The sequence below is a fragment of the Eubacterium sp. AF17-7 genome (assembly GCF_003461285.1).
Lineage (GTDB): Bacteria > Bacillota > Clostridia > Lachnospirales > Lachnospiraceae > Eubacterium_U > Eubacterium_U album.
In genome coordinates, this window is sequence record NZ_QTWU01000001.1 from 230,687 (window position 1) to 461,372 (window position 230,686).

The 230,686-nt window shown below is 35.6% G+C and carries 209 protein-coding genes, 3 tRNA genes, 2 pseudogenes, 1 riboswitch and 1 other annotated feature (2 of these 216 cut by a window edge); of the genes and pseudogenes, 193 read left to right on the forward strand and 21 right to left on the reverse strand.

The window, feature by feature from the left end:
- The 8 genes from DWW96_RS00905 to DWW96_RS00940 form a co-directional block, all read left to right on the forward strand.
- Nucleotides 1-2,816: the 3' portion of a hypothetical protein gene (locus tag DWW96_RS00905; RefSeq protein ID WP_117908423.1), read on the forward strand. It extends 1,771 nt beyond the left edge of the window; the window shows 2,816 of its 4,587 coding nt (coding positions 1,772-4,587); the start codon falls outside the window, past its left edge; it ends in the stop codon at nt 2,814-2,816.
- Between the two features lie 15 nt (nt 2,817-2,831).
- On the forward strand, nt 2,832-3,668 hold the full coding sequence (locus DWW96_RS00910; RefSeq protein ID WP_022089338.1) for a transketolase: 837 nt from the start codon (nt 2,832-2,834) through the stop codon (nt 3,666-3,668).
- Nucleotides 3,656-4,591, forward strand: a complete 936-nt coding sequence (locus DWW96_RS00915; protein ID WP_117908425.1) for a transketolase family protein — start codon at nt 3,656-3,658, stop codon at nt 4,589-4,591. The genes DWW96_RS00910 and DWW96_RS00915 overlap by 13 nt, the downstream gene beginning before the upstream one ends.
- A 366-nt stretch (nt 4,592-4,957) precedes the next feature.
- Nucleotides 4,958-6,694 carry an ammonium transporter gene (locus DWW96_RS00920; protein ID WP_243002988.1) on the forward strand — a complete coding sequence of 579 codons (1,737 nt, stop codon included), beginning with the start codon at nt 4,958-4,960 and terminating at the stop codon, nt 6,692-6,694.
- A 221-nt stretch (nt 6,695-6,915) separates the two neighbouring features.
- Nucleotides 6,916-7,374, forward strand: a complete 459-nt coding sequence (locus tag DWW96_RS00925) for a LytTR family DNA-binding domain-containing protein (protein ID WP_022089342.1) — start codon at nt 6,916-6,918, stop codon at nt 7,372-7,374.
- Complete coding sequence (locus DWW96_RS00930; protein WP_117908428.1) at nt 7,374-8,120, forward strand: LiaF domain-containing protein; 747 nt, start codon at nt 7,374-7,376, stop codon at nt 8,118-8,120. The genes DWW96_RS00925 and DWW96_RS00930 overlap by 1 nt, the downstream gene beginning before the upstream one ends.
- Nucleotides 8,121-8,464: 344 nt before the next feature.
- Complete coding sequence (locus DWW96_RS00935) at nt 8,465-9,502, forward strand: SPFH domain-containing protein (RefSeq protein ID WP_117908430.1); 1,038 nt, start codon at nt 8,465-8,467, stop codon at nt 9,500-9,502.
- Nucleotides 9,503-9,712: 210 nt separating this feature from the next.
- A complete protein-coding gene (locus DWW96_RS00940) occupies nt 9,713-9,904 on the forward strand; it encodes an Arc family DNA-binding protein (RefSeq protein WP_117909009.1) in 192 nt (63 codons plus the stop codon).
- An 89-nt stretch (nt 9,905-9,993) separates the two neighbouring features.
- Here DWW96_RS00940 and DWW96_RS00945 read toward each other — a convergent pair whose 3' ends face one another.
- Nucleotides 9,994-11,025: a sigma-70 domain-containing protein gene (locus DWW96_RS00945; protein ID WP_117908432.1), complete on the reverse strand. Its 1,032-nt coding sequence runs from the start codon at nt 11,023-11,025 to the stop codon at nt 9,994-9,996.
- 121 nt (nt 11,026-11,146) lie between these two features.
- Between DWW96_RS00945 and DWW96_RS00950 the strand changes: the two genes are divergently transcribed.
- The 17 genes from DWW96_RS00950 (at nt 11,147) to DWW96_RS01030 (ending at nt 32,029) form a co-directional block, all read left to right on the forward strand.
- The gene (locus DWW96_RS00950; RefSeq protein WP_117908434.1) at nt 11,147-12,295 is read left to right on the forward strand and encodes an NTF2-like N-terminal transpeptidase domain-containing protein; all 1,149 of its coding nucleotides are present in this window, start codon (nt 11,147-11,149) and stop codon (nt 12,293-12,295) included.
- Nucleotides 12,295-12,906: a flavin reductase family protein gene (locus tag DWW96_RS00955; protein WP_117908435.1), complete on the forward strand. Its 612-nt coding sequence runs from the start codon at nt 12,295-12,297 to the stop codon at nt 12,904-12,906. Before DWW96_RS00950 ends, DWW96_RS00955 begins: the two co-directional genes overlap by 1 nt.
- Before the next feature lie 67 nt (nt 12,907-12,973).
- Nucleotides 12,974-14,209, forward strand: a complete 1,236-nt coding sequence (locus DWW96_RS00960; protein ID WP_117908437.1) for a DNA polymerase IV — start codon at nt 12,974-12,976, stop codon at nt 14,207-14,209.
- 94 nt (nt 14,210-14,303) lie between these two features.
- Entirely contained in the window at nt 14,304-14,819 is a 516-nt protein-coding gene (locus tag DWW96_RS00965) for a shikimate kinase (protein WP_117908439.1), read from the forward strand.
- Nucleotides 14,820-14,991: 172 nt separating this feature from the next.
- Entirely contained in the window at nt 14,992-15,768 is a 777-nt protein-coding gene (locus DWW96_RS00970; RefSeq protein WP_117908441.1) for a M23 family metallopeptidase, read from the forward strand.
- A 275-nt stretch (nt 15,769-16,043) separates the two neighbouring features.
- Complete coding sequence (locus tag DWW96_RS00975; RefSeq protein ID WP_022089352.1) at nt 16,044-17,336, forward strand: UDP-N-acetylglucosamine 1-carboxyvinyltransferase; 1,293 nt, start codon at nt 16,044-16,046, stop codon at nt 17,334-17,336.
- Between the two features lie 245 nt (nt 17,337-17,581).
- Nucleotides 17,582-17,806: a binding site (T-box leader), on the forward strand.
- Nucleotides 17,807-17,956: 150 nt separating this feature from the next.
- Nucleotides 17,957-19,945 (forward strand): 2-isopropylmalate synthase, encoded by a 1,989-nt coding sequence (locus DWW96_RS00980; RefSeq protein WP_117908443.1) that lies wholly within the window; start codon nt 17,957-17,959, stop codon nt 19,943-19,945.
- Between the two features lie 176 nt (nt 19,946-20,121).
- Nucleotides 20,122-21,015 (forward strand): fibronectin type III domain-containing protein, encoded by an 894-nt coding sequence (locus DWW96_RS00985; protein ID WP_117908446.1) that lies wholly within the window; start codon nt 20,122-20,124, stop codon nt 21,013-21,015.
- A gap of 582 nt (nt 21,016-21,597) precedes the next feature.
- Nucleotides 21,598-22,899, forward strand: coding sequence for a diguanylate cyclase (locus DWW96_RS00990; protein WP_117908448.1), 1,302 nt, complete (start codon nt 21,598-21,600; stop codon nt 22,897-22,899).
- A 241-nt stretch (nt 22,900-23,140) separates the two neighbouring features.
- Nucleotides 23,141-24,667 carry a sodium:solute symporter gene (locus DWW96_RS00995; protein WP_117908450.1) on the forward strand — a complete coding sequence of 509 codons (1,527 nt, stop codon included), beginning with the start codon at nt 23,141-23,143 and terminating at the stop codon, nt 24,665-24,667.
- 177 nt (nt 24,668-24,844) lie between these two features.
- The gene (locus DWW96_RS01000; RefSeq protein ID WP_117908453.1) at nt 24,845-25,717 is read left to right on the forward strand and encodes a phosphoribosylaminoimidazolesuccinocarboxamide synthase; all 873 of its coding nucleotides are present in this window, start codon (nt 24,845-24,847) and stop codon (nt 25,715-25,717) included.
- A gap of 637 nt (nt 25,718-26,354) precedes the next feature.
- On the forward strand, nt 26,355-28,085 hold the full coding sequence (gene iorA / locus DWW96_RS01005) for an indolepyruvate ferredoxin oxidoreductase subunit alpha (protein WP_347496330.1): 1,731 nt from the start codon (nt 26,355-26,357) through the stop codon (nt 28,083-28,085).
- Nucleotides 28,085-28,660, forward strand: a complete 576-nt coding sequence (locus DWW96_RS01010) for an indolepyruvate oxidoreductase subunit beta (protein WP_117908455.1) — start codon at nt 28,085-28,087, stop codon at nt 28,658-28,660. The genes iorA and DWW96_RS01010 overlap by 1 nt, the downstream gene beginning before the upstream one ends.
- A gap of 29 nt (nt 28,661-28,689) precedes the next feature.
- Nucleotides 28,690-29,520 (forward strand): amidohydrolase family protein, encoded by an 831-nt coding sequence (locus tag DWW96_RS01015; protein WP_117908457.1) that lies wholly within the window; start codon nt 28,690-28,692, stop codon nt 29,518-29,520.
- Between the two features lie 12 nt (nt 29,521-29,532).
- Nucleotides 29,533-31,167 (forward strand): class I adenylate-forming enzyme family protein, encoded by a 1,635-nt coding sequence (locus tag DWW96_RS01020; protein WP_117908459.1) that lies wholly within the window; start codon nt 29,533-29,535, stop codon nt 31,165-31,167.
- A 219-nt stretch (nt 31,168-31,386) separates the two neighbouring features.
- On the forward strand, nt 31,387-31,740 hold the full coding sequence (locus tag DWW96_RS01025; protein ID WP_117908461.1) for a hypothetical protein: 354 nt from the start codon (nt 31,387-31,389) through the stop codon (nt 31,738-31,740).
- A 103-nt stretch (nt 31,741-31,843) separates the two neighbouring features.
- Complete coding sequence (locus tag DWW96_RS01030; protein WP_022089118.1) at nt 31,844-32,029, forward strand: hypothetical protein; 186 nt, start codon at nt 31,844-31,846, stop codon at nt 32,027-32,029.
- A 108-nt stretch (nt 32,030-32,137) separates the two neighbouring features.
- Here DWW96_RS01030 and DWW96_RS01035 read toward each other — a convergent pair whose 3' ends face one another.
- The gene (locus DWW96_RS01035; RefSeq protein ID WP_147339777.1) at nt 32,138-32,851 is read right to left on the reverse strand and encodes a cell wall hydrolase; all 714 of its coding nucleotides are present in this window, start codon (nt 32,849-32,851) and stop codon (nt 32,138-32,140) included.
- Between the two features lie 565 nt (nt 32,852-33,416).
- Here DWW96_RS01035 and DWW96_RS01040 point away from each other — a divergent pair.
- On the forward strand, nt 33,417-34,706 hold the full coding sequence (locus tag DWW96_RS01040) for an MATE family efflux transporter (protein ID WP_117908465.1): 1,290 nt from the start codon (nt 33,417-33,419) through the stop codon (nt 34,704-34,706).
- 30 nt (nt 34,707-34,736) lie between these two features.
- Here the strand turns inward: DWW96_RS01040 and DWW96_RS01045 are convergent, their stop codons facing one another.
- Nucleotides 34,737-35,549, reverse strand: a complete 813-nt coding sequence (locus tag DWW96_RS01045; protein ID WP_117908466.1) for a cell wall hydrolase — start codon at nt 35,547-35,549, stop codon at nt 34,737-34,739.
- A 388-nt stretch (nt 35,550-35,937) separates the two neighbouring features.
- Between DWW96_RS01045 and DWW96_RS01050 the strand changes: the two genes are divergently transcribed.
- Complete coding sequence (locus tag DWW96_RS01050; protein WP_117908468.1) at nt 35,938-37,779, forward strand: ABC-F family ATP-binding cassette domain-containing protein; 1,842 nt, start codon at nt 35,938-35,940, stop codon at nt 37,777-37,779.
- Nucleotides 37,780-37,925: 146 nt separating this feature from the next.
- On the opposite strand, the gene DWW96_RS01055 is transcribed toward DWW96_RS01050, so the two are convergent.
- Nucleotides 37,926-38,357: a thioesterase family protein gene (locus tag DWW96_RS01055; RefSeq protein ID WP_022089123.1), complete on the reverse strand. Its 432-nt coding sequence runs from the start codon at nt 38,355-38,357 to the stop codon at nt 37,926-37,928.
- A gap of 188 nt (nt 38,358-38,545) precedes the next feature.
- On the opposite strand from DWW96_RS01055, the gene DWW96_RS01060 reads away from it, so the two are divergent.
- From DWW96_RS01060 to DWW96_RS01090, 7 genes are all read left to right on the forward strand, one after another.
- The gene (locus tag DWW96_RS01060; protein WP_117908470.1) at nt 38,546-39,079 is read left to right on the forward strand and encodes a helix-turn-helix domain-containing protein; all 534 of its coding nucleotides are present in this window, start codon (nt 38,546-38,548) and stop codon (nt 39,077-39,079) included.
- Between the two features lie 137 nt (nt 39,080-39,216).
- On the forward strand, nt 39,217-40,260 hold the full coding sequence (potA, locus tag DWW96_RS01065) for a spermidine/putrescine ABC transporter ATP-binding protein (protein WP_022089125.1): 1,044 nt from the start codon (nt 39,217-39,219) through the stop codon (nt 40,258-40,260).
- A 102-nt stretch (nt 40,261-40,362) separates the two neighbouring features.
- Nucleotides 40,363-41,190, forward strand: coding sequence for an ABC transporter permease (locus DWW96_RS01070; protein WP_022089126.1), 828 nt, complete (start codon nt 40,363-40,365; stop codon nt 41,188-41,190).
- On the forward strand, nt 41,191-43,068 hold the full coding sequence (locus DWW96_RS01075) for an extracellular solute-binding protein (RefSeq protein ID WP_117908472.1): 1,878 nt from the start codon (nt 41,191-41,193) through the stop codon (nt 43,066-43,068).
- 106 nt (nt 43,069-43,174) lie between these two features.
- Nucleotides 43,175-43,981, forward strand: coding sequence for an RNA methyltransferase (locus DWW96_RS01080; RefSeq protein ID WP_117908474.1), 807 nt, complete (start codon nt 43,175-43,177; stop codon nt 43,979-43,981).
- Nucleotides 43,982-44,184: 203 nt separating this feature from the next.
- Nucleotides 44,185-44,257, forward strand: a tRNA-Phe gene (locus DWW96_RS01085).
- 4 nt (nt 44,258-44,261) lie between these two features.
- Nucleotides 44,262-44,332 (forward strand) — tRNA-Gly (locus tag DWW96_RS01090).
- A 110-nt stretch (nt 44,333-44,442) separates the two neighbouring features.
- Here DWW96_RS01090 and DWW96_RS01095 read toward each other — a convergent pair.
- Nucleotides 44,443-45,285, reverse strand: coding sequence for a glycoside hydrolase family 16 protein (locus DWW96_RS01095; protein ID WP_117908476.1), 843 nt, complete (start codon nt 45,283-45,285; stop codon nt 44,443-44,445).
- Nucleotides 45,286-45,540: 255 nt separating this feature from the next.
- Between DWW96_RS01095 and DWW96_RS01100 the strand changes: the two genes are divergently transcribed.
- The 17 genes from DWW96_RS01100 to DWW96_RS01180 all read left to right on the forward strand — a co-directional run bounded on the left by DWW96_RS01100 (nt 45,541) and on the right by DWW96_RS01180 (nt 61,400).
- Nucleotides 45,541-47,322, forward strand: coding sequence for a B12-binding domain-containing radical SAM protein (locus DWW96_RS01100; RefSeq protein WP_117908478.1), 1,782 nt, complete (start codon nt 45,541-45,543; stop codon nt 47,320-47,322).
- Nucleotides 47,315-48,040 (forward strand): 3'-5' exonuclease, encoded by a 726-nt coding sequence (locus tag DWW96_RS01105; protein WP_022088690.1) that lies wholly within the window; start codon nt 47,315-47,317, stop codon nt 48,038-48,040. The genes DWW96_RS01100 and DWW96_RS01105 overlap by 8 nt, the downstream gene beginning before the upstream one ends.
- A gap of 391 nt (nt 48,041-48,431) precedes the next feature.
- Nucleotides 48,432-49,952, forward strand: a complete 1,521-nt coding sequence (locus DWW96_RS01110; protein WP_117908481.1) for a VanW family protein — start codon at nt 48,432-48,434, stop codon at nt 49,950-49,952.
- Nucleotides 49,953-49,979: 27 nt separating this feature from the next.
- On the forward strand, nt 49,980-50,957 hold the full coding sequence (locus tag DWW96_RS01115) for an AIR synthase-related protein (RefSeq protein WP_117908483.1): 978 nt from the start codon (nt 49,980-49,982) through the stop codon (nt 50,955-50,957).
- 15 nt (nt 50,958-50,972) lie between these two features.
- Nucleotides 50,973-51,455: an Lrp/AsnC family transcriptional regulator gene (locus DWW96_RS01120; RefSeq protein ID WP_117908485.1), complete on the forward strand. Its 483-nt coding sequence runs from the start codon at nt 50,973-50,975 to the stop codon at nt 51,453-51,455.
- Nucleotides 51,455-52,621, forward strand: coding sequence for an aminotransferase class I/II-fold pyridoxal phosphate-dependent enzyme (locus tag DWW96_RS01125; protein ID WP_117908487.1), 1,167 nt, complete (start codon nt 51,455-51,457; stop codon nt 52,619-52,621). Before DWW96_RS01120 ends, DWW96_RS01125 begins: the two co-directional genes overlap by 1 nt.
- A gap of 208 nt (nt 52,622-52,829) precedes the next feature.
- Nucleotides 52,830-53,321: a tRNA (uridine(34)/cytosine(34)/5-carboxymethylaminomethyluridine(34)-2'-O)-methyltransferase TrmL gene (gene trmL / locus DWW96_RS01130; protein ID WP_022088684.1), complete on the forward strand. Its 492-nt coding sequence runs from the start codon at nt 52,830-52,832 to the stop codon at nt 53,319-53,321.
- 324 nt (nt 53,322-53,645) lie between these two features.
- Nucleotides 53,646-54,182 (forward strand): nitroreductase family protein, encoded by a 537-nt coding sequence (locus DWW96_RS01135; RefSeq protein WP_022088683.1) that lies wholly within the window; start codon nt 53,646-53,648, stop codon nt 54,180-54,182.
- A 66-nt stretch (nt 54,183-54,248) separates the two neighbouring features.
- Complete coding sequence (gene pflB, locus DWW96_RS01140) at nt 54,249-56,321, forward strand: formate C-acetyltransferase (RefSeq protein ID WP_022088682.1); 2,073 nt, start codon at nt 54,249-54,251, stop codon at nt 56,319-56,321.
- Nucleotides 56,322-56,347: 26 nt separating this feature from the next.
- Complete coding sequence (gene pflA, locus DWW96_RS01145) at nt 56,348-57,118, forward strand: pyruvate formate-lyase-activating protein (RefSeq protein WP_022088681.1); 771 nt, start codon at nt 56,348-56,350, stop codon at nt 57,116-57,118.
- 12 nt (nt 57,119-57,130) lie between these two features.
- Nucleotides 57,131-57,373 (forward strand): autonomous glycyl radical cofactor GrcA3, encoded by a 243-nt coding sequence (grcA3, locus tag DWW96_RS01150; RefSeq protein ID WP_022088680.1) that lies wholly within the window; start codon nt 57,131-57,133, stop codon nt 57,371-57,373.
- Between the two features lie 212 nt (nt 57,374-57,585).
- Nucleotides 57,586-58,179 carry a xanthine phosphoribosyltransferase gene (locus tag DWW96_RS01155; protein ID WP_117908489.1) on the forward strand — a complete coding sequence of 198 codons (594 nt, stop codon included), beginning with the start codon at nt 57,586-57,588 and terminating at the stop codon, nt 58,177-58,179.
- 94 nt (nt 58,180-58,273) lie between these two features.
- Nucleotides 58,274-59,578 (forward strand): ATP-binding protein, encoded by a 1,305-nt coding sequence (locus DWW96_RS01160; RefSeq protein WP_117908491.1) that lies wholly within the window; start codon nt 58,274-58,276, stop codon nt 59,576-59,578.
- A gap of 21 nt (nt 59,579-59,599) precedes the next feature.
- Nucleotides 59,600-60,337, forward strand: a complete 738-nt coding sequence (locus tag DWW96_RS01165; RefSeq protein ID WP_147339779.1) for a hypothetical protein — start codon at nt 59,600-59,602, stop codon at nt 60,335-60,337.
- 1 nt (nt 60,338) lies between these two features.
- Nucleotides 60,339-60,767: a S26 family signal peptidase gene (locus tag DWW96_RS01170; RefSeq protein ID WP_147339781.1), complete on the forward strand. Its 429-nt coding sequence runs from the start codon at nt 60,339-60,341 to the stop codon at nt 60,765-60,767.
- Nucleotides 60,764-61,261, forward strand: a complete 498-nt coding sequence (locus tag DWW96_RS01175; RefSeq protein ID WP_158562620.1) for a hypothetical protein — start codon at nt 60,764-60,766, stop codon at nt 61,259-61,261. The genes DWW96_RS01170 and DWW96_RS01175 overlap by 4 nt, the downstream gene beginning before the upstream one ends.
- A 66-nt stretch (nt 61,262-61,327) precedes the next feature.
- Nucleotides 61,328-61,400 (forward strand) — tRNA-Gln (locus tag DWW96_RS01180).
- 59 nt (nt 61,401-61,459) lie between these two features.
- Here DWW96_RS01180 and DWW96_RS01185 read toward each other — a convergent pair.
- Genes DWW96_RS01185 through DWW96_RS14335 form a run of 3 tightly spaced genes read right to left on the reverse strand, consistent with a single transcriptional unit; the run spans nt 61,460 to nt 62,611 of the window.
- Nucleotides 61,460-62,059, reverse strand: coding sequence for a manganese catalase family protein (locus DWW96_RS01185; protein WP_117908498.1), 600 nt, complete (start codon nt 62,057-62,059; stop codon nt 61,460-61,462).
- Nucleotides 62,059-62,322, reverse strand: coding sequence for a spore coat protein CotJB (locus tag DWW96_RS01190; protein WP_117908500.1), 264 nt, complete (start codon nt 62,320-62,322; stop codon nt 62,059-62,061). Before DWW96_RS01190 ends, DWW96_RS01185 begins: the two co-directional genes overlap by 1 nt.
- Complete coding sequence (locus DWW96_RS14335) at nt 62,312-62,611, reverse strand: spore coat associated protein CotJA (RefSeq protein WP_243002989.1); 300 nt, start codon at nt 62,609-62,611, stop codon at nt 62,312-62,314. The genes DWW96_RS01190 and DWW96_RS14335 overlap by 11 nt, the downstream gene beginning before the upstream one ends.
- Nucleotides 62,612-62,811: 200 nt before the next feature.
- Between DWW96_RS14335 and DWW96_RS01200 the strand changes: the two genes are divergently transcribed.
- The 6 genes from DWW96_RS01200 (at nt 62,812) to DWW96_RS01225 (ending at nt 71,807) form a co-directional block, all read left to right on the forward strand.
- Nucleotides 62,812-64,056 carry a 6-phosphofructokinase gene (locus tag DWW96_RS01200; RefSeq protein ID WP_117908502.1) on the forward strand — a complete coding sequence of 415 codons (1,245 nt, stop codon included), beginning with the start codon at nt 62,812-62,814 and terminating at the stop codon, nt 64,054-64,056.
- A gap of 318 nt (nt 64,057-64,374) precedes the next feature.
- Nucleotides 64,375-65,832 carry a glycoside hydrolase family 16 protein gene (locus tag DWW96_RS01205; protein WP_117908504.1) on the forward strand — a complete coding sequence of 486 codons (1,458 nt, stop codon included), beginning with the start codon at nt 64,375-64,377 and terminating at the stop codon, nt 65,830-65,832.
- Nucleotides 65,833-65,914: 82 nt separating this feature from the next.
- The gene (locus DWW96_RS01210; RefSeq protein WP_022088611.1) at nt 65,915-67,345 is read left to right on the forward strand and encodes a family 16 glycosylhydrolase; all 1,431 of its coding nucleotides are present in this window, start codon (nt 65,915-65,917) and stop codon (nt 67,343-67,345) included.
- Between the two features lie 133 nt (nt 67,346-67,478).
- Nucleotides 67,479-68,348, forward strand: a complete 870-nt coding sequence (gene fba, locus DWW96_RS01215; protein WP_022088610.1) for a class II fructose-1,6-bisphosphate aldolase — start codon at nt 67,479-67,481, stop codon at nt 68,346-68,348.
- Nucleotides 68,349-68,472: 124 nt separating this feature from the next.
- Nucleotides 68,473-69,444: a class B sortase gene (locus DWW96_RS01220; protein WP_117908506.1), complete on the forward strand. Its 972-nt coding sequence runs from the start codon at nt 68,473-68,475 to the stop codon at nt 69,442-69,444.
- A gap of 272 nt (nt 69,445-69,716) precedes the next feature.
- Entirely contained in the window at nt 69,717-71,807 is a 2,091-nt protein-coding gene (locus tag DWW96_RS01225) for a glutamine synthetase III (protein ID WP_117908508.1), read from the forward strand.
- A gap of 127 nt (nt 71,808-71,934) precedes the next feature.
- Here DWW96_RS01225 and DWW96_RS01230 read toward each other — a convergent pair whose 3' ends face one another.
- Nucleotides 71,935-73,305: a sodium-dependent transporter gene (locus DWW96_RS01230; RefSeq protein ID WP_022088607.1), complete on the reverse strand. Its 1,371-nt coding sequence runs from the start codon at nt 73,303-73,305 to the stop codon at nt 71,935-71,937.
- A 345-nt stretch (nt 73,306-73,650) separates the two neighbouring features.
- Here DWW96_RS01230 and mgtE point away from each other — a divergent pair, with 345 nt between their 5' ends.
- The 3 genes from mgtE to DWW96_RS01245 all read left to right on the forward strand — a co-directional run bounded on the left by mgtE (nt 73,651) and on the right by DWW96_RS01245 (nt 76,269).
- Nucleotides 73,651-75,036, forward strand: coding sequence for a magnesium transporter (mgtE, locus tag DWW96_RS01235; RefSeq protein WP_117908510.1), 1,386 nt, complete (start codon nt 73,651-73,653; stop codon nt 75,034-75,036).
- 287 nt (nt 75,037-75,323) lie between these two features.
- Nucleotides 75,324-75,848 carry a peptidylprolyl isomerase gene (locus DWW96_RS01240; protein ID WP_022088605.1) on the forward strand — a complete coding sequence of 175 codons (525 nt, stop codon included), beginning with the start codon at nt 75,324-75,326 and terminating at the stop codon, nt 75,846-75,848.
- Nucleotides 75,849-76,047: 199 nt separating this feature from the next.
- Complete coding sequence (locus DWW96_RS01245) at nt 76,048-76,269, forward strand: DUF1858 domain-containing protein (protein ID WP_022088604.1); 222 nt, start codon at nt 76,048-76,050, stop codon at nt 76,267-76,269.
- 158 nt (nt 76,270-76,427) lie between these two features.
- Here DWW96_RS01245 and DWW96_RS01250 read toward each other — a convergent pair whose 3' ends face one another.
- The gene (locus tag DWW96_RS01250) at nt 76,428-76,976 is read right to left on the reverse strand and encodes a DUF6465 family protein (protein WP_117908511.1); all 549 of its coding nucleotides are present in this window, start codon (nt 76,974-76,976) and stop codon (nt 76,428-76,430) included.
- Nucleotides 76,977-77,458: 482 nt separating this feature from the next.
- On the opposite strand from DWW96_RS01250, the gene DWW96_RS01255 reads away from it, so the two are divergent.
- The 54 genes from DWW96_RS01255 (at nt 77,459) to DWW96_RS01520 (ending at nt 134,724) form a co-directional block, all read left to right on the forward strand.
- Nucleotides 77,459-77,899, forward strand: coding sequence for an NfeD family protein (locus DWW96_RS01255; protein ID WP_022088039.1), 441 nt, complete (start codon nt 77,459-77,461; stop codon nt 77,897-77,899).
- A gap of 28 nt (nt 77,900-77,927) precedes the next feature.
- Nucleotides 77,928-78,842 (forward strand): SPFH domain-containing protein, encoded by a 915-nt coding sequence (locus tag DWW96_RS01260; protein ID WP_117908513.1) that lies wholly within the window; start codon nt 77,928-77,930, stop codon nt 78,840-78,842.
- Between the two features lie 176 nt (nt 78,843-79,018).
- Entirely contained in the window at nt 79,019-79,255 is a 237-nt protein-coding gene (locus tag DWW96_RS01265; protein ID WP_022088037.1) for a hypothetical protein, read from the forward strand.
- Between the two features lie 13 nt (nt 79,256-79,268).
- Entirely contained in the window at nt 79,269-79,847 is a 579-nt protein-coding gene (locus DWW96_RS01270; protein ID WP_022088036.1) for a hypothetical protein, read from the forward strand.
- Nucleotides 79,848-79,964: 117 nt separating this feature from the next.
- Nucleotides 79,965-80,645, forward strand: coding sequence for a response regulator transcription factor (locus tag DWW96_RS01275; protein ID WP_022088035.1), 681 nt, complete (start codon nt 79,965-79,967; stop codon nt 80,643-80,645).
- Nucleotides 80,646-80,652: 7 nt separating this feature from the next.
- Nucleotides 80,653-82,020, forward strand: a complete 1,368-nt coding sequence (locus tag DWW96_RS01280) for a HAMP domain-containing sensor histidine kinase (RefSeq protein ID WP_117908515.1) — start codon at nt 80,653-80,655, stop codon at nt 82,018-82,020.
- A gap of 186 nt (nt 82,021-82,206) precedes the next feature.
- The gene (locus DWW96_RS01285; RefSeq protein ID WP_022088033.1) at nt 82,207-82,533 is read left to right on the forward strand and encodes a DUF6145 family protein; all 327 of its coding nucleotides are present in this window, start codon (nt 82,207-82,209) and stop codon (nt 82,531-82,533) included.
- The gene (locus DWW96_RS01290) at nt 82,534-83,304 is read left to right on the forward strand and encodes a type III pantothenate kinase (protein WP_117908516.1); all 771 of its coding nucleotides are present in this window, start codon (nt 82,534-82,536) and stop codon (nt 83,302-83,304) included.
- A gap of 9 nt (nt 83,305-83,313) precedes the next feature.
- Nucleotides 83,314-84,270: a tRNA dihydrouridine synthase DusB gene (dusB, locus tag DWW96_RS01295; RefSeq protein WP_117908518.1), complete on the forward strand. Its 957-nt coding sequence runs from the start codon at nt 83,314-83,316 to the stop codon at nt 84,268-84,270.
- 78 nt (nt 84,271-84,348) lie between these two features.
- Nucleotides 84,349-84,834: a transcription elongation factor GreA gene (greA, locus tag DWW96_RS01300; RefSeq protein ID WP_117908520.1), complete on the forward strand. Its 486-nt coding sequence runs from the start codon at nt 84,349-84,351 to the stop codon at nt 84,832-84,834.
- A 45-nt stretch (nt 84,835-84,879) separates the two neighbouring features.
- A complete protein-coding gene (lysS, locus tag DWW96_RS01305) occupies nt 84,880-86,424 on the forward strand; it encodes a lysine--tRNA ligase (protein ID WP_117908522.1) in 1,545 nt (514 codons plus the stop codon).
- 239 nt (nt 86,425-86,663) lie between these two features.
- A complete protein-coding gene (locus DWW96_RS01310; protein WP_008395358.1) occupies nt 86,664-86,885 on the forward strand; it encodes a DUF6462 family protein in 222 nt (73 codons plus the stop codon).
- 8 nt (nt 86,886-86,893) lie between these two features.
- The gene (locus DWW96_RS01315; RefSeq protein ID WP_008395356.1) at nt 86,894-87,352 is read left to right on the forward strand and encodes a DUF6462 family protein; all 459 of its coding nucleotides are present in this window, start codon (nt 86,894-86,896) and stop codon (nt 87,350-87,352) included.
- Between the two features lie 3 nt (nt 87,353-87,355).
- Nucleotides 87,356-87,640, forward strand: coding sequence for a DUF6462 family protein (locus DWW96_RS01320; protein WP_005340582.1), 285 nt, complete (start codon nt 87,356-87,358; stop codon nt 87,638-87,640).
- Between the two features lie 153 nt (nt 87,641-87,793).
- Entirely contained in the window at nt 87,794-87,916 is a 123-nt protein-coding gene (locus tag DWW96_RS14505; protein ID WP_004611516.1) for a hypothetical protein, read from the forward strand.
- A 267-nt stretch (nt 87,917-88,183) separates the two neighbouring features.
- The gene (locus DWW96_RS01325; protein WP_243003008.1) at nt 88,184-88,336 is read left to right on the forward strand and encodes a hypothetical protein; all 153 of its coding nucleotides are present in this window, start codon (nt 88,184-88,186) and stop codon (nt 88,334-88,336) included.
- The gene (locus DWW96_RS01330; RefSeq protein WP_083794712.1) at nt 88,323-88,577 is read left to right on the forward strand and encodes a hypothetical protein; all 255 of its coding nucleotides are present in this window, start codon (nt 88,323-88,325) and stop codon (nt 88,575-88,577) included. Before DWW96_RS01325 ends, DWW96_RS01330 begins: the two co-directional genes overlap by 14 nt.
- Before the next feature lie 9 nt (nt 88,578-88,586).
- The gene (locus tag DWW96_RS01335; protein WP_330394027.1) at nt 88,587-89,549 is read left to right on the forward strand and encodes a ParM/StbA family protein; all 963 of its coding nucleotides are present in this window, start codon (nt 88,587-88,589) and stop codon (nt 89,547-89,549) included.
- Nucleotides 89,550-89,557: 8 nt separating this feature from the next.
- Nucleotides 89,558-90,007, forward strand: a complete 450-nt coding sequence (locus tag DWW96_RS01340; protein ID WP_008395352.1) for a hypothetical protein — start codon at nt 89,558-89,560, stop codon at nt 90,005-90,007.
- A gap of 5 nt (nt 90,008-90,012) precedes the next feature.
- Nucleotides 90,013-90,186: a hypothetical protein gene (locus DWW96_RS01345; protein WP_172622380.1), complete on the forward strand. Its 174-nt coding sequence runs from the start codon at nt 90,013-90,015 to the stop codon at nt 90,184-90,186.
- 235 nt (nt 90,187-90,421) lie between these two features.
- Entirely contained in the window at nt 90,422-91,210 is a 789-nt protein-coding gene (locus tag DWW96_RS01350) for a hypothetical protein (RefSeq protein WP_243002990.1), read from the forward strand.
- Nucleotides 91,211-91,300: 90 nt separating this feature from the next.
- On the forward strand, nt 91,301-96,679 hold the full coding sequence (locus DWW96_RS01355; RefSeq protein ID WP_199522657.1) for a SpaA isopeptide-forming pilin-related protein: 5,379 nt from the start codon (nt 91,301-91,303) through the stop codon (nt 96,677-96,679).
- Between the two features lie 73 nt (nt 96,680-96,752).
- The gene (locus tag DWW96_RS01360; protein WP_117908526.1) at nt 96,753-97,748 is read left to right on the forward strand and encodes a DUF5688 family protein; all 996 of its coding nucleotides are present in this window, start codon (nt 96,753-96,755) and stop codon (nt 97,746-97,748) included.
- Nucleotides 97,749-97,857: 109 nt separating this feature from the next.
- Nucleotides 97,858-98,397 carry a JAB domain-containing protein gene (locus DWW96_RS01365; protein WP_004611525.1) on the forward strand — a complete coding sequence of 180 codons (540 nt, stop codon included), beginning with the start codon at nt 97,858-97,860 and terminating at the stop codon, nt 98,395-98,397.
- Between the two features lie 4 nt (nt 98,398-98,401).
- Nucleotides 98,402-99,379, forward strand: a complete 978-nt coding sequence (locus DWW96_RS01370; RefSeq protein ID WP_117908528.1) for a DUF3991 and TOPRIM domain-containing protein — start codon at nt 98,402-98,404, stop codon at nt 99,377-99,379.
- A 393-nt stretch (nt 99,380-99,772) separates the two neighbouring features.
- Nucleotides 99,773-100,294, forward strand: a complete 522-nt coding sequence (locus tag DWW96_RS01380) for a multidrug transporter (protein WP_117582115.1) — start codon at nt 99,773-99,775, stop codon at nt 100,292-100,294.
- Between the two features lie 4 nt (nt 100,295-100,298).
- Entirely contained in the window at nt 100,299-100,631 is a 333-nt protein-coding gene (gene mobC / locus DWW96_RS01385; RefSeq protein WP_006858891.1) for a plasmid mobilization relaxosome protein MobC, read from the forward strand.
- Nucleotides 100,618-102,072, forward strand: a complete 1,455-nt coding sequence (locus DWW96_RS01390; RefSeq protein WP_330418012.1) for a relaxase/mobilization nuclease domain-containing protein — start codon at nt 100,618-100,620, stop codon at nt 102,070-102,072. Before mobC ends, DWW96_RS01390 begins: the two co-directional genes overlap by 14 nt.
- A 16-nt stretch (nt 102,073-102,088) precedes the next feature.
- Nucleotides 102,089-103,273 (forward strand): hypothetical protein, encoded by a 1,185-nt coding sequence (locus tag DWW96_RS01395; RefSeq protein ID WP_077326144.1) that lies wholly within the window; start codon nt 102,089-102,091, stop codon nt 103,271-103,273.
- 9 nt (nt 103,274-103,282) lie between these two features.
- Nucleotides 103,283-103,687, forward strand: coding sequence for a hypothetical protein (locus DWW96_RS01400; RefSeq protein WP_006858865.1), 405 nt, complete (start codon nt 103,283-103,285; stop codon nt 103,685-103,687).
- A complete protein-coding gene (locus DWW96_RS01405; RefSeq protein WP_117908532.1) occupies nt 103,687-104,805 on the forward strand; it encodes a PcfB family protein in 1,119 nt (372 codons plus the stop codon). The genes DWW96_RS01400 and DWW96_RS01405 overlap by 1 nt, the downstream gene beginning before the upstream one ends.
- 6 nt (nt 104,806-104,811) lie before the next feature.
- Nucleotides 104,812-107,007: a VirD4-like conjugal transfer protein, CD1115 family gene (locus tag DWW96_RS01410; protein ID WP_117582121.1), complete on the forward strand. Its 2,196-nt coding sequence runs from the start codon at nt 104,812-104,814 to the stop codon at nt 107,005-107,007.
- A gap of 164 nt (nt 107,008-107,171) precedes the next feature.
- Complete coding sequence (locus tag DWW96_RS01415) at nt 107,172-107,687, forward strand: helix-turn-helix transcriptional regulator (RefSeq protein ID WP_117582123.1); 516 nt, start codon at nt 107,172-107,174, stop codon at nt 107,685-107,687.
- A gap of 290 nt (nt 107,688-107,977) precedes the next feature.
- Nucleotides 107,978-108,379 (forward strand): hypothetical protein, encoded by a 402-nt coding sequence (locus tag DWW96_RS01420; RefSeq protein ID WP_044986705.1) that lies wholly within the window; start codon nt 107,978-107,980, stop codon nt 108,377-108,379.
- Nucleotides 108,380-108,433: 54 nt separating this feature from the next.
- Nucleotides 108,434-109,276, forward strand: coding sequence for a hypothetical protein (locus DWW96_RS01425; protein ID WP_004611540.1), 843 nt, complete (start codon nt 108,434-108,436; stop codon nt 109,274-109,276).
- Between the two features lie 12 nt (nt 109,277-109,288).
- Nucleotides 109,289-109,699, forward strand: coding sequence for a DUF4313 domain-containing protein (locus tag DWW96_RS01430; RefSeq protein WP_006858871.1), 411 nt, complete (start codon nt 109,289-109,291; stop codon nt 109,697-109,699).
- Between the two features lie 12 nt (nt 109,700-109,711).
- Nucleotides 109,712-110,224 carry a PrgI family protein gene (locus tag DWW96_RS01435; RefSeq protein WP_117582127.1) on the forward strand — a complete coding sequence of 171 codons (513 nt, stop codon included), beginning with the start codon at nt 109,712-109,714 and terminating at the stop codon, nt 110,222-110,224.
- 92 nt (nt 110,225-110,316) lie between these two features.
- Nucleotides 110,317-112,698 (forward strand): VirB4-like conjugal transfer ATPase, CD1110 family, encoded by a 2,382-nt coding sequence (locus tag DWW96_RS01440; protein WP_117582129.1) that lies wholly within the window; start codon nt 110,317-110,319, stop codon nt 112,696-112,698.
- Nucleotides 112,699-112,782: 84 nt separating this feature from the next.
- Complete coding sequence (locus tag DWW96_RS01445) at nt 112,783-114,678, forward strand: NlpC/P60 family protein (protein WP_347496324.1); 1,896 nt, start codon at nt 112,783-112,785, stop codon at nt 114,676-114,678.
- A 50-nt stretch (nt 114,679-114,728) separates the two neighbouring features.
- On the forward strand, nt 114,729-115,625 hold the full coding sequence (locus DWW96_RS01450; RefSeq protein WP_008395327.1) for a hypothetical protein: 897 nt from the start codon (nt 114,729-114,731) through the stop codon (nt 115,623-115,625).
- Nucleotides 115,626-115,652: 27 nt separating this feature from the next.
- Complete coding sequence (locus DWW96_RS01455; RefSeq protein WP_008395326.1) at nt 115,653-115,871, forward strand: DpnD/PcfM family protein; 219 nt, start codon at nt 115,653-115,655, stop codon at nt 115,869-115,871.
- Complete coding sequence (locus DWW96_RS01460) at nt 115,868-116,236, forward strand: hypothetical protein (protein ID WP_005340528.1); 369 nt, start codon at nt 115,868-115,870, stop codon at nt 116,234-116,236. The genes DWW96_RS01455 and DWW96_RS01460 overlap by 4 nt, the downstream gene beginning before the upstream one ends.
- Nucleotides 116,237-116,250: 14 nt before the next feature.
- Nucleotides 116,251-123,891, forward strand: coding sequence for a helicase-related protein (locus tag DWW96_RS14590; protein ID WP_117908534.1), 7,641 nt, complete (start codon nt 116,251-116,253; stop codon nt 123,889-123,891).
- A 13-nt stretch (nt 123,892-123,904) separates the two neighbouring features.
- A complete protein-coding gene (locus tag DWW96_RS01470; protein ID WP_117908536.1) occupies nt 123,905-124,522 on the forward strand; it encodes a class D sortase in 618 nt (205 codons plus the stop codon).
- Nucleotides 124,515-124,913, forward strand: a complete 399-nt coding sequence (locus tag DWW96_RS01475; RefSeq protein ID WP_117908538.1) for a hypothetical protein — start codon at nt 124,515-124,517, stop codon at nt 124,911-124,913. The genes DWW96_RS01470 and DWW96_RS01475 overlap by 8 nt, the downstream gene beginning before the upstream one ends.
- Before the next feature lie 3 nt (nt 124,914-124,916).
- The gene (locus tag DWW96_RS01480; RefSeq protein WP_117908539.1) at nt 124,917-125,606 is read left to right on the forward strand and encodes a SpoVG family protein; all 690 of its coding nucleotides are present in this window, start codon (nt 124,917-124,919) and stop codon (nt 125,604-125,606) included.
- A gap of 59 nt (nt 125,607-125,665) precedes the next feature.
- A complete protein-coding gene (locus DWW96_RS01485; protein ID WP_117908541.1) occupies nt 125,666-126,586 on the forward strand; it encodes a DUF6674 family protein in 921 nt (306 codons plus the stop codon).
- A gap of 179 nt (nt 126,587-126,765) precedes the next feature.
- Entirely contained in the window at nt 126,766-127,731 is a 966-nt protein-coding gene (locus DWW96_RS01490; protein WP_019160804.1) for an AraC family transcriptional regulator, read from the forward strand.
- Nucleotides 127,732-127,872: 141 nt separating this feature from the next.
- Nucleotides 127,873-128,469, forward strand: a complete 597-nt coding sequence (locus DWW96_RS01495; RefSeq protein ID WP_015535748.1) for an MptD family putative ECF transporter S component — start codon at nt 127,873-127,875, stop codon at nt 128,467-128,469.
- Entirely contained in the window at nt 128,469-129,221 is a 753-nt protein-coding gene (locus DWW96_RS01500; RefSeq protein ID WP_008395312.1) for an energy-coupling factor transporter transmembrane component T, read from the forward strand. The genes DWW96_RS01495 and DWW96_RS01500 overlap by 1 nt, the downstream gene beginning before the upstream one ends.
- The gene (locus DWW96_RS01505) at nt 129,218-130,684 is read left to right on the forward strand and encodes an energy-coupling factor ABC transporter ATP-binding protein (protein ID WP_055270719.1); all 1,467 of its coding nucleotides are present in this window, start codon (nt 129,218-129,220) and stop codon (nt 130,682-130,684) included. The genes DWW96_RS01500 and DWW96_RS01505 overlap by 4 nt, the downstream gene beginning before the upstream one ends.
- A gap of 126 nt (nt 130,685-130,810) precedes the next feature.
- Nucleotides 130,811-132,595: an ABC transporter ATP-binding protein gene (locus DWW96_RS01510; protein ID WP_117908543.1), complete on the forward strand. Its 1,785-nt coding sequence runs from the start codon at nt 130,811-130,813 to the stop codon at nt 132,593-132,595.
- Entirely contained in the window at nt 132,596-134,344 is a 1,749-nt protein-coding gene (locus tag DWW96_RS01515; protein ID WP_117908545.1) for an ABC transporter ATP-binding protein, read from the forward strand. It abuts the gene before it with no gap.
- 11 nt (nt 134,345-134,355) lie between these two features.
- On the forward strand, nt 134,356-134,724 hold the full coding sequence (locus DWW96_RS01520; RefSeq protein WP_008395306.1) for a metal-dependent transcriptional regulator: 369 nt from the start codon (nt 134,356-134,358) through the stop codon (nt 134,722-134,724).
- Nucleotides 134,725-134,830: 106 nt separating this feature from the next.
- Here DWW96_RS01520 and DWW96_RS14185 read toward each other — a convergent pair whose 3' ends face one another.
- Nucleotides 134,831-134,992: a hypothetical protein gene (locus DWW96_RS14185; protein ID WP_015529866.1), complete on the reverse strand. Its 162-nt coding sequence runs from the start codon at nt 134,990-134,992 to the stop codon at nt 134,831-134,833.
- A gap of 218 nt (nt 134,993-135,210) precedes the next feature.
- Here DWW96_RS14185 and DWW96_RS01530 point away from each other — a divergent pair, with 218 nt between their 5' ends.
- Nucleotides 135,211-135,624, forward strand: coding sequence for a sigma-70 family RNA polymerase sigma factor (locus tag DWW96_RS01530; RefSeq protein WP_044930365.1), 414 nt, complete (start codon nt 135,211-135,213; stop codon nt 135,622-135,624).
- 453 nt (nt 135,625-136,077) lie between these two features.
- Here the strand turns inward: DWW96_RS01530 and DWW96_RS01540 are convergent, their stop codons facing one another.
- Nucleotides 136,078-137,049 (reverse strand): AraC family transcriptional regulator, encoded by a 972-nt coding sequence (locus DWW96_RS01540; RefSeq protein WP_008395299.1) that lies wholly within the window; start codon nt 137,047-137,049, stop codon nt 136,078-136,080.
- A 180-nt stretch (nt 137,050-137,229) separates the two neighbouring features.
- Here DWW96_RS01540 and DWW96_RS01545 point away from each other — a divergent pair, with 180 nt between their 5' ends.
- The 6 genes from DWW96_RS01545 to DWW96_RS01570 are packed head-to-tail and all read left to right on the forward strand — an operon-like array spanning nt 137,230 to nt 143,880.
- Nucleotides 137,230-137,838: an MptD family putative ECF transporter S component gene (locus tag DWW96_RS01545; protein ID WP_008395298.1), complete on the forward strand. Its 609-nt coding sequence runs from the start codon at nt 137,230-137,232 to the stop codon at nt 137,836-137,838.
- On the forward strand, nt 137,835-138,560 hold the full coding sequence (locus DWW96_RS01550) for an energy-coupling factor transporter transmembrane component T (protein WP_117485010.1): 726 nt from the start codon (nt 137,835-137,837) through the stop codon (nt 138,558-138,560). The genes DWW96_RS01545 and DWW96_RS01550 overlap by 4 nt, the downstream gene beginning before the upstream one ends.
- A complete protein-coding gene (locus tag DWW96_RS01555) occupies nt 138,557-140,029 on the forward strand; it encodes an energy-coupling factor ABC transporter ATP-binding protein (RefSeq protein ID WP_117908547.1) in 1,473 nt (490 codons plus the stop codon). The genes DWW96_RS01550 and DWW96_RS01555 overlap by 4 nt, the downstream gene beginning before the upstream one ends.
- Nucleotides 140,030-140,033: 4 nt before the next feature.
- Entirely contained in the window at nt 140,034-141,803 is a 1,770-nt protein-coding gene (locus DWW96_RS01560) for an ABC transporter ATP-binding protein (protein ID WP_117485014.1), read from the forward strand.
- Nucleotides 141,790-143,499, forward strand: a complete 1,710-nt coding sequence (locus tag DWW96_RS01565; RefSeq protein ID WP_117908549.1) for an ABC transporter ATP-binding protein — start codon at nt 141,790-141,792, stop codon at nt 143,497-143,499. The genes DWW96_RS01560 and DWW96_RS01565 overlap by 14 nt, the downstream gene beginning before the upstream one ends.
- A gap of 12 nt (nt 143,500-143,511) precedes the next feature.
- Nucleotides 143,512-143,880: a metal-dependent transcriptional regulator gene (locus DWW96_RS01570; RefSeq protein ID WP_117908551.1), complete on the forward strand. Its 369-nt coding sequence runs from the start codon at nt 143,512-143,514 to the stop codon at nt 143,878-143,880.
- A gap of 379 nt (nt 143,881-144,259) precedes the next feature.
- On the opposite strand, the gene DWW96_RS01575 is transcribed toward DWW96_RS01570, so the two are convergent.
- The gene (locus tag DWW96_RS01575) at nt 144,260-144,460 is read right to left on the reverse strand and encodes a helix-turn-helix transcriptional regulator (RefSeq protein ID WP_008395289.1); all 201 of its coding nucleotides are present in this window, start codon (nt 144,458-144,460) and stop codon (nt 144,260-144,262) included.
- Between the two features lie 92 nt (nt 144,461-144,552).
- Nucleotides 144,553-145,287 (reverse strand): XRE family transcriptional regulator, encoded by a 735-nt coding sequence (locus tag DWW96_RS01580; protein ID WP_117908553.1) that lies wholly within the window; start codon nt 145,285-145,287, stop codon nt 144,553-144,555.
- Nucleotides 145,288-145,522: 235 nt separating this feature from the next.
- Here DWW96_RS01580 and dinB point away from each other — a divergent pair, with 235 nt between their 5' ends.
- From dinB to DWW96_RS01690, 22 genes are all read left to right on the forward strand, one after another.
- On the forward strand, nt 145,523-146,773 hold the full coding sequence (gene dinB / locus DWW96_RS01585; RefSeq protein ID WP_117908555.1) for a DNA polymerase IV: 1,251 nt from the start codon (nt 145,523-145,525) through the stop codon (nt 146,771-146,773).
- Nucleotides 146,774-146,815: 42 nt separating this feature from the next.
- Nucleotides 146,816-147,058, forward strand: a complete 243-nt coding sequence (locus tag DWW96_RS01590; RefSeq protein ID WP_117650381.1) for a LexA repressor — start codon at nt 146,816-146,818, stop codon at nt 147,056-147,058.
- A 5-nt stretch (nt 147,059-147,063) separates the two neighbouring features.
- Nucleotides 147,064-147,318: a hypothetical protein gene (locus DWW96_RS01595; RefSeq protein WP_004611568.1), complete on the forward strand. Its 255-nt coding sequence runs from the start codon at nt 147,064-147,066 to the stop codon at nt 147,316-147,318.
- A gap of 176 nt (nt 147,319-147,494) precedes the next feature.
- Entirely contained in the window at nt 147,495-147,698 is a 204-nt protein-coding gene (locus DWW96_RS01600; RefSeq protein ID WP_022172035.1) for a hypothetical protein, read from the forward strand.
- 170 nt (nt 147,699-147,868) lie between these two features.
- Nucleotides 147,869-148,216: a helix-turn-helix transcriptional regulator gene (locus DWW96_RS01605; RefSeq protein ID WP_117582140.1), complete on the forward strand. Its 348-nt coding sequence runs from the start codon at nt 147,869-147,871 to the stop codon at nt 148,214-148,216.
- Between the two features lie 150 nt (nt 148,217-148,366).
- Nucleotides 148,367-148,774: a recombinase family protein gene (locus DWW96_RS01610; protein WP_117908557.1), complete on the forward strand. Its 408-nt coding sequence runs from the start codon at nt 148,367-148,369 to the stop codon at nt 148,772-148,774.
- Nucleotides 148,768-148,989, forward strand: coding sequence for a terpene synthase (locus DWW96_RS01615; protein WP_117606319.1), 222 nt, complete (start codon nt 148,768-148,770; stop codon nt 148,987-148,989). The genes DWW96_RS01610 and DWW96_RS01615 overlap by 7 nt, the downstream gene beginning before the upstream one ends.
- Nucleotides 148,979-149,299 (forward strand): helix-turn-helix transcriptional regulator, encoded by a 321-nt coding sequence (locus DWW96_RS01620; RefSeq protein WP_117606320.1) that lies wholly within the window; start codon nt 148,979-148,981, stop codon nt 149,297-149,299. The genes DWW96_RS01615 and DWW96_RS01620 overlap by 11 nt, the downstream gene beginning before the upstream one ends.
- 10 nt (nt 149,300-149,309) lie before the next feature.
- The gene (locus tag DWW96_RS01625) at nt 149,310-149,681 is read left to right on the forward strand and encodes a recombinase family protein (RefSeq protein WP_117606321.1); all 372 of its coding nucleotides are present in this window, start codon (nt 149,310-149,312) and stop codon (nt 149,679-149,681) included.
- 2 nt (nt 149,682-149,683) lie between these two features.
- The gene (locus DWW96_RS01630; RefSeq protein ID WP_008395276.1) at nt 149,684-150,121 is read left to right on the forward strand and encodes a type II toxin-antitoxin system PemK/MazF family toxin; all 438 of its coding nucleotides are present in this window, start codon (nt 149,684-149,686) and stop codon (nt 150,119-150,121) included.
- On the forward strand, nt 150,105-150,317 hold the full coding sequence (locus tag DWW96_RS01635; RefSeq protein WP_004611639.1) for a DUF6462 family protein: 213 nt from the start codon (nt 150,105-150,107) through the stop codon (nt 150,315-150,317). Before DWW96_RS01630 ends, DWW96_RS01635 begins: the two co-directional genes overlap by 17 nt.
- A gap of 134 nt (nt 150,318-150,451) precedes the next feature.
- Nucleotides 150,452-150,628 carry a hypothetical protein gene (locus DWW96_RS01640; protein WP_004853384.1) on the forward strand — a complete coding sequence of 59 codons (177 nt, stop codon included), beginning with the start codon at nt 150,452-150,454 and terminating at the stop codon, nt 150,626-150,628.
- Nucleotides 150,629-150,660: 32 nt separating this feature from the next.
- Complete coding sequence (locus tag DWW96_RS01645; RefSeq protein ID WP_117908559.1) at nt 150,661-151,896, forward strand: site-specific integrase; 1,236 nt, start codon at nt 150,661-150,663, stop codon at nt 151,894-151,896.
- 568 nt (nt 151,897-152,464) lie between these two features.
- A complete protein-coding gene (locus tag DWW96_RS01650; protein WP_117908561.1) occupies nt 152,465-153,247 on the forward strand; it encodes an AAA family ATPase in 783 nt (260 codons plus the stop codon).
- Complete coding sequence (locus DWW96_RS01655; protein WP_117908563.1) at nt 153,240-154,088, forward strand: ParB/RepB/Spo0J family partition protein; 849 nt, start codon at nt 153,240-153,242, stop codon at nt 154,086-154,088. The genes DWW96_RS01650 and DWW96_RS01655 overlap by 8 nt, the downstream gene beginning before the upstream one ends.
- A complete protein-coding gene (locus DWW96_RS01660; RefSeq protein ID WP_117908565.1) occupies nt 154,072-155,130 on the forward strand; it encodes a DUF6017 domain-containing protein in 1,059 nt (352 codons plus the stop codon). The genes DWW96_RS01655 and DWW96_RS01660 overlap by 17 nt, the downstream gene beginning before the upstream one ends.
- Nucleotides 155,131-155,329: 199 nt before the next feature.
- Nucleotides 155,330-156,253, forward strand: coding sequence for a CAP domain-containing protein (locus tag DWW96_RS01665; RefSeq protein ID WP_158562621.1), 924 nt, complete (start codon nt 155,330-155,332; stop codon nt 156,251-156,253).
- A gap of 86 nt (nt 156,254-156,339) precedes the next feature.
- Nucleotides 156,340-160,635 carry a SpaA isopeptide-forming pilin-related protein gene (locus tag DWW96_RS01670; protein WP_117908569.1) on the forward strand — a complete coding sequence of 1,432 codons (4,296 nt, stop codon included), beginning with the start codon at nt 156,340-156,342 and terminating at the stop codon, nt 160,633-160,635.
- The gene (locus DWW96_RS01675) at nt 160,619-161,332 is read left to right on the forward strand and encodes a class B sortase (RefSeq protein WP_117908571.1); all 714 of its coding nucleotides are present in this window, start codon (nt 160,619-160,621) and stop codon (nt 161,330-161,332) included. Before DWW96_RS01670 ends, DWW96_RS01675 begins: the two co-directional genes overlap by 17 nt.
- Nucleotides 161,292-162,539 carry a DUF262 domain-containing protein gene (locus tag DWW96_RS01680; RefSeq protein ID WP_199522658.1) on the forward strand — a complete coding sequence of 416 codons (1,248 nt, stop codon included), beginning with the start codon at nt 161,292-161,294 and terminating at the stop codon, nt 162,537-162,539. Before DWW96_RS01675 ends, DWW96_RS01680 begins: the two co-directional genes overlap by 41 nt.
- 14 nt (nt 162,540-162,553) lie before the next feature.
- Nucleotides 162,554-163,153: a hypothetical protein gene (locus DWW96_RS01685; RefSeq protein ID WP_117908575.1), complete on the forward strand. Its 600-nt coding sequence runs from the start codon at nt 162,554-162,556 to the stop codon at nt 163,151-163,153.
- A complete protein-coding gene (locus tag DWW96_RS01690) occupies nt 163,150-165,594 on the forward strand; it encodes an N-6 DNA methylase (RefSeq protein ID WP_117908577.1) in 2,445 nt (814 codons plus the stop codon). The genes DWW96_RS01685 and DWW96_RS01690 overlap by 4 nt, the downstream gene beginning before the upstream one ends.
- 95 nt (nt 165,595-165,689) lie before the next feature.
- On the opposite strand, the gene DWW96_RS01695 is transcribed toward DWW96_RS01690, so the two are convergent.
- From DWW96_RS01695 to DWW96_RS01705, 3 genes are read right to left on the reverse strand one after another with little or no spacing between them, the layout of a single operon-like run.
- A complete protein-coding gene (locus tag DWW96_RS01695; protein ID WP_117908579.1) occupies nt 165,690-166,160 on the reverse strand; it encodes a hypothetical protein in 471 nt (156 codons plus the stop codon).
- A gap of 30 nt (nt 166,161-166,190) precedes the next feature.
- The gene (locus DWW96_RS01700) at nt 166,191-166,565 is read right to left on the reverse strand and encodes a DUF6120 family protein (RefSeq protein ID WP_117908581.1); all 375 of its coding nucleotides are present in this window, start codon (nt 166,563-166,565) and stop codon (nt 166,191-166,193) included.
- Nucleotides 166,546-166,905 (reverse strand): PadR family transcriptional regulator, encoded by a 360-nt coding sequence (locus DWW96_RS01705; protein WP_117908583.1) that lies wholly within the window; start codon nt 166,903-166,905, stop codon nt 166,546-166,548. Before DWW96_RS01705 ends, DWW96_RS01700 begins: the two co-directional genes overlap by 20 nt.
- Before the next feature lie 193 nt (nt 166,906-167,098).
- On the opposite strand from DWW96_RS01705, the gene DWW96_RS01710 reads away from it, so the two are divergent.
- The 15 genes from DWW96_RS01710 to DWW96_RS01780 all read left to right on the forward strand — a co-directional run bounded on the left by DWW96_RS01710 (nt 167,099) and on the right by DWW96_RS01780 (nt 179,356).
- Nucleotides 167,099-167,881, forward strand: a complete 783-nt coding sequence (locus DWW96_RS01710) for an Ig-like domain-containing protein (RefSeq protein WP_117908585.1) — start codon at nt 167,099-167,101, stop codon at nt 167,879-167,881.
- 209 nt (nt 167,882-168,090) lie between these two features.
- A complete protein-coding gene (locus tag DWW96_RS01715) occupies nt 168,091-169,404 on the forward strand; it encodes a hypothetical protein (protein WP_147339785.1) in 1,314 nt (437 codons plus the stop codon).
- Nucleotides 169,401-170,456 carry a fibronectin type III domain-containing protein gene (locus DWW96_RS01720; RefSeq protein WP_117908589.1) on the forward strand — a complete coding sequence of 352 codons (1,056 nt, stop codon included), beginning with the start codon at nt 169,401-169,403 and terminating at the stop codon, nt 170,454-170,456. The genes DWW96_RS01715 and DWW96_RS01720 overlap by 4 nt, the downstream gene beginning before the upstream one ends.
- A gap of 418 nt (nt 170,457-170,874) precedes the next feature.
- Complete coding sequence (locus DWW96_RS01725) at nt 170,875-171,891, forward strand: DUF5688 family protein (protein ID WP_117908591.1); 1,017 nt, start codon at nt 170,875-170,877, stop codon at nt 171,889-171,891.
- A 102-nt stretch (nt 171,892-171,993) separates the two neighbouring features.
- The gene (locus DWW96_RS01730; RefSeq protein ID WP_117908593.1) at nt 171,994-172,530 is read left to right on the forward strand and encodes a JAB domain-containing protein; all 537 of its coding nucleotides are present in this window, start codon (nt 171,994-171,996) and stop codon (nt 172,528-172,530) included.
- A gap of 115 nt (nt 172,531-172,645) precedes the next feature.
- A complete protein-coding gene (locus DWW96_RS01735; protein ID WP_199522659.1) occupies nt 172,646-172,855 on the forward strand; it encodes a DUF6462 family protein in 210 nt (69 codons plus the stop codon).
- Nucleotides 172,856-172,932: 77 nt separating this feature from the next.
- Nucleotides 172,933-173,103: a CopG family transcriptional regulator gene (locus DWW96_RS14190; protein WP_198006725.1), complete on the forward strand. Its 171-nt coding sequence runs from the start codon at nt 172,933-172,935 to the stop codon at nt 173,101-173,103.
- Nucleotides 173,104-173,144: 41 nt separating this feature from the next.
- Complete coding sequence (locus DWW96_RS01740; protein WP_117908595.1) at nt 173,145-174,386, forward strand: tyrosine-type recombinase/integrase; 1,242 nt, start codon at nt 173,145-173,147, stop codon at nt 174,384-174,386.
- A 174-nt stretch (nt 174,387-174,560) separates the two neighbouring features.
- Nucleotides 174,561-175,037 carry a hypothetical protein gene (locus tag DWW96_RS01745; RefSeq protein ID WP_117908597.1) on the forward strand — a complete coding sequence of 159 codons (477 nt, stop codon included), beginning with the start codon at nt 174,561-174,563 and terminating at the stop codon, nt 175,035-175,037.
- A 224-nt stretch (nt 175,038-175,261) separates the two neighbouring features.
- Complete coding sequence (locus tag DWW96_RS01755; RefSeq protein ID WP_117452273.1) at nt 175,262-175,579, forward strand: hypothetical protein; 318 nt, start codon at nt 175,262-175,264, stop codon at nt 175,577-175,579.
- 49 nt (nt 175,580-175,628) lie between these two features.
- Nucleotides 175,629-175,961: a DUF3784 domain-containing protein gene (locus DWW96_RS01760; protein ID WP_117908599.1), complete on the forward strand. Its 333-nt coding sequence runs from the start codon at nt 175,629-175,631 to the stop codon at nt 175,959-175,961.
- A gap of 49 nt (nt 175,962-176,010) precedes the next feature.
- On the forward strand, nt 176,011-176,559 hold the full coding sequence (locus DWW96_RS01765; RefSeq protein WP_117908601.1) for a hypothetical protein: 549 nt from the start codon (nt 176,011-176,013) through the stop codon (nt 176,557-176,559).
- A 244-nt stretch (nt 176,560-176,803) separates the two neighbouring features.
- The gene (locus tag DWW96_RS01770) at nt 176,804-177,208 is read left to right on the forward strand and encodes a transcriptional repressor (RefSeq protein WP_022089624.1); all 405 of its coding nucleotides are present in this window, start codon (nt 176,804-176,806) and stop codon (nt 177,206-177,208) included.
- 86 nt (nt 177,209-177,294) lie between these two features.
- Nucleotides 177,295-178,251, forward strand: a complete 957-nt coding sequence (locus DWW96_RS01775; protein ID WP_117908603.1) for an L-lactate dehydrogenase — start codon at nt 177,295-177,297, stop codon at nt 178,249-178,251.
- Nucleotides 178,252-178,312: 61 nt separating this feature from the next.
- Nucleotides 178,313-179,356, forward strand: a complete 1,044-nt coding sequence (locus DWW96_RS01780) for a glycoside hydrolase family 5 protein (protein ID WP_243002991.1) — start codon at nt 178,313-178,315, stop codon at nt 179,354-179,356.
- Nucleotides 179,357-179,447: 91 nt separating this feature from the next.
- Here DWW96_RS01780 and DWW96_RS01785 read toward each other — a convergent pair whose 3' ends face one another.
- Nucleotides 179,448-182,192 carry a hypothetical protein gene (locus tag DWW96_RS01785; RefSeq protein ID WP_117908604.1) on the reverse strand — a complete coding sequence of 915 codons (2,745 nt, stop codon included), beginning with the start codon at nt 182,190-182,192 and terminating at the stop codon, nt 179,448-179,450.
- Between the two features lie 516 nt (nt 182,193-182,708).
- Here DWW96_RS01785 and DWW96_RS01790 point away from each other — a divergent pair.
- Both DWW96_RS01790 and DWW96_RS01795 read left to right on the forward strand, forming a co-directional pair.
- Nucleotides 182,709-188,555, forward strand: a complete 5,847-nt coding sequence (locus DWW96_RS01790) for a glycosyl hydrolase (protein ID WP_117908606.1) — start codon at nt 182,709-182,711, stop codon at nt 188,553-188,555.
- Between the two features lie 70 nt (nt 188,556-188,625).
- Complete coding sequence (locus tag DWW96_RS01795; protein ID WP_117908609.1) at nt 188,626-189,090, forward strand: hypothetical protein; 465 nt, start codon at nt 188,626-188,628, stop codon at nt 189,088-189,090.
- On the opposite strand, the gene DWW96_RS01800 is transcribed toward DWW96_RS01795, so the two are convergent.
- Nucleotides 189,080-189,757, reverse strand: a complete 678-nt coding sequence (locus tag DWW96_RS01800) for a DNA alkylation repair protein (RefSeq protein WP_117908611.1) — start codon at nt 189,755-189,757, stop codon at nt 189,080-189,082. The genes DWW96_RS01795 and DWW96_RS01800 overlap by 11 nt on opposite strands.
- Nucleotides 189,758-189,806: 49 nt before the next feature.
- Complete coding sequence (locus DWW96_RS01805) at nt 189,807-190,700, reverse strand: cation diffusion facilitator family transporter (RefSeq protein WP_022089633.1); 894 nt, start codon at nt 190,698-190,700, stop codon at nt 189,807-189,809.
- 195 nt (nt 190,701-190,895) lie between these two features.
- On the opposite strand from DWW96_RS01805, the gene DWW96_RS01810 reads away from it, so the two are divergent.
- The 14 genes and pseudogenes from DWW96_RS01810 to DWW96_RS01870 all read left to right on the forward strand — a co-directional run bounded on the left by DWW96_RS01810 (nt 190,896) and on the right by DWW96_RS01870 (nt 202,801).
- A complete protein-coding gene (locus tag DWW96_RS01810) occupies nt 190,896-191,711 on the forward strand; it encodes a MerR family transcriptional regulator (protein ID WP_117908613.1) in 816 nt (271 codons plus the stop codon).
- Nucleotides 191,712-191,986: 275 nt separating this feature from the next.
- The gene (locus DWW96_RS01815; RefSeq protein ID WP_347496325.1) at nt 191,987-193,300 is read left to right on the forward strand and encodes a chloride channel protein; all 1,314 of its coding nucleotides are present in this window, start codon (nt 191,987-191,989) and stop codon (nt 193,298-193,300) included.
- 282 nt (nt 193,301-193,582) lie between these two features.
- Entirely contained in the window at nt 193,583-195,187 is a 1,605-nt protein-coding gene (gene pckA / locus DWW96_RS01820; protein WP_117908617.1) for a phosphoenolpyruvate carboxykinase (ATP), read from the forward strand.
- A 351-nt stretch (nt 195,188-195,538) separates the two neighbouring features.
- On the forward strand, nt 195,539-196,933 hold the full coding sequence (locus tag DWW96_RS01825; RefSeq protein WP_117908619.1) for a sodium:alanine symporter family protein: 1,395 nt from the start codon (nt 195,539-195,541) through the stop codon (nt 196,931-196,933).
- 373 nt (nt 196,934-197,306) lie between these two features.
- Nucleotides 197,307-197,441, forward strand: a pseudogene (locus DWW96_RS14355) (cysteine synthase A); the annotation flags it as partial.
- Nucleotides 197,416-197,748 carry a hypothetical protein gene (locus DWW96_RS01835; RefSeq protein WP_158562622.1) on the forward strand — a complete coding sequence of 111 codons (333 nt, stop codon included), beginning with the start codon at nt 197,416-197,418 and terminating at the stop codon, nt 197,746-197,748. The pseudogene DWW96_RS14355 and the gene DWW96_RS01835, both read left to right, overlap by 26 nt.
- Nucleotides 197,738-197,881 carry a hypothetical protein gene (locus DWW96_RS13910; protein ID WP_158562623.1) on the forward strand — a complete coding sequence of 48 codons (144 nt, stop codon included), beginning with the start codon at nt 197,738-197,740 and terminating at the stop codon, nt 197,879-197,881. Before DWW96_RS01835 ends, DWW96_RS13910 begins: the two co-directional genes overlap by 11 nt.
- Nucleotides 197,857-197,949 (forward strand): annotated as a pseudogene (locus DWW96_RS01840) (coenzyme F420 hydrogenase); the annotation flags it as partial. The gene DWW96_RS13910 and the pseudogene DWW96_RS01840, both read left to right, overlap by 25 nt.
- Before the next feature lie 24 nt (nt 197,950-197,973).
- Nucleotides 197,974-198,183, forward strand: a complete 210-nt coding sequence (gene thiS / locus DWW96_RS01845; protein WP_022087954.1) for a sulfur carrier protein ThiS — start codon at nt 197,974-197,976, stop codon at nt 198,181-198,183.
- Nucleotides 198,183-198,989 carry a thiazole biosynthesis adenylyltransferase ThiF gene (gene thiF / locus DWW96_RS01850; protein ID WP_022087955.1) on the forward strand — a complete coding sequence of 269 codons (807 nt, stop codon included), beginning with the start codon at nt 198,183-198,185 and terminating at the stop codon, nt 198,987-198,989. Before thiS ends, thiF begins: the two co-directional genes overlap by 1 nt.
- Nucleotides 198,990-199,253: 264 nt before the next feature.
- Nucleotides 199,254-199,811, forward strand: coding sequence for a hypothetical protein (locus DWW96_RS01855; protein ID WP_117908621.1), 558 nt, complete (start codon nt 199,254-199,256; stop codon nt 199,809-199,811).
- A gap of 17 nt (nt 199,812-199,828) precedes the next feature.
- On the forward strand, nt 199,829-200,749 hold the full coding sequence (gene trxB / locus DWW96_RS01860) for a thioredoxin-disulfide reductase (RefSeq protein WP_022089662.1): 921 nt from the start codon (nt 199,829-199,831) through the stop codon (nt 200,747-200,749).
- Nucleotides 200,750-201,079: 330 nt separating this feature from the next.
- Nucleotides 201,080-202,321: an ammonium transporter gene (locus DWW96_RS01865; RefSeq protein WP_022089663.1), complete on the forward strand. Its 1,242-nt coding sequence runs from the start codon at nt 201,080-201,082 to the stop codon at nt 202,319-202,321.
- Nucleotides 202,322-202,444: 123 nt separating this feature from the next.
- The gene (locus DWW96_RS01870; protein ID WP_022089664.1) at nt 202,445-202,801 is read left to right on the forward strand and encodes a P-II family nitrogen regulator; all 357 of its coding nucleotides are present in this window, start codon (nt 202,445-202,447) and stop codon (nt 202,799-202,801) included.
- Between the two features lie 114 nt (nt 202,802-202,915).
- Here DWW96_RS01870 and DWW96_RS01875 read toward each other — a convergent pair whose 3' ends face one another.
- Entirely contained in the window at nt 202,916-203,368 is a 453-nt protein-coding gene (locus DWW96_RS01875; RefSeq protein WP_117908623.1) for a MerR family transcriptional regulator, read from the reverse strand.
- Nucleotides 203,369-203,641: 273 nt separating this feature from the next.
- Between DWW96_RS01875 and DWW96_RS01880 the strand changes: the two genes are divergently transcribed.
- From DWW96_RS01880 to galE, 19 genes are all read left to right on the forward strand, one after another.
- On the forward strand, nt 203,642-205,399 hold the full coding sequence (locus DWW96_RS01880) for a 1-deoxy-D-xylulose-5-phosphate synthase (protein ID WP_117908625.1): 1,758 nt from the start codon (nt 203,642-203,644) through the stop codon (nt 205,397-205,399).
- 138 nt (nt 205,400-205,537) lie between these two features.
- Nucleotides 205,538-205,623: riboswitch (cyclic di-GMP riboswitch) on the forward strand.
- Nucleotides 205,624-205,700: 77 nt separating this feature from the next.
- Nucleotides 205,701-207,371: a hypothetical protein gene (locus DWW96_RS01885; protein WP_117908627.1), complete on the forward strand. Its 1,671-nt coding sequence runs from the start codon at nt 205,701-205,703 to the stop codon at nt 207,369-207,371.
- A 171-nt stretch (nt 207,372-207,542) separates the two neighbouring features.
- Nucleotides 207,543-208,172 (forward strand): hypothetical protein, encoded by a 630-nt coding sequence (locus tag DWW96_RS01890; RefSeq protein ID WP_117908629.1) that lies wholly within the window; start codon nt 207,543-207,545, stop codon nt 208,170-208,172.
- 16 nt (nt 208,173-208,188) lie between these two features.
- Nucleotides 208,189-208,554: a hypothetical protein gene (locus DWW96_RS01895; protein ID WP_117908631.1), complete on the forward strand. Its 366-nt coding sequence runs from the start codon at nt 208,189-208,191 to the stop codon at nt 208,552-208,554.
- Nucleotides 208,555-208,572: 18 nt separating this feature from the next.
- A complete protein-coding gene (locus DWW96_RS01900) occupies nt 208,573-210,963 on the forward strand; it encodes an HD domain-containing phosphohydrolase (protein WP_117908632.1) in 2,391 nt (796 codons plus the stop codon).
- Nucleotides 210,964-211,105: 142 nt separating this feature from the next.
- Nucleotides 211,106-214,123 (forward strand): hypothetical protein, encoded by a 3,018-nt coding sequence (locus tag DWW96_RS01905; protein WP_117908634.1) that lies wholly within the window; start codon nt 211,106-211,108, stop codon nt 214,121-214,123.
- 835 nt (nt 214,124-214,958) lie between these two features.
- The gene (locus tag DWW96_RS01910; RefSeq protein ID WP_117908636.1) at nt 214,959-216,044 is read left to right on the forward strand and encodes a HEAT repeat domain-containing protein; all 1,086 of its coding nucleotides are present in this window, start codon (nt 214,959-214,961) and stop codon (nt 216,042-216,044) included.
- Nucleotides 216,041-217,444 carry a glycosyltransferase family 2 protein gene (locus DWW96_RS01915; RefSeq protein WP_243002992.1) on the forward strand — a complete coding sequence of 468 codons (1,404 nt, stop codon included), beginning with the start codon at nt 216,041-216,043 and terminating at the stop codon, nt 217,442-217,444. The genes DWW96_RS01910 and DWW96_RS01915 overlap by 4 nt, the downstream gene beginning before the upstream one ends.
- A gap of 15 nt (nt 217,445-217,459) precedes the next feature.
- A complete protein-coding gene (locus DWW96_RS01920) occupies nt 217,460-219,634 on the forward strand; it encodes a family 2 glycosyl transferase (RefSeq protein WP_117908638.1) in 2,175 nt (724 codons plus the stop codon).
- Between the two features lie 63 nt (nt 219,635-219,697).
- Nucleotides 219,698-221,836 carry a family 2 glycosyl transferase gene (locus DWW96_RS01925; RefSeq protein ID WP_117908640.1) on the forward strand — a complete coding sequence of 713 codons (2,139 nt, stop codon included), beginning with the start codon at nt 219,698-219,700 and terminating at the stop codon, nt 221,834-221,836.
- 530 nt (nt 221,837-222,366) lie between these two features.
- A complete protein-coding gene (locus DWW96_RS01930; protein WP_117908642.1) occupies nt 222,367-223,428 on the forward strand; it encodes a leucine-rich repeat domain-containing protein in 1,062 nt (353 codons plus the stop codon).
- A gap of 91 nt (nt 223,429-223,519) precedes the next feature.
- Nucleotides 223,520-224,359, forward strand: a complete 840-nt coding sequence (locus tag DWW96_RS01935; protein WP_346432187.1) for a polysaccharide deacetylase family protein — start codon at nt 223,520-223,522, stop codon at nt 224,357-224,359.
- Nucleotides 224,360-224,388: 29 nt separating this feature from the next.
- On the forward strand, nt 224,389-225,426 hold the full coding sequence (locus DWW96_RS01940) for a leucine-rich repeat domain-containing protein (protein ID WP_117908644.1): 1,038 nt from the start codon (nt 224,389-224,391) through the stop codon (nt 225,424-225,426).
- An 84-nt stretch (nt 225,427-225,510) separates the two neighbouring features.
- Entirely contained in the window at nt 225,511-226,467 is a 957-nt protein-coding gene (locus tag DWW96_RS01945) for a glycosyltransferase family 2 protein (protein WP_022089679.1), read from the forward strand.
- A 162-nt stretch (nt 226,468-226,629) separates the two neighbouring features.
- Nucleotides 226,630-227,064: a hypothetical protein gene (locus DWW96_RS01950; protein ID WP_022089680.1), complete on the forward strand. Its 435-nt coding sequence runs from the start codon at nt 226,630-226,632 to the stop codon at nt 227,062-227,064.
- Nucleotides 227,064-228,038 (forward strand): hypothetical protein, encoded by a 975-nt coding sequence (locus DWW96_RS01955; protein WP_117908646.1) that lies wholly within the window; start codon nt 227,064-227,066, stop codon nt 228,036-228,038. The genes DWW96_RS01950 and DWW96_RS01955 overlap by 1 nt, the downstream gene beginning before the upstream one ends.
- 37 nt (nt 228,039-228,075) lie before the next feature.
- Nucleotides 228,076-228,972 carry a diadenylate cyclase CdaA gene (gene cdaA / locus DWW96_RS01960; protein WP_117908648.1) on the forward strand — a complete coding sequence of 299 codons (897 nt, stop codon included), beginning with the start codon at nt 228,076-228,078 and terminating at the stop codon, nt 228,970-228,972.
- A complete protein-coding gene (locus tag DWW96_RS01965) occupies nt 228,929-230,182 on the forward strand; it encodes a CdaR family protein (protein ID WP_022089683.1) in 1,254 nt (417 codons plus the stop codon). The genes cdaA and DWW96_RS01965 overlap by 44 nt, the downstream gene beginning before the upstream one ends.
- 15 nt (nt 230,183-230,197) lie before the next feature.
- On the forward strand, nt 230,198-230,686 hold the 5' end (the start) of the coding sequence (galE, locus tag DWW96_RS01970; RefSeq protein ID WP_022089684.1) for a UDP-glucose 4-epimerase GalE. It continues 537 nt past the right edge of the window; the window shows 489 of its 1,026 coding nt (coding positions 1-489); it begins with the start codon at nt 230,198-230,200; its stop codon lies off the right edge, out of view.

Consider the following 230,686-nt stretch of genomic DNA (forward strand, 5'->3'; position numbering starts at 1 on the left):
AATTAGATATGGTTCAACGTGGACTTGAATCATTTGCAGCAGAAGCGGCAGCAGATGTATTTGTTCCTGATGTTGATACCGATGTTATAGAAGAGGAAATTAAATTCCAGACAGGTGAAATTTCATTTGGAACAATGGATTTAAATGAAATAGTAAACCAGTCTGCTGCTCCTGAAAGACATAATGAAAAAAGAATTAATGTAAGTTCAAATGATATTTCAGATACGGTTCAATTAGAAAAGCATACATCTTCAATTCCAAATATGGATAATGAGATGACAGAAATAACATTGGATCCGATTGATTTTGAAAAAACAGATAATATTGAAAAATCACCTGAAACAAATGAAATTCCAAATTTTGATATTGAAGCTTTGGAAGATACAGAAACTGCAGGTGAAACAAAAGCAACACCGAATACCGATATGGATACTTTAGGTAATGAAGAAGCCGTAGGTGAAACAAAAGTAATACCAAACATCGACATTGAAGCTTTGGAAGATGAAGAAGTCGCAGGTGAAACAAAAGCAATACCAAACATCGACATTGAAGCTTTGGAAGATGAAGAAGTTACAGGTGAAACAAAAGCAACACCGAATACCGATATGGATACTTTAGGTAATGAAGAAGTCGCAGGTGAAACAAAAGCAATACCAAATATCGAAGAGGAATTGGAAAAGGCAGCTGAGTCAGAACAGACAAATGTACCAACATTGGATTTGGAATTCGATATGCCTGAGATAATTAGTGGTACAGATGATTCAGTATTAGGGAATCAGTTGCCGGAAGAAGATTTGGTAAATTACGACATAGAGGAAACTATTCAATATGAAAAGGAAGAACTTGAAGAATTAAATAATATTATAGATTCCGAAAGAATGATGAATATTGAAGGTGAGCCTGAGAAATTGCCAGAATATGAAGAGCCTGAGGTTGTTACAGAAAAGTTACCTAAAAAGCGTTTAAGTGAATTATCAGCAGATTTAGAGGAAATATTTAACAATGATATTATTGATTTCAGAGATATGCCTGCTGAAGAACTTGAAAGAGAACGAAGAGAGTCAATTTTAATTTCAGACATTGATAAAACAATGGAATTAGAAAGACCTAAGAGTATCAGTGATTTGGTAAAAGAGGCGGAGGAAAATATAATTTCTGAAGAGCCTGAATTGCTGGATGAACCTTTAGAAGAAACAGTTGGTGAGTCGGAAAGTGATACAATTGATGAAGACGCAGTTGAATCAACAGAGCCGGAAATGAAATCGCTAGGAAAAACGGAAAACAAACCTGTTGATGAATTAGAAAACGAATCAACAGAGGAGTTTGAAATAAATAGTACTGATGAATCAGAAAACGAATATGCGGAAACAATAGAAGATTATGAAACAATTGATGACGTGGAAGAAGTTGAAGATTCAGAAGATGAACCTATAGAAGATATAGAGGAGTCGGAAGATGAATCGGCAGAGGATTTTGAAGAGCCAAAAGAAGATTTAGTTGAGGAAGAATTACAAGAAGATTCATCAGAAAATTTAACTAAAGACGAGCCGGAAGAAACAAAAAAATCAGAGATGGAAAATGTTGAAATGCTTGAAGTATCAGCCGAAATGGATAAGATTGCGCAGGAAATTGAAAGCATGCCGGAGATAAGCATACCGGAACTTGATATACCTAAGATAGAAATTCCAAATCTTGATTTACCTGATTTGAGCGATGAGGATGCATTAGAGTTAAGCGATTTGACAGATGTTGCGGATTCTAAAGAAGATTCAGAAGCAAAAGAAGATTCAGAATCAGTTGATGGGATGGATGATAATGATGAAGTAGAAGATAGTAAATTAAAAGGATCATTAGATAAATCAGAAGATTATGTTGAATCAGAGCCAGAAGAAGTTGAACCTGCAGAGCAGGAATCAGAGTCAACAGAAGAAGTTGAACCTGCAGAGCAGGAATCAGATGCAGTAGAAGAAGGTAAAGGTTCAGAACAGGAAACAGAACAGAAATCAGCAGAGAAAGAATCTGAAACAAAAGAAGAAAAAGATAATTCAGGAACAAAAATTGTAACAGATGAAGATATGAAGGTGTTTGCAAATTATACAAACATTGAAGGATTGGACGATACAATAAAATACACAATTGAAAAATTAGTCAAAGAATTTGTGCCTGATGGAAATTCTTCAAATGGAAACATAGCAATCAGTGGTGATGAAAAAAGTGGAAAAACTACATTGGCTATTGATATAATCAAGATGGTTAATGCAAAGAGAGGCAGAGCCGGAAGAAGAATTGCTAAAGTAAATGCGGAGGTATTAAACCGAAGAGGATTTACAGCTGCATTAAACAAACTTATGGGAAGCGATTTAATTGTAGAAAAAGCTACAGATTTGAATAGTGAGCAAATAGATGAGATAATTAAGTCTGCTAAACTTTATACAAATGACATGTTGATAGTTCTCGAAGGAGAAACTGATGCAATGGCAGATATGTTTGATGAGAATGAAGAGTTAAAACAGATTTTTGATTATCCTATTCTTATTAAGACTTATAATGTAAAAGAATGGGTAGCTTATGGTGTTCAATATGCTAAAGATAACGGCTTTAATATCAACGAGATGGGAATGCTTGCATTATTTAAAGCTATAGATGACTGGTATGGAACAAAGAAAGAAATCAGTCAGAAGGATGTTGAACAAATATTAGATGCAGCCATAAAAAGGGCAAAACATAAATTAGGCAGAAAAATCGTTGGTATTTTTAAAGCAAAAGATAAAGACGATTTGCAGATATTAAAAGAAGCAGATTTTAATATTAAATAAAAGAAAGGAATTAAAATGGAAAATTTACAGCTTGAAAAAATAGCAAATGAAGTGCGTAAAGGTGTTATTAAAGGCGTACACAGCGCAAAATCAGGACATCCGGGTGGATCATTATCAGTAGCCGACATGTTAACATTTTTGTATTTCGAAGAAATGAATGTTGACCCTAAAAATCCTAAGATGGAAGACAGAGACAGATTAGTTTTATCAAAAGGTCACGTTGCACCTGCTTTATATGCAGTGTTAGCAGAAAAAGGATTCTTCCCTAAGGAAGATTTAACAACTTTAAGACATATCGGTTCTTATTTACAGGGACATCCTGATATGAAGCATACACCGGGTGTTGATATGTCAGCAGGATCATTAGGACAGGGTGTTTCTGCAGCAGTAGGAATGGCTTTAGGCGCAAAGATTGATAACAAAGATTACAGAGTATTTGCAGTTACAGGTGATGGCGAAATTCAGGAAGGACAGATTTGGGAAGCAGCTATGTTTGCAGGAGCAAAGAAGTTAGATAACCTTACTGTTATTGTCGATAATAATAACCTTCAGATTGATGGAACAATTGAAGATGTATGTTCACCATACCCAATTGATAAGAAATTTGAAGCATTTAATTTCCATGTAATTAATATAGATGCTCATAATTTTGATGAAATTAGAGCAGCTTTAAAGGAAGCAAGAGAAACAAAAGGAATGCCTACAGCAATTATTATGAAGAGTATTAAAGGAAAAGGTGTTTCATTTATGGAAAACCAGGCTTCATGGCATGGTGCAGCTCCAAATGATGAGCAGTTTGAACAGGCAATGGAAGAATTAGAGAAAGCAGGTGAAGCATTATGTCAGAAGTAAAGAAGATAGCAACAAGAGAAAGCTATGGTAATGCACTTGTAGAATTAGCTAAAGAGCATGATAACGTAGTAGTATTAGACGCTGATTTAGCAGCAGCTACAAAGACAGGCATTTTCAAAAAAGCAAACCCTGACAAATTCTTTGACTGTGGTATTGCAGAAGCAAATATGATGGGGATTGCAGCAGGACTTTCAACAACAGGTAAAGTTCCTTTTGCAAGTACATTTGCTATGTTTGCAGCAGGAAGGGCTTACGAACAGATTAGGAATGAAATTGGATATCCACATCTTAATGTAAAAATAGGAGCTACACATGCAGGTATTTCTGTAGGTGAAGATGGAGCTACACATCAGTGTAATGAAGATATTGCTTTAATGAGAACAATCCCTGGAATGACAGTTATTAATCCATGTGATGATGTAGAAGCAAGAGCGGCAGTAAAGGCAGCATATGAAATTGACGGACCTGTTTATTTAAGATTTGGACGTTTGGCTGCACCTGTATTAAATAAAGAAGATTACAAGTTTGAAGTAGGTAAGGGTGTAACAATGCGTGAAGGTAAGGACCTTACAATTGTTGCAACAGGACTCATGGTATCTTCAGCTTTGGAAGCAGCAGAAAAATTGGCACAGGATGGAATTGAAGCTACAGTAATTAATATTCATACAATTAAGCCATTAGATGAAGATTTAATTGTAGAATCAGCAAAGACTACAGGTAAAGTAGTAACTGTTGAAGAACATTCAGTTATTGGTGGACTTGGAAGTGCAGTTTGTGACTGCTTAAGTGCAAAATGTCCTACACCTGTTACAAAAATTGGTGTTCAGGATGTTTATGGACATTCAGGACCGGCTGTTGAATTATTAAAAGAATTTGGTTTAGATGGCGAAGGCGTATATAAATCAATTAAAGAAATAATGTAAAAGATGCAATTGATATTAAATTTTTTAAGGAATATATGAATAAAATAAATATCAAATTAAAATAATTAAATGTCAATTTAAAATACAAAAGGATTTGTATTATAAAATAAGCAAAATAGATTTTTAGTTGAAATTTAAAAAATCATTTGCTAGAATACAGTGCATGATAAGAAATGCAAGGGCGCAGACGTAAGAAGTCAGTGCCCTTGTATTTTTTTGTATTAGTAATTATACAGTAATTAATATTTACCGGATGATTACAAATGAGAAGAAAAACTTCTCAGAACTTGGAAAGTGTTTCCCCTTTAAAAATGCTTTCTTAAGTAAAATCTATAGGACAATGAAAAAAGAATGGAGGAATTAGTTATGGACGCAAATGAAATTTTGGATGCAGCTACAAGTAGTAGTTTTGCAATTTGGTTCTTAATTGGTGCAAGTTTAGTATTCTTTATGCAGGCCGGTTTCGCAATGGTTGAAACAGGATTTACCAGAGCAAAGAATGCAGGTAACATTATCATGAAGAACCTGATGGATTTTTGTATTGGTACTATAATGTACATTGTTTTAGGTTTTGGACTTATGATGTCAGAAGATTATGTAATGGGAATTATCGGTATTCCAAATCTTGACATCTTCACAAATTACAGCAACTTCAATTGGTCACAGTTCGTATTCCAGTTAGTATTCTGTGCAACAGCAGCAACAATTGTTTCAGGAGCTATGGCTGAAAGAACAAAATTCAGTGCTTATTGTGTTTACTCAGCAGCAATCAGTTTGATTGTATATCCTATTGAAGCAGGTTGGGTTTGGAACTACGGCGGAAACGGATGGTTACAGAAATTACATTTCGTAGATTTCGCAGGTTCAGCAGTAATCCACTCAGTAGGTGGTATGGCAGCTTTAGTCGGAGCAATTATTCTTGGAGCCAGAATTGGTAAATACACAAAGAAAGCAGATGGAACAATTATTTCAAATGCTATCGGTGGACATTCAATAACACTTGGAGCTCTTGGATGTTTCATCCTTTGGTTTGGATGGTATGGATTTAACGGTGCAGCTGCAACAAACACAGACAGTCTTGCATCAATCTTTATGAATACAACAATCGCTCCTGCAACAGCAACAGTTGTATGTATGATATTTACTTGGATTAAAGATGGAAAACCTGATGTAGGTATGTGCTTAAATGCATCACTTGCAGGTTTGGTAGCAATTACAGCAGGTTGTGCTTCAGTTGATACAATTGGTGCTTTAGTAATTGGTGCAGTTGCAGGTATTTTAGTAGATGTAGTAGTAGAAGTACTTGATAAGAAGTTACACATTGATGACCCTGTTGGGGCAGTTGGTGTTCACTGGGCAAACGGTGTTTGGGGAACAATTGCAGTAGGCTTATTTGCAACAGGTAAAGGCGATACAGTTCAGGCATTTGCAGATGGTTCTTATTACGCAGGTTTATTCTACGGTGGTGGAGCAAAATTATTAGGAATTCAGATTTTAGGTATTGTTGCTATTGATGTATACGCAGCAATCATGATGACAATTGTATTCCAGCTTATTAAACATACAATTGGAATTAGAACAACAGCAGAAGAAGAAATTATTGGTATGGATATATCAGAACATGGTCTTGCATCAGCATATGCAGACTTCCTTCCTACAACACCTTCATACATGGGTGAAAGCGTAGGAGCAGTAGATGTAGCAAATCTTGAACCTGCTACATTATCAATTGGTGAAGCAAAACCAACTGGAAAATATACAAAGATTACAGTTATTTGTAATGAAGATAAATTTGGAACCCTTAAAGACACAATGGCAGCTATCGGTGTAACAGGTATGACAGTTATCCAGGCAATGGGCTGTGGTGTTGAACAGGGAAAGAGTGGTGTTTACAGAGGTGTTAAGATGAGCATGAACCTTCTTCCAAAGGTTAAAGTTGAAATTGTTGTATCAACAGTTGATCCTAATCTTGTAGTAGCAGCAGCTAGAAAAGCTCTTTATACAGGCGGTGTTGGCGATGGTAAGATTTTCGTAACAGATGTAGAAGATGTAATGAGAGTCAGAACAGGTGACACAGGTATTGCAGCACTTTCAAATGAGTAAATACTCAACAATATAATGGATATTTAGGAACTCTGTTCTTAAAATATATTTTACTTAATCTCATTAAAGGGGCCGGTGGTTATCCATCGGCTCCTAAATTTGTTTGCAAATAACGTTCACAGACTGGTATTTACCACTTACTGCTAATAAAATACCACTTACATAAAATCTATTTACATCCACATAATTTGCAAATATAATCATCACATAAGGAGTCAGATATGAAAGTAATCGTAAATGTGGATGAAAACTGCATAGAGGAACAGGTAATAATAAATTGCCACGAACTGAATGAGAATATAATTAATATTCAGAAAACTATCTCAGCGATGGAAAACCAGAGTCTTAAAATTGAGCTTAAACAGGGTGAAAAAGAATTTTATATAGATGTTGGTGAAATTCTTTTTTTTGAAACTGATAACAATCAGGTTATGGCTCATACAGCAAATGAGATATTTTTAACAGGCAGTAAATTATACGAATTGGAGAAAATATTACCATGGTACTTTAGCAGAATATCAAAGTCAGCAATTTTAAATGTAAAGAAAGTGTATGCGATTACAAGAAATCTGACAGCGTCAAGTTTAATTGAATTTGAAGGAACGCCTAAACATGTATATGTTTCAAGGGCATATTACAAGCCGTTAAAAGAAAAATTAGAAGAAATGAGGAATATGTGATGAAAAAAAACAATATTTACTGGGGAATGATATTTATAATAATGGCTGCATTAATTGTAGTTAATGGTCTGGGTCTGATTGAAGGCGTGGGTGTCTGGAGTATAATTTTTACAGTACTTTTTGGTGCTGCATTATTAGATGGAATTGTAAGATTACAGGCAACAACAATATTATTCTCGCTTGCTTTTTTAGCAATTGTCTGGTCAGAGCAACTTCACATTGAAAGTATAACTCCATGGCCGATTCTGTTTGCAGCATTGTTAGGAAGTATTGGAATAAGCATGATATTTGGAAAGAAAAATAAAAAATGGAAAAAAGATTACTCAGGTGGAAATCATTATTACAGCAATAATAGTAGTAATGAAGGAAAATATTTTGATGAAAATGTTAATGTAGAGCAGGATAGCGGAGAAGTAGTAACATGCGAATCAAAATTTGCAGGAACTGTTAAATACATTACTTCAAATAATTTAAAAAAAGTATATGTAAGAAATGAATTTTCAGGAATGTCAATTTATTTAGATAAGGCAAAAGTGCCAAGTAAGAGACTTGAAATAGAAATAAAGAATTCATTTGGAGGAGTGGAAATTTATATTCCGGCTAACTGGATTGTAGAAAATGAGTTAAATTGTTCATTTGGCGGCTACGACGAAGAAGGTACAAAAGCACCAACAGATGCTGAAAGCGTGACAGTTGTTATTAAGGGATCAGCAAATTTGTCTGGCGTTACAATAAAATACATTTAAATATAGAAGTAGTAGCAAAAGAGGTATGAGAAAAATAAACCTATAATAAAATTTAGTATAGAATTAAAAAGCAATCAATTACAATAAAAGAATAAGTATAAGAAAAAAGACTGAACAGTATGCATACACTGTTTGGTCTTTTTTGATTAGAGCATATGCTACAATGCAGAAAATACTTTTGTCTTGTGAATAAATTTTATTAAAGTTTATACACATAGACCATAGGAGGGAAAAAGTAAATTATCAGAATTTGTGTATTATAAATTTTATCATTGACAAAGAAAAGAATAAGTATTAAAGTAATATCAAAATAATATCACTTTAATACTTGGGAGGATAAAGTTATGGATGAAAATGTAAAGTTAAGTAATGTAAAGGAAAGGGAAATTACTAAGAAAAATGGATTCGCAATGTTATTTGCCAATATACTTGGATATGTAGCAACAGTTGTGACGTTTGTACTAGGATTAGTTTTTGCAATAAACTATGAAGATGTTAATGACGTGATATTTGGATTAGGAATCGGTTTATTTGTTGTTAGTTTAGCGTTATTAATTGTATCTATTGTTCTGTCATGTGGACTAAAATCAGTTAATCCTAATGAAGCAATGGTATTTACTCTTTTTGGTGAATATTATGGCACAATTAAAAGTGCAGGATTTTATTTTATAAATCCATTTTGTAGTGCAGTAGTTCCTAACGAAGAAACAACAGGAAATATCTTTGAAATTTCTTCTGATGCTAATGGTAACAGCTCAGCAAAAGTTGCCGGAGTTACAAAAAAGAAAATATCAACTAAGGTTATAACATTAAATAATGAGAAACAGAAAGTGAATGATGCTTTAGGAAATCCGATAATTATCGGAGCGGTGGTTATTTGCAAGATAATTGACCCTACAAAAGCAGTTTTAAATGTTGATAATTATATGAAATTTTTATCAACTCAGTGTGATTCTGTAATAAGAAATATTTCAAGATTGTATCCTTATGATATAATATCAGATGAAAATGAGGATGATAACGAAAAGACTCTACGTGGAAGCAGCCAGGAAATTGCAGATAGTATGGAAGTAGAGTTACAGAAAAAGGTTGAAGATGCCGGAATAGAAATTATGGAAGTTAGAATAACTCATTTGTCATATGCAGAAGAAATAGCTGCAGCAATGCTTCAGAGACAACAGGCAACGGCAATTATTGCAGCAAGACAGAAAATTGTTGAAGGCGCAGTAAGTATGGTTAAAATGGCAATTGACCAACTTGGAGAAGAAGAAATTGTGGTGCTTGATGAAGAAAGAAAAGCTGCTATGGTAAGTAATCTTTTAGTTGTGTTATGTGGAAATAAAGAAGCACAACCAATTGTGAACAGCGGAAGTATTTATTAATAAAAATAGAAAATAATAAATTGAAAATTAATTCATCAGATAATAATGTTAAAATAAGTCAAACAATTGTGCTAAAATAAATTAAAAAAGTTATGACTATTTGAAACTATATATATTGAAAAAACAGTGAAAGGAGCCGGTATGGATAAGGAAGAACAACTTAATAAAAAAGAACTTGAGCTCCAAAAACGTTTAGAAAATATTTCTAATATGGAAAAAGAAATATTAACAAAAGAAAAAAAACTAAAAGAAAAAGAAAAGGCAAAGAAACAGGTGTTGTTAAGACTGTCCCCTTCATTATGGGAAGAGATTGCAGCATGGGCAGAAGATGATTTCCGCTCAATAAATGGCCAGATTGAATATCTTTTAGCGGAGTGCGTAAAAAAGAGAAAAGGAAAATAGTGTAAAAAACAACGGATGATTTTAATATTTCTTAAAATCATCCGTTGTTTTTTTCTATTTTAAAATCATATTTTTTGCATTCCAAAATACTATTTTTTATTTATCTTCCATTCTAATGGGTCACCTAAATCTGTTTCAGAAGATACAAATTCTTCGTCAGTATTATTAATTAATGGAGAAGATGTTCCAAAGTCATTTGATACAGAGTTATTTAATATAGAAGATTCAAAATCATTTAAGCCCAATTCATTTAAATCAGAATTATTAGCTTCTGTAGCGTTTAATTCAGAAGACGCTTTATTGATAGCTTCTGCATCCTGGGAATCACCGGCATTTAAAACATTAAGAGAAGTTTTTACAATTGTTTCAACTTCATCTTCAGTTATACCCATTTTCTTAGCCAACTCTTCAAAAGTTGGAGCACGACCAAGTAATTCAGTAAGGTCTCTGGAAATTTCATCTAATTCATTCATACGGTTAGCCAGATGTTCGCCAACACGGTCTTCGTTAATTTGGTCATTGATGACAAGATTTAATGTATTTCTGATGGCATCATCAACATAAGCTGCAAATTCGTCAGAAGAACCATTAAATTCAGAAAGAGCTATCATTAATCCAATATTTGCTTCCTGAATTAAATCACCATAAGTTACACCCTGCCCACGAAATTCATTTGCAATACCAGCTACTTTTGAAAGTTGAGATTCAACAATTTTATTAGTAACAGAAAGGTCTCCGTTTGCAAGCAAATCAAGTAAATTAGCAAGCTCGGCTTCTGATATTTCATCAATAGCTTCTAAATCCTTTTTATACATTTCAATAAAAGCAAGTTCAGCTTCAGTTTCTACAACTTTACTTTCAGCTGCTTTTACGGTCTCTAATTCCTTAGTCTCTTCTTCCTTAGGATCAATAGTCACTTCTTCAGAAACAATATAATCCATTCCATCAATTTTTATTTTACTTTCCTGTAAGTACTTATATATAAATTCGTATTGCTTTTCATCTTCTATTATGTCATTGAAAAAAGTATGAATGTCTTCAGTAGACACATGGTTTGCATTAGCTGTCGCAAATTCTATTAAAGAAGACAAAGCATCATTAAAAAGTAATTTTTTGTCCATGAATTCTCCAATCCGCTTTTTGTAAAGTAAAAGCAATTTTGATACATAAATGATACATAAAAGCCTTGCAAAAATCAAGGATAATAGGTAACATTATTTTGAAACGGGAAGGTGGATTGAAATGATTAAAAAAATAATAAATTCCAATATAGTAAGACTGATAGGAGCACTTTTATTTTTGACAGTATGTGCAGTAATAGGCGCAGGATTGTCATATGTAAATTATGAATCTAATCCTACTGATGAGGCAGTTGCATATTTCAAAGCATTTTTGGCTCAGGATTATGATACAATATATGGTCTTGTAAATCAGCCAAAGAATACATATATAAATAAAACTGCATACACAGACAGAGTGAAAAAGATAAGAGAATCTATTGTAATTGATTCATATGAAATTTCTGAGCCATATAAAGAAAATGGCAAAAAGACAGTAGATATTATATGTAATAATGAAACAACAGAAACTAACCAGACAATAAAATTGGTATTTGATGAAGTAAAACATGGAATGCAGATTATTCCTGATTATAAAGTAGATATATCAAAAATGCTTGTAAAAAACGTAAATTTTGTTGTGCCGACAGGAGATGCTTTATATATAAATGGAGAAGTCGTAACAAAAGATATGGCTAAGGTCACGACAGACGCGAATACAAATACAGATACATATCATTTTGATAAAATACTTTACGGAGCATATGACGCAAATGCGATAAACAGATATAGCCAGATAGATTTAAAACCTGAAATTATTCAGGAAGGAACTACAATTAATTTCGACGCTACAGCATATCATGCAAATTTAGAATTTGAAGAAAAAATAAAGGCAAATGCAGACAATATGATTACTCAGTTTTATGTTAATGCAAGGGAGAAAAAAGGCAATAATAAAGAGTTAAAAGCATATTTTGCAAATGATAAAAAACTTCAGAAAAAGGTTGATAAATATTTAAAAGAAACAGAAGAAGTATTATATTGGCCGGAAACAAAGAACATTGATAAATATTCAGTAGTTTCATTTGAACCGGGAGAAATGAAACATCAGAGTGTGTATAATAATGACAATACATTTACTGTTACATATGATTTTGTGTATACATATGTGTCCTCTACAGATACAGCAATTTATACGAGTTATGTTTACAGTATAGGCGGGTCGTGCAAAACAAAAATGACTTTAACCTATACATTAAATGAAGATCAAACATTAACCCTTACGGATATAAAAGTTAAAAATAAAAACCAAAAAGAAAAGGGAGAAGATTAATGTCAAAAGAAATTTGGAAACCGGGGAATATGATATTTCCTTTGCCTGCAGTTTTGGTAACGGTAAGTGATAACGAAGGTAATGACAATGTACTGACAGTTGCATGGACAGGCACAATATGTACAAATCCGGCGATGGCTTATGTATCAATACGACCATCGCGACATTCGTATAAGATGATAAAAGAAACAGGAGAATTTGTAATAAATCTGACTACAAAAGATTTGGCGTATGCAACAGATTATTGTGGAGTTAAATCAGGAAGAGATGTTGATAAATTTAAAGAAGCACATTTGACAAAAGAAAAGGCACAGTATGTAAAGGCTCCATTAATAAAAGAAAGTCCGGTGAACATTGAGTGCAAAGTTGTTGATGTAAAAGAATGTGGTTCTCATGACATGTTTATTGCAAATGTATTAGCAGTACACGCAGACAAAGAATATATGGATAAGGATGGAAGATTCCAATTAGAAAAAGCAAATCCAATAGTATATTCTCATGGACATTATTATAGTTTAGGTCAAAATCTTGGAAGATTTGGTTATAGCGTAATGAAGAAAAAGAGAAAAAAATCTGCAAATAAAAAGAAAAGATTAGAAAATAAGAGATAAAAAGTCGAAAAATGCAAAAGCATAGATATTTAGGAAAAGCTACTAGGAAAAAGGCAGGTGGCAGTGTATGGAACAAATTATATTTCATATTGATGTAAATTCAGCATTTTTAAGTTGGACTGCAGTAAAACTGCTAAAGGAAGGCAATGATGTAGATGTAAGAACAATTCCGGCTATCATAGGTGGTGACAGAGAAAAACGTCATGGAATAGTCCTTGCAAAATCAATATCAGCTCAGAAATATGGAATAAAAACAGGTGAGCCGGTGGCTGATGCATTAAAAAAATGCCCTGATATTATGATAATACCACCTGAACATGAGTATTACCGTGAGCAGAGTAGAAAATTTATTTCCATATTAAAAGAATATACTTCGGACATTGAACAGGTCAGTGTTGATGAATGTTATTTTAACTATACGGGAATTCAGAATAAGTTCAGTTCATATATGTCAGCAGCAGAGGTTATAAAAAACAGAATTCAAAATGAATTAGGATTTACAGTAAACATAGGAATTTCTTCTAAAAAAGTATTAGCAAAAATGGCATCGGATTTTGAAAAGCCAAATAAAATACATACATTGTTTCCGGAAGAAATAAAAACAAAAATGTGGCCACTTCCGGTTGGTGAACTGTTTATGGCAGGCAAATCAAGTGTGGAAGTTTTAAATAAATTAGGAATCCATACAATAGGTCAGTTAGCAAATACACCGGTTAATATAGTGGAATCACATTTGAAAAAACACGGGAAAATTTTGTGGGAGTATGCAAATGGAATTGATGATTCAAAAGTAAATGCTACAAAAGAAGATTTTAAAGGAATTGGAAATTCTACAACACTTCCAACAGATTTAGACAAAATAGATGATATAAATTTAGTATTATTACAGTTGGCTGTAAAGGTAAGCGGACGATTGAGAGAGTCCGGACAAAAAGCAAAAACAATTGCCATTGAGATAAAGTATAATGATTTTTCAAAAATGTCTCATCAGACAAGTTTGTATAATGCTACAAATGTAGAAAATGAAATATACGAAAATGCAAAACAGTTATTTAAGGATATTTGGACAGGAAAGCAGGTAAGACTTTTAGGAATAAGAACAGCGAATCTTGTAGGAGAAGATGAGCCGGAGCAAATGTCAATATTTGAGCTTATGAATGAAAAACAATCACAAAAGGTTCAACCGTCCAGAGAAAAAATGAAAAAACTTGATAAGGCATTAGATGCAATAAAAGAAAAATATGGAGAAGATGCCGTGTCAAGGGCAAGTCTTTTGAATAAAGATAAAATAAAGAAACATTAAATACTAATAGCTAATTTTACAAAGTGTAAGCAGTAGCAAAAAATTATAAAATTGATAAAGTATTAAATAGCAACAAATAGAGAAAGGACTGAAAATGAAGGAAAATATTGTTTTAATAGGAATGCCGGGAGTAGGAAAAAGTACAGTAGGAGTAATACTTGCAAAGTTGATGGGATACCAGTTTATAGATGCTGATTTGGTAATTCAGGATAGAGAAAATAAATTGCTTAAAGAAATAATAGCTGAAAAAGGAATAGATGGATTTATTCAGGTAGAAAATGATATAAATAAATCATTAAATCCTAAAAAAGCCATTATTTCAACAGGCGGAAGCGTAGTGTACGGCAGGGAAGCAATGGAACATTTGTCAGAAATTGCAACTGTTGTATATTTAGAGCTTGATTTGGCAAACCTAAAAAAGAGACTTGGCAATTTGAAAAACAGAGGCGTAGTTTTGCGTGATGGACAGACGCTTGATGATTTATTTAACGAAAGAGTACCCCTTTATGAAAAATATGCAGATGTAGTGGTAAATGAAAGTAACATAAATGTAGAAGAAACTGTGCAGTTTACATTAGAAAAAATAAAAGAGTACAAAGGCGAAAAATAGGGCAGATGTAAAAATAGGAAAAAACGAATGTGAATAAAATAATTTGTTAATACAAAGGCGAATAATAAGATAATTCACTTACTTATGAACAAACTCATGTAGGCTTAGAACTTTTGAGCCTGGTAGCATGTGAACAAAATAACAATTTATTTGGAGGCGTTTACAATTAAAAATGAATAGTAAGTATATAAACAAATGCCATGCAGTATCATATGTTGTGGCAGGAATTTTAATACTTATGATAATCCTGTTTAATTTTTCTCAAATGATAATGGAAACATGGGCATATAGTTTTATGATTTTAGAAAATGATAAAACTATAAAAGTTATTCAGGCAAATGATACCTCAGATACACATTTAGCTAAAAATCATAAAGAAAGTGATGGCGCAGTTAAAGAAATTTGCAATACAAAAATATCTTCTATAAAAGGTGAAAAAGCTGACTATTTGGAAGATACAGCAAATAAGGAGTCTTTAAAAAATACAATAAATAAAGATTATTTGAGAAGGACAGCAAATAATGAAATAAACCAAACTGATGATAATTCAGTACAGAATGTATCAAATACTGTGATACAACTTAGAAAACCTGTAAGTGGTGGAGTGACAACTTCAGTATTTGGAGACGTGGTTGACAGAAGAACCACACATTTGGGACACGACTGGGCAGTTGAAGTTGGAACAAGCGTATGTGCGGCAGCAGATGGTACAGTAGAAAAAGCATATTTAAGTGACAGTTATGGATATAATATACTGGTAAATCATGGAAATGGACTAAAAACCAGATACGCTCATTTAAGTAAAATCTTAATTAATTTAGGTGATACGGTTGAACAGGGAAGGATAATAGGACTTAGTGGAAATACCGGAGACAGTACAGGTCCGCATCTTCACTTTGAAGTAATACAAAATGATAAGCATGTAAATCCACTTAATTTTCTTAAATAGGTAACATTTTCAACAAAAAAACATATAATAAATTGTGAAAATGTATGAATTAATCGGTTTACAAAGAGCGATAATGTGTTATAATTAGTCTATGCGTAAAGAAGCAAAGGATAATTGTATTAGAATTTAATTCTCATACAAGTGACATAATAGATAGAAATAAATAGAATTTTAAAGTTAGACCGAATTAGTGAATTAGATGATAAACTATTTCGGTCGGTTTTTGCTTTGAGTTTTTACAACTCAATTATATACATAAATACCCGAGGTGCATAATGGAACGTTATATTATAAAAGGCGGAACACCACTCAATGGAGAAGTGGAGATAAGTGGTGCTAAGAACGCAGCTTTAGGTTTATTAGCAGCGGCTATTATGACTGATGAAGAAGTGACAATAGATAATTTACCTGACGTTAGTGATATTAATCATTTGATTGATGCAATTGCTAACATTGGTGCCACAGTCGATAGAGTAGACAGACACTGCGTTAAGATAAAAGGTGACACAATTACATCATGTGTAGTTGAATATGAACAGATGAAGAAAATAAGAGCTTCTTATTATTTAATTGGAGCGTTACTTGGTAAATTTAATAAGGCCGAAGTAGCTCTTCCAGGTGGATGTGACATAGGAAGCAGACCAATAGATCAGCATATAAAAGGATTTAGAGCTTTAGGTGCAGAAGTTGATACAGAACATGGCATGGTAGATGCCAGAGCAGAGAAGTTATTAGGAAATCATATATTCCTTGACGTTGTATCAGTAGGAGCAACAATTAATGTTATGCTTGCAGCTTCAATGGCTCAAGGTAAGACAATTATTGAAAATGCAGCTAAAGAGCCTCACGTTGTAGATGTAGCTAATATGCTTAACAGTATGGGAGCTAATATCAGAGGTGCAGGAACAGATAAGATTAGAATTGAAGGTGTAGAGAAGTTACACGGAACAGTTTATTCTACAATTCCTGATCAGATTGAAGCAGGAACATTTATGTGTGCAGCAGCAGCAACAGGCGGAAGTGTTCTTGTAAAGAATGTTATTCCTAAACATTTGGAATGCATTTCAGCTAAGCTTATTGAAATGGGTTGCGTAATAACAGAATACGATGATGCGGTAAGAGTTAAAGGTGGAGAATTTATTAGAAATACTCAGATTAAGACGTTACCATATCCGGGATTCCCAACAGATATGCAGCCACAGATGGCAGTTGTACTTGCAATGGCCAATGGTAGCAGCACAGTAACAGAAAGCATTTTTGAAAACAGATTTAAATATGTAGATGAACTTAACAGAATGGGTGCAAGAATTAAAGTTGAAGGCAATACAGCTTTAATAATGGGCGTAAATGGTCTTACAGGAGCACCGGTTTGTGCACCTGACTTAAGAGCAGGAGCAGCGTTAGTAATTGCCGGACTTGCAGCAGAAGGATTTACAACTGTTGAAGATATTGTTTACATTAAGAGAGGTTATGAACACTTCTCTGACAAGTTAAGAGGACTTGGAGCAACAATTGAAAAGGTTGACAGTGAAAAAGATGTTCAGAAATTTAAATTAAAAGTAGGCTGAATATCATAATTGTATTAGGTTAAAAAATATATTTATATAATAAAGAAAGCTATCAATTTAAAGTTGGTAGCTTTCTTTATTGTTAGCGTACTTGAAGGCACGCGTTTTTTATTGTTATAAAAAAGAAAAATCAACTAAATTGATAAATAAAATACAAAATATTAAAAAATATCAATAAAAATGATTAAAAATGTCACTTTAATTCTAGATTTGCATATGTTATTATTATCACAGTTAAAACATAAACAAATGCATAGAAGAGGAACAGTAATTATTGAGCGACTTTCAGAAAGCTGTCGGTTGATGTGAGACAGTAGGAGTGATATAATGAACTCGCCTTAGAGCAGCCGGCTGAACATATTAGTAGGTCAGGACGGATTCCACCGTTAAAGGGAGCGGATGTCATGAGCATCCAGTAAGGGCATGTCTATACATGAAGTAGAGTGGTACCGCGATGATTCGTCTCTATAATATCTTTTGATATTATAGAGCTTTTTTACGTTATAGGGCAATTTGCTACATTAATGTAATAAAGTAAAATAAATCAATTAAAAAACATCAAGGTACAGATTTAGATGCAAGTTACATATATTTATTAAAGGTTAGAAGGAGTAAGAACTATGATGGATTGTACAAAATATGAGAAACAGTATTTTATGCCACCTACACCAACATTTGATTGGGTTAAGAAAGAAAAGATTGAAAAAGCACCAATTTGGTGTAGTGTTGATTTAAGAGATGGAAATCAGGCTTTAATTGAACCAATGAGCTTGGAAGAAAAATTAGAATTCTTTCAGATGTTAGTTAAAGTGGGCTTTAAAGAAATCGAAGTTGGATTCCCGGCTGCATCAGAAACAGAATACAATTTTATGAGAGCATTAATAGAAAGAAACATGATTCCTGATGATGTTACAGTTCAGGTATTAACACAGGCAAGAGAGCATATTATTAAGAAAACTTTTGAAGCTGTAAAAGGATGTAAGCATGCAGTAATTCATTTGTATAACTCTACATCAGTTGCACAGCGTGAGCAGGTATTTAAGAAGTCAAAAGAACAGATTAAAAAGATTGCCGTAGATGGAGCAAAATTATTAAAAGAATTAGCTGATGAAGTAGATGGAAACTTCTCATTTGAATATAGTCCTGAAAGTTTTACAGGAACAGAAGTAGATTATGCATTGGAAGTATGTAATGCTGTATTAGATGTATGGCAGCCAAAGCCTGACAATAAAGTTATAATCAACCTTCCTGCAACAGTTGAAAATTCTTTACCACATGTATTTGCAACTCAGATTGAATATATGCACAAGAATTTGAAATATCGTGATGCAGTTACGATTTCATTACATCCACATAATGACAGAGGATGTGGTGTTTCAGATGCCGAATTAGGATTATTGGCAGGTGCTGACAGAATTGAAGGAACTTTATTTGGAAATGGTGAAAGAACAGGTAATGTTGATATTATTACATTAGCAATGAATATGTTCTCACATGGAGTTGATCCAAAACTTGATTTCAGTGATATGCCACATATTTGCGAAACATACGAAAAATTAACAAGAATGAAAGTTTCTCCACGTCAGCCATATGCAGGTGATTTGGTATTTACTGCATTTTCAGGTTCGCATCAGGATGCTATTTCAAAAGGAATGGCATACAGAGAAGCAGGTCATACAGAAAAATGGAATGTTCCATATTTACCAATTGATCCTAAGGATGTTGGAAGAGCATACGATTCAGATGTAATCAGAATTAACAGCCAGTCAGGAAAGGGTGGCGTAAGCTACATCTTAAAACAGAATTTTGGTATGGATTTACCGGATGGAATGAAGGAAGAAGTCGGATACACAGTTAAGGATGTTTCAGATAAAGAGCATAAAGAATTATCACCAAATTGGGTATACCAGATATTTGAAGATAAATACATTACAAATAATACAGTATTCAGCGTACCTGAATGTCATTTCCAACAGAAAGACGGAATTATAGCTGAGGTTACAATTGCATATGATGACAAAGTCAGAGTTATCAAGAGCACAGGAAACGGAAGACTTGATGCCGTAAGTAATGCATTTAAGCAGTACTTTAACATAAGTTATGAATTGTCAGTATATGAAGAACATTCATTATCAAGAGGTTCATCATCAAAGGCTGTATCATATGTAGGAATCAGTCATAATGGTAAGATGTTCTGGGGTGTTGGAATTGATGCTGATATTATTAAGTCATCAATTCAGGCTTTGACAGTTGCAGTGAATCAGTTAGAAAGTGAAGTAGGAGTAAATGCCTGTAAGGATGACAGATTAAATGAAATAATGAATTATATTCATACAAATTATTTGACAGTAACTTTAGATGAATTGGCTGATGAATTCCATTTGTCAAAACCATATTTATCAAAGTACATTAAAGAAAAATCAGGAAATACATTTGGTGATATCGTTAAAAATGTAAGAATGAAAAAGGCAAGAGCTTTACTTAAGAGTGGAAGCATGACTGTTGAAGCAATTGCAGAAAATGTTGGTTATCAGAATGTTGAACATTTTAACAGATTGTTTAAGAAAAAATATGGAATGACTCCTGTTCAGTTCAGAAACAGCAAATAATTGGGAAAAATAAGATATTCTTAAGTTGTAATCATTATATAATATGGTACAATAATAAGTAACAAATAAAGAGGCGAAAATAAAACGAACAAAGTTCGTTCCTTAAAATATTTTCGCCGACCAGCCGCTGACCGAAGGAAGGGGGCACTACCATATTATAAGGAGGAGAGAAATATATGAGACCAACAAAGGTAAAAGTTTTAGCCCTAACAGCAGCAGTAACAGTTATGTTTACAGGGTGTATGACAGAAAATGCTAATGTAAAGATTAATTCAGATGGAACAGCATCTGCAGTAGCTACAGTAGATATTGATAAAGCAAGCATGGATACATGGTTAACTTCATCAGGACTGACAACTTCAGATATTTCTGATGGAAAAGAAATGAAAGTTGTAACAAAAGATGGCAAGGAATTTTACGAAGCAACAGAAACTTACTCTTCAACAGTTGATAAGATTGGTGAAGTAGTAAAAGAAGCATTATCAAGTGATGCTTATGTAACAAGCACTACATTATACAGTGAAGTAAGTTTGGCACAGAGTGAGTCAGTTGCTATGTACTCAGCTATGGGAATCGACACATCAGCTATTACACTTAACTTTAGCATTGAGTTCCCTGCAGCAATTACATCAACAACAGGAACAATTGATCCTGCTAACCCAAACAAAGCTAATTTTGTTATTAACTTAGCAACAACAAATATGATAGTATTTGCAACAACAGATTCTACAGTAACATCTGATGCAGTTAAAGCAACAGTACAGAAACTTAACCAGGTAGGAAAAGTTAAAGTTAAGAGTCTTAAGGCAAATAAAGTAAAAGGTAAAAAGGCAACAGCTACTTTAAAATTTAAAAAGGCAGCTCAGGCTAAGAATTACCAGATTCAGTGGTCTACAAATAAGAACTTCAAGAAGAAAACAAGTGCTACAGCTAAGAAAGTGAGATACACTATTAAGAACTTAAAGAAGGGCACAAAGTACTTCGTAAGGGTAAGAGCCGCAAAGACAAATTACTGCGGAACAGAAGTTTATGGCGATTGGTCAGTTAAGACAGTTAAAACAAAAAAATAAAACAGATTTTATAATAAAAGCAAATTTATGATAGAATTTGAAAATTAATAAGAACACCGATATATTAATAAGATTAGGAATTTAATCTTTAGATGTTAATATATCGGTGTTTTTAATTGTTAAAAAAAGAAAAGCAACTACTGACAATTTAATATATTAGGAATTTATGGAAAGAAAATAGATAATAAAATTAATGATGTTAGTATAAGGAAAATTAATTAAATTTATATAATGAAAAAATATGACTGTTAACTATTAATAAAATAAAAAATAATAAAAACGTTTCTAAAATAATAATACTTTCATAAAAATGCGTATTGTAATGTTTTTATTTAAGTGGTAAGATTAATGAAAATAGCTTTAAATAAGCTTACATAATACACTACTATCATATATAACAAAATGTTTTGGGGAAGACATTATTACTGAACACAATTTTTATATGTAGTTAGAAGATAAAACTATTTATGAGAGAGAAACCGGCACTTTGTAGGGAAGAGTGTCGGATTTTTTATTTCATTTGGGAAAAACCAAATATAGGAGAAGAGATAAGTTCGATAAATAGGGGAGGTAAATTAAATAATGGATACAATGCTTATTGTAGATGACAATGAGATTGATAGAAATATCATTGCTAATTATTTTGCAGAAGATTTTATGATTCTGGAGGCACAAAATGGAGAAGAGTGCTTTAGAATTTTAAAAGAATACAAATATAATATTGATATTGTATTATTGGACAACTGGTTACCTGATATGACAGGTGTGGATATTCTTAAGGAAAGAAAGTTAGATGAAAGATTTGCAGATATTCCGGTTATTATTGTTACAGTCAATAATGATTCGGTAAATTTAATTGAATCTTTTAAAAATGGAGCAGATGATTACATAACAAAGCCGCTTGTAAGGGAAGTGATTAAGGCACGTGTAAGTAATGTTTTGATTGCTACAAGAAAATACGCAGAAATGCAAAAGAAGAACAGAGAATTGTCTGAACTTTCTGAAATTGATCAGATGACAGGTTTGTATAATAAAATGACAACCGTTAATAAAATTAATCAGCAACTCCATGAACATAAGAATCACATAGATGCAATTATTGTTGTTGATATGGATGATTTTAAATATATAAATGACAGTGAAGGACATTTGATTGGTGACCATGCAATAAGACGAGTATCTAGAATATTGAAAGATAACTTTAGAAAAGAAGATATAATAGGCCGAATTGGCGGAGACGAATTTGTCGTGTTTTTAAATGACATTCCGGATAAAGAAATTGCCAGAAGAAAGGCAAGAGATATTATTCGAATATTTAAAGTAAAGAAAAGTACAGTAATTAAAGGGAGAACTACAGTAAGTATCGGATTAGCATTTGCTGATAGTGAAGTTTATGATTATAAAGAATTATTTGACAGAGCTGATAAAGCTTTAGCAGAAGCAAAGAAATATGGTAAAGCATGTTACCATGAATATGGCGTGGATGATTATGGTACTTATGAAGAAAAAAGAGAAAGCGTTATTGTATATAGTAAAAGCCGAACCATATGTCATGCGATAGATAAGGCAATCAGTAGCAAATATAACGTGATTGAAGTTATTTCGTCAGATGAAATAGATAAAGTTATAAAGCAACAGCGCGAAATTAGGATTATAATTGCGGATTTATCAAATGATGAAGATGATGGAAAATTAATTATGGATTATTTAGATAATAATAAGAATATAGCAGGTATTCCTAAGATAGCAGTTTGTAAGGAAAGCAATATAGAACAGTGTAAGATAGCAATTCAGGGAGGCGTTGTTGATTTGATGATGGAACCTATTGAAAAAGATATTGTGAGAAGAAGAGTATCAAGAATAATTAAAGATGAGGAAAAGTAAATACTAACCATAATATAGTTAGTAATATTCATTTTTAATTTTAATCCAAGCTTTAATAATTAGTTGAATAAATCCTGAAAATAAATATGAAATCTTCGAAAAAGAGGAGGCAATAACCAAATCTTTTTCGGGGATTTTTTATTGACAAAAAGAGGATGTTATGTGATAATAACTTTAATGCTTTAAAGCGTAACGGTTTAAAGCGACGATAAAGGTATGTAACTAAAAGTGGAGGAACAAAATGTTAGTTAAAGTTTTATTATTGATTGTATTTTTTGCAGTCATGATTGGAATTGGTGTGTATACAAGAAAGCATGCCACAGATGTTAACGGGTTTGTATTGGGTTCAAGATCTGCAGGACCATGGATTACAGCATTTGCATATGGAACATCGTATTTTTCAGCAGTTGTTTTTGTAGGATATGCAGGACAGTTTGGTTGGAAATATGGTATTGCTTCTACATGGATTGGACTTGGTAATGCCATACTTGGTAGTTTGTTAGCATGGTTTGTATTAGGTAGAAGAACAAGAGTTATGACTCAGCATATAGATGCTAAGACAATGCCTGATTATTTTGGAAAAAGATATAACAGTGATGCACTTAAAATAGCAGCCAGTGTTATCACATTTGTATTCTTAATTCCATATACAGCATCTGTATATAATGGTCTTTCAAGATTATTTGGAATGGCATTTGACATAACATATAGTACAGTAGTTATTATCATGGCAGTACTTACAGGACTTTATGTAATTCTTGGCGGATATATGGCAACAGCAATCAATGACTTTATTCAGGGGATTGTAATGTTGTTTGGTATTTGTGCAGTTATTTATTCAGTATTAAACGGACAGGGTGGATTTTACAGCTCATTGTCAAAACTTGCAGCACAGGTGCCTGTAGAGGGAGACGTAATCAAAGTTGCAGGTGACGGAATATTTGCATCATTTTTTGGACCTGATCCATTAAATCTTTTAGGAGTAATTATTTTAACTTCATTAGGAACATGGGGACTTCCTCAGATGGTTGGTAAATTCTATGCGATTAAAAGTGAAAAATCAATCAAGACAGGTATGATAGTTTCAACTGCATTTGCAGTAGTTGTTTCAGGTGGATGTTATTTCTTAGGAGGATTTGGAAGATTATTCTCTGATAAAATTGATATTGCAACCGGTGGATATGATTCAATTATCCCTACAATGCTTTCAACACTTCCTGATATATTAATAGGTATTGTAATTGTGTTAGTATTATCAGCTTCAATGTCAACACTTTCCTCATTGGTACTTACATCAAGTTCAACAATTACAATTGACTTTTTGGGAACAACGGTATTAAAGAAAACGGCAGAAAAGAAACAGGTATTACTTATGAAAATTTTCGTAGTAGTATTTGTAGCAATTTCAGTAATTATCGCATTAAATAAAGATAGTATTCCTAATATTGCTCAGCTTATGGGTTACTCATGGGGAGCTTTAGCAGGAGCATTCCTTGCGCCATTTATGTATGGATTATATTGGAAGAAAGTTACAAAGGCTTCTGTATGGGCAAGTTTTATTTTCAGCATCATAGTTACTGTGACAAATATGATTTGGGGCTACATACAGTCACCAATTAATGCAGGTGCATTTACAATGCTTGTAAGTTTAATCCTTGTACCTGTTATAAGTTTAATAACACCTAAGATGAAAAAAGAAGAAACAGATAAATTATTTGAATGCTTTGAAGAAAAGGTAGAAGTTCCTGTAAAGGATGCTTTGGATTAATAAAAATATAAAAATAATTTTTGAGAATTCAGGTAAATTGAAAATATAGAAAGTCTTTAGTCATTGACTTACATAAAATCTCTGTTTATAATTTTATGGTGAGCGTAAGCTTAGATACATAAAATAGAATAAACTGTTCAACAACACAAGGGCAGAAGAAAATGGAGGAGTACAATAATGCAGGAATTTAAACCGGTAAAAGAAGGAAAAGTACGTGAGATTTACGATAATGGAGACAATATGATTATTGTTGCAACAGACAGAATCTCAGCATTTGATGACATCTTAAAGAACAAGATTACAGACAAGGGTGCGGTTTTAACACAGATGTCAAAATTTTGGTTTGATTATACAAAGGATGTTGTTCCTAACCATATGGTATCAACAGATGTTAAAGATATGCCGGAATTTTTCCAGAATGACAAATTTGCTGGCAGAAGTATGATGTGTAAGAAGTTAGAAATGCTTCCAATCGAATGTATCGTTCGTGGATACATTACAGGAAGTGGTTGGGCAAGTTACAAGGAAAATGGAACAGTTTGCGGAATAAAACTTCCTGAAGGTCTTGTAGAATCAGATAAGTTGCCTGAACCAATTTATACACCAAGTACAAAGGCAGAAATCGGACTCCATGATGAAAATATTTCATTTGAACAGAGTGTAGAAGTACTAGAAAAAGCATATCCTGGAAAAGGTGCAGAATATGCAGAAAAGATTAAAGATTGCACAATTGCTTTATATAAGAAATGTGCAGAATATGCTTTAAGCAAAGGAATCATTATTGCAGATACTAAATTTGAATTTGGTTTAGATGAAAATGGAAACGTAGTAATTGGTGATGAAATGTTAACACCTGACAGCTCACGTTTCTGGCCACTCGAAGGATATAAACCGGGACAGGGACAGCCTTCATTTGATAAGCAGTACGTAAGAGACTGGTTAAAAGCTAACCCTGACAATGATTTACTTCTTCCGGATGAAGTTGTTGAAAAGACAGTTGCTAAATATAAAGAAGCATATGAATTATTAACAGGTGAAAAATTTGCATAGTTTGATATGTATATAAACCTTTAAAATCCCCATAAAATTTGATTGTGCGATTTAAAAGCATAATTGAATTTTATGGGGATTTTTTTGCAAAAGTGATGAGTGATAAAAAATTATCTGGTATAGTCTTAGTAAAGAAAGCAAAAATGGGGGACTTAACGATGGTTGAGATTTAAATAAATGTAATATATGCTACTCAGAAACAGCAATACGAAAGAGTTACACTTCCGAAATAATCTTAATGCGAGAAATTTTAGATAATAATTGTTGATGTTTTTTACGGATAAATTTTTCTTTTTTGATTTCATCCGTAAATATAGTAAAAAATCCAAAAACAAATCCTATATACAATCTACAAGCAAACCCCAAATTATAAATCCCAACGAAAATCCCCCAAAAACAAACCATAAACACAATCTACAAGCAAACCCTGCTTTCCCACTATATAAATATCCCTCAAAATACATCTCCACATTCATTGACGAATATATCCTAATTAGGTATAATTTACTTTATGAGTTTAAAGCAAAAAAGCAGTAAATTATGCTAAATACAAAATAATATGAAGTGCATTTGTATTGCACTATCAGTTTTATACATAATGACGAAAGGCAGGTTACATATTTTGAGTAAAAAAATTATGTTAGGTAACGAGGCGATTGCCAGGGGAGCATACGAAGCAGGAGTTAAAGTTACTTCAGCTTATCCTGGAACACCTAGTACAGAAATTAGTGAAAATGTTGTTAAATATCCGGGAATTAAGGCTGAATGGGCACCAAATGAAAAAGTAGCAACAGAAGTTGCAATTGGTGCATCTATGGCAGGCGTACGTTCAATGTGTATGATGAAACACGTTGGTGTAAACGTTGCATCTGACCCATTATACACAGTATCTTATATCGGTGTTAATGGTGGTATGGTTTTAGTTGCAGCAGATGACCCTGGAATGTACAGTTCACAGAACGAACAGGATTCGAGAATGGTTGCAAGAGCAGCAATGGTTCCTGTTGTAGAACCATCAGACAGTGAAGAAGCAAGAGTATTTACAAAGAGAGCGTATGAACTTTCAGAAAAATATGACACTCCTGTAATTCTTCGTTCAACAACAAGACTTTCACATTCACAGGGAATTGTTAATCTTGAAGAAAGACAGGAAATAGAAGATAAGCCATATGAAAGAAATGTAGCAAAAAATGTTATGATGCCGGGAAATGCAATTAAGCGTCATATTTTTGTAGAAGAACGTTTAAAGAGAATGGCAGAAGATGCATGTACATTAGACATTAATAAAGTTGAATACAACGATAAAAAGATTGGTGTTATTACAAGTGGTATCGTATATCAGTATGTAAAAGAAGTATTACCTAATGCATCAGTTCTTAAGTTAGGATTGGTAAATCCACTTCCTATGAAACTTATCGAAGAATTTGCATCAAAGGTAGACACATTATATGTTATAGAAGAATTAGAGCCTGTAATAGAAGAACAGGTTAAGGCTCATGGAATCAAATGTATTGGAAAAGAAATTTTTACAGTACAGGGTGAATACAGTGCCAATATGCTTAGAAAAGCAATCTTAAAAGAAGATTTAGATTTAGATACACCTGCACAGGCACCGGCAAGACCACCAATTCTTTGTCCGGGATGTCCTCATAGAAGTACATTCTCAGTATTAAAGAAATTAAAAATTCATGCAGCAGGTGATATCGGATGCTACACATTAGGAGCTGTAAATCCTTTAAATGTAGTAGATACAACAGTTTGTATGGGTGCAAGTATTTCAACACTTCACGGTATTGAAAAAGCTAAAGGAAAAGATTTCATAAAGAACTGGGTTGCAGTAATAGGTGATTCAACATTTTTACATACAGGTGTTAATTCACTTATGAACATGGTTTACAATCAGGCAACAGGAACAGTTATGATTTTAGATAACTCAACAACAGGTATGACAGGTCATCAGGATCACTCAGCAACAGGAAAAATGTTAAATGGTGAACCAACATACGCTATTGATTTAGTAGATTTGTGTCATGCAATCGGTGTAAAGCATGTAGAAGTTGTAGATGCATTTGATATTAAGAAATTGGAAGAAGTAATTAAGACAGAAGTTGCAAGAGATGAAGTTTCTGTTATTATTTCTCAGTCACCATGTGCATTGCTTAAGTCATTTGTGCCAAAGGGCAAATGTTATACAATTCCTGAAAAATGTAAGAAGTGCGGAATGTGTCTCGTACCGGGATGTCCTGCAATTACAAAGAATGAAGACGGAACAGTTTCAATTGATGCAACAATGTGTAACGGTTGTGGATTATGTATGCAGAATTGTAAATTCGATGCAATTGGATTAAAAGAGAGAGGTGACAAATAATGGCAGATACAAAGAATATTATGATTGTTGGTGTAGGCGGACAGGGTACACTTCTCACAAGTAGAGTTTTAGGTGGAATCACAATTGAAAGCGGATATGATGTAAAACTTTCAGAAGTTCATGGGATGGCACAGCGTGGAGGAAGCGTTGTTACATTTGTAAGATATGGAGAAAAGGTAGCTGAACCAATTGTTGAAGAAGGTCAGGCAGATGTATTAATCGCATTTGAACGTCTTGAAGCATTAAGATATGCACATTTTCTTAAAAAAGACGGTGTAATTATCGTAAATGACCAGAGAATAGACCCAATGACAGTAGTTACAGGATTAGCAGAATATCCTGAAAACATTATTGAAAATCTTAGCGAAAAACACAAAGTAATTGCGGTAAATGCGATGGATGAAGCATTAAAACTTGGAAATTCAAGAGTATTTAATGTAATTATTTTAGGCGTTGCTGCAAAACATATGGATTTTGAAAAAGATAAATGGATTGAAGTTATAAAAGCAACAGTTCCACCAAAGACAGTAGACATTAATATTGCTGCATTTGAAAAAGGATACGAATTAGCATAATAAAAATAAACAGTAAAGAAGGTGTAGTTGTGATAATTGATACACATACACACACTTTTCCGGATAGAATTGCCGCCAGAGCATTAGCCGGAATGGAGAAGAGTATTGTCGATAAACATGATTGGAATGTGAAGATAAAGGTGGCAGGAACAAGAGATGCACTTAGTGAATCTACAAAGAAAAACGGTGTCGATATTTCTGTGGTTGTTCCTGTGGCAACAAAACCTGAACAGTCTGCAAGTATTAATGAATTTGCGGCACAAACTAATGAAAAAACAAAGGAAACAGGCGTATTTTCATTAGGCGCAATACATCCTGACAATGAAGATTATAAAGATATATTAGATGACATTAAGAAAAAAGGATTAAAAGGAATTAAGGTTCATCCTGACTATCAAAAGGTTGAATTTGATGACCCAAGATATCTTAGAATTTTTAAATATGCAGATGAACTTGGTCTTGTAATTGTAACACACGCGGGAGAAGATATAGGTCTTCCGGAAAAGATTCACTGTACACCTGATATGGTGCTTAATGTACTAAACAAAGTTAATCCTAAAAAATTAGTCCTTGCTCATATGGGTGGATGGAATTTATGGGATGAGGTAGAAGAAAAATTAGTGGGAAAAAATGTCTATTTTGACACGGCTTTTTCTTTTGAAAAAGGTATTCCCCACTTAGAAAAAGAACAATTTTTAAGAATTGTTGAAAAACATGGTGCAGATAAAATTTTATTTGCAACAGACAGTCCGTGGTCTGATCAGGGATATACACTTGAAAGATTAAAAGAATTTGGAATGCCTGAAAAAGCATTGAACCTTATATTAGGGGAAAATGCAAAAAAACTATTTGAATTTTAATGAGGTAGAGAAATGCCAATCACAGAGATTTTAGAGAAGAACGCAAAAGAATACGGAAAAGATGTCTGCTTAGTAGAAATTAATCCGGACTTGCAGGAAAAGAAAAGAGTAACATGGAGAGATTACGAATTAATCGAATCCAATCCAATGTGTCAGTATAGAAGAGAAATTACATGGCACGTATTTAACGAAAAAGCAAACCGTTTTGCAAATCTGCTCATTAGCAGAGGAATTAAGAAAGGCGACAAAGTAGCAATTCTTTTAATGAACTGCTTAGAATGGCTTCCAATTTATTTTGGAATTTTAAAGGCAGGAGCTTTGGCTGTCCCATTAAATTTCAGATACGCAGCAGACGAAATAAAATACTGTGTTGAACTTGCAGAAGTAGATGTATTAGTATTTGGACCTGAATTTACAGGCCGTGTAGAAGAAATCGTTGATGAAATTGATGAAAAGAGAATTTTATTCTATGTAGGTGGTGACTGCCCAACATTTGCTGAAGATTATGATAAGTTAGCAGCAAATTGCCCAAGCTATTCACCTGACATTAAATTAACAGATGATGATTATGCGGCAATTTACTTTTCATCTGGAACAACAGGTTTCCCTAAAGCTATTTTACATAAACACAGAAGTTTAATGCATGCAGCAAAAGTTGAACAGAAACATCATGGACAGACTAAGGATGATGTATTTCTTTGCATTCCTCCACTTTACCATACAGGCGCAAAAATGCACTGGCTTGGAAGTTTTCTTGTGGGAGGCAAGGCAGTATTGCTTAAAGGTGTTACACCAAAGACTATTCTTGAAACAGTGTCAAATGAGCAGTGTACAATTGTATGGCTTTTGGTACCATGGGCTCAGGATATTTTGCTTGCAATAGAAAAAGGCGATGTTAAGCTTGAAGATTATAAATTAGACCAGTGGAGACTTATGCATATTGGTGCACAGCCGGTTCCACAGAGCTTAATTAAAAAATGGAAAACAATTTTCCCTCATCATCAGTATGACACTAACTACGGTCTTAGTGAATCAATTGGACCTGGTGCTGTACATTTAGGAGTCGAAAATATTGACCATGTTGGTGCAATCGGTGTTCCGGGATATGGATGGAAAGTTAAGATTGTGGATGAAAATGGTGTAGAAGTTAAGCAGGGAGATGTTGGTGAATTAATCCTTAAAGGACCTGGTGTAATGGAATGTTATTACAACGACCCTAAGGCAACAGCAGAAACGCTTAAAGATGGTTGGTTATACACAGGAGATATGGCTGAGCAGGACAGTGAGGGATTTATATACCTTGTAGACAGAAAGAAAGACGTTATTATTTCCGGTGGTGAAAATATTTATCCGGTTCAGATAGAGAATTTCTTAAGCAAACATCCTGATATAAAAGATGTAGCTGTAATAGGTATTGCTGATACAAGATTAGGTGAAATATCAGCTGCAATTATTGAATTAAAACCAGGTGTAGCAACAACAGAAGAAGATATTAATAATTTCTGTAAGGAACTTCCACGTTACAAGAGACCTAGAAAAATTATTTTTGCGGATGTACCTAGAAATCCAACAGGTAAGATTGAAAAACCTAAGTTAAGACATATGTATAACAGCGAAAACTTAGTAGATGCCCAGAACAGAGCGTAAAAGGGTAAATAATTAAATAAATTAAGATAATGCGAAAAGGCATAGCCCATAGAATTAAATTCATGAGTTGTGCCTTTTTTTGGCTCTTAAAATTTATGAATAAACAGAACATATTATATTAAATTAAATATAACGGTAAACAATATATTGACACACAAAGTATTAGAGAATAATATATGTATATATCAAAGGGACAATACAATTTATAGGAGGAGCGATATGAAAAAGTATTTGGCAGGAATTACAAGTGCAATTGCAACACTAGCATGTATCTTGGCAAACTATCTGGTGAGACTTGTTAATAAGGAAGTTTCAATGTCTTATAAGGCATGGGAAGGAATAGGAAAAGAGATTATTATTTACATAGTCTTAGGATTGATTATTGGATATAATATTTATGTATTAAGCAAAAATATTAAGAATAATACAATCACAATAATAGTTGCCGTAATTGTTAACATAGTAATTGCAGCTATTATGTTTTATTGGTGGGATCAGGTATGGACAATAGTTTTATTAGTGGGAAGTTATTTAACACTATTATTAACAAAGATAATTGAAAAAGAAGCATAAATAATAAAAGCGATAGAGTTCTGATATGAATCCACAACACAAGTTGAGATAATATCATTAATTCTATCGCTTTTATATTTAAAGGAAAGAGGAGGACACAGAGATGAGAAAAAGAAGATGCAAATGGGGAATTTGTTTCACTGCTTTATTAGTATGTGTAATGAGTGCAAGTGTTTTTGCGGCAACAGCTAGTAGAACAACTGTATATGCAGATTCAGAAGATAAATCGATTCAACTGGAGTACAGATGCTATGATACAGAAAAAGATAGAGGAATAATTATGGATTAAAATTAAATATAGAAGAGGCAGTTGCGTCTGTGATTAAATCACTAAAGCAACTGCCTCTTCTTAGATAAGTATATTACTGCCGGATTATTCCGGTAATATTATTCAATTTTATTTAAACTGGTGATTCTGTATCTGTAATCTGCATCCCGGTACATAACCACTGAAATATAAGTAACTGCTCATGTCAATGTTTTTATTATTATAAGAAACTGTATTGTCTCCATTTAAAACATCTTTAGCAGCTTTAATACAGTCAGAATTTAAACTTCCACTGTCGTATAATGATAATGATCTGCTAAGAGAACCATTTCTTGCAGGAGTAAATTGACCACTCTGATAAACAACTCCGCTAACTGTGTTAGGGAAGAGTGAAGATTTTACTCTGTTCATAACTACAATTCCTACAGCTTTCTTACCGGCATAAACCTGATTGCCTGATTCACTGTAAATAATTGAAGAAAGCATTCTTAAATCACTGCTGTTGTAACGATTCTTAACTGTTATATTAACTGTTCCGTAAGTTGAACCATTAACTTTACTTGTTATTGTAATTGTTGCCTTGCCGGCCTTTAAACCGGTAACAGTACCTTTCTTTGAAACCTTGGCAACTTTCTTGTTGCTTGATTTAAAAGAATAGTAATCAACATTATTACCATTGCTTTTTAAAAGTTTCTTTATCTTGTATGTCTTATTTACCTTAACTGTCTTCGTAATACTTATCTGTGATTTGTTTGTTGAATTAATATCTGCGTTTACCATTGTAATGCTTGATGCAATAAGCATAAATGCTATCATTAGTAAACTATAAATCTTTAATTTCACAACGACCTCCAAATGTTACGCTTATATTTTACAAATGTTACAAATTTGTTACGTTTATTAATAATGCCTTAAAAAACAGTTTTTGTCAAGGGTTTTCTTAAAGGAATAATATGACAAACCGTAATAAATAATAAAAAATGAGAACAAAAACGAAAAAAATCGAATTAATTTGTTACGGTTTGTAACAATTGAAAATGGAATATATAGTGAATGAAAAGAGTGGTTCATACAAGTACTTGATGAAAATGCAATATATCATATTTTAAGTTGCAATGACTCATAAAATTTATTTATAATAAGAAAAATTTTTTGGATATTGTAACATTTATGCTAATTGACAAATATAAAATTATATGTTACTTTTTTCAGAAGAAAAGTATATAAATTAACTGCCACCGGGTAGTAGCGTATAACGCTGGAGTTCATATCGTTAGGTCTTTGAAGATATGAAGTTCCGGCGATTTTTTTGTAATAAATAACAGAAGAAAATAGTGGACGGCAGAATTTGTGTAATAAAAGAATAATGAAATGCTAAACAATATTTTTAAAATAGAAGGATGGAATAATGAACAGTAACTTAAAAGAGTTTATTAAATATACAGTTTTTAATGTTTTAGGAATGATAGGGTTGTCATGCTATATATTAGCAGATACTTTCTTTATATCATTTGGACTAGGTGCAAATGGACTTGCGGCTCTAAATTTGGCACTGCCGGTTTACAGCGTTATTAACGGAAGTGGGTTAATGCTTGGAATAGGTGGAGCTACTAAATATGCAATAATGAAAAATCAGGGAAATAAGAAGTATAATGAAAGTTTTATGAATACAGTGTTTATGGCAATCGTTATTGGAATAATATTTTTCTTAACAGGGATAATTTTTTCGGGAAATATAGCAACGCTGTTGGGGGCAAATAAACAGGTTTACCATATGACATCTATTTATTTAAAAGTTCTTCTCATGTTTGGTCCGGCATTTGTATTAAGTAATGTAATGAATGCATTTGTTAGAAATGATGGAAATCCCAGACTTTCTATGATAGCAATGTTAGTAGGTAGTTTTGGCAATATTATTTTAGATTATTTATTGGTAATTAAATTTAGCATGGGAATGTTTGGAGCTGTCCTTGCAACCGGATTTTCGCCGATTATGGGACTTATGGTGTTATCGGGACATATTGTTTCAGAGAATAGCAACATTAAATTTAAAGTAGCAAAAATAAGAGCGTCATTTATTAAATCAATAATAATGCTTGGAATTCCTTCGTTTGTTGCAGAAATGTCATCAGGCATAGTGATTTTTGTGTTTAATATAATTATATTAGGCTTACAGGGAAATGTAGGGGTGGCAGCATATGGTGTTATTGCAAATTTAGCCCTTGTAGTGATTTCAATTTACACAGGTGTAGCACAGGGAAGCCAACCTTTGTTTAGTGCGGCATATGGGAAAAATGACAAGAAGATGCAGAAACAGTTATTTAAATATGCAATTACTGCTGTAACTTTGATTTCTATAGTAATATATGCAGTTATTTTGTTATTTGCAAATCCAATTACTTCTATATTTAATGGCGAAGGAAATATGCAGCTTCAGGCTATAGCAGTTAAAGGAATGTATTTATACTTTACTTCAATTTTATTTATTGGAATGAATATTGTGATGGCTACTTATTTTGCTGCAAGAGAAAAAGTAATTCCTTCATATATAATATCTTTTGGCAGAGGGTTTGTGGTTATAATTCCAATGGCGTTTATAATGAGTTTTCTATGGAAAATGACAGGTGTATGGCTGGCAATGACTGTAACTGAGGGAATAATTGCTGCTGTCGGAGTGGCACTAATAAAAAAAGCTTAGACCTTTAAGGTCTAAGCTTTTTTATATAAATTATTTAAACATATGATGTGCAATTCTAAATTTACTTCTGTAAATATATCTGCTAAAGAATAATGTCTTTGTCATGTTGATAGTTGAGTTCTTGTAAACAACTGTCTTATTACCATTTAATGCTTCCTTAGCTGCTGCAATACAGTCAGGATCCATTCTTCCGCTATCATATAATGCTAAAGATCTGTTAAGTGAACCGTTTCTTGCAGGAGTGAACTGTCGTCTCTGATAAAGAACACCTTTAATTGTGTTAGGGAAGAGACTTGATTTCATTCTGTTAGCAACTACAATACCAACAGCTTTCTTTCCGGCATATGGTTCTCCACATGCTTCACTGTAAATGATAGATGACATATATCTTAACTGACTTGCTGTGTAACTGCTCTTAACATCAAGATTAACAGTGGCATATACTGAATCATCTGTGTCAGAAGTAACAGTAACAGTTGTTGAACCTGTCTTAAGACCGGTAACAGTACCTGCCTTTGAAACCTTAACTACAGTTGAGTCATCAGCTGTAAAAGTCATATCTTTTACTGATTCAGAATCAAGATTTAATGATTTCTGTAATTTGATTTTCTTGTTAACTTTAACTGATTTATTAATATCTAATGTATTGTCTGTGTTATCTGTACTAGTTATATTGTTGTATGAATTTTCTGTTGATGTTTCTACTTCTGAAGCTGTTGATGTTTCAGTTGCTACTGTATTAGTATCAGGTATTGAAACTGAATCATCAGCGTGTACTGTTACAAGTCCTACTGCTGCAAACATAAAAGTAAAAACTAAAGAACTGTAAATTTTACGTTTCAAAACTAACCTCCAATTATTATATAATTAATTACGAATAATTATTACGAAAAGTCGTAAATTTATTACAAAAATATTACGCCTATTAATAATGCCTTAAAATTCAAAAAATGTCAAGAGTAGGACACAGTCTTTTAACATATTTAAGAATAGGATAAAGAAAGATAAATAAGTTGCAATGAATAGTTTGTTTTGTTAAAATTTAAAAAGGTTTTGCCGTATAAATGGGCATTCTGAGCAAAAATGGTTAAAAATTTTTTTTAACAAATATATAGAATAAATAAAAAGAAAGTAAAAAATAAAAAAATTTACTAAAATATATAAAAATTTCGTTTTTTTGTGAAAATTATTGAAATTTGAAATAATTAGAATAATGAAAAGAGGCATTAATTTGAATATATTATCAGTTGAAAATATAACACATTCATTTACGGAAAGAAAATTATTTGACAAAGCAAGCTTTTATCTTCATGAAGGAGACAAAGTAGGTGTTATTGGCATAAATGGGACAGGAAAATCTACATTATTAAAAATAATGGCAGGAATAGAAGAGCCGGATGAAGGAAAAGTAATTAAGGCATCGAATTTAATGATTCACTATTTGCCACAGAATCCTAAGTTTAATGATGAGGATACGGTCATAGAAAGTGTACAGAATATGGTACATCATCATGCAAATGAAAATGAACTTATAGAAGCTAAAAGTATGATGACACGTTTAGGAATAACGGATTTTGAACAGAAAACAGGAGAATTGTCAGGAGGACAGAGAAAAAGACTGGCTTTGGTTTCGGTGTTGCTTACACCATGTGATATTTTAATTTTAGATGAACCTACAAACCATTTAGATAGCACAATGGCTGAGTGGCTTGAAAATCAGCTTAAGGTATTTAAAGGCGCTCTTGTAATGGTAACTCATGACAGATATTTTTTAGATAGTGTAACAAATAGAATAATCGAACTTGATAAAGGAAAGATTTACAGTTATCAGGAGAAATATTCAGGATATTTGCAACGTAAGGCAGAAAGAGAAGCGAGTGACAAAGCCAGCGAACGTAAACGCCAGAGTATTTTAAGAAAAGAAATTGAGTGGATGCAAAGAGGTGCAAGAGCAAGGTCTACGAAGCAGAAAGCTCATATTCAAAGATATGAAAATTTGAAAAATCAGCAGGGAATAGTAGAGGATGAAAAAATTGAACTTAGCAGTATAAAGTCCAGAATGGGAAGAACAACCATCGAAATTGAAAATATTTCTAAGGCTTACGGAGACAATGTGTTAATCAAAGATTTTACATACAATTTCCTGAAAGGTGACAGAGTCGGATTTGTAGGAAAGAATGGATGCGGAAAAACAACTTTGATGAAGATTATTGATGGCCGAATTAAGCCTGACAGTGGAAATATTAATATTGGACAGACAATTAAGCTGGGTTATTATACTCAGGAAATTGAAAATGACAAAGATGCGGGAATTGCTTATATGGATTCTGAAGACAGAGTTATTGATTACATTAAAAATACTGCTGAATTTGTCAGAACTGAAGAAGGGCTTGTTTCGGCATCAGTTATGCTTGAAAGATTCTTGTTCCCATCATCACAACAGTACAGTAAGATTGGCAAATTATCGGGTGGTGAGAGAAGACGATTGAATCTTCTAAGGGTTCTAATGGAAGCACCAAATGTTCTTATTTTAGATGAACCTACAAATGATTTAGATATAGAGACGATGACAATATTGGAAGACTATTTAGATAGTTTTGATGGAATTGTAATTACTGTTTCTCATGACAGATATTTCCTCGACAGAGTTGTAAGAAGAATATTTTCTTTTGAAGGAAATGGTGTGATTCGTCAGTATGAAGGTGGTTACACAGATTACATTAATAAAAAGAAGGAAAATGAAACACCGGAAGAAAATATTTTTTCAAATTCAAAGTCAAAAAATTCTTCAGAAGATAAAAATGGTAAGTCAGACTATAAAAATAGAAATAAAAAATTGAAATTCTCTTACAATGAGCAGAGAGAATATGAAACCATAGAAGATGACATATCTAAATTAGAAGAAAAACTTGAAAAATTAGATGATGAAATGAACAAAAATGCAACTAATTCTGTAAAACTAAAAGAATTGATAGATTCTAAAGAAGAAACAGAAACTCTTTTAATGGAAAAGATGAACAGATGGGAATATTTAGAAGATTTGGCTAAAAAAATAGAAGAGCAGGGAAGGTAAATATTTTTATAGAAATGATAACCATAAAATAAAGGCAAGGGAAAATTTTTCCATTTGCCTTTTTTCTAATATAATAAAGTCTGTTAATGAACAGATTGTTCAGTTATTAAAAATGTCTGATAGAATATTTTCATAATATTCCTTGTTTACTGATTATCAGATACTTTATCTAAACACTCTAAGAATTTCTCATGGTATTCAGTCATGTTGTTTTTTAATGAAACAGGTCTTCCGTTTTTACTTAAAAAGCAATGGCTTGTAATGCCTCGAGTTGTTACTTTGCCGGATTTTTTATCAACTATTTCATAATTTAATTTCATACGAATGCCATTGTATTCGATAAGGCTAACCTTAATAAGCATTGTTTCGCCAAACTGAACCATACGCTTGTATTCACATTGAACACTAAGAACAGGTGACATAATACCATTCTCTTCTAATTCTTTATAAGGTATACCTAAGGAATCCATAAAAGCAATTCGGGCTTCTTCAAAATATCTTAAGTAATTTGAATGATGAACAACTCCCATCATATCAGTTTCATAGTAATTTGCTTTTCGCTCATATGTAAATGTCATATTAAAAATCCCTTCTATCTTAATTTAAATCATTGCATCTTTAATTTTTATCAACATTACTAGTATACATCATTTTACAAAAATGTGTTATCAAAAATATTGACAATAAAAATGCGATTTTGTATAGTGTATCTGGGTTTAGTTTTACTAAACATTAAGGTTAGTATTTGAAAATAAAGGAAAAAATAATGGATATAGGATTTAAGATAAAAGAATTGAGAATGGAGAGGGGATTAACGCAGGAAGAACTGGCTGACAGGGCAGAACTTTCTAAGGGGTTTATTTCTCAGGTTGAAAACAATCTTACATCTCCATCAATTGCAACATTGACAGATATTTTGCAGTGTCTGGGAACGGATTTAAAAGATTTTTTTAATGATACGAAGGATGAGCAGATAGTCTTTTCGAAAGAGGATTATTTTGAAAAAAATGATAGTGAATTAAAGAATTACTTACAGTGGATAATCCCTAACGCCCAAAAGAATACGATGGAACCGATTCTTCTTACATTAGAACAGGGAGGTTCGACGTATCCGGACAACCCTCATGAGGGAGAAGAATTTGGATACGTATTAAAGGGAAGCGTGGAAATCCATATAGGTGGAAAGATTTATAAGGCAAAAAAAGGCGAGTCATTTTATTATGAAGCAAAATACAACCATCATATAGAATCAAAAAAAGGTGCAACAATAATATGGGTAAGTTCACCACCGAGTTTCTAAAAATATCGAAACAATAATGGTAAGTTTATCACTTGATTTATAACGACGACTAAGAACTACCATAAATTTATAGGTGTGTTGATTAACGTATATAATTGTAAAAAATTGGAACTATTAAAAAGATTGGAGGATGTACAGTGAGTAATAAGATTATTGAATTAAAAGGAATAACAAAGACATTCGATGACCAGCAGGTTTTAAAAGGAATAGATTTAAATATATATGAAAATGAATTTTTGACATTGCTTGGACCTAGTGGATGCGGAAAGACAACACTTCTTAGAATTTTAGGCGGATTTGAATCTGCAGACAATGGAGAGGTATTGTTTAATGGCAAAGATATTGCAAAGGTTCCGCCATATAAAAGAGAAATAAATACGGTATTTCAGAAATATGCTCTTTTTCCATTTTTAAATGTATATGATAATGTGGCTTTTGGTCTTAATTTGAAAAAAATGGATAAGGACGTAATAGATAAAAAAGTTAAAAATATTTTAGCTTTAGTTGGACTTGAAGGATTTGAAAAGAGAGATGTTACAAGACTTTCAGGTGGACAGCAGCAAAGAGTTGCCATAGCAAGAGCTCTTGTAAATGAACCTAAAGTTTTGCTTCTTGATGAACCACTTGGAGCGCTTGATGCAAAATTAAGAAAGGACATGCAGATTGAACTAAAAAAGATTCAGAAAGAAGTAGGAATTACTTTCGTATTTGTAACTCATGACCAGGAAGAAGCGTTGTCAATGTCCGACACGATTGTTGTTTTAAATGATGGTGTTATCCAGCAGATTGGTACGCCTATGGACATTTACAACGAACCTGAAAACAGATTTGTTGCAAATTTTATTGGCGAGTCAAATATTATAGAAGGAAATATGCTTAAGGATTGTCTGGTAAAATTTGATGATATTGAATGGGAGTGCGTTGATAAAGGGTTTAAAGATAATGAAGAAATTGAAGTAGTTCTTCGTCCTGAAGATATGGATATTGTAAAACCCGAAGAGGCACAGCTTGTAGGCACAATTATTTCAAAGGTATTTATGGGAGTTCACTATGAGTATCTTGTTGAAACAAAATATAGAAATTATAAAGTTCATACAACAGATGATTATGAAGTGGGGCTTAAGGTTGGAATGACAATTGACCCATTTGACATTCAGGTTATGTATAAGATGGATTATTAATAGGAGGAAACAAAATGAACGAAGTTCATTTTCTATAAATGTTTCCGACGAATAGCCGCCGACCGAAGGGCGGGGGCATTACATGTTTTACAGGAGGAAGAAATGGGACATTATAAAAATTTAATAAAACCGTATGTGTTCTGGTCATTTTTGCTTATTGTTGTGCCGCTGTTATTGATTGTGTTGTATTCAGTTACGGCAGGCGACAATTCCGTGTTGACCATACATTTTACATTAGACAATTTTAAGAAAATATCAGATCCTGTATATTTAAATGTATTTATAAAATCTCTTAAGATGGGATTGATTACTACAGGAATTTGTGTGGTGTTTGCATATCCGATGGCATATATTATTGCAAAATTTGACGAGAGTGTTCAGGATATTTTAATTTTGCTGGTTACAATTCCTATGTGGATTAATACTTTGCTTAGAACTTATGCATGGATTAGTTTGCTATCAGACAATGGAATTGTAAATTCGTTATTAAAGGTTTTAGGAATAAATCCTGTAACAATGATGTATACAGATTTTTCAGTTGTAATGGGATTAGTATGTGACTTGCTTCCGTTTATGGTAATTCCAATCCATACATCTCTTGCCAAAATGGATTATTCCTTAGTAGAGGCAGCAAATGATTTAGGAGCAAATAGATTTCAAACTTTTACAAAAGTTATTTTTAAACTTTCGATTCCGGGTGTTATAAGTGGTGTAACGATGGTGTTTTTACTTTCAATATCAAGTTTCGTAATTCCATCTTTACTAGGTGGACGTCAGTATGTACTTATTGGAAATTTAATTGAAAATCAGTTTATATCAGTTGGAGACTGGAATTTCGGAAGTGCGATTTCTATTATCCTTGCAATTATTATATTAGGATTAATCAGATTAATGAAAAAGATTGACTCTGAGGAAGCAGGAGGTGAATAGATGAATAAGAAAGTTTCAATAGGACCAAAGTTATATATTGCGTTGTGTTTTATATTTTTCTATTTGCCAATTGCAATTACAATGTTATTTTCATTTAACTCATCGAAGTCACTTACTCATTTTACAGGATTTTCATTTAGATGGTATGAAAAATTAATTACGGACAGAGATATTATTTCGGCTGTTTATGTTTCAATCAGTATTGCCATAATTTCAACATTGGTATCAACTGTTCTTGGGACAATTACTTCAATCGGACTTTCAAGAAGTAGAAAGGTTCTTAAAGAATGGGTTCTTAGCGTAAATGACCTTCCTATTATGAATCCTGATATTGTTACGGCTATAGGTCTGATGATTTTATTTTCTTCTATTAAATTAGGTAGAGGATATTTGACAATGTTGCTTGCACATATCGCATTTTGTACGCCATATGTAATAACAAGTGTTTATCCTAAGGTAAGACGAATGGATCACAACCTTGCAAATGCTGCAATGGATTTAGGAGCAACACCTTTTCAAGCACTTACAAAGGTTATAATTCCAATGTTAAAGCCTGGAATTTATGCTGGAATGCTACTTGCATTTACAATGTCACTTGATGACTTTGTAGTTTCATATTTTGTAACGGGAAATGGTGTCCAAAACATTTCAATAGTAGTTTATAACATGACAAAAAGAACAAATCCGACAATTAATGCACTGTCAACTCTTCTTATTTTAGCAGTTGTAATTATTTTGATTGTTGTAAATGTAATTCCTGCCATTGCAAAAAGACAGCACAGAGAGGCAAATGAAATTGCATCAAAGGGACATGGAGTGTGGAAGAAATTTGCTCCGGTGCTTTCAGTTATATTGGCAATTGCAATTGCGGGCGGATGTGTTTATGGATTTGTTAAAGAACAAAACCGTCAGGTACTTAGAGTGTTTAATTCAGGAGAATATATGGATACAAATCTTCTGACTAAATTTGAAAAAGAATATGACTGTGAAGTTGTTTACGAAACATATGATTCAAATGAGTCAATGTATACAAAACTGTTAAGTGGAGCTGAGTATGACATTTTAGTACCGTCTGACTATATGGTTGAAAGACTTATAAAAGAAGAAAGAATTCAGCCGGTTAATTGGGATTTAATAACAAATAAGGATAATGTTATCAGTAATCTGTTTGAGAATGAATATGATCCTGAAAACAAATATACAGTGCCTTACTATTGGGGAACTGTAGGAATTTTATATAACAAAAATATTGTAGATAAGGCAGATTTGGCACAAGGTTGGGAAATCTTAAAAAATAAAAAATATGCAGGCAATATTTATATGTATGATTCAGAAAGAGATTCATTCATGGTTGCATTGAAAGTGTTAGGTTATTCAATGAATACTTCAAATCATGATGAACTAAAGAAGGCATATGACTGGCTTGTTGACCAGCGTGAAATTATGCATCCTGTTTATGCCGGAGATGATGTTATTGACAATATGATTTCAGGCAATAAAGCAATGGCAGTTGTATACTCAGGAGATGGAGCATATATTATGTCAGAAAATGAAGATATGGATTTCTTTGTCCCTGAGCAAGGCTCAAATGTGTGGTATGACAGTATGGTTATTACTAAGCAGTGTAAAGATACAAAACTTGCTAATGAATTCATTAATTTTATGCTAAGGGAGGACGTGGCAAAGCAGAATACGGAATATATAGGATATGATAGTGCAGTAAAATCGGTTTATGAATATTTTAGAGATGATGAATATGAAGGAATTTCAGCATGTGCGCCTGATATTTCAAATCCGTTAAATGAAACATTTAAATATCAGGATACTGAATTAAAAGAATTCTGTGCCGGTTTATGGACAAAGGTTAAGTCTTATTAGAAGTGAGTATTGCTATTATGACTTATAAAAATAAGTATGAGTTGCAATCTATAGAATTGTAACCGATTACGAATGAAGAAAAAGTATTATTAGAAAAAGGAGCATTATGGCAAATATTATAGAGATAACTGATTTTAATTCTCCACAGTTAGATATTTATGCAAGAATGTCGGAAGGGCAGCTTCTTAACAGACATGAACCTGAAAAGGGGATATTCATAGCAGAAAGTCCAAAGGTAGTTGAAAGAGCGTTAGATGCGGGATGTGAGCCGATATCAATGCTCGTTGAACATAAGCATATTGATGGAGAAGCAAAACCTATTATAGACAGATGTGGAGAAGTTCCTGTGTATACAGCACCATTTGAAGTGCTTACACGGTTGACGGGATTTAAATTGACAAGAGGAATGTTGTGTGCAATGCATCGCCCACAACTTCCTAATGTTTCAGAAGTTTGTAGCAAAGCAAGGCGTATAGCAGTTCTTGAAAATGTAATGAATCCTACAAATGTGGGAGCGATTTTCCGTTCGGCAGCAGCTTTAAACATGGATGCGGTTTTGCTCACTCATGGATGCAGTAATCCGTTGTATAGAAGAGCGATAAGAGTAAGTATGGGAACGGTATTTCAGATTCCTTGGACTTTTTTGGACAAAGAAAAAGGAGTAAGTGAACTTAAAGAATTAGGATTTAAGACAGCCGCGATGGCATTAACTGATGATTCGGTATCAATTGATAATGAGGAACTTTTGGCAGAAGAAAAACTTGCAATAGTTCTTGGAACAGAAGGAGACGGACTTGCAAAAGAAACAATTGCAGATTGTGATTATACTGTAAAAATTCCGATGTCTCATGGGGTAGATTCATTAAATGTAGCAGTAGCCAGTGCAGTTGCATTCTGGCAAATTGGAAAATAATGAGGTCTTAGACCTTTTACTTCAGGCATTTTAAAATTAAAAGTGTAAGACTAAAATCGACTTTGTCCACTTCAAAGTGGAAATAAACTTTTCGCTTCACGTTAAAATTAAATAAAAAAAATCGCTTGACAAAAGAGTGTGGTTATTGTACTATAAAACACGCGAGTGCGACTCAAAGCAAGCGCATCATGAATAAGTGATGTGCCCAGTTAGCTCAGTTGGTAGAGCAGAGGACTGAAAATCCTCGTGTCTCTGGTTCGATTCCGGAACTGGGCACTCCGCGGGTGTAGTTCAATGGTAGAACACTAGCCTTCCAAGCTAGATACGTGGGTTCGATTCCCATCACCCGCTTTTGTTATGCCTAAAAATGCTTGTAGAATTTCTTAAAAGAAATATATTAAATATACTTAATCAAAAGAACCCACATCATCGCTGATGTGGGCTCTTTTGATGTTGCTATATTATTTTTTCTGATAAACTCTTACATAATCAATAATAAATTCAAAAGGAATATTAGAATCATCTACAGGTCCGCCAAGCCCACCGCCGACAGCAGTATTTAATATGAGATAAAAAGGCTTGTCAAACGGCCATGAATCATGGCTTTGGTCTGTGTCATCAGCTTTGTTGTAACGACAGTAGCTTTTGCCATCAACGAAATATTCGATATAATCTTTAGTCCATTCCATTGCATAGACATGAAAATCATCTGAAAAATCAACGTCAAAAGTTACATTTGTTGTGTACTGAATGCCATCCTTACGTGTATGATTGTGATTTTTAGAATGAAGGCTGAACAATAAATGCTTTTTTAACCTTCCAATATGTTCTAAAATATCAATTTCGCCACAGTTTGGCCAATGCTCATTTTCAGGAATAGGAGGCAAAATAGCTCGTTGCTCCTTGCTCATGTTAAAGAAATCTGGGCGGCCATCAGGTCTTGTAGGAATTCCGTCAGGTAATTTATGAGGTTTAATATATGGCATCATCCATATTGCAGGCCATGAGCCGACACCTCTTGGCACTTTGGCACGAAATTCAAAATAACCATATGTCCACATTCCTTTATTTAAAGTGTTGACTTTTCCTGATGTGTATTCACGGTCGCCATCCTTTTGCTTTAAAGAACGTATTGTTAAATGACCATCTTTCACAAAAACATTATCAAGTCTGTCAGTATAGGCCTGAAGCTCGCGATTTGGCCACTGAAAGTTTCCGGTTTCATAATTCCATTTTTTAGAATCTAATTTTCCTTCGTAATCAAATTCATCATTCCAAACTAAATTGTATTCATTAATATTCATAACTATCTCCGATAAAATTTAAAATTCTTTTTGAATTTAACAATGAAAATATTTTTATGCAACACCTTTTTAAAATAATTTATACATAATAAATTGTTTTGGTGTACAATCACTATTGAGAATAAAATAAAAATATGTAAATATTGGGAATGATTGTGAATACATAACGTATAATATTAAATTTTACACAGTCAGAATAATGAGATTAAAAATTCTACAGTATTAAAAAAATAATAATCTAAAAGAGGAAATAAAATGAATATAGTTTTAGTAGCAATAAATGCAAAATATATACATTCAAATTTAGCAGTTTACAGCCTGAAAGCTTATGCAGAAAAATATGCAAAAAATGAAAATATAGAAATAGAAATTGCAGAATATACAATAAATCAGACAGAGGACGAAGTACTTAGAAATTTATATGAAAGAAAGGCTGATATTTTAGCATTTTCATGTTATATATGGAATTTGCAAATGACAAAGCATGTAATTGAAAATATGAAAAAGGTTGCGCCTAATGTACCGATTTATATGGGAGGTCCTGAGGTCTCGTATAATGCTAAAGAATTTCTTTTACAAAATAATGAAGTAGAAGGAATTATGCGCGGAGAGGGAGAAAAAATATTTGCAAATTTTGTTACGGCTGTGTCAGAGGAGAATAGCCCGATACCAAATCTTTCCAATATAAAGGGAGTGGTTTATAGAAGTGCGAGCGGTGAAATTATTGAAAATGAATTGGAAAGCCCGCTCGATATGTCGGATATTCCATTTGTGTACAAAGATTTAAAACAGTTTGAAAATAAAATAATGTATTATGAGACGAGTCGTGGATGCCCATTTTCCTGTAGTTATTGCCTCTCATCGATAGATAAAAAATTAAGATTTAGAAATTTATCTTTAGTAAAAGAAGAATTGAAGTTCTTTATAGATAATAAAGTCGCACAGGTAAAATTCGTAGACAGAACATTTAACTGCAAGAAAGACCATGCAATAGAGATATGGAAGTTTATAAAAGAACATGACAATGGAATAACGAATTTTCATTTCGAAGTTGCAGCAGATTTGATGACAGATGAGGAAATAGAAATTATTAAAGATATGCGTCCAGGACTAATCCAGTTAGAAATTGGAGTGCAGTCTGTAAATGAGATGACTATTTCAGCAATAAACAGAAAGACAAATTTAGACAAAATAAGAGAAAAAGTTGCTAAGATTAAATCATTTGGAAATGTACATCAACATCTTGATTTGATTGCGGGATTGCCTTATGAAGATTATGATTCATTTGCAAATTCCTTTAATCAGGTTTATGCGATGAAACCTGACCAATTGCAGTTAGGATTTCTTAAAGTACTTTATGGTTCAAATATGAAACTTATGAGCGGGGAATATGGAATAAAGTACTTGTCATATCCACCGTATGAGGTTTTAGAGACAAAATGGATTTCATATGAGGATGTGCTTAAATTAAAGGAAGTGGAAGAAGTAGTTGAAATATACTATAATAGTTTTCAATTTTCTAATTCAGTTATGTATTTAGAAAAAATGTTTGAAACTCCATTTGAATTTTATGAAGAGCTAGGCACGTTTTATAAAGCAAACAGCATGAATGGTGAAAAACATTCGCGAATTGCAAGATATATATTGTTAAGAAAATTTGCAGAATTATTAATAAAAGAAGAAAATAGACCGATAGATATTAATAAGTTTGACGAATTATTAACATTAGATGTATATTTGCGTGAGAATATAAAAACAAGACCGTTATTTGCAAAAGATATTAATAACTTTAAGAAGGAAAAGCAAAGTATTTACAGAAATGAGAAAATATATGAAGTAATTCCTGCGTACAGGGATTATGATAGCAAGCAGATTGCAAAAATGACTCATATAGAAGTGTTTGAAAAAATTTATGAAGCACAGTCAAATCCGAAATATATTTTATTTGACTATAAAGACAGAAACGCGTTAAACAGCGAAGCAAACACAATTGATGTTACAAATTTAGTTGAAAGGTTTGGAGAGAATAATGACTAATGAATATGTCTGTGTGGATATTGAAACCACGGGATGTAAACCAATGGAAAATAAAATAATCGAAATAGGTGCTGTAAAGGTTAAAGATGGAAAGATAGTTGACACATTCTCACGTCTTATAGACCCTGAATGTAATATCCCTTATTACATAACTAATCTTACAGGAATAACAAATGATATGGTAAAGGGGCAGGATACGATAGCTATTGTGCTTAAGGACTTTATTGACTTTGCAGAGGGTGATGTGATAATGGGGCATAATATAATGTTTGATTATAGTTTCCTAAAATGCAATGCCATGGCGTACAATTATAAATTGGAAAAAAGGGGAATTGATACGTTAAAGATTGCAAGAAAAACTATGCCTGAATTAGAAAGTAAGGCGCTGGATTATTTGTGCAGATATTTTGGAATTCTTGACGAAAATCATCATCGTGCATTTAATGATGCTGCAGTTACGGTTGAATTATATAATATTTTGTGTGGCAAATTTGGTGCAGAGTACAAGGAAGTATTTGAACCACAGCCGCTTGTGTGTAAAATAAAAAAAATACAGCCTGCCACGGCAAAACAAATAAAATATTTAAAAGATTTAATGGCATATCATGGTATAGAAGAGCAAATTGAATACGACAAACTGAGCAAAAATGAAGCATCTAAAAAAATAGACAAAATTATAAGCAAAAAGGGAAGAATTTTTGGCTTTGAGAACAAATAGTGTTGTGTTATACTGTGATAATATAGGTTTATAAGCAAAACTATTATGGAATTTATAAGAATTTGCATTGCTAAAGTTAAGAAAATAGTGATAACATATGCAACCTGAGCAAATATGCAAATTAAAAATTTCTACAAATTATAAAAGTATATAAAGGAGAATTGACATGAATTTTTTTGATATGTTCAATAAGAAGAAAAACCAGAGAATCATTTCAGGTGTAATAATTGCAGTAGTTGTACTTGCAATGGTAGTGACAACAGTATTTTCTGTTATGCCGTAAATATAGAAGAGAAAACAAAATGAATGAATTTCATTTTTCTATAAATGTTTTCGACGAGTAGCCGCCGACCAAAGGGAGGGGCAATACAGATTAAGAGGAGGAAAACAAGTGAAAAGTATAAAGAAGAGCGTTGCTGTTATAACAGTAGTTGCAGCTGTACTTGGAATGTCAGTATTTGCATTTGGAGCTGCATCTTCTAAAAATTCAAAAGATAAAGATGTAATCAAAAGTGGAGTAAGAATTGAAAGTATAGACGTAAGCGATTTGACAGAAGAAGAAGCAAATACTAAGGTAAAAGCTTATGTAAAAGAAAAAACAAATGTGCCGGTTAAGATTGATGTAAATGGTACAGAGGTAAAAACTAATTTAAGTGACTTAGGATATAAATGGACAAACAAGTCAGTAATTGAAGAAGCAGTCGGAGTTGGAAAATCAGGAAATGTTATAAAGAGATATAAAGACGGACTTGATTTGAAAAATAAAGGAATTGAGCTCAAACTTGAATTTGGAATTGAAGAAAAAAATATGAAAGACAATTTAAAGAAAATTTGCGACAGCTATAATGTTGAAGCAAAGAATGCGTCTTTAAAACTTACTTCTTCAGGGTTTGAAGTTATACCTGAGCAGGATGGTGTCGTTATTGATTATGATGTAACAGTATCAGGTTTATATGATTACATAACAAAGGAATGGGATAACAAATCAGATATTTTATATACAGCAGAAACAAAGGTGTCTAAACCTAAATATACATCAGAAGATTTAAAGAAAGTTTCTTCTACACCTATGGGAAGTTACTATACTTCATTTTCTGTAGGAACTTCATATGATAATAGAAATAACAATATTAAACATGGAGCTGAAGTATTAGACGGAATTCTTTTATATCCGGGAGAGCAGTATTCATTAAATGAACATTTGGCACCATGGACAGCTGAAAATGGATGGTATCCTGCAGGAACATATGTTGATGGTGGTGTAGCAGACAGTTATGGCGGTGGTATTTGTCAGGTATCAAGTACACTATACAATGCATTGCTTGAAGCAGAAATTAAAGTTGTAGAAAGATATTCTCATTCAATGTCAGTAGCTTATGTGCCATTGGCAGCGGATGCGGCTTTAGCAGGAGATTATAAAGACTTAGTATTTGAAAATAATACGGATGCACCTATTTACATTCAGTCTGTATATAATGCAGGTGGAACATTGACATTTAAAGTTTATGGCCATGATACAAGAGACAGTAGTCGCTCAGTAAAATATGTAAGTGAGACAGTTAAGGAAATACCAATCGGAACAAAGGTTACAAAGGATTCTTCAAAACCTACAAGTTATGAATCAGTAACTGAAAACGGTCATGTGGGATATGTTGCTAAGCTTTGGAAAGTTACATATGAGAATGGAGAAGAAGTTGATAAGGAATTGTTACACACAAGCACTTATGCAATGACTCCAAGAAAAGTTGTAAGAGGAACAAAGAAAGCAGATAAAACAACAGAAGAGGCAACAAAGAAAAAAGATGATTCTGACTCAGATTCAGATAACAAAGAAGAAACAACAAAGAAAAATGAAAAGCCTGGAAATACAACAGAAGCTAAGGCTAAAGAAACAAAGAAGTCAGAAGAATAAAATAATATATATGATAGGCGGTGGCTTATGCGCAGAGGAAAGATTTCTGAAATCGCTTTAAAACGTTCTGTTTTAAAAAATATAAAAAACAGAAATGATAAAGTGATTAGAGGAGCAGATTTAAGTAATGACGCCTGTGAAATACGATTAGAAGACGTTACGGTTGTAATGTCTTCTAATTGTATAGAAACATGGTTTGAAGGATGCATAGAGTTTAATATAGCAAAGGGAATGAATAATATATATATACAGGGTGGAATTCCATTTGCGGCAGAAGTTTCAATTGCATTACCATTAGAATATGAAGAAAAGCAGCTTGGCAAATTAATGAGAAAGCTTAATGAAGTATTTGGCAAATACAATGTGCAGATTTCAGGAGGCCATACTACTGTTTCTGCTAATGTAAATCAACCTATAATTATGTTTACTATAATGGGTAGTAAGTGCTACAATGTAAATTGTTTAAAGGACATTAAACCCGGACAACAGATTGTTATGACAAAATCCATAGCAGTTGGTGGAACGGGAGTTATATCTAATGCTAAGACGGACATTTTAAAAGAAAAATTCATAAATACATATGTTGATAAATGTAAAGATATTATAAATTATATTTCAATTGAAGACGAATCACGTATAGCCTTGGAATACGGAGAGGTTGCTTTACATGACATTTCTACAGGAGGAGTTTTTGCGGGAGTATGGGAACTTACATCTGCAAGTGGTCTTGGAGTGAAAATTGAATTACAAAAGATTCCGGTATGGCAGGAAACAGTTGAAGTATCAGAAGTATTTGATATTAATCCTTATATGCTTGATGGTACAGGTTCTTTATTGATAGTAACAAATAATGGGGAAAGGCTTGTAGATGTTTTAGAAGAAAAAGGAATAAACGCAAGCGTTATAGGAATAATAACATCCGATAAAAACAGAGTATTGATAAATGGAGATGAAACAAGATTTCTGGAACCTCAAAGAGGCGATGAAATATATAAGTTATTCTAAAAGGAGAGGTAGAATATGAGAGAAGAAATTCTTCGATTATTAGAAAAAAATAGCAGAATAGATATTAAAGAGATTGCTATTTTAGTTGGAAAGACAGAAGCTGAAGTGGCAAATGAAATAGCACAGATGGAAAAAGAGGGGATTATAAGAGGTTACTATACTTTGATAAACTGGGATAATACAAATGATGAAAGAGTATCAGCACTTATAGAAGTTAAGGTAACACCGCAAAGAGGAATTGGTTTTGATAAAATTGCTGAGAGAATCAGTAAATTTGATGAAGTAAAATCAGTATATCTTATGTCAGGTGGATTTGACTTTACAGTAATATTAGAAGAAAAGACAATGAAAGAAATTGCACAGTTTGTTACAAGTAAATTATCTACTTTAGATGAAGTGTTAAATACAGCAACACATTTTGTATTGAAAAAATACAAAGATTACGGTGTGACAATGATGGAAGAACATAAAGATGAAAGGATGTTAGTGACGCCATAATGAAAAATCCAATATCAAATGTAGCAATGAATATGCAACCATCAGGAATAAGAAAGTTTTTTGATATCGTTAGTGAAATGAAGGATGCTATTTCACTTGGCGTTGGAGAACCGGATTTTGACACTCCATGGCATATTCGTGAAGAAGGAATTTATAGCTTAGAAAAAGGAAGAACATTTTACACATCTAATGCGGGACTCATGGATTTGAGGAATGAAATTTGCAATTATCTTGATAGAAAATTAGGATTACAATATGATCCTGCTAAAGAAGTGGTAGTTACAGTAGGTGGAAGTGAGGCTATAGACATAGCGATAAGAGCTATGATTAATCCGGGAGATGAGGTGTTAGTTCCACAACCGTGCTTTGTATCATATGTCCCTTGCGTTCAGTTAGCGTATGGCGTGCCTATAACAATTGATTTAAAAGAAGAGGACGAATTTAAATTAACAAAAAAATTGTTGCTAGAACATATAACAGACAAAACAAAATTACTTGTATTACCATTTCCAAATAATCCAACAGGAGCAACTCTTGATAAGCATGAATTAGAAGAGATTGCTCAGGTTTGCATTGAAAAAGATATATATGTATTATCAGATGAAATTTATTCAGAACTTTCATATAAAGAAAAGCATATTTCAATCGCATGTATACCAGGGATGAAAGAAAGAACAGTTCTCATAAACGGATTTTCAAAGGCTTATGCTATGACAGGATGGAGATTAGGCTATGCGTGTGCACCGCACGTTATTATGGAGCAGATGATTAAACTACATCAATTTGCAATCATGTGTGCACCGACAGTAAGTCAGTATGCAGCAGTTGAAGCTTTGAAAAATGGTGACAGAGATGTCGAAAGAATGTGTGAGTCATATAATGAAAGAAGAAGATTTGTTGTTTACAGACTTAGAGAAATGGGCCTTGAATGTTTTGAACCTTATGGAGCATTTTATGTATTCCCGAGCATTAAGAAATTTGGAATGACATCAGAAGAATTCGCAACCAGATTATTACAGGAAGAAAAGGTTGCTGTAGTTCCAGGCGATGCATTTGGAAAATGCGGGGAAGGATATTTAAGAATATCTTATGCATATTCTATTGATAGCCTAAAAACTGCATTAGACAGAGTTGAAAAATTTGTCAAAAAACTGGAACAAAAATAAATGATAATTATTTAGAAAAAGTTGTGATATAAGTAATTGTTGAAAAACTCCAATATAAAAAATTAAAATTATAATATGAGTAATTATAAAAATTATAATGTAAAAAAATTATTGGAAGTAACGATATAAGTAATTATCAAATTCATATTTTTATAAATAAAAAATAGCAAATCATAATTTGAAGAATTTGCATTGAAAGAGGGAAAAGATGAATATCGTTTTATTAGAACCTGAAATACCACAGAATACAGGAAACATAGGAAGAACATGTTGCGCCACAGGAACAAAACTACATTTAATAGAGCCTATGGGATTTAAAATCAATGAAAAATCAGTTAAAAGAGCCGGAATGGATTATTGGGAACATTTAGATGTTACAATCTATGAAAGCTATGAAGACTTTTTGGAAAAAAATCCAAATGCGAAAATATGGATGGCAACAACTAAGGGACCAAACAGATATAGTGATGTTAAATTTGAAGAAAATGATTACATCATGTTTGGAAAAGAAAGTGCAGGGATACCTGAGGAAATATTAGTTGAAAATCAGGAACATGCAATACGAATCCCAATGAATCCACAGATTCGTTCATTGAATCTTGCAAATTCAGTAGCAATCGTATTATATGAAGCTTTACGTCAGAATGATTTTGCAGGAATGCAAATGGAAGGACATTTGAGAAAATACGATTGGAAATAATAAAAATTGACATATTTTAATGCCGAAAGTTAAAAAAATCTACAATAATAGCAGGAAAACTGTTGTTTTGTAGGTTTTTTTTGGTTAAAAACGATTTTAATAAAGTTACCGTATTTTAGGACTAAAATTCGTATTAAAATATATCAAATTCCACATTAAAATTAGTCGAATATTTTTGAATCAAACCATTGCAAAACAAATAATTAAGTGATATATTAGTCTCGATTAGTGGAGACATTATGTGTTTTTGTTGTACTTTTTATAGAAGAAACAAGTAAAAAAAACGCATTTTGCCATAAAAATAACATACATGGAGGTTTATAGATGGAAACTTTAGAATGTATTAAAACAAGAAGAAGTGTCAGAAAGTTTAAGACAGATTCAGTAAGTAAAGAAACAATTGAGAAACTTGTATTGGCAGCATCATATGCACCTTCATGGAAAAATACTCAGACAACAAGGTACATTGCTATAACTAATGAAGAAGTTAAGGCAAGATTAGCAACAGAATGTTGTGCAGAACACAACGCTCAGATAATCAATGGAGCCCCTTTACTTATAGCAACTTTAATTGTGGACAAGCGTTCAGGATTTGAAAGAGATGGAAGCTTTTCTACATCTAGAAAGGATGCATGGCAGGCATTTGACAATGGTATTGCAACACAGACTCTTTGCCTTGCGGCAAATGACCTTGGATTAGGAACGGTTGTTATGGGACTTTATGATATAGATAAGGCCAGTGATATAATTGGAGTTCCTGAAGGTCAGCTTTTAATGGCTTTAGTTGCTGTAGGATATCCGGATGAGAAACCGTCTGTACCGAAGAAGAAGACAGTAGAAGATTTATTGAGTTACTGTTAATAAAAGCACTAATATGTTAGAAAAGCGCAAGCTTTTATATATTTATTTTTAGGAGGAAGAACAAAAATGAGAGAAGAATGGACAGGATTTAGCAATGGCGCATGGACATCAGAAGTCAACGTTAGAGATTTTATCCAGAAAAACTACACACCATATGATGGTGATGCTAGTTTCTTAGCAGGACCAACACAGAACACAACCGATTTATGGAATCAGGTACTTGATCTTCAGAAGAAGGAAAGAGAAGCTGGTGGTGTTCTTGATATGGATACAAAAGTTGTACAGACAATCACATCACACGGTGCAGGTTACTTAGACAAAGATAAAGAAACAATCGTAGGTTTCCAGACAGATAAGCCTTTCAAGAGAGGCCTTCAGGTTAACGGTGGTATCCGTATGGCTATGAAAGCTTGCTCAGATAATGGTTATGAAGTAGATCCGGAAGTTGTAGATTTCTACACAAACTATAGAAAGACACATAACGCAGGTGTATTTGATGCTTACACACCTGAAATCAGAACATGTAGAACAAACCACATCGTAACAGGTCTTCCTGATGCTTACGGACGTGGACGTATCATTGGTGACTACAGAAGAGTTGCATTATACGGTGTTGATACACTTATCGTAGATAAGGAAGCTCAGAAGGCTGCTACACCTACAGAAATGAGACCGGAAGTTATCCGTGATAGAGAAGAATATTCAGAACAGATTAGAGCTCTTAAGGAATTAAAAGAATTAGGTAAGATTTACGGATTCGATATTTCTAGACCAGCTCAGAACGTACAGGAAGCTATTCAGTGGATGTACTTAGCATACTTAGCAGCAGTTAAGGAACAGAATGGTGCAGCTATGTCACTTGGACGTACTTCAACATTCATCGATATCTATGCTCAGAGAGACTTAGAAAACGGTACATTTACAGAAGAACAGATTCAGGAATTCGTTGACCACTTCATCATGAAGTTAAGATGCGTTAAGTTCGCAAGAACACCTGAATACAACCAGATTTTCGCTGGTGATCCAGTTTGGGTTACAGAATCAATCGGTGGTGTAGGTATTGACGGACGTCATATGGTAACAAAGACATCATTCAGATACCTTCATACATTAGAAAACTTAGGTGCAGCTCCAGAACCAAACCTTACAGTACTTTGGTCAACAAGACTTCCACAGGAATTCAAGAAATACTGTGCTAAGCTTTCAATTGAATACTCATCAATGCAGTACGAAAACGATGACTTAATGAGAGTATACAATGGTGATGACTACGGAATCGCTTGTTGTGTATCTTCAATGAGAATCGGTAAAGAAATGCAGTTCTTCGGAGCTAGAGCAAACCTTGCTAAATGTCTTCTTTACGCTATCAACGGTGGTGTTGATGAAAAGACTAAGGTTCAGGTAGGACCTAAGTACAGACCAATCACATCAGAATACCTTGATTATGATGAAGTAATGGAAAGATACGAAGATATGATGAAATGGTTATCAGGAGTATATGTAAATGCTCTTAATATCATTCATTATATGCATGATAAATACTCATATGAAAGAATCCAGATGGCATTACATGATGCTCACGTTAAGAGATGGTTTGCAACAGGTGTTGCCGGACTTTCAGTAGTAGCAGATTCACTTTCAGCTATGAAATATGCTAAGGTTAAAGTAATCAGAGATGAAGACGGATTAGCAGTAGATTATGAAGTAGAAGGTGACTTCCCTAAATATGGTAACGATGATGACAGAGTAGATAGCCTTGCAGTTATGATTGTTGACAAATTCATGGGCTACTTAAGACAGCACTACACATATAGAGATAGTATCCCAACACAGTCAATTCTTACAATTACATCAAACGTAACATATGGTAAGAATACAGGTAACACACCTGACGGAAGAAAAGCTGGACAGCCATTCGCTCCAGGTGCTAACCCACTTCACGGAAGAGATACTCATGGTGCAGTTTCATCACTTGCATCTGTAGCTAAGATTCCATTTGAAAACGCTAGAGATGGTATCTCAGATACATTCACAATCATCCCAGATGCTCTTGGAAAAGATTGTGACGTATTCACAGGTGATCTTGACGCTGACGAACTTGGTCTTGATATCGACGATCTTATCAAGTTACAGCAGTAATAAAAAATAAAAGGAAATGATTCAGAATGACAACAGGAATAATTCATTCAACTGAAAGCTGTGGGACAGTAGATGGACCTGGCGTAAGATTTGTAGTGTTCTTCAAAGGGTGCCCAATGAGATGTGCATATTGCCATAATCCGGACACATGGACTATGGAGGGCGGTACAGAAATGACTGTTCAGGAACTTCTTGACGAATATCAAAAGAAAGCACCATTTTATAAAACCGGAGGTATCACCGCTACAGGCGGTGAGCCAATGGTACAAATAGATTTTCTTACGGAACTGTTTGCCGCAGCGCATAAAAAAGGAATTCATACCTGTCTGGATACATCAGGTGTAACATTTAGACCTGATAATCCGGAAAATCTGAAAAAAGTAGATAAATTACTTGAAGTAACCGATTTGGTTATGCTGGATATAAAACACATTGATCCGGAAGAACACAAAAAGTTGTGCAAACAGCCAAATGATAATATTTTGGCATTTGCAAAATATCTTAATGATAAAAAGATTCCAATATGGATAAGACATGTTGTGGTTCCGCATATTACAATGAACAAAGAATATCTTTATAAGTTAGGTCTATTTATAGGAAAACTTGAGATGGTTAAGGCGTTAGATATTTTACCATATCATGATATGGCTAAACCAAAGTATGCAGAGCTTGGGATTGATTATCCATTAAAGGATATAGAGCCGGCTACTAAAGAAATGGCTGTAGCGGCTAGAAAAATAGTGTTACAGGGATTTAGAGAATCCAGGATAAAATTATTAGAAGAGAAAAACAAATAGGAGGTAGAGAAAATGGCAGCAAGTGCAAAACAGATTGATAATTTAGTTTCATTAATAGATGGATATGCAGAGGAAGGCGGATATCATCTTAACGTTAACGTATTAGTTAGAGATACATTACTTGATGCTCAGCAGCATCCAGAAAAGTATCCACAGCTTACAATCCGTGTATCAGGATACGCTGTAAACTTCATCAAGTTAACAAAAGAACAGCAGGATGATGTTATTAGCAGAACATTCCACGGAAATCTCTAAGATTAAGTTGGATAGTTTACTAAATAACTATTAAATAAGAGACTGATTGTATTTAATGGTAATGAATTACCGTTATAAAACAATCGGTCTCTTTTAAATTATTAGATGCAGTGCATATAAAATTGTGTTATAGTGATATAAAGCGTCCATAAGACGATAAAATTCGTGATATGATATCATGGAAATTTAATATAATCATAAGGATGAATGATATGAAGTTATTAGAGGAAAGAATCAGACAAGATGGAATACTTAAAGAAGGCAATGTATTAAAAGTTGATAATTTTTTAAACCATCAGATGGACATTGAATTATTTAATGAAATGGGAAAAGAATGGAAGAAATTATTTGCAGATAAGAATATTAATAAGGTGTTAACAATTGAAGCTTCAGGAATAGGAATTGCTTGTATTGTAGCACAGTATTTTAATGTACCGGTCGTATTTGCTAAAAAAGCACAAAGTATTAATATTGATGGTGAAGTATATTCAACTAAAATAGAATCATTTACTCATAAGAAAGTTTACGATGTAATCGTTTCAAAGAAATATATAGGACCTGAAGATCATGTATTAATTATTGATGATTTCCTTGCTAATGGATGTGCACTTCAGGGATTAATTCAGCTTGTCGAAGACGCGGGTGCTACAGTTGAAGGAATTGGAATTGCTATTGAAAAAGGATTCCAGCAAGGTGGAGAAATAATAAGAAATAAAGGAATTAAATTAGAATCATTAGCTATTGTAGATGGAATGAATCCTGAAACTGGAGAAATAATATTCAGAAAACAGAAACAAAGTTATTAGCCGGAAGTAAAGACATTCTGGAAAACCAAAATAAGTGTGTTTCAGACTTTTGGTTCCGACGTTACTAAAAATATAATAAAAAGAGGCGATAGATATGCACAACATAGTTTCAAAATTATTAATTTACGGAAATATGCCGGAAGATTCGATATTAATGGAATTGAGTAATATTATAAGAGAATATAAGGGTGAGAATTACAAGAAGGATGAGATTATTACGAGAATATATCATCAGATAAAGAGAATTCTTGAAATTTCAACAGATTATGCGTTTGATAAGAATTTATGGCATAATTATCTTACATATTTACTTATTACAAATGAAAATCCATTTAGTTTGACTTGTGAAAAGGTAGGAGCAAGTGATGGAAGTGTAAATTATTTCGCAAAAAATGATTTTAAGCAGTTCAAAAAATTGTTTGATTATGATTTTGGACCTATGGAAGAAGAACTTGGAATTGATTGTTTTTCAAGAATTGAAAATTATAAGGCTATAGGTAAACCTGAATTAATGTACAATAAAAATGTGAGCGAAAAGGTTAGAGCCTTAAGTGAAAAATTGGAAAATACAAAAAATGAAGATGAATTTTTTACATGTGTTACTGATTTCTACAAAGATTATGGTGTAGGAATGTTTGGACTTAATAAGGCATTTAGAATTAGTGACAATGACGGCAAATTACAATTTCATGCTATTAATAATATGGAACAGGTTGCATTGGATGACCTTGTAGGATATGAAATTCAGAAAAAGAAACTTGTGGATAATACAGAAGCATTTGTACAAGGAAGAAAGGCAAACAACTGTCTTTTATTTGGTGACAGTGGAACAGGAAAGTCAACAAGTATAAAGGCTATTGTTAATGAGTATTATGACAAGGGTCTTAGAATGATTGAAATTTATAAACATCAGTTTAAAGACCTTTCAAATGTAATAGCAAGTATTAAGAATAGAAATTATAAATTTATTATTTATATGGATGATTTGTCATTTGAAGAATTTGAAATTGAATATAAATTCCTTAAAGCTGTAATAGAAGGTGGCGTTGAAACAAAACCGGAAAATGTATTAATATATGCAACATCTAACAGACGTCATTTGATTAAGGAAACATGGAATGACAGAAGCGATGTCCAGGTGGATAACGGAATGCATAAATCAGATACAATGGAAGAAAAACTTTCTCTTGTAAACAGATTTGGTGTGACAATTAATTATTCTAAACCAAGTCAGAAGGAATTCTTTAACATTGCAGTAGAATTATGCAGAAGAGCTGGAGTTACAATGAGCGACGAAGAGATAAAGGCTGAAGCAAATAAGTGGGAATTAAGCCATGGTGGTATCTCAGGAAGAACAGCGCAACAGTTTGCAAATTATCTTGCAGGACAGCGGAAATAATAAGCAATAGTAGTAGGTGGTTTGGGAAAGTATGGTGATTTGATGAAAGTATATAAATTCGGAGATATTCCTGTCGGAGTAGAAACAAGAGGTGTTTATTTTAATGATAATTGTATTAATTATTTAGCTGAAAAAGCAAAACCGGAGTTTGTAATAAAGGCTACAGACAAGGATTTGGAATTCGAACAGATGCAGTCAGAAGATGATCAGACTTATCCTAAATCCTATTTGGAATTTATAGCTTTATATAGAAAGTTTTGTGAAAAAGCGATTGATTATGGGGTTATTCTAGTTCATGGAAGTGTGCTTGAAATTGATGGAAAGGCATATATGTTTTCGGCTCCAAGTGGAACAGGAAAATCAACTCATGCTAAATTATGGAGAGATTGCTTTGGAGACAGAGTGACTATGATAAATGATGACAAGCCGCTAATTAAATTTAGGGAAGATGGAATATATGCGTATGGTACGCCTTGGGATGGAAAGCATCATTTATCAACTAATATGAAAGCAAAACTTGCCGGGATTTGTTTCTTGCATCAGGCTAAGGAAAATCATATAGAAAAAGCAACAAAGGAGAATGCAGTTAAGCATCTTATGAACCAGGTGTATAGACCAAGAGATATTATGGCAATGAGCAAGACATTAGAATATGTTGATAAAATTGTTAATGAGATTCCGATATACGAAATGGGATGTAATATTTCAAAGGAGGCAGCTGCTGTTGCATATGATGCAATGAAGGATGGAACACTGTAGTATGGAAGATAAGAAAATAGAAGATATTATTAAAGAAAAAGGTTTCTATGTCGCGACAGTAGTTGGAGACAGTATGATGCCAATGTTACATAATAAAAAAGATTTGGTGAAAATTGTTCCGGCTGATTCTAATTTAAAAGAGAATGATATTCCGTTATATAAACGACCTACAGGAGAGTATGTTCTACATAGAATAATAGCTGTGAAAAGGAAATATTACATTATTTGTGGCGATAATAGAACTCATAAGGAAAAAGTTCCTTTTGATTGGATTGTGGGCGTTTTGGAAGAATTTGAAAGAAATGGCGCAACATACAAAACAGATAATGCAGAATATTTAAATTATGTGGATAAAATGCGGAAAACTTTTTGGAAGAGAAAGTTAAAAAACATAGTAATAAAAATTAAGAGAAAAATAAGAGGAAAATGATGAAAAAGAAAACTTTATTGATAACAATGGTTTTGACAATTGTAATGTCTACATCAGTATTTGCAGCAGGAGGAGACAATTATGGAGAAGATATTTTTGGAACAACATCTTCCCAAGTAACGACAACTAAAGCGAGTGCTACAGAAAAGACAACTGATAAAGAAAATATAAAAAATAATGTTGAAACATGTGCTACACAAAATGACACAGAAAATAAAAATATATTAAAAAAGGCTAAGATTGTAAGTATTAAGAGAGTTAATGGAAATAAAGCCAAAATAAAATTAAAGAAAATTGATAGTGCATCAGGTTACCAGCTATGTTATTCTACAAATAAAAAGTTTAAGAATAACAAAAAGGTGTCAGGCTCTAAATTGTCATACAAGTTAAAGTTAGTGAAAAAGGGAAAAAAATACTATGTAAAAGCAAGGGCATTTTCCTTAAGCAATAATAAAAAGGTGTATGGAAAATGGAGCAAAGTTAAAAAAATATAAAAAAAGTAAAAAAGTGCTTGCAAAGGTTACTGCTTTATGATAAAATTATTTCCGTTGCAAGAGCAATGGCCCATCGCCAAATGGTAAGGCACTGGACTCTGACTCCAGCATTTTCAAGGTTCGAATCCTTGTGGGCCAGTTAAAAACCACTTCATAATGAAGTGGTTTTTTTAGCTTTATGATTATGATGCATGTTTATTATTTGCAACCAGCCGGATTGTATAAATAGAAGTTCTTTTTATTATTTAAATCATCTAAAACCATTCTGAGAGCTTCACCAAAACGTTGGAAATGAACAATTTCCCTAGCTCTTAAAAATCTTATTGGGTCAGCAACCTCATTATCCTTAACTAATGTCAAAATATTGTCATAAGTAGTTCTCGCTTTTTGTTCAGCAGCCATATCTTCAAATAAATCAGTGATTGGGTCGCCTTTTGATTGAAATTCACATGCATTAAATGGGATGCCTCCAGCAGCTTGTGGCCATACGCCTAAAGTGTGGTCAACGTAGTACTTTTCGAACCCTGCAGTGTCCACCTCGTTGCAAGGAAGATCCTTGGTAAGTTGATGAACAATGGTTCCAACTATTTCTAAATGTCCAAGCTCTTCAGTTGCGATATCGTTTAAAAGTCCTGCAACTTTAGGATTAGACATAGCATATTTTTGTGACATATAACGCATTGCAGCGCCTGCTTCGCCGTCAGGACCACCATACTGAGATATTATTACCTGTGCAATTTTGGGGTTCCTAAATTTTATATTTACCGGGTACTGAAGTCTTTTTTCATAACTATACATTAGCAATTACCTCCTTCCCATGGTAAAGGGGAATCGTTCCAATTCCAATAATCCTTAACATCAACGTCGTAGGCTGTAATGGGACCAAATTCCCTTGTATATTCATCTACGGCATCTATTCTTATTTTTTTAACTTTCTTATAATATTCAATCGCTTCAGAGCAACTGGGATGAGTATCTAAAAATAATTTTACGTCATCCATTGCAAAACTTGCCTGATTAATTATTTTCATAAGTTTTAAACGATTTGCATTATTCTTCATTTCTACCCCTCCATGGTTTATTTAAATCTTTAAATATGGTTCCGCATTCAAATGCATCACACATATCGAAAAGTTCACCCCATTTTTGCCATGGAACAAATGCCATAGCCGGATTCATTTTATCAACATGATCAGTTCCTATGTCACAACCATCTTTATGACAAGGGCATGAATTCATTTCTTTATCATGTTTATCGCCTTTTTTATCCGGACCAGCATTTTTGCATAAAGAACAAGGCTGATTCATATTTCCATGCATTTGGTTGCGACCACGGTACATATTGTTCATTCGTGCCTGATTGCCACATCTGCAGGGAGGTATTTGGTTAGAATGCATATTACAGTTTGTGCAGTTCATTTATACACCATCTTTCTAATGTTTACATTAGTATTTTATGCAAATAAAAATAAAAAGTTCTGAATATAGATATAGTTTTTTGTCACAAATTCGTTTATACTAGAAATAGTTTGACTTTTTAGGAGGAAATTATGAGAAATTGTTTAGTTGCCCAGTCGGGCGGACCAACAGTAGCAATAAATGCAAGTCTTGCAGGAGTTATACAGGGAGCTATTGATAGTAAAGAATTTTATAAAGTATATGGTTCAATTAATGGAGTTCAGGGACTTTTAAATTCAAGACTTATGGATTTGACACATAAAGTTGAGACAACGCCTATGTTTATAGAATTATTAAAAAAATCACCTTCAATGTATTTAGGGTCATGTCGTTATCAGTTGCCTGATTATAAAGAGGATGATACACCATATGCGTATATCTTTAAAAAATTTGACGAATATGAAATAGATGCATTTTTCTATATTGGTGGAAACGATTCTATGGATACAGTTGATAAATTAAGCAAATATGCATTAGCAATAGGAAGTGATATTAAGATAATTGGAATTCCTAAGACAATTGATAATGACTTATGCGTAACAGACCATACTCCGGGATATGGTTCAGCAGCTAAATATATTGCATCAACATTACTTGAAATAGGTCATGATACAAGCATATATCCAATTAATAGTGTTACTATTGTGGAAATTATGGGAAGAGATGCAGGGTGGCTTACAGGAGCAGCTGCATTGGCAAGAAACACATATAATGATGCACCGCATCTTATTTATTTGCCGGAAGTAGCTTTTAATAAAGATGAATTTATTGAAGATGTAAAGGCTGCTATGGATAAATATAATAACGTTGTAGTTGCTGTTTCAGAAGGAATAAAAGATGCAGATGGAAATTATATAAGTGCGACAAATGCTGTTGAAGATACATTTGGACACAGTCAGTTAAGTGGAACAGGGAAATGTCTTGAATATATTATAAAAGAAAATATTCAGGTTAAAGTTCGTTCAGTTGAAATAAATATTTTACAAAGAAGTGCAGCTCATATGTCATCAATTACAGATATAGGTGAAGCATTTAGATTAGGAAGACATGCAGTTAAATGTGCAATTGAAGGAAAGACAGGAATAATGGTTACGTCTATTAGAAAAAATAATGAGCCTTATTCAATAGATATGGGTGAGACACCTGTTGAAAATGTAGCAGGACTTGTAAAACATGTACCAAGAGAATGGATAAATGAACGTGGAAATAATGTTACACAGGAATTTATTGATTATGCATATCCTTTAATTTTAGGGGAGCCGGTTGTTAAATATCAGAGAGGCATACCTGATTACCTTGACATATCACATTTATTCCCTAATAAATTTGACAATTAAAGTTAAAAAAATATAATAAAAAAATTTTATAAAATGAGAAAATGGGTAAGTTTAAAATAAAAAAACTTATTCATTTTTTTGATAAAAATTCAAAATATAACGTGTATAAAAGGTTTGATAAAATAAGGCAAAATAATTAAAAAGAAGGAAAAAGTAAAAACGTTTTTAGAAAAACTAAAAAAAGAGTACTTTTAAATGAAAGTGAATACTTTTTATGACAAATTTCATGTGGTATATTTAAATTGGTATAGTGGCTATTTATTGATGAAATTTACAGATAGCATACAATATAAAATTAGGAAAAGGAGAAAATAAAGAATGAAAGGGTTTAAAGAAAAATTATTAACTGGAACATTAGCATTTACAATGGTATTAACTAGTGCAGCAGTTCAGTTTAATACAACAGAGGTTAAAGCAGACACTGCAGGAAGTGATTACAAACTCGTATGGAGTGATGAATTTAATGGGACAGCTCTTAATACAGACAACTGGACATATGATTTAGGAAATGGAGGATCAAATGCAGGTTGGGGAAATAATGAAAAAGAGTATTACACAAACAGAACAGATAATGTCTATGTATCTGATGGAACATTAAAGATTACAGCATTAGAACAGAAATTTAATAGATATAATTATACATCAGGAAGAATCAAGACAGCAGGAAAACAGACTTTTAAATATGGACGTATGGAAGCAAGAATAAAACTTCCATCATTAAAAGGTGTGTGGCCGGCATTCTGGATGCTTGGAGTTGATCAGAAAGGATGGCCATGGTGTGGGGAAATTGATATTTTAGAAGCATGGAATACAGATAATTTCGCACAGGGAGCTTTTCATTGGAATACAGGTGGAGAAAGTAATGCATATAGTCCAAATTATATTGCAAGACAGCTTAATGCAAGGTATACAGCATATAATTGGTACGATAAAACACAGTGGCATATTTATGCAGTTGAATGGAATGATAAGAAAATAAATTATTTTGTAGATGATACATTATATTTTTCAGTTGATGTTACAAGTGCAGATAAAAAGGATGAAGCATCTAAGTATTATTATTTCCTTTTAAATGTGGCAGTAGGTGGAAATCTTCCGGGAACAACTCCTACATATAACACTTTACCTGCGACAATGGAGGTGGATTATGTAAGAGCTTATCAGAAAACAAGCGATCAGGGTGGAAATACAGCTACATGGACTGAACAAGGCGAGGTGCCTATACATACAGTTACATTTAAAGATGAAAATAAAGTAATGAGTACATTTACATGTTATGATGGTGAAACTCTTGAAATCCCAAGTGTATATGCCGGAGAAAATGGTTTTGAAGGCTGGTATACAAGTGATAATCAGAAAGCAATTAACACTATGAGAGTTAGAGGCAGTATTGAGTTGACTGCAAAATGGTCAGTACCACATAAGGTTGAACAGGATATTACAGATAATAATAGAGATAATAATAGAGATAATAATAGAGATAATAATATAACTACTATGCCTTCAGTAAAAAAAGCTGTTATAAAGTCAGCCGTAAAGAAGAAAGGAAAAGCTGTCATCAAAATTAAAAAGATAGCTAAAGTTTCAGGTTATCAGTTGAATGTGGCACAGAATGTTAAATTTAAAAAAGTAAAAACTATAAATACAAAGAAAACAACTGTAATTGTCAAAAAAATAAAGTCAAATAAGAAATATTATGTTAGAGTCAGAGCTTATAAAGTAGTGAATGGTACTAAAGTATATGGAAAATGGAGTAAAGTAAGAAAAGTAAAATAATCTTTTGATATGTTCTATAATAAAAAATATGCTAAGAGCAAAATAAAAACATAGAAGTACAATTTAAAAGTAGGAGAACATTATGAGAAAATTAATGAACAAAGTAATAGGTACAACTCTAGCAATAGCGATGGTTGTTACATGCATGCCGGTGGCAAATGTAAAAAATGTTCATGCAGCAGAAAAAAAGAATACAGCATATAAGCTTGTATGGAGTGATGAATTTAATGGAACATCACTTAATATGAATAACTGGAATTATAATATTGGAAATAGTGGAACAGACGGAAAAAATCCAGGCTGGGGAAACAATGAATTAGAATATTATACAGATAGTGAAAAGAATGTAAGTGTTTCAGACGGAACATTGAAAATAACAGCAATTGAAGAAAAAACAGTTGATCCAAAAAATTCTAAAGTTACATATTCTTATACATCAGGTAGAATAACAACAGCTGGAAAACAGGATTTTCAGTATGGCAGAATGGAAGCAAGAATAAAACTTCCATCATTAAAAGGTGTATGGCCGGCATTTTGGATGCTTGGAGTTAATCAGAAAGGATGGCCATGGTGTGGAGAAATTGATATTTTGGAAGCGTGGAATACAATTAGCTTTGCACAGGGAGCTTTCCATTGGAATGCAGGAGTTGGAGATGACAGTCCATATGATAACAAATATGTTTCCGGTCAGTTGAATGCTTCATATTCAAGATATAACTGGTATGACAAAACGCAGTGGCACATTTATGCAGTTGAATGGGACAATGAATATATACATTATTTTGTAGATGATGTTGAATTTTATAAAGTAAATATTTCAACAGCAGATAAAAAAGACGAAGGAATGAAATCATATTACTTCTTATTGAATATGGCAGTTGGAGGAAATCTTCCGGGAGTAGCACCTGATGCAGGAACACTTCCGGCAACAATGGAAGTAGATTATGTCAGAGCATATCAGAGAACAAGTGATAATGGAACCAATTCGGCAAAATGGACAGAACAGAATCAGGTTCCTACATATCAGATAACCATGAAAGATGGAAAGAAGACTGTGTCAAATGTTAATGCATATGACGGAGAAACACTTGATTTGCCTGTTTTAACAAAAAAAAGATATACATTTAACGGCTGGTACACAAGTGACGGAAAAGAAATAACAGAAAAGTACAGAGTAAGGCAGAATACAACTATAGTAGCTAAATGGACAAAGGTAACTGTAAAGCAGCCTAAATTAACAAAATTAGTTAATAAAAAGAAAGGCACTATTTATGCTAAATATAGTATAAAAGGAAAAAAAGCAGATAGTCCAAAGGGTTACCAGATAAAATATGGAACAAACAAAAAGTTGAAAAAAGGAAAAGTTACTTCAACAACTTCAAAAAATATTACTATTCCATTTTTGAAATCAGGTAAGACATATTATGTTAAGGTAAGAGGCTATAAATTGGATTCAAAAAACAAAAAAGTATTTGGAAAATGGAGTAAAATAAAATCAATTACCGTAAAATAAGAAAAAACACAGGGTAAAATTAGTAAAACTAATGGTTTTAAATAAGAAATATGTTTGCAATACTCTGAAAATGGGGTATAATAAACACGGTTAGAAAAAATCTCTATAAATATAAAACATACGGAGGTACAATATGTTAGTTTCAGCAAAAGAAATGTTAGAAAAAGCAAAAGCAGGTCATTATGCTGTAGGACAGTTCAACATCAACAATCTTGAATGGACAAAGTCAATTCTTTTAACAGCAGAAGAATTAAAGAGCCCTGTTATTTTAGGTGTATCTGAAGGTGCAGGAAAGTACATGACAGGATTTAAGACAGTAGCTGCTATGGTTAAGGCTATGGATGAAGAATTAGGAATTACAGTTCCTGTAGCTCTTCACTTAGATCACGGAACATACGAAGGATGTTATAAATGTATTAAGGCAGGATTTACATCTATTATGTTCGATGGTTCACATTATCCAATTGAAGAGAACATTGCTAAGACAAAAGAATTAGTAGCAGTAGCTCATAATATGGATATGTCAATTGAAGCAGAAGTTGGTTCAATTGGCGGTGAAGAAGATGGAGTTATCGGAAGAGGCGAATGTGCTGACCCTGATGAATGTAAGGCAGTAGCTGATCTTGGTGTAGATATGCTTGCAGCAGGTATCGGTAACATTCATGGAAAATATCCTGAAAACTGGGAAGGACTTAGTTTTGAAACTCTTGATGCAATTCAGCAGAAGACAGGAATTATGCCATTAGTTCTTCATGGTGGTACAGGTATCCCAGCAGATATGATTAAGAAAGCAATTGATCTTGGTGTATCTAAGATTAACGTTAATACAGAATGTCAGTTATCATTTGCTGATGCAACAAGAAAGTATATCGAAGCAGGAAAGGACTTAGAAGGAAAAGGATTTGATCCTCGTAAGTTACTTGCTCCAGGTGCAGAAGCTATTAGAGCAACAGTAAAAGAAAAAATGGAATTATTCGGTTCAGTTGGAAAGGCTTTTGAATAGGCATATAACATACCGGGCATCCTGAAATATATTTTTAGGAAGCACATAATATTAGTAACAATGGGCTCCTGCTTGAAGCGGGAGCCTTTAATAGTATTTAGGATTTAAAAGAGTATTTTATTGTATGAATAGAAAAGAATTTGTAGATAATAAAATAGAAAATAATATCAAAATAAGAGATAATAAAATAGATGATGAATTAAGGATAGGATTTGATTCTGAAAAGAAAGAAAATACTGAAAAGAAAGAAAATACTGAAAAGAAAGAAAATACTGAAAATAAGAAAAACAAAATATCAGGAATTGCATATAACATAGTGAGGGTAATAGCATTTACCGTTGCCGGTATAGCATTTGGATATGCATCATATGAATTGATGGATTCATATTTGGATTATACAGCAGCTCAGGAAAAATATAGTGCAGTTGATGAAATGTTTAATCAGATACAGAGTACAGAACAGACGGCAGATACGTCAGATACAGCTCAGACAGCTAGTAGTGCAGAATACCAGGGAACAATAACCAAATGGGTATGGGACTATGATGCAATGTTAAAATATAATGATGAGTCAAAAGGATATATTAAACTTGATGGCACAAGAATTCAGTACCCTATAGTTCAGCATAGTGATAACGATTATTACTTGGTAAAAGGTTCAGATAAAGTGGCAAATGGTGGTGGAGCTATTTTTATGGATTCACGTTGTGGAGGACTTGATGCCAGAATGAGTGTTGTGTATGGACACAACATGATGGATGGTTCAATGTTTCACGACTTAATGAAATTTTCAAAAGAAGATTTTTGCAAGAAAAATCAGACATTTGATGTTTATGTGGGACATCGTCATTATATTTATCACGTATTTTCGTCATTTAGAACTAAGGCAGATAATGAAGATATATATAAGTTTGGCTTTAAAGATGATGATGAGTTTGCTAAATGGATTAAGAAGACTTATGACAAGAGTAATTTCAAGTATGACAGTAAAATGCCAGGTGTATCAGACAAGATTTTGATATGTTCTACTTGTGTGGATAACAATGGTAACAGAATGGTTGTATGTATGTACAGAGGGGAAGAAGTAGTGGATTAGTGTAAACTAACTTAATTTTATTAAGTAATACTTAAAAAAATAAGGGATTTTAGGGAATGGTATTGATTTTTATTAAGAAATAGTGTAACTTATATATCGACGAGGGAAACCTCACCGCTAAATGAGATTAAGAACAAGGGCGTTCTTCAAAGAATTATTTGGAGAAAAGCCTTTTTTTATTACAAGGCTAAAGACATATAGAGTGGACAGAGTAAATGCCTTTTTAAATTAGCGGAATGAAAAATAGTTAAGTATAGAAAGGAACAGACACTATGGGAGTTAATGTATCAGAAGTATTTGGACAGAATGTATTCGATGAATCAGTAATGAAGAATCGTTTACCTGAAGCAACTTACAATGAAATTAAGAAAATTATGCACGAAGGTGGAGATATCACAATGGATATCGCAAACATCGTTGCACAGGCTATGAAGGAATGGGCTGTTGAAAAAGGTGCTACACATTATACACATGTATTCCAGCCATATATCATTTCAGTAGGAGCTGAAAAACATGATTCCTTCGCATCATTACCAACAGATGGTAAGATTGATAATACATTTACAGGAAAAGATTTATTAATGGGAGAACCTGATGCATCATCATTCCCATCAGGTGGATTGAGACAGACATGTGGAGCAAGAGGTTATACAGCATGGGATGTTACATCACCTGCTTACATAAAAGATGATACACTTTGCATTCCAACAGCATTTTGCTCATACACAGGTGAATCACTTGATACAAAGACACCTTTACTTAAAGCAATGCATGCAGTAAGTAAATATGGTATAAGACTTTTAAGATTATTAGGAAATACAACATCAAGAAGAGTTCTTTCATATGTTGGTCCTGAACAGGAATATTTCTTAATTCCTGAAGATTTATATGAACAGAGACCTGACCTTAAATTCTCAGGACGTACACTTTTCGGTGCTATGCCTCCAAAAGGACAGGAAATGTCAGATCAGTATTTTGGTGATATTAGAGAAAAAGTTAAGAAATTTATGTCAGACGTTGATGAACAGTTATGGAAATTAGGAATCACAGCAAAGACACAGCATAATGAAGTTGCTCCTTGTCAGCATGAAATTGCACCTATTTTCTCAGTTTCAAATGTAGCATTAGATAATAACTACTTAGTAATGAACGTATTAAAGAAGACAGCTAAGAAGTATGGATTAGTTTGTTTATTACATGAAAAACCATTTGATGGAATTAATGGCTCAGGTAAACACAACAACTGGTCGCTTACAACAGATGACGGAATTAACTTATTCAAACCAGGTAAAGAACCTGAAAATAATAAAGTATTCCAGTTAGTACTTGCATGCCTTATGTCAGCAGTTGACAAACATGCAGTATTGCTTAGAACAGCCGCTTCTAACACAGGTAACGATCACAGATTAGGAGCAAATGAAGCACCACCTGCAATCATTTCTATTTATTTAGGAGATCAGGTTGGAGATGTAGTAGATCAGATTATTAAGACTGGAAAAGCTACTTCAAGCCTTCATTCAGGTGTAATTGATTTTGGTATTAACAAACTTCCTGTATTAGAAAAGGATCCTACAGATAGAAACAGAACATCACCATTTGCATTTACAGGTAACAGATTCGAATTCAGAATGGTTGCTTCATCAAACTCAATTGGTGATACAAATACAGTACTTAGTGCAATGATGGCAGAAGCATTTGCAGATGCAATTGATGCTCTTACAGGTGCTGAAGATTTAGATAAAGCTGTAGAAGAATATACAGTAAAACTTATGAGAGAACATGAAAGAATTATCTTCAATGGAAACGGTTATTCAGCAGAATGGCCTGTAGAAGCTGAAAAGAGAGGACTTCCAAACTGCAAGTCTATCGTAGATGCAATTCCTTCATTAGTAGCTGATTCAACAGTTAAGATGTATGAAAGATTCAATATTATGTCTAAGGCAGAACTTGAAGCTCGTAAGGAAATCTTATTTGAACAGTATGCAGGAGTAAGAAATATCGAAGCTTTAACTATGATTGATATGGCAAGCAAGATGTTTATTCCATCAGTTGTATACTATACAAAAGAACTTGCTGATACAGCAATTGCAGTAAAAGAGGCAGGAGCAGATGCTTCAACTCAGATAGAATTATTAAATGCTGTAATAGCTAAGTTAAATGAAGCTAAAGCAGGATTAGAAGACTTAAAGAAGGCAACAGCTAAGGCTCAGAGCATTGATGACAATCAGGAAAAGGCAGAAAGCTACAAGTCAGAAGTAATGGCAGCAATGGCAGAACTTAGAAAACCTGTAGATGAACTTGAAATGATTGTAGACAAAGAAGTATGGCCGGTACCTTCATATGGAGATATTTTATTCTACTAAAATCAAAAACTAAATATGATAAATAGCGAAAGTGCACCGAAAGAATGAAAACTTCCGGTGCACTTTTGATTTGAGTGGCAAGCAGCGCGAGCGTAAATTTCAATAAATATATCAGGGCCTTTCAGCCTTATTTGAAGAAAACAGAAATTAATCCGTTTACAATAATTATTAAAGTTATCAAAGGTAAAATCCATTTACAATAAATACGTATTTTATTTGGAACCTTAAGTCCTGAGCCTAAATTAACCTCAGCAATGTAATTATCCCATCCCCATCCATATTTGCTTGTACAGAATAAAGTGTAAATCAGGGAACCAATTGGAAGAATTAAATTACTAATCATAAAATCTTCTAAATCTAAAACACTAGTTCCATCACCTAAAGGATGAAAACCTGATAGAAGGTTAAATCCTAAAATACAAGGAAGAGATGCTAATATAATAACAATAGTATTTACAATAGCTGTTTTCTTTCTGGACCATCCCCATAAATCCATGCATGAGGACATAATGTTTTCAAATACTGCAATTACAGTTGAAAAAGCGGCAAATGCCATAAATATAAAGAAGCAGCTTCCCCATATTCTTCCGCCGGGCATTTGAATAAATATATTAGGTAAAGTAACAAAAATAAGACTAGGTCCCTGATCTGGGTTAACTCCAAATGCAAAGCATGATGGAAAAATAATAAGTCCTGATACAATTGCTACAAAAGTGTCTAAAGCGACAATGTTTATTGATTCACCTAATAGGCTGCGGTCCTTGCCCAAATAACTTCCAAAAATTGCCATAGAACCCATTCCTATACTAAGTGTAAAGAATGCCTGATTCATAGCAGCAACAATTACATTTACCAATCCGATTTCTTTTATTCTATTAAAATCAGGAACAAGATAAAAATATAATCCTTTATCAGATCCATCAAGGAAAATACTGTTAATGGCTAAAACTACCATAATTATTAAAAGTGCAATCATCATTGTTTTTGATATTTTTTCAACACCATTTTGTAAGCCTAAAGAGCATACAAGGAAACCAAGGATAATAACAATTACAGTCCAGAAAATCATTTCTGATGGAACATTAAGCATATCAGAAAAATGAGCCTGCACATCTGCTGTAGTAGCGTTTGTAAAATCACCTTTTGCCATGTCGAAAAAGTATCGTAACATCCATCCGGCAACAGTAGTGTAAAACATCATTAAAATATAATTTCCAGCCATTCCAACATATCCATGAAGATGCCAATATTGCCCTTTCTTTTCCAATGCCTTAAATGAACGTGAAATGCTTTGCTGACTTGCACGTCCGACAGAAAATTCCATAGTAAGAATAGGTAAGCCTAAAATTACTAAAAACAAAATGTAAAATAGTACGAAACATCCGCCTCCATTATTACCTACAACGTAAGGAAAACGCCACACATTGCCAATTCCAATGGCGCATCCAGCAGAAATAAGGATGAAGCCAAGTCTCGATTTAAATTTTTCTCTTTCCATTAAATACCTCGATTCTATAGTGGTTCTTGCATCATATTAAAGAAATTAAAAGAATTTGTCAATTTAACGTGTTAGTGCATTAAAATTATATAAAAATATTTAGTAAATTTTGAAGAAAATTATTGTAAAATAGGGGAGTGTAAAGCCTTTCTTAGTTGAAATGAACAAACAATTGTTGTAGAATTAAGTGGCGTGTAAATACTAAAAATGAATAAAAAAGAAAAGTACTAAATTTTGATATTCATAATCTTATATTAATAAGAAATACAGATAGCAAAATTAAATTTTCCATACTTAATTTCAGTATTAAATTTAATAATATATAGAATAGAAAGGAGGAGCATCATGTTAGACGAGTTAGATGAATTAGTGAAAAAAGTAATTGAACTAATTGAAGATAAGAAATATGTACTAGTAAAAAAAGAGTTTGCTGACATGAATGAGGCGGATATAGCTGAAGTATTAGAAGAACTTCAGGAAGAACTGCCAACACAGGAATTTATAAGGGTATTCCGATTGCTCCCCAAAGATATAGCGGCAGATGTATTTGCTCATCTTCCTGTAGAAATTGAGCAGTATATAATTAATTCCCTTACAGATAAAGAAACAACAAACATTATTGAAAACATGTTTGCTGATGATGCTGCCGATTTGATGGAAGAAATGCCGGCGAGTGTTGTAAGAAGAATTTTGGCATTGGCTTCGGATGAAACACGAAATGATATAAATCATTTGTTAAAATATCCGGAAGATTCTGCCGGTAGTATTATGACAGTCGAATTTGCTGACTTGAAGGAAAACATTACTGTAAAGCAGGCGTTAGAAAGAATTAGAAAAATAGGAATTGATAAGGAGACAATCAATACCTGTTACGTACTTGATTTGCAAAGGCATTTGGTAGGATCGGTAACACTTAGAACTTTGCTTCTTGGCAATCCTGATGCTATTGTAAGCGATATAATGGATGAAAATGTGATTACTGTAAGTACGTTAGATGATCAGGAAACTGTAGCCAGACAATTTCAAAAATACGATTTTATGGCGATGCCTGTAGTGGACAGTGAAAACAGACTCGTTGGTATTATTACGGTCGATGATATTTTGGAAATTATTGAAGAAGAGGCAACAGAGGATATGGAAAAGATGGCAGCTATTTTACCATCTGACAAGTCATATTTTAGAACGGGAATATTTGAAACATTTAAATCAAGAATTCCATGGCTTCTTATATTAATGATATCAGCTACAATTACAGGTACAATAATAGACAGTTTTGAAGCAAAACTTGCAGGAATTACAGGATTAGTTGCTTTTATACCTATGTTAATGGATACCGGTGGAAACTCAGGTGGACAGGCATCAGTAACTATCATTCGTGCAATATCTCTTAATGAAGTAGAATTTAAAGATATATTTAAAGTAATATGGAAAGAAATAAGAGTTGCAGTTTTGTGCGGCTTAACATTAGCGGTAGTTAATTTTATAAGAGTTTTAATTATGAATGCTTTAGGAACAGGAATTACTCACGAAGCTATAATGGTAAATATTACTGTGTGTATTACACTGTGTATTACGGTAATGTGTGCTAAGTTAGTTGGATGTATGCTTCCAATATTGGCAAATCAGTTAGGATTTGATCCGGCAGTTATGGCTAGCCCATTTATTACAACAATCGTTGATGCTATTTCGCTTGTATTATTCTTAAAGATTGCAACATTTATGTTAATGTGATAAAGTTTTGTATTGAAAAACCAAAGAGAGATACAAATACTTGTATCTCTCTCGGGTAAATTTATTCTAATAAAAAAAGGGAGGAGAATCGACTCCTTAGCCGATTCACGAATATGCCTGATGCATATTCAAAATTATGAAAAAATATGAAAAAACGAGTAACAAAATCAGTAACAACTGTTTTTGTTTACAATATATATACTAAAGTTAAATCGTGAAAAAATGATGTTTTCAATGTGAAAGTATATTTAATTTAGTATGAACAAAATATGAACGGAGGAAAGACAATGGCAGAAAAGAATCCAATAGTAACAATTGAGATGGAGAATGGAGATATAATGAAAGCTGAATTATATCCTGAAGTTGCTCCTAATACAGTAAATAATTTTATCAGCCTTGTAAAAAAAGGCTTCTATGATGGAATAATTTTTCATAGAGTAATTGAAGGATTTATGATTCAGGGTGGAGATCCTGAAGGAACAGGAATGGGTGGCCCGGGATACAGTATTCAGGGTGAATTCAATTATAATGGTTTTGCAAATGACCTTAAGCATACACCGGGAGTGTTATCTATGGCTAGAGCAATGGATCCGGATAGTGCAGGATCACAGTTCTTTATTATGCATGAAGCCGCACCACATTTGGATGGACAGTATGCTGCATTTGGAAAAATCATCGAAGGAATGGATGTTGTTGATGCAATAGCAACAACAAAGACAGGTGCGATGGACAGACCTGTTAATGAACAGAAGATGAAAAAGGTCACAGTTGAGACATTTGGTGTTGAATACGACGAACCTGAAACATACTAATATTAATTTAGTGAATTATAAAAATGTAATGGTTATATACTAAAAATAGAATTGAATTTAGTTAAATATCATTTAATATATCAATTATATATGGAAAGTATTGAATTATAAAAGAGTTAATATTACAATTGGTTTGTCAGAAAGACCTTGGAGAGGGTCTTTAAAAACTACTACTGTATAGATAGAAGGAGAACTTATCATGGCACAGATTACAAAGAATATGATTATCGGCGATATTTTAAAAATTAATATGGGAGTAGTTCCTATTTTATTAAATGAAGGAATGCATTGTATAGGATGTCCTGCATCTCAGGGAGAATCATTAGAAGAAGCTTGCATGGTACATGGCATTGATGCTGATGCGCTTACAGTAAAGTTAAATGAATTTCTTGCAAATGTAGAAAATGAAGAAAATAAATAATATTGTATTAAAAATCTAATGAAGACAGCAATGTTATATATTTCTTATGAAACAATATATTAAAATTAAGATTGTTTTAAATTAACAAATAAAAAGCAATTGCACCAATGTATTAAACGTGGTGCAATTGCTTTTTTATAATATATGTAATTGTTTAATTATAATGTAATAAAACCTGTAGCTTTGTCGATAACATAGTAAGCACGATTATCTTCAGGTTTGATATAAAGTTCAACAGATGTAACTGTTTTCTTTCCTGTTTTGGCTGTGTAATCAGCTTTAGCAGCTTCCTTTAATGCTTCAACATCAAATTCTTTTCCATAGAACTGAACTAATACTTTTTCAACTTTTTTAGCGGCAGCTTTTTTAGTTGTAGTCTTTTTAGCAGCTTCCTTCTTAGGTTCAGCTTTAACAGCTTCTTTTTTTACTGGAGTAACTTTAGCAGCTTCCTTCTTAGGTTCAGCTTTAACAGCTTCTTTCTTTACTTCAGTAACTTTAGCAGTTTCCTTCTTAGGTTCAGCTTTAACAGCTTCTTTCTTTACTTCAGTAGCTTTAGCAGCTTCCTTCTTAGGTTCAGCTTTAACAGCTTCTTTTTTTACTGGAGTAACTTTAACAGTTTCCTTTTTTGTGTCCTTAACTTCAGCTTTTGTATCAATTTTTTTTGCAGTTTCTTTTGCAACAGTTTTTGTAGCTTTTGATGTTGCCATAATGAAATCCTCCTTTTTGTAAGGTCGATTAATAAAAGCCCACCAATATTGTAAGTAAATCAACCTATATAAATAAAATTTTCTATAATATTCCGAAGATAATAATAACGCGGGCAAAAAAAAATTGCAATAAATGGAAAACAAATTTGGCAATACACACAAATAATAAGTCGTAATTTAAAAAAATGTATCAAATATACCAATAAAAAAGTGCCTTAAATATAGTAAATAATTGTTAATTACAGTCTGATGTTTCATACAATTATGAATTAATAAACATATAAAATAGAGGAAAACCGGTATAAATAATGTTGATATTGAACCCTAGGACAAATGCCTATTAAGGCTATTCACTTTGAAAAATTGTTTTTCATATTTGCAAAATCAGGTAATTAAATGTATTCAAAGTAACATAATATTTATTGTAAAAAGATATATATGTATGATAGAATAATATAGAAAAATGCAGAAAGGAGCGAAATATGGATTATGTTGTAGTATGGCTGGCTCTGTTTGTTATACTTGCAGTTTCAGAGTTAATAACAATGGGATTAACAAGTATATGGTTTGCTGTAGGAGCACTGGCCGCATGCTTAGTTTCGGCATTGGGGGCAAATTTGATTGTGCAGGCAATAGTTTTTGTTGTTGTGTCAATCTTAATATTATTATTTATTCGCCCATTTGCAGTAAATTATATTAACAAAGATCCTGAAAAAACAAATGTTGAGTCCATGGAAGGAAAGGTTGGAGAAGTGACGGCTGATATAAACAACGTACTTGCAACCGGAACTGTAAAGATTGATGGAATGGACTGGACAGCAAGAACTGATAATGGAGAAATCATAGAAGCCGGAGAATATGTAAAAGTATTAAGGGTTGAGGGTGTCAAAGTTATTGTCGAAAAAACGGAACTAAATAATTGAGCATGAAGTAAGATTGAGGAGGAGTAAAATGCCATTATTAATTGTAGTAGTAGTATTAGCGTTGATTTTAGTATCAACATGCGTAAAGATTGTACCACAGGCACATGCCTATGTTATTGAAAGACTTGGAGGATATAAATGCACATGGTCTGTAGGTCTTCATTTTAAAGTGCCATTTTTAGATATGTTAGCAAGAAAAGTTAACTTGAAGGAACAGGTTGTTGATTTCGCACCTCAGCCGGTTATTACAAAGGATAACGTAACAATGAGAATTGATACAGTTGTATTTTTCCAGATTACAGATCCTAAACTTTTCTGCTATGGTGTAGAAAGTCCTATTATGGCTATTGAAAATTTAACAGCAACAACTCTTAGAAATATTATTGGTGATTTGGAATTAGATGAAACACTTACATCCAGAGAAATTATTAATGCTAAGATGAGACAGTCTTTAGATGAAGCAACAGATCCATGGGGAATTAAAGTTAACAGAGTGGAACTTAAGAACATCATTCCACCAACAGCAATTCAGGATGCGATGGAAAAGCAGATGAAGGCTGAACGTGAACGTAGAGAAGCAATCTTAATTGCAGAAGGTGAAAAGAAGTCAGCTATTCTTAGAGCAGAAGGAAAGAAAGAATCAGCAGTACTTGAAGCAGAGGCAGAAAAACAGGCAGCAATCTTAAAGGCTGACGCTGAAAAACAGAAAAGAATTCTTGAAGCAGAAGGTGAAGCACAGGCAATTCTTAAAGTACAGAATGCAACTGCAGAAGGTATCAAATTAATAAAAGAAGCAGGAGCAGACCAGTCAGTACTTACATTAAAGAGCTTAGAAGCATTTGCTGCGGCAGCAGACGGTCAGGCAACAAAGATTATAATCCCATCTGACATTCAGGGACTCGCAGGCTCAGTAAAAGCAATAACAGAAGTAATAAAAGACTAATAATAAAAAAAGACAGGTTCTTAAGAAAGCTTGCTTTCAGAGAGAACCTGTCCCTTTTTTTGAGGATACTACGAATGCCACAAAAATTACCGCAAAATTGCCACATCAGTATAATTGAATAAGTGAATATGAAACTTTATAATAAACAAAGGCAGACGAATGATTAGAGGGGAAAAATGGATAAGATAATAAAAAAGACAATCATAGGAGTTATGTTATGCGTTGCCTGCATAACAATATGTGCATGCAATGGAAAAGAAAAAATAAAAGAGACAACTGCTGTAAATGATAATACATATATAGAAGAAACAACAAATCAAGAAGTAAGTACAAATAATGAAGAAAGTACACAGGACGCTTTAGATGAAGCGATTAAGCAGTTAGAAGAATTAAATGATATTTTAAAGGATTAAAAGGAAGGGTAAAATGAAAAGAATAGCACAGACATTTTTTATAACAATGACAATAATTATGATTTATAGCATGAGTGCATTTGCGGCAGTAGATTATAATGTTATGACAAATGAAGAATTAGATGTAATTATAGAAGACAATAATTCTATTATTGATACTAAAAGTGTAAAACTTACAGAAATAAACAATAAATGCATAGAATTAATAAAAAAGAATACAAAACCAACAGAAGAATTTAAAATAAAAATAAATGAATATACTGAAAATTTGAAAATATATACTGAAAGAATACGTGCACAGAAGGAAGTGTGCCAGAAGAAAAGCTTAAAGATGGAAAATGCAAAATTAAATAATAAGAAGAAAAGTTATATAAAAAAACAACAGATAAAATATATAAAGAGTCAGAACAAGCTTTCATCTATTTTGAGAAAAGCTACAAAAGAATCAAATGAAATGAAAAAATATATTAGAAGCAGTCAAAAAGTAACAGAAAGCAAGGTTATTACTACAACAGACAGAAGATTAAATTGCGATAACCGAAAAATACAGATAGCATCGTTAGAATTAGAATCTGTAGTTTCAGAAAATTAAAGATAACCGTAAATAGGAGGAAACAAAATGAACAAAGTTCATTTTTTATAAATGTTTCCGACGAATAGCCGCTGACCGAAGGGCGGGGGCATTACATATTTTATAAGAGGGATAAAAATGAGCGAATTAATTTATATAGCTGATGATGAAAAGAATATACGTGAGTTAGTAAAATGTTTCTTAGAAAATCAGGGATATGAAGTTGAGACATTTTCTAATGGAGATGATTTATTTAAAAGATATAAAGAAAAAAATGCTGATATGATAATTTTAGATGTTATTATGCCGGGAACAGATGGTGTGGAAATATGCAGGCAGATAAGACAAATAGCAAATGTTCCAATAATCATTTTATCAGCAAAAGATAGCGAAGAGGATAGGATAAAAGGAATAAGTGTTGGCGGGGATGATTATCTGACAAAGCCGTTTTCACCAATAGAACTTGTGGCGAGAGTTCAGGCATTATTTAGAAGAATTTCGATGGATAAGGTAGAAAAAGTAGAAAAGGTTACATTTGGAAATATAAAAATTGATGTGACTAAGAAGCAGGCATATGTAGATGATGAGGAAATTGCTCTTACACCACTGGAATTCGACTTCCTTAAATATCTTATACAAAAGAATAATCAGGCAATTTCTAGAGAAGAATTGCTTAAAGAAGTGTGGAAAATCGCATATGATATTGATACAAGAGCTACAGATGATACAGTAAAGAGGCTTAGAAGAAAAATAGCAGACAGCAATGTAGAAATAAAAACAGTATGGGGATATGGATTTAAAATGGCATTAAAAAAGTAGGTGTAAAATGAGAACGATATATAAACAATTATTGTCATCAATGCTTGCAATTTCAGTTGCAGTACCTATTATAATCTTAGTTATTTTTAATGTTGTAATGACTAATAATATACAGACCACGGCTAAAAAGGAATTATCAAGCACAATGACAACGATGGAAAAACTTGTGCAAACATCGTATGAAGAAGGGGACTCATCAGAACTCCTTACTAATTTAGTTGCAGCTCTTACTTCCACAAAATTATCAGGAAACACTAATTTTTATATTTTGAGAAATGAAAATATAAGTTTTAAGAGTGATAGTGGGTTTGAAATAAATGATGGTCAGATAATAAAAATTTCAAAATCAAAAAAAGATATCCACAGAGAAAAAATTAATAATTATCAGTGCTACATTTCAGTTGTATCTTTAGACAATTACGAGGGTGTTAAAAATGCATCAATGGTATTTGTAACGAATACGAGGAATGGGACAGACAATCTTGTAAATTCTAATGTAATATTAATGATTATTATACTTATTTGCATGATAGTAAGTGTTGTATTTTCCGTAAAATTGTCAAAAAGTATTAGCAATCAGATTATGAAAGCCTGTGCTTACGCAAATGAAGTAGGAAATGGAATATTTACAAATAAAATTGAAGGACAGTCAAATAAAGAAATAGAAGATTTGTATAAGAGCCTTAATCATATGGCTGCAAAATTAAAAGCAAATGACGAAAATCAAAAGAGTTTTTATCAGAATATTTCTCACGAGTTTAGAAATCCACTTATGTCAATACAAGGTTATGCAGAAGGTATTGAAAGTGGAATATTAAGCGATAATGTAGGGGCGGCATCAGTCATCAGACAGGAAAGTATAAAACTAAATAAGATGGTGGCTGAACTTCTTACATTATCCAAATTTGATAGTAAGATGTATAATGTTTCCATTGAGAAATTTAATGCAAGAGAGATTATGTTAGATGCTTTGCAGAGAATAAAAGGAATTGCATTAAAAGAAGAAATCGATATTGATATGGAAATAGATAAACAGATGAGCATAAATATTGACGAAGATTTGTTCCATAATGTTATTTTAAACATTACATCAAATTGTATTAGATATGCAAAAAAACAGGTTTTTATCAGAGGATATGTAATGGAAGGTAAAAACGTAATTGAAATATACGATGATGGAGATGGAACAATTGAAAAGAACATTCCTCATTTGTTTGAAAGATTCTATAAAGGAGAAAAAGGAAACTTCGGATTAGGTCTTGCAATAGCAAAAGAAGCAATGGAAAACATGAATGGAAATATAACTGCAATACCAAATGGAGAAAGCAAAATTCCGGGAAATTATAAAATTAAATTTTTGCTATGTTTTAGCTAATATTTGTCAAATTAATTTGGTTAAGGCAAATTGAATATTAAAAAATGCCAAAATGGGAAAAGAGTTGTATTAATAATTAACAGATATTTACTCTACTTTATTAACATTAGTAAGTTTTTCTTGACAAATTCTGTATTTTGCGTAAAGTTAAAAAAGACGAAATGACAAAGAACGGAGAAAAACAGAATGTTTAATGAAAAAATGGTTTTGTGTGCGTCTAATGCATATGAAAAAAAGTATTATTTAAACGATCAATTTTCTAATCTTCCGGAGCGTGTAAAACAGGAATTGCAGATTATGTGTGTGCTGTTTACAGAAGAAGTAGGTGGAATTCTTATTTTGCAATATGAAGAAGATGGAACATTACAGATTGTCACAGAGGCAGATGAGGGAGACCTTTTATATGATGATATAGGATGCGGATTAAAGGTTAAGCAGATGCAGCTTGATAAGAGAGAACTTTTAGAATCACTGGAAATGTACTATAAAGTATTTGTTTTAGGAGAGGAATAAATGTTAATTACAGTTGACGCCGGTAATACTAATATCACACTTGGTGTATTTAAAGAAAAAAAAGTTTATGCTACATTTAGAATGACAACTCAGATGGCAAGAACATCAGATGAATATGGAGTATTAATTGCAGAAATGCTTGGACGAAAAGGTATTTCACCTAAAGATATTGAAGCAGTAATAATATCATCGGTTGTACCTAAGATTATGTACTCATTAACAAATGGAATTTACAAATATATTGGATTACATCCTATTGTTATTGAGGCAGGCACAAAGACGGGAATAAAGATTCAGCGTGCAAATCCTAGGGAAGTTGGAACAGATAGAATCGTAGATGCAGTAGGTGCATATGAATTGTATGGTGGACCATGTATTGTAATTGATTTTGGAACAGCTACAACATATGATTTAATTACAAAAGATGGAACATTTGCAGCAGGAGTTACATCTCCGGGTATCAGAATTTGCGCAAAGGCATTATGGAATGATACTGCAAAGCTTCCTGAAATTGAAATTAAAAAGCCTGAATCAATACTTGGAAAAGATACAATTACGAGTATGCAGGCGGGTATAGTTTATGGCTATATCGGACAGACAGAGTACATCATAGATAATATGAAAAAGGAAAGCGGACTTCTCAACGCAAAAGTTATTGCAACAGGTGGTCTTGGAAGAATTATTTATGAAAATACGGATAGAATAGATATTTATGATAAGGAACTCACTCTTCAGGGAATGAGACTTATTTACGAAAAAAATAAAAAGTAAAGGTGCTTAATGAAGATAGGAAATATTGAAATTGAAAATTGTTTGGCACTTGGACCAATGGCAGGAGTAACAGACCTGCCATTTCGCTTGTTGTGTAAAGAGATGGGGTGCAACATGCTTTACACGGAAATGGTTAGTGCAAAGGCAATTCTATATAAAAACAAGAATACCAAAGAATTATTGAATATAGATAAAAATGAACATCCTGTAGGAGTTCAGTTATTTGGCTCTGACCCTGATATAATGGCACAGATTGCAGCACAGGTTGAAGAAGGAGAGTGCGATTTTATCGACATAAATATGGGATGCCCGGTTCCTAAAATTGTAAATAACGGCGAAGGCTCAGCATTATTAAAACAGCCAAAACTAGTAGAAGAAATTCTTACAAAAATGGTTAAGGCCGTAAATAAACCTGTCACTGTAAAGATACGAAAAGGCTTTGAAAATGGAACGGTTTATGCTGTTGAAATTGCAAAAATTGCAGAAAGCTGTGGTGTATCGGCTATAGCAGTTCATGGAAGAACGAGAGAACAATACTATAGTGGCAAGGCAGATTGGGATGTAATAAAAGATGTAAAAAAAGCAGTAAAGATTCCTGTAATTGGAAATGGAGATATTTTTTCAGCTGAGGATGCAAAGGCAATGAAAGAATATACCGGATGTGATGGATTAATGGTTGCAAGAGGTGCAAGAGGAAATCCATGGATATTTAGAGAAATTAAAGAATATCTTGAAAATGGGAATGTTATAGACAAACCGAAAATAAATGATATAAGAGAAATGATTATAAGACATGCTAAAATGCTTGTTGATTATAAAGGTGAGTATACAGGTATTAGAGAAATGCGAAAACATATCGCATGGTATACGGCAGGTTTGCCACATTCAGCAGAACTTAGACGTATGTGTAACCAGATTGAAACTATGGAAAATTTAATAGAGACGGTTAACGCGAAACTGCAATAAACATTGACATTAATGCCGTGTTAGGCTATTATTAATTGTAAAACTTTAAATATAAAAATTTGATCGGAGGATTAAAAAATGGCAGAAACAAAGAAGAACGTACTTACAAAAGCCGGACTTGATAGATTGGAAAAAGAATTAGAAGATTTAAAGGTAAATAGACGTAGAGAAGTCGCTCAGAAAATTAAGGAAGCAAGAGAACAGGGCGATTTATCAGAAAACGCTGAATATGATGCTGCAAAAGATGAGCAGAGAGATATTGAAGCAAGAATAGATGAAATCGAAAAAATTCTTAAAAATGTTGAAGTAGTTGCTGATGAGGACGTTGATATTAATAAAATCAGTGTTGGATGTCATGTAAAAATCTTCGATTATGAATTTGATGAAGAATTAGAATTTAGCATTGTAGGTTCTACAGAAGCAAACAGTCTTCAGCAGAAGCTTTCAAATGAATCTCCATTAGGAATGGCATTACTTGGTCATGAAGTAGGTGATGATGTACTTGTTGAATTAGCAGATGGAGAAGCTAAATATAAAGTATTAGAGATTAAGAAGGTACTTTAATTTTAATAAAAATTCACAAAAAGATATAGATATAAAGGAGTAACAATGGGACAGCAGAATAACCAGAATCAGCAGCAGGATATTAATCAGCTTTTAAAGGTAAGACGTGAAAAATTAGCTGATTTGCAGGAAAAGGGAAAGGATCCTTTTCAGATTACTAAATATGAAGTGACACATCACAGTCAGGAAATTAAAGATAATTTTGATAAATTAGAATGCGTACATGATGAAGAAGGAAAATTAATTAGAGATGACTCTAAATTAATTTCAATTGCCGGACGTATTATGTTAAAACGTGTAATGGGTAAGGCTTCATTCTGTAACGTTCAGGATAGAGATGGTAACATTCAGGTTTATGTTGCAAGAAATGATATAAGCAAAGAAGAACCATGGGAAGAATATAAGGATTTCAAGAAAATGGATATCGGTGATATCGTTGGAGTTAAAGGTTATCCATTTAAGACTAAGACAGGTGAAATGAGTATTCATGCAACAGAAGTTACTCTTCTTACAAAGAGTCTTCAGATTCTTCCTGAAAAGCATCATGGTCTTACAAATACAGATATGAGATACCGTCAGAGATATCTTGATTTAATTATGAATCAGGAATCAAAGGAAACTTTCATTAAGCGTTCAAAGATTATTAAGGAAATCAGAAACTTCCTTGATGCAAAAGACTTTATGGAAGTCGAGACACCTATGCTTGTACACAACGCAGGTGGTGCAGCAGCAAGACCATTTGAAACACATTACAATTCATTAGATGAAGATGTTAAACTTCGTATTTCTCTTGAATTATACCTTAAGAGACTTATCGTTGGTGGTTTAGAAAGAGTATACGAAATCGGTAGAGTATTTCGTAACGAAGGTGTAGATACAAGACATAATCCTGAATTTACACTTATGGAATTATATCAGGCATATACAGATTACTATGGTATGATGGACCTTACAGAAGAAATGTTCAGATACCTTGCAGAAAAAGTTGTTGGAAGTACAAAGTTTACTTACAACGGAATTGAAATCGATTTTGGTAAGCCATTTGAAAGAATCACAATGGTTGATTGTATTAAGAAATACACAGGCATTGATTTTGATACAGTTGCTACAGATGAAGAAGCTAAGGCTTTAGCAAAAGAACACAATATTGAATTTGAAGAAAGACATGGAAAGGGTGAAATCATTAACCTCTTCTTTGAAGAATTCTGTGAAAAGAACCTTATCCAGCCTACATTTGTTATGGATCATCCAATTGCAATTTCTCCACTTACTAAGAAAAAACCGGAAGATCCTACTAAGGTAGAACGTTTTGAGTTATTTATTAATACATGGGAAATGTGTAACGCATACTCAGAACTTAATGACCCAATTGATCAGAGAGAAAGATTTAAACTTCAGGATGCAGCTGCTGACGCAGGTGATGAAGAAGCTAACCATACAGATGAAGACTTCTTGTATGCACTTGAAGTAGGTATGCCTCCAACAGGTGGTATAGGTTATGGAATAGACAGACTTTGTATGTTATTAACTGATTCACAGGCTATTAGAGATGTATTGTTATTCCCGACAATGAAGAGCTTGGATAAATAAACCTAGTGTTTATGCGGGATTGAGGCATTTGAGTACGTCAAAGGACGCATTAAAAGACGTATTTTGGCATAGTCATTTACATCAGTATGAAAGAGTACACAATCTGAAAAGAATAAGACTCAATCGAATATGAACTACTAAGAGGACATTTTCTAAAGAAATTTAGAAGATGTCCTCTTTTTTGCGTTATGGAGAAAATACGTCATTTGTTATGAAGTCAAAGTGAAAGGAGCACAGCAATGGATGAATCAAAGAAAAAAGATAGATATGAGGATGCAAAAAAGTTTGTAAGATATTCAGATGGTGCAAAGATGTACAGTATGGGAATGACAAAATTTCAAGAAGTGGCTAAGGATGCCAAGGCTTGTTATAAGATTGGTCAGCTTGTACTTGTTAATACAGAAATATTGGATAAGTATCTTGAAACTTTTCATATTACAGATTCTGAGTTTTATAAGTAGGTGATGTTATGGTAAATACATTGAGTGGTTCAGTTAGTGCCTATAGAAAAGAAATTGTAAAACCAAGATTTATTCGTATTGATGAAGTAATGGCTTTATTAGATGTAACACGAGATGAGGCAATGGATATAGCATTAGCTGCTGGAGCAAGATATCAGCTTGCAAAGATTATATTAGTACATAAGGAAAGGTTGATGAAATTTATGAAACATTTTGCAAGAGTGCCTAGTTCAAACAAAATCGTAGAAAAGAAGTTTGTAAGAATTGGGGAAGCTTCAATGACATATAGCATAGGGCATCATAGATTTATTGAAATGGCTAGAGCAGCGGGTGCTGTATATAAGATTGGAACAGCTAAGGGAAATACTATATTAATAAATTTGGAAATTTTTGATGATTATATGGAGCAATTCAGAGAACCGCCAACAGAAATGAAACATCCATTGCCAAATGTGAAAGGAGACTGATGAATGAGTTACTCATATAAGTGCTATTCAGATACAAAGGATTTTATGAAAAAATTTGTCAATGCAGAGGAAGGAGCGATTATTTATGGGATAAGTAAATCTAGAATCATAGTAATTGCGAGAGAGGCAGGAGCAGTCTATAAAGTCGGTAATTCAGCATTAATCAATACGGAATTATTTGAAAAATATCTTGAACGATTCAGAGAGCCGGCAAGAGAACTGCCTAAGCATACATGGAACAAATTAAAGGAAATGACAAATACACCAAAAACTGGTGAAAATTCGTAAAAATACACCAGTGGTGTCACTTCCGTAAAATTAAAGTGCATTGTAGAATATCAATTGTCCAAGAGAGATTGGACATAACAATTGAATAATCAGTTACAGATTTGCAAAGTAGTTTGCACTGCAGAGTATCTGTAGGTAGTAAATTTACGGGGTATGTACCTGGAGGATGAAAGTCACAGCTATCATATTAGTAGTCTGATGGATCGAAAGATGAAGGGCGAGAAGCTGGATGGAAATCTGGTAAAAGGAATAGGCATGTTGCGTAAGGATAATTAACCACAGAGGGCGAGAAGTTCGTCCTTATCCTCAAAAGGCTAAAAGAGGAGATAGTGCTTCTGATAATTCAGAAGGGCGTCGTGAAACACATTTTGTGGCTCGTCTGTAACTCCCGGAGGTGAGAACACCTCTTTGTACACGGGGCGATATAGGAGTCTAGAAGACTGGCGTGTACCTACATGCTTAGCGTTAAGCATAGCCATGTAGACTATATCACTTCCAAATTCAAATTCTGTCTATATGGCAACTAATTTGAAGGAGGATAAAGTGGTGATGGGATTTAGCATAGCATTAATAATTATTGTTCTTATCGTATTGTATTCGTTAGCTAGGACGGCAGGAGAGTCGGACAGGACAATGGAACAGATAAGAGAGCAATCACTCCTTGGAAGGGAGGAGAGCTCTGGTGGGAACAGTTGAAAAAAGAGATAAGCATAAGAAACGCAGGTTTGTATCTTCAGAAGAAAAGCTTGAAAGAGAATTAAAAGATTGTATGCATTGTAGATTCTTCTGGGGACATAACAACAGATGTGCCAATGGAACATGTTGTAAACCATCTAAGAAAAAGGAACAGAAACTTCCGACGGAATGTGTCGGATGTCCATATTATCGAGGGAATGGTTATTGTTTTCCTTGTATGCGAAAGCTGATAGGAAAGTAGGTGGTTAAGATGTTCAAGTGGCTGTTTAAGAAGAAAGGATGTGCAAAACACATGAATAACAAGTTAGAAGTAATCGGCATTGATCATGGATGGTCAATGATGAAAACAATCTCTCAGGTATTTGTCACAGGTGTTAAGGAGATTACAACAACTCCGGCACTTTTCGGCGATGTACTTGAGTATGAAGGAAAGTTCTATAAGGTTGGAGCTGTGAGGCAGGAAGTAAAGGATACAAAGGTCGAAGATGACAGCTTTTATCTTCTCACTCTTGCAGCAGTTGCTAAGGAACTTAAAAGAAGAGGTCTTGCAGAGGCAAAGGTATTTCTTGCTGTAGGACTTCCACTTACAAGATTTGGAGCAGAGAAGAATGATTTTATCAAGTACCTGACAAAGAATAAGCGTGTAAGCTTCAAATATGAGAATGAGTCATATCATATTGAAATTGATGATGTGGCAGTATTTCCTCAGTGCTATGCAGCAGTAGTGGACAAGATTCCTGCTATGGCAAAGAAAACACTGATAGTAGATATTGGAAGCTGGACAATCGACATTATGCCGGTAATCAACAAGTCACCGGATGAATCAAAGTGTGTGACGATTCCAAAAGGTCTTATTACCTGTATGCGTTCTATCAATGAGCAGTGTGTAAGACAGCTTAACGGAGAGGTAGACGAGTCAGAGATACAGAACATCATGCGATATGGCAGGTCAGATATTGATGATGAATACTTTGCCATTATCAAGGCTGAGATAGAGGATTTTGTTGATAAGGTATATAACTCAATCCGTGAGTTTGGGTATAACTTAAAGACTACACCGATTGTATTTGTCGGTGGCGGGGCAGTTGTGATGAAAAACTTTGGGAGCCACGATGCCAAGAACATTTCCTATAACCTTGATGTAAAGGCAAATGCAAGAGGATATGAGCAGCTTGCCACAATGGGACTTAAAAGCACTAAGCGATTATCATAAGGAGGCAGATGATGGGAAGAAGACTTGAATATGAAGTAAAAACTTCTGTCCGCCTCAACATGAGCAATCCCCAGCATGTGAAAATCAATGATGTGATTCAGAACCTTGATCCGAAGATTTTCAAATCTAAGAACCAGTTCATTATAGATGCGATTCAGTTCTACATTGATAATTATGGAAAGGAAACCTTTGTTATCAAGAAGAAGGAAAAAGAGAGGGCTGAATATATCCGGTCAGAAGATATTGATGACATTAAGGAAGAAGTCATTGAAGCAGCAACCAATGAGGCTAGAAAAGAGGTAATAAAGCTGTTAGGCGGAGTGATATCCGGGATGAATGTTGGTCAGCCGGTAATTATGCAGGCAGCCAATAGTGAAGCACAAGAACTTACAGAAGATGTTATGGACGATGCAGATGTTGCAGGTCTTGCAATGGGATGGATGTCGAAAGGAGACTGATTATTATGAGAAGAGTTATGGGAGCCGTAGGAACAGTGATTTTAGAGATACTCAAGTGGATATTAAGGATAATTCTTGGAGCTTTGAAGCTGGTCTTAGGACTTGCCAGAATAATTCTTCTTCTATTCGCAATGGTGGCAAGGGTATTTCTTTCATTCGTAAGAATGGGCACATTCTGAGAGGAGGTGAGCGTATGCAGGTAAAGGGTTTATTCTTAAATTATAAGAAAAACAGAAGACTTATGCAGTATTTCTTTAAAATAAGAGAGCTGGTATAATGAAAGGAGTTTAAGATGCACAGAATACGGGACAGTCCTATGTGTCCCGTGCATTACAGATAAATAGTTCACTGCAAGGGTGGATGGCACGGAACACAAAGCCCGTCCCTCTTGCGGAGAAGGGATGGGTGATTACTATGAAGAAGATAAGTATTATCTTATTATCCGCAGTACTGGTCTTTTCAATGGCTGCCTGTAATGGTGGTAAGGAAAAGGCTGATAATCAGACGGAGAAACAGACGGAAAGCGTAAAGCCAACTGAAGAAGTAGCAATGGCAACGGAAGCTGTCACAGAGGTCACAACCGAAGCTGGAAGTGAAGAGACAGAGAAAGATATTGCCGAGGCTAAAGATTCAGAAGAGAAGACTGATAAGGAAGATAACCAGTCCGCTGATAATGAAACTGCTTCAAAGCAGGAAGAAAAGCCAAAGCAGAATGACGAGCCGGAACAGAAAGCTCCTGAAAATGATAATGAGGAAGCTGGCGGAAATCAGAGTAATGCAGGTAATGGTGGTCAGACTACAGACAGTCCGAAAGACAATGTGAGCAATCCACAGCCTGCATCCGTGGTATACAGTCCACAGAATGTTGTGTCACTTGCAACAGCAAAGTGTCAGGCAGGAGGGATGATTACCACACAGCAGAATTTACAGAACCATTTGAATGATGGCAGTATCACGCAGGAAGAGTACAATGAGTATTATCCTTACGATGGTATGGAAGGCTCTTATTATAGTGTGTTTGTAGAGACAGACCTCAACAAAGCAAGTACCATTGATGGACAGCGGTTATCATCTGAGGATGCAATCGCAGAATATATTGCAAGTATGTTACTTTTGGAAACAGATCCGGTATTCTACATCAGTTATGATGGAGTTTACACGACAGGCGGCACAGACTATTACGAGTTTCGATGTCACAGATAAATAAAAACGAATAGAAGCAGAAGGAAGAAAGATGTAAGCCATAAACTTATGTCTTTCTTTTTTATGCGTAAATTAAGGAGGAAAAAGCACATGAAACAGAAACTAAAGCGTTTTATGGCAGGATTTATGGCTATGCTCACACTGGTTGGAACACTCTTTACGAATGGAACAACAGCATTTGCAGCCAGTCCGCAGGCAAATATTGCGTTCTGGAATGCGTCAGTCAAAAATTCCGGAGAAGTAAGTGAGTTGAAGCCCGGATATAATCATGGCAAGATTCTGTATTCAATTCTTGACGGAAATTCTGCATATTGTATGAATTTCGGATTAAGAGCAGATGGCGGTCAGCTTATGAACAGCTACGATGATGCGAGCACATCAATGTCAGCACAGCAGAGAAAGCTTTTAAGTTACTGCCTTTATTATGGGTTTAACAGTACACAAAAGGCGGCACCAAGCAACAGTCAGTGCGATGAGTATATCGCAACTCAGGCAATGGTATGGGTTATTGTAGCAGATATCTTTGGAACCGGAAGTGGTGATTCGGCAGCGAGAAAGCTCTGCAACACAGCACCAAGTCCGGCTTCTTCATACAGCTATTATGAGAGACTCAGGGACAATATCAGCAGCTCCTACAATGCAACACTTCCAAGTTTTGCATCACGCAGAACCAGTGAGGCACCAACTTATGAATTAAAGTGGAATGATGGAAGTCAGAGATTTGAAACAACATTATCTGACAGCAATGGTGTTTTATCGGATTTTGATTTTGGCATCAGCGGATATTCTGTTGATAAGAATGGCAACAGTATTACCATATCTTCAACGAGTGTGAATACTACAGCTACAACAGGAACATTCACATCCAATGCAGGCAAGGTTGAGACAACATCAAGCTGTGTATTCTGGCTTACAGGAAAAAGCGGATATCAGGAGTTTATTTCTGAAAGACCGACAGCAGATCCTGTCAAAGCCTATATCAAGGTCAAGACAGAGAACATCGGATATGGTGAGCTTACAAAGACAGATGAGTCAAGCGGAGTGAAGCTTTCCGGTGCAGTTTATGGAATCTATTCTGACAGCGGATGCACAAACAGAGTACAGACCATGACAACAGATGGAAACGGATATGCAAAGTCAGCTGCACTTGTTGCAGGCACTTATTATGTAAAAGAAATTACCGCACCAAAGGGATATGTCCTTTCCGGTAAGGTTCATACACTTACTGTAAAAGCAGGACAGACAACGGGAATCTCTGCAACAGATAAAGAGCAGCTTGGAGCAATCACAATCTACAAAGAGGGTGAGGTGCTTAGCTCATGGAATGGAAGCAATTTCACCTATGAGAAAAAGAAGCTTTCCGGAGCAGCATTCAAGGTAACTGCCGGGGCAGATATCTACAAGGCAGATGGTACAAAGGTGTATAGTGCTGGCGATGTTGTAGCAGAAAGCCTAACAACAGGAACTGACGGACAGGTGGTATTATCTGACCTTCATCTTGGAACTTATGTGATTACTGAGATTAAGAGCATTGACGGATATACAATCAATACCACACCTCAGACAGTAGCAGTTGAGTATAAGGACCAGACTGTGACAGTCCAGTATGAATCAACTACGATTGAGAATACAAGACAGAAAGCGGATGTATCTGTCGTAAAGAAGGACTCTGACACAGAGAACCCTCTTGAAGGCGGCAAGTACACACTTTATGCCGGAAATGACATCAAAAACTATGCCGGACAGGTTATTGTGACAAAGGGTACAGCTCTTGAGACAGTAACTACAGGTGAGGACGGAAAGGCAAGCTACAGCGCGGATCTGCCAATCTCTAACGGATATTATATCCAAGAGACACAGGCACCATATGCGTATATCAGAAACAGTAAAGATGTTTACAGCTTCAATTTCAATGTATTACCTGAAACACAGGCAAAGGCATCATTCAGTCATACATTTGTGAATGACAGAACGACAGCAAAGATTCATATCTACAAGGTAGACAAGGAATCAGGCAAGGCAGTTGCCCAGGGAGATGCAAGCCTTGAAGGTGCAGTTTATGGTCTTTATGCAAGAAACGATATCGTGCATCCGGACGGAGCAACAGGAACTGTATTCAAAGCAGGTGACCTTGTAGCAACACTTACAACAGATAAGAATGGCGAAGCAGAGGTCAATAACCTTTACCTTGGAAACTATTATGTGAAAGAAATCACTCCATCAGAGGGGTATCTCTTAGACGAAGAGGAGCACGATGTAGTATGTGACTATGAGGGAGACCTTGTAGCAGAGGTATCAAGAAGCACAACCTCAGCAGAGCAGGTCATCAAGCAGCCATTCCAGCTTATCAAGGTATCTGACAATGGCGATGATACTGAAGCAGGACTGCTTGCAGGTGCAGAGTTCACAGCATACTTAAAATCTTCTTTATCCGTAAAGGCAGATGGAAGTTATGACTATGACAAGGCAACTCCGGTAGTAATCGGGGAAAATGGAGCAACAACAATCACATCCGATGACAAGGGACATGCAGTTTCCATTGCAATTCCTTATGGAACTTATGTGGTAGTTGAGTCAAAGACTCCGCATAACATGAAGACAATCAAGCCATTTGAGGTAAAAATCAGCGAGAATCATCCTGACAAGCCTCAGACATGGAGAGTGTTCCTTGACAGGGAGTTTACTGCAAAGCTTCGTGTAATCAAGAAAGATTCCGATACAAAGCAGACAGTGCTTGTACCAAATGCAGAGTTTAAGATCTTCAATATTGATAAGAACGAATATGTGAAGCAGTACACAACTTATCCGTCAAAGGTAGAGCATACTTCATTCTTTACAGACGAGGATGGAGATTTGATCTTACCGGAGGCACTTAAAATCGGTAATTATCGCATTGAAGAGGTCAAAGCACCATTCGGATATGTTGTAAATGATAAGTATGTCAACATTGCTGTTGATACTGACACAGCATTTGAAACAGATGGTGATACAAATGATGCAATCATTACTGTGGAATATTCCGATGCCCCTGCAGTCGGAGAGCTGACTGTAGAAAAGAAGGGAGAGGTACTTGACGGATTCAGGGGTGGACTTCTTGCAAGCTCATATGAGAAAGAGTTTGTTTATAAGGAAGGTTCACTTGCCGGAGCAAAATTCAAAGTTTATGCTGCCGAGGATATTTACACAGCAGACAACCAGAAGGATGCAGACGGAAACCGCATTAAGTATTACAGCAAGGGAGACCTTGTGACAATTCTTACAACTGGCAAGGATGGAAAGGCAACAGCTAAGAATCTTCCTCTTGGACAGTACAGAGTTGTGGAAGCATCTGCTCCATACGGATATGTATTAAATACGAATGAACAGACAGTCACATTCATTTATGTGGATGATAAGACACCTGTTATCAAGGAAAGCCTTACTTTCTCTGATGACAGACAGAAGCTTGATATGTCAGTGACTAAGCTTGATGCAGAGGATAACACACCGATTGCTGGTGCAGTATTTGGTCTTTATGCAGACGAGGATATCAAGAATGTCGATGGCAGGGTTATTATCGAGAAAGGCACACTTCTTGAGAAAGCAACTTCTGATGAGAATGGAAAGATTGCATTTGTAAAGGATTATCCATTTGCAAAGTATGTTGCAAGGGAGCTTGTAAAGCCTGCCGGATATGTGACAAACGAAGAGGTAGTAACCTTTGATACCAAGTATCAGGGACAGGATGTGAAAACTGCTGTATATAGCAGCGAGTATAAAAACACGCCTACAACCTTTGAGTTTACTAAGACAGATATCACAAGCGGTGCAGAGCTTACGGGTGCAACACTTACTGTACTTGATAAGGATGGAAATGTGGTAGACACATGGACATCTGATGCTAAGGAAGCACATGTGATCAAGAGACTTGTAGTTGGAGAGACTTACACACTTCGTGAGGAGTCTGCTCCTTACGGATACCTTAAAGCAACAGATATCCAGTTTACAGTAGAGGATACAGGCAAAGTGCAGCATGTAGAGATGAAGGATGAAGTACCTACAGGTTCCATCGTTATCAATAAGGATGGCGAATTTGTAACAGACACTACTCTTATGAAGGGTTACTGGTATGACTTTATCTTCAATTTCTTCAAGGACAGCCTTGCAGGAGTAACTTTTGATGTATATGCAAAAGAGGATATCGTAAGTGCTGACGGACTTGACACTGTATATCATAAGGCAGGAGACAAGGTGGCAACCATTGTGACAAATGATAAGGGTATTGCAAGAGTTGATGATCTTCCACTTGGCAAGTATTATCTTGTTGAGACAAAGACTATTGATGGATTTGTATTAGATGATACACCGATTGAGGCAGACCTTTCCTATATCGACCAGAACACAAAGGTTGTGTTTGCAGGAATGGATGTGACAAATGAGCGTCAGAAAGTGCAGATTACTGTAACCAAGACTGATTCAGAGACTAAGGAAGCACTTGAAGGAGCAGTATTTGGTTTATTTACGAAAGAAGACATTGTGAACAAAGATGGCAAGGTAATCGTAAAAGCTGATACACAGATTGAGAGAACCGTAACAGGAAAGGATGGCAAGGCAGCATTTACCTCTGACCTTCCACTTGGACAGTATTATGTTAAAGAGATTGAGGCACCAAAGGGCTATGTGAAGTCTGATAAGATTTTTGATGTGGATGCTTCATATCAGGGAGATAAGGTAAAGGTTATCGAGTTTGAGGCAGTATTTGAAAATGCACCGATTAAGGTAGAGATTTCAAAGACTGATATCACAGGCGAGAAAGAATTACCTGGAGCAAAGCTTTCAGTTATTGATGCTGATGGAAAGCTTGTTGAGAGCTGGACATCAGAGGCAGGAAAGACTCATATGATTGAGAGGCTTCCTGTCGGAAAGTACACACTCAGAGAGGAATCTGCACCATATGGATATAAGGTGGCAAGTGATGTAACCTTTGAAGTAAAGGAGACAGCAGAAATCCAGAAGGTATCCATGAAGGATGAGCAGGCAGTCGGAAAGATTGTCATTGAGAAAACTGACAAAGTAACCGGAAAGCCAATTGAGGGTGTTGTATTTGAAGTAAGGGATAAGGACGGAAAGGTGCTTGATACACTCACTACTGACAAGAATGGTCATGCAGAGAGCAAGGAGCTTCCTATCTGTACTTACAATGAGGATGGATCATTTAAGGAAGATATCCATTATACAGTGGTTGAGACAAAAGCAGCTGACGGATATATCCTTGATGAAACAGCTCATGATGTAACTCTTCGATATGATGACAATGCACCGGATGTTGTTGTAACAACACTTAAGCTTGCCAATGTACCGACAGAGCCTAAGCTTCCGCAGACAGGCGACAATGCAAATCCGCTTCTTTATCTTGGAATTGGTGCACTTGCACTTATTACAGGTGTTGGAGTAGGACTTCGTGGAAGAAAGAAAAAGAATAAACAGTAACAATTAACCTTGCGGGGAATGTAAGCCGGTGACTTATGTTCCCTGCTTTTTTAGATTAAGGAGGAACCGTAATATGATGAATTACGAGATTTTTAAGGAAGTAGTAAAAGAAAAGTTTATGGATTATATGCCTGAGAAGTTCAAAGGAATGGAGCTTGTGGCAGAGCCGGTGGAAAAGGTGAATGTGACTCTTGATGGCATCATCTTAAGAGAGGAAGGCAGGAACATTTCGCCTACGATTTATATCAATGACATGTATAAGAAGTATCAGGAATGTGGTGATCTTGAGGAAACACTTATGGCTGCATGTGACTTTATGGAAAGGGCATATGAGCAGGCTCCGGTTGTTGATGTGGACAGCATTATGAGGGATGCTAACGAGAAGATTGTATTCCAGCTCATCAATACAGAGCAGAATAAGACATTTTTGGAACAGGTGCCGCACAGGGAGTTTCAGGATCTTTCTATTGTGTATAAGGTAATTATCAGTGCTGATAAGGATGCGGTGCAGAGTTCAAAAATTACAAATGAATTTGCGAAAAGACTTGGAATGAGCGAGGAACAGCTTTTTAAGTGTGCAGCGGAAAACACAAGAAGACTCTTCCCACCTGTAGTACGAAACATGAATGATATTATGAGAGAAATGTTCGCAAGGGATGGGATGCCACAGGAGATTGCAGATATGATGATAGCCGAGATTCCACCAGAGCAGACGATGTGGGTGATTTCCAATGAAAAGGGTATCAATGGTGCAGCATCCATGCTTTATGAGAATGAGCTTCATGAGCTGGCAGAGAGTTTAGAGAGTGACCTTTATATTCTTCCTTCGAGCGTGCATGAGGTTATTGCAGTATCTTCAGATATGGGAAGCCCTGAGATGCTTGCACAGATGGTAGTCGAGGTAAATATGCAGGAGGTGTCTTTGGACGAGAGACTTTCCAATCAGGTATATCACTATGATAAGGATTTAAGAAAGCTCACACTTGCTACAGACACTCCGAATAAGAGACTCGATGGCATTGTGGCAGAACCACCGCTTGTATATGACTCTAAGGAAAAGTCGAGATAGGAGGCAGTTATGGAGCAGGAACTTACTATGGAAGAACTCATTGCTCTCATAAACAGCCAGAAAGGTGACTTTGTTATCCGTGTCGAGTTTGGAGAGGAGGCGGTGTCTGATGCCAAAGAAGAATGACTTCAAGCTTGATGTGGTTTCGGTAAGACTTGTAAAGGATGCTCCGATTTATTCGGAGCATACCTTTAACAATCCGGCGGATATAGCTGCTGTTATGGGAGACTGTATGTGCCAGTTTGACAGGGAAGTAGTGTGTGTGGTCAATCTAAGGTCAGATCTAAAACCTATCAATGTGCATTTTGCAAGTGTTGGCTCTTTAAATGAGGCAATGGCACATCCGAGAGAACTGTTTAAATCAAGTATCTTAAGCAATGCCGCAAGCATGATGTTAATCCATTGTCATCCATCCGGGAATGTATTCCCAAGCAAGGCAGACACGATGATGACAGACCGCATGAACAAGCTGTGTGAACTGATGGGAATACCGCTCATTGACCATATCATAGTCGGTGGAGACAATCGTGAATTTTTCAGTTTTAGGGAAAAAGGCATGATTGATAACCCTAAGATTACCCTGAGCACAGATTACCGGACGCTTGATATCAAGTCACCGCTTGTAGCAGAGCAGGGAAAGGCAAGGTGAAAGCATGGATGGAAGATTTACGGATGAAGAGCTTGCCATAGCAAAGAGTGTTGACCTGTGTGCAGTAGCAGAAAGCCTTGGGTATACAGTAAAGAGGATTGGCAAATACCACACTTTAAAGGAGATGGATTCCATCCGTATCTATAACAGAAGCCATTGGTACAGATGGTCAAGGCAGTTTGACAAAGGCAACAATGGCGGCTCACAGATAGATTTCTTACGGATATTTTGTGGAATGAGTGTAAAAGATGCTGTGTTCTGGCTTTTAGATTTTGCAGGATACAGAAGAATCGAGAATCCTGTAAAGCAGCCACTTGTTCATCAGGTATCGCAGAAACAGGCAGAGGAGAGAAAGCCATTTGTCCTACCGGAACCGGCAGGAGATAATTCCTATCTTATTTCCTATCTGAATCAGGAGAGAGGAATCAGCAGAGTAGTCATAGATCTGTTTTTAAAAGAAGGACTTATTTATGAGAGCAGGCATTACCACAATGTTGTTTTCAAGGGAAATGATAAAAATGGAGTGACAAGATTTGCCAGTATGCGGGGAGTGTTTGATAAGCAGGGTAAGCCATTCAAGTGTGATGTCACAGGCAATGATAAGAACTATGGATTTAATGTGGTAAATGTTAACAGTACAGAGCTTGTAGTATTTGAGGCTGCAATCGACCTTATGAGTTATGTGGATATCTTCACGGATTATGAATCAAATAAGCTGGCATTTGGGATGCTTGCAGATGCACCACTTGAGACTTTTCTTCGGGAACATCCGCAGATTACTTCCATCCGGTTCTGTCTTGATGGAGATGAGCCGGGGAGAAAAGCAGCAGCTGAACTTATGAGAAAGTATTATGAGCTTGGATATGAGGTAGAAGACTGTCCGCCTCCAGCCGGATATAAGGATTACAACGAGTGGCTTGTGGCGGCAAAGCTTAATCTGAACCAGATGAATCAGAGAGCAGATGAACCAGTCAGGGCATGAGAAATTGGATTTTGATGTGTGGGGGCAGAAAGCGCCCCCAAAACAGCAAAGTGGGGGCAGAAAGCGCCCCCAAAATGTCAAAGTGGGGGCAAAAAGCGCCCCCGCAATTCGGACACGATAAAATCCGGATGAAAGTCAGTATAAAAGTGGGGGCAGAAAGCGCCCCCAAAATAACAAAGTGGGGGCAGAAAGCGCCCCCAAAGTAGCAAAGTGGGGGCAAAAAGCGCCCCCACTTTCATAAACAGAGGGTTTTAGGGAGATTTTCTCCCTAACTAGATGGCATTAGGACAGAGATGTCTCTAATGCGTATCTAGCCGTAAACCTAAGAGATTCAGACAGGCGTGTGGGTGGAAGAGATATACAAAACACGGATAAGGGAGGTGCAGGAAAGCAATGGATAAAGAACTTACAATAATCGCAGAACCAGAGGAACTTATTGCCTGGGCAGACACATTTGATATCTTACTAAACCCTTCGATAGAAGATGCTGCAATTCTGCTTAACTATATGGAAGGACATGATTATGCCATTGGCATAGATTCAGATGGGAAGATGTACAGGCAGGATGTAGCTGAGGAGAATGGTGAGATAGAACCATATCCAATTGATGATGTTATAGATATTGTCTGTGAATGGAACTATGAACTGATACTTGATGCGGAAGCACACAGGAGTGATCCAAAGGATTTTAACGACTATAACGAGTATCAGAGCAGCTATGAAAGTCTGAAAGCAGATGAAAAGAGACTGGACAGATTGTTTGATAAAACCAGTTATGGTAAGGAACTTATAGAAGTTGCCACAGAGCTTGCAGACAGGGTTATTGCCCAGCTGGGTAATAAAGAACTGGAAAAAGCTGCTGTAACAGTAGCAGAAGGAATAAGAGAATACAGTACGGGTAAGAGAGGAAGGTGATCCTATGGCAGATAAAGTTCATTGTATAAGGAAAACACTAAGACTTATGCCACAGGAAGCGAAGGTGCTTTCTGATAAGGCAAAGGCTAATGGAATGAATGAAGCCGAATATATCAGGCTTCTAATCAGTCAGAAACCAAATGATTATCCGGAAGTAAGGAAACTTCTTAAAGAGCTTATTAATGAGGTAAATCGTATCGGCATTAACATCAATCAGATTGTATTTAACAGCAATGCACAGCTGTATTCCAAGAAAGATAAGGAACAGCTTGTGGCATATATGAAAAAGCTGAATCAATCTGTCAGCGAGGCGGTGGTAAAGATTGGCAATCAGTAAGATACTTCACATGAAGGACAGCGGGAATTCTTTTCATGCAAGGCATTTAAAGCGGGCACTGGATTATGTAATGAATCCTGAGAAAACGCAGGGAGGAAGACTTGTGGGAGCCATAAACTGCCAGGCAGATATGGCTTTTGAACAGATGATGGATACAAAGAAGCAGTTTGGAAAAACAGACAAGCGACAGGGGTATCATATCATTCTTTCTTTCAAAGAGGATGAGGTGGAACCAGACAGGGCTTTTGAGATAACACAGAAGTTTGTAGCAGAATATCTTGGTGATGCCTATGAAGCGGTATTTGTGGTTCATGATAATACAGACCATGTTCATTCACACATTGTATTTAACAGTGTAAGCTTTGTGGATGGGAAAAAGTATCGCTACGAGAAAGGTGACTGGGCAAAGTATATCCAGCCGATTACCAATAAGCTGTGTCAGGAGTATGGTCTTTCCATTATAGATGTGGAGGATGGCAGCAAAGAGAAACAGCACGAGAATTATAAGGATTGGAGCGAATATCGTGAAGGCAGCTTTGTGTGGGCAGATATGATAAAAAGAGATCTTGATGCCTGCATTTTACAGGCAAATGATTTCAGTGGATTTCTGGAGCTGCTGTCGGAAAAAGGATATGAGGTCAAGCAGGGAAAGTATCTGGCAGTCAGACCACAGGGGATGACAAGATTCAGAAGATGTAAGACTCTTGGCGAGAATTATTCACAGGAAGCTATTGTGGAGCGTATTGCTAAGGAAGATTTATCTTTTTACCAGTCACAGAATGAGGAAAAACAGGCAGCGATAGTAAAGTGCTATGTCAAAAGATACCGCCGGGCGAAGATGTCAGGCTTGCAGAAAAGATATTATGCAAAGCTTTACCGGATTGGAAAGCTGAAAAAGAAGCCATACAGTCAGGTATGGAAGTATAAGGATGATATCCGAAAGATGCATAAGCTGCAGGAGCAGTATCTATTTCTGGTAAGGCATAAGATTGAGAGTGCGGAAGAACTTGTGTCGGTACTTGATAATCTGACGGATAAGAAGAAAGAAGCATCAAAGGAAAAGAGTAAGACCTATAAGTCTAAGGAAAGATTCAAAGATATTTTTGACAAGGCTGAACAGATCCGGGAGCTTGATGATGCGGAATCGTGTTATCAGAGTGGGGATACCTTCTTTGAAGATGAGCACAATGCATGGGAAAGGCTTAACACTGAGCTTCTGGCACAGGGATACAGTGTGGAAGAGGTCGAGAGTCTTAGAAAGAAATATGAGAGCAAGTATGCACATGACTGTAAGGCAGAACGGGCGGTATCAAAGGAACTTAGCCTTGGAAGATCAATCTGGAAGGAACTTACAGTATCAGCTTCGGCAGAAGAGAAGCAGTATGACAAAGAAACAATAAGAGACAGAAAAGAACAGCCGAACGTTAGGCTGTTTTTTTAGTAGTTAGGAGGCATATATGGAAGAAAAAAGAGAGCCATTAAGTGAAATGGCGATTGAGAGAAAGATACAGATTCTTCGTAATAAGCATATGGACAGTGAGGTTATTGCTCTTGTCAAAAGCGATTATGAATATGGACTGACTGATGATGAAATTGGTCTGTATCTTAACAAAAGTTATGACATTGAGCAGATGAAGGTGTTATCAAAATGTCTGCATAAGGGTGTATCAGAAGAGTTGTTAACGCTGCTGAAAGATAGCAGGATGGCAGCACCTAAGATGCAGACAGCATTGGATTACTATGAAAAAGGTGTGCCGATTGATGCAATCAGAGAGGTAGTCCAAAAAGATGATACAGCAGTAAACATGCGCAGGATGTTTGATGTGGTATTAGAAAAGCTTAATAAAGCCAAAGAGCAGATGCCACAGGATTTAGAGTATGTGAAAAGTCTTGTAGCTCAGATGGATGAAGTGGTTGCAAAGATCAATCATCAGAATGAAAGGTATGATGCCCTGAATAAGAAGCTTTCTGAAATAGAAACTTCCAAAGATGACGAGGAAGTCAGGGAGCGTCTGGTCAAGGAGAACCAGGATAAGGACGCTCTTATCAACAGTCAGCAGAATGAACTGAATAAGGCAAGCAGTACGATTGCAAGACTCAGGGATGATATTGAGAAAAAGGATAAGGAGATGAAGCGTATGGGAGACAGAATAGAGTCATTGGAAGATAAGATCATAAGTGTTGCCACAGAGAATAAGAAAGAGGCAGAAAGTAAGGCAGAGCCGCAGGAAAGCCAGTCCGTATCACAGGCAGATAAAAAGATGGTTGATACAGTTGCAGTTCCTCAGAATATGCAGGCTGTGGCAAATGGAATTCCGGTCTATTATCAGATTCCGGTAGTTGATGGTACTGGAAATGTGGTGCAGAGACTTCCGATTGAGCGAAGTGTGAGAAAGAGCAGCAACAGCGGAGTGGCAAGTCTTTTTGCAAGACTGTCATTTAAGAAAAAGTCAAGAGCAGACATTGTAAAGCTGGTTGCATCGGGAGACCTTGTTCCGGCGCAGCTTGTGCAGATTAAGAGTGCAATAGAAAAGGGACTTACTGAGTCACAGCTTGTAGAGCTTATAAACAACAACATTTCAGCGGAAAAGATGAAGGAGATCATTGAGATTGCTGTGCTTGAAAACAGCATGGCAGATTAGGAGGAACTTATGAATTTAGCAGTAGTAAATGAAGCAGTAACAGAAATGAATGGTGTGGAGCATCAGTTTACAGAGGAAGAGAAAAACTTTGTTGTCCAGTTCGCATTCAGAAGTGGCAGCAAGGAAGACACGATTTCTCTTATTGAAGCTTTGGCACATTCAGCGGATAAGGCTGAGTCGGACGAGATTATGGTCACATACAGGTCTAAATATGATATGAAGCCTGCATGGGTGGAACAGGTGGAAAACCTGCTTGTGGCACTTGAAATGTATCGTATCGAGGAGGAGAAAGCAATCAATCATCTGGCAGATATTTTGACTGCTTATGGTATTGATGTATCAGCCGAGGAAATCCGTACTACAGAGACAGAAACGCTTAAAACAACAGTCAGAGAGAAAGTGGAGGTGCGATAATGGCAGAAGAGATTCAGGAAGCGGTGCAGATCATCCGTGTAGCTTATGATGGCATTGAGATTGCCATGAAGGTAGGAAGCGGCAGCATTGCTGCCATGCAGAAGGCAATAGATTTCTTAAAAGGGATGCTTGATTATGAAAAGTCACTTGGCAAGACATCCATGAGAAAGCTGATCTTAAAAGGTGGCGATTTACAGGTGTTGCAGTTTAATACCGAAGATATGAAAAAGGTTGAAAAGATGGCAAAGAAGTATGGAATCCTGTATTCGGTACTTCCAGACTGTAACAGGAAAGATGGACTGAGTGAGGTAATCTTTCATACAGAGGCAGTTCCCCGTGTGAATATGATGATACAGAAGCTCAAGTTTGGTAAGATTGCCACATTTGACGATTATCTGAAGAATGGAGATGAAAAATCCCTTGGCAAGCTGATGGATTTTTTGAAGAAACAGCAGGGAAACGAGAAAAGCCACACGATAGAAGGGGATAGGGTTAATACCGCCATTGACGGACTGATCGAAAAGGTCGGAATGTTTGCAATGGAAAAGAAAGCTATCAGTGTGGATCAGGTCAAGGAGAATTTCAGTATCAATGGAGAACAGGCAGAGAATGTCATCAAGCAGCTGGAAACTATCGGAGTGCTTGGCAGTAAGAAGGAAGATGGTACACATGCAGTTATGATGGATAAGGATGCATTTATCAACCGTGTCAGAGGATATCAGGATCTTGCAGAGAGAATGAGGGCAGTAGCCGCATCAAAGAATGCCAATCTTTCGGATGTTACAATCAGTAAGAAACTCATTACCGAGGAGAATGACCATGCAGTTAAGACAAGAATCCCCGGAACATGGGGAGACGAAGCAAGATATGTATGGCTTCGTAAGGAAAACATTATGGACATCCATAATGGAAAGACTATGCTCACATTTCTTGATTCCAATAAGGATTATAAGCTGTATGACAGCCAGAATCGTGTTGTAACAACACAGAAGGGAACAGAGCTTTATACGCATTATGATAAGGTGGAGGCATCTGTCAGGGAGCGTTATGAGAAAGTCCAGAAACAGCAGAAAAAGACCACGCAGCAGAAAACAGTCACTACCAGGAAAGCGAGGTAGTTTCACATGCAGACAACAAAGAAAAAACCATCACTGATATTCATTCTTGTGGGTGCAGTATTAGCGGGGTACCTTGGTTATCTGATAAATGGTGCGTGGTCGGAGGGAGTGGCATTTAATGAATTTATGAACAGATTCAATGAAGTATGTGCTGCTCCCTTTGCAAACTATTACAATACGAATACTATAAAAGCGGTAGCCATTGCATTAGGAATCTATGCGATGGCTATTGTTATGTATTACACCAGCCAGAGAAACTATATGCCCGGCAAGGAGTTTGGTACAGCGAGATTTGAAAATCCAAAGCAGGTTAATAAGATACTGGCGGATAAGGACGAGAATTTCAATCGAATACTAAGCCAGAATGTGAAGATGTCACTTGATTTCAGAAGGCTGAAGCTCAATGGAAATATTCTTATCTGCGGTGGTTCCGGTGCCGGTAAGACATTTTATGAGGTAAAGCCGAATCTGATGCAGATGCCACATAACTGTTCATTTATCTGTACTGATCCAAAAGGTGAGATTCTTAGAAGCTGCGGGCAGATGTTAAAGAATAACGGATACAATGTGAAGGTCATCAATCTGCTTGAGATGGATAAGTCAGACTGTTACAATCCGTTTTCCTATATCAGAGAGGAAACGGACGTGGTAAAGCTGATTACCAATCTTATCAGTAATACCACACCAAAGGGTTCCACTCCAAGTGATCCATTCTGGGAGAAAGCAGAAGGATTATTTTTACAGTCAATCTTTTATTATGTATGGCTTGAAGTACAGCCGGCAAAGAGAAACTTTGAGACAGTACTGAAGCTTCTTGGAGAAGCAGAAGTGACAGAGCAGGGAAAGGCATCGAAACTGGATGTGCGAATGAAGTTCTTAGAGGAGAGTTCTCCATTTGGAGCTAATCATCCGGCAGTAAAACAGTACAACAAGTGTATGAGAGGTGCAGGAGATACAGTACGTTCCATTATTATCAGTGCAAACTCAAGACTTGCATTTCTTGAGAATAAGCAGGTTTTACGACTTCTTTCTAAGGATGAGCTGAATCTATCTGATATAGGTATTGGAGTCAATGGTGATGGAGAGACGAAGACAGCACTCTTTTGTGTAATCCCCGATAGTGACAAGTCCTATAATTTCATTATCGGAATGCTCTATACTCAGATATTCCAGGAATTGTACTATCAGGCGGATTTTAACTGCGGTGGCAGACTCCCGATTCATGTGACATTTATGTTAGATGAATTTGCGAATGTTGCATTGCCAGATGATTTTTGTTCGCTGCTTTCTACAATGCGAAGCAGGGAGATTTCCAGTATTATCATCATACAGAACTTTGCCCAGTTAAAGGCACTTTTCAAGGATACTTGGGAAACCATTCCAGGCAACTGCGATACTTTCATCTATCTTGGAGGCAATGAGCAGAGTACGCACAAGTATGTCTCGGAACTGCTTGGAAAAGGCACGATTGATAAAAAATCAAGCGGAGAGACAAAGGGGAGGCAGGGAAGCTCGTCAAGAAATTATGATGTTTTAGGCAGGGAACTGTTTACACCCGATGAGGTAAGAAAGCTGGATAATAAGAAATGTATTATTTTTATCCGTGGATTTGATCCTATCATGGACAACAAGTTTATTCCATTTAATCATCCGATGTTTAACCAGACAGCAGATGGCAAGGGAGAGCCTTATGTTCACGAGATAAGAGGAGCAAATAATCTTATCGGTCCGCCATTTGAGATTCTTTCAGACAAGGCAGTTAAGTATTATGAAAAACTGAAGGATAAGGGCGAGAATGTGTATATAGATTCTCTAACCTATGAGCAGTTTATGATGCTTGGCGATGCGGAATTAAGCAGAAGATTCTCCATGCAGGATGAAGCAGAGCAGAAAGCAAAGATAGACAGGGAACAGGCAAATGAGCTTGAGTATGTCGATGAATCGCAGAAAGCAGATAGTACAGCAACTGCCAGTGGTTCTAGTGGAAACGCTGGTGATAAGCCTTTAAGAAATCCTGAGAGAGAAAAGCCTAAGTGGGAAGATACCATCACAAATCGAATGCTGCACTGGTCATATACACCGGAGCAGAAAGAGGAAGTGAAGAAGGCACTAGCCGCAGGAGTTCCGAAGTCAACGATTCTTACTTACTTCTATCCGGAGGTTACTGTGGAGAAGATGAGTTCTTATCGAATGAAGCAGTAAGTTATCGCATAGGCACAGGAATTATGATATACTGTGTCTATGCGAGATTAATTAAACTTGCAATCGGGATTTTTAGCAATATTTACAGATGTTAATTTGCGTTGCTTGTGGCAACGGTTGTTTTGACATTTAATAGTTGTATCAAAACAAAGGAGGCACAGGTTATGTTAAACGAAAATATTAGAAATCTACGAAAGGCAAAAGGAATTTCACAAGAAGAATTGGCTATTAAGTTAAATGTAGTAAGGCAAACAGTATCTAAATGGGAAAAAGGGTTATCCGTTCCTGACTCAAGTATGCTTGTTTCGTTGGCAGAAGAACTTGATACATCTGTAAGTACCTTGCTAGGAGAAACCATACAAGAAGAATGTTTGAACAAGGGAGATTTAAAGAATATTTCTGAAAAACTTGAAGTCATCAATCTACAATTTGCTAAACAAAGCGAAAGAAAAATTAAAACTATTCGTTACTCACTTATTTTAGTGTGTGTAATTATTGCAGTAGTATTTATTGCTCTCGCAACTATGAATAGTGAATATTTGACTTGGGACTTTAATAACCCAGAGTTAGCGATTGCAGGTACTTTATTGCATGGTTTTGAATTTTTATTTGTAAGATTGGCACCATTCGTTTTTGTTAGTTCTGTAATTGGGATTGTACTCACATATAGAAAACGATAACTTCCAGCTTGTCTGACTCATAAACAATTTAATAACAGGATTACAAGCACTTTAGCCACAGGTTAAGGTGCTTTTTTCATGCCATAAAAGGAGGTGGTTGAAGCACAAGCATCGGGGAAAGCCCGATTAAACTTTACAACAGGCATTGCCTGATAATCATATAGTAACAAATAACAAGGACAGAGAGGAATGTATATATTCCATTCGGAAATCAGCCGGATTGGAATGTGTACATTCCTTTCTGGCTTTTTCCATATCTGTCACACATCAAGAAAAAGGAGATTTTTATCATGAGAAAAGAACAGATTACAGTAACTAACAATTCAGTCTGCAATAGTGCAGAAAACAAGGGTTTGGAGGGAAAAGGCATGAAGAGAAGATTACTTCATTTTAAGAAAAGAATGGTTCCGGCAGTATCCGGAGCACTTATGGGAGTAATGCTTATGAGCACTACTTGTTTTGCAGCAGGTACAGGTACTTCCGCAGTAACACAGCCGCTTGAGAATTTAAAGACACTTATCATTGCAGTCATTGGTGCGGTTGGTGTCATCATTCTTGCAAAGAATGTTATGGAGTTCGCACAAGCCTACCAGCAGCAGGATTCATCTACCATGAACTCCGCTCTGAAAGGAATTGTGGCAGGTGTCATGATGGCTGGTATTTCAACAGTTCTGACATTCTTAGGCTTCTAAGATTAGGGAAATGCATTTCCCCTTTTAGTAAAAGGAAAGAGGTGAATAACAAGTATGGATATTTTTAAGCTTGGTGATAAGATCCTTGCACTTCTTGAGGCAGTGTTTGGGTTTTGGAACAATCAGATATCCCTGGTCTTTGCAATGCTTGGACAGTCACCGGTCAGTTTCAAGGGCGGAGGTCCCTGGGCAGTCATTGAGGGTATAGAGCCGGTCTTTGTAGCGGTCGGCTCTTCCCTCGTTGTGCTGTTCTTTGTTATCGGTTTCTGCTCGGAAAGCATAGATGTAAAAGATGAGATGAGGTTTGAGTCTATATTTCGTATGCTTATCCGACTGGGACTTGCAGAATGGTTTGTTGCAAATAATGTCACGATTATGAAAGCGTTTTTTACTTCCATAGGAAATCTGGTGGGACTTATATCTGCGGGGACAACGACGCAGCTTGCCATTGACAGTACACAGGCAGACATCATTAAGGGACTCGGATTTGGTGAGAGTCTGGTAATGCTGATACTTACAGCTTTGCTTGCAATCATCATTATTATCTGTGGATTCTTTATCATTTACACAGTGTATTTCAGGTTCTTAAAGATACTGATTATTGTGCCGCTTGGTGCGATTGCATGCTCCACAATGGCAGGAAACAGAATGGTCAGTCATACAATGGCTACCTACTGCAAATATTTTCTTTCGTGTGTATTCGAGGCAGTAACGATGGCACTTGCAATTGTGGTATGTAATGCATTTATCAATGCAGGACTTCCGGCATTTACAGGAAGTTACGCTGACTGGGCACAGACGCTTATTTATTTGTGTGAAATGACATTTACGATAGCAATGACTGTTGGAAGCGTGAAGGGTGCACAGACACTTACAAGCAAGGCATTTGGATTATAGAGGGAGGCAGAAATGGATAATGAAAAGAAACAGGTTACTTATAATTCAAGCATAACCGGAGAAACGCAGGTGACATTTGATATCCAGCAGTATATGAATAACAGGGCAATGTTTATCGGTCTTATGTGTAATGAAGATGGATATGAGGAGCCTTTTGGGGATGTGACTGTGAATTTGTCGGTTGCAGCACCAAATTACTGCGGATATCTGAATGTGAATGACATGCCGGATATTGAAAAGTTTATTACAGATAATGACCTTGGAGAGTTTACAGGATTCACGCAAAGGAGCGGTTTCTGCGAATATCCGCTTTATCTGTTCAATGTGGATAAGCTTAGGGAACTGTGTCCGGATGGAATGGATAAGTATGAGGCGAATATTGGAATGACAAGAAAGCCGGAAACAAAGGATTTATCAAGATAGGAGGTAGGGACAATGGTAATCGAAGTAAACAAGGATATTGACCGCTATCAGGAATCGGTTGCGATGGGACTTACTGCAAGGCAGCTTATATTTTCCATTGCAAGCGTAGTGGTCGGTGGCAGTATTGTCCTTCTTCTTTACAAGTATATCGGTCTTACGGGTTCTGCTTATGTGGCAATTCCATGTGTGGCACCGATTGCTCTTGGCGGATTTTATTCCTTTAATGGGATGAATTTCTACGAGTATATGGGAAAGAAACTGCATTTTATGTTTGGCAACAGGGCGCTTACCTATGTATCAACAGAGGGAGAGCCTGCAATAAAGAAGTTAGAAGCAGAACAGAATGAACAGGTAAAGAAGAAAGGCAGAAAGGCTGAACCGGAGACTGTAATAGCTGATTCGGCTGTAAAGAAGCAGGAGGAGTTTGAAGCAATGAAGAAAAAGACGAGAAACATGCTGCTTGGACTTGTCGCAGTCATTGTGGCGGCAGCAGCAGGCATTGCAGCATATAAGGCAATGCATTAGAAACGAATAGTATCTGACCGCAAGGTCGGGAACACAGCCCGCAGGGTGAAGTTCCCGGCGGGCTTTCATTATAAGAAAGCGAGGTTAGAGACATGGGTTTATTTACAGACGGATTTAAGTTATTAAAGAAGGCGAGTGAGCCTTTGTATAAGACACCTAAATCCATTCAGGAAACCATAGAGATTATGGCGGTGGCTGAAAACGGCATTTTTGAAGTAAGCAAAAATAAGTATTCTAAATGCTACCGCTTTCAGGACATCAATTACACGACAGCAACCGAGGATGAGCAGATTGGTATTTTCGAGAGATACTGTAAGTTCTTAAATTCGCTGGACTGTAATTATAAGATTACGATCAACAATAAGAACAAAAACATGGATGAACTCCGTGATAAGGTTCTGATTGCTGAGAAAAACGATGGCTTCAATAATTATAGAAGTATCTACAATGACATCATTGAGGAGAAGATTATTGAGGGCAGACAGGGGATTGAGCAGGAGAGATACCTGACAATCACGATTGAGAGAAAGAACTTCGAGGAGGCAAAGGCACAGTTTGCAACCCTTGAGGCAACGATACACAAGGCTTTCATTGAGCTTGGTGCGGAGATTGTACCACTTAATGGCAATGAGAGACTGAAAGTGCTCTATGACTATTATCATCTTGGAGATGAGGGCAGCTTTGATTTTGATATCAAAAAGGCAAAGAAGGTCGGGGCAGATTTTAGAAATGATCTGTGCAATGGGATGGTGAAATATTTCCCGGACCATTTTGAGGATGAGAGTAAATTCTGCAAGGCACTTTTCATCAAAAAGTATCCGAGCAGTTTGTCAGACAGATTCATCAATGAGATTACTTCCCTTCCAGTTCATTCCATCACGAGCATTGATGTGGTGCCAGTTCCCAAGGATCTGACAACAAAGGTGCTTCAGAAGAAATACCTTGGTATTGAGTCGGATATCATTAAGCAGCAGAGAGTCCGTAATAAGAATAACGATTTTTCTACGGAAATCTCATATGCCAAAAGAACGGAGAAAAAGGAGATTGAGGAAATCATGGATGATGTCCGTGAGAATGACCAGTGCCTTTTCTTTGTGGGAGTAACCATTATTCTTATGGCAGAAAGCAAGAAGGAGCTTGAGAGTGTATGTGAGACTGTGGAGACCATCGGAAAGCGTAACAGCTGCACGATTGATACACACTACTTAAAGCAGAGGGAAGCTCTCAACACAGCACTTCCGATTGGTGTAAGACAGGTGGAGACAATGCGTACCCTTCTTACTCAGTCACTTGCGGTACTTATGCCATTCAATGTGCAGGAGCTTAATGACAGCACAGGCAACTATTATGGTATCAACCAGATCAGCAAGAATGTGAATATCGGTAACAGAAAGAAGCTTATCAACGGAAATGGCTTCGTTTTCGGAGTGCCTGGTTCCGGTAAATCCTTCTTCTGTAAGATGGAGATGGGCAGCGTATTCTTGTCGGGTGATGATGAAATAATCGTTATAGATCCAATGAACGAGTACTTTGATATAGCTGATACTTATGGTGGAACAGTGGTAAATATGTCTACCTACACGGATAACTATGTGAATCCGCTGGAGATGGATGTATGGAGCCTTGATCCGAATGATTCCAAGGGAATGGTTAGAGAGAAGGGCGAGTTTATGCTTGGACTTTGTGAGCAGTGTATCGGGGACAGTTTAAATTCAAGACAGAAGTCAATCATCGACCGCTGTGTGAGAAAACTGTATATCGACATTGCAAGGAGCAAAGAGAAGTATATCCCTGTAATGAGTGATTTCTACGATATCCTTATGGCGCAGCCGGAGGACGAGGCAAAGGACATTGCATTGTCACTAGAGCTTTTCGTAAATGGTTCACTTAATATCTTTAACCACCAGACAAATGTGGATGTGGATAACAGATTTACAGTCTATGGCATCAGGGACTTAGGTACAGAGCTTAGTCCTATCACAATGCTTGTCATGATGGAGTCCATTCAGAACAGGATTGTTGAGAATGGTAAGAGAGGCAAGGCAACATGGCTCTATATTGATGAGTTCCACGTTCTGCTTAATTCCGAGTATTCTGCAAAATATCTGCAGCAGCTTTGGAAGAAAGTAAGAAAGCAGGGAGGTCTTTGTACCGGTATCACGCAGAATGTCGTTGATCTGTTGCAGAATTACACAGCAACCACAATGCTTGCAAACTCAGAGTTTGTGGCACTTTTAAAGCAGGCGAATACAGACAGTTCCAAGATGGCAGAGGTTATCGGAGTATCAGAGGCACAGCTTAGATTTGTAACCAATACTGCATCGGGAATGGGACTTATCAAGTGTGGTTCTGTGGTGATTCCATTTGATAATCAGATTAGTAAGGATACAGATTTGTACAGGCTGTATAATACCAACATTCATGAGAAGATTGCGGAACAGAAGAAACGTGAAATGCAGAAAAATGTCGAATAATGTTGATAGAGGTCGCAATTTGCGACCTCAAAGCATAGCCATCCGGGGAGCTGGGTGGCTGTTTTGCATTTTGAGTGAAAGAAGGTGAGAACATTGAAGATAAAAAAGGTGGATGACAAGCCGATGATCATTCACACAAAGGAGAAAGCTAAGATTCATGCCCACGAGCCAAAGGGTGCCAAGATTAAAGGCAGCAACATCTATACAGTAGAGAGAGGTCCTAAGACTATCGGTGCAAAGGTATCTGATGATAAAAAGAAGTCCTATCGCAAGAGCACCATTCATCAGTCAGAGTCGAAGAATAAGGGATTATCAAGATTTAAGCGAAACTATAGAGAATCAAACACTTCCATCAAGACTAAGAACACCAATCTTCACATTGCAGGAAGAACAGGTGTACTTGCAGCCGGGGCAGTAACGGAGCAGGTGGAAGGCGGGCATGAGGTATCGCAGGCAGCATATCTTGCATATGAAGCAAGCCAACCTGTTACCGGAACTGCTTCCAAGGGGGCAGCACTTTTCAGGAAAAAGGCGGCAGCCGAGGCAAAGAAGCGTATCAAGAAGGTAGAGGCAGGAAAGAAGCTGGCAAAAAAGACAGCAAAGAAAGCTGCCAAAGATACAGCCAAGACGGTAGCTAAAGAGACGGCAAAAGAAACAGCAAAGACTACTGCCAAGGTTGCAACAAAAACTGCGACAAAGGCAGCTGCTACAGCGGCAGGAACAGCGGTTGCACCGGGAGTTGGTACTGCAATCGGCATGGCAGCCGGATATGCTGCAGGTGTGTCCATAGAGGTCAAGGATGAAAAGATGACCAACCGGAGCAGGAAGATAAAATTCTTTCTGGATAAGATGAAAGCACAGGAGAATCAGACAGACAGCGTGGCAAAACTGGTAAAGGCAGCTGTACCGATTATCGGATTGGTGCTTTTATTACTTGTTCTTATAGTTGCCATGATTGCGGTTCCGGTTATAGCGGTGATAGCAATCCTTTACAATTCTCCATTTGCTTTATTTCTGCCACCACTTGAATCAGGAGATACCGTGCAGACAGTAACGAGTGCTTATGTGCAGGAGTTTAACCGGGATGTGAATACGAAAGTGAATGAGCATACCGGATATGACCTTGGAGAGCTTGTATATGTGGATTATGAAGGTATGGAAGAAAACCCAAGCAATTACTATGACATCATGGCAGTCTATATGGTCAAGCATGGTATCGGAGATACTGCAACAGTCATGAATGACATTTCAAAAGGCTGGCTGCAGGCAGTAGTAAATGATATGTGTTCATACACCACAAGCGCAGGAACAAAGGATGTGGAAGAAACAGATGCAGACGGTAATGTAACTACTGTCACGAAGTCGGTTCTGTATGTGAATGTCACACTGAAATCGTACAGAGATATGATTTCGGTCTATGGATTTAATTCTGATCAGGTGGAAATGCTTGAGCAGATCATGAGTCCGGAGTTTATGGGACAGCTTGGATATGCCGGAAGCGGAAGTGGCGGCGGAGGCGGAAGTCCGGGAGTAAGCTCCATGACTGAGGATGAAATCAATGCCATCCTTAGTGGAATTACAGACAGCAGGCAGAAAACAGTCTGCTCCTATGCACTTCACAGAGTTGGCTTCCCTTATAGTCAGGATTTAAGAGACAGCGGTAACTATTATGACTGCAGCTCCTTAGCCTATTATTCATGGAAGGATGCAGGCGTGGATATTAGTTTCGGCGGTGCAACCACAGCGGCAGCGGAGGCACAGGGACTGGATGAAGCCGGAAAGACAGTCTCCTTTGATGAGTTACAGCCGGGAGACCTTATCTTCTACAGTTTTACAAGCAACGGAAGATATAAGAACATCAGCCATGTGGCAGTATATGTCGGAAATGGCAAGGTGGTAGAGGCACTTAATGAAAGTCTTGGTGTGGTCTACAGGGATGTGGCAAGCACAGGAAAGATTGTTGTGATAGGAAGACCATAACAGGAAATTTGCAGAGAGGGCATAGTCCCTCTCTGAGACTGGAGGTAAGAATGGATTTAAAAGATATGATATTGGTAACAGAAAACGACAGGGGAACAGAGATAAATATGCTGATGACTCTGGATGATTATAAGAGTTTTATAGCAATTGATGACATGTCAGAGCTTGCAGACCATCTGTTGCAGCTTGGAAGGACACTTGGTGAAGCAGATAACTTCACAGAGTATTACAGGGCAGCAAATGTAACTGTATCTGCGAGATTCTGTCTGGATGATATTCAGCTGGGACATTTTCTTCAGGGGTTTTATAACGATTCCAAAAAATTTCGGTTTGATAAAGAAGCCAGTTCTTCTGAATGTGTTGCAAAGCTTAAGGAGATTGGAATGACCGATAAGGGCTGGGTGGATGATTTTAACCTGCATTATGAAATGGAGAACCGCTCATTTGAAAGGGGACAGACATTTCATAACTTCAATGACCATGATTACATGGTGCTTGAAGCATTATCACCAAGGAATCTTGTGGTGATGGATATGAAGTCAGGTTCCCTTACAATCGCCCTTGGTGCGACAGAGTATAAGCGTTATCCCAAGGATGAGAAGCCTACAAAGGACAATACCACAATCGGGGTATCGTGGGAGCATGGGATTTATCTTGGTTCCACACTCTCAACCACGAATTTCAAGGCATACAAGAGGGAGTATGGTACACCGGAAAAGATAGAGGATATCTATGATTACAGGGCAAAGCTAAAGCAGAAGTTCTATTTTTATCAGGATATGTCAAAGGATGATGATGTACCAAAGAAGCTGCAGAATGACTTCCTTCACCAGATGTATGAGGATTTCGGAACGATTGAAGAAGACTGTTTTTACGACAGGCTGGAAGATGGAAAGTACGATGAAGGCTTTAAGGAAAGACAGGTAAAGGAAGAAAAGAGCCGATGATGAGATTTTTACAGGAGGCGATATCATATGGAGCAGGAATTTGATGTTGAGATAAAGGAAGTGCTTTCACGAGTACAGAAAGTAAAGGCAGAGTCGCTTGATGATGCCATCAATAAGGCAATGGATATGTATTATGCAGAGCAGATAGTCCTTGGAGCAGAGGACATGAAGGGAGTTGATTTTGCGCCTATCAGCGAAGGTCAGCGCCCTTCTTCATTAAAAGAAAACGGAGGAAGAGCAAGATGAAAAGTGATTCAACAACAGTAATTAAGAACATGGAGTTTTTAGTAAAGGAACTTCATAAGGAGTGGGACAGATCGGGTGCTTCTAAGGCATCCGTTATTATTTCCCTTGAGGAAGTAGATGGTATCAATGATAAGTTAAAAGAGATTATCTATCAGACACAGAAGTCAGTCGATGAGGATGAGCTGACCTTTAAACAGAGCATTGCAAAGTCCAAGGAGTGCTATGTGATTCTTCGTGTGGTGCGTAAGATTGCAAAGAAAAAGGATAAATGCGAAAAACAGGCAATCGACAATGAATTTGCAATCGAGCTGGATAAGGATGAGTTAAAGCTATTTAAGGGATTGTTTGCAGAAATGTTTAAGTAGAGGAGGACAAAGGTATGGGCGTTGATATGAAGGTCAAAGCGATATACGATTCTGAAATTGGTAACATCACCAGATCAGAAAAGAACTGGAAGGATGTGTTAAAGGTCGCAGGTCAGTTATACCGCTATGAATTTGACAATATCGTTATGGTAACAGCTCAGAGACCTCCGGAAAAAAGCACACTCATGGCAGATTATGATACCTGGAAAAAGGTGGGAAGATATGTAAAGCGTGGTGCGAAAGGCTGCGCTATCTTCCCGTCGAGGGCGCTGAATCCACGCATGAGGTATATCTTTGATATCAGTGATACCGGAGGGAAGAATGTCAAACTGACATGGGACCTTGAGGGAGAAAATCTTAAGGATTATGTGGATTTTCTTGTGTCAGAAGGTCAGATTGAGCAATACGATAACAGCGACAGGGAGTCTCTAAAAAATATATTAAAACAGTTTACAGGAACAGATGTTTGGCTTATAATAAAAGAAGAGTTCGGAGACCGAATGACCGAGCTTATGCAGCTATCAGGTAGTGTGATAAAGGAAGAAAGTAAGAAACGCAATGGCTTACAGCAGGAAATGGACATGGAGCAGCTTGTATATGCAAGTGTCATGTATGCTGTAGGGACGAGATGCGGATTTGACTTATCTGTGCAAGAACAGGATTTTAGTCAGATCGTAAATATCAAAGACGAAGAGATCATTTACCGTCTTGGTTCCATTGTATGCGATGTCTCCTGTAGTGTTCTTAGAGAATTTAGTCGTAACTTAAAGGCAATCGAGAGCGAAAGGAGAATTGGATATGTTAGAAGAAATGACTTACAAGGAAGTGGACGGACTGCTTTATCCGCAGATAGAGATGCCGGACGAGACGGAGAATCTCACGAAGCTGGGCAAATACGGAAGGATGGCGATGAACTATCTCAAAGAGAACGAGCCGGCAAGATACAAGACGCTGATGAGATTCGGGAAGATGTACGAGAAGATGTCAGCGGTAGAGGAGGAAGCGAATCAGCTGTACGACCAGTTAGAGATGCAGTATCTGGCGAAGCACAAGCCACAGGATCCGTCATCGACAATGGAGATGTGGAAGATAAGAGAGCAGGCGAAGATGCAGGCAGAGGAAGTGGTACTGAATCAGATAGTGATGCGATTCCACTAGAATCAGATGATACAGAACTGAATAGGGAACTTGATGAAATCAATTCATTGGGTGTCAGTAAGGAAGCCGAATATACACAGGCTTCCTTTTTTTTCGACCAGAATGGGCAGGCAAGCATTGGCACCATTCATACTGAGGACGAAAACAATAATCAGTTTATGCGTCAGTTCGAGCAGGACAGAAAAGCTGCATTAGCAGGTAAATACAATTACCTGAATCCCAAAAAGTCTGCAACAGTACCAGGTGAGTATATCAAACAGGTGCTTATGAGAGGTACAGGTTTTATCGGTGGTAAGGGCAGGGTATGCAAGATTTTTGAAACAGAGATTGATGCAGGAACCAGAGCAAAGCGTATCAAAGCAGAATATGGTCAGGGAGGTGCAGGCTGGCCGGTTGACGGACTGGGACTGCACGGATATGACACATTTCATGGGAACGGACTGCGTTTTCAGTGGCGAGATGAGGATGGAGAGGTTGAAGGATATGTTTCATGGAAAGATATCGAAAAAGAGCTTGGTGTCCTTATTCTTACAGGGGAATACCAGCCTGAGACACCTCGTATTGATGAGCTTGCGATGGACGGACTCCGTGAGGATGATGAGATCATTGATGCCGAATATCGGGAAGTGGAACTGGAAGAGGCAGAATCAGAGATTGATGATTATGCAATACCGGATGAGCCGGAGAGCTATGCTTCTAACAGAGATTATGTAAGTGCAAAAGGCATGACACCACAGGAAGCTGCCGATGAAGACCGCATGGTAACACAGGCAGAATATGGTGCCGAGATAGAAGCTGAAACATCTGAAAAAGATCCATCAGAGCTTCAGTATATTACACCGATTGATTATTCCAAGCGTATTGCAGAGCTTGATGAAGACCTGCGTGATGCGGCGGAGATTCTTGTAACAGATTGCAGCTGCTACACTCCGTTTAGGGCATTCCTTATGGATGTGGTGCAGTCTGATTTTGCATTTATGCCCAATAAACTTGACCTTATCAGGGATATTGCATTAGGGACAGATAATGCAGAAAGAAAAGCATATTCCAACAATAAGTATGGTCTTGTGGAGTACTCAATCAGAAGCGGATATGTGAAGATCAGCTATAAGAACAGGAATGGTGTGCGTAAGGAAGGTGCACTCGATTGGCGTGAGTTATACGAGATTTTATCCTATATGGTAAAACAGCCATTTTACTGTGGAGAAGACCAGAAAAAGTATTATCAGGAGACAAAGCAGAAAGCTGACAGGGATAAGATGAATCCGGTCTATAAGAGATTCTTTGATATCGAGGATAGTGTAAGAGCCAATCGTCTTGAAACCAGGGAAAGAGCGATTGCAAATGGCTGGAATACCAAGATTGACGAGAATGGTCGTATTGTGTCAGATAATGTCGAACCAGCGTCAGTTGATGTATCTGATGATTTGCATCGAGATGACAGTCAAAGAGAATCAACCGAAGAATCTCAGTTACAGGATGAAACAGAACTGGCAGTTGCTGACAATCAGAAAAAGCACAACTTCCATTACAATCTCTGGGAGTTGGAAAAAGGCGGTGCCAAGACCAGATACAAGTGGAACATTGACGCAATCCGCACTTTAAAGCAGATTGAGTCAGAGAACCGCCTTGCCACACCAGATGAGCAGAAAATCTTGTCGAAGTTTGTCGGCTGGGGCGGACTGTCACAGGCATTTGACGAGGAAAACGCAGGCTGGAGCAAAGAATATGCAGAGCTGAAAGACCTTTTATCTGATGAGGAATACGGTGCAGCTAGGGCAACAGTAAACAATGCCTTTTACACTTCACCGGAGATTGCCATGTGCATGAACTCGGCACTTGTCCAGTTTGGTTTCAGAGGCGGCAATGTATTAGAGCCATCTATGGGTATCGGTAACTTCTTTGGAAGTATGCCGGCGCCTATGCAGAGAAGTAAGCTGTATGGGGTGGAGCTTGACAGCATTTCAGGAAGAATTGCAAAGCAGCTTTATCAGAATGCCAATATCAGTATCGCAGGATTTGAGAATACCACATATCCGGATAACTTCTTTGATGTGGTTGTCGGAAATGTGCCATTTGGTGATTACAAGGTATTTGATCCAAAGTACAACAAGTATAACTTCCGTATCCACGATTATTTTCTGGCAAAAGCACTTGATCAGGTAAGACCGGGAGGCATGGTTGCGGTGATTACCACAAAGGGAACACTTGATAAGGCAAATCCTACTATCCGAAAGTATCTGGCTGAAAGAGCAGAACTTGTGGGAGCGATAAGACTTCCGAATACTGCATTTAAAGATAATGCAGGAACCGAAGTGACAGCAGATATCTTGTTTCTGCAGAAGAGGGAGAGAAAGATTGATATTGAGCCGGACTGGGTACACCTTGGTGTGACTGAGAATGGCATTGCAGTCAACTCTTATTTTGCAGAGCATCCGGAAATGATGCTTGGGGCTATGGAGTATGATACGAGGATTTACGGACAGGACAGCAGGTATACAGTCTGTGTGAATGATGATGAGAACTTCAACATGTATGAAGCATTAAACAAAGCTATCAGTAATATCAAAGCCCAGATGACAGATTTTGAGAGAGTGGCAGATGAGGCGGAGCAGACAGAGGAAGTTATCCCGGCTGATCCGGATGTGAGAAACTACACTTACACATTTTTTGAAGGAAAGCTCTATTACAGGGAAAATTCCGAGATGGTAAGAAAAGAGGTATCACAGACTGCCGAGGAGCGAATCAGAAGCCTTGATGAAATCAGACAGATAACAAGAGATCTGATTGATATCCAGATGGATGGCTGCAGCGAGGAGGAGCTTTCTGATAAGCAGAGACTTCTTAATGTAAAATATGATGCCTTCGTAAAGCAGTATGGAGCCATTACTTCAAAAGCAAACAGAATAGCATTCAGGGATGACAGCGATTATCCACTTCTTTGCAGTCTTGAGGAAGTAAACGAAGATGGGGAGGTGAAAAAAGCGGATATGTTTTATAAGCAGACGATTAAGGCAAAGACAGTCATAGACAGAGTGGAGACCGCTGTGGAAGCATTAAATGTATCCGTCAATGAATTTGGATATGTAAATCTTGCCTATATGCTCTCTATCTATGAGCCGGATATTACAAATGCAAAGGAAAAGCTTGCAGAAGAGTCCGGACAGACAGTGGATGAGATAACTCTAAGTGACGATGCATTAGCAGAGCTTAGAAGGGCAGTTCTTGTGGAAGAGCTGGACGGACTGATTTTCCTAAATCCAGACCGCTACAACGAGAACAATCCGGACATCGGCTGGGAGACAGCAGACGAGTATCTTTCTGGCAATGTGAGAGACAAGCTTCGTGTGGCAAAGGCTATGGCAGCTGATACAGACAATCCGCAGGCAGAAAGATTTGCAGGCAATGTGGCAGCACTTGAAAAGGTGCAGCCGGAGTGGATTGAAGCATCAGACATTGATGTAAAAATTGGTACGACATGGATTGAACCGCTTGATTATGAGCAGTTTATCTATGAGCTTCTCAATACACCAAGAAGAGCAAGAGCAGTCAGAAGCCAGTTTTACAATACAGGCATTCAGGTACACTTAAATAAGATGAGCATGGAATGGTTCATCGAGAATAAGAGCATGGATAAGCATTCAGTGGCAGCTACTAAGACTTATGGTACAAGCCGCATGGATGCTTATTCTATTTTTGAGGATACGCTGAATCTTAAAACTGTAACAGTAAGGGACAGGATTGATGACGGTGATGGCAAATATCATTACGAAGTCAATAAGAACGAGACAATGCTTGCAAGGGAAAAGCAGAACATGATCAAGGAGAAGTTCAAGGAATGGCTGTTTGCAGAGCCGGAGCGAAGACAGAAATATGTGGAGTATTACAACGAGACATTCAATAACATCCGTCTGCGTGAGTATGACGGAAGTCACTTACAGTTTCCGGGAATGAATCCGGCGATTGAGTTAAAGCCACATCAGAAGAATGCGGTGGCAAGAATCCTTCTTGGAGGAAACACCCTGCTGGCACACTGCGTTGGTGCCGGAAAGTCCTTTGAGATGATGGCTGCCTGCATGGAGCAGAAGAGACTCGGACTTGCCAATAAGACGATCATGGTTGTTCCAAAGCCACTTATCGGTCAGACGGCATCAGAGTTTTTAAGGCTTTATCCGTCAGCAAATATCCTGGTTGCCACAGAGCGTGATTTTGAAAAGAGCCGCAGGAAGCAGTTCGTATCAAGGATTGCAACAGGTGACTATGACTGTATCATCATGTCGCACTCGCAGTTTGAAAAAATCCCGATCTCAGCAGAGAGAAAGGAAAGAATGCTCAATGAGCAGATTGATGAAATCAGCTATGCGATTGATGAGATGAAGGAGCGTAACGGGGAGCGTTGGACTGTAAAACAGATGGAAAGCCAGAAGAAAAAGCTGGAGGAGCAGCTGAAATCCTTATCAGATGAGAGCAGGAAGGATGACCTTATAACCTTTGAGGAACTTGGTGTGGACTCTATCATGGTTGACGAAGCGCACAATTTTAAGAACCTTGCGATTTTTTCCAAGATGAATAATGTGTCAGGTATCAGCAGCAGTGGAGCGAAGAAGTCAACGGATATGCAGCTTAAATGCCAGTATTTGTCTGAGATAAATGATGGCAGAGGCATTGTGTTTGCGACAGGTACGCCAATATCCAATACCATGTGTGAGATGTATGTCATGCAGCTTTACTTACAGAAAGCGGCACTTGAAGAGATGGGGATTTATCACTTTGATTCCTGGGCAGCGAACTTTGGTGAAGTGACAACAGCACTGGAGCTTACTGTAGAGGGAAGCGGTTTCCGTTTTAAAAGCAGATTCAATAAGTTTACGAATCTGCCGGAGCTTATGAATATCTTTCGTGAAGTAGCAGATGTGCAGACCGCAGACATGCTTGACCTTGATGTGCCGGCTCTTCGTGGCGGCAAGCCTATCATAGTGGAGTCAGAGCCTGACTGGTATGTAAAGCAGGTTATGGAAGACTTTGTTGTGAGGGCAGAGCGTATCAGAGGTGGTGGAGTTGATCCAAGTGTGGACAACTTCCTAAAGATTACTCATGAGGCAAGATTACTCGGAACAGATGCAAGGCTGATTGATAAGGACGCACCAAATAATCCAGATGGAAAGCTCAATAAGGTAGCGGAGAATGTATGGAAAGAATATGAGAAAGGAAATGCCAACGGTCATATAGGCTGCCAGCTTATTTTTTCGGATATCGGCACACCGGGACCGGATAAGGATTTTACCATCTACGATTATCTGAAGGAAACACTGATACAGTATGGTATTCCGGCAGAGGAGATAGCATTTATCCATGATGCAAAGACCGACGCACAGAGGGATGCACTATTTAAGGAAATGAGAACAGGTAAGAAAAAAGTGCTTATAGGTTCTACAGATAAATGTGGTACTGGCGTTAATGTTCAGACACATCTGGTTGCAATGCATCATGTGGACTGTCCTTGGAAGCCAAGCTCCATTGAACAGAGGGAAGGACGAGGCATCAGGCAGGGCAACGAAAATGAAGAGGTGGCAATCTATAGATATGTCACCAAAGGAACTTTTGATGCATACAACTGGTCGCTTGTTGAAAATAAGCAGCGATTCATCAGTCAGGTCATGACAAGCAAGGCTGTAAGCCGAAGCTGTGAGGATATCGATGAGGCAACACTTTCCTATGCAGAGATTAAAGCGGTTGCCACAGGCAATCCTTTAATCAAGGAAAAGATGGAGATTGACAATGATGTCCAGAGATTAAAGCTCTTAAAGGCATCCTATGACAATCAGAGATATGGATTGCAGGATAACTTTATGATTAAGTACCCGAAGCTTATTAAGACAGCAACAGAAAAGCTTGCCAATGTAAGAGAAGATGTAAAGGCAAGGGATAAAGAACTGATTGATAATCCGGAATTTGCCATTACCATAGGCAAAGCAACCTACACAGAGCGTGTGGATGGAGGAACGATGATGCTTGAAGCAATCAGCAAATGCAAGACCGGAGAGACAACTGCAATCGGCAAGTTCCATGGATTTGAGCTGCTTGTGGAAAAGAACTTCCTTGGTATCAATTATATGGTGCTTCGTGGAAAGACTGAGTACAAGGCAGAACTTTCCACAAGTCCGGTCGGCAGCATGGTAAAGCTGGAAAACCTGTTCAATGGACTCCATGAGAACATTGATTTCTTAGAAAAGAAGATTGAGCAGTACCAGAATGACCTTGAAGCATCAAAGGCAGAGTATGACAAGCCATTTGCATACAGCAAGGAACTGGAAGAAAAGCTGTCAAGGCAGTGTGAACTGAATGCCCAGCTTGACCTTGAGAACGCAAAGGCTGTGGATGCAGACCTGAGCGGACCGGAGGAAGAAAGAGAAGCAGATGACAGGATGGAATCTGCAGCAATTGTAGCAGAGGATAAAGGTGCTTATCCAGCCGACAGAGAGGGCAGAACACGATAGGAGAGTGAATAATATGAGCATAAGAAAAGTGGTCGCAGGACTACTGATTACAGCAGGGATTGCCATTATGGCAGTCCCTTTTTTCTGGCGGGCAACAGGAGAAAAACAGACAGAACAGCTCATAAGTGAATTTGAGCAGACATTGGAGGATGATTACGATGAAGAAACAGATGTGGAGGAAGAGCAAACCTCCATTAGTGAAGAGGATGAAGCCATTCTTAAAGAAGGCGGTGTTATCGGCATCATTGAGATACCGAGCATAGATATCAGATATCCGGTAATGGAAGGAACGAGTGTGGATGTCCTTAATGTCGGGATTGGTCACATACCTGAGACAGCAGGAATCGGAGAAAGTGGTAACTGTGTGCTGTGCGGTCATAATGGCAGCAGATATGGCACATTTTTCACACCACTAAATCAGATTTCCATAGGAGATGATGTGACAATTATCGACAAAAACGGACAGACTCATATCTATGAAGTAACAGGTACAGAGGTGGTAAATCCTTATGACAACAGCATCAAGACTCAGGGAGAGAAAAAAGAATTAACTCTTTTTACCTGTTCGCAGAAGGGTACTATGCGTTTTGTGGTCAGATGCAGATATAAGGAGGCAGTTGTGGATGAATAAAAGATACAGACTGTGTGATGTGGAAGAAGCTGTATCAGAGTCAGAGGAGCTTATTGATATAGCAGATGACATTGCAGAGATAGATGAAGATATGCAGCTTGTCATAAGCGGATGGGCTGTGTATATAGAGAGTCTTAACCTTACGCTTAGGCAGGGAATAGCCTGTGTATGGGATGAAGGGGAAAGACTTTTTATGCCGGACTTTGATGTGACAGTTGTGTATGAAGGAAACATCGAAAGTCAGGAATGGCTCTATTATGAGCAGGATGGATTTGTTGTTACTCTTGGCAACTGGTTAAATGGCAGGATGTCAGGTGGACAGATAGAACAGCTTTGGTGTGAGCTTGTCATACCGGAAACTAATAATACAGATAATGAAAGCGAGGAATAGCGTATGAAGTATTCAATTAAAGTAAACGAAGTAAGAAGCAAAGAGGGCAGTAATATCAAGGGATTTGCCACAGTGGTATTTGGGGATTCATTTAAGATTACCAATATTGCAATCCTTGAGAATAAGGACAAGGGTGAGCTTTTCGTATCAATGCCTAGATACCGCTCCAATGAGCGTGATGAAAGCAATGGCGTCATCTATAAGGATGTGTGCAATCCTATCACAGCAGAGTTTCGAGAGGAACTCTATACCAATATCCTTGATGCCTATGCAAGAATCAAGGAACCGGAGAAAGAGGAGACACAGAAGCAGGACAGAACACAGGAAATGCCTGAGTTTTCCGTAACTGTGACACCTTATGAGAGGGAAGGCAGTAACATCAAGGGACTTGCACGTATTTATTTTGAAAACAGTTTCATCGTAAATAATATCAATATCGTGCAGGGAAAAGAGAAAATCTTTGTATCAATGCCTTCTTATAAGACAAAGCAGGTGGACGAGCAGGGCAAGCCAATCTATCAGGATGTCTGCTATCCGGTCACAAAGGATTTCAGGGAAAAACTCTATAATGAGATTATCTCGGAATATGAGAAAGCAAAGGATAAGAGCAACGAAAAGGCAAGAGAGAGTGCAGAGAAACATCATGGCAATCCCGATAAAGAGAAGGACAAAGAGGCTACACCCTTTCGATAATTAGTAATCAAGGTACAGGGGCGGCCAAGGCTGCCCCGTTTATGAATGGAGGAAACAGAATGGATATGGAAGCAGGAAAAACACTTACCAATGAGGAGGTCATAAGAGAACTTCTCGAATTGTTAAAGAAAAATGCCATGAAAGAGCAGGCAAATGATGTATTTGAGATATGCAGCTATGTGGATGGACTGGAGAAAAAGATTGATTCCATGACGGAAGAACTTACCAATATGCAGAACCAGATTAAGGAAATGCAGGAAGATACGCTTATCAATAATGCCCAAAAGGCATTATCAGAGGCACAGGAGCGACTTAACACAAGATGTGAGCAGATTAAATCACAGGTGTTTCAGGTGAAAGAGCAGGTGAAATCTACTGCAAAAAGCATTGTTGATGAAGCTAAGGTAAAAGGTAGAGAAGTATTATACAGAGTATCAGAGTTCTTAGGAATAAAGAATAAACTTCTTAATATCCGGGAGAATGTAAGAGGAGCAATCAAGACTTCGAATAAGGATATAGCCAAAACTGCATTGCTTGGAAAAGAACTTCGTGAAGCAGGACAGACAACAGTCAATGCATTCCGTACTTTTGCAGATAAGCCGGAAGTGGATTATTCGAAGAAAAAACAGAATAATCCAATAAACAAAGCAGTGCTTGCACCTATGAAAGCAGTGAAAAAGATGCTTGTATTAATGGAGTTGCATCTGGATGCATCTATTGATAAGCTGGATAATCTGGCAATGAATGTGCAGATAGATAAGGAAAAGCATAAGGGTAATGTGAAGAGCGTGGAACAGACAGAGCCGGAGAGGGCAGAAGCTGAGCGAGTGGAAGCAGAGGTTGTATATTCACCGATGGTCGCTGAACCACAGGAATATCAGTATAATGCAGATGCATTTGAAAATTATTTGAGAGATAATGCTGCAAATGATAATAAGAACAAAGAAATAATAATGCAAAAGGATAAAAATGTACGATGAGTTGGCATAATTCGTAAATTAATTGCCACTACGTTTTTGAAATAGCATTGAAGTGGTATCTACGATGTTTTGATGTGAAATGGATTCTGCGGTATACACAAGGAATACAAATTGACTTTTCCAGGTTGGTGTTGTAAACTATGATTAGCTTTGACTAACCATAAGGAGGGCGCTCATACATGACAAATCAATACATGAATAATCTTTATCGTGATCTGCTCTCTAATTCACCGCAGACGATCACCATAGATATTCCGGCAGACATGGGAACCGGTCAGATTTCGCAGATCGTCACGAAACAGGGAGCAGTTGTTTCAGACTGGAGAATGAATTACTTTTCGGATATGAACGTGCAGGGAGTGAGCAGTGAAGAATACATACAAATGCTGTTCTGCTTCAATGACGGCGTTTCCTGGAATATCGCAGACAACCGGCAAAGTGCCAGCATACAAAAGGGTGAATCCTGTATTTATCGCGGCCACGGGAAAATGGAATATCTGTGCTATTCTAAAAAGAGCGATTTCCTTTTCAAAAATGTGAAAATACCTCTATCCTATTTCTATAAGATTCTGAATGACTACTTTGAGGCTGGTGAGATCGAGGTCTATCAGAAAAAATTATTGGACGGCATATCAAAGGTGAATATCACGCCCTATATGGAACACATTTTTGCGGAGCTGCAAGACTTCACGCAATATCGCGGCGGGTTGGGATACCTGTTTCTGGAAAGCAAGGTCTTTGAGCTGCTATCGGTATATTTGAGCGAGGTCCTGGAACTGAGTATTCTCGCGTCAACCTACGTTGCAATTTCCAGAAGTGACCGGGATTCCATCATAGAGGCAAAGCGAATTATTGACAGCCAGCTTGCCCTGGCTCCGAGCTGCGAGGAATTGGCGCGTCAGGTCAATATCAGCACTTCAAAATTGACGAAGGGCTTTTCCTCCCTGTTTGGAACATCGGTTCATGCGTATGTCATCGACCAGCGGTTAGAAAAGGCGGCAAGCCTGCTGTTAGAAAGTAATTTGAATGTCAGCCAGGTGGCTATACTGGTGGGATATTCAAAAGCGAGCAATTTCGCAGCGGCGTTCAAAAGGAAATACGGAGTGAATCCGAAAAACTATAAAGCAGAAGCTACGATTGGATAAACGCAAAAATACTGATTTTGGGTAGAATAAAATTGGTTTTGGGTTGGAATCGTGGGTGCAAATTGTTATTATATGTGGTGTGGTTAGAAGAAGCTAACCACACCACATTTTCATTTTCTCAGAGATAAGGAGGATACTGGTATGAGTTCCCAGAAAAAAAGTTCCCGGCTTGAGGGAAAAGATTTAATTACTATCGGCATCTACACCGTCATCTATGTCGTGATTGTTATGCTGGTGGCGATGCTTGGCTTCATCCCCATTTTTATTCCGCTGATGGCGGTGCTGTGCCCTTTGATTGGCGGCATCCCCTATATGCTGTATGTTACAAAGGCTAAAAAATTCGGGATGACTGCAATCATGGGTTTCCTGATTGGCCTAATCATGGTGTTCTTCGGCAACGGCTATCTTACCATGGTAACTGGTCTCGTTGGCGGCCTGTTGGCCGACGTGATCCTGAAAAAGGCGGACTACAAAAGTGCAAAGAGTACAGTTCTTTCCTGCGGTGTGTTCAGCATCTGGGTGTTTGGCAACTTTGCTCCCATTTTCCTGAACCGTGAAAGCTATATGGTAATGTTGACTGAAGGATACGGCGCTGAATATGCAGCTACCCTTAATACATATATGCCTATGTGGATTGCGCCTATTCTGCTGGTTGCCTGCTTTGTGTTTGGCCTTGTCGGAGGTATGATTGGGAAAGCCATTTGCAAAAAGCACTTCCAGCGTGCCGGTATTGCATAATGGCGCGGGAAATTCTGCTCAGCAAAAAAACAGAACAAGGGTTACGGCTCGATCCGCGTACAAAACTGTTGCTCATCTTCATCATAAGCATTTTTGTCATGGGCGGAACAGGCGGAGAAGCTATGGGGCTGATCCGCCTTGCTCTTTGTACGGTTCCGGCTATATTGCTGCTTACCTCGAAGCAATGTGTAAAAGCTGTGGGCTATATTGCTGTGTTTTCTGCTTTTTATGCTGTTCAAATTTATGTTTTGCCGCACCTTACGGGGATATTGAATTTCCTCGTTCTGTTTACAACCGGATTCTTCTGCCGAATCCTTCCCAGTGTTGCGATTGCTGCCTATGCAGTGAAAACAACAACGGTCAGTGAATTGATTTCCGGCATGGAAAGAATCCATATGCCTAAAGAAGTGACGATCCCCTTAACGGTCATGTTCCGCTTCTTTCCAACTGTCTTTCAGGAGTCAGAAGCAATCAGTGACGCTATGAAAATGCGTGGGATTAAACTTGGAGGGAAAAAATCTTCAAAAATATTGGAGTATAAGCTGATCCCGATGATTACCTGCTCCGTGAAAATCGGTGAGGAACTTTCCGCTGCGGCAATTACCCGTGGCCTCGGCGCTCCTGTCAAACGCACAAACATTTGCCAGCTTAAATTCAATTTTGCCGATGTGGTGCTGATCTTGTTTTGTTGCTTTGTAGTGTTTTGGGCGATTGCTTCCCCGATAATTTCCGCAGGAGGGATTTTGCCATGATAGATTTTCAAAATGTTTCTTTTTCTTATGGTGAAGAATCCAGCGGCGGAGGGATTAGAAATGTCAATCTCACCATAAACACAGGGGAATTTGTTTTACTCACGGGAGAATCCGGCTGTGGGAAAACAACGATTACCCGTTTGGTAAACGGGCTGGTGCCTCATTATTACGAGGGCAATTTAGAGGGCGATGTCCTTCTGGACGGAAAAAGCGTATCAGATACGCCGCTTTATGACTTGGCTGCTATGGTGGGATCTGTATTCCAGAATCCCAAAAGTCAGTTTTTCAACGTGGATACGGATAGTGAATTAGCCTTTGCCTGTGAAAATTTAGGCTATCCTCAGGAGGATATCCTGAAAAGGATTGACCGGACAGTTTCCGATTATCATATTGAAGATTTGATGGGGCGAAGCGTGTTTGCTCTGTCCGGGGGCGAAAAGCAAAAAATAGCCTGTGCTTCATCAAGTGTATTGCTGCCGGGAATTATGGTCCTGGACGAACCATCTTCTAATTTGGATATGGCTGCTATTGATGACCTGCGGCAGGTCCTGAGCCTCTGGAAAAAGCAGGGCAAAACAATTCTGATCGCAGAACACCGCCTTTACTACCTTCACGATCTTGCAGATCGTGTGCTGTATGTAAAAGATGGGGAGATTGAACGGGAATACACACCTGCTGAATTTGACAGCTTATCGGATGGCACTCGAAAAGAAATGGGACTGCGGCCGTTTTCTCTCTCGAAGTTGAAGCCTGCGAATCAGTATCAGGCGCATACAGCTAAACAGATGGAATTTCAAAATTTCTGCTTTGCGTATAAAAAGCGGGAACCGGAAAGCCTCCATATTCCGAGTGCAGAACTGCCTGTTGGAGAAACGATTGCCATTATCGGTCTGAATGGCGCTGGAAAATCTACTCTGGCCCGCTGTATTTGCGGACTGGAAAAGAAGTGTGGCCTTTTGCAGGTTGACGGGAAAACCCTTGATTGGAAAGCCCGGCTCAAACATTGCTACATGGTAATGCAGGATACCAGCCATCAGCTATTTACCGAAAGCGTGACGGATGAAGTGCTTCTGAGCATTGACAACGAGGATGAAACTGTTGTGGATAAAATCCTTAAACAGTTTGATCTGCTGGAATATAAAGACAGGCACCCGCTTTCTCTTTCCGGCGGGCAAAAACAGCGGGTAGCGATCGCGTCTGCCATTGTGAGTAACCGGGAGATCATTGTGTTTGACGAACCAACCAGCGGGCTTGATCTCAAACATATGCGGGAAGTTGCGCGGAGTTTGAAGTCACTCGCAGATCAGGGCAAAACGCTTCTTGTTATTACGCATGATCCGGAGTTGGTGATGGCGGGATGTTCGTATGTAGTCCATATGGAAAAAGGGCAAATAAAAGAAAGCTATCCATTGGACGAATCCGGCAGTAAAAAGGTTTTGGATTTTTTCCGAATCCGCCAGTGAATTTTAGAAATTATGAATGTCAGGGCCGCCTTGACTGGACAGAAAGATAATGATAAGAGGCCGCTTTACTTTGGCGGCCTCTTGTTTTTGAAGCACAGACAGTACGGCTCAATATAAGGAGGGCTTATGTTCAAAAAAATCTTTGAGTACGCAGGGCCATATAAGAAAAATATGTATGTGGCCACGGTTGTCGTACTGGTCAGCGTTCTTATGGGCGTCCTGCCTTTTGTGCTGGCCTATCAGGTCATTTCGCCATTGGTTATGGGCGATTCTGTTGAAACAGAATTTGTTTTATTGCGTGTTATAGGGGTTTTGATCTGTCTTGTTTTGCAGGCGTTTTTTTATGGATGGGGATTATCAATTTCTCATAAAGCAGCATATAACACATTGTTCCGTCTGCGGGTATCTCTGCAAGAGAAGTTTGAGAAACTTCCCCTTGGCATTGTGGAGGAAAAAGGGACAGGGACAATCAAAAAGCTGTTTGTCGATGATGTGGACAGCTTGGAATTGCTCCTTGCTCATTCAGTCCCGGAGGGTATCGCAAATTTACTGATCCCGCTGGTGATTTATGTTGCTATGTTTTGTGCGGACTGGAAACTGGCTCTTATGTCTTTGGCCTCTATCCCGATCAGCCTGCTCTCCATGGTCATTATGTACTCTGTTGGAATGAAGCGCATGGGTCCCTACTATCAGTCTGCACAGAAAATGAACAACACGATCATTGAGTACATCAATGGTATGGAGGTTGTCAAGGTTTTCAACCGGGAGAGTGAATCTTACGAGAACTTCCGCAAGGATGTAACGGACTATCGGGATTATACCTTGGCATGGTATAAGGCCGCCTGGCCCTGGATGGCGATATACGGAAGTCTGCTGCCCTGCACTGTTATTCTGACTTTGCCTCTTGGGGCATGGTTTGTTCTCTGTGGCATAAGCACTTTACCTGATTTGATTTTAGTCCTCTGCCTTTCCCTCAGCATTGGGATTCCTCTCCTGAAAGCACTGGGCTTTATGGAGACGATTCCGAATCTGAATTATAAGATCACGGCACTTGAACAGATGTTAAATACGGCACCGCTGCAAGCTGCTGAGGATGATTTCCACGGACAGGATTTTAACATTTCTTACGATCATGTTTCCTTTGCGTATCAGACGACACAGCCTGGCCCAGATGGGAAACCGATAATAGCAGAAAACGAAGTCCTCCACGATATTACCTTTGTGGCACAAGCAGGACGAAAAACTGCCCTAGTTGGTGAATCCGGTTCTGGCAAGAGCACCCTTGCAAAACTGTTGCTCCACTACTATGACCCGCAGAAAGGGAGCATTTCCATTGGCGGGCAGAAACTTTGTGATATGAGCCTGGAGGCATTGAACAGCCGCATTTCCTATGTGGCTCAGGATCAGTACCTGTTTAACACCTCCCTGCTGGAAAATATCCGTCTTGGACGTTTGGATGCTACCGATGAGGAAGTAATGCAGGCGGCGAAGAAAGCCCAGTGTATGGAGTTTCTGGAAAAGCTGCCGCAAGGTATTCACTCCATGGCGGGCGATGCGGGGAAAATGCTTTCCGGGGGGCAGCGCCAGCGAATTTCCCTGGCGCGGGCAATATTGAAGGATGCCCCGATTGTAGTGCTTGACGAGGCCACGGCCTATGCTGATCCAGAAAATGAGGAAAAAATGGAGGCTGCTATTGCGGAGCTGGTGAAGGGAAAAACCTTGGTAGTTATCGCTCACAAACTTCCCGCTATAATGAACGCAGATCAAATATGCGTTATGGATCACGGAAAGATGGTGGCAACCGGAAAACATCAGGAGCTGATTCAAGCTTGCCCAGAATACCAAAAGTTGTGGAAAGCGGCTCAGGACAGCGCCGAGTGGAAAGTATCTACTGCAAAGGAGGGAAGATAAATGTTTGCATTGATTTCAAGAATCCTGAACCTCTCAGGGAGGTATAAAAGCCGTATTCAAGCTGCATTTCTATGTGCATTTGTCGAGTCCATTCTCTCCAAAATGCCGATCTTCATGGCGTTTATTGTCTTGGACGGGTTTGCTGATAATACGCTGACTGGAAAGACCTGTCTGTTTGTCGGACTTGGATTATTAGCTGTTGTAGTGGTTCAGACAGTGGTTCACTATTTGAGCGACCGTCTGCAAAGTGCCGCTGGATTTATGATCTTTGCTGATAAACGGATGGAGTTGGGAAATCATTTAAGAAAAATGCCGATGGGTTACTTTACATCGGGGAATATTGGCAAAATCAGCTCTGTTCTCAGTACGGATATGGTATTCATTGAGGAAGTTTCTATGAGTACCATTGGCAACATGATGAGCTATATGCTGTCTACTTTGGTTTTAGCTGTTTTTATGTTCGTACTGGATTGGAGACTTGGGCTGATTGCGGTAATCATTACCTTGCTGGCATCACTGGTTGCAAAATATATGAATAAGGTTTCCTTCAAGGAGGCTGTCGGGCGTCAAAACCAAAGCGAGAATTTGACGGATGCGGTCTTGTCTTTTGCTGAAGGAATTGGGGTTATCAAAAGTTACAATCTGCTCGGAGAAAAATCTGACGAATTAACGGAAAACTTCAAAAAATCAAGGGATGTCAATACGAAGTTTGAGCAGAAAATGACACCGTGGACCACTGGCTTAAATATTCTCTATGGCGTGGGTATTGCCGCTATCTTCGGTTTATCCGTTTTTTTACATCAGGAAGGCGTACTCTCCCTGGCTTATCTTTTGGGCGTGCTGCTGTTTGTCTTTGATCTCTTTGGACCTCTGAAAGCTCTTTATGGAGAAGCAACCCGACTGACCGTGATGAATGCCGCATTAGACCGCATTGAAGCTGTTTTGGACGAGCCTGAACTTCCCGATAACGGAAATCAACATATTCTGTCACAGGCACAGCCGGATCAGCCAGAAGTACAATTTAGCGATGTGGGCTTCGCCTATCAGGACAAGGAAGTCCTGCACAACATCAGCTTCTCTATGCAGAAGAATACCATGACCGCACTTGTGGGACCGTCTGGCGGTGGCAAATCCACGATTGCGAACCTTCTGGCGCGGCTGTGGGATGTGAAATCCGGCAAAGTGACAATCCGCGGTACAGATATTCGGGATATACCTCTCGCCGAACTGATGGAACAGATCAGCATGGTTTTCCAAAGGGTGTACTTGTTCCAGGATACCATTTACAACAATATCAGCATGGGTAAACCGGACGCTACCGAGGAAGAAGTCTATGAGGCTGCAAAAAAAGCCCGCTGCTATGATTTTATCATGGCGTTGCCAGATGGATTCCAGACAGTCATCGGTGAAGGCGGCGCTACTCTGTCCGGCGGCGAAAAGCAAAGAATCTCTATCGCCCGATGCATTTTGAAGGACGCACCGATTGTCATTCTGGATGAAGCGACTGCAAGTGTTGATACCGATAATGAAAGCTATATCCAGGAGGCAATCAATGAGCTGGTAAAGGGTAAAACATTACTTGTGATTGCACACCGCCTGAATACCATCCGTCAGGCAGATCAGATTTTGGTGATCTCTGATGGACGGATCAGCGAACAGGGAACCCATGACGAGCTTATGGCAAAAGCCGGGATTTATCAGGATTTTGTAAATATCCGTAAAAAGGCTTCCGGCTGGAGCCTTGCATAAAGGAGGAACCGATGAAGATTCATGCGTCCGGGGAGGATTATCTGGAGGCTGTGCTGATTCTTCAAAAGAAGCAGGGCATGGTCCGCTCCATTGATCTTGCTCGGCACATGGGCTTTTCAAAGCCGAGTATCAGTCATGCGGTGGGCGTTCTGCGGGATGGCGGCTTTCTGACAATGGACGAGGATGGATTTCTCCACCTGACCGATATAGGCCGGGAGGTGGCAGAGAAAATCTATGAACGCCATCAATTCTTTACGGAGCAGCTTGTGGCTGCTGGCGTAGACAGAGAAACGGCGGAGCAGGACGCTTGCCGGATAGAACATGTAATCAGTGATACATCCTTTCAGAAGTTAAAGGAAAAAATGCGGGGAACCGATTAGCGCACACCGGCTCCGCTCTGCATAATAAGTTATCTGCCCCGTCCGGGGAAAGAAAAAAACCGTTGACTGGGGCAGATAATTTCGTGCGCTATTTTAAGGTTTGAACTCAATCGGCGGTTTTGAAGGACAATTTCAGAGCCGCCGTTTCTTTGCGTTTACACAAACTAATGACGACTTGCAGGGACACGGTAGCCGCTTGGAGGTTAATTTGCCGTGTCTCTTTTGCTTTTTCAAAGCTCCCATGATCTACATCAATTAAAAAAAGCATTGCCCCTCCTCCGGGCAAGTATAGCATTGCATCGGCATTATCGTTCCATGTGATTCAGCATAATAATGACTGTTCTTGTTGCGCCAGTTTCCCATTGTGTGGAGCTGGCGCTTTTTGCTGTCGATTTTTCGGGAAAGTTCCCGAAGTACGTCGCTGCCGTTCCCCACCTCCATTCGATTCACCCGTCAATCACCCGTGAATCGAAATGGAGGTACATAATGAAGAAAATTAACCTTCGGGAGCTTTATCCTGATGTTTATACAACAGACTTTTTTGTAGATGTGACAGAGGAAGTAATGGAGACTATTCGAGCAGCTGAACGTGCGGAGGCTGCGTATGAGCGAAAGATGTATCGTTATAAAGCACAGTATTCTCTGGATTGCGAGAATGGCATTGAAAATGCGGTGCTGTTGAAGCCGCAGACACCGGAGATGCTTCTGGAGGAAAAACAGTTTCAGGAGCAGGTCTATGCCGCTGTGATGAAGCTGCCGGAGAAACAGGCAAAGCGAATTTATGCCCGATACTATCTGGGAATGACGGTAAATGAAATTGCCGAAGTAGAAGGTGTAGATTCAAGCCGTGTTCGAGACAGTATCCGCCGTGGCTTAAAGCAGCTCGGAAAATATTTTTGATAAAGTTTCATTTGATGCGCCTGTTTTTTGCTTTTTTTGTCAGTGTTAATAAGAAGGACAAGTTTTCCTCCTTCATCAAGTACATTGACAATCGAATAGGGAGGCTAGCAGTTTTATCCGCTCATCTATGAGCCGTTTTTTATTCTCTGTGACATAAAAATTCATCTGGATATTCCGTTTCCGGTTCGCCATGCGCTGCCTCCATTCTTCATAAGAGTTTGAGATTATCTCAACAAACATTTTTCATTTTCGGTCAAGAGATCTGAAAATACGAAAAATCGCAAGCGGGTACTCGCTTGCTGTGCTTGTTATCAAGCCTTACCTTCTATTTTTCTCTCTACTAATACTACAATTTGGAAAGGGGAAAATGGCTATATCCGTAAAGAAAAGCAGAAAAATGCCACGACTGAAACTCCGTTGTAGAGTGTTCTGTCGTGGCATTACATTGTGAATTTATTTTTGCTGAGCCATTTTCCGATATTCAATCGGCAGGAGGCCTGTACTCTTGCGAAATAATTCCGCAAACCGGCTAGAAGTAGAGTAACCGATCATTTCCGCAATCTGTCCCATTGTGAAATCCGTATCGATCAGCAAATGCTCTGCCTGGCTCATGCGGCGCTGTTGAATGTACTCTGTGATCGTGCAGCCTTGCAGCTGCTTAAAAGATGTTTTCAGCTTAGTGGTTCCCATACAGGCGATTTTTGCAAGACGTTCTAATGGAATATCAAAAGCATAGTGGTCATTGAGATAAGCAATCACATTTTTCAGTTGCGCCACATCCTGCTCGGACAAACGTTTCTCTTTACGGGACAGAATTTTTTTCTGTTCTTCCACGACAAGAGATACGGCCTCGGCTACTTTCGCTTCATAGAATAATCCTGCGGCAATCCCATCCCCACGGTAGACCTTTACTTCATGGAGCAATTTAGCCATAGCTGGGAAATCTGTTGTCTGATCGATCTGCCGGAAAGCTGCAAGCGGGCTGATATAATCCCCTGGATATTGCTTTTGGAGATAATCCTCATAGTATGCCGGCATGACTTCGATACCGATGGAACGGATGGGGATTTTTTTGTGGATCAGCGCCTTGTATGGCTTATAACCGCCGATAAAGGCTTTAATACATCCGGCAGACATCCGCCGATAGGGATTTAATTCCTCCCCGGAGATAGATTCATACTGGGTAATGCTTAAGGCTTCTGGCAGGTTAAATTCCATGAAGAAATCTTCGTGAAAATAGAAATCGTGGATTTTAATGTCGTACAGGTCTTTTTTCGCATAGACCCAGTAAAGGCCTTCCCCAAATTCAGGCGATAACCGCCAGCATTGTCCGGCAGAATTGAAGCGGTTATTGCTATCTACCGGGATAAAATGGTTATCTGTTAAAAGCGGTTCATAGTAATCCGCAATAATGCTATTGTTCAAATGACGGCCTCCTTTGAAACGATTGGACGGAGCTTTGCAATGAAAGGACGAAGATGCCCGGAACGTATTGCAGACCGCCCGGAAAGTTAGTATCATATAGACCGTGGTTAGCAGCAACTAATCATAATATAACAGATTTCAGGCGGTAGGTCAACCGTTCTTGAAGCAGGAGGAAAAAATATGAGTAATCAAGTAAATGCAAAGGCAGGATTGTCCGTCAAGGACTTAGTAACAACAGGGATTTTCACCGCACTTTTGTTCGTATTCATCATGGTGGGTGGCGTCTTTTTTGCTACCAACCCGATGCTGACCTTTTTCATGCCCGCCGGGAGTGCTCTGCTTGCCGGGCCGGTTTATCTGCTGATGATCGCAAAAGTACATAAGCGCTGGAGTATCACGATCATGGGCGTTATCATGGCCATCATCTGGTTTGTCACCGGTATGCACTGGGCGTTTGCGCTGGGCTATCTCATTATGGCCGTCGTAGCGGATTTTGTCGCCGGTACAAAGCAGTACAAGAGCAAGAAAATCAACAGCCTGTCCTATATCCTTTTCTCCCTGGGCGGAACAGGATCGTACCTTGTTTTCTTCGCTGATCCTCAGGGCTGGGCACAGACCATGTTGGGAAATGGAACCGAGCAAAGCTATATCGACACCATGCAGGCGACCGCAAACGCGGGAATCTTTATCGCCATGTTTGCCGCTCTCCTTGTAACAGCTTCTATCAGTGCATTTGTGGGCTGCAAAATGCTGAAGAAGCAGTTTGAAAAAGCAGGTATTACAGCATGATGGGTAACACCGTCCAGAAAGGGCTTTGGCTTGACCCGCGGGCCAAGCTCTTTCTTATTTTAATGTGCGTACTGTGTTCCATGTTCGCACCTTCCCTTTCGTATCAGTTTGCACTTGTCCTGCTGATTGCTGTATTGGGAGTGCTTTGCGGAAAGTGGAAATATTCCATAAAAGGGGTCTGCTTTTATGCCGTGGTCTGTGTACTGACGGTCTGGATCATGGCGGCCATGACGGGGACGCTACGGACCATGTTTGTTGCGTTCCTTGGACTGTACCATAAAGTTTATGCTTGTGGGATGCTGGCAGGGATTGTCCTGTCCACAACGAAAGTCAGCGAGTTTTTATCTGCCATGAACCGCATCCATGCCCCGAAAAAATTTGTGATCACATTTGCGGTCATGCTGCGCTATATTCCAACTATCCAGGAGGACTGGCATTTTGTTAAGGACGCCATGCGGATGCGGGATGTATCGCCCTCCCTGGGCGGATTCCTTTCCCATCCGGGGATGACGGTAGAGTGTATTTATGTGCCGCTGATGATGATGGCCTCCAAAGCAGCGGACGAGCTTTCCATTGCCTCTGTTACTCGCGGGATTGAGAATCCCAATCCCCGGACCTGCCTTGTCCAGATAAAATGCGGGATTGCAGATTGGATGGCGATGTTGATTGCTGTTGCTTTCTTTATTTTTGAATTATGTATGCGGGGAGGTGTGACCGGGTGATTGAATTTGAAAATGTATCATTTTCTTATGAAGGACAGGAGCATGGCGGTCTGCATGGAATCAGCCTTAAAATTGCAGACGGGGAATGTGTCTTGTTCTGTGGCCGTAGCGGGTGTGGAAAAACAACGGTCACAAGGCTGGTAAACGGCCTGATTCCACAATTTTACCAGGGAGAACTTCGAGGGCGTGTGCTGGTGGACGGACAGGAAATCAGCAACCTGCCCATGTATCAGATCGCCGCAAAGGTGGGCTCCGTCTTTCAGAATCCCCGGACGCAGTTTTTCAATGTGGATACGGACAGTGAGATTGCGTTTGGAATTGAAAATGAAGCCAGGCCGGTAAAGGAACTGGAGGAACGGGTAGAACAGACAACAAAAGATTTGCATATTGAAAAGCTACGGAACCGCAATATTTTTGAATTGTCTGGTGGGGAGAAACAGAAAATCGCGTTTGCGTCTGTCTATGCCATGAACCCGGAAATCTATCTGCTGGACGAACCATCCTCGAATCTGGACATGGCTTCCATCCAGGAATTGAAAGAACATCTGCGGCTGATAAAAAGCCAGGGGAAAACCATTTTGATTGCGGAGCACAGACTCTATTATCTGATGGAGCTGGCAGATCGCATTGTTTATCTGGAAGATGGAGAAATAGCAAGGATTTTCACGCCGGAGGAATTTCTCCGGCTGCCCGAAACCGAACGGGAACACATGGGGCTGCGGGCGGTTGATCTGGCAAGGGTGCTCCCTCCGGCCAGTCATCCGCCTATTTCCTCTCCCACATTAGCACTCCATGATGTTACTCTGCGCTATAAAAAACGGACGATTCTACACCAGATTGCTCTTTCTGCGGCAAAGGGGGAAGTCATTGGGGTGGTCGGTCATAATGGAGCCGGAAAGACCACGTTTTCCCGCGCCCTGTGTGGGCTTCATAAAGACTGTGAAGGCGCGTTCCTTTGGGACGACCAGCCGATGGAACACAAGGCGAGGTTGAAACGCTCTTATATGGTTATGCAGGATGTGAACTATGAATTGTTTGCGGAGAGTGTGGGGGCAGAATGTTCCTTCGGAATCCGAAACCCGGATCAAGATTTAGTAGAGGAAACCATGAAGGAATTGGGGCTTACAGCCTACCGGGAACGCCATCCCAACACGCTTTCCGGTGGACAGAAGCAACGTGTGGCTGTGGCAGTCAGCATGATCTGTGGAAAAGATTTGCTGGTGTTCGATGAACCCACCAGCGGACTGGACTTTGACAGCATGGCGCAGGTGGCAGGTCTGATAAAACGGTTATCCGAACAGGGGAAAATCATTTTTATTGTCACTCACGATTTTGAATTTGTCTGCCGTACCTGCTCACGTGTCCTGCATTTTGATGAAGGGGAAATGCCGGATGACATCCCTGTTGTGATGGATTCCCTTCAAAAGCTCCGGGAACTGTTCTCTGTTTCAGAGAGAAAGGAGATGTGAAGTGATGAAACAGAAAAAAGAAAACAGGATTGCACTGCTGCTTCAATGGGCCGGTGAGCAAAAAATCTGGCTGCTGCTGGCAATCCTGCTGGCCATGGCAAGCGGCCTGTGTATCATTGTCCCGTATATCGGGATTTATCGCCTGATGGATGCCGCTTTCCAGCATATCTGCACAAAAGAGCTTGTCGTACAGACGGTAATGATGATCTCCGTTTCTGTGGCCCTGCGCTTTGTTTTATTCGGGTGTTCCGGTGTGGCGGCCCATAAAGGTGCTTACGGTGCTTTGTTCAAGGTGCGCTGCATGGTGGCGGAACATCTGGCAAAAGTCCCCCTTGGTACATTGAATGAGCGGCGGACCGGGGATATTAAAACGGTTCTGAATGAAGATATTGAAAAGCTGGAGTTGTTTTTAGCCCATAACCTTCCAGACCTTGTGTGCTATATGGTAGGGCCGGTAGCAATTTTCATTTATTTGATGACAGTAAATATCCCATTGGCACTGGTTTCCCTGGTGCCGTTGATTTTGGCCGTTGTGGTAATGGGGGTTATGTTTCGGAATACGGACGGTTTGATGGACCGGGCGAACCGATCCATTACAACGCTCAATTCCGTTATGATCGAGTATATCAGCGGCATGAAACTGATTAAAGCGTACAACATGGGGAGCAAATCGTTCCAGAAATTTTCCGGTGCAATCCAGGAAGAGAATGCCATGTGGAATGAAACCTCCCGGAGAATGGGGCCTCCTTATGCAACCTTTGTGGTTCTGATTGAATGTGGGATGCTGCTGATGGTTCCCCTGGGCGGGATGTTCTTTCTGAAAGGCTCCCTGGCGGCCAGTGCATTTTTGCTGTTCGTCTATGTCGGCTCCATGTATCTGACGGAGATCCGGCCTTTACAGGAATTGGGGACAAACTTTGCGAATGTCCTGGGCGCCATTACCAAAACGAAAGAAATATTGGACGTTCCTGTTTATGAAGGTGGAATGGACTTCCCGGAAAACCATGATATTGAGCTTAAGAATGTACGTTTTTCCTACGATGGGAAAACGGATGTCCTGCAAGGCGTCAACCTCAAGATCAGGGATGGGGAACGCATGGCACTTGTGGGACAGTCCGGCGCGGGCAAGAGTACCGTGATTGAACTGATCTCCCGGTTTTATGATGTGCAGGAGGGGGAGGTGCTGATCGGCGGGATCAACGTGAATGAACTGAACTACGATACCATCCTGAAGAATATTGCCATTGTATTTCAAAAGACATTCCTTACCCGTGACAGTGTACTGGAAAATATCCGCATGGGTTCAGACGCCAGCCTGGAGGAAGTACGGGCTGCCGCCAGGGAGGCGCAGATTGATGACTTCATCATGTCGCTGCCGGATGGTTATGACACAAAGGTAGGCAGCTTCGGCTCCCGTTTCTCCGGTGGAGAAAAACAGCGGATTGCTATTGCAAGGGCGATCTTGAAAAATGCTCCCATCCTGATTCTGGACGAAGCGACAAGCGCCTCTGACCCGGAAAATCAGATGGAAATTGATAAGGCCATTCAGAACCTCTGCAAAGGCAGGACGGTCATTGTGGTAGCGCACAGGCTGAGCGCCTTGAAAATGTGCGACCGTGTGGCGGTGGTAGAGAATCATACGATCACCAGCGTCGGTACCCATGAGGAAGTGCGGAAAGAGAACGCTTATTATCGGAAAGCATGGGAGGACTACGAAACAGCGAGGGGAATTACTTATCAACTGGAAGGAGGCGGGCAGAATGAATCCAAATAACGTATGGAAGAAGAACCGGGAGTTTTATATTGGCGTTGCCGGGACTGTCCTGGAGGGACTGTTCTCTGGTAGCCTGTTTATGCTGCTTTATTCCGTCATGCGGTTTTTATGGGACGGTCAGTTTGATATGAACCGTGTACTGGTCCTGACAGGTGTTATTGCATTTATCTTTCTGCTCCGTATTTTGATATACAGCTATGGCTATACCAAAGCACAGATCGGCGGCGCAAAAGTCAGTAAAAATATCCGCTTGTTTATGGGCGACCATCTCAAGCGTATCCCGCTTTCCCGGTTTACACAAGGGCAGACAGGCGATTATATCAACACCATTACCAGTGATGTAAATAACTATGAAAAAATTCTGACCCATAAGATCGGGGACATTGCAAAGAGCTTTGCCCTGTCGCTGATGTTGATTGTTTTTGTGATGACGATCTACTTTCCAGCCGGGCTGATCCTCCTGATTGCCGACCTGCTTTTGATCCCCGGATTGTGGCTTTCTTTCCGGCAGGTAGCGAAGTATGGCAAAGAGAAGAACGATATTTGTGCAGAGAATGTCAGCAGCATTGTGGAGTATGTATCCGGTATCCAGACTTTCCGGGCCTATGGCGTTGGCGGTCTGAAAAACAAAACCGTGATCCATGCCATGCAGGAGTTTAGCAGGATCAGCTTTGTGTATGAAGCCAAGGTTCTCCCGATAGGTGCGGGATTTGGTATTTTGAGCTGGCTGTCCTGCCCGGTTGTGATCTGGACGGCCTATGGCCCCTGGGCAGCCGGAACTTTAGATACCGTGTCCTATCTTTTGATTTGTATGCTGCCTTTGTTCTGTGCGAAGCTGGCAAATTCCATTTTTGTAGACCTCACCAGCTATAAGAATCTGATGATCTCGAAAAATAAAATCATGGCTGTGATGAAGGAACCGGAAGAAACCGGCAGCATGGAGCCGCTACAGGCAGCCTCCCATGAGATTGTATTTGACCATGTGAACTTTTCTTATGTTCCTGGGGAACCGGTGTTAAAACAGGCTTCCTTTACTGTGCCGGATCAGAAGCTGACCGCCATTGTGGGGGATTCCGGCTCCGGCAAGTCTACCATCCTGAACCTGATTGCAAAATACTATGAAGTATCTGGCGGCACGATTTCCATAGGAGGCAGACCGATCAATCATATAGCTGCGGAACGGGTATTAGACCAGATTTCTATGGTGGACCAGGATGTGTTCCTGTTTGATGATACAGTGCGGGAGAATATCCGCCATGCCCGTCCGGATGCTACGGACGCAGAAATTGAAGTGGCCTGCCGAGAGGCAAACTGTGACGGCTTTATCCGCAAGATGGAGAGGGGTTATGATACGCCGATTGGGGAAAATGGAAATCTCCTGTCCGGCGGCGAACGCCAGCGCCTTTCCATAGCACGTGCCATTTTGAAAAACAGCCCGATCCTGCTGCTTGACGAGGCGACGGCCTCCCTAGACATTGAGAATGAATTGGCGGTAAAGCAGGCGATTGCGAACCTACTGAAAGAGAAAAAAACCGTGGTGATGATCGCACATACCCTATCCATCGTAAAAAATGCCGATCAGATTCTGGTGGTTTCCGATGGTCGGATCACCGAAGCTGGTACACACGAAGAATTGTTAGCAAAGGATGGAAAGTACGCTGCCATGTGGAACGCAGAACAGCAGCTTTCCGCCTAAAAGGAGGCTACGATGAAGATTCATGCGTCCGGGGAGGATTATCTGGAGGCTGTGCTGATACTCCAAAAGAAGCAAGGCATGGTCCGCTCCATTGACCTTGCCCGGTACATGGGCTTTAGCAAACCGAGTATCAGCCATGCGGTAGGCGTTTTGAAAAATGGAGGTTTTCTGACCGTGGATGATGATGGGTTCCTTCATCTGACCGTCATAGGTCGGGAGATTGCCGAGAAAATCTATGAACGCCATTTGTTTTTTATGGAGCAGTTTATCGCTGCTGGCGTCGATCAGGAAACAGCGGAACAAGACGCCTGCCGGATTGAACACGCCATCAGTGATACATCTTTCCGAAAGCTGAAGGAGAAAGTACAAGGAACCGATTAGCGCACATCGGCTCCGCTCTGCTCTGCATAATAAGTTATCTGCCCCGTCCGGGGAAAGAAAAAAACCGTTGACTGGGGCAGATAATTTCGTGCGCTCATTTTAGAAATGTGATGCTCTATCGGCGGTTTTGAAAGATCAGGGCGCCGTTTCTTTTGCCCTCAAAGGGAATGACGTGCTGACGCTGGCGGATACGGCGGCTTACTGGAGGGAGCCGCTATGATACAACCTGACCGCAGACAAATTCTGACGATGTTTGCACTATCGTTAAAAAAGTCAGACCGCCCAACAGGAACAGTCTGACGACGATTGCGAAAATCGTCGCTTTTTAAAATTTATGTTGAAAGTAGATAGTAATAGAGCTGGGTATCATGTGCCCAGCTCAATCTTCTACATGGAAGACATCTTCCACCATCATATTAAAGTATTTTGAAATCCGCAGCATAAACTCTGCGGATGGGGTGCTTTCCCCACGTTCTATTCGACCGATGGTTTTGGTACAGTATCCGGTAGCTTCAGCAAGTTCATCCTGGTAGATGCCACGCTGCTCACGGATTTCTTTGATATTGTTGACAACCGCCATAAAAATTCCTTCTTTCAGATTCTGATTTCTTAGTGTTAATTATGCAAGAACATGTGTCCAATAAAAAGGACTTGCATTAATTGGCACTGGTCTTATTTGTAACTCTTAGCAATATCAGCAGGATTACATTTTCCGAGAACCTTACCAAATATATCTAAACGATCATCTTCTCCGACGGGGATAGGTGCATACTTTTCATTAAGCGAGATAAGGAAGATTCCGTCTTTATCGTTTTGCAATTTCTTGATGTAGGCTTCTCCGTTTAGAGCGAAGATGCCGATTTCTCCATTAGCAACAGATTCCTGTTGTAATACCCATGCAATCTGACCATCAGAAAACTCAGGCTCCATACTGTCGCCACTGATACGGACACCGAAAGTAGTATCTTCCGGCAGGATAGATTCATCTATGCGTACAGTCTCTTTCGGTCCATCTACAAGGAAGTTACCGGTTCCGGCTGATACAGCATTTTCAAAAATATCAATGCTACGGAATGGAATTATCTTAGCAGTCTGCTTTTCATACATTCCGGATGCGTGGAGCAGATTGATATAATCCATAGCTTTTTCCCTGCCTTCATCAGTTAGTGATGAGAAAGGATCGGCAGGATTTACTCCAAAATATGCCTCATACATGTTAGTAATACCAAGGATTCTACACACTTTGTAAAATATGGTAACGCTTGGTTCAGCAAGATTTCTCTCCCAGTTGGATATGGCTTTATAGGAAATGGTAATGCCTTCCTTTGCCAGTTCATCAGCGAGATCCTGCTGGAGCAAGCCTTTCTTTTTTCTATATGTTGAAATGATTTCTCCGATTGAGTACATACATATGCCTCTTTTCTTTCATTTTGTTGATTTCAAATGTCTCTTTTCACTCCATAGTATATAGCAATAGTGCCAATTATTCAAGTTAAAAATCCAATATAATGAGAAAAAGGACACATGTGTCTGTTGACAGTCGATTATTCTTGGGGTTATACTATGCCCTGTAAGAAACATTACTCATATACTTGGACTAAAGGTTATGGTAGTGACAGATTAAATGCAGGAGGTGATGAAGATGGGAGACAGGGTAATACTTCATTCAGATATCAACTGTTGTTATGCCTCGATTGAGCATCTGCATCATCCGGAGCTTGCAGGAAAGCCACTGGCAGTAGGCGGTGACCCGGAGGCAAGACATGGGATTGTCTTAACAGCCGACTATATTGCTAAGAAGTACGGTGTGAAAACAGGAATGGCACTCTGGCAGGCAAAGCAGGTCTGCCCTGACATAACATTTGTTTCACCAAGAATGGACTTATATCTTCGGTTCTCAAGAATGGCACATGAGATATATGCAGAATATACGGACAGACAGGAGCCATATGGAATTGATGAGTGCTGGCTTGATGTGACAGGGAGCAGTTCCCTTAAAGGAGATGGATTGCTCATTGCACAGGAAATCAGCAGGAGAATGAAGTCAGAGCTTGGCATCACAGTAAGTGTTGGTGTTTCTTTCAATAAGATATTTGCAAAGCTTGGTTCTGATTATAAGAAGCCTGATGCAATTACAACTATGTATAAGAGTGAGTTTAAGCAGAAGGCATGGTCACTTCCGGTGGCAGATCTTCTATACGTTGGCAAAAGTACGAACAGAAAGCTTGCATTATTTGGTATCAAAACTATAGGTGATCTTGCAAGAGCAGATGAAGATGTGCTTAACAGTCACCTTGGAAAGATGGGCAGTATCTTATGGTCGTTTGCTAATGGCTATGATGATTCACCTGTCAAGCTGGAGAATACCCACGCTCCAATCAAATCGGTGGGAAACAGCACAACGACACCAAAGGATTTAGTATGCGATGAGGATGTAAAGATTGTTCTTTATATTCTGGCTGAGAGTGTTGCAGCAAGACTACGTGAGAATGGATTCAGGTGCAGAGTGGTTGAGATAAGTGTCAGGGATAATGAGTTATTCTCTTTTACCCGTCAGAAAAAGATTGACCATGTAACTAATATCACCGGAGAGATAGCTGCATATGCTTATCAGATATTTAAGGAAAACTATAACTGGAGCAAACCAATCCGCAGTGTTGGTGTCCGAGGTGCAGACTTAGTAACAGATAATTATTGGGAACAGATTGATTTGTTCTCAAGTGTGGAGAAGCGTGAAAAGCAGATGAAGATGGATTCAGCGGTGGATGAGATACGCAGAAGATTTGGATTTTACAGTATCCAGAGGGGACTCATGTACCGGGACAGGATTCTGTCGGCAGTCAATGCAAAAGAAGAACACACAGTACATCCACATGGATACTTTTCAGGTTAGCAACGAGAAGTACCAATAGAGTAAAGAAGAGGGAGGCGGAACATGAGCGAAGCAGCAAGAATTGATCTGGTAGACAGAGCACCATTGACGGAGAAGCAGCAGAATGTGTATGAGAGCATTATGCAATATCAGCGTGTGAATGGTTATGCTCCTACTATCAGGGAGATATGCAAGATGGTAGGGGTGGCATCGACTTCAAGTGTTTATGCACATCTGAAAATATTAGAAGAAAAAGGCTATATGGCAAGGAAGATGGATGCTTCCAGAGCAATAGCAATCTTGTAAGGAAGGTGATTACATTGAGCAATAAGGTATATGTTGATGTACTTGCAGAGTTTTCAAAGGACGGACTGCTCATTCCCAAAGAGATAACGTGGGAAGATGGCAGAAAGTATGAGATTACACGAGTAAAAGACAAGCGCAGAGCTGCCAGTACAAGGGCTGGCGGCGTTGGAGAGCGTTATACCTGTGTGGTAGATGGAAAGGAAATATTCCTTTTCTATGAAGATAACAATATGTGGTTTATGGAAAGAGCCGGAGCCTGATGTGATTGTGTGCTGACAGCACAATTCATATCAGTTGGCTTTAGATCAGCAAAGCCGGGGAATGTGCAGACATTCATCGGAACTCCCGGCAAAAGGCTTGCAAAGGTGATTTCCCTTTCCTTTACGAGTACAGAATTGTAGATTGATGATTTTGTATGAATAAGGAGCGAACTGAATTGAACAAAGGAAATGTTATAGAAATTAGATGTAAAAAATGCAACAAGTTAATGATGGAATACTTTGTATGCGGTGATGATTCCGCTGTAGCACTTCAGAATATTGGAATTAAGTGTGACAGATGTAAGCGAGTGATGATACTCAAGAAGTATTCCGAGGGAATGATGAAGGAACATTCTGAGAATGGGACTTTCAGAATATAATGATTGACAATTAAATTACAGCCCACCTGATAAGGGCACATCGAAAGATGGAAGCACCAGAGACGCAGGGGAAACGAACAGTATTTATGATACTGGTTTCCTCGTGCGTCTTTTTTAGTGCTGTAAAGGTAATCCGACTTGTTCGTTTCCAAGGGCGGCAAGGAGGATTTATGAGCAGTAAAGCACAGACAAGAGAAAAGGATTATGAGAGAGGATTACGAATTGCTGACAGTAGAAAGGCGATAGGATTATCACAGGATGAGTTAGCTCATAGAGTAGGTATAGGCAGACAAGCAATATCTGCGATTGAAAATGGTGGAGATTTTAAGACACAGACATTAGATAATCTGGCAATCGTACTTGGTGTATCTGTTGATTTCATAATGTATGGAAAGAATGAAGAAAATTCAGAACTATTATCTGAGGCAATGGATGTTCTTTCAGATATGGATGAATTGCAGATAAGACAGTGCCTTGCAATGATGAAAGCGATGAAAAGCGTGTCAGTTGGAAAGTGATTGTCGTGTTTACACGACATAATTGTCGCCTGTACACGGTCGGCAATAAAGCGGTAAGAGACTAGAATGAACATGTGCTTGAGATACAGCACACCACGAGAGTGGAGGCGCCAAAACTCTCCAATACGAAATCGTAAAGGAGATAACAAAATGAATAAAAGAGATTTTAACGTAGTAGGAAACGAAGGTACAGATAATCAGGAGCTTGCAAAGGGTATTGCATTTGTAAAGTCACGCAGAGCAGAACTTAATGTAGTCCAGATGGTCGAGAATATGTGTGATCAGGCAATGCCTAATGGAGTAATAATCAATGATGCGTATTGTGATCGTTCAATGACAAGGGACTATGACAGAGAAGGTCTGAATGCTTTCTTTGCAACACTTAAAGAGGAAGACTTTGAGGTTGTAGTAGTCAGAAGCCTGAATGAGATCACAGATGACATTTATGATCTGGAAGAATTTGTTAAGACCATCACAGATATGGGCATATGGCTCTATTCTCTTGAAGTCGGTCCGGTGCCAATTATTGTATCTCATGCAGAGGATTTTGGATGCTAACGGAGTCCTTTGGTAGAGCGACAACAGAAAATCATTCCGGTCGGGACAAACAAGTCCCGGCTGTGAAGGATTGCAGATTTACACAGACTGCATTCGGAACAGTAGTACATGATTCAAGTGGGAAGTGGCTTGGTCAGTACGAGACAGAAGATGTGGCGGTAGAGATGATTAGAGAAATGGCACAGGACATTGGAGGGTACGACGATGAAATATGAAGGATATAAAATTGGTCCGGTGATTCGTGATATCCGTAAGGACAAAGGACTTCTCATTGAAGAGGTTGCTGCTAAAACTGGAATAAGTGTTTCGACACTTGGACAGGTGGAGCAAGGAGGAAGAAACCTGAGCATGAAAAATTTGTATATGCTTATGGAAGTTTATGAAACAGACGCAAATAGCTTACTTGCAATAGAATGTACACCGGATTCATTAGATTCGAGACTAAAGCGGTTACCTGCAGATAAGCAGGATTATTTGAAAAAGACATTTGATTTTATGATAGAGCAGGCTTTGAAGTCAGCATAGGAGGCAGAGAATGAGAAGAAAGATTAAAAAGATGGATTGCATAGAATATCTTTCAGTGCAGGCTCCATTGGAAAAAGTAAATATGCTTGAAGATAAGCAGAGCAAATATATACATGAATTTGTAAAGAGAAAAGAATATTCAATCGTAGGAAAGATGAGACGCAATGGCTTTTCGCAGAGAGATGTTGATCGCCAGTGGAATCAGATTGTGAATATGATCCGCAAAAAGCAAATCAGAGGAGTAGTTGTTGCGAATATGGCAGCTATATCCAGCAGTGTTGCCGATGCTTATTTTAAGGTAGGACTGGTTATTGAAGCAGGCGGCATTGTGGTGACTGTAGATGAGGGCAGATTGGATATGCACATCAAGAAGGGAGCATAGATATGAGCAGACGAACAGAAAAAAGAAAGTATGGTAAATATAATAAATTTGATGTCGTGTATGCGGATTTTGGGAAAAACCCACATGGCATTCAGGGCGGAATCAGACCAGGAATAATTATTTCATGTGATGCAAGCAATCATGATGGTGCACCGCAGGTGTCAGTAGTCCCTTTGAGCAGTAAGTTAAAGGATATTCCGGTACATGTGATTTTAAATCCGAAGGATGTGAGTGGATTTGGATTAAGTAAGATCTCTGATTTTATGCCTGAAGATGCACAGACAATTTCAAAAGGCTGCATTAGAGCAAAAAGTGGAACTGTCATTGAGGATTCAGGCGTGAGAGAAGAAATAGACAGAGCATTGATACGACAGTTTGATCTGTTACCTGTAGCCCGCAAAATGGTAATGGAGGAGTTAGCAAATGGACAGCAGAACTAAAAAGACTAATAATAAAAGATTTGTCAGATATTCGGAAGGGGCAGAGATGTATTCAATGAGCGTGTCAAAATTTATGCAGTTAGCGAAGGATGCAAAGGCATGTTATAAAGTGAATCAGCTGGTGTTGGTTAATCTGGATATTATTGACGAATATCTTGAAACTTTCCACATTGTAGATGACGAGTTTTATAAGTAATTATGAGAAATGACGCATTAGTATAGAAGAAATACAAACAAGTATGGAGAAAAATGAGCCAAAAGAGAAAAAATGTATTGACTTTCGGTCAGACCAAAAGTATAATATGATTAAGATATGAAGGAGGCATACAGATGGCTAGAACTGGAAGACCAAAAGCAGAGAAACCTTTTGATCATAAGGTGACTGTTAAATTCAAAGAAGAGGAATACCAGATAATGGTTGAGTATGCTGAGACTCATAATCTATCCATTTCGCAATTGATTAGAATGGGTGTTGAATTACAAATGAAGCAGCAGGCTAATCAGTAGAACAGGCTCTTTTCTCCGGAAAGGAGAGAATAATGGCTTGTAGAAAAGATGGTAAAGGCAGAGTATTAAGAAAGGGTGAGGGTTACAGAAAAGGCGACGGAAGATACTCATATGTATATATTGATCCATTAGGCAAGAAAAGAACCATTTATGCAAAGTCTTTGGTAAAACTTCGAGAAAGAGAAGAACAGTTACAAAAAGACCAGTTGGATGGACTTGATATCTATGTCGCAGGAAAGGCTGATATAAACTTTTTGTTTGACAGGTACATATCAACTAAAACAGAATTGCGCAGCACTACTTACAGTAATTATTTGTATACATGGAATCATTTTATTCGTGATACATTTGGCAAGAAGAAAGTAAGAGATGTGAAATACTCAGACGTGTTGTTCTTTTATACAGACTTGATTAATAATCAGAGATTACAGATTAATACGCTTGAGACAATTAACACAGTATTAAGACCTACATTTCAGCTTGCTGTCAGAGATGATATCATAAGGAAGAATCCGGTAGACGGAGCATACTGTGAAGTAAAAAAGCGTAATGGTGGTGTCAGAAAAACAAGGCGAGCGTTGACTGTGGATCAGCAGAGAAAATTCATGGAGTATGTAGCAAAGAATCCGTTCTTTTATCACTGGTATCCATTTTTTGTATTTTTGTTAGGAACTGGATGCAGAATAGGAGAAGCAATCGGAATACGCTGGGATGATATTGATTTGGAGAATCGAATCATTGATATCAATCATAGCTTAACCTATTACCAGAGAGCGGATGATTCATATAAATGTGAGTTTAGAGTATCTTTGCCAAAGACGGAAGCTGGTAATCGTAGAATACCTATGATGCAGCAGGTATATGATGTGCTTCAGGAAGAATATGAGAGACAGAAGCAGGAAGGCTTTTGTGTTGAGAATGTGGATGGGATGACCAATTTTGTATTTACAAACCGATTTGGGATGCCACATAACCCAGCAGCAGTAAACCGGGCAATCAAGAGAATTGTGGATACACATAATTCAGAAGAAGAGGTAACTGCTAAAAAGGAGAAGAGAGAACCTGTTATGATTCCAAGATTCTCCTGCCATATCTTTAGACATACGTTTGCATCAAGATTTTGCGAGAATGAAACCAACATCAAAGTAATTCAAGAGGTAATGGGACATGCTGATGTATCAACTACCATGAACATATATGCAGAAGCAAACCCAGATGTTACCAAATCAGTAATTGAGAAATTATCAAAAAATATGGATATTTTTTAGAAAAGAGTCCTATGATTGAACTCTTTGAAGATTGAAAAATATACCTATTCATACTGAGATAAATATGCTATACTCATCTAGTATTGTAGTGTTTGACACGGCAGTATATGTCTTAAAATAAAAAGACGTATTTTAAGGCGAATGACATCTTTTGGACGCACAAAAGTCAAAAAAACGTCCAAGAGTGACCAAGTATATAGAATCCGGGAAAGCCTATTTTCCAAGGGTTTGCAAGGATATACAAGAGTTAGCTTAGCAATCAAAAAAATTCCCGACAATGAAGCAGTTGGATAAATAATTTATTTTTAAAAACTGTAGAATCCCTTTATTTATGGGCATTGTAGCAAGTTATTAGTAATTACAAATTCACTAATTAAAGCAAAAGGACGTATAAAAGGACGTAGAAATTTTACGCGATAATATGTCATAGTACGTTAACTTAATAATTAAATAAAAAATTTGGACACTTTCTAAAAAGAAATTTTTAGAAGGTGTCTTTTTTTATTTACATTTTCAACATTTGTGATTTTGTAGGAGATATAAAAAATATATAAGGAGGAAGAAAGAAATGTGTAAGGTAATTGCAATAGCAAACCAGAAGGGTGGAGTAGGAAAAACTACTACAACAGTTAATTTAGGTATTGGATTAGCAAGAAAGGGAAAGAGAGTTCTGTTAATAGATGCAGACCCACAGGGAAGTATGACAGTAAGTCTTGGAATTGATGAACCAGACAAGATTGAGTATTCATTAGCAAATGTGTTAATGGATGTTGTAAATGAGGAAGAAATCGATTATGCAAAAATAATTTTAAAACATGAAGAAAACATTGATTTTATCCCGGCAAACATAGAGTTGGCAGGATTAGAGGTTTCCATGGTTAATGTAATGAGCAGAGAATTAGTAATGAAAAGATTTATTTCTAATATAAAAGAAAACTATGACTATATTCTTATTGACTGTATGCCAAGCCTTGGAATGATAACCATTAATGCGCTTGTATGTGCCAATTCAGTGTTAATTCCTGTTCAGGCATCGTATTTACCAGTAAAAGGATTACAGCAGTTAATAAAGACGATAAGCAGAGTAAGAAGACAGATAAATCCCGAGCTAAAAATAGAAGGTATGGTTATGACAATGGTTGATATGCGTTCTAACTATACAAAGGACATATTAGAGGCATTAGAGAGCACCTATGGAGAAACAATTGGAATATTTGACAGCAGAATACCAATGTCAGTTAGAGCTGCAGAAACAAGTGCTGAGGGAAAGAGTATATATATTCATGATCCAAAGGGAAAAGTGGCAAGAAGTTATGAAGAATTAACAGAGGAGGTGCTTGTACATGAGTAAAGTAAGAGAAAAGATAAAATTAACAAGTTATGATGAATTATTGAAAGTGGAAACAACAGATGGATTAAAAGAAATAGACATAGCTAAATTAAATGATTTTAGTAATCATCCATTTAAGGTGTCGGATGATGAAAAAATGGAAGAATTAACAGAGTCAATAAGGGAAAGAGGCGTACTTCTTCCCATATTGGTTAGGAAAACAAATGGCGAAGAATACGAGATAATATCGGGGCATAGAAGAACACATGCAGCAAGGCTTGCAGGACTTGAAAAGGTGCCGGTTATTATAAGAGAATTAAGTGATGACGATGCAACAATTGTAATGGTTGATTCGAATATTCAAAGAGAAGAAATACTTCCAAGTGAAAAAGCCTATGCATTTCAAATGAAACTTGAAGCGATTCACCATAAAGGAATAAAAGGAGCAGAGAGCAGGGAAGTTGTAGGAGAGGCAAATGGCTTGTCAGGAAGACAGGTATCACGATACATAAAGCTTACTAATCTGTTACCGGAGTTGCTTGAAATGGTAGATGAAAAAAAGATTGCCATAAAGCTTGCTGTTGAAATCGCAGAGCTGTCTGAAAAAGAACAGCAGGAAATATTGGATTATTATAATCTAGGGTACAAGGTTAGCATAGAACAGATTAAATCAATTAAAAATAAGGAAAAGACAACAGAGGTAATAGAGCAGACAGAAGAAAAAAGCAGGGAAAGTACAAAGGTTACAATTTCAGGAAGTAAGCTTAATAAATATTTTCCTGAAAATTATACAAAGGCAGAAATGGAGAACATAATTTACCAGTTATTGGAGAAATGGAAGAGTGATGGTTATGACATTTGATTATTATTATGGAGCTCAGGCAGAGCAGTTTAATTTCATAAGAATTCCCAAAGCAATGATTGTGGACCCAATGTTTGCGGATTTGTCAGTCAATGCAAAACTTCTTTACGGAGTTTTGCTTGACCGAATGAACCTGTCAATGAAGAACAGATGGTTCGATTCAGAAAACAGAGTGTACATAATTTATCAAATTGCAGAAATAATGGAGGACTTTAACTTTAGTAAAAAGACAGCTGTAAGATATTTAAATGAACTTGAAAATTTTGGATTGGTTGAAAAGAAAAGAAGAGGTTTGGGACTTCCAAGCCTCTTATATGTAAAGAATTTTGTTGTGTTTCAGGATCATTCGGAGCCTGATGACACAGATTTTGATGATGTAGCAGAAGATGACAATTTGAATGAAAATATGGAAACTTCAAGAGGTATACAGAGAGAAACTTCCAGAGGTGTAAGAACTTACACTTCAAGAAGTGGAGATATGGAAACTTCTAAAGGTGTACAGAAGGAAACTTTAAGAGGTGCAAAAAGTGAACTTCAAGAAGTAACCAAAAGGGGTCCGCTTATTAGTAAGACTAATAGTAATAATATTAATATAAATAATACTAAAGAGAGTAATAATATCTTATCTAATCCCATAGTGAAAAATGCAGTTGATAGGATGGGAAGAGAAGAAGAATCACTTTTTGAAAAATATACAAAAATGGTAAAGGATAACATAGACTATGATGTTTTGATTAGCAGACATTATCTTGAAAAGTCAATGATAGATGGAATGGTTAATCTTATTGTTGAAACCATTATCAGTGAAAATGATTATATTATTATTTCAAGTACAAAATTTCCAAAAGAGGCTGTAAAGTCCAGATTCTCAAAATTGGACATCAGTCATATTGAGTATGTGTTAGAGTGTATGAATCATAACACAACAAACATAAAGAACATTAAGAAATACCTGTTGGCAGCACTTTATAACGCACCAACAACAATTGATAGTTACTATAAGGCAAGAGTGCAACATGACATGCCGGAACTTGCAAATTAGAAAGTGGGACACCGGGTCCCGATGTTTAAAATACAGAGTATGGTTGAAAGTGTCGAAATTCAACCACATTAGAATTTGAAATCGAAGATTACTATGATAAAATGTATTTATCAATTCTTGGTGGAATTACCACAAGACCAAGAATGATGGATATTTGTTATAAATGGTTAAAATACAATTCGACAGAAGGGTTGGAACAATGATTAAGAAAATTAAATATGCGATTATAGTAATGTTGATTATCGCCAATGTGATATGTTCAAGTAGTATTGAGGCTGCAGAAATATTCAAGGTGACTAATGTAAAGACAAGAGAAGTTACTAAAACTTTCAAGACTATTAAGGATGCAAGTCTTGCAACAACTAAGTTAAAGTACATAGTAGGTTACAAGATAAGCTGGAAAAAACAAAAGAAAGTTGAAGGTTATAATGTTTATGTTTACTATCCGGCAACAAAAAACTGGAAGAAAATAAAAACAACAAAGAAAAATTACTTTACATTAACTAATTGCTTTCAAGGTGAAAAAGTTAAAATAAAGATAAGAGCATATAAAAAAATTGATGGAAACAATGTATATGGACAGTTTTCAAAAGTGAAAAGTATTAAAATCAAAAAAGCTCTTTATTCAAGAACAAAATGGGGCAAAATCAAAAAGCCCTTCACAGACAGAATAGCATCTGAAAATGCATTTGAACTTCAAAACAAGTACAGAAAATCTGCAGGAGCAGAGAGAATTGAATGGTCAGAGAATGTATATAATGTTTGTTTGGAGAGAGCAAAGCAAATCAGCAAGAACTACAGCCATGACGGATGGTATGAAACAGCAATGAAGGTTTTCTCAAAAAAATATAAGATTGATGATGAGTTTATTTGGATTGAGGAAGGAGATTCCGAATATGGCATAAATTATGTTTCTAGTGAAAACATTCTTGAAGGAGCTTTCTCATACAAGGAAGCGATGAAGCAATGGAAAAGAAGCAGTGCTCATTACAAAAATCTAATATCAAAGAGTCACGTTAAGGGAGCGATAGCATGCTATAGAGCAAGTGGAGGTTATTATTGGGTTGCATTGTTTGCAGATGCAGACATAGATAAACTTCTAGAAGAAAAATGTAAAAAATGAATAAATGACAGATAACGCCTTATTAAATCATTAGTGATTTGATAAGGCATTTTTTTGCCTTTTTCAAGAAAGGAAAGAGGTATAAGATGTTTAAGAAGATAAAAAAAATGGTAGCAGGATTGTTGGCTGCAGTAATGATTACAACAAATGTTTGTCCAATGTTTCCAGTAAGTGCTGCAAGTGGAGTTGCCAGCTTGGAATCACTGGGAAAATTAGGAACAGTGAATATAGGTTCAAAGAGTGAGAGCGGAACATGGCTTCAAACGCAGGTAGATTCAAAACCGGTTTTTTGTATGGATTTGGGAAAAGCATGTCATACAGGATACACTTACAAATCTGAATCAAAAACAATTAGTAGTGATGATGCCAACACAAAGAATAAGTTAGAAGCCAAGATTGGATATTGGTATGATCAAGTGAAAAAAGGTAGTAATAAGGCCTGGGTTTATGCACAGTGTCTTATCTGGAGTGTTGAAGAGGGATACACAAGTGAAAGTAATTTAAAAAGTGTAATTAATCAGGTTAAAAAGAATACAGGATATTATAAAGATGATACGTTATATTCGGACATTTTTGAAGTAGGGAAAAAAGTGGAATGCGATATTTATATCTGGAAATATTCAGGCTCCACGGATGACAGTGAAGTTCAAAAACTGTTGCAAATAAAATCAACTAATGAAGAATATAAATATTTAGCTACAAGTGGAAAAAGATATTACAGACAAAGAATAACACTTGAAAAAGTTGATGAAGATGGAACTACTCTTCCAAAAGTTACTTTTAGATTTACAGCTAAAAACATAAAGGAATTATATTCATATCAGTATAATGGTTGGGGAGATTCAGTGAAAGAAGATGCGGATGAGGATGCAACAAAGTTTAGTCAGGATGTAATGACAGATTCAAATGGAAAAATTGTATTTAGATTTACATATATCTTGAATTCAAAAAAATATTATTATGTTTCTGATGATGAATTATCAAAGATGAGTTCATCTGACAAAAAGCAAATGAAAGACCTATTAGATGATAAAGGATATAATTATGCATCTGATTTATCTAAAACTGGTGCCGAAAAATTAAAAGAAGCAGATCTTGATGACCAGATGGATGATATCAGTAACAAGTATGTTATTAAGGAAGTAAATTCAGGAAATGACAATATATTAACTTCTTTTGTGGTAGATAAGGGAAATAATAAGATAACAGATGCAACTAATAATAAAGTGACAGTGACACTGACTAAGTCTGATTCTTGGACAAGAAACAGTGACGGCAAGTGGCCTGAAACAGCAGAAGAATCATACAGCAATTACAAGCTTGCATACAAGCCTGTTCTTAAGGACAAGTATAAGAAAGTGAAATTAACTGCCGTAAAGATTGATGAAGAAACAGGCAAGACTGCTCACGGTGATGCAACACTTGAAGGAGCAGTGTATGGAGTATATTCAGATGCAGCATGCACAAAGTTAATTAAGTCATATAAAACAGACAAGAACTACCAGTTTGAAACAGACTACATGAGATGTGGAAAGACGTATTACCTAAAGGAAGTCACACCACCAATGGGATATCTTAAGAATGACAAGGTATATGACATTGTTGCCGATGGTGCCAAATTCACTGCAGAATACAATTCGGTTGAAAAGCAGGTTTCAGAAAAGCCAATCAAGGGTTATGTGGCAATAATTAAGGGCATGGGTAACGGAACTGCAGGCATTGTACCATTTGAAAAGAGTGCACAGTTTCAGATTTACCTTGCAAGTGCAGGCTCTTATGCCAAGGCAAAAGCCACTGAAAGAGACATTTTAACAACAGACTTAAACGGTTATGCCAAGTCAAAACAGTTACCATATGGTACATATGTGGTTCATCAGACTGTTGGAGCAGACAATACCGAAAAGTGTCCAGACTTTTATGTGAATGTAACTGAAAACGGTAAGACTTATCAGTACTTATTAAATAATCCTGAATTTACAGCATACTTAAAAATCGTGAAGAAGGATTCAAAGACACATCAGACAGTCTTAAAGAAAGGCACAACATATCAGATTTACAAGGTAGACAAGGAAGGAAATGAAACACTTGTTACACAGACATACAGCAATGGAAATGCAATTGAGGTTGTGGACAGATTTGTAACAGATGAAACAGGAGAAATCATTACTTACGAAAAGTTAAAAGCCGGCACATACAAGGTTTATGAAATTGAAGGACCTGAAGGATACAGGGTAAACAGACAACCTGTGATAGTTGAGATTAACAGTAATTCATACAAGACAATGGTGGATAAGCTTGGTAAGGAATATCTGTATGCAGAGTGTGAGTACTATAATGACGTGACTTACGGAAAATTTACAATAAATAAAAGTGGTCCTGAATTATGTAAGAAGGATGATGAAGGTAAATCTGCAGATAAAAATGCGGATGACATAGCAAATGCAGGTTTGGAAAATAAAAATGGTAGTGAGGATGAAACAACAGGTAACGATAGTAATAAGGCAAATGATACTGTTGTAAATCCATTTAACTATAAGGACACATTGCTAAATGGTGTTGTGTTTGAACTTACTGCAAGAGAAGACATCATGTCACAGGATAATCAGGGAACAGTATTGTTTAAAAAGGATTCAGTTGTTGCAAAAATTACAACAGGTGAAAAGGCAGAGTTTACAAATGATTGCAATGGTATCTGTGGTTACGTGTTAAACGATGACGGAACAATGACACTTAATGTTCCACTTGGAGAATACACTTTAAAGGAAGTAAAGACAAAGTATGGTTATGTTCTTCCAGAACAGTCATCCTGGAACTTAAGCTTTAAGTGGAATAACAAGGCTGATGAGTATGTGTTTGACATTTCTGAAAACTCAAAGGATGGAAAGATTGACATACACAATGACATGGTAAAGACAGACATTACACTTGAAAAGCAGGATTCAAAGACGAACGAGCCTGTTGGAAATGCAAGATTTGGATTTTATTCAAAGGACAACATTTATGACAAGAATGGGAATGTGATTGTTGCTGCAGGTGAAAAGATTGCAACAGTAACAACTGACAAGGAAGGAAAGGCGAAAATCCCATTTGATGTACCTGTAATGTATGAAGGTTATGGAAAGATGGAAGGCAACTTAAATTCAGGAGATTATTATTTCCTTGAAGAAAGTGTTAGCGACAGTTATTACATTAACAGGGAAAAACATCAGGTACATCTTGAATACAAGGGTCAGGAAACTGCAGTTGTATCAGCAAAGGCAGTGGTTAAGGAAGAACAGACTGAAACAGTAATCAGTAAAAGGATGATTGCATCATCAGTTGAGATTAAGGACTGTCATTTAAAAATCAGTGATGAAAACGGTAACGAAATCGTAAGCTGGATAACAGGCGACATTTTATCAGTTAAGTTAAATGAAAAGACTGATGAGATGGGATATGATAATGTTCATGTAGAAAAAGATGACGGTTATGCAGTTAAGATATACGGTTTACTTCATGACAGGGAGTACACATTAATAGAAACAAAGCCGGCAGACGGTTTTGTAACCACAAATGACATTACCTTTAAACTTGTGGAAAGTGATGATGAAAATGCAAAGACAAAGGTACTTGTTAAAAATGGAGATAGTTTCACTGAAAACATTGGTAATCAGGTGATAATGTATGATGACACAACAAAGATTGAATTTTCAAAGACAGACATTACAAACGGAAAGGAACTTCCGGGATGTCACATGCAGGTAACTGATAAGGACACAGGAAAGGTAATGGATGAATGGGTTTCATCAGAACAAAGCCATGTGATTGAAGGAAAGTATGCCGTGGGAAAAGCTTATATTTTAACAGAAACAAAACCAAGAGACGGATACGCAACAGCAACAAGTATTGAGCTTGCAGTAGCAGACAATGGAGATATCCAGAAAGTAAACATGGTTGATGACACAATCAAAGTTGAATTCAACAAGATTGCATCAGACACAAAAAAACAGCTTGGTGGTGCAAAGTATAAGGTATACGACAGCAAGGGCAAGAAGGTGTATGAGTTTACAACCGGGAAAAAAGCAGAATTCATAGAAGGCATCTTTAAGGCAGGAGAAAACTACACATTTAAGGAAGTGGATGCACCAGAGCATTACAAAGTTGCAAAGGATAAGAAAATAAGAATTAAGGATATGGGAAAGGTTCAGAAACTTACAGTTACGGATGAAAGAATACCTGTAGTACCTGACACACCACAGACAGGTATCAATGGAAAAACTGCAGGAATGGTGGTTTCACTTATTTCATTATTACTTGCACTTGGATGTTTTGCATGCGTAAGAGCAAAGGACAAGTCAAAATACAATTTCAAACAGGAGAAGGACGATGAAGAAGATAATTAAAATATCTCTGATACTTCTTTTAGTGGGGATGGCTGTGATTGCAGCTGTCCCTTTTTTTAAGGAAAAAAGAGCAGAGAGAAAGTATGAGAATGAATTTAAGAATATACAGGAGAGCGTGACAGAAAAGAAGTCTGATGTAAATGGTCTTGTAAAGAAAAACAAGGACTGCATAGGTTATGTGCAAATACCGGGAACCACCATAAGTTATCCTGTGATGCAGACAAAGGACAAACCGGATTTTTATTTAAATCATGATTTTGACAGGAATTACAGTTTTTATGGGACACCATATTTAAGTGCATACTGTGATGTAAAGAAATCAGATAACCTGATTATTTATGGTCACAACATAAACGGAGGAAAGATGTTTGGAGCATTGGAGAAGTATAAGGATAAGGCGTTTTTTAATAAGCACAGGAAGATATATTTTACAACGGATAAAAAGAGGGAGTATGAAGTGTTTGCAGTGATGAGTGTTAACATACATGAGTTTGAATACTGGAAATTTGTAATGGCAAGGGATAAGAAAGAGTATGATGAGTTCGTTGACAAGGTAGAAGGGCATAGATTATGGAAACAGGGGGACAAGCCTAAGTATGGAGAGCAGATGCTGATGTTGTCTACTTGTGATAATGTAAGAGGGGATGATAGGAGAATTGTGGTTATTAGTAAAGAAAAGTATAAATGTCCTAAATAATCAATTAGTTAATTTTAAGAAATTATGGTATGATAATAAAAAAATAATAAAAACAGACAATGACGAGGTAAAATATATGAATAATTCGATTAATGCAAATGAAGAAGTTGAGTATAACGTTAACATACAATTAGCTGAAAATGAAGAAGTTGTAAATGATGAAAAGGCTGAAAAAGATAATTATGAAAAAAAGAGAGAATTGTTAGAGGCAACTAAAATTGTAAAGCAGACATGGTCAATTCTAGAAATATATCAAAAAATTCAGGGAAATAAGTTATTATTGAATCCAGAATATCAAAGAAATGTGATTTGGGATAAATCAAAAAAGACAGCTTTTATAGAATCATTATTTATGGGAATAATTATACCGCCTATATATGTAGTAGAAGTTCCGGGAGAGAATATATTAGAAGAAAATAGTTATGAAGTAGTTGACGGAAAACAGAGACTTTCAACTATAAAATCATTTATACAAAATAAATTCGTTTTAGAAGAAAAATCTTTAGAATATTATAAAGATTGGTTCGGTGGACAAAATTTTTCAACTATTCAAGAGCAACATTCTACATTAACAAATGAAATGCTTTCTTCAGTTTTGGATATATATGTTATAACTGCAAATTCCCCAGAATTTACAAAATATGATATATTTTCTAGATTGAATAAAGGTGCAGAAAAATTAAAGGTAAATGAAATAAGAAAAGCGGTGTATCATTCAGAAGCACTAAAATTTATTGAAGATTATGTAAGAGAAAATGTAGATTCAGCTAACTATAAGTTGGTCTTTTCTAAGAACGATATAAAAAGATATGAAGATTATGGACGTTTTTATAGAAGTATAGCTTATTATGTTTGTACAGATGAAAATGAAAATAAAGTTTTAGGATACAATTCGAGACCACGAGAAATGATAAATGATGTTTTATTTAAGTTACAAACAAAGGATATTATTTTATCTCAAACGGATATACTTAAAATAATTGAACAAACAATTCAGTTATTAATAAGATTTTCAAGTAACTCGTATAAGCAATATTTAGTTGATGCATGTATTCATTATGCTGTTTTAAATCCACAAAAAATCATGGAAAAAAGCGATGAAATAGAAAAGGATGATGTTATAAATGAATCATTGATAAAATCTCCGTCTACAACAACAAATGTTAATTCTCGAATAAAGAGAGTTCATGAAATTATAAATAGTTAGAAAGAGTGTAGAACATGGGTAATTCACAAGAGATTAAGGAAAAAAATGACGCATTAATAATTTACAAATTTCTCATTGATTATAACCACTTTGAAAATATTGTTCGAGATGTTATTGATTCAGAATGGGAAAAACTAGATAATAATGTCAAGAATAGATTAGCATTTTATGTTGGTTGGTTGGGGAGTGAAAATAAGTATATTGAATATGATACATATTCAATAAAACAGGAAATATGGAAGTATGATGAAAAAAAGATTCAGAAAAAGTTGACGATTAATCAAATTATAAAGATCGATAAGAGAGAGAGAGTTATACCATTATTTGATTTTGAAATTTCATCAAAAACGAAAAAACAATTAAAGTATTTGTCACATGATTGTTTTGTGAGCTTGATAAATATGAGAAATAAATTAGCTCATGATATATTAAATATTAACTTTAAAAATGCAGATATTATTGAATTGCTTCCCGATAAAATTTTAATTAGTAATCAAGAACCATGGATACAGAGTATGGATGTTAACCATATAAGTGACATGGGAAGGGAAATATTAAGTAATTATATATTTATGAAAGAAATCATAATACATTTGAAGGAGAAAAAGTTATGAATATTAGACAGTGGTGTATAAATAATATAGCAGATTTTTCTAATTTTATAAAGTCGGAAGAAGATATGAAAGTAAAGGTTTTAATACCTTATTTGGAAAGTTTAGGATATTCAAAAGAAGAATTTCGATATGAACACCCTATAGAGGTTCATATTGGCACAAAAAAAACAACTGTCTTTTCTGACATTGAGATTATAATAAATGATAAAGTCGAAATGGTAATTGATGCTAAAAGACCAAGTAAGGCATTAGCAGAAAAAGACGTATTACAAGTAGTTAGTTATGCAAAACTTGTTGATACTCCACAGGCAATGATTGCCGTTGTAACAAATGGCATAGATAGTGTTGTAACAGATACATATTCAGGTCAGAGAAGTTCAGAAATTCCTTCCAGAGCTCAACTTTTAAGAACAATTGACAAGTCAAAGAAAACAGCGTTAAAAGATATTGAGTTGCGTGAAGTTGAAAGTATATTATTTACACTTCATAATTCAAAAGAGCTTTACAAGGTTATACAAGATTGTAAAGATGTTATAGAAACAAGAGGATTGATTAGAAGTGATCAGTCTTTTAGAGAAATGACAAAAATTTTGTTGATTAAGATGAATGAGGAGCGTAGAGTCAAAGCTGGTGAGGGAAATAATAGATTTACAAGTGAATATATATTATCAGCTGCAAAAGTAAATAACATTTCGGAAATAGACATGTTTAAAAAATTGTTTGAGGATGCAAAAGAAAAGTATCCAAGTATTTATACAGATCAAAATGAGCAGATACTTATTTCAGATGAACTGTGTATAAAACATATTATTAAAGATTTAGAGCCTTTTTCTTTTTTAGGAACAGGGGATGATATAAAAGGAACCGTGTATGAGATATTTTTAAAAAGTACATTACGCGGAGAATTTGATCAATATTTTACGCCAAGAGAGATTGTAGATTTCATGGTTAAATTTGCAGACCCCAATATAGGTGATATAATACTAGATCCAGCATGTGGGTCGGGCGGATTTTTAATTCAAGCATTTAATCATGTAAATGCAAAAATAAACACAATGAGATATTCTGAGGTTGAAGGGCATAACCGATATAAAGACTTAGTAGATAAATGTTTGTGGGGGCATGAGGCGGATTATGATTTACATGTTTTAGCAAAAATAAATTTAATTATGCACGGAGATGGTTGGAATAATATTTATCAAGGCGATACATTGAGCAGTGATAAAATTCCTGATGATTATTTTGACTTGATTTTAGCAAATCCACCATTTACTATACCATATTCATTTAAAGATGTTTTGGACAAATATGAGTTGGGGATAGGTAAAGATAGTGAGGAATTGGATATATTATTTGTTGAAAAAAGTATTAAGGCACTTAAGCCTGGATGTGACTTGTTTATTGTACTTCCAGAGGGATTGCTAAATAATAAAAAATACTTATATTTTAGAAAATGGTTATTGGAAAAAACTGATTTATTATTGAGTATATCACTCCCGGAGGGGGCTTTTATACCATTTGGAGGTTCTGTTTCAAAAACTTGTATTTTAGGTTTGAGAAAAAAGAGTGACAGTATAGAATATAGTTCACCAGGGTTTGCTTTTTTGGGAAAAGCAAATGAAATAGGATACGAGCAAGGTAAAAAGTCATATAAACAGACTGAAAAAAATGATTTACAGGAATTCGAATATATGACAGATGAAGTATTCGAAGGAATTAAAGTTACATCTAATGATGGCGAGTGTGGATGGATAGAGCATAATCTTATAACAAATTATCGTATTGATGCAAATTATTTATTAAATAAAATAGATAAAAAGAAATTAGAAGAGTTGTACAAAGAAGTAATCCCATTAGCAGAAGTGTGTTCTGTTGTGAATGAGAGTGTTTCGGTAAGAGCAAATACTATATATAACTATTTAGAAGTTCTGGATATTTCACCACAAACAGGAAGTATAACTAATGTGAGAAAAGTGAGTGGTAAGGAAATAGGAGATTCATTTCACTTATTTTATGGAGGAGATATTTTGTTTACAAGGATTAATCCGAGAATAAATAGAGTAGCAATTGCACCACCAGTAAAACCTTTTGGTATAATGTCAAAGGAAATATACAGAATATTATACAAGAAGAACAAGTACATATCTGAAGAAAACAGGTATGTAATTTGCGCGATACTTCAAAATGAATGGGTTATTAAACAGATTATCAGATTATCTACAGGTTCGTCATCATCAAGAGCAAGAGTCCAGGTTGAGGATTTGCTAAATGATGTCTATATTCCTGTATTAGATGAAAAAGTTCAGAAAGAAATAAGTGATTCAACATATTCTGTTTCAAAAAAATTGTGGAATTTATCTCAAAAGATATTAAAGTCTTATGTTAAAAACCAAAAAATTTTGGGTGGAGATGTGGATAAAGATCAATTAAGAGGAATTTAGTATGAATTAATGGAAATTAAAATAACCACTAAATATTTGTATAATACAGATATTTAGTGGTTTTATTAATATCTACACCAAAGAGAAGATTGTGTTTATTTTAATTTACCATTTTTATCACATGTTAAAGTAAGTTCTTTACTTAAATCGCCACCACCTTTTTGATGCATAGTGACTTTTGCATGGGCGGTATTTTTTGATTTTGTAGCTGATTTGGATTTAACAGACCAGTTAGAATCTAAATTACTAATAGAACATGATGCTTTAGTACAACTGGATGAAGAACCGTTGTAACTAAAAGTTCCGGATAAATGTACTGTCCACAACAATTTGTTTGATGATGTATAGTAAGAAATTTTTTTTGTTGCAGTTTTAGATTTGGATGCTGAATATGATGCTATGTTATTTGAGTCGTTTGTAACTATTTCCACAACAATGTAACCATCATCATAAAAATCTGTGGTCTCACTGTAAACAGAAGAGTTGTCAATAACGTTTGCAAAAGTGTTAGTGTAATACAATACACTGCATAGCATCATAGAGAATAAAATAAATAATTTTTTCATAAGTCCCTCCTAATTATTATCGTTTGTTTCCTAAGATTCTTCAATTTTCTCAATGGTGTAGGATGGTAAATCTTTGTTTAGATTTTGATAGTAATGAATAAAAGAAAAAACACATATTAAACCAACTACGATGGCAATAATAATGATGTGCTTTTTCAATTTTTGCTGTTTTTTTATTTCATCGGAACTAAGAGATTCATAAAATGACTCTGAAACATCTTCTGGAGTTCCAAAATTTTCAACTAAATCCTTATAAGTAGTATTAGGATGTTCAGATATATAACTGTCAATATTAATTTCTAAATCGTTTAATAGAGTTCTCTTATATTTAGATGAGATTTTTAATTGTTTTTTGATATTTTTAATATATGATTTTTGAATATTGTTATTCAACGTTGTTTTCATCTTTTGCTCCTTTTGAAAATTCTAAAATTTTTGTAATGCATTCATTAACAGCATAATATTCCTTAATTAGTTCGTTAAGATATTCTAATCCCTGATCTTCAAGATGATAATATATTCTTTTTAGACGTTTACCAACTTGTTTTTGATATGATGAAATCATATGCTTGTCTTCTAGTTTATAAAGAGTGGGATAAAGAGAACCTTCAGGAATCTTTATATATCCACCGCCACGCTCTATTACCAATTGTGTCATTTCATACCCATATAAATCTTTTTCTGAAAGAAAATTTAATATAAGCATTTCAACGTACCCCTTTTTAAAGTTATCTCGAATATTCATACAAGTGCTCCTAATTAAAATGTGCATTACAATTATAATACATATATAATTTAATGTAAATATAGTAAAATATAAATACATAAGTATATAAAGTAATAGTTGATACAGGCATTGTCATGTGCTATGATGATATTGACATATAAAAATTGTCTAAATATATTTTATTAATATTAAACAAGAGAGGGAGAAAATTATGAAGAAAATACTAACATTTTTACTAGCAATAACAGTTTTGCTTTCAAGTGTGGATGTATCTAGTATTAATATTTACGCTGCAGATGGAACAGTTAAAATTTTTTTAGGAGATAGTACGACACCCAGACATCATAAAGCGATAGCGGAAGGCAGCAGAAGTGAAGAACTTTCGTTTGAATTAAAAGACGGAAAAGTGAAGAAGAGTGCTTATTCCAGTGATAATCCATCTTCTTTTAAAATTGTTGAAGAGAATGGAAAGAATTATATTAGTGGTATAAGTGAAGGGGTAGGTTATGTCACATTAAGTATTGAAACGACTACTGGGAAAAAATATAAAGAAAGACTTTTTATATCTGTTTATAAGGGTACGGAATCATATGTGGGCATATTTAACTCAAAAGCTACAATTTATCGTGGAGCATCAGTAAATGCTGACGTTGAAAATAATGATAATAAAGGAGAGTGTAAAAAGGGTACAACGGTTAATGTTGTAGCATTATGTAATGATTTTTATTTGATTCGAACAATGGATGGAACTAAATTTGAGGATGACAAAGATACAGGGTTTGTTGAGAAAAAATACATTGATGTTCAAGCAACAGAAATTGAAGTCGAAGAAGAGTATGTGTTGAATTTAGGAGATAATATTTGTTTGAAAGCAAAAGTATTACCGAATTTTGCAACTAACAAGAAATTATACTATTCTTCTGATAATAATCGTATTGTTACCGTGGATCAAAATGGCAACCTTAAGACAAAAAAGTTGGTCAAGCCAATGTAACCATATACACCGCAAAGCATAAATTAACTAAGAAATATCAAATTATTGTTAAAGATAAAAGTGAATATAGCTGGGATGAACAGAGTTTTGCAAACAAAAAAAGTAGTTCTTTTAAAGTTAATGCTAATTGGATTAGAAACAAAAAGATTAAAGTAAAATGGAACAAACAGGAAGCTGCAAAACAATATATTATCATGCGAAAAGAGAGCATGTCAAAAAAGTTCAAGAAAGTAAAAACTTTATCATTTAATCAAAATAAATTTATTGATAATAAGGTCAAAAATAATAAAAAATATTGGTATAAAGTGATTTGCAAAAGAAAAGGAATGTCTAATATACAAAGCAAAGTAGTCAAAGCTAAGAAAAAAAGAAAAGTAGTTTTGAATGCTACAGCACAAAAAACAAAGAGTATTAAATTATCATGGAAAAAATTAAAAAACGCAAAAAAAATAACTATATTTAGGAAAAAAGAAAGAGATAAATATAAGAAAATTAAAACATTATCAGGAATAAAAACATCTTATATAGATAAAAGTATTAAATACTTTACTAAATATGATTATAGACTAAAGATTGTATGGAAAGACAACAAGACAACATTTAGTAATGAGGTTGGGTGTAAAAGCAAATATAATATTGATAAACAAAAAAATATAGATTATTTTAAGAAAAATTATCCTTTTGTTTGTTTAGACGAAAGTGTTAATATTAATGAATATTCAGTGTTTAATGAATATTATTCACCTATAAAATATAGATTTACAGGTGATACTTTGGAAATACATATTTACTATGAATTTGTAACATATGATAAAAAGAACAACAGGGCTAAGGCTTCCCGAACATTAGGATATGGCAATAAGACATATATTGATATGATAAAAGCCGGAATAAAAAAATGGTATTCTATTGATGTTGCTAATGATAAGAATGAATTTGTGGGAATAAATTATACTGTTAAACCTATAATTCATGATAAAGATTTTGGTAGCTATAATGCTAATCAACATTTTTATGAGGTTCAAGTTGCAGGTGAGCATATCGATGGCGGAGAAATAGGTGATTATTGGTATTATACAGGAACAGGTGATTATAAATATACAACATATATTTATATGACAGATATAAGAGATGCATTGAAACAAGGAGAATATTTGGGTGAAACCATAAAAGAGAGACAGGACCGTTATATGTACATAATTGCCCATGAGATGGGACATGCACTTGGATTGGATGACGGTTATCCAGATGATGGTCATGACAGATTTGCAGATAATGATGAAACAGGCATTTTTTACAAAAAATATAAAAAGGGAACAAGGTATGATAATATTATGGTTGAAATAACTGAAAAAGAATATTTATTACCAAATGATATAGAAATGATGCTTTATGCTTATAGTTTGTCTCAGGGAAGACCATGGAGAAATTTACAATCCTATAAAACAAATCCCAAATTAGGCACTGTTTTTTCTGATGTTATAAAGAATAGAAATGATTATTATGTGGAGGAAAAGAAATGAAAAAAATGATAATAATTTCGCTTACACTTGTATTAGTTATAGCGATGAAAATAGATAATGTAAATGCAAAAACAACAGAAATAGGTACCCCTAAAAACTTGATTGTATGGTGTAAAGATTCGCATACATTGAAATTGAAATGGAGCAAGGTAGATAATGCTACAGGGTATAAAATATATCGTTACCAAAAAAGTAAAAAGAAGTATAAAGTTATAAAAACACTCGGAGCAAAAAAGTGTAAATTCACAGACAAAAATCTAAAAATACATAAAATTTATAAGTACAAAATAGTAGCTTTTAGAAAGAAAAAAAATAGGAAAGAATACGGTGAAAAAACATATTATGTATCTGCTAGAACGTATGGTGAAAAAGCAAGGATTGTAAATGTAGCAAAAGGTAAAAGTGTAAAAATTTACAAACAAAATAAAGAAAAAGAGATAGGAATTTGTTCAACAGATCAATTGTATGTTAATCTCGTTGAAGATGCTAGAAGCAATTCGTTAAAAACAAGACTTGTATCTGATAAGATTAAATGGTCAAGCGATAATCCGGAAGTGCTAAAAGTTAATAAAAAAGGAAAAATAATATCAGGAACAAAAAGTGGAAGTGTAACAATTTCAGCGAGGGCTCATAATGGTGTTATTGGTAAAATCGAAATTAATGTAGTTAATTATGCCAGACCGGAAAAGTTTTCTTTATATCATGGTGGGATTAAAGAAATAAACAGCTTGTTGACAGATTATAAAAAAGAAATATGTGATATAGCAGAATTTTTTACTATTAGTAATGATGAAGATAAATATGGGGACATAACGGTAAATAGTAATGGTGAAATAATTGGAATTCCAGATATCAAAAATATTTCTACAATCAAAGATGCTATAAAAAAACTAATAGAAGAATATCCATATCCTATAGATATATACTTCGAAAAGGGATGCGTAATATTTACTGTTGGTGATAATGTAACAGTTGAATATGATGCTAATAAATCATTTGATGACAATGCATATAAAATAACTAATCATTGGATTGCTACAAAAACAAAATAATGGAAAAGTTATATATAAGTATATTGTAGTATAGTGATAACAGTAAACAGGAGGAAGATTAAAGAAAAGGTTGGGACCCAGCGTCCCAACCTTTTCTTTTTGCACATCAACCAAATAATTTAAACCACAATATGGTTTATTATCCTAAATCCCATCCACGATAGAATTCGACATCGACACACCGCAATAGTAAAATATAACCATAAAGTTTGAGAGCAACAGGCCTTAAAACTTTAAATCAAAAATAAATAAATGCCTTATTGAGAACAGTAGTTTAAGAACTGACTGTTTTTCAATAGGGCATTTTTTATTGCAAAAATGGAGGTGTCTTATGAAAAGTGAAAGCATTTTAGTTGTTCCACCGTAAGGGTGAAACAGGGCCAATATTAGAATTATGAAATTTTTTAGGAGGACAAATATGAATTTAAATTACGAGGAATTTAAGGAAAAGATTAAGGAAGATATTAAGGATTACATGGATGAGAAGTACAAGAATTGTGGAGTTGTAATCAGAAAGGTTAATAAGACTAACCGTGAGGTTGATGGATTAAATTTTTATGATATTCCAGAATTAAAAAATGCCACACCAACATTATACGTAAACAACCTGTATGAAGAATACGAAAGAACAGGAAATTACGAAGATGTTGTAAGAATGGCAGCTGAAACAATGCAAAATGGAATTGAATCATTTAACAAGGAAATTAAGGCAGATTTTTTAGATACGTCAAGACTTAAGGATAACGTATTTTTTACATTAATAAATGCTGAACAGAACAGAGAGTTATTGAAGACTGTTCCACACAGAGAATTTGAAGACCTTGCAATTGTGTACAGATGGAATCTTGGAAATGATTCATTAGGAACATATACAAATCTTGTTAACAATGATTTAGCAGCAAAGGAAGGTCTTACAGAAAATGACTTATACAATGCAGCAAATAAGAACACAAAGGAATTATTCCCGGTGTCAATTAAGAACATGAATGAAGTCATTAGTGAAATTATATTTGGTGAAAGTGAATTGGGTGAAGAAATGCAGGAAGAATTCAATGAAGTAATGATGGAAACACCTAATGAACATTCAATGTATGTAATTACAAACGAAAGTAAATTGTATGGAGCAGCTTCAATTTTGTATGAAGAGCCACTACACGAATTAGCAGAAAAAATTGGAAGTGACCTGTATATTTTGCCATCAAGCATCCATGAGGTTATTGCAGTGTCAGCAGACTTTAGTTCGCCGGATGAACTTGCAGAAATGGTTTATGAAATCAATATGGATCAGGTAGACATTAATGACCGTCTTTCAAATCAGGTATATTGCTACGACAAGGATTTAAGAACATTAAGACTTGCAACAGACACAATAAATAAGAGTCTTGATGACGTTGACCGTGGAGCAATATCAACCCCGGAAAGAGAGGGCAGATAGTCATAGAAGATTTTCAAAAAGAATTGGCAGAGAGGATAAAAAGTGAAGTTGCTAACTGCAGTTCGGATGAAGAGTTTTTCATTAAAGTTGAGGTGATTGCAGATGGAAAAGATAAATCAGGTATCAATTAGACTTGTAAAGGAACGACCGCTGCTATCAGAAGAACAACTTACATCCCCTGAAAAGGTTGCAATGGTAGTTGGAGATTACATAAGGGATATGGATCGTGAAGCTTTATGTGTAATCAATTTTAACAGTAAGCTTCAGCCATTGAATTTCAATCTGGTAAGAATTGGAGCAATAGATACTACAATTGCTTCGCCAAGAGAAATACTTAAGTCAGCAATATTGTCAAATGCAGCAAACATGATGATTTTGCATAACCATCCATCCAACATTTTAGAACCATCAAAGGAAGACATCAGAACTACGGCAAAGCTAGTTGATATTTGCAATTTGGTGGGAATACCTCTTCTGGACCACATTATTGTTGGTCCAGATAAGGGGAGGTATTTCAGCCTAAGGGATAAGCAGTTGGTTGATTTTAGAAAAAGCAGTACATATTCAGACAAGTTAGAGTTCTTAAATTTTAAGAAAGATAAGGACATAAAAATAGCCGAGGAAGTAAAGGTTAGATAAATAAAAGGGGTTTGGGGATATGCCACAACAAGAATGCATTTGTATATACAAATGCGTATCTTGTAGTTTCTTGGAAATTGTAAAAAGTGTAAAAAACGGACAGAGGTGATTATAAATGACAAAATGTGTACAAGTAATGATAAGAAATCAGAAAATAGCAAAAAAATTCGTAAGATATGGTGAAGGGGCACAATTATATTCAATGTCCCAAAGTACCTTTGAAAAACTTGCAAAGGAAGCAAAAGCTATATATAAGTACAACAAGTTAGTATTAGTAAATACTGAAAAAATAGATGAATATTTAGAATTATTTCATGAATTTTAGAAAAAGACCTTTCATTGACACTTGACTTTTTGGGGTACAAAAAGTAAGATATTGGTAAGTGCAGGGAGGTGTAGATAATGTCAAAAATGGGAAGACCAAAATCTGATAATCCAAAGAATAAGAAAGTATCTACAAGATTATCAGAAGCAGAGTACGATCGTTTGAAATTATATGCATCTAAGCATTCTCTTACAATATCAGAAGTGATTAACTTGAGTTTAGAATATTTGTATTCAAGCAGAGAGTGAAAATGAAGGGTCTTTTTTGTTTATTTGAAAGGAGACCAATCATGGAAAAGAAACGTAAAGATAGTAGAGGAAGAGTTCTTCGTAAAGGTGAAACATTTCGTGAAAAGGAAGGTAGATATTCGTATGAATATAAAGATACCTTTGGAAATAGGAAGACAATTTACTCTGTAGATTTATTGAAATTACGTGAAAGAGAAAAACAAATAGAAAGAGACATAAGTGATGGACTCAACATGTATGTAGCTGGGAAGGCAACATTAAACTATTTGTTTGAAAGGTATATGGATACAAAATATAATTTACGAGAAAATACAAAAGTAAATTATAAATATATGTACGACAATTATGTTAGAAATACTATAGGAAAAAGACTGATAGCTGACATAAAATATTCAGACATCGTTTATTTTTACAAAAGTTTAATTACTGAAAAAGGTTTAGAACTTAATACAGTGGATACAATTCATACGGTAATACATCCGGTGTTTTCAATGGCGGTTAGGGATGATGTTATTAGAAAAAATCCAGCTAGTGGAGTATTGGCTGATATTAAGAAAGAGAGTGGTAAAAATAAAGGAATAAGACACGCTTTGACAATAGAACAACAGAGAGTTTTTATGAAATATATGATTGAAGAGGAACAATTTAATCATTGGATTCCAATTTTTACTATTTTATTAGGAACGGGATGTAGGGTAGGTGAATTTATAGGACTTAGATGGGAGGATGTTGATTTTAAACAAAAAGTAATTAGTATAAATCATAGTATAGCGTACGTGTGTTATGGTAAAGAAGATGGTAGGAAGAGCCATTATGCAATATCTTTGCCTGAAACAGAAGCGGGTATAAGATACATTCCAATGACAGACGAAGTATATGATGTATTCAAAGCAGAGTATTACAGACAACAGGAAAATGGCTTTAGTCAGTTTTCAATAGAAGGAATGTCGGGATTTATATTTACAAATCGTTGTGGAAGAATTTATAATCAACAAACTTTAAATAAAGGACTAAAAAGAATATCCGAGAATTATAACCAGAAGGAATTAATAGATGCAAAGAAACAAAAACGTGAACCTATTATTCTACCACATTTTACATGTCATCAATTAAGGCATACTTTTGCAACAAGATTATGTGAAAGTACAAGTAATTTAAAAGCAATTCAAGATATTATGGGACATGCAAATATTGAAACAACAATGGACATATATGCAGAAGCCACAGTAGGAGCAAAACAAAAAGCAATTGAAAATTTATCAAACAATTTAAAACTTTTTTAGAAAGAGAACCTTATTATTAGGGACGTAAAAAGTGACAAAAGACGTGAAAAGGACGTAATAATAATATTCCTTTATACATTATAATACACTATGATAAGTTTGACTGAATTAGGGAAATAACGATAATACCTTGTAGTATGGGATAATAAGTATAGCATATGATTATTCCCAACAATGAAGAGCTTAGACAGCCCTGTTAAGGAAAATAAGGCAGCTAAGAGTGATGAAGCAGAAAATTGCGACCAGAATGCGACTGTTGAAGAAAAGATTGATTTTTCAAATGTAAAGATTGAACCTTTATTTGAAGAAGAAGTTGATTTTGAAACATTTAGCAAGTCAGACTTTAGAGCAGTTAAGGTTAAAGAGTGTGTTGCAGTACCAAAGAGCAAAAAACTTTTACAGTTTACACTTGATGATGGCACAGGCGTAGATAGAACAATCCTTTCTGGTATTCATGCATATTATGAACCAGAAGAATTAGTTGGAAAGACACTTATTGCTATTACAAACCTTCCACCTAGAGCAATGATGGGAATTGAATCTTGTGGTATGTTACTTTCAGCAGTAAACAACCTCAAAGATTCAGAGGATGAAGAACTTCATCTTCTTATGGTTGATAACCATATTCCAGCAGGTGCAAAACTCTATTAAGATGATGTAAAGATGTACCGTTTTACCGAATAGACGGGATGTACTTCATTTGATAAAAAACTAAAAAAACAGCGATTTACATCAAACTTACATCAATTGATGCAGAAATCGGTGCAAGCAAGAAAAAATCGCATAATTAGTGCAATGAGTGGGCAATTCCAATCAGAGTTGCCCATTTTTAAAACAAACAGAAAATACAAATCGGAATTTAAAAGGATGATGATATGATGGATAAATTAAAAAAGAACATGGTTTTCTACCTACTGTTGCTGATAGATTTTTATATCGTTCCTTGGTTTATAAAAGACACAGGAAGTGCAATGATTGTTATGTTAGTAATTATTCCTCTAATATGTTTAATAACCTCTGTTTTTTATGGGATTAGGAATGGTTTTAACTTCTGGTATATTTTGATTGTAGCAATAATGTTTGCGCCATCCATATTTATATTTTATAACTCAAGTGCATGGGTTTATGTAGTTGGATATGCTGTTATTGCATTATTGGGAAATTTAATAGCATTGCCATTAAGAAAAAGATAACTTCCAGTTTATAAAATTAAGAAAATGGAATTTAAGGAGGAGTATGTAAATGAAATTAGCAGATTTAGCAACAGGCTCTGATTGGATAGTGTGGATTGTCTTTGCGATATTTGTTGTACTTTCTATTATTTTACTTTCTGGACATGGAAGCTGGTTCATTTCTGGATATAATATAGCTTCAAATGAAGAAAAGGAAAAATATGATGAAAAGAAGTTATGCAGAACAATGGGAATTGGAATGTCTATTATAGCAATTCTTGCATTAACTATGGGCTTGTTTGAAAATATTTTGCCTGCATTTTTTGTATATATTGCATTGGGGATTATTTTGGTTGATGTCGTGGTAATTATCATTTTAGGAAACACACTATGCAGAAAGTAATAACTTCCAGTTTTTGAAACTGAGAAATCGGAATTTGGAGGTAAAAAGCATGATGAAGCTCGATAATTTTATTAATATGATGACGGGACACTTTAATAACAAAGAGCAGTTTGATAATATGCAGAGAGAAGGGAAAACATATCCTTATGCAGAACACATTAATACAATCTGTAATGAGAAAATTTTAAACCTTCCTAAAGATTTTAATGGTAAATTTGTTGTTGAAGAAAGCTACTATGAGACAAATGGTAAACGCCATGCTTCCCCACATCTTTTCCTTATTACAGAGAAAGAAGACGGAATTGTGTTGTATTCTTATGAAATACCAGAAGGAGAAGATAAAAGTACGTTTTCATATGATTCTATGAAAAATGCTGACTACACTGAATTGAAAAAATCTGAAAAATTCACTCCGGCGCTCTATCATGAGAAAGATGGAATCTGGGAAGGAGGCAGTACAAGCCAGTTTTCACCGATAATGACATTTAAGCTTTGGGAAAAGTTTTCTGATAGTTGTCTGGAGGTATCTGAAAGCATGGAAGTTAATGGAAAGAAAACTTTTGGATATGATGAACCAATTATCTATAAGCGAGTATAATCCAAGAATGAAATATTGCGATAAATTCCAGTTTGTAGAATTCAAAAATTTAATATGAAATATGAGATAGAGCGTATGGAAATTAACTATACGTTCTATTTTTTGCCTTTTTTGAAAAAGTGATTAAAAAACTATTGACATTTTGTTACTGAAACAAAATAGTAATCATTCCTAATTTACATTGACATACTAACATGAAATATATATAATCCTTATTAAGAACAATTCCTAATAAGGAGAAATTATGAAAGTAAGAAGAAATACAATCCAAAAAGATTTAGTTTTAAGGGCTGTAAATGAAATGAAAAGACATGCAACTACAGAAGAAGTGTATGAATTCATTAAAAAAGAGCATCCGACAATTGGAAAAGGAACTGTTTATAGAAATTTAGGAATTTTAGTTGAAGAAGGAAAAATTAGAAAGGTTGAAGTTCCTGACGGACCGGATCGTTTTGATTTTACACTAAAGGATCATTATCATGTTAGATGTATTAAATGTGGTGATGTTTCTGATGTTGATATGGATGAGGTTAAAGATTTAACTGAGAAAATTAATAATGTTCATGGAATAAAGTTTCTGAGCCATGATATATTTTTTAAAGGAATTTGTTCGTTATGTTTAGAGAAAGAGGAGGATTGCGAGGAATAATTAAATACTATATAAATTAAGCTGTGAATTTTTTTATAGCAAAAGAAAACGATAAAAATAAAAAAGGTATTAGGAGAAAAATTATTATGAAAACTCAAATTGTTAATTCTAAAAAAGCAGTTATGATAGGATGTGGATTCGTAGGTTCAGCATCAGTATTTGCATTAATGCAGAGCGGATTATTTACAGAGATAGCTCTTATTGATGCAGATAAGGATAAAGCAGAGGGAGAGGCTATGGATATAAGTCATGGAATACCATTTGCCAGCCCGATGAGAATATATGCCGGTGATTATGACGATGTGGCAGATGCAGCTATTGTTATTATATCTGCAGGTGCAGGACAAAAGCCGGGAGAAACAAGAATTGACCTTGTAAATAAAAATGTTGCTATATTTAAGTCGATAATACCTGAAATAGCGAAAAGAAATTTTTCAGGAATATTGCTTATAGTGGCTAATCCTGTGGATATTTTAACTCAAGTGGCAATAAAGTTGTCAGGGCTTCCTGAAAACAGAGTAATTGGTTCAGGAACAGTCTTAGATAGCGCAAGATTAAGATATAAACTCGGCGAACATTTATCTGTAGACAGTCGAAGCGTTCATGCGTTTATCATAGGTGAACATGGTGATAGCGAGGTAGTAGCGTGGTCGTCAGCAAATGTTTCAGGAGTTCCTTTAAGTGAAATGTGCGAGATGAGAGGACACTATAAGCATAAGGAAAATACTGAAGAAATTGCAACAGAAGTAAAGAATAGTGCTTATGAAATAATAAATAAAAAACATGCTACATATTATGGAATAGCAATGTCTGTAAAACGAATATGTGAAGTTATTATGCGAGATGAAAAATCAATTATACCGGTATCACACATGATTCATGGTCAATATGAAATTGAAGGAGTTTCATTAAGTATGCCGGTTATTGTAGGTGCAGATGGTATTGAATCAGATGTACCAATAAATCTAAATGGAGAAGAGGCATTAAAACTTAAGGAGTCAGCTGATTCTTTAAAGAAAATAATAGATACGCTCGAATTATAAAAGTATGGTATTATAAAGTATACGATTTTAAATAAAGTATTAAAATTGGAGTGGAAAATATATGAAAAAAGTATCATATAAGTTGAAAATTATAATTACAATTATGATAGTATTTAGTTTAATAGTTTCATATGTAAATGTAATTCCTGCGGACAAAAAAATAGAAACAGTAGCTTACAAAAAAACACCGGTTGGAGCACATGGAAGATTAAATGTAAAAGGAACAAAATTAGTAGATCAATACGGAAAAGAAATTCAAATTCAAGGTGTTTCTACGCATGGAATTAATTGGGATGTTGGAGAACCTTATGTTAATTACAATTCATTTAAAATATTACGTGATAAATGGGGCGTAAATTGTATAAGAGTTGCAATGTATACAGAAGATTATAATGGTTATTGTGTTACAGATGATACTAATAGAAAGAAATTGCTTAAGACAATAGATTTGGCTGTTGGGAACGCAAAGAAGTTAGGAATGTATGTTATTATTGACTGGCATGTGCTGAATGACCAAAATCCATTAAAACATAAGGATGAAGCCAAACAATTTTTTAAAAAAATGGCGAAAAAATATGGGAAGAATAAAAATGTAATGTTTGAAATTTGTAATGAACCAAATGGAAATACAACATGGAATGATATTAAAAAATATGCTAATCCAATAATAAAAGTTATAAGAAAATATGCAAAGAAATCTATTATTATAGTAGGCACACCAACATGGAGTCAGGATGTGGATGTGGCATCAATGTCTCCAGTTAAAAATGGTAAAAATATCATGTATGCAATTCATTTTTATGCAGCAACACATCAGGATTACTATATGAATAAAGTAAAAAAAGCAATTTCAAATAAACTTCCTGTGATTTGTACAGAATTTAGTGGCTGTGAAGCCAATGGAAATGGAAACATAAATAAAAGTAGTCTTTATAAATGGTTAAATTACCTTAAAAGTAATGGAATAGGCTACTGTTGCTGGAGCTTAAGTAATAAGAATGAAAGTGCGTCATTGCTGAAAGCTGACTGTTATAAAAAATATGGATATACATATTCTGATTTATCAAAAATGGGAAAATTATTGGTTGAGTTTTATAAAAAATAAAGATAAAAAAACCTGTCATTTTACATTGTTAAAATGACAGGTTTTGCTTTATTTAAAATAATATTTTAAATGCTTTGTTTATAGTAACAAACTATTTAGTTTTTGCAGATTTTACATTAATCCATTTAGAATAACTAATTTTTCCATTAATGTAATTATAAGTACGAATGCGGATAAAATATTTCTTCTTGGATTTTAATTTTTTAATAGTAGTTTGCGAAATGTTTTTATTCTTTAGAAGAACTTTTTTCGTATTTTTCTTAAATTTTTTATTAGTTGCAACTTGGATTTCATATCCTTTTACATTTTTTACTTTATTCCATGTAATGGTAATGGATTTCTTAGCTGTTTTAATCCTGCTAATTTTTGTAGCTTTTGGTTTAACAACTTCGTTTGATGAGTTGTTAGAAGATGCTACAGTTTGTTTTGGTGATTCATTTGTCTTAGTAGTTTCTTTTGAGGAAAAACCATTGTTACCGGAATTTCCAGGGTTAACATTTGAATCAAATTTAGTAGTAGGTTGTTCAATATCAGTTACAGAAGGAATATCTGAACTAGTAGTTTCAACATCTGATACTTTAGTAGTAGTTTCGATATTCGATGTTTTAGTGGTAGTTTCAACATCCGATACTTTAGTAGTAGTTTCTGTGTCTGCCGATTTGGTAGTAGATTCAACTTCTGATGTTTCCGGTTCATCTGTAACTTTTAATACTTTAATCTGAGGACTCATATAATTAAGATCCGTATTATCACAGTTCTTGTGAATTCCAAAGAATTTTATAATATATTCCTCACCAGCTTTAAAAATGCATGGTGTAATATTTTCAACATTGTAGTTTGTTGAAACCAGTTCACCGTTATGATAAACATTATAATACGTTGAAATTCGGCAATTATCATCATGTGGTGTTACATTCATTTTCAAATTATAAGTGCCATTTGTTTCAGGAACAAACTTATAAAATTTATAGTAGCTCTTAGCATCATCTCTATAAAAACGAACCGTATCAGTCTGGTCTAATCCGATTGAGTTAAGATTATATTTAAAACGCTCTTTGTCATAAACAGAGAGTGTTAATGCTTTGCTTCTACCATCAATATTAAAATATACATAATTATAACCGGAGGACCAGTTGTCCGGGTTCTCTATTGTAAGAGGATATACTGTATATTTGTCAGGGGCATCTGTTGTATATGAATCAGAAGCCTCATCATATGTATATTTAACAACAGTTCCATCGGCATAAGTTACATCAACGCTGTTAATATAATCCGGTAGTGAATATTTGTAAGAACCTGAAATATTGTCAATGCCATCCACAAGCACAGGATCAAGTCCTGTCTGATTCAAACTAAAAGAACTGATAATGGCAGGGTTCTTAAAATTAAAAGTCATATTAACAGTTTCATCCGATGCTTCGCTGTCACTATGAATTAAATAACAGTCAAAAGTATATTTCGTACCCTTTTCAAGATTCAGATTTCTATATTCATACAAAGTCTTGCCATTAGCAAGTTTTGTTGTTTGATCAGGAAAGTCACGGTTAAGGGAATGATCAGTAGTATTAAAAGCTATAGTATCATTACAGGAATCAGAGTGGCTATCCACAGTTACAAATAAAGTATATGGTCCGTCCTCAGGTGGAGTAAAACTTAAAGAACGTCTTAAAGGTGCATTTGGCTTAAGCTTAAGGGTTGTATCTCCGAAAAACATAAAACGGTCAAGCTGGTCGTAAGTCTTAATAGTTACAGGAATTTCTTTTTCATAAGAACCTGCCCGAATAAGGAAAGTATTGTCGCTTCCAACAGTCCAATGATTTGTGCCCTGAGTGTCTACAGAGGTCAAATAATAACCGGTATAAGGACTGTAAGGGTCCTTTTCAGTAGTAGGATGAGAGTTGGCAGGAAATTCCATATCTCCATCATAGTAATGAATAGTATAAGACTTTATAAAACTCAAATAAGAATAATTATACTTAAAATAAGAGTGACCGAACTCATTAGTAATCATCTCTCCATTCTGATTTTCGATAAGATTAAATGGCTCATCAGGCTCATTTAAATCAATACCGGTATTGCCTTCCATTCTAACAAACTTAATTTTTGATTGGGCAGTGGAAGCATCCTTTGAAGAATAGCTTGTGCCATGGGAATAAAAATTAATAATATAAGGAGTACTACTATTAGGGCGCATTGATGAAAGAACACTGTTCATATAAACATCAGGAACGTTTAAATAATCCAGTTCGTCATTGTTTTCATTCTGAAAATATCTGACTCTGGCATTAAGTACATTATTACCATTGTCATCAGTATCCATAAGACAACCTAACTTATATTGATGATAATCTTTCGTTGGATCATAATAATAAGAAACATCATATTCACCGGTAAAGTTAAACTCATCGTCCTTTTTTATTTCCCTAACAATATCGGCAATAATCAAGACGCTTGAATTGGCATGAAGGGTAAACCTAACAGTGAAAACCTGTCCCTTTTTAAGCTGATAATAGTCAATTCGAGTTCTGTCTCCAATACGATAATCTCTTGCGTAAGGTTTAATCTCGTTGCCATCAGCATCCTTGGCAACGCTCAGATTATTAAAACCTTCTATAGTCTTGATTCTTACGGAATACAAGCCATCTTCAGTTGCAGTAAAGGTCATATCCTTATCATTAGGTGTATCACTTGCACTGAAAAAATCTTTTTCTCCAAATACATAATCGTCTGTGTAATCATCTGACTCTGCTTTAACTTTTGCAGGTGAAAATGAAATAGAAGTTAATACTAATAAAAATGTAAGTAATAAACATAATAACTTCTTTGATTTTTTCATATTCTTTATCCTTTCTCTTTTGTTCGATTTTATATTAACATATTGGTATTTATGGGGCAATTATGATTTGAAAAATTATGTATTATATTATTTAAAAGATGGTTAGAATTGTAGGAATGAGTAGCACGGAACAATTCGTAGGCATCAAAGTTTGGAAATTTTGACCTCAACATCTATTTAAAAGTAATTATAAGAACTACCTATATAATTACACTAAGATTTCATATTTATAACCCCGGTATCTAAAAAAAACAACACCCTTATAAAAAAAAGAACATTATATATAAAAACGTTTCTTGATAAGATTAGATATGTATATGTTTATCCAGGAGGAAACAAAATGAACGAAGTTCAATTTTTATAAATGTTTCCGACGAATAGCCGCCGACCGAAGGACGGGGCAATACATATTATCTAGGGGAAACAAAATGAACAAAATTCATTTTTAATAAATGTTTCCGACGAATAGCCGCCGACCAAAGGGCGGGGGCAATACATATTATCCAGGAGGAAAAGATGAAAGGAAATTTTAAGAAAGGGATTTCAGTGGCACTAAGTTTAGCATTGACGGTAAGTTCATTTGCTTTGCCTGATACAGCAAAAAATGTTAATGCTGATAATTTGCCAACAACAAAGTTAGGAGTAGGAAGCATTGGAACAGGTTCAAATGAACCGGATGCAGCAAAACTTCCAAGAACTTCAACACAGGGAAAATACAGATTTACAACAGATAATTATAACAGTAAGCATAAGGCACTGGATACAAATGACTGGGCAAGTAACTGGTTGTGGGATTTAGAAGGAGATAGGGACACAGACTCTACAAATGCATTATCAGGAACAGCCTATGCACTTCCATTATGCTATTTAATGAAAAAAGATGGTTTGCGTGTGACAAAACCGGCAATGACAAGCAGTAATACAAATGTAAGTGCTTACAATATTAAGGATAATGATACGTTATGTGATTTTAAAATTTCACCGGATTGGACATGCACAAACAACAATATAGATGAAGTAACTGACTGGTCATATAAGGCAGTTACAACAAATCCACAAAATGCGGGTCAGAAGATGTATACAACAATGACTCAGGGAAGTCCATTCGCTTTTATTGAAATGGAAAATACAAATACAATTTATTTGGAAAAATTACGTGTTACATTCCCAAGTGAAATTATTTATGAAGATACATATAATGGCTCAAAAATGGTTGTATTCAGAACGAATGATATTACAAGTTCAGTAAATGGATATCCAAGTGCAACATACCAATATTATGCAGTATTTTTACCGGAAAATACAACTGTTACACATATGGGAACAACAGACAAAACAAACAATGATAAAATAGGAAAATTAAAATTCACATTCCCATCAAACAACAAAGCTTATATGTCTGTTGCATGGTTATGTGAGAGCAGAAATATTGATAACAACATGGGTATTAAATATGCAAAAGAATATAGACCTTATGCATTTAATATTATTACAAATACAACAGCAGACTATTCTTATAATGAAAGCACGGGAAATGTTCAGACAAAATATACATATTCATTTTCAAAGAAAGCAGAAAGTACTGCTGATGGAACAATAATGGGAATTTTACCACATCAGTATAAGAATATGAGCAATGTTACATATATGGACAATAAAGCCATTACTTTGAGAGGGTATATGAAGTTCATAAAGGGCTCATCATATACTACAAATATGACATACAACGGTATTATTCCATATATGCCAAGTCTTTCAAGTGATGATTCACAAGGAAGAGAAGAATTACAGAAATATGTAAATAACTTCGTTAATAAATACATGACAGGAGCAGGAAATTGGACTCTTGCAAATGATGAAGGAAATGAAACATATTATCATGGAAAGAAATTAAATCGTTCTGCACAGGTTGTTGCAGCTGCTAAAGCAGTTGGAGATGAAGGAAATGCACAGAAAGTATTAAACGGACTTGAAAAGAACTTAGAAGACTGGTTTACATATTCAGGAAATAGTGACAAGCATTACTTTACATATTTAGGAGAAGGTGTTGGAGCTCTATTAGGATTCCAGTCATCATTTAATTCAGTTGACCAGTTTAATGATCATCATTTCCATTATGGATATTTTATTGAATCTGCAGCAAGCGTAGGTTTATACGATAGGGAATGGTTAAATAATTATAAAGATGTAGTAAAGCAGTTAATTTATGATATAGCTTGTCCATATAGAAATAATAAAGAATGTGTTGCAGATTGTGGAAATGCATATCCATATTTAAGAAGTTTTTCACCTTATGAAGGACATTCATGGGCATCAGGATATGAAGATGAGAGAACAGGTAATAACCAGGAATCAACATCTGAAGCAATAAATGCGTGGGCAGGAATTATATTATTTGGAGAACTTACAAATAATACAAAGATTAGAGATTTAGGTATTTATCTTTATACAACAGAATCAGAGGCAGCTGATGAATATTGGTTTGATAAAGACGAAGAAACATACAAAATTGATTCAACTAAGTTTGATGCTCCTATGGCATCAATGGTTTGGGGTGGAAAAGTTGACTATAGTACATGGTTTGGTCAGCAGTACACACAGGGAATACAGATTTGCCCAATTAATTCATGGTCATTTTATTTAGGAAAAAATGCAAATAAAATAACAGGAAAAGATTACATTAAAAAATATTACAATGCAGATAAAACTTATAAAAATGCCAAAGGTGGAAGCACTGAACATTGGAATGATATGTGGGCTGAATATTATGCAATAGCAGATCCTGATTACGCAATGAACACAGTATGGACAAAAAATGCAATAAATGATGGTGAATCACAGGCACATACTTATCATTTTATAAGAGCATTGCAGGATTATGGTACACCTGATTTGACATTTAAATCAAATAGTCCGACAGCTTCCGTGTTTAACAAAAACGGTGTATATACATATGTAGCATACAATGCTTCAAATACAGCAAAAACGGTAACATTTACAAGTAAAAGCGGACAGACAGTATCAATAAAAGCATCACCTAACACAATGACGACAGTAAATGCAAATGAAGTTAATAAATCTTCATATGTTGTAGAATATTATGGAAAAGATTTAAATTCAAATAATTATTCATTGTTAGGAAGTGAAGTGAAATACGCAGATGCAGGAGCAAATGTAACTGCAACAGAAAAGAATTTTACAGGATTTAAATTTGATAATTCAAATTCAAATAATATTAAACAGGGAACAGTAAATGCAAATGGAAGTCTTGTATTAAAAATGTACTACAACAGAGAAACATATAGCATTTCTTATGATTTAGTAGGAGGAGTTAAAAATAATACAGGATTATATCCGACAAGCTATATTTATGGACAGCAGATAACACTTGATACACCTAAAAGGGATGGATATGATTTTGCAGGATGGTATAAGGAAAGTACATACAACACAAAAGTGGACGCTATTTCATCAAAGGTAAATGGAAACATCACTTTATATGCAAAATGGATTCCGGCAGGAACAATTTCTGTAAATGAAGATATGTACCTTACATTTGATGCAAATGTTAATGGAACATTTACTATAGTAGGTGATAAAAAATACAATGCAGTTAGTGTGCTTTATAAGGTGGTAAATACAGAAAGTGAAGCAAAAGAATTAGCAGAAAGTAAAGCAGAAGTAGGATTTGTTTCATGGGGAATGGAAGCAACAGATACAGGTTGGAGTCATACAAGAAGCTTAAAAGGTGATGAAGGAAAATATATTGTATTTTATTTTATAAGATACGATGAAAATGGTGGTTATAAATCGGAATATGGCTATGGAAAAATACAAGCAAATGGAGGCAATATAGAGACAACAAAGGCACCTGAAACTACGACAACTAAAGTAGCTGAGACAACAACAAAGGCACCTGAGACAACAACTAAGATATCTGAAACGACTACTAAGGTTTTAGAAACAACAAAACCTGCAGCAGGTGATTCGAAATACGAATCATTAAATTATAAGGATATTGCTAACAATAATAATGGTGAATTTGATAAGGGATTGTTGGGCTGTAAATACGCAGTAATTAGTGGAGAAATAAATGCATGTTTATTCCAAAATAAAGGCTTTAGTGAATTGTATATGGCAGTAGGTGGAATGGGAGCAGGAAACTTTAAAGCTACCATAAATGGCCGCAATGTGACAAAAACACAAGGCACAGGAGTATTTATGAATCCGGCATCAGATTTTCTTACATATAAATATAATGTAGTTGAGATATCATCAGATGACGGAACTGCCACAGTAATTATTTTAAATCCAAATAAAACAGGAACATACAATCAAACGACACCTGAAACAACGACAAAGAGTCAGGAAACAACAACAAAGGCACCTGAGACAACAACAAAGAAGCAGGAACAGACAACAAAGGCCCCTGAGACAACAACAAAGAAGCAGGAGCAGACAACAAAGGCGCCTGAGACAACAACAAAGAAGCAGGAACAGACAACAAAGGCGCCTGAAACTACGACAACTAAAGTAGCTGAGACAACAACAAAGGCACCTGAGACAACAACTAAGATATCTGAAACGACTACTAAGGTTTTAGAAACAACAAAGCCTGCAGCAGGTGATTCGAAATACGAATCATTAAATTATAAGGATATTGCTAACAATAATAATGGTGAATTTGATAAAGGACTATTAGGTTGTAAATATGCATTGATTGAAGGTAAATTAAATGTGTGTCAGTTCCAAAATACAGGCTTTGGTGAATTATATATGGCAGTAGGTGGAATGGGAGCAGGAAACTTTAAAGCTACCATAAATGGCCGCAATGTGACAAAAACACAAGGCACAGGAGTATTTATAAATCCGGCATCAGATTATGTAACATATAAATATAATGTTGTTGAAATATCATCAGATGACGGAAAGGCTATAGTTATTATATTGAACCCAAATAAAACAGGAACATACAATCAAACGACACCTGAAACAACGACAAAGAGTCAGGAAACAACAACAAAGGCACCTGAAACAACAACAAAGAGTCAGGAAACAACAACAAAGGCACCTGAGACAACAACAAAGAAGCAGGAACAGACAACAAAGGCACCTGAGACAACAACAAAGAGTCAGGAAACAACAACAAAGGCACCTGAGACAACAACAAAGAAGCAGGAACAGACAACAAAGGCACCTGAGACAACAACAAAGAGTCAGGAAACAACAACAAAGGCACCTGAGACAACAACAAAGAAGCAGGAACAGACAACAAAGGCACCTGAGACAACAACAAAGAGTCAGGAAACAACAACAAAGGCACCTGAGACAACAACAAAGAAGCAGGAACAGACAACAAAGGCACCTGAGACAACAACAAAGAGTCAGGAAACAACAACAAAGGCACCTGAGACAACAACAAAGAAGCAGGAACAGACAACAAAGGCACCTGAGACAACAACAAAGAGTCAGGAAACAACAACAAAGGCACCTGAGACAACAACAAAGAAGCAGGAACAGACAACAAAGGCACCTGAGACAACAACAAAGAGTCAGGAAACAACAACAAAGGCACCTGAGACAACAACAAAGAAGCAGGAACAGACAACAAAGGCACCTGAGACAACAACAAAGAGTCAGGAAACAACAACAAAGGCACCTGAGACAACAACAAAGAAGCAGGAACAGACAACAAAGGCACCTGAGACAACAACAAAGAGTCAGGAAACAACAACAAAGGCACCTGAGACAACAACAAAGAAGCAGGAACAGACAACAAAGGCACCTGAGACAACAACAAAGAGTCAGGAAACAACAACAAAGGCACCTGAGACAACAACAAAGAAGCAGGAACAGACAACAAAAGCCCCTGAGACAACAAAGAAGCAGGAACAGACAACAAAGGCACCTGAAACAACAACAAAGAAGCAGGAACAGACAACAAAGGCACCTGAAACAACAAAGAGTCAGCAGACAGACAATAACAACACAATTACAACGGATGCAAAAAATACAACAACTGCTGGAAATAGTGAAGGCATAAACGGAACATCAGCAGAAAAAACTGCTTTAGGACGAGCTGCATTTTCAAAGAAAATTAAAAAGAAGTTATCATTAAAGAAGATTAAAGTGTCAATTAAAAAAGTTGAAAATGCAACAGGATATGAAGTAAGAGTTGCAACATCAAAGAAATTTAAGAAAACACTTTATAAAAAGTCATATAAGAAAGTTGCATTTACTTTAAAAAGTAAAAAACTTGCAAATAAGAAAAAACTTTATATTAAAGTAAGAGCTTATGTGTTAGATGGAACAAATAAAATATATGGCAAGTGGTCAAAAGTTAAAAAAGTTAAAATTAAATAATTTTTAATAAGATAAAGAATCTCCGGCATATTTGTGCCGGAGATTTTTAGAGTATAGAAAAAACTGAATAATGAGATACAATAAAAAGAAAATTGAAAGTGCCGGATGGGGAAGTGCCACATTTTATAAGAATTACATAGAATTAACAAGAAAAAAGGGCGTGATAAAGATGGCATATTATGTGTATGGAGAAGTTAAATTCCTCTCAATATATGATTATACGGAATTATCACCTCAAAAGATGAAACTTAGAACATCTAATAGAAGATTGAATTTCTCATTAGATTTAGTAAATTCAAAAGATAAATATTCTAAGGGAATATATACATCAATAGCAAAAGTAAGTTCAGAATTATCATCTAATGAAGATATTAATTATGATAAATTTAGTAAATATGAAAAAATGCTTACGCAGAGAAAGTTAAGTATAAAATTTTCATTTTATAATGATACATTTACTGAGAGTAATATGCCTAAAAAGACAAAAAACAGTTGGTACAAATTAACTGATTTCTATGAAAATATTATTTTCTAAAACTTTTTAGGTAAATTTTCTGCTCATCAGTAATCCGATAACTTTCAACAGCTTTTTGAATAGTTTTTCGATGAACCCATGGTGAAAGTTTGCGTTGCTCAATATAAGGGATAACTGCGTTCCACTGTTTAGCAAGAGCGGTTGCCATATACCATGCAATCATCATATTTACATAATATTCTTCAGATTTTACATTTGAAACAAGTTCTACATATTCTGGTTTAAAATCATCATCTAAATAAAGACTCATTAAAGTACCGATTCCATAACGGATAGTATAGGTATCTGAAGAATTAATCCATTTTTTTATTTCCACAAGTAATTCATCTTTATGTTTTGAAAAACATTTTGGTAAAGGTAAATCACATGTAGCCCAATTATTGATATAAGGAATAAATAACTTTACCTGTTTTATGCATTCGTCATAATCTTTTATTCCGGAAATTATCATCATATGAAGATTATTTTCCTCGTAATATGTATGTGGCAAATCTTTAATAAAAGATTTTGAATCTTTAGTTTTTGCATATTCTTTAGCAAATTTTCTTAATATAGGAGTACGAATGCCAATAATATTTTCTTTATTATAGCCTGGTATAAGCTTGCTATGAAAATCTTTATATTTTAAATCCTGTAATTCAAATAATTGTTTTTGTAGTGTATTCATATAAATCTCCACTTGAAAATATAAAAAAGTTTTATTTAAATATTGCTATCTATATTGCAGGAACTATTTCTACGGATATCTGGTCGAATTTGTTTTCCAAATCTTTAGTAATATGTTCCTGTATTGTTTTAAATTCTTTAATTTTTAAAGTATCAGATTTGCTTTTTACATATACTTCAATCCATGTTTTTCTTCCGGTTTGTGTTACATCAAGAAAATCTAAACTATAATCATAATTTTGAATATCTTCATTAACAACATCTCTTATTTCATCCATGACTTCCTTATCAGGAGAAAATAATACAAGTTCCTTTAAGGTCTTTATAATTTGAACTACGGGTTCTTTTACAAGGAATAAAGAAACTAAGATAGCTACAGTAGAATCAATGTAAGGAATAATAAATTTTAAAGTTGTGTTAGTAAGGAAAATCTGTAACAAAAATGCAACGGAAATTCCAAGAGTGCTTACAATATCTACTTTCCATAAATATAATTCAGACTGAATCATCATAGAAGAATAACTTCTGCTTAAGTGCTTTAATACCAAAAAAGTAAGCATACAGAAAAAACAAAGTGAAGATTCGTATGCTAAAACGCTGATAGCATTTACAGTATGACCACCATTAAGTAAAACTTTTACATTTGATGTAATCATATTAATAACTACTGCTAATAAAATTAAATATTTTATAAGAACAAGTAAAGATTCAATTTGAGAAAAACCATAAGGTTTCTTTTCAGATACCGGTTTATACAAAAATGGAACAAGTATAAACATTGGAAGTAAGAGTAACAAATCGAATAAGTCAAATATTCCATCGGCAATTACTGTTTTTGAACCAAGGAAAAATGCTGCAATTACTTCGACTACTGTAAAAATAATTGTTCCGGTAAGTGATAATCGTAAAATTTTGTTTTCCGTTTTATATTTTTTATCGTCCATGATAAATTGAAAAAATCCTTTCTAGTGATATGAATTGTGCCCAATTCTTATTAAAAAGTTCATAATTATGATAAAGTCTGGTATAATACTAGTGTCAATAGTATAAATAATAAAAAAAATACGCTAAAATAAACTGCATTTCAAAATAAATAGAACAAAACATTAGTATAGTACAAGAGTAAAGAAGAGGAAAAGATGAAACGTAAAAAAACATTTAATATAGGAGAAGTGTCAAGGCTTTTTAATATTAGTGTAGATTCAATTCGTTATTATGAGAAAATAGGAATATTAGAGCCGACACGCAATGAGGGAAATAATTACAGAGTATATACTTTATCGGATATCAGACAACTTACAATGATAAGAGAATTGTTAGGACTTAATTTCTCGACTAAAAGAATTAAGGAATTTGACCGAAACCAAAATGTGGAAACTACAAAAATGCTTCTTTCAGAAGAACTTAATATAGTAAATAAAAATATAGTAGAATTGTTTGAAAAGAAGGTAAGTATAGAAGCAAGAATAAAATCATTAGAAGAAAACATTAATCATACGGATTTGGGAAACATAAGGATAAAAGAGTTTGATGAAAGACAGTGTGTAATGATAAGTGAGTCGAATCTTGATGATGATGACGTAGATTATTATCTTGTAAAATATATGCAGTCCCATAAAAATAAAGTTGATACAATAGGAGCATGCGACTGTTATGTGTTAGATATATCAAAAATAAGTGAAGATGGAAATTCATTTGTAACAAAAGGTGTATTTTTCTATTCAGATACATTATTATATAATAGTAATTATTCTTTACCGGCAGGAAAATATTTATCGATATTTTATAAAGGACCATCTACTAGAACGAAAGTGGCGGTAGACAGATTAATAGCTTACGCAAATGAGCATCATTTAAAAATTACAGGTGACCCGATAGAATTTTGCCATATTGATGATTATGAAACGTCGGTAGATGAAGAATGTTTAACAGAAATTCAAATTCCGGTTAAATAGTTTTAAAATACGAGGAAAGAAAAATGAAAAGAAAAAATAAACACGAAGAAGAAAAAAGTACAAAAAAAAGCGGGACTTGCAAAAACATATTTGGGTGCTAAATGTGTAAAGATTGTGGCAATAATTGTGATTATAGCGATTGTTATAAGTGGAGTTGCAATCGGAACAAAGACATTTTAGATAAGGCAACTAAAAATGCACAAAAAATTGTAAAAGCTTTTTTTGAAAAAATTATGATTTAGATGAATACACAGTGAAGTTTAAATAATTTACATATGAAAGGTTTGAAAATAATGCAAAGGGAAAGCATGGATTCTAAAAGAAACAAATCAAAAGTTATTATAAGATATTATTATGACAGGGTATCCAGAGATGTAGGAAACTTTCTTAAGTGGATTGCACTTGCCGTATTGACAGGGCTTGTTGTTGGTGGCGCTAGTAGTATATTTGCAGGATGTATAAAATGGGTTACTGAGTATAGAAATAATAATATTTGGGTATTTATGCTTTTACCAATTGTTGGTGTGGCAATAGTATTTATGTATCAGATAATCGATCCTCATGATGGTGGGACAAATCAGGTTTTATCTACTATAAGGTCAAGGGGAGATGTCCCACTAAAGGCTGCACCACTTATATTTGTATCAACATTGTTAACTCATCTTACAGGTGGTTCTGCCGGAAGAGAAGGGGCATCTATTCAATTTGGTGGAAGTATCGGAAACTGGCTTGGCAAATTAGTAAAACTTGATGAATTTGATCATCATGTAATGATTATGTGTGGTATGAGTGCCGCATTCGCAGCAGTATTTGGAACACCGATGGCTGCGGCAGTATTTGCGATGGAAGTTGTAAGCGTTGGAGTTATGTATTATGCAGCGATGCTTCCATGTGTAGTTGCATCAATTATTGCGGCAGAGTTTGCTACGGGTATGGGAATAAGTCCGGAAACCTTTAGTGTTACAAGAATACCTGCCTTAACTGTTGAAACTGGCTTTAAAATGGCAATTATATCGGTAGGATGTGCAATGGTCAGTATAATGTTTTGTATTGCACTTAAATTTGTAGCTAAAATTTATGGGAAATACCTTAAAAATTTATATGTAAGAGTTTTTGTGGCAGGCTGTGTAGTTATTGCGATAACAATGATTTTAAATACAAAAGACTACATGGGAGCAGGTAATGAGTTGATAGCAAGAGCAATAGAAACAGGACAGGCAAGACCATTAGACTTTTTATGGAAAATGATTTTGACGGCAGTAACAATGAGAGCAGGCTATCGAGGTGGTGAAATTGTTCCGGCATTTAGTGTGGGTGCAACATTTGGATGTGTGGCAGGACAGCTTTTAGGATTTCAGCCTGAACTTGCAGCAGCAGCAGGCATGGTTGCTTTATTTTGTGGAGTTACCAATTGTCCTATTACATCTATGCTTATATCCTTTGAACTGTTTGGATTTTCAGGTGTGGCATATTACCTGATTGCCATTTCAATAAGTTATTCGTTGTCAGGTTATTATAGTTTATACAAAGATCAGACAATTGTATATTCCAAATATAAGGCAAAATATATTAACAAAAGGACAAGATAAATTAACAAATGCATATACTTTCAATAATTAACTGAGGACTTTATATTGTTAACAAAGGAAAAACAAGGCGATTTCAGTTGAATTTGGAAAGAAAATATGTATAATATTACATTAGGGAACCTGGTTTATTTATAGTAAATGAAATATTTATTGTTTTATAAGTTAGTAAAAGCTTTTATATAAGGCAATTACAGACGGGTTTTCTGTGATGATGATATAAGAATCTGTATAAAGCAGAGTTTCTTTATATACTATTATGAAAGAAAAGAGGTTTAAATTAAGATGGCAGAAATCAATTTAAGCAAGTATGGTATCACAGGTACAACAGAAATCGTGTACAATCCTTCATATGAATTATTATTTGAAGAAGAAACAAAACCAGAACTTGAAGGTTATGAAAAAGGACAGGAAAGCGAACTTGGTGCTGTTAACGTTATGACTGGTATTTATACAGGACGTTCACCAAAAGATAAATTTATCGTTGAAGATGAAAATTCAAAAGATACAGTATGGTGGACAACAGATGAATACAAGAATGATAACCACAAAGCAAGCAAGGAAGCTTGGGCTGCTGTAAAGGATATTGCTATTAAAGAACTTTCAAACAAGAAGCTTTATGTAGTAGATGCTTTCTGTGGAGCAAACAAAGACACACGTATGGCAATCCGTTTCATCGTTGAAGTTGCTTGGCAGGCTCATTTCGTAACAAATATGTTTATTAAACCAACAGCTGAAGAACTTGAAAACTTCGAACCTGATTTCGTTGTTTACAATGCTTCAAAGGCTAAAGTTGAAAATTATAAAGAATTAGGACTTAACTCAGAAACAGCAGTTGTGTTCAACATCACAAGCCGTGAACAGGTTATCGTTAATACATGGTACGGCGGAGAAATGAAGAAGGGTATGTTCTCAATGATGAACTACTTCCTTCCACTTAAGGGAATTGCATCAATGCACTGCTCAGCTAATACTGATTTAAACGGTGAAAACACAGCAATCTTCTTCGGTCTTTCAGGAACAGGTAAGACAACACTTTCAACAGATCCTAAGCGTTTACTTATCGGTGATGATGAACATGGTTGGGATGACAACGGCGTATTCAACTTTGAAGGTGGATGCTACGCTAAGGTTATCAACTTAGATAAAGAATCAGAACCAGATATCTACAATGCAATCAGACGTGACGCTCTTCTTGAGAACGTAACACTTGATGCTGAAGGAAAGATTGATTTTGCAGATAAGAGTGTAACAGAAAATACTCGTGTATCTTACCCAATCAATCATATCAAAAACATTGTAAGACCTATTTCATCTGCACCAGCAGCTAAGAACGTTATCTTCTTATCAGCAGATGCATTTGGAGTATTACCACCAGTATCAATCCTTACAGAAGCTCAGACACAGTACTACTTCTTATCAGGATTTACAGCAAAACTTGCTGGTACAGAACGTGGAATTACAGAACCTACACCAACATTCTCAGCATGTTTCGGACAGGCTTTCTTAGAGCTTCATCCAACAAAATACGCTGAAGAATTAGTTAAGAAGATGGAAAAGAATGGAGCTAAGGCTTACTTAGTTAACACAGGATGGAATGGTACAGGAAAGCGTATCTCAATTAAGGATACACGTGGTATCATCGATGCTATCTTAAATGGTGACATCTTAAATGCACCAACAAAGAAGATTCCATTCTTCAACTTTGAAGTTCCAACAGAACTTACAGGTGTTGATACAAAAATCCTTGATCCTAGAGATACTTACGCTGATGCTTCAGAATGGGAAGTTAAGGCTAAGGACTTAGCAGAAAGATTCATCAAGAACTTTGCTAAGTATGAAGGAAATGAAGCTGGTAAGGCTTTAGTTTCAGCAGGACCACAGATTTAATATTTAATTTATTAGAATGTAATGCGAAAGCATAAATTAATATAAGAATGTTTTATATTCAAAGAAAGCCAGGTGCTTATTGCACCTGGTTTTTATTGTATAGGGCAAGACCATGTTTACAAAGGCGAGTTTTTTTTGAAGAAAAAACGAGGCTTTAATTTTTTGACCATAATCCTTTAATATGGTATTATATAAAAGATTGAATTTAATAATGTAATTGATTAAAGTGATTTTTATGGTTTATAAATAAATTGATTATATCTATAGAAAATAACAAGTGAAATTAAAAAATATACTTAAAGAACAATTACATATAAAATTCTTTGATACTAAGGAAAGAGGATTAAGTAAATGCTAGCACTAATTAAAGAAATTAACAGCGCAGTTAATAACTTTATATGGGGTGTTCCTGCAATGACTTGCATTATAGGCGTAGGTCTTGTATTAAGTATTAGAACGGGATTTCTGCAAATAAGGAAGTTTCCATATGCAATGAAAGTTACGATTGGCCGTATGTTTAAAAAGAAAGAAGCGGCAGACGGAGCAATGACACCGTTTCAGGCAGTTTGTACAGCACTGGCTGCAACAGTGGGAACAGGAAATATAGCAGGCGTTGCCGGAGCGATTGCAATAGGTGGACCAGGTGCAGTTTTTTGGATGTGGATTTCAGCAATCTTAGGAATGTGCACAAAATTTTCTGAAGTAACATTAGCAGTTCATTTTAGAGAAACAAATGAAAAGGGTGAACTGGTTGGCGGACCAATGTATTACATAAAAAATGGTTTGAAAAAACATTGGCATTGGCTTGCGTACTTGTTCTCTATATTTGGTGTTTTAACTGTATTTGGAACAGGAAATGCAACTCAGGTTAATACAATTACAACTGCCATAGATTCAGCATTATTTAATTATGGAATTATTTCAAAAGATAGTGCATCTACAGTAAATCTAATTATAGGAATAGTACTTGCAGTATTATTATCGTTAATTTTATTAGGTGGAATAAAAAGAATTGGACAGGTTACAGAAAAACTGGTTCCATTTATGGCGGTAATTTATATTGTATTTGCATTAGGAGTTGTTGCTCTTAATTTTCAGAATATACCACATGTGTTTGCTTCTATTTTTAAAGGAGCATTTTCACCGGCATCAGTTACAGGTGGTGCTGTAGGAAGTTTCTTTATGAGCATGAAAAAAGGTGTATCGAGAGGAATTTTTTCAAATGAAGCAGGACTTGGTACAGGTTCAATAGCACATGCATGTGCAGATACAAGAAAACCTGTTAAGCAGGGATTGTTTGGAATATTTGAAGTATTTGTTGATACAATTGTAATATGTACACTTACAGCACTTGTCATTTTATGTAGTGAAATTCCGGTAAATTATGGAAGTGCCGCAGGAGCAGAGCTTACAATCTTAGGATTTACATCGACATATGGAACTTGGATTTCTATATTTACGGCAGTTGCAATGTGCTGTTTTGCATTTTCAACTATTATCGGATGGGGATTATATGGTTCAAGATGTATAGAATTTTTGTTGGGACCAAAGGTAAACAAGCCATTTATGCTTGTCTATTCATTGGTTGCAATAGTTGGAGCGACAATGGATTTAGGACTTATGTGGAGCATTGCTGAAACATTTAACGGACTGATGGCAATTCCAAACCTTATAGCAGTATTCCTGTTGTCAGGAGTTGTAGTTAAACTTGTAAAAGAATATTTTGCAGATGAAGGAAAAGAATAAGATAGTTATAATATCTGGTAATAGATAGATAAGAAGATGAAGAGACATGTAAAGTGTTTCTTCATTTTCATAAAAATAAAAAGGTTCTAAACCTTACCCCCAAGTAAAGTTTAGAACCTTTTTTTATGCGAAAATATTTTATCATAGGTAGATTTAAAGTAATACGTAAAAAGTAATACGTAAAAAGTTATACGAAAAGTTATACGGTTATATTTTGTAAAATTGAAAACAAAAGAAGGTTAAATTCTTTATAATATCAATAAAATTTTTTAAAAACACCTATAAACTTATTGATTTAGTAGAAAATAAATGATAGTATCGACAATAAATATATATTAATCCTATTCGCGAACTAGGAAAAGGCGGTGCGATTATGGGAAATATAGTAAAGCAATTAACAGAATTGATAGGTAATACGCCATTATTGGAAATTACCAATTACGAGAAAGAAAATGAATTACAAAGCAAGATTATAGGAAAACTTGAATATTTTAATCGACAGAGTAACAAATATGACTTCAGCATGCGGTGTCGTTGAAGAAGTAAACACAGACGAAAGTGCATTATATGAAGGAAGAGTAGACAGAAAAGTTAGAGCGGCAATTAAAGGACAGACTGCCATAACAGTAGAATTTGTAAATGGTGCAAACAGAGCATTTGTGGAAGACATAGAAAAAGCCCTTAATTTATATGGAATACATACTTATCTGTATGCTCCACAGGCAAATGAAGATGTTTCTACAGTAGTAAAACATTTACACAGTAGTAAAACATTTACACAGAGCGGGTATTGTTGTATTGTTATTGCTGGATGAAAATCAGAAAAATAACATAAAAACTACAGATGTAAATTATATTACTGATTGGGATAAGGAAGGCACAGAAGTAGAACAGGTTGCAGGATTTATCCGTAAACAGCCTAATATGGAGATGGACACGTACATTTGACATCAAGACAAAGTGTGGAAATCCCATTTATAAAACTTGAAAATATAGAAGAAGTTATTGAAAAATTATTTTAGAGTAAGGAGAATGTGAAAATGTTAGTAACAGTAGCAGGTGAAAAGAAAGAAATTGAACAGGGAACAACAATTGCAAAGTTAATCGAAATTGAAAAAGTTGAAAATCCTGAATATGTAACTGTAACAGTTAATGATGAGTTCTTAAACAGAGCTGATTTTGAAACAACTCAGGGTAAAGAAAATGATACAATCGAATTCTTATATTTCATGGGAGGAGGAGCGTTTTAATGGCATTTACGAATGAACAGATGGAGCGCTATTCCAGACACATTATTTTGCAGGAAGTAGGTGTCAAGGGACAGAAAAAACTGTTAAATGGAAAAGTGCTTATTATAGGAACAGGTGGACTTGGATCCCCTGCAGCAATGTATTTGGCAGCAGCCGGAGTAGGAACAATTGGAATAGTTGATGCTGATGAAGTAGATTTGTCAAACCTTCAAAGACAGATTATTCATGGAACAGCTGATGTTGGCAAGGCAAAAGTTAAATCAGCAAAAGAAACCATGAATGCAATGAATCCTGATGTAACAGTTAATACATATCGTGAATTTGTTACATCTGAAAACATAATGGATTTAATTAAAGATTACGATTTTATAATTGATGGAACAGACAACTTCCCGGCAAAGTTTTTAATAAACGATGCCTGTGTAATGGCTAAGAAACCATTTTCACATGCAGGAATTATAAGATTTAAAGGTCAGCTTATGACTTATGTTCCTGGAGAAGGACCATGTTACCGTTGTGTATTTAAAAATCCACCTCCAAAGGATGCAGTTCCAACATGCAAGCAGGCAGGTGTTATTGGAGCAATGGGTGGTGTAATCGGAAGTTTGCAGGCAATGGAAGCAATTAAGTACCTTATAGGAGTAGGCGATTTGCTTACAGGAAAATTGTTAACTTATGATGCATTAAAAATGGAATTCCACACAATAAAACTTCCAAAAGCAGACGGAAGCTGTGCAGTATGTGGAGATCATCCGACAATTACGGAACTTATTGATTATGAACAGGTTGAATGCGACGGAAAGTAGGAAAATATGTTATAAATGACAAAAGAAGATTATGAAAAAATCTTAAATTGTTAAAACCTGTGGTTTGATAGTTTAAGTCGTATTAATTGCTACCTTCTTTTAAATATTTAGACAGGCTTACGATAGACATTTTTTGCATATTGAGTTATCTTGAAAAGGAAAATTATCAAATAAAGATAAAATTGGTTAAGGTCAACAGATGATTTATAAATATCAGAAATTATTTAATCATACTTAACATTAAGATAAGAATTGGAGAATGAAATGTACTGCATTAGTGTTAACCATAAAAATTCAGACGCATTTATAAGAGAAAAATACGCTTTAAATGAATTAAAAAAGAAAGAATTTTATGATAAAGTAAGAAAAAACAAAAATATAAGTGGATGTATATGTCTGATGACATGCAATAGAAATGAAATATATTTTGAAGGAAATAAAGCCGCAGTTAGTGAAATTGAAAATATTTATAAAGAGATAAAAAATATAGATTATATCAAAACTCTGGCAAAAGAAAATAATGAAAAGAAAATCACTGAAGCAAAGAAAACAATGCTTATTACAGTAAGAAAATCATTTGGAGAAAAAGTTTGCGTAAATCAGGTTGGTTCATTAATGAGTGTATTTTTCACAGATAAAAAAGTAGTAGATTATGATACAGCACTTTCTTCTGATACAGAAAAATATGCCGAATACTTTAGATATATGTTAGAGTCAGGAATTAACCTTGCACCGTCTCAATTTGAAGCAATGTTTGTATCAGCAGCTCATACTCAGAAAGATTTAGAGGCAACAGCAAAAGTAATAGAAAATTTTAAATAAAAGAAAGGGAGATAGATATGAATAAAAATTTAAAGGATTTAGTAATAATAGGAAGTGGACCGGCAGGACTTTCAGCAGCAATATATGCTCAAAGAGCTATGCTAGACCAGATTGTTATAGAGAAAGAAATGTTTAGTGGCGGACAGATAATAAACACTGACAGAATTGATAATTATTTAGGATTGTATGGCGAAAACGGCTATGACCTTGCAGTAAAATTCAGAGAACATGCAGATGCTTTAGAAGTTCCATTTGTAGAAGGAAAAGTTGAATCCATTGAAGATAAGGGTGAATATAAAGAAATTCATTTAGAAGATGGAGCGACAGTTGATGCTAAGGCTGTAATTATAGCTACAGGAGCTAAACACAGATTACTGAATGTAAAGGGTGAAAAAGAATTTACGGGTGCAGGTGTGTCATATTGTGCTACATGTGATGGAGCATTCTTTAAAAATAAGACGGTTGCAGTTGTAGGTGGTGGAGATGTAGCTTTGGAAGATGCATTATATCTTTCTCATATTTGTGAAAAAGTATATTTAGTTCATAGAAGAGATGAACTTCGAGGTGCAAAAATACTTCAGAGCAGAATATTTGAAACAAAAAATATAGAATTTAAACCTAGTTATGAAGTAAGTGAAATCTACGGAGAAGATATTGTAACAGGAGCAAAGTTACTTAATAAGAAGACAGGAGAAGAAGAGGAACTTTCTCTTTCAGCTGTATTCATTGCAGTTGGTATGGAACCACAAAGTGAATTTATAAAAGGACTTGTCGATACTGATAAGACAGGTTATATAATTGCTACTGAAGACTGCCGAACAAGTATGGACAAAGTTTATGCAGTTGGTGATATAAGAACAAAAAGTCTTAGACAGGTGGTAACTGCTGTTGCAGATGGAGCAGTTGCAATTACATCAATAGAGCAGGACACAAAGTAGAACTTACTTATTTTATGCAAAAACAAAATAAGTTAAAGCAAGTCTTTAAGAAATAAAGTAAATCCATAATATAATTAAAAAAACTAATTATATACTTGCGTTTATGATTAATAAATGATAGACTTCGCTTCATCAAACAAGGACGTTTGGCATTTATTTGCCACACGTCCTTTTTGCGTTATATATGGCAAAGCCAAATGTAGAAAATTTGGCAAATGTATAATCACTAAGAAGTAAATTCAAAGAGATATACGTGTAGAAGCCATATTTATAACATATACACTAAAGAGATTGAGAAAAATATGTTAAAAGAGCAGGAGGTATTATTGTATGAACTCAGGAGACACAGGTTTTATGTTGATTTGTGCTGCTTTGGTATTTTTTATGACACCGGGGTTAGCATTTTTTTATGGAGGTCTTGTAAGACGAAAAAATGTAGTTAACACTATGATGGCAATAGTCATGATAATGGGATTGTCAGTTGTTATGTGGGCATTATTGGGGTACTCATTGGCATTTGGTGGAAACCATGGTGGAATAATAGGAGATTTCAGATGGTTTGGTTTAGAAGGAGTAGGCTGGGATATTGGACCTTATTCAGATTCAATTCCTAATTTAGTATTTTGTGCATTTCAGATGATGTTTGCAATTATAACACCGGCACTAATTACAGGATCAGTTGTAGGAAGAATGAAGTTTAAGGCACTCTTTATATTTGTAGCCATTTGGTCAGTAATTGTATATTATCCATTAGCACATATGGTATGGGGTCAGGGAGGACTTTTAGCAGAGTTAGGTTCTGTCGACTTCGCAGGAGGCGACGTTGTACATATAAGTTCAGGAATAACAGCTTTGGTACTCGCTATTATTCTTGGAAAAAGAAAAGGTTATGAAAGAGCAACATACAGAATCCATAACATTCCATTTGTTGTATTAGGAGCTACAATACTTTGGTTTGGATGGTTCGGATTTAATGCGGGAAGTGCATTAAAGGCAGACGGACTTGCTGCACATGCATTTATGACTTCAGCAATTGCATCAGCATCAGCACTTTTATCATGGATGTTTTTAGATGTGATAAATGACAAAAAAACAACATTGGTAGGTGCATCAACAGGTTTGGTTATCGGTTTGGTTGCAATTACCCCGGGAGCAGGATTTGTTCCAATCTGGTCATCATTTATAATAGGTGCACTCGTAAGTCCGATATGCTATTATGGAGTTATTCTTATTAAGAAAAAATTAAAAATAGATGATGCATTAGATGCATTTGGATGTCATGGAATCGGAGGAATCTGGGGCGGAATCGCAACAGGAATATTTGGAAAAAGTTCAATTAACCCGGTAGCAAAATGGGATGGTTTAATTTATGGTGAATGGAGATTATTTATAGCTCAGATAGAAGGAATACTTATTACAATAGCAATAGCCGTTGTAGGAACTTTAATCTGTGTAGCCATAGTTAGAATATTTACTCCATTAAGAGTAACTGATAGAGAAGAAAAAATCGGACTTGATATATCACAGCACGGCGAAAGTGCTTATCCAAGTTTTAACGGTATGGATCAGTAATAAGCCTTGAATAATAAACTTATTTGTCAAAGTAAAATGATATAAAGATTATAAATTAAATAGTATCAAATTTAATATTTGTTAATTAAAAATTTTTAGATGAGATTAGGAGATGAAAATTCTATGATAATGAAAATAGATGCAATTGTAAGAGAAGAAAAATTTGAAGATGTAAAAAATGCATTAATGGAAATAGAAGTTAACGGACTTACAGTGTCGCAGGTTATGGGCTGTGGATTACAAAGAGGATATAAGGAAATAGTCAGAGGTATGGAAGTAGAACCTCAGATGCAGCCAAAGATTAAATTTGAAATAGTTGTTTCTTCAGAAGAATGGGCCGAAAAAACAATAGAAGCAATTAAAAAAGCCGCTTATACAGGAGAATTTGGTGATGGGAAAATTTTCAGTTATCCTGTAGCAAGTGCAACAAAAATCAGAACAGGCGAAACAGGATATGATGCGGTACAGTGTCAGGAATAAAGAAACAGGATTGTAAGAAATAAAAGACTAAAGGTTTAGATTAAATATAAAGCCACAATTATGAAAAATTGTATCGAAGACAAATAAAATATCATAATTGTGGCTTTTATGTATTTATGTATGAGCGTTAATCCACGCAGCTTTTATTTCAGGTGGCATATCATCAGGAGAAAGATTCTTAAGTCTGTCTTCATTTCCGTCGGCTATAGCTGTATCATAGTACCAGCATTTATAAGTAATCATATCAAGAACTTTCTTTAAATGTTCAATTTCGGCTTCGACAGTTTCCTTCTGCTTTATAAACATTTCTTTGCGCTTTCCATAGGTGGCAGGTCCCTGCTGACACCACATCATAAATTCCTTGATGTCTTTAATTTCCATTCCTGTTTTTTTCAAACATTCAATAAGGCGTAATGTTTCAACAGTTCCGTCATCAAATCTTCTTGCACCGGATTCTGAACGGTTAAGGTTTGGAAATAATCCTTCTCTGTCATAATAATGTAATGTAGAAATAGGAAGATTAAACATTTTAGAAACTTCACCAATATTATAATAATTTGTATCCATAATTAACCACCATAAAATGATTTCCTGTTAAATTCAATTGAAGGAGAACATTTCATTTTCCTTTCTTCGTATTATAAATTTATATATTTAAGTTGTAATACAATAAAATCATTAATCTGACTTCATTATATTATATTTTTCGTAAATTGGTTCATATAAGTTTATGAAAAAATAAATATTGACCTAAAGTTGGGTTTATGGTTTAGAATACACAATATACGGTTATGATTTTGTAAATGCTGTATTTAAAAAATATTAATGGAGGACTTTGAAATGTATTTAGAAAAGATTAACGGACCGGAAGATGTTAAGAAATTAACAGTTAAGGAGATGACCTCATTAGCAGAGGAAATGAGAACTGCATTATTAAAGAGAGCCAGCATTCATGGTGGTCATTTTGGACCTAATTTTGGAATGGTAGAAGCAACAATTGCTCTTCATTATGTATTTGACTCACCAAAAGATAAAATAGTTTATGATGTTTCACATCAGACATACCCACATAAAATGCTTACAGGAAGAAAGGATGCATATATTTATGAAGAACATTATGATGATGTTTCAGGATACAGCAATCCTCATGAAAGTGAGCATGATCATTTTATTATAGGACATACATCAACATCAGTGAGTCTTGCCTGTGGTTTGGCAAAAGCAAGAGATTTAAATGGTGAAAAAGGAAATGTTATTGCTGTAATAGGCGATGGCTCATTAAGTGGTGGTGAAGCATTAGAAGGATTTGATTATGCTGTAGAATTAGAAGGAAATCTTATAATTGTTGTAAATGACAATGATATGTCAATTGCAGAAAATCATGGTGGACTGTATGGCAATTTAAAACTTCTTCGTGAAACAAATGGACAGGCAGAATGCAATTTATTTAAGGCAATGGGACTTGATTATGTTTATGTAAATGAAGGAAATGATGTAGCAAGCCTTATCGATGCATTTAATAAAGTAAAAGACAGTAGTAAGCCGGTAGTTGTTCATATTAATACATTAAAAGGAAAAGGATATGCACCTGCTGAACAGCATAAAGAACAGTGGCATTACAGTGGACCGTTTGACATAAAGACAGGAAAATCATTGTATGCTGAAGGTGGAGAAGATTATTCAAGTGTAACTTGTGATTATTTGTTAAAGAAAATGAAAGAAGACAAATCAGTAGTTGCAATTACTTCTGCAACACCAACTGTTATGGGATTTACAGAGGACAAGCGAAAAGAAGCAGGAAAACAATTTGTAGATGTAGGAATTGCAGAGGAAACAGCAGTTGCAATGGCAGCAGGAATTGCAACAAATGGTGGAAAACCGGTATATGGAGTATATAGTTCATTTGTACAAAGAACATATGACCAGTTATCACAGGATTTGTGTATTAATAATGCACCTGCAACAATAGTTACATTCTGGGGAAGTGTATATGGAATGAATGACGTAACACATTTAGGATTATACGACATTCCGATGATGGCAAATATCCCTAATCTTGTATATTTGGCACCTACGACAAAAGAAGAATATATTGCAATGCTTGATTGGAGTATAGAGCAGAATGAACATCCTGTAGCAATAAGATTGCCGGGTGGAGAAATGATATCTGACGGTAAAGAAGTAACAAAAGATTTCTCTAAATTAAATAAATATGAAGTAACTGAAAAAGGAAGCAAGGTTGCAGTTATTGCTTTAGGAACATTCTATCAGTTAGGAAAAGAAGTTGTAGATGATTTATCTGATAAATTAGATACGCAGGCAACTTTAATTAATCCATGTTATATAACAGGAATCGATAGTGAATTACTTGAAGAGTTAAAGAAAGAGCATGATGTTGTAATCACAATAGAGGATGGAATTTTAGACGGAGGATTCGGTGAAAAAATTTCAAGATTCTATGGACCAACAGATATGAAAGTAATAAATTTTGGATTGAAAAAAGAATTCTTAGACAGATATGATGTAAATGAAGTTCTTAAAGAAAATCATTTGACAAAAGAACAGATTGTTGAAGATGTGATGGCGTTAATGAAATAAAATAAATGCCGGAAAATAAAAATATTTTTATAAATCAGCTTAGAAAAAAATCCTATTTTATGGCTTGAAAATGTAAAAAAGAGTTTTATTTGGGTTGACATATAAAATAAAAATTTATAAAATAAAGACATATATTACAAATGATGAGGGTAAACTATTTGAAAAAATAGGGCACAAAGCTATGAGCCTAAAGCAACATTTGCAATGGTCGTCTGGCTGCAATTCTTTTTAAGGAGTTGCAGTTTTTTTTATACGTAAATACGTGTATAAAAGGCTGCGATAAAATTGGAAGGAGGATGTAATGAAAAGAGTAAAGAAAATGGTAGCTATGGCTACAGTCATGACGATGGTATTTAATGTGGTAATGCCAATAGGGGTTTTGGCAAAAGAAAACACAAATGAATATGGGGTACTTGCAAAAAACGGAGCAAATTTTTCAGGAAGCGGACAGATAATTGGAGATATTGTAATTAACAATGGTACTTTAAAGTATTCAAACAGTGCAACAAAGCATGTTACAGGAACTGCACATGTATCGCCGGAGGTTAAAGTAGATAAACCCGTACAGGGATATATTCCAATTGAAGTTAGTGAAATGGACAAGGAATTATATTCAGGATTATTCAATACAAATAATTATCCTGATGAGAATTCAGAATATTTTAAAAAAACTACTTCAGAATACAAAGATGGTACACAGAGTGTTTACATTGGATGGCAGACAAACAGATTTGATTTAACTGATAATGCATATTTAGATACTGTATCATTTTACAATGGACAGACATTTGAAATTCATGCAGATAAAAATCAGACAACAGTTGTCAGAGTTAAACATTTAAACGTTGGTGGCGAAGTTAAAGTAAGCGGTGACGGATACGTAGTTTTATATGTAGATGAATTGTCAGGTGGAAATCCGGGTTCATTTAATGCAGGTGGAGACAGTAGCAAGCTTACAGTTGTATTTACAGGAAAAAATGCAGGATACAATAATTTTAAAGAAGTAAATGCCAACACAATTGCAATGAATGCTACAAAGTATACACAGGTAAATGGAATATTTGCAGGAAATGTATATACAAGTGGAAATCTTGAATTTAGTGGTGATAGTTCTATAACAGGTAAGGTTTATGCACCTGATTCAAAAACAGTATTAACAGGAAGTACAAAGATTTATGGACAGTTAATAACAGATACATTAGAGATTTCAGGTGGAGCAGTTGTTTCATATAAAGCTACTAATGGATTACCTTCAGAGGTTGAAAAAGTAGTAGGAAATCTTGATACAGAAAATGGAAAGACAGAAGACGGAAAAGAAGAAACAACTAAAAAAGAAGAAGTGACTAAACCGGAAGAAACAACAAAACCTTCAGAAACAACAAAACCTTCAGAAACAACGAAGCCTGATTCAGGAAACGATAATAAAAATGATGATTCAGATAAAGAATCAATAGAAGTATCTGTAATTGTACCTTTAAAAATGTCAATCAGATTACAGGATGGAACTGTATTAAATAACAAGAGCAGTTTCAAAATTGAACTTGATAAAGAAATTAAATTCCAGATGTGTTCAAATAATTGGGACAATGATACATATGATGACAATGGAAATGGTATTGCAGGAACAGTTGTGTATACAGCAGTTGTTAGCTCTACAGCAAAGAAGAACACTTATGATGCAGCAAGCCGTACATTTACAATTGCGAAAGGTGATAAAGTATTAAGAACAGATACAAACAACTGCTTTATGGCATACAGATTTTACTTTAAGAAGGGTAATTATAATAAACAGACAGGAATTAATAGTGTAGTAAACACACCATTAGAAAGTTTATCAGTTAACCTTCCATTAGGTTCAACAATTACATGTGATGCTTATAAGGAATATAGCCGGATTGATAGTGCTGATGTATTTATTGAAACAGCAGATGATAAAACAATCTGTTATAAGGATTATTATTGGGAATATTAATAATTAGTACCAATAAGTATAGAGACAAGTTAATAAATAGTGAAATTTTACATGAAAATGTTAATAAATTCATTGCCACAGATTAAAAATGATTATATTTTTAATTTGTGTGAAAAATACAGTAATAACGCCGCAGAAATTTGATTTTTGCGGCGTTAAAGGGATATAGAAGTGAAAAAAAAGAAAGAATTAATATTAGGAGTTTCTTTAATAGTTATCATAATTGCAATGGCAATAGTGCTGGTGATAATAAATAAAGATGATAAAAAAGAATTTGAAGATGTGCAGGTGACAACTACGGTAGAGGAATCTACTAAGGCAAATGATAGCAACAATACTTTTATGGAAGAAACAATAATAAAATGCTGTTATGAATTAAGATATATATTTGCTATAAATGAATTTGATGACATAAGTACGGTATCCGTAAACAAATTAGCACAATATGGTTTGTGCCATTTATACTATAATAGCTTATTAGATATACCTGCAAGTGATGAACTTGAGTATAGAGATGCATCAAAAAAAGATATTGAAGCGGTGCTTAAAAGCCAGTTTAATGTTGAGGGCCTTAATTTGGAAGAAAGCGACATTTATAATAAGGCGGAACAGAAATTTGAAATGTGGGTTCCTAATTATTCGCAGCAGATAACATATGATTATACAGTAACTGATAATGGAGACAATCTTACAATAAATGTGGTATACTATGAAGATGAGATACGCTCAAAGGTTAAGAGTGAAGCAACTATTAATGTAGCTAAAGAAGGGGATTTATATTATATAAAAAGTTTGCATTAGTTAGTGAGAAGTTAAAATGAATAAAGATATTGATTTATTGATTAAAAAGATTGAAGAAGAATCTAAACTGATAAAAGGCGATGCTTCAAAAAATGAAATGCAGGAAATCCTTAAAGAAAAATTGGTTATAGAGCGTGAAAGAGATAATTTACTGTTAGAAAATAAACAATTAAAGGATAAGATTGAATCTTATGAACGAGACATTGTGGCTTTACAGCAAAGTCTTAAAGGAATCCTTGATATTCTTCAGGGAGAGGATAAAATTGTGCATGAAGCGGTAAAACATATAGATTCTACGGTAATAGAAACTAATAGCGAAGCACAAAAGGCACGTAGAAACGGATTAAGAGAAATACTAAAAGAAAATACTCAGGGATTTTAATACAGAAAGGACGTCTCTATGAAGATTTTTAAGAAGTCTAAAGAACAGGTTGAAGAAAATAAGTCAGAAGATTTAAAAATAGAGAATCAGGAAAATAAAAGAGAAACAACCTCTGAAAAAAAGGGGGTTGTTTCTTTGCAGTTTTCAGAAGAAATGTCAGAGAAAAGAATACATTCGATAATAACAGTTGCAGGAGTATCAATAGCGTTATTTTTAATAACTTTAATGATGCATACAATAGTAAGCAAAGTAGTGTATCCTAACTTTAGTATGGCAAATGAAATAAATGAAGTTCAGTTTCTATGGGGTACATCGGATAATGATTTGAAAAGAGAAGATGCGGTATGGAAACAGGCGACAGATGAAAATAAAATACAAAAGATAGGAAAAGGGCAGGATTATGTATGCATTAAAGTAGACATACCTGCACAGAGCAATCAGGAATATTATACTTATTATACAAATTATGCACCGTCTAAAGTTCTTGTTGATGGCAAGAAGATTTATGACAATGGATATGATAAAGAAAATGTAGTTGGAAACCGTTGTAACAAAGTGGAATTAGCATCTTCTGCAGTTTCAAGAACAATGGAAATTTATATTTATTCTCCAATAGGTTTTCAATTTAGATTAGTAAAAAGTGCAAATGGAACAGGCTTACTTTCAAATGCAAGTGGACTTGGAATAGCATTCACATTTGGAATATTAATATTGGCAATTATATTTGTAATTATGACAATTGCCATTTCAATAAAAGATAAAAATATAATAAAAGTATTACTGTTAAGTCTGACATTATTTATGGGAGCACTATATCTTATGCTCTATCAGTTAAGTTTAGGTGGCACTCTTATATCTGATAGTGTGTTCTTTAGTTTGCAATTAATATTAACAATATATTTTGCAACATCTATGTTAGTATGCAGTCTTTGTAGCATTAATTATAAATTTAAACTATGGCAGAACATGTTTATCATAGGAGTATTTGTAATCAGCTTGGGGCTTTTGCTTATAGAAAACAGAACAGTACTCCTTATTGTGGCAGTTATTTTTTCGATGGCAATATGTGTACTAATAGGTCTGTTTATAATTGAGGTAGCAAAATTAATCGAAAATAGAACTCCATACATGAGTCTGGTAGGAATTGCATTTGTTTATATTTCTTTAGTAAATATCTATAATTTAATTTCACTTACTGCAGGTTCAAATGGGTTAAGCCGAACTGTAGTAGTAACAGGTATTGCCATATATGAAATAGCAATGTACATTGTTTTATTTAAACAATCAGTAAATCATACAATACTTATTAAAGAGCGAGCCAACCAACAACTTGAAAGTGCTGTAAGTATACAGAGAATGGCAACAATTTTATCAGATGTTGCTGATGCCCTTACAGATAAACAGTTTGCAAGCTATACATGTCAGATTTTTACGGATGTGATAAAGAGAAATGAATTAGCAGCATCAAATGTTGTTACAGATGATGAAACAAATGAAAAAATAGTTATTCCTTCCTGTGCAGCAGTCCGTCGTGAAGATGGAACTTTTGAAGAAGTATTTAATCAGGGTGGAATAGAGGGGTGTGATTATGAAAAAATAATGTCAATGTATGATGGAACAGAAAAATCGAAAGTAAAGTTTGCACAGACATACATGGACTTAATATTTGTAAGAATTGATCAGGTTCAGATTATTTTTCATATAGAAAATTATAAAGATGGATTATCAGAAACATTCCAAAGTACGGCAATGATGATACATCACATAATGGAAATTGCTTTTTCAAATTACAATTTAAAAAGCAGAATAAAAACTGTACAGGAAGATGCCATTATATCATTAGCTGAAATGGTAGAATTCAGAGGAAAGCAAAATAAAGTACATTTATATTCTGTAAGTGCAGTAACAAAAGTTATTTGTAAAGCATTAGGATTGTCAGAAGAAGAAACACGTATTATTTCTATGGCGGCTATCGCTCACGATATTGGAAAGATAGCAATTCCAAATGATATATTAAATGGAGATAAACCATTGACTGATAAAGAGTATGAAATAATGAAAAAACATGTTGTATATGGATATAACATTTTGTCAAAAAACAGTGGTGACTTTATGGAAGCCGCAGCAGTAATAGCATATCAACATCATGAAAATTATGATGGAACAGGATATTTAGGGCTTTCAGGCGAAAATATTCATTTGTATGCAAGAATTGTAAAAGTGGCAGATGTATTTGATGCGTTAATGGAAAAAAGAACTTATAAAAAAGCATGGCCACCGCAAAAGGTTAGAGAATATATATTAGAAAAATCGGGAATTGAATTTGACCCGGCAATAGTTAAAGTATTCGATAAAGTATTTGATGAAGCAGTTGAGGCATCAAAGACTGCAAGAGAAAAGTATAAATAGCAATTAAAGTGTATGAAAAAACATACGAAAACCGTATAAAATTTATATGGGAACAATGCAAATCTAAATTACCAAAGATAATGATAACATAGCTTTAAATCTACAGGTATAAGCAGTATGATTTTGAATTGAAAGGGATAAAATGAAAAAGACAAAAGGTAAGAAAAAGTTATTACTTATAATACCATTAATAATTTTGTTAGTTTTGGCTATTTCTTTTATAGGATGGATTGTAAAGCCGGCTAAGAAAATGAACATAGCTGTTTTGGATACTACTGTTCCTGCGACGGATGGACAGGGAGTAAATCAGACTGACAGGTATTATAGAAAACATAGTGGATTTTTCTGGCTTTTAAATCAACAAAAATATGTTAAATCAAATGGAAAAAAATATAACTATAAAAAGGATTATTTTGGACCACAGATAAATGAAAATGGGGAATACACAGGAGAAAATCAGCTAGCTGACTTTGATAAAGTGCCGGATTTTCTATATTTGGCTGATGTTTATGGTTCTGAATTATATGACAATAAATATTCAGGGCTTTCATCGAAGGATATGAACATAGTTTCCCTTACTTATAGTACAGGCGGAACGGTTGTAGCTGAAACCGAACTTTTAGGCTCAACAACAGACGAAACCGTATGCAATGAAATCAAATCAATGTTTGGATTTACAACAACATCATGGAGCGGAAGATATGTTGTTGATTTAAATGATTTTTCAGATGTGCCTAAATGGGCACCGTCTACATATGAAAATCAGTATGGTGTGAAATGGCAGTTCTCAGGTCCGGGGCTTATACTTGCATCATCAGAAGGCGGAATAATTGTTTTAGAAGAAAAGACAGATTTTAAAAGCAAAAATTTAGTAAGCATAAGTATAAGTGATGAATTTAAAAAAGAATTTTCAGGCTCTAAAAAAAGCAATTTTTACAATTGGTTTGAGTTAGTTGAAGCAGAAAATGGAACGGATACTATTGCAAATTTTAAAATTAATGTAAATGCAACAGGAATGCAAAAGATAAAGAAAATTTCATCTACAAATAAATTTGCGGCAATAATAAGAAAAAGAAGTAATAACAGCGGTGACACTTACTATTTTGCAGGAGATTTTAATGACTGTACAAGTGATAGCAGAATATATAGATTTCTAGCAGCAGACAAATTTTTCAAAGCTTTATCATTTGATAAAGAAGGAGACATTAACCAATTTTATTGGAAATTTTACAATCCATTAATGAAGAAAATTTTGAAAGATACTTATAAGGGATTAGATGAGAAAAATGAAAAACAGTCTGAAAATGAAAAACAACTTGCAGTCCGTGTAAATGAAAACAAATTTCAGATTAAGAAAAATGATGATTATGAAAACCTTAATTTAAAAGCGGTAAATGTAAATCTTGATGAACCGGGAAGTGCTAATGCAACAAGAAATTACGGATATTACAAAGAACTGTTAGAGCAGGCAGTGGAAATGGGAGTAAATACCGTTAGAGTATATGAACTTGCACCACCTGAATTTTACAGGGCTTTATTTGAAATTAACCAGAACAGCGATGATAAATTATATCTTATTCAGACTATAAAAGGTATGGTAGCAGATACACAGGAAGAATGGAAAAAAACAATCGACACAATTATGAGTTCAATTCACGGAAATGGTGAAACCAAGAATGATTCAACTGATGAAGGGCAGGAAGATATTTTAAAATACCGACATGATGTGTCAGAGTATCTTTTGTCATATGTTTTAGATATATCGCCATCAGGTGAAGAATTGCAGACATTAAGCAATCAGGGTGAAACATACGATGGAAATTATGTTTCATCAATGGAAGGAATAGGAAGTTTATATGCAAAACGTCTGGACTATATTTATAAAAAATGTAGTGAAAACTATGGCGGATTAGTTCCGGTCGGAATGCATGTAAATGTTGAAAATCTTGAAAGTGCGTTTTGGAATGAAGACAATTACAATGGAGTTGTCAAATTAAGCAGTTTACAGTTAAATCAGGATGTAGAGCAGTATTATTATGTTTCAACCAAGTTAAATGTGACAGATAATATTTTAAATAATAACCTTAATAAATTTGTCGGATTTACTGATTCTCAGGGTAATTTTAATTATGGAAGCTACGTTGAATACGTGAAAGAAAAAGTTTCACCATATGGACTTATGATAGACGGATTTGGAATTTCTACAAATGCAAATATATATGCGACAAATGGCATTTATTCAGGATTGGATGAAACACAGCAGGGAGAAATAATTGTCAGAATGTTGGATGCAATTCTTACTAATGGATGCATGGGAGGAATAATTTCTGATTTAAATGATTCATGGTCAGCAGTTTCAGATGAAGCAAAGGCATCAATTGTACCATTGACAAATAACCCACTTTGGCATGATTTGGGAGATCCTGCACAGACAACAGGAATTCTTGCAGTGAAAGCAGAAGAAAAAGAAGATGTCGGTCTTGAGTTAAAAGACTTCGAAGTAATGAGAAAAATGCAGTTAAGCGTAAATCCTGAATATTTATATGTGACGGTTGCGTTAGAAAAAGAAATAGATTATACAACAAATGAACTTATTGTAGGATTAGATACTTACGAAAGAAACAACGGAGAATATTTTTATAATAAAGGATATTTTGCAAATAGTTTATCAGGAATGGAATATATAATAAAAATTACCAGTGCGAAAGATGCAGCATTATATGTATGCTCATCATATGCAAGAGGTCAGGAGACAGTATCTTCTACAGAAAGTTATGATGGCAATTGGACAAAGGTAATGGACTTGACATATGGCAACTTCTCAACAAGTACATCACAATTTTTCATAGGAAGTACAAATGTTAGAATTAGAATTCCATGGACAGCATTAAATGTAACTGATCCGTCACAAAGAGTTGTAATTGAACAGAAAACACCGTTTGATGGAATTCAATATAAGACAACAATCACAAATGGATTTATTCCGTCATTATTTGTTGGTAATAGAGAAAGTGGAGATACAGAATATATTTTCCCACTTTCAAAGGATGCAGTTGGATATAAGACTTATAAGTATGAAACTTGGAAAGAGGTGGATTATACGGTTGAGCGAAAAGGTTCGTTTGGAACAATCCAAGCTTATCTCAAAAGCTATAATTAACCTTTTCGCTACTTGCCGTTGTATATGACATAATTAAAATAAAGAACGCTTTCGCTGCTTGTCGCTCGTAGCGGTACTGAAACTCCATCACATAGTTTGACTATTAAGCCAAACTATGCGCTGTCGTTTTGTACCGACGGCGCCAAATGCCCTTTATTTTAATTATGTCTATACCAGCGTCAAGCGGAATAAGGTTTTATAGAATTTTGTTGGGTAGATAGCGTCAAGCAAAATAGAGCTTTATAGGATTGTGTTATGAGTATAAGCATGGATGATGTAGTTTAATAAAACCAGGCTATGGTTAAAAGCAGGTAGGATACGCATTCATAGAACTGCGTAGAAAATTAGAGAAACCTGTAAAGCTTACAACTCAGGCGATTAATCGCTAGGGACATCTGTCCGGTTTATTGTTATACACTTCACCGCTAGAGGAATCTGTTTAGTTTATCACTCAGACACTTTACAGTTTGTGAAACCTGTTTAGCTTATAGTTAGACACTTCACTGCTAGATGAACCTGTTTAGTTTATCACTCAGACACTTCGTAGTTTGTGAAACCTGTTTAGTTTATCGATAGGGCATTTGTCCCCGTCGGTTCAAAACGACAGCGCATAGTTTTGCAAAAACTATGCGTTGGAGTTTCAGAACCGTTACGAGGGACAAGCAGCGAAAGCGTCCTAGAGATAAACTAAACAGGGCCTCACAAGCAGCGAAAGCGTCCTAGAGATAAACTAAACAGGGCCCCACAAGCAGCGAAAGCGTCCTAGAGATAAACTAAACAGGACTCCACAAGTGAAAGCGTAGTGTAGGGCATTAAGAAAAAAGGAGGTGTGAATATGCGCTTTGAACTATTCTTAGTAATGATATTTTTCTTAAGCATATTACTAATATGCGCAGAACTTCTATGGTTGTATTTACTTGCAGACAATCAAGAAGAAAGCAAAGCAAAATTAAATAAAAAAGAAGCAAGATGCAGAAGAATTCTCGAGGCGATAATATGTGCACCAACTCAATCCGCTTGGGAATGCGAAATAAATGAATTAGTAAATCTTGTAGATAAAGATGATAGCTATATGGAGATACTTACAGACATTTTTATGGAAAGTCTTGAAAAGTATGAAGAAATGAGCGAAAAAGACAAAAAAATAATCGGGAAAATAATAGAAAAAGTAAACCCTATAACTTACTACGAAAATATGATTAAAGAAAATGATGTAGTAAAAAAATGTTATGCATGCCAAAGATTAGCAGCTTTAGGGGCAGCAAATGACATAGAAGGAATAAGAGAATTGCTTAAGAGTCGAAACAGACAGTTAAGATATGCAGCAGGTAATTCACTTGCAGCATTAGGAGATAAAGAGGGAGTTGAAGAATTTATATTAGGTTTTCAGGATGATTATAAATATTCATACAGAGTAATTAATGAAGTTATTGACAGATATACAGGTGATTTGTATGAAATATCAAAGGATTTGATTGAAAAGGGAGATGCGTATTTAAAAGCAACAGTTATAAAAAGTATAGGAAAATATAAGATTAAAGAATTGGTGCCATATGTACTTGAGTGTACAAATGACACTGATATAAATATAAAAATTGCGGCGACGAAAGCAATGTGCTTTTGCGCTGAAAAAGAACATATTTTAACTTTAATAAGATTGTCAAAAGACCAAAACTGGGTAGTTAGGGAATTTGCCGTAAAGGCATTAGGCAATCTTAATACTGATGAGGCTATAGAAGCAGTTAAACAGGCAACTCAGGATGAACAATGGTGGGTTCGACAGACAGCTGCTGAGTCTTTAATTAAAATGGATTATTCTCTTGAACACATTGAAAGTGTAATAAAGGGATACGACAGATACGCAAGTGAAGCAGTGAAATATTCACTGTATAAGGTACTTAACATGGAGGAAAAGAATTGAACATAATAAGAAATTTTATTTTGTTTTTTAACTATTTCTGTATGGGGTATACAATTCTTCTTTCCTGTATTTATATTTTACAGATAATTATTTCATTTATAAAAATCAGGGAAGATGTAAAGATAGGTAAATCATCAGACTTTATGGAATATAAAGATTCCGAGAATCTGCTTCCGATATCTCTAATTATTCCGGCATATAATGAAGAAGATAACATTGTACAAAATGTAAAATCTCTGATGAAACTTAATTATCCTGAATTTGAACTAATAGTCGTAAATGACGGTTCAAAGGATAAAACCCATGATAAAATGATTGAAGCTTTTAAACTTTACCCAATAGAAAGTGCGCATATGAGACCGCTTGAAACAGCAAAGGTCAGAAATGTTTATTACAATGTGGAATATCCAAATCTGATTTACGTTGATAAGGAAAATGGTGGAAAATCAGATGCCTTAAATGCAGGTATAAATGCGTCATCATATCCGCTATTTGCCTGCCTTGATGCAGATTCAAGATTAGAGAGAGATTCTTTGTTGAGGCTTGGAAATGAATTTATTAAGGATACTACAACAGTAGTAGCCGGAGGACTTGTAAGAATTGCAAATGGTGGTGTAATCAAAGATGGAATATTTGAATCTTACAATTTGCCTGAAAAAGCAATAGAAAGATTTCAGACTGTAGAATATTTCAGATCATTTTTAGCAGGAAGAACAAGCTGGGAAGTGACAAATTCAATGCTTATTGTTTCAGGGGCATTTGGTGTGTTCAAAAAACAGGTTGTAATAGATGTGGGTGGATATAAGACAGATACAATTGGTGAAGATATGGAGATTGTAGTCAGAATTCACGAATATATGCTAAGAAACAAGATTAAATATAAAGTCAAATTTGTGGAACAGGCAATTTGCTGGACACAGGGACCGATGAGCTTAAATGACGTAAGAACGCAGAGAAGACGTTGGCAGGTTGGTCTTATGGATACATTACTTCATTACAAGAAATTAATTTTTAATCCTAAATATAAATGGATAGGAATGATGGCAGTGCCATATAATTGGCTTTTTGAATTGTTAGGTGCTGTGGTAGAAGTTTTTGGATATTTTATTATTCCATTTTCACTTATCATGGGAGAACTTAACATATTCTTCTTTGTAATGTATTTTCTCATGGCATCAATGCTTGGAATTATGATTTCTTTTGGCGGACTTATATTGGAACAGTACACAAAAAGAGGCGTAATGTCAGCAAAACAATGCGTACAGCTTGCACTTTATGGTATTTTGGAAAATTTCGGATACCGTCAGGCTATTACAATTTTCAGAGTAGAAGGAATGATTAAATATAAAAAGCTTAAAAACAGATGGGGTTCAATAAAGCGTAAAACAGTAGGGGATTAATGGAAAGGATGGCATATGAAAAAAGTAATAATTTCCGTTATTTCAACATTGCTTGTACTGGCTTTTATGGTGCAAATGGGCTGGCTGCAGGTGATAGGAATTAACAGATTTTCATTTGAAAAAAGTGACAATACACAGAATAAATTAGATTTTGAATGTGCAAGTGAAAATAATATAAACTATAGCTTTAGAACACAGGGAGATTATTTTTATCATTACGAAGATAATGAATGGAAAAAGATATTTATTACAGGAGTAAATATAGGTGCTACTGAACCGGGACTTTTCCCGGGAGACTTGACAATATCATATGACACGTATTTAAGATGGTTTAAATATATAAAAGAGATGAATGCAAATGTAATACGTGTTTATACAGCACTTAGTCCTGATTTTTACAGAGCATTATATGATTACAATATTGATAATGATGATCCGTTATATCTGATTCAGGGTGTGTGGATGGACGAAGAAGATATTGAAACATATGGTGATGTTTATGCGGAAAATGAAAAAATAAAAACAGAATTTACAAAAGATGCGTTAAATATGGTGGATATAATTCATGGAAATATCACTTTGCCTGAACGTTCAGGATATGCTTCGGGCACATATACTGCTGATGTTTCAAGATGGCTTGCAGGATGGCTTATTGGTATAGAATGGGACCCTAAATTAGTCGAAAATACAAATGTTTCAAATCCGGATAACATAAACTATGACGGAGATTATTTGTACACACAGGGAGCCTCAACATTTGAAGCATTTCTTTGTGAGGTTGGAGATAAAGTAATTGAAAGAGAAACAAAAGAGTATAAATGGCAGGCACCTGTAGCTTTTTCAAACTGGGTTACAAATGACCCTCTTACTCATGAAGATGAGCCACATCCGGATGAAGATTCAGTAACAGTAAATTTTGAAAATGTAAAATATAAGAACACATTTTTATCTAAAATGTATCTTTCATATCATATTTATCCATATTATCCGGATTCTTTGAATTATCAGAGAGATTATTTGGCATACCGCGATGACAGTGGAAAAGTAAATACTTATGAAGCTTATTTAAAAGATTTAAAATCTGTACATTCGATGCCTATTTTAGTTGCTGAATTTGGTGTGCCTACTTCAAGAGGCATGGGGCATGAAAGTGTTATGGGATATAATCAGGGACAAATAGATGAAACAAAACAGGGTGATATTTTAATAGATTTATTTGACTCTATTTACAAATGTAATTATGCCGGAGGTCTGGTGTTTACATGGCAGGATGAATGGTTTAAAAGAACTTGGAATAATGTTAATTTTGACATTGCAGATGAAAGACCTTTCTGGTCAAATCCTCAGACAACAGAACAGTGCTTTGGTTTAATGACATTTGACCCGGGAACAGATAACTGCATAAGTTATGTTGATGGTGATGTATCAGAATGGGGTAATGATACTCCTATAGTTGAAAACAGCTTAGGGAAATTGTATATGAAGAGTGATGAAAAGTATGTATATTTTATGGTGGATACATCGGATTACAATTTCAATTCAGATACATTATATATACCGATAGATATAAAAAATAATCAGGGAAATGATAGTTATGCTGATGCAGGTATTACATTTGATAAGCAGGCTGATTTCGTGATTTCAATTAATGGGAAAGATAACAGCAGAATTGTTTGTGATCAGTATTATGATGCATTCACATATCAGTATGGAGTGCAATATGGAATGATTGATGTTACTGATGATTTGCAACAGAAAAATACAGGAAAATTTATTCCAATGAATATGTGTTATGGATATGAATTAGAAATTCCAACAACGAAAGAAAAAGTAGGCTTTAAATCATTTGAAACAGGAAAGCTTACCTATGGCAATGCAAATCCTACATCAGATGATTACCAGTCGTTAGCAGATTTTATTTATAAAGATGGAAAATTAGAGATAAAAATTCCGTGGCAGTTATTAAATGTCATGGACCCTTCATCAAAGAAAATAATGGATGATTTTTACACTGCACAAAGCATTACGCCAACAGATTTAAATGGCATAACAGTAGGACTTGGAAAATCAGGAAATATAGAATTGACGGGAAACTATGATTATCAGTCATGGACAACACCAACTTTCCACGAACGATTAAAACCGGCATACTATGTGCTTCAGAAAAATTTGAAAAAATATAATGACTAGGTGTTAAGTATATAAGCAAGAAAGGAAATATAATTAAAGTTATATTGATTATATGGTATTTGAATGAAAAAAATAGTATCAATAATGTTGATATTTGCAATGATGACAGTTACGGTTTCCTGCTCAAAAAATGATAATAAAAGTGAGAAAAATATAGTCCCTGATAAAGAAACAGCAATTGAAAATGTTGACACCAACGGCAACAACATAGAGTTTGTAGCGCAGGGAGACTATTTTTATCACAATGATAATAAGAAATGGAACAGAGTGATTCTTAAGGGTGTAAATATGGGACTAACTCTGGCTACTACTAATTTAAACAATCCGGATGTAAGTTATGAAACTTATATGGAATGGTTTGAACAGATAAGTGAAATGAATGCAAATACAGTGAAAGTATTTACAATAATGAATCCGGATTTTTATCAGGCATTTTACGATTACAACAAAAAAGCAGAAAGCCCGTTATATCTTATTCAGGGAATATGGTTTAATGAAGATTATCTGTACGATGTGGCAGATGCACTGGATGCTGATAACATAGTAGCAGATGCTTTTGAGAGAAATATAACTGAAACAATAGATATAATACATGGAAATAGTGATTATACTTCGTATGGAAATATTAAAAATGCAGTATATCATAATGATATATCAAAATATGTTGCAGGATATATTTTAGGACTTGAATGGCCGGCAGAATTTGTTCAGAATACAAATTCCCACACGGATAGGAAAGCGTATTTTGGAGAGTATTTGGAAAATACAAATGATGCTACACCATTTGAAAGTTTTCTATGTGAAATGGGAGACAAACTTATAAGTTACGAAACACAAAGCTATAAAATGCAGATACCTGTAGCGTTTCTTAACTGGCAGACAACAGATACACTAAAACATAGCAATGAGCCGTTTGAGGAAGAAGACAGCGTATCGGTTAACACTGAAAATATTAAGTCAAATGAATCATATAAAGCAGGTTTATTTGCAGCGCTTGACATATATCCGTATTATCCGGAATTTATGAATCATCAAAAAGAATATGTTGATTATAAAGATTCAAATGGACAAAGTAATCCGTATGAAGCTTATTTGATTGATTTGAAAAAAGAATATACAGTACCTGTTATGGTAGCTGAAGTGGGGCTTCCAACCTCAAGAGGAGTTGCTCATGAAAGTGTAGTAGGATACAATCAGGGCGGACTTACAGAAAAGCAGCAGGGAGAATATCTGACTAATCTATTGACTTCAATTTATAAATCAGGTTATGCCGGAAGTATGATTTTTTCATGGCAGGAAGAATGGTTTAAGCAAACATGGAACACAGTGAAATATGCACCTGAAAACCCTGAATGCCGCACACCAAATGTTATGTCGGCAGAGCAGGGCTATGGAATTGTGGCAGTAGAACCGGGAGAAAATCAGATATGTAAAATAGATGGAAAATTAGATGAATGGTCAGATAGTGAAAATATTATAGACTCTGATGAGTACAAATTATATTCAAAATATGATGAAGGTTATTTGTATTTGGCTGTGCAGTTAAAAAGCAAAACGGATGGAAAAATATATGTTCCTATCTCAACATTGGGTGTAGGAAGTCAGAAAGATAATACAAGAAATATTGCATTTGACAAAAATACAGACTTTGTATTAGAAATAGACGAAAATGGTGAAACAAGACTTCTTGCAGATTCGTATTACAGTACTTTTCATTATATTTACGGTTACAGTAAAGGCGTGTTTGATTTTGACAATGATTATTCAGTAAAAAATTCAGGTGAATATGTCCGTATCCAAATGTTTACAAGTAACGAAATGTATTTGCCTGATGACAATAAAACAATCGAACCTCAATTTTATGAGAGTGGACTATTGAAAGCAGGAATTACGGACCCTGACAGTGACAAATTTGATAACACTGCAGACTATTACACATCAGATAATGTAATGGAATTTAGAATTCCATGGTATCTGTTAAATGTAATGAACAGCACACAAGGAACTGTAATCGGCGATTTCTATAATGAAGGAAGCATTAATTTTACAGATGTACAAGAAATAAATATAGGTATTGGAAAAACAGGTGATAATATAGAATTAAAATCAATTCCATTTGAAGAAAAACAACAAAGTAGTTATCACACAAGACTGAAAAAGTCATATGAAATACTGAAAGAGTATTTGAAAAAGGTTAAATAATGCTATTGGAATAAATTATCGTTCGGTTGATACAGATGATGTCATATTAAATATATGCAGTTTTGTAATAGATTGTTTTGTTTATGCAATGTTTAATAAAATATGCATATATTTAAGTGAAAAACAAATTTTAAAACAAAAATAAATAGAATAGTTTAATAAAAAAGCATCTGCACAAATATTTATTATTAAAAAAAGAATATTGTGTAGATGTTTTTTTTTAATACAGATTAGTATGGATTAAACAAAAATTCAAATATAAAGAGTATTAAAATATACAAAATATACAATGCTTAATTGACACAAATAATATGAAATGTTAATATGAAAATGTAACTAGTATATATTATATAAAAATTTGAATACTGGTTTTAAAGGGGAGTGAAAAACATCTAATTATAATTCTTAACAAAAACTCCTAATAAAACTATAAAAGAATATTTGATAAAAATGAGCAACTGCAAAACTATACATATTTGCAAATGGAACACCATTAATTGCAAGAAGCATACCGGATTAAGGAGGTTGTTATGAAAAAAACGAGGAAAATAATAACATATACTTTAATAATGTTAAGCTTAATTATTTTATATTCAGGTAATACATACGCAGCAAAGAAAGTGAAAAACATACAGAGTTATGTATGGGTTAAAGATAAAATTGTTATAGGTAAGGGAAACAGAGCAAGCTTAAAACAATACGGATTTTATACTGTTTATAGTAAAAAAAATAAACTGGAAAGCAGCAATCCTAAAATAGCAACAGTCAACAAGTATGGGTTGGTAAAGGGCAAAAAAACAGGAACTGTGGTAATCACAAAATATAAAACTGATAAACAAGGAAGAAAAATCATTCTGAAAAAGTGTAAGGTTACAATAAAGAAAAAAATACCGATAGATGATAAATTTACTTATACAGTGAAAACTGATGAGACAGGGGCAGATTATATAAGTGATTTAAGATACATTGGATGTGAGACAGATGTTACAATTCCGGCTTATATTAACGGAATACCAGTAAAAAAATTAGATGATTCAGTATTTCTTACAAGCAAGAAATCCAAAGATAAGTTTAGTGGAATAAGTGTATCGGAAGATATTGAAAAATTATATATTGAGGATGGGATTACATGCGTACAGTGTATAGTATGGCCGTTGGAAAATATAAAAGAAATCAGATTACCGGAGACATTAGAAACATTAGATGGTTTAAAATTTGGAGGATGTGGAAAATTAAAAAAATTAAATTTTGAAGTTATATACAGATTTGGAATAATTCCTGACGGAATGTTTTCATCAGCATTAGATCTCGATAAGCCATTAGTTATTCCGGGAAATGTAAAAACAATAGGCAGATATGCGTTTGATGGAGCAGGAGTAAAAAAAGTAATATTAGAGGAAGGCGTAGAAATAATTGATCAGGGAGCATTTTCATCTTCTGATGTAACAAAGATAGAAATTCCTGAATCCATGAAAATTATAGGTGAATTGGCATTTCAGAACTGTAAATTAAAAACCGTAACTATTAAGTCAGGGGATATACGTGTTGGCACTACAGCTTTTGATAAAAATGTAAAAGTTATTTACAAATAAAAATAGTGATAAAAATACAAAATCCTATGTATAATTTATAAAAGATTGTGCATAGGATTTTTGCCAATTGTGAGAAGGTTAAATGCATATAATGTACGAAATAATCATAATGGCAAAATGGTATTTGACTATGAAAAAATTTATTAAGTGTGTAGCGGTAGCAATTATATTTACAGAAGCATTTTTTGTTGGTGTAGGAATAGGGGTGGTAAAAGACAGAATTATATCAAAGAAAAGCGTAACTGTAGCAAATGCAGGCGATTGGGGATTAGGATTTGGTGCTGAAGGAACAAAACCAACAGGAACGGAATCAGCAGATACTCTAAAAGAATATGATGCTTATTATATGGCGCAGAGTGATGAAAAAATATTGTATTTAACATTCGATTGTGGATACGAAAATGGAAATACTCCGGCGATATTAAAGGCATTGAAAAAACACAAAGTACCGGCAACTTTTTTTGTAGTAGGGCATTTCATAAATGAAAACGAAGATTTGATAAAACAAATGGTAAAAGAGGGCCATAACGTAGGAAATCATACATTTAATCATCCGAATGTTATAGGAATGTCAGAAGAACAATTTGGAAAAGAACTTTCAATGGTGTCTGATAAATTTAAAGAAATAACAGGAAAAGAGATGACTAAATTTTATAGGGCTCCTCAGGGAAAATTGAGTTTTGATAATTTGAAAATGGCACAGAAATTAGGATATAAAACATTTTTCTGGAGTCTTGCATATGTAGATTGGAATACGGATGCACAGCCTACTAAGGAAGAAGCATTTAGTAAACTATTGACAAGAGTACATCCCGGAGCAATTGTTCTTCTCCATAACACATCATCAACGAATGGAGAAATATTAGATGAATTACTAGAAAAATGGGAAGACATGGGATACAAATTTGGAAAGTTACAGGATATAAAGTAAATTAAAAGATAACAGAGGAGGAAACGACAATGAAAAAAAGATTTTTTATAATGTTGTTTTTATGTATGATGGTTCCGTGTATTCCTATAAATGCAGGAACAGGTACTAAATATGATAAAGAATATACAATTGAAAAAGGAAATATGAGATTTGAAGGCTCTATATTAGATAAAAAGAAAAGTTATAAGATTGTTACAGAAAATAAAAAAATCGTTAGTGCAACAAAAAGTAGTGAAAACGTGATTATAAAGGGAAAGAAAAAAGGAAGTACTTACATAACGATTTACGTTAAAAGGCAGGGAAAGTATAAAAAATATAATACAATAAAGGTTACGGTAAAAAATAAAATACCTATGAAAAGACAGTATAAATATATTATCTGCAACGAAAATGGAGATGAATATGTAAGTCTTGTTAAGTACAAATGTGATAATTCTAAAGTAAATATTCCTGAATTTATTGAAGGAAAAGTAGTGAAAAAAATAGAAAAGAACTGTTTTAGAATATTAGATGAGAAAACAAAGGTTAATCAATATATAACATCAGTAAATATAGGTAATGGAGTAGAAATAATAGGGAAAAGTGCATTTGGGAAATTGCATCAGTTAAAAGAAGTAACTTTACCAAATGGATTAAGAAAGATGGAAGATAGCGTTTTTATTGAGGATTCAAATTTGAAAAAAGTAAACAATATTGAGTTTATTTATAATTTGGGGTATGTTCCTCTATATACTTTTTGGAGATGTAGCAGTTTTTCACAAAGTATAATTATTCCGTCATACGTAAAAGAAATAGAAGATGGAGCTTTTTGCGGAACCGGAGTTAGTAATTTAGAAATAAAAGAAGGAACAGAAAAAATAGGATCACATGCTTTTGCCCAAATGAAATTAAATGTTGTGGTCTTACCTAAAAGTGTTAAAGAAATAGGAAGTGTGGCGTTTGCAGGTAATCCAATCGATACGGTAGTAATCAAATCTAAAGATACAAAATATGATGACATGACTTTTAGAAGCACAAAAATTGGTTTGCCAAATATATATGAAATATGGAAAATACCAACAGACTAATCGTTGTTCATAATGGAATAATGTGGTATATTTTAATAGCCGATAACCTAATGAAGGGACAATGTATATTTAGGAGGAGATATAATGAATAAACCAATATTGAACATAGTAATACCATGTTATAATGAGGAAGAGGTTTTACCAATTACAAGTAAACTTTTCTTAGATAAAATATATGAACTTATTAAAATTGGATATATTGATGATAAAAGCAGAGTGTTATTTGTAAATGATGGAAGTAAAGATAAGACTTGGGATATAATAAAGCAATTATCAAAGGAAGATGAACATTATCAGGGAATTTGCCAGAGCAGAAACAGGGGCCATCAGAATGCAGTATTGGCTGGAATGATGTATTCTATTGATAAGTGCGATATGATTATATCAATTGACTGCGATGGACAGGATGATATAAATGCAATGAATGAAATGATAGAAGAATATCAGAATGGTTGTGAGATTGTATATGGTGTCAGAAGTAAGAGAGATACAGATACAGTATTTAAGAGAGCAACTGCACAGGGATTTTATAAGTTCCTTAAATGGATGGGCGTAGAAACTGTATACAATCATGCTGATTACAGACTTGTATCGAATAGAGTTCTTAAAGAATTTAAGAATTTTAAAGAGGTAAATATTTTCTTAAGAGGAATGTTCCCATTAGTAGGGTTTAAAAGTACAAGTGTATTTTATGAAAGAAATGAAAGAATTGCAGGAGACAGTCATTATCCGTTATCAAAGATGTTGGCATTAGCGATTGATGGAATAACAAGTCTTTCAATTAAGCCAATCAGATTAATAACATCGCTTGGAATGTTCGTTTCAATAATAAGTTTTATTGGAGTAATATGGACGTTGATTGTACATTTCATAGGTAATGGCGTTGCAGGATGGGCAAGTATGACAAGCATAATATGTTTTTTAGGCGGTGTACAGCTTATAAGTGTGGGAATTCTTGGCGAATATATAGGAAAGATATATATGGAAGTTAAGGCAAGACCAAGATATATAATTAGTGAGACAACAGAAGAAGATAAATGATGAAATAACAACCTTTTTGTCTAAGGGAAGGAGAAAATGTAACAATATACAGATTCTCAACATAAATTCTCTATGACAGGAAGGTTGTTATAATTTTGTCACTATGATATAATTGTAGGCGATTTTATCGTGGATATTATTACTCAAATTTAGGAGAGTTATATGTTAAATAATGAAAAAATAAGCATAATGACAAAATTAGCATTATATGAACAGAAGAATGCTAAATCAGAGATAAAATATAGTAAATATTATAGAAGCGACTATTTGGCAATTAAGATGATTAAATCATTTGTTGCCGTAACGATTGCCTATGCACTGATGTTGGCTTTATGGCTTATGTTTAGTGCTGATGCATTTATTGGAAGATTAAAGACAACGAATTCATTTATGGCAGTAGTGATTTTAATTGTAATGTTTTATATTTTAATTACGGTTGTATATATGATATTTACATATATTTATTATTCAAAGAAATTTTCTGCCATTAGAGAGAATCTTAATAAATATAATGGAGAATTAAAAGTATTACATAAGATTCAGGAAGAAGAATATGACGCTATTATAAATAGCATGGAAGAGAGAGGTGAGGAATAGTGACAGGTTTTTTAGTTTTAAAGGATAAGATAGTAAATTTTTATAATGAACATGGAGCTTTGGTAAGACCTGTTATTAAGTTCTTAGTTACATTTGTTGCCTTTACTCTTATAAATAGTCATATAGGATATTTAGAGATACTAGATAACCGGCTTATGTTGTTAGTGGCAGCAATAGTACTTTCATTTGTACCATGGTCATTAATTGTAGTTGTATTTTCAGGTATGGTGATTGTTAATTTGTATGCTTTGACGTTAGAAATTGCAGCGGTAGTATTGGTATTAATGATAATAATGTTCTTATTATTTTTTAGATTTTCATCAAGAGATGGGATGTTTATATTACTTATACCTATAGCATTCTACCTGAGAGTTCCATATGTCATACCTATTGTGGCAGGATTAATGTGTTCGCCTGCATCAATAGTATCAGTATCATTTGGAACAATAGTTTATTATATTTTAAATGTAGTTGAAACAAATGAAACAGCGATAAGTAATATATCGTCCGATAAAGCTTCTACAGCAGGAATCGGAACAGTAGTTTCTATGATAACAGGAAATAAAGAAATGATATTAACTGTTGTTGTTTTTGCTATAGTATTATTAATTGTTTATGAGATTAGAAGAAAGTCAATTGACCACGCTTGGATGAAAGCAATATTAATAGGTGGAACAGTTGAATTTGTAGCGTTACTTGTAGGAAGTTTAATATTAAACACAAAAGTTTCAATATTATGGCTTGTTATAGGAACAGCCTTGTCATTGGTAATCGCAGTTATTTTACAATTCTTTGTATTTTCTGTGGATTATACAAGAGTTGAACATACACAGTTTGAAGATGATGAGTATTATTATTACGTAAAAGCAGTTCCTAAGCTTAATGTTGCGGAACCGGAGATGAATGTAAAACGTATTAATGCCCAAAGACAACACAATAAAAATAAAATTAAGAAAAAGAGCAATAAAAATTAACATTTGTACGTTAATGTAATGAGAGAGGAGTGATAAAATGAGCATATTAAAAGAATATTTAGGAATTTTTTCTGACAAATATTTGACAATGCCTAAGATTTATGCAAGTGATATTGTGGAAATATTTATTATTGCTGTTCTTGTATATTACATTATGATATGGTTCCAAAGAAGCAGGGCATGGACTTTGTTTAAGGGAATTATAGTTATTGTACTGTTTATGTTTGCGGCAGTACTGTTTAACCTTACGACCATATTATGGATAGCAGATAAGACGTTAAGTGTTGGAATTATAGCAATTATAATCATTTTCCAGCCTGAACTTAGAAAGGCATTAGAGGAATTAGGTAAGAAAAATGTCATTTCCAGATATTTTAAATTTGGAAGTAATACAGGCGGTGATAGATTTAGTGACAGATCAATTGAAGAAATTGTGAGAGCTACAGTCGACCTTGCTAAAGTAAAAACAGGAGCCTTAATTGTAATTGCAAAAGAGCAGGATTTGACTGAATACGAGGAAACAGGAATAAGACTTGATGCAGATATAAGCAGACAGTTGTTCATTAATATATTTGAAAAGAATACTCCGCTTCATGATGGAGCAGTAATTATTGATGGTGATAAAATCACAGCAGCTACTTGTTATCTGCCTTTGTCAAACAGCACATCTTTGAGTAAAGATTTAGGTACAAGACACAGAGCCGGAGTTGGTATCAGTGAAGTATCTGACAGTGTTGTTGTAATTGTATCTGAAGAAACAGGAAGTATTTCTATTGCAAGAGATGGAAAACTTATTCGATATGCAGATGCAGCAACTTTGAAAAATGAACTTAAAAAAGTTCAGGCGAAGGAAGAAGTAAAGAGCAAAAAGAAGAAAGGGTGGAGGCGCAATGAAGTCAGTGACGAAAAAACTGAGAGAATCAATAACAAATAATATTATGTTAAAAATTGCGGCTGTTTTTATCGCGGCACTTATATGGCTTGCCGTTGTAAACTTAAGTGACCCGACTAAAACAATAACAATATATGGAATCCCAATAAATTTGACAGATGAGGAAGCCATTACAGACCAGAATAAAGTATATAAAGTTGACCAGAGATTAACATTAAATGTTACTATAACCGGAAAGAGATCCGTAATTTCAGAGTTGAGTTCAGATGATTTTACGGCTGTTGCACCATTAGATGAAATTTCAGTTGCCAATTCAGTTCAGGTAGAAGTTTCAGCTAATAAGAAAAATGTAGAAAATAAGATTTCAATTGTTAATCAGTCAGTAAAGGCAGTTTCAGTAGATGTTGAAGATTTAGTGGACGAGCAGTATCCTGTGGAAGTAGAAATTACAGGAGAACTTGCAAAGGGATATTATTTAGGAGGGTATAGCAACTCAAGAAATAATATTATTGTAACGGCACCGGAATCAGTACAGCATAAGATTGACAAAGCAAAAGTTATTGTAGATGTTTCTAATGCAAGCCAGAGTTTTGAAGAAAAATATAAAATTAAATTATATGATGAAAATGGAAATACAATTAAAAACACTAATGTAACTAAGAACTATAATAAGACAAAAGTAAGTATTGAAGTATTAAAGGGAAATACAATTCCTGTAGATGTTGAATATAGTGGTAAACCGGCAAAGGGATATGAAGTTACAGGGGTAGAATTTGAACCACAAAAAGTTACGCTTGTTGGTAAGCACAGTCTGATAGATTCACTAGAATCAATCAAAGTTCCGAAAGAGGATATCTCTGTTGATGGAGCAAAAGATACGGTTAACGTCGAAGTAAATCTTAATAAGTATTTACCGGATGGTGTAAGTGTGTCAGATTCGGCAAATGCTATTGCAACAATAACAGTTAAAGTTGAAAAGTTGGAAACAAAAAAATTTCAAATAAACAAAAGTGACATATCATTACAGAATATTGAAAGCGGATATATTGCAGAAATTTCCAGTGACTCAATTAGTGTATCGCTTACAGGGCTTAAGTCTGAACTTGATAAAGTTACACCAGATGATATTAAAGCAGTTGTAAATTTAAAAGGTATTAATTCAAATAAAACAGTTGATGTTTCTTTGACGGTACCTAATAATACAACATTAAAGAACAAAGTGTCTGTAAAGGTAAAAGTTACGAAGAAGTAAATGGAGGACTTGATTATGAGTACTATATTAGTAACCGGAGGAGCAGGATTTATTGGAAGTCATACATGTGTTGAATTATTAAATTCAGGATATGATGTAGTTGTTTTAGATAATTTGTCTAACTCATCAGAAGAATCCTTAAGAAGAGTTCAGAAGATTACAGGAAAAAGCCTGAAATTTTATGAAGGAGATATTGCTGACAAAGAATTAGTAGGTAAGATTTTAGATGAAAATAAGATTTTTGCAGTAATTCATTTTGCAGGATTAAAGGCAGTAGGAGAATCTGTTGCAAAACCATTAGAATATTACAGAAATAATATTTCAGGTACATTAGATATGTGCGATGTGATGAGAAACAAAGGGGTAAAGAATATTGTATTCAGTTCATCAGCTACAGTATACGGTGACCCGGCTACAGTACCTATTACTGAAGATTTCCCACTTTCAGCAACAAATCCATACGGAAGAACAAAACTTATGCAGGAAGAAATCTTTAGAGATTTC

What these genes read in the sequence shown, in the direction of transcription:
- DWW96_RS00910 (WP_022089338.1), top strand. Translation starts at nt 2,832, where the DNA reads ATGGAAAATTTACAGCTTGAAAAAATAGCAAATGAAGTGCGTAAAGGT.
- DWW96_RS00915 (WP_117908425.1), top strand. Translation starts at nt 3,656, where the DNA reads ATGTCAGAAGTAAAGAAGATAGCAACAAGAGAAAGCTATGGTAATGCA.
- DWW96_RS00920 (WP_243002988.1), top strand. Translation starts at nt 4,958, where the DNA reads ATGGACGCAAATGAAATTTTGGATGCAGCTACAAGTAGTAGTTTTGCA.
- DWW96_RS00925 (WP_022089342.1), top strand. Translation starts at nt 6,916, where the DNA reads ATGAAAGTAATCGTAAATGTGGATGAAAACTGCATAGAGGAACAGGTA.
- DWW96_RS00930 (WP_117908428.1), top strand. Translation starts at nt 7,374, where the DNA reads ATGAAAAAAAACAATATTTACTGGGGAATGATATTTATAATAATGGCT.
- DWW96_RS00935 (WP_117908430.1), top strand. Translation starts at nt 8,465, where the DNA reads ATGGATGAAAATGTAAAGTTAAGTAATGTAAAGGAAAGGGAAATTACT.
- DWW96_RS00940 (WP_117909009.1), top strand. Translation starts at nt 9,713, where the DNA reads ATGGAAAAAGAAATATTAACAAAAGAAAAAAAACTAAAAGAAAAAGAA.
- DWW96_RS00945 (WP_117908432.1), bottom strand. Translation starts at nt 11,025, where the DNA reads ATGGACAAAAAATTACTTTTTAATGATGCTTTGTCTTCTTTAATAGAA.
- DWW96_RS00950 (WP_117908434.1), top strand. Translation starts at nt 11,147, where the DNA reads ATGATTAAAAAAATAATAAATTCCAATATAGTAAGACTGATAGGAGCA.
- DWW96_RS00955 (WP_117908435.1), top strand. Translation starts at nt 12,295, where the DNA reads ATGTCAAAAGAAATTTGGAAACCGGGGAATATGATATTTCCTTTGCCT.
- DWW96_RS00960 (WP_117908437.1), top strand. Translation starts at nt 12,974, where the DNA reads ATGGAACAAATTATATTTCATATTGATGTAAATTCAGCATTTTTAAGT.
- DWW96_RS00965 (WP_117908439.1), top strand. Translation starts at nt 14,304, where the DNA reads ATGAAGGAAAATATTGTTTTAATAGGAATGCCGGGAGTAGGAAAAAGT.
- DWW96_RS00970 (WP_117908441.1), top strand. Translation starts at nt 14,992, where the DNA reads ATGAATAGTAAGTATATAAACAAATGCCATGCAGTATCATATGTTGTG.
- DWW96_RS00975 (WP_022089352.1), top strand. Translation starts at nt 16,044, where the DNA reads ATGGAACGTTATATTATAAAAGGCGGAACACCACTCAATGGAGAAGTG.
- DWW96_RS00980 (WP_117908443.1), top strand. Translation starts at nt 17,957, where the DNA reads ATGATGGATTGTACAAAATATGAGAAACAGTATTTTATGCCACCTACA.
- DWW96_RS00985 (WP_117908446.1), top strand. Translation starts at nt 20,122, where the DNA reads ATGAGACCAACAAAGGTAAAAGTTTTAGCCCTAACAGCAGCAGTAACA.
- DWW96_RS00990 (WP_117908448.1), top strand. Translation starts at nt 21,598, where the DNA reads ATGGATACAATGCTTATTGTAGATGACAATGAGATTGATAGAAATATC.
- DWW96_RS00995 (WP_117908450.1), top strand. Translation starts at nt 23,141, where the DNA reads ATGTTAGTTAAAGTTTTATTATTGATTGTATTTTTTGCAGTCATGATT.
- DWW96_RS01000 (WP_117908453.1), top strand. Translation starts at nt 24,845, where the DNA reads ATGCAGGAATTTAAACCGGTAAAAGAAGGAAAAGTACGTGAGATTTAC.
- iorA (WP_347496330.1), top strand. Translation starts at nt 26,355, where the DNA reads ATGTTAGGTAACGAGGCGATTGCCAGGGGAGCATACGAAGCAGGAGTT.
- DWW96_RS01010 (WP_117908455.1), top strand. Translation starts at nt 28,085, where the DNA reads ATGGCAGATACAAAGAATATTATGATTGTTGGTGTAGGCGGACAGGGT.
- DWW96_RS01020 (WP_117908459.1), top strand. Translation starts at nt 29,533, where the DNA reads ATGCCAATCACAGAGATTTTAGAGAAGAACGCAAAAGAATACGGAAAA.
- DWW96_RS01025 (WP_117908461.1), top strand. Translation starts at nt 31,387, where the DNA reads ATGAAAAAGTATTTGGCAGGAATTACAAGTGCAATTGCAACACTAGCA.
- DWW96_RS01030 (WP_022089118.1), top strand. Translation starts at nt 31,844, where the DNA reads ATGAGAAAAAGAAGATGCAAATGGGGAATTTGTTTCACTGCTTTATTA.
- DWW96_RS01040 (WP_117908465.1), top strand. Translation starts at nt 33,417, where the DNA reads ATGAACAGTAACTTAAAAGAGTTTATTAAATATACAGTTTTTAATGTT.
- DWW96_RS01055 (WP_022089123.1), bottom strand. Translation starts at nt 38,357, where the DNA reads ATGACATTTACATATGAGCGAAAAGCAAATTACTATGAAACTGATATG.
- DWW96_RS01060 (WP_117908470.1), top strand. Translation starts at nt 38,546, where the DNA reads ATGGATATAGGATTTAAGATAAAAGAATTGAGAATGGAGAGGGGATTA.
- DWW96_RS01070 (WP_022089126.1), top strand. Translation starts at nt 40,363, where the DNA reads ATGGGACATTATAAAAATTTAATAAAACCGTATGTGTTCTGGTCATTT.
- DWW96_RS01075 (WP_117908472.1), top strand. Translation starts at nt 41,191, where the DNA reads ATGAATAAGAAAGTTTCAATAGGACCAAAGTTATATATTGCGTTGTGT.
- DWW96_RS01080 (WP_117908474.1), top strand. Translation starts at nt 43,175, where the DNA reads ATGGCAAATATTATAGAGATAACTGATTTTAATTCTCCACAGTTAGAT.
- DWW96_RS01095 (WP_117908476.1), bottom strand. Translation starts at nt 45,285, where the DNA reads ATGAATATTAATGAATACAATTTAGTTTGGAATGATGAATTTGATTAC.
- DWW96_RS01100 (WP_117908478.1), top strand. Translation starts at nt 45,541, where the DNA reads ATGAATATAGTTTTAGTAGCAATAAATGCAAAATATATACATTCAAAT.
- DWW96_RS01105 (WP_022088690.1), top strand. Translation starts at nt 47,315, where the DNA reads ATGACTAATGAATATGTCTGTGTGGATATTGAAACCACGGGATGTAAA.
- DWW96_RS01115 (WP_117908483.1), top strand. Translation starts at nt 49,980, where the DNA reads ATGCGCAGAGGAAAGATTTCTGAAATCGCTTTAAAACGTTCTGTTTTA.
- DWW96_RS01120 (WP_117908485.1), top strand. Translation starts at nt 50,973, where the DNA reads ATGAGAGAAGAAATTCTTCGATTATTAGAAAAAAATAGCAGAATAGAT.
- DWW96_RS01125 (WP_117908487.1), top strand. Translation starts at nt 51,455, where the DNA reads ATGAAAAATCCAATATCAAATGTAGCAATGAATATGCAACCATCAGGA.
- trmL (WP_022088684.1), top strand. Translation starts at nt 52,830, where the DNA reads ATGAATATCGTTTTATTAGAACCTGAAATACCACAGAATACAGGAAAC.
- DWW96_RS01135 (WP_022088683.1), top strand. Translation starts at nt 53,646, where the DNA reads ATGGAAACTTTAGAATGTATTAAAACAAGAAGAAGTGTCAGAAAGTTT.
- pflB (WP_022088682.1), top strand. Translation starts at nt 54,249, where the DNA reads ATGAGAGAAGAATGGACAGGATTTAGCAATGGCGCATGGACATCAGAA.
- pflA (WP_022088681.1), top strand. Translation starts at nt 56,348, where the DNA reads ATGACAACAGGAATAATTCATTCAACTGAAAGCTGTGGGACAGTAGAT.
- grcA3 (WP_022088680.1), top strand. Translation starts at nt 57,131, where the DNA reads ATGGCAGCAAGTGCAAAACAGATTGATAATTTAGTTTCATTAATAGAT.
- DWW96_RS01155 (WP_117908489.1), top strand. Translation starts at nt 57,586, where the DNA reads ATGAAGTTATTAGAGGAAAGAATCAGACAAGATGGAATACTTAAAGAA.
- DWW96_RS01160 (WP_117908491.1), top strand. Translation starts at nt 58,274, where the DNA reads ATGCACAACATAGTTTCAAAATTATTAATTTACGGAAATATGCCGGAA.
- DWW96_RS01170 (WP_147339781.1), top strand. Translation starts at nt 60,339, where the DNA reads ATGGAAGATAAGAAAATAGAAGATATTATTAAAGAAAAAGGTTTCTAT.
- DWW96_RS01175 (WP_158562620.1), top strand. Translation starts at nt 60,764, where the DNA reads ATGATGAAAAAGAAAACTTTATTGATAACAATGGTTTTGACAATTGTA.
- DWW96_RS01185 (WP_117908498.1), bottom strand. Translation starts at nt 62,059, where the DNA reads ATGTATAGTTATGAAAAAAGACTTCAGTACCCGGTAAATATAAAATTT.
- DWW96_RS01190 (WP_117908500.1), bottom strand. Translation starts at nt 62,322, where the DNA reads ATGAAGAATAATGCAAATCGTTTAAAACTTATGAAAATAATTAATCAG.
- DWW96_RS14335 (WP_243002989.1), bottom strand. Translation starts at nt 62,611, where the DNA reads ATGAACAATATGTACCGTGGTCGCAACCAAATGCATGGAAATATGAAT.
- DWW96_RS01200 (WP_117908502.1), top strand. Translation starts at nt 62,812, where the DNA reads ATGAGAAATTGTTTAGTTGCCCAGTCGGGCGGACCAACAGTAGCAATA.
- DWW96_RS01205 (WP_117908504.1), top strand. Translation starts at nt 64,375, where the DNA reads ATGAAAGGGTTTAAAGAAAAATTATTAACTGGAACATTAGCATTTACA.
- DWW96_RS01210 (WP_022088611.1), top strand. Translation starts at nt 65,915, where the DNA reads ATGAGAAAATTAATGAACAAAGTAATAGGTACAACTCTAGCAATAGCG.
- fba (WP_022088610.1), top strand. Translation starts at nt 67,479, where the DNA reads ATGTTAGTTTCAGCAAAAGAAATGTTAGAAAAAGCAAAAGCAGGTCAT.
- DWW96_RS01220 (WP_117908506.1), top strand. Translation starts at nt 68,473, where the DNA reads ATGAATAGAAAAGAATTTGTAGATAATAAAATAGAAAATAATATCAAA.
- DWW96_RS01225 (WP_117908508.1), top strand. Translation starts at nt 69,717, where the DNA reads ATGGGAGTTAATGTATCAGAAGTATTTGGACAGAATGTATTCGATGAA.
- DWW96_RS01230 (WP_022088607.1), bottom strand. Translation starts at nt 73,305, where the DNA reads ATGGAAAGAGAAAAATTTAAATCGAGACTTGGCTTCATCCTTATTTCT.
- mgtE (WP_117908510.1), top strand. Translation starts at nt 73,651, where the DNA reads ATGTTAGACGAGTTAGATGAATTAGTGAAAAAAGTAATTGAACTAATT.
- DWW96_RS01240 (WP_022088605.1), top strand. Translation starts at nt 75,324, where the DNA reads ATGGCAGAAAAGAATCCAATAGTAACAATTGAGATGGAGAATGGAGAT.
- DWW96_RS01245 (WP_022088604.1), top strand. Translation starts at nt 76,048, where the DNA reads ATGGCACAGATTACAAAGAATATGATTATCGGCGATATTTTAAAAATT.
- DWW96_RS01250 (WP_117908511.1), bottom strand. Translation starts at nt 76,976, where the DNA reads ATGGCAACATCAAAAGCTACAAAAACTGTTGCAAAAGAAACTGCAAAA.
- DWW96_RS01255 (WP_022088039.1), top strand. Translation starts at nt 77,459, where the DNA reads ATGGATTATGTTGTAGTATGGCTGGCTCTGTTTGTTATACTTGCAGTT.
- DWW96_RS01260 (WP_117908513.1), top strand. Translation starts at nt 77,928, where the DNA reads ATGCCATTATTAATTGTAGTAGTAGTATTAGCGTTGATTTTAGTATCA.
- DWW96_RS01265 (WP_022088037.1), top strand. Translation starts at nt 79,019, where the DNA reads ATGGATAAGATAATAAAAAAGACAATCATAGGAGTTATGTTATGCGTT.
- DWW96_RS01270 (WP_022088036.1), top strand. Translation starts at nt 79,269, where the DNA reads ATGAAAAGAATAGCACAGACATTTTTTATAACAATGACAATAATTATG.
- DWW96_RS01275 (WP_022088035.1), top strand. Translation starts at nt 79,965, where the DNA reads ATGAGCGAATTAATTTATATAGCTGATGATGAAAAGAATATACGTGAG.
- DWW96_RS01280 (WP_117908515.1), top strand. Translation starts at nt 80,653, where the DNA reads ATGAGAACGATATATAAACAATTATTGTCATCAATGCTTGCAATTTCA.
- DWW96_RS01285 (WP_022088033.1), top strand. Translation starts at nt 82,207, where the DNA reads ATGTTTAATGAAAAAATGGTTTTGTGTGCGTCTAATGCATATGAAAAA.
- DWW96_RS01290 (WP_117908516.1), top strand. Translation starts at nt 82,534, where the DNA reads ATGTTAATTACAGTTGACGCCGGTAATACTAATATCACACTTGGTGTA.
- dusB (WP_117908518.1), top strand. Translation starts at nt 83,314, where the DNA reads ATGAAGATAGGAAATATTGAAATTGAAAATTGTTTGGCACTTGGACCA.
- greA (WP_117908520.1), top strand. Translation starts at nt 84,349, where the DNA reads ATGGCAGAAACAAAGAAGAACGTACTTACAAAAGCCGGACTTGATAGA.
- lysS (WP_117908522.1), top strand. Translation starts at nt 84,880, where the DNA reads ATGGGACAGCAGAATAACCAGAATCAGCAGCAGGATATTAATCAGCTT.
- DWW96_RS01310 (WP_008395358.1), top strand. Translation starts at nt 86,664, where the DNA reads ATGGATGAATCAAAGAAAAAAGATAGATATGAGGATGCAAAAAAGTTT.
- DWW96_RS01315 (WP_008395356.1), top strand. Translation starts at nt 86,894, where the DNA reads ATGGTAAATACATTGAGTGGTTCAGTTAGTGCCTATAGAAAAGAAATT.
- DWW96_RS01320 (WP_005340582.1), top strand. Translation starts at nt 87,356, where the DNA reads ATGAGTTACTCATATAAGTGCTATTCAGATACAAAGGATTTTATGAAA.
- DWW96_RS14505 (WP_004611516.1), top strand. Translation starts at nt 87,794, where the DNA reads ATGTACCTGGAGGATGAAAGTCACAGCTATCATATTAGTAGTCTGATG.
- DWW96_RS01335 (WP_330394027.1), top strand. Translation starts at nt 88,587, where the DNA reads ATGTTCAAGTGGCTGTTTAAGAAGAAAGGATGTGCAAAACACATGAAT.
- DWW96_RS01340 (WP_008395352.1), top strand. Translation starts at nt 89,558, where the DNA reads ATGATGGGAAGAAGACTTGAATATGAAGTAAAAACTTCTGTCCGCCTC.
- DWW96_RS01345 (WP_172622380.1), top strand. Translation starts at nt 90,013, where the DNA reads ATGAGAAGAGTTATGGGAGCCGTAGGAACAGTGATTTTAGAGATACTC.
- DWW96_RS01350 (WP_243002990.1), top strand. Translation starts at nt 90,422, where the DNA reads ATGAAGAAGATAAGTATTATCTTATTATCCGCAGTACTGGTCTTTTCA.
- DWW96_RS01355 (WP_199522657.1), top strand. Translation starts at nt 91,301, where the DNA reads ATGAAACAGAAACTAAAGCGTTTTATGGCAGGATTTATGGCTATGCTC.
- DWW96_RS01360 (WP_117908526.1), top strand. Translation starts at nt 96,753, where the DNA reads ATGATGAATTACGAGATTTTTAAGGAAGTAGTAAAAGAAAAGTTTATG.
- DWW96_RS01365 (WP_004611525.1), top strand. Translation starts at nt 97,858, where the DNA reads ATGCCAAAGAAGAATGACTTCAAGCTTGATGTGGTTTCGGTAAGACTT.
- DWW96_RS01370 (WP_117908528.1), top strand. Translation starts at nt 98,402, where the DNA reads ATGGATGGAAGATTTACGGATGAAGAGCTTGCCATAGCAAAGAGTGTT.
- DWW96_RS01380 (WP_117582115.1), top strand. Translation starts at nt 99,773, where the DNA reads ATGGATAAAGAACTTACAATAATCGCAGAACCAGAGGAACTTATTGCC.
- mobC (WP_006858891.1), top strand. Translation starts at nt 100,299, where the DNA reads ATGGCAGATAAAGTTCATTGTATAAGGAAAACACTAAGACTTATGCCA.
- DWW96_RS01395 (WP_077326144.1), top strand. Translation starts at nt 102,089, where the DNA reads ATGGAAGAAAAAAGAGAGCCATTAAGTGAAATGGCGATTGAGAGAAAG.
- DWW96_RS01400 (WP_006858865.1), top strand. Translation starts at nt 103,283, where the DNA reads ATGAATTTAGCAGTAGTAAATGAAGCAGTAACAGAAATGAATGGTGTG.
- DWW96_RS01405 (WP_117908532.1), top strand. Translation starts at nt 103,687, where the DNA reads ATGGCAGAAGAGATTCAGGAAGCGGTGCAGATCATCCGTGTAGCTTAT.
- DWW96_RS01410 (WP_117582121.1), top strand. Translation starts at nt 104,812, where the DNA reads ATGCAGACAACAAAGAAAAAACCATCACTGATATTCATTCTTGTGGGT.
- DWW96_RS01415 (WP_117582123.1), top strand. Translation starts at nt 107,172, where the DNA reads ATGTTAAACGAAAATATTAGAAATCTACGAAAGGCAAAAGGAATTTCA.
- DWW96_RS01420 (WP_044986705.1), top strand. Translation starts at nt 107,978, where the DNA reads ATGAGAAAAGAACAGATTACAGTAACTAACAATTCAGTCTGCAATAGT.
- DWW96_RS01425 (WP_004611540.1), top strand. Translation starts at nt 108,434, where the DNA reads ATGGATATTTTTAAGCTTGGTGATAAGATCCTTGCACTTCTTGAGGCA.
- DWW96_RS01430 (WP_006858871.1), top strand. Translation starts at nt 109,289, where the DNA reads ATGGATAATGAAAAGAAACAGGTTACTTATAATTCAAGCATAACCGGA.
- DWW96_RS01435 (WP_117582127.1), top strand. Translation starts at nt 109,712, where the DNA reads ATGGTAATCGAAGTAAACAAGGATATTGACCGCTATCAGGAATCGGTT.
- DWW96_RS01440 (WP_117582129.1), top strand. Translation starts at nt 110,317, where the DNA reads ATGGGTTTATTTACAGACGGATTTAAGTTATTAAAGAAGGCGAGTGAG.
- DWW96_RS01450 (WP_008395327.1), top strand. Translation starts at nt 114,729, where the DNA reads ATGGATTTAAAAGATATGATATTGGTAACAGAAAACGACAGGGGAACA.
- DWW96_RS01455 (WP_008395326.1), top strand. Translation starts at nt 115,653, where the DNA reads ATGGAGCAGGAATTTGATGTTGAGATAAAGGAAGTGCTTTCACGAGTA.
- DWW96_RS01460 (WP_005340528.1), top strand. Translation starts at nt 115,868, where the DNA reads ATGAAAAGTGATTCAACAACAGTAATTAAGAACATGGAGTTTTTAGTA.
- DWW96_RS14590 (WP_117908534.1), top strand. Translation starts at nt 116,251, where the DNA reads ATGGGCGTTGATATGAAGGTCAAAGCGATATACGATTCTGAAATTGGT.
- DWW96_RS01470 (WP_117908536.1), top strand. Translation starts at nt 123,905, where the DNA reads ATGAGCATAAGAAAAGTGGTCGCAGGACTACTGATTACAGCAGGGATT.
- DWW96_RS01475 (WP_117908538.1), top strand. Translation starts at nt 124,515, where the DNA reads ATGAATAAAAGATACAGACTGTGTGATGTGGAAGAAGCTGTATCAGAG.
- DWW96_RS01480 (WP_117908539.1), top strand. Translation starts at nt 124,917, where the DNA reads ATGAAGTATTCAATTAAAGTAAACGAAGTAAGAAGCAAAGAGGGCAGT.
- DWW96_RS01485 (WP_117908541.1), top strand. Translation starts at nt 125,666, where the DNA reads ATGGATATGGAAGCAGGAAAAACACTTACCAATGAGGAGGTCATAAGA.
- DWW96_RS01490 (WP_019160804.1), top strand. Translation starts at nt 126,766, where the DNA reads ATGACAAATCAATACATGAATAATCTTTATCGTGATCTGCTCTCTAAT.
- DWW96_RS01495 (WP_015535748.1), top strand. Translation starts at nt 127,873, where the DNA reads ATGAGTTCCCAGAAAAAAAGTTCCCGGCTTGAGGGAAAAGATTTAATT.
- DWW96_RS01500 (WP_008395312.1), top strand. Translation starts at nt 128,469, where the DNA reads ATGGCGCGGGAAATTCTGCTCAGCAAAAAAACAGAACAAGGGTTACGG.
- DWW96_RS01505 (WP_055270719.1), top strand. Translation starts at nt 129,218, where the DNA reads ATGATAGATTTTCAAAATGTTTCTTTTTCTTATGGTGAAGAATCCAGC.
- DWW96_RS01510 (WP_117908543.1), top strand. Translation starts at nt 130,811, where the DNA reads ATGTTCAAAAAAATCTTTGAGTACGCAGGGCCATATAAGAAAAATATG.
- DWW96_RS01515 (WP_117908545.1), top strand. Translation starts at nt 132,596, where the DNA reads ATGTTTGCATTGATTTCAAGAATCCTGAACCTCTCAGGGAGGTATAAA.
- DWW96_RS01520 (WP_008395306.1), top strand. Translation starts at nt 134,356, where the DNA reads ATGAAGATTCATGCGTCCGGGGAGGATTATCTGGAGGCTGTGCTGATT.
- DWW96_RS14185 (WP_015529866.1), bottom strand. Translation starts at nt 134,992, where the DNA reads ATGCTTTTTTTAATTGATGTAGATCATGGGAGCTTTGAAAAAGCAAAA.
- DWW96_RS01530 (WP_044930365.1), top strand. Translation starts at nt 135,211, where the DNA reads ATGAAGAAAATTAACCTTCGGGAGCTTTATCCTGATGTTTATACAACA.
- DWW96_RS01545 (WP_008395298.1), top strand. Translation starts at nt 137,230, where the DNA reads ATGAGTAATCAAGTAAATGCAAAGGCAGGATTGTCCGTCAAGGACTTA.
- DWW96_RS01550 (WP_117485010.1), top strand. Translation starts at nt 137,835, where the DNA reads ATGATGGGTAACACCGTCCAGAAAGGGCTTTGGCTTGACCCGCGGGCC.
- DWW96_RS01560 (WP_117485014.1), top strand. Translation starts at nt 140,034, where the DNA reads ATGAAACAGAAAAAAGAAAACAGGATTGCACTGCTGCTTCAATGGGCC.
- DWW96_RS01565 (WP_117908549.1), top strand. Translation starts at nt 141,790, where the DNA reads ATGAATCCAAATAACGTATGGAAGAAGAACCGGGAGTTTTATATTGGC.
- DWW96_RS01570 (WP_117908551.1), top strand. Translation starts at nt 143,512, where the DNA reads ATGAAGATTCATGCGTCCGGGGAGGATTATCTGGAGGCTGTGCTGATA.
- DWW96_RS01575 (WP_008395289.1), bottom strand. Translation starts at nt 144,460, where the DNA reads ATGGCGGTTGTCAACAATATCAAAGAAATCCGTGAGCAGCGTGGCATC.
- DWW96_RS01580 (WP_117908553.1), bottom strand. Translation starts at nt 145,287, where the DNA reads ATGTACTCAATCGGAGAAATCATTTCAACATATAGAAAAAAGAAAGGC.
- dinB (WP_117908555.1), top strand. Translation starts at nt 145,523, where the DNA reads ATGGGAGACAGGGTAATACTTCATTCAGATATCAACTGTTGTTATGCC.
- DWW96_RS01590 (WP_117650381.1), top strand. Translation starts at nt 146,816, where the DNA reads ATGAGCGAAGCAGCAAGAATTGATCTGGTAGACAGAGCACCATTGACG.
- DWW96_RS01605 (WP_117582140.1), top strand. Translation starts at nt 147,869, where the DNA reads ATGAGCAGTAAAGCACAGACAAGAGAAAAGGATTATGAGAGAGGATTA.
- DWW96_RS01610 (WP_117908557.1), top strand. Translation starts at nt 148,367, where the DNA reads ATGAATAAAAGAGATTTTAACGTAGTAGGAAACGAAGGTACAGATAAT.
- DWW96_RS01615 (WP_117606319.1), top strand. Translation starts at nt 148,768, where the DNA reads ATGCTAACGGAGTCCTTTGGTAGAGCGACAACAGAAAATCATTCCGGT.
- DWW96_RS01620 (WP_117606320.1), top strand. Translation starts at nt 148,979, where the DNA reads ATGAAATATGAAGGATATAAAATTGGTCCGGTGATTCGTGATATCCGT.
- DWW96_RS01625 (WP_117606321.1), top strand. Translation starts at nt 149,310, where the DNA reads ATGAGAAGAAAGATTAAAAAGATGGATTGCATAGAATATCTTTCAGTG.
- DWW96_RS01630 (WP_008395276.1), top strand. Translation starts at nt 149,684, where the DNA reads ATGAGCAGACGAACAGAAAAAAGAAAGTATGGTAAATATAATAAATTT.
- DWW96_RS01635 (WP_004611639.1), top strand. Translation starts at nt 150,105, where the DNA reads ATGGACAGCAGAACTAAAAAGACTAATAATAAAAGATTTGTCAGATAT.
- DWW96_RS01640 (WP_004853384.1), top strand. Translation starts at nt 150,452, where the DNA reads ATGGCTAGAACTGGAAGACCAAAAGCAGAGAAACCTTTTGATCATAAG.
- DWW96_RS01645 (WP_117908559.1), top strand. Translation starts at nt 150,661, where the DNA reads ATGGCTTGTAGAAAAGATGGTAAAGGCAGAGTATTAAGAAAGGGTGAG.
- DWW96_RS01650 (WP_117908561.1), top strand. Translation starts at nt 152,465, where the DNA reads ATGTGTAAGGTAATTGCAATAGCAAACCAGAAGGGTGGAGTAGGAAAA.
- DWW96_RS01655 (WP_117908563.1), top strand. Translation starts at nt 153,240, where the DNA reads ATGAGTAAAGTAAGAGAAAAGATAAAATTAACAAGTTATGATGAATTA.
- DWW96_RS01660 (WP_117908565.1), top strand. Translation starts at nt 154,072, where the DNA reads ATGGTTATGACATTTGATTATTATTATGGAGCTCAGGCAGAGCAGTTT.
- DWW96_RS01665 (WP_158562621.1), top strand. Translation starts at nt 155,330, where the DNA reads ATGATTAAGAAAATTAAATATGCGATTATAGTAATGTTGATTATCGCC.
- DWW96_RS01670 (WP_117908569.1), top strand. Translation starts at nt 156,340, where the DNA reads ATGTTTAAGAAGATAAAAAAAATGGTAGCAGGATTGTTGGCTGCAGTA.
- DWW96_RS01675 (WP_117908571.1), top strand. Translation starts at nt 160,619, where the DNA reads ATGAAGAAGATAATTAAAATATCTCTGATACTTCTTTTAGTGGGGATG.
- DWW96_RS01685 (WP_117908575.1), top strand. Translation starts at nt 162,554, where the DNA reads ATGGGTAATTCACAAGAGATTAAGGAAAAAAATGACGCATTAATAATT.
- DWW96_RS01690 (WP_117908577.1), top strand. Translation starts at nt 163,150, where the DNA reads ATGAATATTAGACAGTGGTGTATAAATAATATAGCAGATTTTTCTAAT.
- DWW96_RS01695 (WP_117908579.1), bottom strand. Translation starts at nt 166,160, where the DNA reads ATGAAAAAATTATTTATTTTATTCTCTATGATGCTATGCAGTGTATTG.
- DWW96_RS01700 (WP_117908581.1), bottom strand. Translation starts at nt 166,565, where the DNA reads ATGAAAACAACGTTGAATAACAATATTCAAAAATCATATATTAAAAAT.
- DWW96_RS01705 (WP_117908583.1), bottom strand. Translation starts at nt 166,905, where the DNA reads ATGAATATTCGAGATAACTTTAAAAAGGGGTACGTTGAAATGCTTATA.
- DWW96_RS01710 (WP_117908585.1), top strand. Translation starts at nt 167,099, where the DNA reads ATGAAGAAAATACTAACATTTTTACTAGCAATAACAGTTTTGCTTTCA.
- DWW96_RS01715 (WP_147339785.1), top strand. Translation starts at nt 168,091, where the DNA reads ATGTCAAAAAAGTTCAAGAAAGTAAAAACTTTATCATTTAATCAAAAT.
- DWW96_RS01720 (WP_117908589.1), top strand. Translation starts at nt 169,401, where the DNA reads ATGAAAAAAATGATAATAATTTCGCTTACACTTGTATTAGTTATAGCG.
- DWW96_RS01725 (WP_117908591.1), top strand. Translation starts at nt 170,875, where the DNA reads ATGAATTTAAATTACGAGGAATTTAAGGAAAAGATTAAGGAAGATATT.
- DWW96_RS01730 (WP_117908593.1), top strand. Translation starts at nt 171,994, where the DNA reads ATGGAAAAGATAAATCAGGTATCAATTAGACTTGTAAAGGAACGACCG.
- DWW96_RS01735 (WP_199522659.1), top strand. Translation starts at nt 172,646, where the DNA reads ATGACAAAATGTGTACAAGTAATGATAAGAAATCAGAAAATAGCAAAA.
- DWW96_RS14190 (WP_198006725.1), top strand. Translation starts at nt 172,933, where the DNA reads ATGTCAAAAATGGGAAGACCAAAATCTGATAATCCAAAGAATAAGAAA.
- DWW96_RS01740 (WP_117908595.1), top strand. Translation starts at nt 173,145, where the DNA reads ATGGAAAAGAAACGTAAAGATAGTAGAGGAAGAGTTCTTCGTAAAGGT.
- DWW96_RS01745 (WP_117908597.1), top strand. Translation starts at nt 174,561, where the DNA reads ATGAAGAGCTTAGACAGCCCTGTTAAGGAAAATAAGGCAGCTAAGAGT.
- DWW96_RS01755 (WP_117452273.1), top strand. Translation starts at nt 175,262, where the DNA reads ATGATGGATAAATTAAAAAAGAACATGGTTTTCTACCTACTGTTGCTG.
- DWW96_RS01760 (WP_117908599.1), top strand. Translation starts at nt 175,629, where the DNA reads ATGAAATTAGCAGATTTAGCAACAGGCTCTGATTGGATAGTGTGGATT.
- DWW96_RS01765 (WP_117908601.1), top strand. Translation starts at nt 176,011, where the DNA reads ATGATGAAGCTCGATAATTTTATTAATATGATGACGGGACACTTTAAT.
- DWW96_RS01770 (WP_022089624.1), top strand. Translation starts at nt 176,804, where the DNA reads ATGAAAGTAAGAAGAAATACAATCCAAAAAGATTTAGTTTTAAGGGCT.
- DWW96_RS01775 (WP_117908603.1), top strand. Translation starts at nt 177,295, where the DNA reads ATGAAAACTCAAATTGTTAATTCTAAAAAAGCAGTTATGATAGGATGT.
- DWW96_RS01780 (WP_243002991.1), top strand. Translation starts at nt 178,313, where the DNA reads ATGAAAAAAGTATCATATAAGTTGAAAATTATAATTACAATTATGATA.
- DWW96_RS01785 (WP_117908604.1), bottom strand. Translation starts at nt 182,192, where the DNA reads ATGAAAAAATCAAAGAAGTTATTATGTTTATTACTTACATTTTTATTA.
- DWW96_RS01790 (WP_117908606.1), top strand. Translation starts at nt 182,709, where the DNA reads ATGAAAGGAAATTTTAAGAAAGGGATTTCAGTGGCACTAAGTTTAGCA.
- DWW96_RS01795 (WP_117908609.1), top strand. Translation starts at nt 188,626, where the DNA reads ATGAGATACAATAAAAAGAAAATTGAAAGTGCCGGATGGGGAAGTGCC.
- DWW96_RS01800 (WP_117908611.1), bottom strand. Translation starts at nt 189,757, where the DNA reads ATGAATACACTACAAAAACAATTATTTGAATTACAGGATTTAAAATAT.
- DWW96_RS01805 (WP_022089633.1), bottom strand. Translation starts at nt 190,700, where the DNA reads ATGGACGATAAAAAATATAAAACGGAAAACAAAATTTTACGATTATCA.
- DWW96_RS01810 (WP_117908613.1), top strand. Translation starts at nt 190,896, where the DNA reads ATGAAACGTAAAAAAACATTTAATATAGGAGAAGTGTCAAGGCTTTTT.
- DWW96_RS01815 (WP_347496325.1), top strand. Translation starts at nt 191,987, where the DNA reads ATGAAAGGTTTGAAAATAATGCAAAGGGAAAGCATGGATTCTAAAAGA.
- pckA (WP_117908617.1), top strand. Translation starts at nt 193,583, where the DNA reads ATGGCAGAAATCAATTTAAGCAAGTATGGTATCACAGGTACAACAGAA.
- DWW96_RS01825 (WP_117908619.1), top strand. Translation starts at nt 195,539, where the DNA reads ATGCTAGCACTAATTAAAGAAATTAACAGCGCAGTTAATAACTTTATA.
- thiS (WP_022087954.1), top strand. Translation starts at nt 197,974, where the DNA reads ATGTTAGTAACAGTAGCAGGTGAAAAGAAAGAAATTGAACAGGGAACA.
- thiF (WP_022087955.1), top strand. Translation starts at nt 198,183, where the DNA reads ATGGCATTTACGAATGAACAGATGGAGCGCTATTCCAGACACATTATT.
- DWW96_RS01855 (WP_117908621.1), top strand. Translation starts at nt 199,254, where the DNA reads ATGTACTGCATTAGTGTTAACCATAAAAATTCAGACGCATTTATAAGA.
- trxB (WP_022089662.1), top strand. Translation starts at nt 199,829, where the DNA reads ATGAATAAAAATTTAAAGGATTTAGTAATAATAGGAAGTGGACCGGCA.
- DWW96_RS01865 (WP_022089663.1), top strand. Translation starts at nt 201,080, where the DNA reads ATGAACTCAGGAGACACAGGTTTTATGTTGATTTGTGCTGCTTTGGTA.
- DWW96_RS01870 (WP_022089664.1), top strand. Translation starts at nt 202,445, where the DNA reads ATGATAATGAAAATAGATGCAATTGTAAGAGAAGAAAAATTTGAAGAT.
- DWW96_RS01875 (WP_117908623.1), bottom strand. Translation starts at nt 203,368, where the DNA reads ATGGATACAAATTATTATAATATTGGTGAAGTTTCTAAAATGTTTAAT.
- DWW96_RS01880 (WP_117908625.1), top strand. Translation starts at nt 203,642, where the DNA reads ATGTATTTAGAAAAGATTAACGGACCGGAAGATGTTAAGAAATTAACA.
- DWW96_RS01885 (WP_117908627.1), top strand. Translation starts at nt 205,701, where the DNA reads ATGAAAAGAGTAAAGAAAATGGTAGCTATGGCTACAGTCATGACGATG.
- DWW96_RS01895 (WP_117908631.1), top strand. Translation starts at nt 208,189, where the DNA reads ATGAATAAAGATATTGATTTATTGATTAAAAAGATTGAAGAAGAATCT.
- DWW96_RS01900 (WP_117908632.1), top strand. Translation starts at nt 208,573, where the DNA reads ATGAAGATTTTTAAGAAGTCTAAAGAACAGGTTGAAGAAAATAAGTCA.
- DWW96_RS01905 (WP_117908634.1), top strand. Translation starts at nt 211,106, where the DNA reads ATGAAAAAGACAAAAGGTAAGAAAAAGTTATTACTTATAATACCATTA.
- DWW96_RS01910 (WP_117908636.1), top strand. Translation starts at nt 214,959, where the DNA reads ATGCGCTTTGAACTATTCTTAGTAATGATATTTTTCTTAAGCATATTA.
- DWW96_RS01920 (WP_117908638.1), top strand. Translation starts at nt 217,460, where the DNA reads ATGAAAAAAGTAATAATTTCCGTTATTTCAACATTGCTTGTACTGGCT.
- DWW96_RS01925 (WP_117908640.1), top strand. Translation starts at nt 219,698, where the DNA reads ATGAAAAAAATAGTATCAATAATGTTGATATTTGCAATGATGACAGTT.
- DWW96_RS01930 (WP_117908642.1), top strand. Translation starts at nt 222,367, where the DNA reads ATGAAAAAAACGAGGAAAATAATAACATATACTTTAATAATGTTAAGC.
- DWW96_RS01935 (WP_346432187.1), top strand. Translation starts at nt 223,520, where the DNA reads ATGTACGAAATAATCATAATGGCAAAATGGTATTTGACTATGAAAAAA.
- DWW96_RS01940 (WP_117908644.1), top strand. Translation starts at nt 224,389, where the DNA reads ATGAAAAAAAGATTTTTTATAATGTTGTTTTTATGTATGATGGTTCCG.
- DWW96_RS01945 (WP_022089679.1), top strand. Translation starts at nt 225,511, where the DNA reads ATGAATAAACCAATATTGAACATAGTAATACCATGTTATAATGAGGAA.
- DWW96_RS01950 (WP_022089680.1), top strand. Translation starts at nt 226,630, where the DNA reads ATGTTAAATAATGAAAAAATAAGCATAATGACAAAATTAGCATTATAT.
- cdaA (WP_117908648.1), top strand. Translation starts at nt 228,076, where the DNA reads ATGAGCATATTAAAAGAATATTTAGGAATTTTTTCTGACAAATATTTG.
- DWW96_RS01965 (WP_022089683.1), top strand. Translation starts at nt 228,929, where the DNA reads ATGAAGTCAGTGACGAAAAAACTGAGAGAATCAATAACAAATAATATT.